181 protein-coding genes, 4 tRNA genes, 1 pseudogene and 1 riboswitch are annotated in these 191,786 nt (G+C 70.4%); of the genes and pseudogenes, 85 read left to right on the top strand and 101 right to left on the bottom strand.

The features are described 5' to 3' along the window. Positions 1 to 140: 140 nt before the first annotated feature. Positions 141 to 449: a hypothetical protein gene (locus ACFQU4_RS07210; protein ID WP_377488751.1), complete on the bottom strand. Its 309-nt coding sequence runs from the start codon at positions 447 to 449 to the stop codon at positions 141 to 143. Between the two features lie 203 nt (positions 450 to 652). On the opposite strand from ACFQU4_RS07210, the gene ACFQU4_RS07205 reads away from it, so the two are divergent. Further along, on the top strand, positions 653 to 1,633 hold the full coding sequence (locus ACFQU4_RS07205; RefSeq protein ID WP_377488748.1) for a hypothetical protein: 981 nt from the start codon (positions 653 to 655) through the stop codon (positions 1,631 to 1,633). A gap of 66 nt (positions 1,634 to 1,699) precedes the next feature. Here ACFQU4_RS07205 and ACFQU4_RS07200 read toward each other — a convergent pair whose 3' ends face one another. Then, positions 1,700 to 2,638 carry an NAD(P)-dependent oxidoreductase gene (locus ACFQU4_RS07200; RefSeq protein ID WP_377488745.1) on the bottom strand — a complete coding sequence of 313 codons (939 nt, stop codon included), beginning with the start codon at positions 2,636 to 2,638 and terminating at the stop codon, positions 1,700 to 1,702. Between the two features lie 94 nt (positions 2,639 to 2,732). On the opposite strand from ACFQU4_RS07200, the gene ACFQU4_RS07195 reads away from it, so the two are divergent. Beyond that, on the top strand, positions 2,733 to 3,089 hold the full coding sequence (locus ACFQU4_RS07195; RefSeq protein WP_377488743.1) for a winged helix-turn-helix transcriptional regulator: 357 nt from the start codon (positions 2,733 to 2,735) through the stop codon (positions 3,087 to 3,089). Positions 3,090 to 3,107: 18 nt separating this feature from the next. On the opposite strand, the gene ACFQU4_RS07190 is transcribed toward ACFQU4_RS07195, so the two are convergent. Continuing rightward, on the bottom strand, positions 3,108 to 4,823 hold the full coding sequence (locus tag ACFQU4_RS07190) for an IlvD/Edd family dehydratase (RefSeq protein ID WP_377488740.1): 1,716 nt from the start codon (positions 4,821 to 4,823) through the stop codon (positions 3,108 to 3,110). A gap of 114 nt (positions 4,824 to 4,937) precedes the next feature. Here ACFQU4_RS07190 and ACFQU4_RS07185 point away from each other — a divergent pair, with 114 nt between their 5' ends. Continuing rightward, positions 4,938 to 5,912 carry a hypothetical protein gene (locus tag ACFQU4_RS07185; RefSeq protein ID WP_377488737.1) on the top strand — a complete coding sequence of 325 codons (975 nt, stop codon included), beginning with the start codon at positions 4,938 to 4,940 and terminating at the stop codon, positions 5,910 to 5,912. A gap of 6 nt (positions 5,913 to 5,918) precedes the next feature. Here ACFQU4_RS07185 and ACFQU4_RS07180 read toward each other — a convergent pair whose 3' ends face one another. From ACFQU4_RS07180 to ACFQU4_RS07165, 4 genes are all read right to left on the bottom strand, one after another. Then, positions 5,919 to 6,227, bottom strand: coding sequence for an excalibur calcium-binding domain-containing protein (locus ACFQU4_RS07180; RefSeq protein ID WP_377488734.1), 309 nt, complete (start codon positions 6,225 to 6,227; stop codon positions 5,919 to 5,921). A 127-nt stretch (positions 6,228 to 6,354) separates the two neighbouring features. Beyond that, positions 6,355 to 7,797: a family 43 glycosylhydrolase gene (locus ACFQU4_RS07175; RefSeq protein ID WP_377488731.1), complete on the bottom strand. Its 1,443-nt coding sequence runs from the start codon at positions 7,795 to 7,797 to the stop codon at positions 6,355 to 6,357. Positions 7,798 to 7,876: 79 nt separating this feature from the next. Further along, positions 7,877 to 9,511: an alkaline phosphatase D family protein gene (locus ACFQU4_RS07170; RefSeq protein WP_377488728.1), complete on the bottom strand. Its 1,635-nt coding sequence runs from the start codon at positions 9,509 to 9,511 to the stop codon at positions 7,877 to 7,879. Between the two features lie 153 nt (positions 9,512 to 9,664). Beyond that, complete coding sequence (locus ACFQU4_RS07165) at positions 9,665 to 10,870, bottom strand: NAD(P)/FAD-dependent oxidoreductase (RefSeq protein WP_377488725.1); 1,206 nt, start codon at positions 10,868 to 10,870, stop codon at positions 9,665 to 9,667. Positions 10,871 to 10,930: 60 nt separating this feature from the next. Here ACFQU4_RS07165 and ACFQU4_RS07160 point away from each other — a divergent pair, with 60 nt between their 5' ends. Both ACFQU4_RS07160 and ACFQU4_RS07155 read left to right on the top strand, forming a co-directional pair. Beyond that, entirely contained in the window at positions 10,931 to 11,860 is a 930-nt protein-coding gene (locus ACFQU4_RS07160; protein WP_377488722.1) for an SMP-30/gluconolactonase/LRE family protein, read from the top strand. Positions 11,861 to 11,872: 12 nt separating this feature from the next. Continuing rightward, positions 11,873 to 12,382, top strand: coding sequence for a GNAT family N-acetyltransferase (locus ACFQU4_RS07155; protein ID WP_377488719.1), 510 nt, complete (start codon positions 11,873 to 11,875; stop codon positions 12,380 to 12,382). On the opposite strand, the gene ACFQU4_RS07150 is transcribed toward ACFQU4_RS07155, so the two are convergent. The 3 genes from ACFQU4_RS07150 to ACFQU4_RS07140 are packed head-to-tail and all read right to left on the bottom strand — an operon-like array spanning position 12,383 to position 15,704. Further along, positions 12,383 to 13,333, bottom strand: a complete 951-nt coding sequence (locus ACFQU4_RS07150) for a formylglycine-generating enzyme family protein (protein ID WP_377488716.1) — start codon at positions 13,331 to 13,333, stop codon at positions 12,383 to 12,385. Beyond that, complete coding sequence (locus tag ACFQU4_RS07145; protein WP_377488713.1) at positions 13,330 to 14,130, bottom strand: SDR family NAD(P)-dependent oxidoreductase; 801 nt, start codon at positions 14,128 to 14,130, stop codon at positions 13,330 to 13,332. The genes ACFQU4_RS07150 and ACFQU4_RS07145 overlap by 4 nt, the downstream gene beginning before the upstream one ends. Before the next feature lie 38 nt (positions 14,131 to 14,168). Continuing rightward, positions 14,169 to 15,704 carry an LLM class flavin-dependent oxidoreductase gene (locus ACFQU4_RS07140; RefSeq protein WP_377488710.1) on the bottom strand — a complete coding sequence of 512 codons (1,536 nt, stop codon included), beginning with the start codon at positions 15,702 to 15,704 and terminating at the stop codon, positions 14,169 to 14,171. A 79-nt stretch (positions 15,705 to 15,783) separates the two neighbouring features. Between ACFQU4_RS07140 and ACFQU4_RS07135 the strand changes: the two genes are divergently transcribed. Further along, on the top strand, positions 15,784 to 16,272 hold the full coding sequence (locus tag ACFQU4_RS07135) for a MarR family winged helix-turn-helix transcriptional regulator (protein WP_377488707.1): 489 nt from the start codon (positions 15,784 to 15,786) through the stop codon (positions 16,270 to 16,272). Positions 16,273 to 16,366: 94 nt separating this feature from the next. On the opposite strand, the gene ACFQU4_RS07130 is transcribed toward ACFQU4_RS07135, so the two are convergent. Together ACFQU4_RS07130 and ACFQU4_RS07125 are read right to left on the bottom strand one after the other, a co-directional pair. Then, a complete protein-coding gene (locus tag ACFQU4_RS07130) occupies positions 16,367 to 16,858 on the bottom strand; it encodes a nucleotidyltransferase domain-containing protein (protein ID WP_377488808.1) in 492 nt (163 codons plus the stop codon). A gap of 20 nt (positions 16,859 to 16,878) precedes the next feature. After that, the gene (locus ACFQU4_RS07125) at positions 16,879 to 18,999 is read right to left on the bottom strand and encodes a hypothetical protein (RefSeq protein ID WP_377488704.1); all 2,121 of its coding nucleotides are present in this window, start codon (positions 18,997 to 18,999) and stop codon (positions 16,879 to 16,881) included. A 179-nt stretch (positions 19,000 to 19,178) separates the two neighbouring features. On the opposite strand from ACFQU4_RS07125, the gene ACFQU4_RS07120 reads away from it, so the two are divergent. Both ACFQU4_RS07120 and ACFQU4_RS07115 read left to right on the top strand, forming a co-directional pair. Further along, positions 19,179 to 20,567 (top strand): aspartate aminotransferase family protein, encoded by a 1,389-nt coding sequence (locus tag ACFQU4_RS07120; protein WP_377488701.1) that lies wholly within the window; start codon positions 19,179 to 19,181, stop codon positions 20,565 to 20,567. A 362-nt stretch (positions 20,568 to 20,929) separates the two neighbouring features. Continuing rightward, a complete protein-coding gene (locus ACFQU4_RS07115) occupies positions 20,930 to 21,697 on the top strand; it encodes a methyltransferase domain-containing protein (protein ID WP_377488698.1) in 768 nt (255 codons plus the stop codon). Between the two features lie 7 nt (positions 21,698 to 21,704). Here ACFQU4_RS07115 and ACFQU4_RS07110 read toward each other — a convergent pair whose 3' ends face one another. Both ACFQU4_RS07110 and ACFQU4_RS07105 read right to left on the bottom strand, forming a co-directional pair. Further along, complete coding sequence (locus ACFQU4_RS07110; RefSeq protein ID WP_377488695.1) at positions 21,705 to 22,523, bottom strand: SDR family oxidoreductase; 819 nt, start codon at positions 22,521 to 22,523, stop codon at positions 21,705 to 21,707. Positions 22,524 to 22,528: 5 nt separating this feature from the next. Continuing rightward, positions 22,529 to 23,305: an alpha/beta hydrolase gene (locus ACFQU4_RS07105; protein ID WP_377488692.1), complete on the bottom strand. Its 777-nt coding sequence runs from the start codon at positions 23,303 to 23,305 to the stop codon at positions 22,529 to 22,531. Between the two features lie 111 nt (positions 23,306 to 23,416). Between ACFQU4_RS07105 and ACFQU4_RS07100 the strand changes: the two genes are divergently transcribed. Together ACFQU4_RS07100 and ACFQU4_RS07095 are read left to right on the top strand one after the other, a co-directional pair. Beyond that, positions 23,417 to 24,505, top strand: coding sequence for an enolase C-terminal domain-like protein (locus tag ACFQU4_RS07100; protein ID WP_377488689.1), 1,089 nt, complete (start codon positions 23,417 to 23,419; stop codon positions 24,503 to 24,505). Between the two features lie 10 nt (positions 24,506 to 24,515). Next, entirely contained in the window at positions 24,516 to 25,331 is an 816-nt protein-coding gene (locus tag ACFQU4_RS07095; protein WP_377488686.1) for a hypothetical protein, read from the top strand. Between the two features lie 3 nt (positions 25,332 to 25,334). Here the strand turns inward: ACFQU4_RS07095 and ACFQU4_RS07090 are convergent, their stop codons facing one another. The 5 genes from ACFQU4_RS07090 to ACFQU4_RS07070 all read right to left on the bottom strand — a co-directional run bounded on the left by ACFQU4_RS07090 (position 25,335) and on the right by ACFQU4_RS07070 (position 32,520). After that, positions 25,335 to 27,137 (bottom strand): collagen binding domain-containing protein, encoded by a 1,803-nt coding sequence (locus tag ACFQU4_RS07090; RefSeq protein WP_377488683.1) that lies wholly within the window; start codon positions 27,135 to 27,137, stop codon positions 25,335 to 25,337. A gap of 100 nt (positions 27,138 to 27,237) precedes the next feature. Next, on the bottom strand, positions 27,238 to 28,506 hold the full coding sequence (eno, locus tag ACFQU4_RS07085) for a phosphopyruvate hydratase (RefSeq protein ID WP_377488680.1): 1,269 nt from the start codon (positions 28,504 to 28,506) through the stop codon (positions 27,238 to 27,240). Then, complete coding sequence (locus tag ACFQU4_RS07080) at positions 28,503 to 29,522, bottom strand: phosphotransferase family protein (protein ID WP_377488677.1); 1,020 nt, start codon at positions 29,520 to 29,522, stop codon at positions 28,503 to 28,505. Before ACFQU4_RS07080 ends, eno begins: the two co-directional genes overlap by 4 nt. A gap of 2 nt (positions 29,523 to 29,524) precedes the next feature. Further along, entirely contained in the window at positions 29,525 to 30,634 is a 1,110-nt protein-coding gene (locus ACFQU4_RS07075) for a zinc-binding dehydrogenase (RefSeq protein ID WP_377488674.1), read from the bottom strand. Then, complete coding sequence (locus ACFQU4_RS07070; RefSeq protein WP_377488671.1) at positions 30,631 to 32,520, bottom strand: beta-L-arabinofuranosidase domain-containing protein; 1,890 nt, start codon at positions 32,518 to 32,520, stop codon at positions 30,631 to 30,633. Before ACFQU4_RS07070 ends, ACFQU4_RS07075 begins: the two co-directional genes overlap by 4 nt. Before the next feature lie 94 nt (positions 32,521 to 32,614). On the opposite strand from ACFQU4_RS07070, the gene ACFQU4_RS07065 reads away from it, so the two are divergent. Continuing rightward, positions 32,615 to 35,365 (top strand): alpha-amylase family glycosyl hydrolase, encoded by a 2,751-nt coding sequence (locus ACFQU4_RS07065; RefSeq protein WP_377488668.1) that lies wholly within the window; start codon positions 32,615 to 32,617, stop codon positions 35,363 to 35,365. On the opposite strand, the gene ACFQU4_RS07060 is transcribed toward ACFQU4_RS07065, so the two are convergent. The 6 genes from ACFQU4_RS07060 to ACFQU4_RS07035 are packed head-to-tail and all read right to left on the bottom strand — an operon-like array spanning position 35,313 to position 40,514. Then, positions 35,313 to 36,344: a hypothetical protein gene (locus ACFQU4_RS07060; RefSeq protein ID WP_377488665.1), complete on the bottom strand. Its 1,032-nt coding sequence runs from the start codon at positions 36,342 to 36,344 to the stop codon at positions 35,313 to 35,315. The two genes, ACFQU4_RS07065 and ACFQU4_RS07060, sit on opposite strands and share 53 nt — an antisense overlap. A gap of 39 nt (positions 36,345 to 36,383) precedes the next feature. After that, complete coding sequence (locus ACFQU4_RS07055; RefSeq protein ID WP_377488662.1) at positions 36,384 to 37,304, bottom strand: S1C family serine protease; 921 nt, start codon at positions 37,302 to 37,304, stop codon at positions 36,384 to 36,386. Positions 37,305 to 37,328: 24 nt separating this feature from the next. After that, positions 37,329 to 38,279 (bottom strand): VWA domain-containing protein, encoded by a 951-nt coding sequence (locus ACFQU4_RS07050; RefSeq protein ID WP_377488659.1) that lies wholly within the window; start codon positions 38,277 to 38,279, stop codon positions 37,329 to 37,331. Next, positions 38,276 to 39,202, bottom strand: a complete 927-nt coding sequence (locus tag ACFQU4_RS07045) for a DUF58 domain-containing protein (RefSeq protein ID WP_377488656.1) — start codon at positions 39,200 to 39,202, stop codon at positions 38,276 to 38,278. Before ACFQU4_RS07045 ends, ACFQU4_RS07050 begins: the two co-directional genes overlap by 4 nt. Next, positions 39,199 to 40,236: an AAA family ATPase gene (locus tag ACFQU4_RS07040; RefSeq protein ID WP_377488653.1), complete on the bottom strand. Its 1,038-nt coding sequence runs from the start codon at positions 40,234 to 40,236 to the stop codon at positions 39,199 to 39,201. The genes ACFQU4_RS07045 and ACFQU4_RS07040 overlap by 4 nt, the downstream gene beginning before the upstream one ends. Then, positions 40,233 to 40,514, bottom strand: coding sequence for a hypothetical protein (locus ACFQU4_RS07035; RefSeq protein ID WP_377488650.1), 282 nt, complete (start codon positions 40,512 to 40,514; stop codon positions 40,233 to 40,235). The genes ACFQU4_RS07040 and ACFQU4_RS07035 overlap by 4 nt, the downstream gene beginning before the upstream one ends. Before the next feature lie 151 nt (positions 40,515 to 40,665). On the opposite strand from ACFQU4_RS07035, the gene ACFQU4_RS07030 reads away from it, so the two are divergent. Next, the gene (locus ACFQU4_RS07030; RefSeq protein WP_377488647.1) at positions 40,666 to 41,367 is read left to right on the top strand and encodes a response regulator transcription factor; all 702 of its coding nucleotides are present in this window, start codon (positions 40,666 to 40,668) and stop codon (positions 41,365 to 41,367) included. A gap of 2 nt (positions 41,368 to 41,369) precedes the next feature. Beyond that, entirely contained in the window at positions 41,370 to 42,656 is a 1,287-nt protein-coding gene (locus ACFQU4_RS07025) for a sensor histidine kinase (RefSeq protein ID WP_377488644.1), read from the top strand. On the opposite strand, the gene ACFQU4_RS07020 is transcribed toward ACFQU4_RS07025, so the two are convergent. From ACFQU4_RS07020 to ACFQU4_RS07010, 3 genes are read right to left on the bottom strand one after another with little or no spacing between them, the layout of a single operon-like run. Beyond that, positions 42,657 to 43,553 carry a sugar ABC transporter permease gene (locus tag ACFQU4_RS07020; RefSeq protein ID WP_377488805.1) on the bottom strand — a complete coding sequence of 299 codons (897 nt, stop codon included), beginning with the start codon at positions 43,551 to 43,553 and terminating at the stop codon, positions 42,657 to 42,659. It abuts the gene before it with no gap. Next, positions 43,550 to 45,085, bottom strand: coding sequence for an ABC transporter permease subunit (locus tag ACFQU4_RS07015; protein WP_377488641.1), 1,536 nt, complete (start codon positions 45,083 to 45,085; stop codon positions 43,550 to 43,552). Before ACFQU4_RS07015 ends, ACFQU4_RS07020 begins: the two co-directional genes overlap by 4 nt. Then, positions 45,085 to 46,344: an extracellular solute-binding protein gene (locus tag ACFQU4_RS07010; RefSeq protein WP_377488638.1), complete on the bottom strand. Its 1,260-nt coding sequence runs from the start codon at positions 46,342 to 46,344 to the stop codon at positions 45,085 to 45,087. Before ACFQU4_RS07010 ends, ACFQU4_RS07015 begins: the two co-directional genes overlap by 1 nt. 197 nt (positions 46,345 to 46,541) lie before the next feature. Here ACFQU4_RS07010 and ACFQU4_RS07005 point away from each other — a divergent pair, with 197 nt between their 5' ends. Next, positions 46,542 to 47,414, top strand: coding sequence for a phosphotransferase family protein (locus ACFQU4_RS07005; RefSeq protein ID WP_377488635.1), 873 nt, complete (start codon positions 46,542 to 46,544; stop codon positions 47,412 to 47,414). A gap of 5 nt (positions 47,415 to 47,419) precedes the next feature. Here the strand turns inward: ACFQU4_RS07005 and ACFQU4_RS07000 are convergent, their stop codons facing one another. The 4 genes from ACFQU4_RS07000 to ACFQU4_RS06985 are packed head-to-tail and all read right to left on the bottom strand — an operon-like array spanning position 47,420 to position 51,723. Then, positions 47,420 to 48,115: a cache domain-containing protein gene (locus ACFQU4_RS07000; RefSeq protein ID WP_377488632.1), complete on the bottom strand. Its 696-nt coding sequence runs from the start codon at positions 48,113 to 48,115 to the stop codon at positions 47,420 to 47,422. A 21-nt stretch (positions 48,116 to 48,136) separates the two neighbouring features. Continuing rightward, the gene (locus ACFQU4_RS06995) at positions 48,137 to 48,898 is read right to left on the bottom strand and encodes a GntR family transcriptional regulator (protein WP_377488629.1); all 762 of its coding nucleotides are present in this window, start codon (positions 48,896 to 48,898) and stop codon (positions 48,137 to 48,139) included. Positions 48,899 to 48,946: 48 nt separating this feature from the next. After that, positions 48,947 to 50,284, bottom strand: coding sequence for a 4-aminobutyrate--2-oxoglutarate transaminase (gabT, locus tag ACFQU4_RS06990; protein WP_377488626.1), 1,338 nt, complete (start codon positions 50,282 to 50,284; stop codon positions 48,947 to 48,949). Continuing rightward, the gene (locus ACFQU4_RS06985; RefSeq protein ID WP_377488623.1) at positions 50,281 to 51,723 is read right to left on the bottom strand and encodes an NAD-dependent succinate-semialdehyde dehydrogenase; all 1,443 of its coding nucleotides are present in this window, start codon (positions 51,721 to 51,723) and stop codon (positions 50,281 to 50,283) included. The genes gabT and ACFQU4_RS06985 overlap by 4 nt, the downstream gene beginning before the upstream one ends. A gap of 102 nt (positions 51,724 to 51,825) precedes the next feature. Here ACFQU4_RS06985 and ACFQU4_RS06980 point away from each other — a divergent pair, with 102 nt between their 5' ends. The 6 genes from ACFQU4_RS06980 to ACFQU4_RS06955 all read left to right on the top strand — a co-directional run bounded on the left by ACFQU4_RS06980 (position 51,826) and on the right by ACFQU4_RS06955 (position 58,555). Further along, positions 51,826 to 53,241 (top strand): (Fe-S)-binding protein, encoded by a 1,416-nt coding sequence (locus ACFQU4_RS06980; RefSeq protein WP_377488620.1) that lies wholly within the window; start codon positions 51,826 to 51,828, stop codon positions 53,239 to 53,241. 2 nt (positions 53,242 to 53,243) lie between these two features. Beyond that, positions 53,244 to 54,797 (top strand): FAD-binding oxidoreductase, encoded by a 1,554-nt coding sequence (locus tag ACFQU4_RS06975; protein ID WP_377488616.1) that lies wholly within the window; start codon positions 53,244 to 53,246, stop codon positions 54,795 to 54,797. Between the two features lie 2 nt (positions 54,798 to 54,799). After that, complete coding sequence (locus tag ACFQU4_RS06970) at positions 54,800 to 55,093, top strand: hypothetical protein (protein WP_377488613.1); 294 nt, start codon at positions 54,800 to 54,802, stop codon at positions 55,091 to 55,093. Beyond that, complete coding sequence (locus tag ACFQU4_RS06965) at positions 55,074 to 56,585, top strand: APC family permease (RefSeq protein WP_377488610.1); 1,512 nt, start codon at positions 55,074 to 55,076, stop codon at positions 56,583 to 56,585. The genes ACFQU4_RS06970 and ACFQU4_RS06965 overlap by 20 nt, the downstream gene beginning before the upstream one ends. Next, positions 56,582 to 57,628, top strand: a complete 1,047-nt coding sequence (locus tag ACFQU4_RS06960) for an LLM class flavin-dependent oxidoreductase (RefSeq protein ID WP_377488607.1) — start codon at positions 56,582 to 56,584, stop codon at positions 57,626 to 57,628. Before ACFQU4_RS06965 ends, ACFQU4_RS06960 begins: the two co-directional genes overlap by 4 nt. A gap of 108 nt (positions 57,629 to 57,736) precedes the next feature. Next, entirely contained in the window at positions 57,737 to 58,555 is an 819-nt protein-coding gene (locus tag ACFQU4_RS06955; RefSeq protein WP_377488602.1) for a sugar phosphate isomerase/epimerase family protein, read from the top strand. Here the strand turns inward: ACFQU4_RS06955 and ACFQU4_RS06950 are convergent. Both ACFQU4_RS06950 and ACFQU4_RS06945 read right to left on the bottom strand, forming a co-directional pair. Beyond that, positions 58,530 to 59,675 (bottom strand): alpha-hydroxy acid oxidase, encoded by a 1,146-nt coding sequence (locus ACFQU4_RS06950; RefSeq protein WP_377488599.1) that lies wholly within the window; start codon positions 59,673 to 59,675, stop codon positions 58,530 to 58,532. The two genes, ACFQU4_RS06955 and ACFQU4_RS06950, sit on opposite strands and share 26 nt — an antisense overlap. A 72-nt stretch (positions 59,676 to 59,747) precedes the next feature. Next, positions 59,748 to 60,194, bottom strand: a complete 447-nt coding sequence (locus ACFQU4_RS06945; protein ID WP_377488596.1) for an NUDIX domain-containing protein — start codon at positions 60,192 to 60,194, stop codon at positions 59,748 to 59,750. A gap of 62 nt (positions 60,195 to 60,256) precedes the next feature. On the opposite strand from ACFQU4_RS06945, the gene ACFQU4_RS06940 reads away from it, so the two are divergent. From ACFQU4_RS06940 to ACFQU4_RS06930, 3 genes are all read left to right on the top strand, one after another. Further along, positions 60,257 to 61,033: an alpha/beta fold hydrolase gene (locus ACFQU4_RS06940; protein WP_377488593.1), complete on the top strand. Its 777-nt coding sequence runs from the start codon at positions 60,257 to 60,259 to the stop codon at positions 61,031 to 61,033. 81 nt (positions 61,034 to 61,114) lie between these two features. Next, the gene (locus tag ACFQU4_RS06935; protein WP_377488590.1) at positions 61,115 to 61,465 is read left to right on the top strand and encodes a hypothetical protein; all 351 of its coding nucleotides are present in this window, start codon (positions 61,115 to 61,117) and stop codon (positions 61,463 to 61,465) included. Between the two features lie 98 nt (positions 61,466 to 61,563). Further along, the gene (locus ACFQU4_RS06930; protein WP_377488587.1) at positions 61,564 to 62,742 is read left to right on the top strand and encodes a VOC family protein; all 1,179 of its coding nucleotides are present in this window, start codon (positions 61,564 to 61,566) and stop codon (positions 62,740 to 62,742) included. Here ACFQU4_RS06930 and ACFQU4_RS06925 read toward each other — a convergent pair. Both ACFQU4_RS06925 and ACFQU4_RS06920 read right to left on the bottom strand, forming a co-directional pair. After that, positions 62,723 to 63,394, bottom strand: coding sequence for a hypothetical protein (locus tag ACFQU4_RS06925; RefSeq protein WP_377488584.1), 672 nt, complete (start codon positions 63,392 to 63,394; stop codon positions 62,723 to 62,725). The two genes, ACFQU4_RS06930 and ACFQU4_RS06925, sit on opposite strands and share 20 nt — an antisense overlap. Continuing rightward, positions 63,391 to 63,780 (bottom strand): hypothetical protein, encoded by a 390-nt coding sequence (locus ACFQU4_RS06920; RefSeq protein WP_377488581.1) that lies wholly within the window; start codon positions 63,778 to 63,780, stop codon positions 63,391 to 63,393. The genes ACFQU4_RS06925 and ACFQU4_RS06920 overlap by 4 nt, the downstream gene beginning before the upstream one ends. 177 nt (positions 63,781 to 63,957) lie before the next feature. Here ACFQU4_RS06920 and ACFQU4_RS06915 point away from each other — a divergent pair, with 177 nt between their 5' ends. Both ACFQU4_RS06915 and ACFQU4_RS06910 read left to right on the top strand, forming a co-directional pair. Next, entirely contained in the window at positions 63,958 to 64,605 is a 648-nt protein-coding gene (locus ACFQU4_RS06915) for a response regulator (protein WP_377488578.1), read from the top strand. Continuing rightward, positions 64,602 to 66,569 carry a histidine kinase gene (locus tag ACFQU4_RS06910; protein WP_377488575.1) on the top strand — a complete coding sequence of 656 codons (1,968 nt, stop codon included), beginning with the start codon at positions 64,602 to 64,604 and terminating at the stop codon, positions 66,567 to 66,569. The genes ACFQU4_RS06915 and ACFQU4_RS06910 overlap by 4 nt, the downstream gene beginning before the upstream one ends. Before the next feature lie 6 nt (positions 66,570 to 66,575). Here the strand turns inward: ACFQU4_RS06910 and ACFQU4_RS06905 are convergent, their stop codons facing one another. Both ACFQU4_RS06905 and ACFQU4_RS06900 read right to left on the bottom strand, forming a co-directional pair. Beyond that, positions 66,576 to 67,841: an MFS transporter gene (locus ACFQU4_RS06905; RefSeq protein ID WP_377488572.1), complete on the bottom strand. Its 1,266-nt coding sequence runs from the start codon at positions 67,839 to 67,841 to the stop codon at positions 66,576 to 66,578. Between the two features lie 105 nt (positions 67,842 to 67,946). Next, complete coding sequence (locus ACFQU4_RS06900) at positions 67,947 to 68,813, bottom strand: LysR family transcriptional regulator (protein WP_377488570.1); 867 nt, start codon at positions 68,811 to 68,813, stop codon at positions 67,947 to 67,949. Positions 68,814 to 68,928: 115 nt separating this feature from the next. Here ACFQU4_RS06900 and ACFQU4_RS06895 point away from each other — a divergent pair, with 115 nt between their 5' ends. Beyond that, positions 68,929 to 69,579, top strand: coding sequence for a dihydrofolate reductase family protein (locus ACFQU4_RS06895; protein ID WP_377488567.1), 651 nt, complete (start codon positions 68,929 to 68,931; stop codon positions 69,577 to 69,579). Beyond that, positions 69,576 to 70,145, top strand: coding sequence for a hypothetical protein (locus ACFQU4_RS06890; protein ID WP_377488564.1), 570 nt, complete (start codon positions 69,576 to 69,578; stop codon positions 70,143 to 70,145). Before ACFQU4_RS06895 ends, ACFQU4_RS06890 begins: the two co-directional genes overlap by 4 nt. Here ACFQU4_RS06890 and ACFQU4_RS06885 read toward each other — a convergent pair whose 3' ends face one another. Beyond that, positions 70,146 to 70,601: a GNAT family N-acetyltransferase gene (locus ACFQU4_RS06885; RefSeq protein ID WP_377488561.1), complete on the bottom strand. Its 456-nt coding sequence runs from the start codon at positions 70,599 to 70,601 to the stop codon at positions 70,146 to 70,148. It abuts the gene before it with no gap. Between the two features lie 72 nt (positions 70,602 to 70,673). Here ACFQU4_RS06885 and ACFQU4_RS06880 point away from each other — a divergent pair, with 72 nt between their 5' ends. Both ACFQU4_RS06880 and ACFQU4_RS06875 read left to right on the top strand, forming a co-directional pair. Then, entirely contained in the window at positions 70,674 to 71,498 is an 825-nt protein-coding gene (locus ACFQU4_RS06880) for an LLM class flavin-dependent oxidoreductase (RefSeq protein WP_377488558.1), read from the top strand. A gap of 78 nt (positions 71,499 to 71,576) precedes the next feature. Next, the gene (locus tag ACFQU4_RS06875; RefSeq protein WP_377488555.1) at positions 71,577 to 72,257 is read left to right on the top strand and encodes a M15 family metallopeptidase; all 681 of its coding nucleotides are present in this window, start codon (positions 71,577 to 71,579) and stop codon (positions 72,255 to 72,257) included. Here ACFQU4_RS06875 and ACFQU4_RS06870 read toward each other — a convergent pair. Continuing rightward, positions 72,254 to 73,216, bottom strand: coding sequence for an endonuclease/exonuclease/phosphatase family protein (locus tag ACFQU4_RS06870; protein WP_377488552.1), 963 nt, complete (start codon positions 73,214 to 73,216; stop codon positions 72,254 to 72,256). The genes ACFQU4_RS06875 and ACFQU4_RS06870 overlap by 4 nt on opposite strands. Before the next feature lie 218 nt (positions 73,217 to 73,434). Beyond that, positions 73,435 to 74,712 (bottom strand): MFS transporter, encoded by a 1,278-nt coding sequence (locus ACFQU4_RS06865; RefSeq protein ID WP_377488549.1) that lies wholly within the window; start codon positions 74,710 to 74,712, stop codon positions 73,435 to 73,437. A 91-nt stretch (positions 74,713 to 74,803) separates the two neighbouring features. Here ACFQU4_RS06865 and ACFQU4_RS06860 point away from each other — a divergent pair, with 91 nt between their 5' ends. Continuing rightward, entirely contained in the window at positions 74,804 to 75,304 is a 501-nt protein-coding gene (locus ACFQU4_RS06860; protein WP_377488546.1) for an Lrp/AsnC family transcriptional regulator, read from the top strand. Positions 75,305 to 75,347: 43 nt separating this feature from the next. Here the strand turns inward: ACFQU4_RS06860 and ACFQU4_RS06855 are convergent, their stop codons facing one another. From ACFQU4_RS06855 to ACFQU4_RS06830, 6 genes are all read right to left on the bottom strand, one after another. Continuing rightward, on the bottom strand, positions 75,348 to 75,623 hold the full coding sequence (locus ACFQU4_RS06855) for a hypothetical protein (protein ID WP_377488543.1): 276 nt from the start codon (positions 75,621 to 75,623) through the stop codon (positions 75,348 to 75,350). A 103-nt stretch (positions 75,624 to 75,726) separates the two neighbouring features. After that, entirely contained in the window at positions 75,727 to 76,494 is a 768-nt protein-coding gene (locus ACFQU4_RS06850) for an alpha/beta fold hydrolase (protein ID WP_377488540.1), read from the bottom strand. A 21-nt stretch (positions 76,495 to 76,515) separates the two neighbouring features. Continuing rightward, positions 76,516 to 76,902 carry a dihydrofolate reductase family protein gene (locus ACFQU4_RS06845; RefSeq protein ID WP_377488537.1) on the bottom strand — a complete coding sequence of 129 codons (387 nt, stop codon included), beginning with the start codon at positions 76,900 to 76,902 and terminating at the stop codon, positions 76,516 to 76,518. Beyond that, on the bottom strand, positions 76,899 to 77,057 hold the full coding sequence (locus tag ACFQU4_RS06840) for a hypothetical protein (protein ID WP_377488534.1): 159 nt from the start codon (positions 77,055 to 77,057) through the stop codon (positions 76,899 to 76,901). The genes ACFQU4_RS06845 and ACFQU4_RS06840 overlap by 4 nt, the downstream gene beginning before the upstream one ends. Positions 77,058 to 77,113: 56 nt before the next feature. Next, entirely contained in the window at positions 77,114 to 77,803 is a 690-nt protein-coding gene (locus ACFQU4_RS06835; protein ID WP_377488531.1) for a helix-turn-helix domain-containing protein, read from the bottom strand. Positions 77,804 to 77,812: 9 nt separating this feature from the next. Next, positions 77,813 to 78,682: a helix-turn-helix domain-containing protein gene (locus ACFQU4_RS06830; RefSeq protein ID WP_377488528.1), complete on the bottom strand. Its 870-nt coding sequence runs from the start codon at positions 78,680 to 78,682 to the stop codon at positions 77,813 to 77,815. Between the two features lie 156 nt (positions 78,683 to 78,838). Between ACFQU4_RS06830 and ACFQU4_RS06825 the strand changes: the two genes are divergently transcribed. Then, entirely contained in the window at positions 78,839 to 79,864 is a 1,026-nt protein-coding gene (locus ACFQU4_RS06825) for a zinc-dependent alcohol dehydrogenase family protein (protein ID WP_377488525.1), read from the top strand. Then, entirely contained in the window at positions 79,861 to 81,117 is a 1,257-nt protein-coding gene (locus ACFQU4_RS06820) for a multidrug effflux MFS transporter (protein ID WP_377488522.1), read from the top strand. The genes ACFQU4_RS06825 and ACFQU4_RS06820 overlap by 4 nt, the downstream gene beginning before the upstream one ends. Before the next feature lie 9 nt (positions 81,118 to 81,126). On the opposite strand, the gene ACFQU4_RS06815 is transcribed toward ACFQU4_RS06820, so the two are convergent. Then, positions 81,127 to 81,882 (bottom strand): phosphotransferase enzyme family protein, encoded by a 756-nt coding sequence (locus ACFQU4_RS06815; RefSeq protein WP_377488519.1) that lies wholly within the window; start codon positions 81,880 to 81,882, stop codon positions 81,127 to 81,129. A gap of 184 nt (positions 81,883 to 82,066) precedes the next feature. Between ACFQU4_RS06815 and ACFQU4_RS06810 the strand changes: the two genes are divergently transcribed. The 5 genes from ACFQU4_RS06810 (at position 82,067) to ACFQU4_RS06790 (ending at position 86,751) form a co-directional block, all read left to right on the top strand. Continuing rightward, the gene (locus ACFQU4_RS06810; protein WP_377488516.1) at positions 82,067 to 82,924 is read left to right on the top strand and encodes a GntR family transcriptional regulator; all 858 of its coding nucleotides are present in this window, start codon (positions 82,067 to 82,069) and stop codon (positions 82,922 to 82,924) included. After that, entirely contained in the window at positions 82,921 to 83,778 is an 858-nt protein-coding gene (locus ACFQU4_RS06805; RefSeq protein ID WP_377488513.1) for a class I SAM-dependent methyltransferase, read from the top strand. Before ACFQU4_RS06810 ends, ACFQU4_RS06805 begins: the two co-directional genes overlap by 4 nt. Positions 83,779 to 83,809: 31 nt before the next feature. Next, a complete protein-coding gene (locus ACFQU4_RS06800) occupies positions 83,810 to 85,108 on the top strand; it encodes an MFS transporter (RefSeq protein WP_377488510.1) in 1,299 nt (432 codons plus the stop codon). Between the two features lie 58 nt (positions 85,109 to 85,166). Further along, complete coding sequence (locus ACFQU4_RS06795; protein WP_377488507.1) at positions 85,167 to 85,631, top strand: MarR family winged helix-turn-helix transcriptional regulator; 465 nt, start codon at positions 85,167 to 85,169, stop codon at positions 85,629 to 85,631. A gap of 274 nt (positions 85,632 to 85,905) precedes the next feature. Continuing rightward, positions 85,906 to 86,751: an alpha/beta fold hydrolase gene (locus ACFQU4_RS06790; protein WP_377488504.1), complete on the top strand. Its 846-nt coding sequence runs from the start codon at positions 85,906 to 85,908 to the stop codon at positions 86,749 to 86,751. 74 nt (positions 86,752 to 86,825) lie between these two features. On the opposite strand, the gene ACFQU4_RS06785 is transcribed toward ACFQU4_RS06790, so the two are convergent. Beyond that, positions 86,826 to 87,008, bottom strand: a complete 183-nt coding sequence (locus tag ACFQU4_RS06785; protein ID WP_377488501.1) for a hypothetical protein — start codon at positions 87,006 to 87,008, stop codon at positions 86,826 to 86,828. A 108-nt stretch (positions 87,009 to 87,116) separates the two neighbouring features. Beyond that, positions 87,117 to 87,192 (bottom strand) — tRNA-Arg (locus ACFQU4_RS06780). Positions 87,193 to 87,367: 175 nt separating this feature from the next. On the opposite strand from ACFQU4_RS06780, the gene ACFQU4_RS06775 reads away from it, so the two are divergent. From ACFQU4_RS06775 to ACFQU4_RS06755, 5 genes are all read left to right on the top strand, one after another. Next, complete coding sequence (locus ACFQU4_RS06775; protein WP_377488498.1) at positions 87,368 to 89,947, top strand: esterase-like activity of phytase family protein; 2,580 nt, start codon at positions 87,368 to 87,370, stop codon at positions 89,945 to 89,947. Between the two features lie 45 nt (positions 89,948 to 89,992). Beyond that, positions 89,993 to 90,958, top strand: coding sequence for a threonine/serine dehydratase (locus ACFQU4_RS06770; protein WP_377488495.1), 966 nt, complete (start codon positions 89,993 to 89,995; stop codon positions 90,956 to 90,958). A 109-nt stretch (positions 90,959 to 91,067) separates the two neighbouring features. Next, positions 91,068 to 91,841, top strand: a complete 774-nt coding sequence (locus tag ACFQU4_RS06765) for a phytanoyl-CoA dioxygenase family protein (protein WP_377488492.1) — start codon at positions 91,068 to 91,070, stop codon at positions 91,839 to 91,841. 9 nt (positions 91,842 to 91,850) lie between these two features. Next, positions 91,851 to 92,762 carry a helix-turn-helix domain-containing protein gene (locus ACFQU4_RS06760; RefSeq protein WP_377488489.1) on the top strand — a complete coding sequence of 304 codons (912 nt, stop codon included), beginning with the start codon at positions 91,851 to 91,853 and terminating at the stop codon, positions 92,760 to 92,762. Positions 92,763 to 93,049: 287 nt separating this feature from the next. Then, positions 93,050 to 94,912 carry a phosphoenolpyruvate carboxykinase (GTP) gene (locus tag ACFQU4_RS06755; protein ID WP_377488486.1) on the top strand — a complete coding sequence of 621 codons (1,863 nt, stop codon included), beginning with the start codon at positions 93,050 to 93,052 and terminating at the stop codon, positions 94,910 to 94,912. Positions 94,913 to 94,930: 18 nt separating this feature from the next. Here ACFQU4_RS06755 and ACFQU4_RS06750 read toward each other — a convergent pair whose 3' ends face one another. Then, the gene (locus tag ACFQU4_RS06750; RefSeq protein ID WP_377488483.1) at positions 94,931 to 95,821 is read right to left on the bottom strand and encodes an LLM class flavin-dependent oxidoreductase; all 891 of its coding nucleotides are present in this window, start codon (positions 95,819 to 95,821) and stop codon (positions 94,931 to 94,933) included. 123 nt (positions 95,822 to 95,944) lie between these two features. Here ACFQU4_RS06750 and ACFQU4_RS06745 point away from each other — a divergent pair, with 123 nt between their 5' ends. Then, complete coding sequence (locus tag ACFQU4_RS06745; RefSeq protein ID WP_377488480.1) at positions 95,945 to 97,054, top strand: DUF4185 domain-containing protein; 1,110 nt, start codon at positions 95,945 to 95,947, stop codon at positions 97,052 to 97,054. Between the two features lie 103 nt (positions 97,055 to 97,157). After that, positions 97,158 to 98,183 (top strand): DMT family transporter, encoded by a 1,026-nt coding sequence (locus ACFQU4_RS06740; RefSeq protein WP_377488477.1) that lies wholly within the window; start codon positions 97,158 to 97,160, stop codon positions 98,181 to 98,183. A gap of 81 nt (positions 98,184 to 98,264) precedes the next feature. On the opposite strand, the gene ACFQU4_RS06735 is transcribed toward ACFQU4_RS06740, so the two are convergent. The 5 genes from ACFQU4_RS06735 to ACFQU4_RS06715 form a co-directional block, all read right to left on the bottom strand. After that, positions 98,265 to 98,453, bottom strand: coding sequence for a hypothetical protein (locus ACFQU4_RS06735; RefSeq protein WP_377488474.1), 189 nt, complete (start codon positions 98,451 to 98,453; stop codon positions 98,265 to 98,267). Between the two features lie 66 nt (positions 98,454 to 98,519). Further along, entirely contained in the window at positions 98,520 to 99,839 is a 1,320-nt protein-coding gene (locus tag ACFQU4_RS06730) for an enolase C-terminal domain-like protein (RefSeq protein WP_377488471.1), read from the bottom strand. Positions 99,840 to 99,917: 78 nt separating this feature from the next. Beyond that, complete coding sequence (locus tag ACFQU4_RS06725) at positions 99,918 to 101,477, bottom strand: amidohydrolase family protein (RefSeq protein WP_377488468.1); 1,560 nt, start codon at positions 101,475 to 101,477, stop codon at positions 99,918 to 99,920. 22 nt (positions 101,478 to 101,499) lie between these two features. Then, positions 101,500 to 102,834 carry an amino acid deaminase gene (locus ACFQU4_RS06720; protein ID WP_377488465.1) on the bottom strand — a complete coding sequence of 445 codons (1,335 nt, stop codon included), beginning with the start codon at positions 102,832 to 102,834 and terminating at the stop codon, positions 101,500 to 101,502. Beyond that, positions 102,812 to 103,189: a RidA family protein gene (locus ACFQU4_RS06715; RefSeq protein ID WP_377488462.1), complete on the bottom strand. Its 378-nt coding sequence runs from the start codon at positions 103,187 to 103,189 to the stop codon at positions 102,812 to 102,814. Before ACFQU4_RS06715 ends, ACFQU4_RS06720 begins: the two co-directional genes overlap by 23 nt. Before the next feature lie 182 nt (positions 103,190 to 103,371). Here ACFQU4_RS06715 and ACFQU4_RS06710 point away from each other — a divergent pair, with 182 nt between their 5' ends. From ACFQU4_RS06710 to ACFQU4_RS06700, 3 genes are all read left to right on the top strand, one after another. Then, positions 103,372 to 104,514 (top strand): glycosyltransferase family 4 protein, encoded by a 1,143-nt coding sequence (locus tag ACFQU4_RS06710; RefSeq protein ID WP_377488458.1) that lies wholly within the window; start codon positions 103,372 to 103,374, stop codon positions 104,512 to 104,514. A gap of 58 nt (positions 104,515 to 104,572) precedes the next feature. Further along, positions 104,573 to 105,244: an SDR family NAD(P)-dependent oxidoreductase gene (locus ACFQU4_RS06705; RefSeq protein ID WP_377488455.1), complete on the top strand. Its 672-nt coding sequence runs from the start codon at positions 104,573 to 104,575 to the stop codon at positions 105,242 to 105,244. Between the two features lie 133 nt (positions 105,245 to 105,377). Continuing rightward, positions 105,378 to 106,229 carry a 5'-3' exonuclease H3TH domain-containing protein gene (locus tag ACFQU4_RS06700; RefSeq protein ID WP_377488452.1) on the top strand — a complete coding sequence of 284 codons (852 nt, stop codon included), beginning with the start codon at positions 105,378 to 105,380 and terminating at the stop codon, positions 106,227 to 106,229. A gap of 7 nt (positions 106,230 to 106,236) precedes the next feature. Here the strand turns inward: ACFQU4_RS06700 and ACFQU4_RS06695 are convergent, their stop codons facing one another. Together ACFQU4_RS06695 and ACFQU4_RS06690 are read right to left on the bottom strand one after the other, a co-directional pair. After that, entirely contained in the window at positions 106,237 to 106,644 is a 408-nt protein-coding gene (locus ACFQU4_RS06695) for a YkvA family protein (RefSeq protein WP_377488802.1), read from the bottom strand. Between the two features lie 77 nt (positions 106,645 to 106,721). Then, a tRNA-Ser gene (locus tag ACFQU4_RS06690) sits at positions 106,722 to 106,812 on the bottom strand. Between the two features lie 431 nt (positions 106,813 to 107,243). Here ACFQU4_RS06690 and ACFQU4_RS06685 point away from each other — a divergent pair. Then, positions 107,244 to 108,845, top strand: coding sequence for an LCP family protein (locus ACFQU4_RS06685; RefSeq protein ID WP_377488449.1), 1,602 nt, complete (start codon positions 107,244 to 107,246; stop codon positions 108,843 to 108,845). A gap of 9 nt (positions 108,846 to 108,854) precedes the next feature. On the opposite strand, the gene ACFQU4_RS06680 is transcribed toward ACFQU4_RS06685, so the two are convergent. Further along, entirely contained in the window at positions 108,855 to 109,322 is a 468-nt protein-coding gene (locus ACFQU4_RS06680) for a YcxB family protein (RefSeq protein WP_377488446.1), read from the bottom strand. A 29-nt stretch (positions 109,323 to 109,351) separates the two neighbouring features. Further along, a tRNA-Ser gene (locus ACFQU4_RS06675) sits at positions 109,352 to 109,441 on the bottom strand. A gap of 78 nt (positions 109,442 to 109,519) precedes the next feature. On the opposite strand from ACFQU4_RS06675, the gene ACFQU4_RS06670 reads away from it, so the two are divergent. Further along, positions 109,520 to 110,497, top strand: a complete 978-nt coding sequence (locus tag ACFQU4_RS06670; RefSeq protein ID WP_377488443.1) for an NAD(P)H-quinone oxidoreductase — start codon at positions 109,520 to 109,522, stop codon at positions 110,495 to 110,497. Here the strand turns inward: ACFQU4_RS06670 and ACFQU4_RS06665 are convergent. Next, entirely contained in the window at positions 110,488 to 112,158 is a 1,671-nt protein-coding gene (locus ACFQU4_RS06665; RefSeq protein WP_377488440.1) for a sialidase family protein, read from the bottom strand. The genes ACFQU4_RS06670 and ACFQU4_RS06665 overlap by 10 nt on opposite strands. 375 nt (positions 112,159 to 112,533) lie before the next feature. Here ACFQU4_RS06665 and ACFQU4_RS06660 point away from each other — a divergent pair, with 375 nt between their 5' ends. The 3 genes from ACFQU4_RS06660 (at position 112,534) to ACFQU4_RS06650 (ending at position 116,342) form a co-directional block, all read left to right on the top strand. Further along, on the top strand, positions 112,534 to 112,677 hold the full coding sequence (locus ACFQU4_RS06660) for a hypothetical protein (RefSeq protein ID WP_377488437.1): 144 nt from the start codon (positions 112,534 to 112,536) through the stop codon (positions 112,675 to 112,677). A gap of 1,474 nt (positions 112,678 to 114,151) precedes the next feature. Then, positions 114,152 to 115,174 (top strand): LacI family DNA-binding transcriptional regulator, encoded by a 1,023-nt coding sequence (locus ACFQU4_RS06655; RefSeq protein WP_377488434.1) that lies wholly within the window; start codon positions 114,152 to 114,154, stop codon positions 115,172 to 115,174. Positions 115,175 to 115,181: 7 nt separating this feature from the next. Next, a complete protein-coding gene (locus ACFQU4_RS06650; protein WP_377488431.1) occupies positions 115,182 to 116,342 on the top strand; it encodes a Gfo/Idh/MocA family protein in 1,161 nt (386 codons plus the stop codon). Positions 116,343 to 116,347: 5 nt separating this feature from the next. Here ACFQU4_RS06650 and ACFQU4_RS06645 read toward each other — a convergent pair whose 3' ends face one another. From ACFQU4_RS06645 to ACFQU4_RS06605, 9 genes are all read right to left on the bottom strand, one after another. Further along, positions 116,348 to 116,692 carry a hypothetical protein gene (locus ACFQU4_RS06645; protein ID WP_377488428.1) on the bottom strand — a complete coding sequence of 115 codons (345 nt, stop codon included), beginning with the start codon at positions 116,690 to 116,692 and terminating at the stop codon, positions 116,348 to 116,350. Beyond that, positions 116,685 to 117,338, bottom strand: a complete 654-nt coding sequence (locus ACFQU4_RS06640) for an Asp23/Gls24 family envelope stress response protein (RefSeq protein WP_377488425.1) — start codon at positions 117,336 to 117,338, stop codon at positions 116,685 to 116,687. The genes ACFQU4_RS06645 and ACFQU4_RS06640 overlap by 8 nt, the downstream gene beginning before the upstream one ends. Then, a complete protein-coding gene (locus tag ACFQU4_RS06635) occupies positions 117,329 to 117,913 on the bottom strand; it encodes an RNA polymerase sigma factor (RefSeq protein ID WP_377488422.1) in 585 nt (194 codons plus the stop codon). The genes ACFQU4_RS06640 and ACFQU4_RS06635 overlap by 10 nt, the downstream gene beginning before the upstream one ends. Before the next feature lie 3 nt (positions 117,914 to 117,916). Continuing rightward, on the bottom strand, positions 117,917 to 118,510 hold the full coding sequence (locus ACFQU4_RS06630; RefSeq protein WP_377488419.1) for a hypothetical protein: 594 nt from the start codon (positions 118,508 to 118,510) through the stop codon (positions 117,917 to 117,919). Positions 118,511 to 118,529: 19 nt separating this feature from the next. Continuing rightward, the gene (locus ACFQU4_RS06625) at positions 118,530 to 119,093 is read right to left on the bottom strand and encodes a DUF6286 domain-containing protein (RefSeq protein WP_377488416.1); all 564 of its coding nucleotides are present in this window, start codon (positions 119,091 to 119,093) and stop codon (positions 118,530 to 118,532) included. Then, positions 119,090 to 119,482: an Asp23/Gls24 family envelope stress response protein gene (locus ACFQU4_RS06620; protein WP_377488413.1), complete on the bottom strand. Its 393-nt coding sequence runs from the start codon at positions 119,480 to 119,482 to the stop codon at positions 119,090 to 119,092. Before ACFQU4_RS06620 ends, ACFQU4_RS06625 begins: the two co-directional genes overlap by 4 nt. 4 nt (positions 119,483 to 119,486) lie before the next feature. Then, positions 119,487 to 119,669, bottom strand: a complete 183-nt coding sequence (locus tag ACFQU4_RS06615) for a hypothetical protein (RefSeq protein ID WP_377488410.1) — start codon at positions 119,667 to 119,669, stop codon at positions 119,487 to 119,489. 71 nt (positions 119,670 to 119,740) lie between these two features. Then, complete coding sequence (locus tag ACFQU4_RS06610) at positions 119,741 to 120,244, bottom strand: Asp23/Gls24 family envelope stress response protein (protein WP_377488407.1); 504 nt, start codon at positions 120,242 to 120,244, stop codon at positions 119,741 to 119,743. Positions 120,245 to 120,328: 84 nt separating this feature from the next. Further along, positions 120,329 to 120,964, bottom strand: a complete 636-nt coding sequence (locus ACFQU4_RS06605; protein ID WP_377488404.1) for a TetR/AcrR family transcriptional regulator — start codon at positions 120,962 to 120,964, stop codon at positions 120,329 to 120,331. Positions 120,965 to 121,056: 92 nt separating this feature from the next. On the opposite strand from ACFQU4_RS06605, the gene ACFQU4_RS06600 reads away from it, so the two are divergent. Together ACFQU4_RS06600 and ACFQU4_RS06595 are read left to right on the top strand one after the other, a co-directional pair. Beyond that, positions 121,057 to 122,298 (top strand): FAD-dependent oxidoreductase, encoded by a 1,242-nt coding sequence (locus tag ACFQU4_RS06600; RefSeq protein ID WP_377488401.1) that lies wholly within the window; start codon positions 121,057 to 121,059, stop codon positions 122,296 to 122,298. A 13-nt stretch (positions 122,299 to 122,311) separates the two neighbouring features. Beyond that, positions 122,312 to 123,628, top strand: coding sequence for an MFS transporter (locus tag ACFQU4_RS06595; protein ID WP_377488398.1), 1,317 nt, complete (start codon positions 122,312 to 122,314; stop codon positions 123,626 to 123,628). Positions 123,629 to 123,672: 44 nt separating this feature from the next. Here ACFQU4_RS06595 and ACFQU4_RS06590 read toward each other — a convergent pair. Continuing rightward, positions 123,673 to 124,131 (bottom strand): annotated as a pseudogene (locus ACFQU4_RS06590) (TetR/AcrR family transcriptional regulator); the annotation flags it as partial. Between the two features lie 78 nt (positions 124,132 to 124,209). Between ACFQU4_RS06590 and ACFQU4_RS06585 the strand changes: the two are divergent. Further along, complete coding sequence (locus ACFQU4_RS06585; protein WP_377488395.1) at positions 124,210 to 125,652, top strand: MFS transporter; 1,443 nt, start codon at positions 124,210 to 124,212, stop codon at positions 125,650 to 125,652. Positions 125,653 to 126,211: 559 nt separating this feature from the next. On the opposite strand, the gene ACFQU4_RS06580 is transcribed toward ACFQU4_RS06585, so the two are convergent. Further along, positions 126,212 to 128,140 (bottom strand): ABC transporter ATP-binding protein, encoded by a 1,929-nt coding sequence (locus ACFQU4_RS06580; RefSeq protein WP_377488392.1) that lies wholly within the window; start codon positions 128,138 to 128,140, stop codon positions 126,212 to 126,214. After that, entirely contained in the window at positions 128,137 to 130,029 is a 1,893-nt protein-coding gene (locus tag ACFQU4_RS06575) for an ABC transporter transmembrane domain-containing protein (protein ID WP_377488389.1), read from the bottom strand. The genes ACFQU4_RS06580 and ACFQU4_RS06575 overlap by 4 nt, the downstream gene beginning before the upstream one ends. A 109-nt stretch (positions 130,030 to 130,138) precedes the next feature. On the opposite strand from ACFQU4_RS06575, the gene ACFQU4_RS06570 reads away from it, so the two are divergent. The 4 genes from ACFQU4_RS06570 (at position 130,139) to ACFQU4_RS06555 (ending at position 133,330) form a co-directional block, all read left to right on the top strand. Then, the gene (locus ACFQU4_RS06570; protein ID WP_377488386.1) at positions 130,139 to 130,720 is read left to right on the top strand and encodes a bacterial proteasome activator family protein; all 582 of its coding nucleotides are present in this window, start codon (positions 130,139 to 130,141) and stop codon (positions 130,718 to 130,720) included. A 103-nt stretch (positions 130,721 to 130,823) separates the two neighbouring features. Further along, a complete protein-coding gene (locus tag ACFQU4_RS06565; protein WP_377488383.1) occupies positions 130,824 to 131,393 on the top strand; it encodes a WhiB family transcriptional regulator in 570 nt (189 codons plus the stop codon). 111 nt (positions 131,394 to 131,504) lie between these two features. Beyond that, on the top strand, positions 131,505 to 132,884 hold the full coding sequence (locus tag ACFQU4_RS06560; protein ID WP_377488380.1) for an AAA family ATPase: 1,380 nt from the start codon (positions 131,505 to 131,507) through the stop codon (positions 132,882 to 132,884). Between the two features lie 5 nt (positions 132,885 to 132,889). Further along, positions 132,890 to 133,330 carry a hypothetical protein gene (locus ACFQU4_RS06555; RefSeq protein WP_377488377.1) on the top strand — a complete coding sequence of 147 codons (441 nt, stop codon included), beginning with the start codon at positions 132,890 to 132,892 and terminating at the stop codon, positions 133,328 to 133,330. A gap of 1,267 nt (positions 133,331 to 134,597) precedes the next feature. Here ACFQU4_RS06555 and ACFQU4_RS06550 read toward each other — a convergent pair. The 3 genes from ACFQU4_RS06550 to serS are packed head-to-tail and all read right to left on the bottom strand — an operon-like array spanning position 134,598 to position 137,373. After that, the gene (locus ACFQU4_RS06550) at positions 134,598 to 135,224 is read right to left on the bottom strand and encodes an HAD family hydrolase (RefSeq protein WP_377488374.1); all 627 of its coding nucleotides are present in this window, start codon (positions 135,222 to 135,224) and stop codon (positions 134,598 to 134,600) included. A gap of 23 nt (positions 135,225 to 135,247) precedes the next feature. After that, positions 135,248 to 136,087, bottom strand: a complete 840-nt coding sequence (locus ACFQU4_RS06545; protein WP_377488371.1) for an HAD family hydrolase — start codon at positions 136,085 to 136,087, stop codon at positions 135,248 to 135,250. 5 nt (positions 136,088 to 136,092) lie between these two features. After that, complete coding sequence (gene serS, locus ACFQU4_RS06540) at positions 136,093 to 137,373, bottom strand: serine--tRNA ligase (RefSeq protein WP_377488368.1); 1,281 nt, start codon at positions 137,371 to 137,373, stop codon at positions 136,093 to 136,095. A 104-nt stretch (positions 137,374 to 137,477) separates the two neighbouring features. Here serS and ACFQU4_RS06535 point away from each other — a divergent pair, with 104 nt between their 5' ends. Then, on the top strand, positions 137,478 to 139,184 hold the full coding sequence (locus ACFQU4_RS06535) for a diacylglycerol kinase family protein (protein WP_377488365.1): 1,707 nt from the start codon (positions 137,478 to 137,480) through the stop codon (positions 139,182 to 139,184). Here ACFQU4_RS06535 and ACFQU4_RS06530 read toward each other — a convergent pair. Both ACFQU4_RS06530 and pheA read right to left on the bottom strand, forming a co-directional pair. Next, a complete protein-coding gene (locus ACFQU4_RS06530; protein WP_377488362.1) occupies positions 139,165 to 140,046 on the bottom strand; it encodes a DUF2510 domain-containing protein in 882 nt (293 codons plus the stop codon). The two genes, ACFQU4_RS06535 and ACFQU4_RS06530, sit on opposite strands and share 20 nt — an antisense overlap. A gap of 34 nt (positions 140,047 to 140,080) precedes the next feature. Next, on the bottom strand, positions 140,081 to 141,001 hold the full coding sequence (gene pheA / locus ACFQU4_RS06525; RefSeq protein WP_377488359.1) for a prephenate dehydratase: 921 nt from the start codon (positions 140,999 to 141,001) through the stop codon (positions 140,081 to 140,083). Positions 141,002 to 141,079: 78 nt separating this feature from the next. On the opposite strand from pheA, the gene ACFQU4_RS06520 reads away from it, so the two are divergent. From ACFQU4_RS06520 to ACFQU4_RS06510, 3 genes are read left to right on the top strand one after another with little or no spacing between them, the layout of a single operon-like run. Further along, complete coding sequence (locus ACFQU4_RS06520; protein ID WP_377488356.1) at positions 141,080 to 141,694, top strand: TetR/AcrR family transcriptional regulator; 615 nt, start codon at positions 141,080 to 141,082, stop codon at positions 141,692 to 141,694. After that, on the top strand, positions 141,691 to 142,374 hold the full coding sequence (locus tag ACFQU4_RS06515) for an ATP-binding cassette domain-containing protein (RefSeq protein WP_377488351.1): 684 nt from the start codon (positions 141,691 to 141,693) through the stop codon (positions 142,372 to 142,374). Before ACFQU4_RS06520 ends, ACFQU4_RS06515 begins: the two co-directional genes overlap by 4 nt. A gap of 2 nt (positions 142,375 to 142,376) precedes the next feature. Further along, on the top strand, positions 142,377 to 144,524 hold the full coding sequence (locus ACFQU4_RS06510; protein WP_377488348.1) for a YhgE/Pip family protein: 2,148 nt from the start codon (positions 142,377 to 142,379) through the stop codon (positions 144,522 to 144,524). Here ACFQU4_RS06510 and ACFQU4_RS06505 read toward each other — a convergent pair. Both ACFQU4_RS06505 and ACFQU4_RS06500 read right to left on the bottom strand, forming a co-directional pair. Further along, positions 144,412 to 146,100: a hypothetical protein gene (locus tag ACFQU4_RS06505; protein WP_377488345.1), complete on the bottom strand. Its 1,689-nt coding sequence runs from the start codon at positions 146,098 to 146,100 to the stop codon at positions 144,412 to 144,414. The two genes, ACFQU4_RS06510 and ACFQU4_RS06505, sit on opposite strands and share 113 nt — an antisense overlap. After that, positions 146,097 to 146,861, bottom strand: a complete 765-nt coding sequence (locus ACFQU4_RS06500) for a glycosyltransferase family 2 protein (protein WP_377488341.1) — start codon at positions 146,859 to 146,861, stop codon at positions 146,097 to 146,099. Before ACFQU4_RS06500 ends, ACFQU4_RS06505 begins: the two co-directional genes overlap by 4 nt. Before the next feature lie 84 nt (positions 146,862 to 146,945). On the opposite strand from ACFQU4_RS06500, the gene ACFQU4_RS06495 reads away from it, so the two are divergent. Then, complete coding sequence (locus ACFQU4_RS06495) at positions 146,946 to 148,148, top strand: arginine deiminase (RefSeq protein ID WP_377488338.1); 1,203 nt, start codon at positions 146,946 to 146,948, stop codon at positions 148,146 to 148,148. 32 nt (positions 148,149 to 148,180) lie between these two features. Here ACFQU4_RS06495 and ACFQU4_RS06490 read toward each other — a convergent pair whose 3' ends face one another. Next, positions 148,181 to 148,999 carry a glycerophosphodiester phosphodiesterase gene (locus tag ACFQU4_RS06490; protein ID WP_377488335.1) on the bottom strand — a complete coding sequence of 273 codons (819 nt, stop codon included), beginning with the start codon at positions 148,997 to 148,999 and terminating at the stop codon, positions 148,181 to 148,183. Between the two features lie 98 nt (positions 149,000 to 149,097). Next, complete coding sequence (locus ACFQU4_RS06485; protein WP_377488332.1) at positions 149,098 to 149,994, bottom strand: LysR family transcriptional regulator ArgP; 897 nt, start codon at positions 149,992 to 149,994, stop codon at positions 149,098 to 149,100. Positions 149,995 to 150,076: 82 nt separating this feature from the next. On the opposite strand from ACFQU4_RS06485, the gene ACFQU4_RS06480 reads away from it, so the two are divergent. Further along, positions 150,077 to 150,694, top strand: coding sequence for a LysE/ArgO family amino acid transporter (locus ACFQU4_RS06480; protein ID WP_377488799.1), 618 nt, complete (start codon positions 150,077 to 150,079; stop codon positions 150,692 to 150,694). 11 nt (positions 150,695 to 150,705) lie between these two features. Here the strand turns inward: ACFQU4_RS06480 and ACFQU4_RS06475 are convergent, their stop codons facing one another. Genes ACFQU4_RS06475 through aat form a run of 5 tightly spaced genes read right to left on the bottom strand, consistent with a single transcriptional unit; the run spans position 150,706 to position 153,593 of the window. Continuing rightward, entirely contained in the window at positions 150,706 to 151,059 is a 354-nt protein-coding gene (locus ACFQU4_RS06475) for a DUF2185 domain-containing protein (RefSeq protein ID WP_377488329.1), read from the bottom strand. Positions 151,060 to 151,071: 12 nt separating this feature from the next. Then, positions 151,072 to 151,449 (bottom strand): rhodanese-like domain-containing protein, encoded by a 378-nt coding sequence (locus ACFQU4_RS06470; RefSeq protein ID WP_377488326.1) that lies wholly within the window; start codon positions 151,447 to 151,449, stop codon positions 151,072 to 151,074. Then, positions 151,446 to 152,306: an Fpg/Nei family DNA glycosylase gene (locus ACFQU4_RS06465; protein WP_377488324.1), complete on the bottom strand. Its 861-nt coding sequence runs from the start codon at positions 152,304 to 152,306 to the stop codon at positions 151,446 to 151,448. The genes ACFQU4_RS06470 and ACFQU4_RS06465 overlap by 4 nt, the downstream gene beginning before the upstream one ends. Positions 152,307 to 152,342: 36 nt before the next feature. Continuing rightward, positions 152,343 to 152,843, bottom strand: a complete 501-nt coding sequence (locus ACFQU4_RS06460; protein ID WP_377488321.1) for a hypothetical protein — start codon at positions 152,841 to 152,843, stop codon at positions 152,343 to 152,345. Positions 152,844 to 152,888: 45 nt separating this feature from the next. Next, positions 152,889 to 153,593, bottom strand: coding sequence for a leucyl/phenylalanyl-tRNA--protein transferase (aat, locus tag ACFQU4_RS06455; protein ID WP_377488318.1), 705 nt, complete (start codon positions 153,591 to 153,593; stop codon positions 152,889 to 152,891). Positions 153,594 to 153,682: 89 nt separating this feature from the next. On the opposite strand from aat, the gene ACFQU4_RS06450 reads away from it, so the two are divergent. Beyond that, a complete protein-coding gene (locus ACFQU4_RS06450; protein ID WP_377488314.1) occupies positions 153,683 to 154,378 on the top strand; it encodes a hypothetical protein in 696 nt (231 codons plus the stop codon). A gap of 7 nt (positions 154,379 to 154,385) precedes the next feature. On the opposite strand, the gene ACFQU4_RS06445 is transcribed toward ACFQU4_RS06450, so the two are convergent. Further along, the gene (locus ACFQU4_RS06445) at positions 154,386 to 155,585 is read right to left on the bottom strand and encodes an amidohydrolase family protein (protein ID WP_377488311.1); all 1,200 of its coding nucleotides are present in this window, start codon (positions 155,583 to 155,585) and stop codon (positions 154,386 to 154,388) included. A gap of 91 nt (positions 155,586 to 155,676) precedes the next feature. Further along, a riboswitch (cobalamin riboswitch) is annotated at positions 155,677 to 155,812 on the top strand. 126 nt (positions 155,813 to 155,938) lie between these two features. On the opposite strand from ACFQU4_RS06445, the gene metE reads away from it, so the two are divergent. Beyond that, complete coding sequence (gene metE, locus ACFQU4_RS06440) at positions 155,939 to 158,248, top strand: 5-methyltetrahydropteroyltriglutamate--homocysteine S-methyltransferase (protein WP_377488308.1); 2,310 nt, start codon at positions 155,939 to 155,941, stop codon at positions 158,246 to 158,248. 222 nt (positions 158,249 to 158,470) lie between these two features. Beyond that, on the top strand, positions 158,471 to 159,697 hold the full coding sequence (locus ACFQU4_RS06435; protein WP_377488305.1) for a sensor histidine kinase: 1,227 nt from the start codon (positions 158,471 to 158,473) through the stop codon (positions 159,695 to 159,697). Between the two features lie 276 nt (positions 159,698 to 159,973). On the opposite strand, the gene ACFQU4_RS06430 is transcribed toward ACFQU4_RS06435, so the two are convergent. Continuing rightward, on the bottom strand, positions 159,974 to 160,738 hold the full coding sequence (locus tag ACFQU4_RS06430) for a group II truncated hemoglobin (RefSeq protein WP_377488302.1): 765 nt from the start codon (positions 160,736 to 160,738) through the stop codon (positions 159,974 to 159,976). A gap of 78 nt (positions 160,739 to 160,816) precedes the next feature. Between ACFQU4_RS06430 and ACFQU4_RS06425 the strand changes: the two genes are divergently transcribed. Beyond that, positions 160,817 to 161,170 carry a winged helix-turn-helix transcriptional regulator gene (locus tag ACFQU4_RS06425; protein WP_377488796.1) on the top strand — a complete coding sequence of 118 codons (354 nt, stop codon included), beginning with the start codon at positions 160,817 to 160,819 and terminating at the stop codon, positions 161,168 to 161,170. Here ACFQU4_RS06425 and ACFQU4_RS06420 read toward each other — a convergent pair. The 3 genes from ACFQU4_RS06420 to ACFQU4_RS06410 form a co-directional block, all read right to left on the bottom strand. After that, positions 161,107 to 161,949: an SGNH/GDSL hydrolase family protein gene (locus ACFQU4_RS06420; RefSeq protein WP_377488299.1), complete on the bottom strand. Its 843-nt coding sequence runs from the start codon at positions 161,947 to 161,949 to the stop codon at positions 161,107 to 161,109. The two genes, ACFQU4_RS06425 and ACFQU4_RS06420, sit on opposite strands and share 64 nt — an antisense overlap. Before the next feature lie 37 nt (positions 161,950 to 161,986). After that, entirely contained in the window at positions 161,987 to 162,136 is a 150-nt protein-coding gene (locus ACFQU4_RS06415; RefSeq protein ID WP_377488296.1) for a hypothetical protein, read from the bottom strand. 364 nt (positions 162,137 to 162,500) lie between these two features. Then, positions 162,501 to 163,301, bottom strand: a complete 801-nt coding sequence (locus ACFQU4_RS06410; protein ID WP_377488293.1) for an LLM class F420-dependent oxidoreductase — start codon at positions 163,299 to 163,301, stop codon at positions 162,501 to 162,503. A 117-nt stretch (positions 163,302 to 163,418) separates the two neighbouring features. On the opposite strand from ACFQU4_RS06410, the gene ACFQU4_RS06405 reads away from it, so the two are divergent. Further along, on the top strand, positions 163,419 to 164,579 hold the full coding sequence (locus tag ACFQU4_RS06405) for an AI-2E family transporter (RefSeq protein ID WP_377488290.1): 1,161 nt from the start codon (positions 163,419 to 163,421) through the stop codon (positions 164,577 to 164,579). Positions 164,580 to 164,665: 86 nt separating this feature from the next. Continuing rightward, positions 164,666 to 165,658: a class I SAM-dependent methyltransferase gene (locus ACFQU4_RS06400; protein ID WP_377488287.1), complete on the top strand. Its 993-nt coding sequence runs from the start codon at positions 164,666 to 164,668 to the stop codon at positions 165,656 to 165,658. A 6-nt stretch (positions 165,659 to 165,664) separates the two neighbouring features. On the opposite strand, the gene ACFQU4_RS06395 is transcribed toward ACFQU4_RS06400, so the two are convergent. The 3 genes from ACFQU4_RS06395 to ACFQU4_RS06385 are packed head-to-tail and all read right to left on the bottom strand — an operon-like array spanning position 165,665 to position 168,331. Next, positions 165,665 to 166,492 (bottom strand): ABC transporter permease, encoded by an 828-nt coding sequence (locus ACFQU4_RS06395; protein ID WP_377488284.1) that lies wholly within the window; start codon positions 166,490 to 166,492, stop codon positions 165,665 to 165,667. After that, positions 166,485 to 167,300 (bottom strand): ABC transporter permease, encoded by an 816-nt coding sequence (locus tag ACFQU4_RS06390; RefSeq protein WP_377488281.1) that lies wholly within the window; start codon positions 167,298 to 167,300, stop codon positions 166,485 to 166,487. The genes ACFQU4_RS06395 and ACFQU4_RS06390 overlap by 8 nt, the downstream gene beginning before the upstream one ends. Then, positions 167,297 to 168,331, bottom strand: coding sequence for an ATP-binding cassette domain-containing protein (locus ACFQU4_RS06385; RefSeq protein ID WP_377488278.1), 1,035 nt, complete (start codon positions 168,329 to 168,331; stop codon positions 167,297 to 167,299). The genes ACFQU4_RS06390 and ACFQU4_RS06385 overlap by 4 nt, the downstream gene beginning before the upstream one ends. A gap of 129 nt (positions 168,332 to 168,460) precedes the next feature. Between ACFQU4_RS06385 and ACFQU4_RS06380 the strand changes: the two genes are divergently transcribed. Beyond that, a complete protein-coding gene (locus ACFQU4_RS06380; protein ID WP_377488275.1) occupies positions 168,461 to 170,935 on the top strand; it encodes a Tex family protein in 2,475 nt (824 codons plus the stop codon). Between the two features lie 39 nt (positions 170,936 to 170,974). Here ACFQU4_RS06380 and ACFQU4_RS06375 read toward each other — a convergent pair whose 3' ends face one another. Together ACFQU4_RS06375 and ACFQU4_RS06370 are read right to left on the bottom strand one after the other, a co-directional pair. Next, positions 170,975 to 171,481 (bottom strand): hypothetical protein, encoded by a 507-nt coding sequence (locus ACFQU4_RS06375; RefSeq protein WP_377488272.1) that lies wholly within the window; start codon positions 171,479 to 171,481, stop codon positions 170,975 to 170,977. Between the two features lie 22 nt (positions 171,482 to 171,503). Further along, positions 171,504 to 172,319 carry an HIT family protein gene (locus tag ACFQU4_RS06370; RefSeq protein ID WP_377488269.1) on the bottom strand — a complete coding sequence of 272 codons (816 nt, stop codon included), beginning with the start codon at positions 172,317 to 172,319 and terminating at the stop codon, positions 171,504 to 171,506. A gap of 92 nt (positions 172,320 to 172,411) precedes the next feature. Here ACFQU4_RS06370 and ACFQU4_RS06365 point away from each other — a divergent pair, with 92 nt between their 5' ends. Together ACFQU4_RS06365 and ACFQU4_RS06360 are read left to right on the top strand one after the other, a co-directional pair. Further along, positions 172,412 to 172,696 carry an AbrB/MazE/SpoVT family DNA-binding domain-containing protein gene (locus ACFQU4_RS06365; protein ID WP_377488266.1) on the top strand — a complete coding sequence of 95 codons (285 nt, stop codon included), beginning with the start codon at positions 172,412 to 172,414 and terminating at the stop codon, positions 172,694 to 172,696. Further along, positions 172,693 to 173,856: a DUF418 domain-containing protein gene (locus ACFQU4_RS06360; RefSeq protein ID WP_377488263.1), complete on the top strand. Its 1,164-nt coding sequence runs from the start codon at positions 172,693 to 172,695 to the stop codon at positions 173,854 to 173,856. The genes ACFQU4_RS06365 and ACFQU4_RS06360 overlap by 4 nt, the downstream gene beginning before the upstream one ends. Here ACFQU4_RS06360 and ACFQU4_RS06355 read toward each other — a convergent pair. After that, entirely contained in the window at positions 173,843 to 174,664 is an 822-nt protein-coding gene (locus ACFQU4_RS06355; protein ID WP_377488260.1) for an alpha/beta fold hydrolase, read from the bottom strand. The genes ACFQU4_RS06360 and ACFQU4_RS06355 overlap by 14 nt on opposite strands. Positions 174,665 to 174,862: 198 nt before the next feature. Here ACFQU4_RS06355 and ACFQU4_RS06350 point away from each other — a divergent pair, with 198 nt between their 5' ends. From ACFQU4_RS06350 to ACFQU4_RS06335, 4 genes are all read left to right on the top strand, one after another. Further along, positions 174,863 to 177,028, top strand: a complete 2,166-nt coding sequence (locus ACFQU4_RS06350; protein ID WP_377488257.1) for an AAA family ATPase — start codon at positions 174,863 to 174,865, stop codon at positions 177,026 to 177,028. A 182-nt stretch (positions 177,029 to 177,210) separates the two neighbouring features. Then, positions 177,211 to 178,650: an NAD(P)/FAD-dependent oxidoreductase gene (locus tag ACFQU4_RS06345; protein WP_377488254.1), complete on the top strand. Its 1,440-nt coding sequence runs from the start codon at positions 177,211 to 177,213 to the stop codon at positions 178,648 to 178,650. After that, the gene (locus ACFQU4_RS06340; protein WP_377488793.1) at positions 178,532 to 179,305 is read left to right on the top strand and encodes an aminotransferase class IV; all 774 of its coding nucleotides are present in this window, start codon (positions 178,532 to 178,534) and stop codon (positions 179,303 to 179,305) included. Before ACFQU4_RS06345 ends, ACFQU4_RS06340 begins: the two co-directional genes overlap by 119 nt. Beyond that, positions 179,302 to 180,915, top strand: coding sequence for a bis-aminopropyl spermidine synthase family protein (locus ACFQU4_RS06335; protein ID WP_377488251.1), 1,614 nt, complete (start codon positions 179,302 to 179,304; stop codon positions 180,913 to 180,915). The genes ACFQU4_RS06340 and ACFQU4_RS06335 overlap by 4 nt, the downstream gene beginning before the upstream one ends. On the opposite strand, the gene ACFQU4_RS06330 is transcribed toward ACFQU4_RS06335, so the two are convergent. After that, positions 180,912 to 181,466 carry a TetR/AcrR family transcriptional regulator gene (locus tag ACFQU4_RS06330; RefSeq protein ID WP_377488790.1) on the bottom strand — a complete coding sequence of 185 codons (555 nt, stop codon included), beginning with the start codon at positions 181,464 to 181,466 and terminating at the stop codon, positions 180,912 to 180,914. The two genes, ACFQU4_RS06335 and ACFQU4_RS06330, sit on opposite strands and share 4 nt — an antisense overlap. Before the next feature lie 65 nt (positions 181,467 to 181,531). Here ACFQU4_RS06330 and ACFQU4_RS06325 point away from each other — a divergent pair, with 65 nt between their 5' ends. Beyond that, positions 181,532 to 182,410, top strand: a complete 879-nt coding sequence (locus tag ACFQU4_RS06325; RefSeq protein ID WP_377488248.1) for an alpha/beta fold hydrolase — start codon at positions 181,532 to 181,534, stop codon at positions 182,408 to 182,410. On the opposite strand, the gene ACFQU4_RS06320 is transcribed toward ACFQU4_RS06325, so the two are convergent. Both ACFQU4_RS06320 and ACFQU4_RS06315 read right to left on the bottom strand, forming a co-directional pair. Continuing rightward, the gene (locus ACFQU4_RS06320) at positions 182,407 to 183,438 is read right to left on the bottom strand and encodes a Fic family protein (RefSeq protein WP_377488245.1); all 1,032 of its coding nucleotides are present in this window, start codon (positions 183,436 to 183,438) and stop codon (positions 182,407 to 182,409) included. The two genes, ACFQU4_RS06325 and ACFQU4_RS06320, sit on opposite strands and share 4 nt — an antisense overlap. A 327-nt stretch (positions 183,439 to 183,765) precedes the next feature. Then, positions 183,766 to 183,848: transfer RNA gene (locus ACFQU4_RS06315), tRNA-Leu, on the bottom strand. Between the two features lie 252 nt (positions 183,849 to 184,100). Here ACFQU4_RS06315 and ACFQU4_RS06310 point away from each other — a divergent pair. From ACFQU4_RS06310 to pknB, 6 genes are all read left to right on the top strand, one after another. Beyond that, positions 184,101 to 184,811, top strand: coding sequence for an FhaA domain-containing protein (locus ACFQU4_RS06310; protein ID WP_377488243.1), 711 nt, complete (start codon positions 184,101 to 184,103; stop codon positions 184,809 to 184,811). A gap of 8 nt (positions 184,812 to 184,819) precedes the next feature. Beyond that, entirely contained in the window at positions 184,820 to 185,296 is a 477-nt protein-coding gene (locus tag ACFQU4_RS06305; protein WP_377488240.1) for an FHA domain-containing protein, read from the top strand. Between the two features lie 8 nt (positions 185,297 to 185,304). After that, on the top strand, positions 185,305 to 186,876 hold the full coding sequence (locus tag ACFQU4_RS06300) for a PP2C family protein-serine/threonine phosphatase (protein ID WP_377488237.1): 1,572 nt from the start codon (positions 185,305 to 185,307) through the stop codon (positions 186,874 to 186,876). 16 nt (positions 186,877 to 186,892) lie between these two features. Beyond that, positions 186,893 to 188,296: an FtsW/RodA/SpoVE family cell cycle protein gene (locus tag ACFQU4_RS06295; protein WP_377488234.1), complete on the top strand. Its 1,404-nt coding sequence runs from the start codon at positions 186,893 to 186,895 to the stop codon at positions 188,294 to 188,296. Further along, a complete protein-coding gene (locus tag ACFQU4_RS06290; RefSeq protein WP_377488231.1) occupies positions 188,293 to 189,738 on the top strand; it encodes a peptidoglycan D,D-transpeptidase FtsI family protein in 1,446 nt (481 codons plus the stop codon). The genes ACFQU4_RS06295 and ACFQU4_RS06290 overlap by 4 nt, the downstream gene beginning before the upstream one ends. Before the next feature lie 79 nt (positions 189,739 to 189,817). Next, on the top strand, positions 189,818 to 191,785 hold the full coding sequence (gene pknB / locus ACFQU4_RS06285; RefSeq protein ID WP_377488228.1) for a Stk1 family PASTA domain-containing Ser/Thr kinase: 1,968 nt from the start codon (positions 189,818 to 189,820) through the stop codon (positions 191,783 to 191,785). Position 191,786: the final 1 nt, after the last annotated feature.

Raw genomic sequence — 191,786 nt, 5'->3', positions numbered from 1 at the left:
ACACCAAGATCAGAGTCATCCAACGCCGCGGCTACGGCCACCCCACAGCCCAATCCCTGACCGCGATGATCTACCTCTGCTGCAGCTCGATCAAGATCAACTTACCCACACAAACCTGAGTAGAGCCATCTATGTTCGAATCATTGGACTCGATGGTAGTCGGATACGGAACCGACGACATCCTCAAAGCCGCCGCCGAGGCGGTGCGGGCCAAGCTGGTAGCCGAGAACGAGCTGCTGGCCTGGACCGCGGCCTGGGCTGATGCGAACTCTGCTGATTCGATTCATCCCGACGAACTGAAACTGCCGGGCGGGCCGCGTGGGGTGCGGCCTGGTGGTGAGGGCACGCCGGAGGTGAATGATCTTGCGCTGGAGGAGTTGGCGGTCAAGATCAAGAAGAGTGACTACGCATGTTCCCGGTTCGTCGGTGAGGTGCTTGATCTGCGACACCGGCTCCCTCTTCTTTGGGAGAAGGTGATGCTGTGCGAGGTCGAGGGCTGGCAGGCCCGCGGCATCGCCCGCCAACCCACCGCCTCACTCTTGATCAAGCCAGGCAGGTCGACGAATCTCTCGCCGGCATTGCGGGACTCGTCGGGCAGCAGAAGCTGCAGCACCAGACCGAAGCTGCGATCGCCCGGGTCGACGGAGAACGAATGGAGCAGGAAGCGGCGGAGCGGAAGAAGCAGCTCGGGGTGTGGCTGGCCCAGACCACGGACGAAGGACTCAAGGCGATGTTTGCGCGGCTTGAGCCGGTTGACGCGATTCGGCTGTACGGCAGGGTGCAGGAACTCGCCGACGCGCTCCCGCCCGATGACCGGTCGGCGGATGAGCGGCGGGCGGCGGGGTTGGCGTTGCTGGGCAACGAGTTGGAGGCGCCCCGGGTCCTGGCCGAGCATCGCCAACCCGACCTGTTCGACGATGAGTTCGCCGCTGCTGTCCAGCCGATCGTGGGCGAGGAGGATGAGCAGGTCGAGGAGTCCGAGGTTCATCCGTCGTTGCGGGACACACCGGTCAGGATCGTCGATACCGAGGCGGACGACTTCAGGGCTGCTGTGTTCAAGACGGCCGTGGAACGGGTGGTGGCGAAGCTGGATCCGTCGCAGCTGGTGCCGACCTCGACCCTGGTCGTCCACATCGCCGCCGAAACCCTGGAAGGCGAACATGGGATCTGCCGGGTCCCCGGGATCGGACCCACCCTCAAAAGCGTGATCAAGGACTGGCTCGGCCACGACCGGGTGAAGGTCGTGCCGGTGATCAACCTCAACGACACCCCAGCCCCGGTGGACGACTACCAGATCCCCGACCGGCACAAGCGATATCTGCGCTACGCCCGGCCCGGATCGAGGTTCCCCTGGTCGACCGCGACCGGGCGCATCGAGTTTGATCACACCCAGCCCTACCAAACCGGCGGCCCACCGGGTCAGACCGACATCGACAAGCTCACCCCATTCTCCAAACGGGAGCATCGGGCGGTCACCTTCGGCGGGTGGCAGCGGCGACAACCCGAGCCGGACACGATGATCTTCAAGTCACCCCACGGCGACATCCAGATCACCAACTACTCCGGCACCTTCGATCTTGGTCACGGCGACTTTGCGCACACCGTCTGGAACGCCGCCTGCACAGGAACCTGAGTGTTCCCGAGCCTGTCTGTGGACGAGTCTGCCTGCCCTTTGACTGCGGCGGGACCCCGACCGGATTCAGCTGGACTCGCGCTCGCCGCGCATCAGGGCGTAGGTCGAGACCGGCTCGCCGCGCTCTTCGCTGGCGGCGACGGCCTTGCGCCAGTAGGCCTGCGCCGTGTGCGAGAAGGTGGCGTCGACGCCGACCTCCTCACTGGCGTCGATGATGTGCTGGGCCCCGGCGTCCATCATCTTCAGGCTGGCCAGGGAGGCCCAGCCGCCGTTCTGGTTGGCGACCGAGAACTCCTCCATGAAGTACGGGAAGGCCGCGGCCGACCGGATGGCGAACGGTACGAACTGGGCGATGCTGTGGCCCGACCGGTCGATCATCGCGGTCGCCTGGTCGAACGCCAGGAGCCACGGATGGAAGATCGTGAGCAGGGCCTGGTAGAAGACCTGCGACAGCCCGTCGTCCGAGCCGAGGTATTCCTGCGGGCTCAACGGGCGCAGCAGTTCGGCGTGCGCGTCGAAGATCTCCCGCGGGCCGCTGTAGAAGATGTACGACGCCGGATGGGCGATGTTGTCACCGGCCGACATCACGCCGCCGGAGATGAACTCCGCACCGTGCTTGCGGACCCAGGCCGCCCCCTGGCGCGCCTGCTCCGGCGAGTCCGAGGACAGGTTCGCGATCACCTTCCCCGCCAGCCGGTCGGTGGCCTGGCCCAGCACGTCGTACATGGCGGCATAGTGCGTGAGGCTGAGAACCGTGACCAGGTTGGCGTCCAGCGCCTCGGCGACGGACCCGGCCCGCTTGGCGCCCAGTTCCACCATGGCCGTGATCTTGTCCTCGCTGCGATTCCACACCGTCACCTCGACGCCGGCATCCAGGAAGGCCCGGACCATGGCCTGGCCCATCGGACCGAGGCCGACGACGGTGACGGAGCGGGGTGCATTCTGTTCGGGCATCAGGTGTGCCTTCCATTTCTCGTTCGGCAGTTGATCAGGATCGGGCTCCATGATCAGTTGCCGCCGAGGCCGAGAGAAGACCGCACCTTCGGGTGGGGTTACTTACCGCGAGGTTCGAATTCAGGTCAGGAGGGATACTGCAGTCATGAGCAGTGACACGGATCACGACGTCTGCGGCATGAGCGTGGCCATCGACGTCGTCGGCGGTAAATGGCGGCTGCACCTGATCTGGGTCCTGGCGGCGGGCCCGCAGCGCTTCGGCCAGATCCGCAAGCTCCTGCCCGGGGTCAGCGAGAAGGTCCTCGCCGCCAACCTGCGCCAGCTCGAAACGAGCGGGGTGGTGCACCGCGAGGTCTACGCCGAGGTGCCGCCGCGGGTCGAGTACTCACTCACCCCGCTGGGCGAGGAACTCGATGTCGCGCTGCGGCCGCTGGAGGCCTGGGGCGACAAGAACCGTCACGAGTTGCTGGGCAACCTGCTCGCCGCCGCCGGACAGTCCTGACCGGCGGCGACCGCCGGGTCAGTGGGACTCGCGACCGACCTTGGCGCCGCTGGAGCCGACCAGGAAGTCCAGGTCCGCGCCGGTGTCGGCCTGCATGACGTGATCGACGTACAGCTTCTCCCAGCCACGGGTCGGGGCCGCCGTCGACGAGTCGGCCGGTCCCGCGGCGCGGGCGGCCAGCTCCTCGTCCGACACCTCGAGCACCAGCGTCCGGTTCGGTACGTCGAGCGTGATCAGATCGCCGTCCCGGACCAGGCCGAGCGGCCCACCGGCTGCGGCCTCTGGGGCGACGTGCAGCACCACGGTGCCGTACGCGGTGCCGCTCATCCGGGCGTCGCTGATCCGCACCATGTCCCGTACCCCCTGGCGGAGCACCTTCTGCGGCAGCGGCATGTTGCCGACCTCGGGCATGCCCGGGTAGCCGCGCGGGCCACAGCCCTGCAGCACCATGATCGAATCCGGCGTGATGTCCAGGTCCTCGTCGTCCAGCCGCGCGTGCAGGTCCTCGATGCTGGTGAAGACCACCGCCGGGCCGCGGTGGGTGAGCAGCTCCGGTGACGCCGCGGACGGCTTGATGATCGCGCCGTTCGGGGCAAGATTCCCACGCAGGACAGCGATTCCGGCGTCCTCCAGGACCGGCTCGGTGACCGGCTTGATCACGTCGTCGTCGTAGATCGGCCGGTCGCCGAGGTAGTCGACCAGCGGCTTGCCGGTCACCGTGATCGCGTCGGGCCGGAGCTCGTCCTTGAGCTGGGCCAGCACGGCGAGGACGCCGCCGGCCCGGAACAGGTCGTCCATCAGATGCGTACCGGACGGCTGCAGGTTGGCCAGCAGCGGGATGTGCTGCCCGATCTCGTCGAAGTCGGCCAGGCTGAGCTCGACGCCGAGCCGGCCGGCCAGGGCGAGCAGGTGAACCACGGCGTTGGTCGAGCCGCCGACACCGGCGAGCGCGACGATCGCGTTGTGGAACGAGGACTTGGTCAGGATCGTGCTCGGCCGGCGGTCCTCGCGGACCATCTCGATGATCAACTTGCCGGTCGCGTGCGACGTCGCCAGCAGCCGCGCGTCCGGCGCCGGGGTACCGGCGAGGCCCGGGATGGTCATCCCGAGGGACTCGGCCACCACCGCCATCGTCGAAGCGGTCCCCATCGTGTTGCAGTGGCCCTTGCTCCGGAGCATGGCCGACTCGGAGTCGGTGAACTCCTGCGCCGACATCACGCCGGCGCGGACGTCCTCGCTGAGCCGCCAGACATCGGTGCCGCAGCCGAGCGGCCGCCCCTTGAACGTGCCGGTGAGTGCAGGCCCACCGGGCACCACGACCGCCGGCAGGTCGACCGACGCCGCCGCCATCAGCAGCGACGGAATCGTCTTGTCGCAGCCACCGAGCAGCACCACGCCGTCGATCGGATTGGCGCGGAACATCTCCTCCATCGCCATCGCGGCCATGTTGCGCCAGAGCATCGCGGTCGGCCGGACCAGCGTCTCGCCGAGCGACACCACCGGCAGGTTGAGCGGCACACCGCCCGCCTCCAGGATGCCGTCCCGGACGCTGCTCGCGACCTCGTTGAGGTGCAGGTTGCACGGGGTCAGGTCGGAGGCCGTGTTGGCGATCGCGATGTGCGGCTTCTCGCCGTCGAACGCGTCCAGCGGAAGACCCCGGCGCATCCAGGCGCGGTGGATGTAACCGTCCCGGTCCTGGCCGCTGTACCACTCCTGACTGCGTAGCGGGCCCATGTCACTGCCTCCACCATGAGATCGGAAACCTTCGGTGTGCGGAAAGCGCACGCCGAAACACTATCCGGCGCCTTCGTACGAGCGTCTCTCGGCTCCCGCCCTAGGCTGCCGGGCATGCGCTTCGCGAACCTCGGCCCGGCCGACCAGGTCGCGGCCCTGCCGCCGGCCGACGTGCTCGTCCTGCGCGGTACGCCGCCGGCCGACGACGGCTACCGGTGGTTCTCGACCGGGCTCGGTGGCGAGCAACCGACGGTGATCGGGTTCGCGACCGGCGCCCTCGACCTGCACGGGATCCTCAGCGTGCCGGCCCGGGCCGGCCGGCTGACGGCTTGGGCGCTGCGGTTGTGGCGACCCGCGGACCAGGTGACCATCGTGTGCTGCGCCGCCGAGCTCGACCGGCTGCCGGCGGACCAGCGCCAGAGCGGACTCCGGGTCTTGATCGACCGGCTGGCCGGCTTCGGCGAGGGCACCGCCGTGATCCTCGCCGGCGGTTGGTCGCCGACGGAGGCCGACCAGCTGGTCGAGAGCGGTTGGCTGGCCCGCGTCGCGCCCGGCGAGGACCGGCTGCTCGTCGCGCCCGGCATCAAGATCACCGAGCACGATCCGGACCAGGGCACGGCGGACCTGGCGATCCGGCATCGGCGCCAGTTGATCAACGAACGCCGGTGGACCGAGCCGGGAGCCGAGGTGATCCGGCTCGACTGGTGGTACCAGCCGGAGCGATCCGTACGGGTGCGCTGTGACAGCTACGCCGAGGCCGAGGAACGGCAGCGGACCGACGCCATGGGTGGCGGCTCGATCGCCCTGACCTCCCTGCTGCAGAACCCGGACGGCCGCCGGCTGGAGACGACGAACTGGGCCGGGTCCGAGGCGGCGGCGCTCCGGAAGGGTGCCCTCGTCCTGTCCCGCCGGTTCGTCGTCCACCAGCCGCAGCGCCGGACGGACTTCGACACCGCCGCCGAGGCTCTGCGCTGCGCGTGGGCCTGGGACGCCGACGAAGTGAGCGAAGAACTCACCCTCGGCCACGACCCCGCGACGGCCGTGCAGCTCCCCGGCGACCGGGTCCGGATCAAGATCGACTGGCGCTGACCATGATCAACGCTTCTCACAGGCGACGCCGTCGTTGTCCCGGTCGAGGTCCCGCTCGCCCTTGTAGCGCTTCGCCTTGCCGTCGTTGTAGCTGTACACCTTGCTGTTGACGGTGAAGTTCTTGACCGGCTTGGACTTGCCCCGGACCTTGTCCTTGGCGCCCTTCTTGCCGACCCCGTGCGGGTAGACCTTGTTCAGGGCCGTGCAGTTCTTGTACGACTTCGGCTTCGGAGCCGCATCGGCCGGCAGCGCGGTGGTCCCGGCCAGCAGGGCCGAGGCCGCCGCCAGCCCGATGAGCGCACGCTTGATCCGCATGAAGATTCCCCATTTCCCGGCAGGCCCCCTCGGCGGTCCCCACGACCGCCGTCCCTACCCCGATCTGCAGTATGCGGTCGCGTTCCACCGCTCACCGGACCGGACCTCGATCGTTACCCGGCCGAGATCAGGGCCACACTTCGGCGCGATCGATGCTGATCACGGCCGAGGTGGAGTCGGGGTGCCGGTCGCCGGTGACCCGGACCGTGACCACATGATCACCGGGCGGCAGCTTCGGGGTCCGGTAGTTCATCACCTGGCCCTGCCGCGGCGACGAATAGTAGTCGTGCCGGGTCTCCGGGCCGCCGTCGATGGAGATCGCGGCGATGCCGTTGCCGACGTCGCGGACGCTGAACAGGGCCAGCTGGGTCCCGGTGAACCGGAAGGTCGCGGTCGCGTCGGTCTCGCCGCTCCAGTGATCATCGCCGCGGTAGCACTGGTTACCGCAGCCCGAGCCGGAGGACCAGTTCCCGCTGTACTCGACCTGGAAGGCGCCGGTCCCGGTGTCGGTGTCGTTGATCGCCCGCGGTCCGGGCCCGGGGTCGCCGGCGGGCAGCGGAAGATCAGTACCGAGTGCCGCCGGGGCGCCGATCACCGGCAGGCCGGCGTCGCTCCAGGTCACCTGCTGCGCCCGGGTGGTCCGCCACTCGTACGTGTAGTCGCTGGTGTTCTTGGCGTGGTAGGCGATCCAGTCCTGGCTGCCGTCCGGGCTCTTGAAGAACGAATGGTGCCCGGGACCGTACACGCCGGCCTCGTCGTTCCGGGTCAGGATCGGGTCCGGATAGGTGGTCCAGTTGCCCGGGACCATCGGGTCGCCGTTGGTCGGGATGGAGATCAGGTACAGCGAGTAGTCGGGCTTGCCGGTGTCACAGGTCGAGTACGTCAGGAACAGTCGATCACCGTGCACGATCGAGGTGGGACCCTCCCGTACCTCGGAGCACATGCCCGCATCCACCGGCAGCGCGACCACCGGCCCGTCCGTCGTCCACGGGTTGATCATCTTCTGGATGTAGACCTGCTGCGGTCCGCCGCCGTGGCCGCGTCCGTTCATCGACCAGGTGAAGTACTGCTGGCCGTTCACCACGATCGGCTCGCCGTCGATCATGTACTGGCCCTGGTCGGCGATCTTGGCCTTGAAGGTGTACGGGCCGAGCGGATCGTCGCCCTCCGACTCCAGCACGTACATCCGGTGGTTGGCGTCCACGCCGTCGCTCGCCGTGTAGTAGATGTACCAGTGCGGCTGGCCGTCGGCGCCGTCGAACCGGTACAGGGCGGGCGCCCAGATCTGCGTGCTCCGGCTCGGATCGTCCTCGGCCCCGATCCAGACATCGTGATCATCGGCGGCCGGCAGCTGACCGAGGCTCGGCGCCGTGTTGATCGTGAGCCGATCACCCCTGGTCGTCATCAGGTAGTAAGCGCCGTCGTGCACCGCCAGGAACGGGTCCGCGCCGTTGTTCAGCGGAGCCCGGAACACGTTCTGCTGTTCGGCTCCCGCCGGCGCTGACGGCAACGCGCACGCAGCCAGCACCGCCAGGGACAACACGGCAATCAGTCGGATCGGACGCAACATCGGGTCACCCTCCCGCACCTCGGCTGACCTCATCCAACGCGAACCGACCCGGCCGGGTCAAGAAGCAACAACGGTTCGCTCAGGGGCGCTCGGTCTCCCAGGCCACGGTCTCCCGGGTGATCTCGTCGGTGCTGGGGCCACTGGTCCGGGCGGCGGCCGGCGGGTTGTCGGCGGTCTGCTGCAGGCCGCGTTCCCCGTCGACGATCTTGTACGAGCGCCGGGTGAACACCGCCTGGTCGGCGACCGAGACCTTCGACAGGCAACGGAAATCCGCGTCCAGCTGGTCGGCGGTGATCGTGGTGTTCACGTAGCCGCGCAGGTTGTTCTGGAACTTCAGGTGCTGGTTCCAGCCGAGCCACGGATGCGGCGTCGCCGAGTCGGCGCCGTCGCCGCCGGAGGTGATCGACGAGCAGACCAGTTCGGAGCCGACCACGGCGCCGTCCGGGTCGTCGTAATCGATCTTGAGATCGGAGGCCCAGTGCGCATGCACGTCGCCGGTCAGCACCACCGGGTTGCGGACCCCGCCATCCAGCCAGCCGCGGGTGATCCGCTCCCGGGAGGCCTGATAGCCGTCCCAGCCGTCCATCGAAACCGTCTTGATGTCGGGCGAGACGTTGTTGTCGCGCTGGGCGAAGAAGACCTGCTGGCCGATGACGTCCCAGCGGGCCTTCGACTGCCGGAAGCCGTCCAGCAGCCAGGCCTCCTGGTCGTCGCCGGTGATCGTCCGGGCCGGGTCGACCGCCTCCGGGCAGTCGGTCTTGTAGCCGTCGCCGCAGCCCTGGTCGTCGCGGTACTGCCGGGTGTCGAGCATGTGGAAGGTGGCCAGCTCGCCCCAGTGGATCCGGCGGTAGAGCAGCAGGTCGATCCCCTCCGGCGCCGAGCTCGGCCGCAGCGGCATGTTCTCGTAGTAGGCCCGGAACGCGGCCGCCCGCCGTTCCAGGAAGGCGGGTCCGGCCTCGGCCGGCTTCTCCGGCATCTCGTCGGCCCAGTTGTTGTCCGTTTCATGATCATCCCAGATCACCAGCCAGGGCGCGATGGCGTGCGCGGCCTGCAGGTCGGGATCGGACTTGTACTGCGCGTGCCGCTGCCGGTAGGTCGCCAGGTCGGTGGTCTCGGGCCCGGCATGATCACGAACGTTTCCGGTGGGGGCGACGTACGCGCCGGCCTTGTACTCGTACTGGTAGTCGCCCAGATGCAAGATCAACTCCGGCTGATCCTCGGCCAGCCGCCGGTACGCGGTGAACCAGCCGTGCTCGTACTGGGAGCAGGACACGAAGGACATGGCCAGCGACTTCGGCGTCTCGCCGCGGCCCGGCGCGGTCCTGGTCAGGGCCGGCTCGGAGAGGTACGACCCCTGCCGGAACCGGTACCAGTACTCGCGCCCCGGCTGCAGGCCGGTCACCTCGACGTGCACGGCGTGGCCGTACGCCGGCCGGGCGACGGCCCGCCCGGACTTGATCACCGTACGGAAGCCGCGGTCGGTCGCCACCTGCCAGACCAGCTCGTAGTCGCGCTCCGGCATCCCGCCGCGGCCGTCCTCGGCGAGCGGGTCCAGCGCGAGCCGGGTCCACAAGATCACGCTGGTCGGCCACGGATCACCGGAGGCGACGCCGAGCGTGAACGGGTTCTGCCGCGGTGCCGGTGCCGCCGCCGCTCCCCTGGTCGAGAAGGCCAGCGCCGCGGTCGTCGCGGTGGCCAGTCCGGTCTTGATCAACGTACGACGTGAAGTTCCCCGAGAATTCCCCATGGGGCCACGGTGCGCCCCGAGTCCGACGACCGGCGGTCAGCGCGGTGACCGCCGGGTGACCGGCAGGTGGCCGTTCGGGAAAGCGCTCGCCGTGGCGACGGGCTCGCCAAGGGATCTCGGCTACCCGAGGTCGCCGTTGATCAACTCCTCGTCGGTCACCTGGCGGCCGGAGTCGACCAGCGCACCGAGGGCGTCGCCGTGGTCCCAGTCGTTGACGTTCATCGCGGCGGTCACCACGCCGTCGCGAACCCAGAACGCGATGAACTCCCGGCGGTTCAGGTCGCCCCGGACCACCAGTCGATCATGATCGGGATCGGCCAGCCCGCGGTACTCGCAGCCGAGGTCGTACTGATCGGTGAAGAAGTACGGGCTCGCCTGGTAAGGAGTCTCGGCGCCGAGAACGTTGGCGGCCACGTGCGCGCCCTGGTCCTTCGCGTTGGCCCAGTGCTCCACCCGGACCCGGCCCGGATACCGCGGATGATCATGAGCGGCGATGTCGCCGATCGCGTACACGTCGAACTCGGAGGTCCGCAGCGTCGGGTCGACCGCGACGCCGCCGTCGGCGAGGTCGAGCCCGGCGGCCTCCGCCAGCGACAGGTTCGGCACCGCGCCGACGCCGAGGACGACGGTCTGGGCCGGGACGACCGACCCGTCGCCGAGCCGGACTCCGGAGACCTTGCCCTCGCCCTCGAAGCCCTGGACCGAGGCACCGAGCCGCAGGTCGACACCGTGGTCGCGGTGCAGACCACCGAAGACCGCGCCGATCTCCTCACCGAGCACCCGAACCAAGGGCTGGTGCTCCGGCGCGATCATGGTCACGGCCGCGCCGTGCTTGCGGGCCGCGGCGGCGACCTCACAACCGATCCAGCCGGCACCGATCACCGCGACCGGTCCGCCGGCCGCGAACCGTTCCCGCAGGGCCAGGGCGTCCTCGACCGTGCGCAGCGTCAGCACCCCGTCCAGGTCGCCGCCCGGCAGGTCCAGCCGGCGCGGCGTCGAGCCGGTGGCGATGATCAACTTCTGATAGCGGTACTCCGCCTCCCCGGCCACGACGACGTGCCGGTCGGTGTCGATCGCGGTCGCGGTGGTGCCGGGCAGCCAGGTCACGGAATTGTCGAAAAACCCGTCCTCGCCGACCCAGTCGGGCTCGTCGGCGTCGCCGAGCAGCAGCGCCTTGGACAACGGTGGTCGTTCGTACGGCCGGTGCGTCTCGGTGCCCAGCAGCGTGATCTCGCCCTGGTAGCCGCCTTCCCGCAGCGCGACGGCTGCTGCGCCGCCGGCCAGGGACGCGCCGATGATGACGATCGGATCCGTCGTATTAGCCATACCGGCCATTCTGGTCCACCCGGGCAGGCCTGGCCACGGTGGGCCGGAGATAATTGCCACATGGCAGAACCCATCGCCCGCGATGTCGAGGGCACGGCCGTCGAGGGCCTGACCGGCCTGATCGACGCCGGCACCGTAGTCGAACGCCTGTCGACCGGCGCCATCTGGTCCGAGGGCCCGGTCTGGCTGCCGGAGCTGCGTGCCGTCCGCTGGAGCGACATCTGGAACAACCGGATCCTGCAGTATCACGCCGATGACGGCCGGACGATCGTCTATTCCGACGCGGCCGAGTTCACCAACGGCCGGACGCTGGACCGGCAGGGCCGGGTGGTCCAGTGCTCGCACGGCCGCCGCCGGGTGGAACGTGATCATGACGGCGAGGTGACGCCGATCGTCGAGCAGTGGAACGGGCTGCCGTTCAACTCGCCGAACGACGTGATCGTGGCCCGGGACGGTTCGCTCTGGTTCACCGATCCCGCGTACGGCATCACGATCCCGGAGGAAGGCCATCCGGGCGAGCGCGAATACCGTGATCAGTACGTGTTCCGGCACGACGAGTCGACCGGCGAGACCCGTCCCGTGATCATGGACGTGGAGGCCCCGAACGGTCTGGCGTTCTCACCGGACGAGAAGATCATCTACGTCGCCGACTCGTCCGGCGCCGGGACCGGGATCCATCCCGGGGTCGGGAACGCCCACATCCGCGCGTACGACCTCGTCGACGACCGGTGCAAGAACGGGCGGACCGTGATCGCCATCGACGACAAGGTGCCGGACGGGCTCCGGGTCGACACGGCCGGCAACCTGTGGACCTCGACCGGGTACGGGGTCGGCGTGTACGACCCGGCCGGCCGCCAGCTCGGCGCGATCCGGCTGCCGGAGACGGCGGCCAACCTGTGCTTCGGCGGCGCGGACGGCACCGACCTCTACATCACCGCGACCACCAGCCTGTACCGGATCGCGACCCGCGCGCGCGACGCCGCCGTCTGACCGGACCCGTCGATGCAGTTACGGATGCGCCGGCCGGACCTGGACGACCTGCCGCCACTGCCGGCCGGTGTCGATCGCGGCACCGGCGCCGACGCGGACGGCCTGGCCCGACTGCTGGACGCGGCGTTCGCCAAGGAGTGGACCACCGACCGGGTCCGCCGCGAACTGCTGGACGAGCCGGACGTCCGCGACACCTACCTGATCCGCCGCGGCCGGCTCGTCGTGGCCACGGCATCTGCCATGGTGCGGGCCGACGATCCGGGCGTCGGGATTCTGCACTGGGTCGCCAGCGATCCGGCGCTGCGTGGCCGCGGGCTCGGGCTGGCCGTCACGCTCGCCGTACTGCATCGCTTCGCGGCCGACGGCCTGACGTCGAGCATTCTGCAGACCGACGACGAACGGCTGCCCGCGATCTCGGCGTACCTGCGGCTGGGCTACGTCCCGGACTATCCGGACGGGCGGCATCAGGACCGCTGGTCCCGGATCTTCCGCCGGCTCAGCCTCCGCCGGCGCTCCCAGTGATCACGGCGCGAAGCTGACCGCGGTCCGGAAGCCGGCGTTGCCCATCGACGAGTCCGGGGTGTTGGAGGACCGGGCGGCGTTGCGGTAGCGGTTGCAGTACGAGTCGTGGCAGAGGTACGAGCCGCCGCGCAGTACCCGGGCCCGGCCGGCCGGCGGACCCTTCGGATCGGCGGCCGACGGAGCCCTGTAATACAAGGGATCGAACCAGTCGGCGCACCACTCCCAGACGTTGCCGACCGTCTGCCAGAGCCCGAAGCCGTTCGGCCGGTAGCTGCGCACCGGGGCGGTGGTCAGCCAGCCGTCCTGCTCGGTGTTGATCTTGGGGAAGGTGCCCTGCCAGATGTTGCAGGCCCAGTCCTCGGTGTCCAGCTCGTCGCCCCAGGGGTACCGCTGGCCCTCGACGCCGCCGCGGGAGGCGTACTCCCACTCGGCCTCGGTCGGCAGCCGCCGCTTGGCCCACCGGCTGTAGGTCCGGGCGTCGGTCCAGCTGATGTGGGTCACCGGATGATCATCGAGACCGTCCAGGTCGGACAGCGGCCCGCCGGGATGGCGCCAGTCGGCGCCGCGGACCCCGATCCACCAGGGGGTGCCGTCGGCATTGCTCATGATCTGGCTCGGCTTGGCCTGGACGGCCAGGTGGAAGACCGCCGAGAAACCGAACATCTCCGCGTCGGTCCGGTAGCCGGTCGCGTCCACGAACCGGGCGTAGTCGGCGTTGGTCACCGACGTGACGTCGATCGAGAACGGGGACAGCGTGACCTGGTGCACCGGGGTCTCGCCATCGGCGGCCAGCCCGTCGCCGTGCTGGTCGCCCATGGTGAAGGTCCCGCCGGGCAGCTCGGCCTGCTCGATCAGGTGCCGTCCGTCGGCCGGGACGATCGTGGCGCGCCGGCTGGTGCCTTCGGGACGGGCGTCGGCCGGCCGGTCGGGGGCGCAGCAGTGATCACTCATGATCTTCCTCGGGGTCGTACCGCGAGGCCGGCGATCTTGACCGCCAGCCGGCGCGGGATGATCCGGTTCGCCTGGGCGGTGATCACGTTCCGCCAGCCGGGGACGACCACCGCCTGGCCGCGGCGGAACCCGTCCAGACCCTGCGCGACCACCCGGTTGGCCGGCAGCCGCTGCCCGAACGCGGCGTCCGTCGAGCCGACCTGCTCCCAGAAGCCGGTCATCACCGGACCGGGGCAGAGCGCGGTCACCGTGACGCCCTTGCCCTGGAGTTCGTCGTGCAGCGCCTGGCTGAACGAGAGCACGAACGCCTTGCTGGCGGCGTAGGCGGCGAGATAGGGGGTCGGCTGGAAGGCGGCCGTGGAGGCGACGTTGATCATGCCGCCGCGGCCGCGCCGGACCAGCTGGGGCGCGATCCCCTGGGCCAGATCCGCCAGCGCCACCACACAGACCTGGAGTTGATCATGCTGCCCGGCCGGATCCAGCGCCTCGTACGGACCGTGCTGGGCGAAGCCGGCGTTGTTGATCAAGAGGTCGACATCGAGTTCGTTCAGCTGCTTCACCAGGTCGGACACGGCCGCCGGTTCGGCGAGGTCGGCGATCAGCGGCCGGACCGGCACCCCGAACCGGCCGGAGAGCTCCGCCGCCTGACCCTCCAACGCCGTCTCGTTGCGGCCGACCAGGAGAAGGCTCCGCCCCTCGGCGGCCAGCGTGCGGGCGAAGCTGGCCCCGAGGCCACCGGTGGCCCCGGTGATCACGACCCAGCCCTCGCCTGCGCTGAACCCGTCGGACGTGGACATGCGCACGAGCTTAACCGGCCGGGCTCGGCCGCCTCGGGTCAGACCTGACCCTGGTACATCCCGACCCGGGCCAGCGGCTCCACCAGTTCCCGTTCCTCGTAGGAGAGATGGGACCGCAGCGTGTCCGTGAGCCGGTCCACCGCGTGCTGGAGCTCGGTGAACTCGCCGGGGGCCTTCAGGTGCTCGACCAGCCTGCGGTCCAGCTCCTCCAGCACCTCGTGGATGACGCCGTGTTCCTCGGCCAGCCGGTCCAGCACCGGGGCCAGCTCCGGATCCGCGCTGCGCAGGTGCGGGAACATGCTGCGGTCCTCGATGGTGTGGTGCTGGGTGACGACCCGGCAGTACGACGCGCAGTAGGCGCCGATCGCCCAGTTGTTCTGCCGCATGGTCAGGTCGTTGATCACCGAGCGGGCCCGCGAGGCCTCGATCGTGCCCTGCTTGACCTGCTGGACCAGGTCCCGCACCGTCTCCAGTTCCTGGCGCAGATGATCATGGACGTCGATCAGGTGCTGGCCGACCGCGCTGCCCTGGCTGTCGTACTCCAGCTTCGGGGCGATCGCGCGATGCGGCCGGGCCGACTCGTCCCACGGCTGGTCGGGCAGCAGGCGGCTGCCGTCGTCCGGGGTCGGGTGGACGCCGAGCCGGTCGAACACCTCCCCGTCCGTGGTCGGGACTGTCGCGACCGGGCCAGGATCCGCGGACGGCGGCAGGTCGGGCGCCGGACCGCCGCCGCGCCGGGCCGCCGCGACCAGTTCCCGGACCGCCGGTGCCGTCTCGGCGGCGAACCGGCGCAGCGTGTTCGGGTCGTCGACCGTGATGATGAAGGTGCCGATCCCCTCGGTGAGGGCGAGCTCGGCCAGTTCCTCGGGCCGGGTCCGGTCCAGGTTGAGCAGTCGGCGGATGTCGCTCGGGGCCCGGCCGGCCGCCTCGGCCGCCTCGTCGATGATCTTGTTGCCCCGGGTCAGATCGCCCGGTTGCAGGTACGACAGCGACGGCAGCCAGCCGTCGGCGGCCCGCCCGGTCAGTTCCAGCATCCGCGGCTTGTAGGCGCCGAGCCAGACCCCGATCCGGTGCGCCGGCGCGGGACCGCGCTTCGCTCCCTCGACCTGATAGATCCTGCCGCGCACCCGGACCCCGCCGCGCTGCTCGGTGTCCCACAGCTCGCGCATGATCATGATCGCCTCGTCCACGGCGGCGACCGCCTCGCCGGGCGTCCGCTGCTCGCCGCCCATCGCCTTGATCGGCTCCCAGAAGCCGCCGGCGCCGAGGCCGAGCTCGATCCGCCCGCCGGACAGGCGATCCAGGCTGGCCACGCTGCGGGCCAGCACCGACGGCGGCCGCAGCGGAAGATTGAGCACGTTGCCGGCCAGCGTGATCCGCTCGGTCCGCGCCGCCACGTAGCTGATCAAGGTCCAGGTATCCAGGAAGGCCGGCTGGTACGGGTGGTCCTGGAACGTGACCAGGTCGAGCCCGTCCTGCTCGGCCAGCCGGACCAGGTCGACCACCCGCTCCGGGTCGCCGGCGTCCGGGGTCAGGAACCCGCCGAACTTCAGTTCGTGCCCGTAGTCCGTCATGCCTCGCGCCCTCCATGGTGATACATCAACCTTCTTACGACTGGATGATACATCAACCAAATTGCGGTAGGCTGGCCCCATGGCTCGCGGTGCACCTCTGACCCCGGCCCAGGTTGCGGCCTGGCGCCGGTTCCACCGCATGCAGTCCCAGCTGATCGGCGTGCTCGGGCGCGAGCTGGCCCAGGCGACCGGCCTGTCCGAGGCCGATCACGAGGTGCTGACCGCGCTGGCCGAGGCGCCGAAGGGAACCCTGCGGGCCCGGGACCTGCGCTGGACCCTGGCCTGGGAGAAGAGCCGGCTGTCGCACCAGCTGCGGCGGATGGAGCAGCGCGGTTTGGTTCGCCGCACCGAGTGCACCGAGGACTCCCGCGGCACGGTCATCGTGATCACCACGGCCGGCCGGACGGCCCGCCGCAACGCCGACCGATTCCAGCAGGAACGCATCCGGGTGCACCTGGTCGACGCCCTCGACCCGGCCCAGCTCGAGGCCCTGGGCGAGATCAGCGAGGTCGTCCTGCACCGCCTGGGCATCGCCTGCACCGAAGCCCGCGCCGCCGAACCCGCCTAAAAACTCCCGCTGACCGGGCACAAAAGCAGGCGTTCTGGCGGCGTGTCGCTGCACTACTGCCCAGTCGCCGCATCCGCCGGGGCAGGTCCCAGGGTCAGAAGTGAGTCTCGAGGCCGAAGGCGCGACGCAGCTGGGCCATGTCGTGAAGGTCCCGATCGGCCGGTTCGTAGCCCTGGTGGAAGAGGACCTGCTGCTCGGCCGACAGGCAGCCCACCGGCGTCTCGTTGATCATGCCGGTCACGAAGCACGAGGCGGGATAGCGGAACGGCTGGTCGGGATCTGGCGATGCCTGCTCGGCGGACCCGTCAACGGCGAAGACCAGTGGGTGCAGGTCGAGTTCCCGGCCGTCCGGGTGGGCCATCACGAACCGGATCGGGCGCCAATCCAGGCCAGGCTCGAATCCCGCCTCGGTGAGCGCCGCCAGCAGCGCCGGCTCCTGCTCCTGCCGGTGCATCAGGTCAAGATCACGATGATCACGGGTCTGCCGGCCGACCAGCGCATCGATCCCCCAGCCGCCGCCGATCCACACTTCCGCCCCGGCACCCCGGAACAGTTCGAGTACGCCCAGCACACCGTCCGCCGTCATCACGCGGGCCAGGGTACCGGTCAGCTTCGTGGGTTGACCTGAACCGCAGTGCCGGCCGGGCGGCCGGAGTGACGGATCCGGAGCACGCCGGCGGTCGCGTCGTGGTCCCAGTCCGTGCTCTCGTTGCCGTCCACCAGGACCTCGGCCGGAGGCTCGGTCACGCGCAAGGCCGTGATCACGCCGATCCCGGCGGGCGCCTCGCACACGTACCCGATCCGAGTGCCGTCGATCTCATGATCACGAACGCGACCTGCCGAGGCAAGCAGCTGTCCGGGCCGGGGCTCATGATCGAGATCGCGGAGCCAGACCACCCCGCCGGGTGACACCGAGCGCTCGGTGATCACCGGCAGCGCCGGGTCGAGCAGATCCAGATACCGGCCGTTCAGCGCGGTCGGCTCGGTCGCCTCGGACAGCACCGCACCGATCAGGTACGGGCCGCGGCGGACCGAGAGCCAGTCTCCTGACCGCCACATCTGCCCGGCGGCCTCGCTCAGTTCTCGCAGTGCGGCCACCAACGTCTCGGCCGCCTCCGGGCTGTCGGTGAAGCCAGCCGGATCCGCTCCCAGGAACCGTACCCAGCCCGCACCGATCGGCACCGGCTCCTCGGTTTCATGATCGACACCGAGCGTCTCGGCCAGGTGGTGCCCGGGTGTCGGGTACCGGCCAGTCCACCAGGACCGGATGCCGTGGTACGGATCCGAGCCGTCCCCGACGTAGAGCAGCGCGCCGCCGCGGCGTACCCAACCGGCCAGGATCTCGTTGATCACCGGCAGCCGCGGCTTCTGGAACTCATAGCTGAGCACGATCAGATCATGATCATCGAGCGCCGCCGGGTCGTCCAGCAGCCGCTCCAGCTGAACCGGCACCACCCGCTGACCGTCGAACAGCGGCGGCAGTGCGAGCCCGTAGAACGCGGAGAAGTCGAGCAGCCGCCGGGAGGCCGCGCTGGGCGCTCCCTGCAGGCCGTCGTACTTCTCACCGGCGCCCGACCCCGGCAGCCAACGCTGGAACATGGCCGTGTCGGACAGCGGCACGCCGATCCGCGGACCGTCGGCGGCGGCCGGTTCGGGCTGATCAAGATCACGAAGACTCTGCATGGTGATCAGGTACGAGGTCGCGTAGTCGACCGGGATCGGCACCCGCTCGGCGGATCCGTCCCGCAGGTAGCGGCCGGTGAACACCCGCCTCGGCCACGGCGTCACCTCGAACCGGTCCACGCCGGGGTGCAGCAGCGAGGCGACCAGGGTGCGGTGGTAGTTGGCCCGGTAGTCCTCCCAGGTCCGGCCCGGATGATCTTCGATCGGGTCGTGCAGGAACCACAGCGTGCGGTCGGTGCCGCGGGTCAGGTCCTGCGCGATGCCGTACTCGAGGAAGGCCGTCTCGAAGGTCCGCTCTGCATGCCGGCCGGCGTACACGTTGGGGGTGCGGGAGGTGCCGGTCCAGACCTGGGCGATCGCCCCGTGCACGGCGGGCAGCTCCCGGAGCCGCGACTCCGGGCTGACGATCTGCCACTGGGTGTAGTTGAGCAGGCTGTGCGTCGGGACGTAGCAGCGCAGGTCCCGGCCGCGTTGCAGGGCCCGATCGCGGAGCACCGTGGTGACCCGGTCGAGGCTGCGGGTGAGCAGGTGCTGCATCAGCTGGCCGGACCGGTAGTGCGCCTCGACCGACGAGTGCGGCGGTTGCCACGGCTCGCCGTAGTAGCCGAGCCATTCCCGCTGGAACGACTCCGCGTACCCGCCGCGGGCCCAGAACTCCGGCTCCTCGAGATGCAGCCCGTCAAGATCAAGATCGATGATCGGGCCCAGCTTCTCGATCAGGTATTCGGTGAAGCCGATCGTCGGCACCAGGTACGGGATGTCGGCGCTCTCGCCGTGCAGGATCGGCCTGCCGTCGGCGTCGGTCTGCGCGTCGCTCCAGTGATCGGTGCCGTCCCAGCGCCCGTCCAGATAGTCCTGGTAGTGGCCCCACGAGATGCCGGTCATCAGGTGGACCCGATAACCGGCCTCGCGCCAGCGCGCGATCCGGTCGGCGGTGGTGTCGTCGAGGCCGTACACCATGACGAAGTCGGTCCGAAGATCGATCCGCGGATCGTACGGCGCGCTTTCCTGGAATCCGGTCGCTTCGCGTGAACGAGAATCCATGTCGAGTCCCCTCGTCGGTCCGTCGGCTCCACCATTCTCCCGGGTACCCGGCGCCGCCATCGGTCCGGGGGAAGAGCCGACCCCTCGACGGATGCCGAGATTGGGCGCACGATGGATTCTTCAGGGCTCGGGGACGTCAGGAAATCAGGGGATCTGGGATTGAGGGGTACGGCGGAATCATGACTCACGACGTTTGGCAGGAGAAGGCACACGACCACCTGTTGCTGCACTTCTCCAAGCAACGGATCGACGACCTGCTGGTGATCGAGCGGGGCGACGGGCCGTATGTGTTCGACACCGAGGGGCGGCGCTACATCGACTCGCTGTCCAGCCTGTTCTGTGCTCAGCTCGGTTATTCGTACGGCGAGGAGATGGCGGAGGCGGCAAGCCGGCAACTCAGCACCCTCGCCTTCCACACCACCTGGGCCACCGCCCATCCGGCCGCGATCGAACTGGCCGAGGCGATCGCCGCCCGGGCACCGGCCGAGGACTACCGGGTGTTCTTCACCAGCGGCGGCTCGGAATCCGTCGAGGCCGCCTGGAAGCTGGCCCGGGAACACTTCATCGCGATCGGGCAGCCGCAGCGGACCAAGGCGATCGCCCGCAAGACGGCCTACCACGGGGTCACCCTCGGGGCGTTGTCCTTCACCGGATTGCCCAGCTACGCGGCGGGTTTCGGCCCGGCGCCGGTCGAGGTCACGCACGTGTCCAACACCAACGCCTACCGTGCTCCGGACGGCACCGACCCGGTCGCGTTCCGGGACCGGCTGCTGGCCGAGGTGGAGCACGCGGTGATCGAGGCCGGCCCGGACACCGTCGCCATGATCATCGCCGAACCGGTGCAGAACGCCGGCGGCTGCCTGGTGCCGCCGCCCGGCTACTGGGCCGGGCTGCGCCGGATCGCCGACCGGTACGGCATCCTGCTGATGGCCGACGAGGTGATCACCGGCTTCGGCCGGCTCGGCGAATGGTTCGGCATCACCGCGGAGTCCATCGCACCGGACCTGATCAGCATCGCGAAGGGGCTCACCTCGGCGTATGCGCCGATGGGCGGCGTGCTCGCCCGGTCCCGGGTCACCGAACCCATGATCACCAACGGCAGCCCGTTCCGGCACGGCATCACCTTCGGCGGGCACCCGCTGAGCGCCGCGATCGCCCTGCGCAACATCGAGATCTTCGAGCGGGACCGGATCCTGGACAACGTCCGCGCGCTGTCCCCGCACCTCGCCGCCGAACTCCATGGCCTGCGCTCGCTGCCGATCGTCGGTGACGTCCGCGGCTCCGGATTCTTCTGGGCCGTCGAACTGGTCAAGGACGAACGCGGCACCCGCTTCGACCAGGCCGAACGGGACTACCTGCTGCGCAGCTATCTCCCCCGCCGGCTCCGGGCCGCCGGACTGATCGCCCGACCGGACGACCGAGGCGACAGCGTCGTCCAGATCGCCCCGCCGTTGATCAGCGACCGCGACCTGCTCGACGAGATCGTCACCCGCCTCGGCGATGTCCTCGAGGACGCCGGCCACGAGATGAGCCTGATCACCACGCGCACCCCGGCCCACGTGGGCTGACGCGATCAGCCCGGGCCCGCGCTTGGTGATCTCACGCAAGAGCCGGGGCTCGTGGTGCTGAAGAGTTCAACCTGATCTCGAGGACCAAGATCGTGGCGAACTCTGTTCTCGTCGGTGAGTGGACTCCTTGACCGCGTTCCGGGCCAGTTTTGCCGGTCAACGGGTCCACTCGGCGACAAATGTGCGCGCCTCCCAACGGGAGGTGGTGGTAGAACGGGTTCGTGATGGCTCGAGCTAACTAGCCCGTACGCGAAGGTTCTCCTCACGCGACGGGCCGCACCCGAATCGCACTCTGCGCAGGTCTGGCCCAGGCCCCGTGATCACGGGATCGCATTCAGCGTGTTCACTTCACCTGAAGGGACTTGATCTTGCTCGATGCATCATCCGCTCGATCGTTTGACGAGTTGTTCGACGAAGCCGCGTCCGTGCCCATCGAGGGCTGGGACTTCGCGTTCAACCGGGGCCGCACCGAAGACCAGTCGTTGCCCTGGATCTATCAGGACCTCGCCCGGCCGCTGGTGGCCGAGGCGCGCCGGGTCCTGGACATCGACACCGGCGGGGGCGAGATCTTCGGCTCGCTCGAACCGCCCACGGGGAGCGTCGCTGTCGAGCCGCACGCCCCGAACGTTCCGATCGCCACCGCTCGGCTCGGTCCGCTCGGTGTCACCGTGATCGAACGCGCCGGCGCACGGCTTCCGATCACCGACGGTGAGTTCGATCTCGTGCTCAATCGCCACGGCTACTTCGACGCACCGGAGCTCTGCCGGGTCCTGGCACCCGGCGGGCTGCTGCTGACGCAACAGGTCGCGGCGCAGAACGATCTTGAGTTCAACGAGGCCCTCGGCCTGCCGCCGAAGGTCGATCCGGCGATCCCGAACTCGCTCCACGAGCTCACGGAGGGATTGCGGAGCGTCGGATTCCAGATCGTCGACGCACGGGAGGCCTCGATCCGCACCCGGTATCTCGATGTCGGCGCCGTGATCTATCAGCTTCGGGTCGTCTCCTGGCAGGCGCCCGGCTTCGACCCGAAGCGACATCGGCCGCAGCTACGCCGGATCCATGATCACATCGTCGAAGCCGGCGGATTCGAGGTGCGCAGCCGGCGGTTCCTCGTCCGGGCCCGGAAGTGAGACGTTGTCAGCGGGACAGGAATTCCCGGGCTCCGCGCAGCCGGGTCCGCAGGGCGCGCTGGGTTGCGGCGCCGTCGAGGCGGACGTCGAGCGGGCCGGGGATTCCGCTGCCGGCGCGGGTCGAGGTCGGCAGCAGGTCGGAGTCGAGGCCGTCGCGGCGGGCGATCAGGAGGCCGAGTTCGTGGCGGCTGATCGAGTCGGGGCCGGCCAGATGATGGATCCCGGAGTGGTCGCCCGCGCCGAGTTCGAGGAGGGCGGCGGCCAGGTCGGCGACGTGCACCGGGCAGCGGAGGTCGTCGGTGAACAGGCCGCCGGTCGCCCGGCCCGTCGCCAGGGCGTGCACCAGCTGCTCGGTGGGTGAGTCGCCGTCGCCGATGATCAAGGAGGTCCGGGCGACGACCGCGGACGGGTCGATGATCATGATCGCGGTCTCGGCGGCTGCTTTGGCGGCCCCGTACGGGGTGATCGGGTCGGGCCGAGCGGTCTCGGGGTAGCGGCCGTCCTGGCCGGAGAACAGGGCGTCGCTGGAGACGTGCACCAGCCGCGCACCGGCGCCCTTCGCGGCCAGGACGACGTGGATCGCGCCGTCGGCGGTGCTGGCCCAGTCCTGTGTCTGGTACGCGGCGTTGATCACGACGTCCGGCCCGATCCGGGAGATCAGGTCCTCGACGGCGGGCCGGTCCCGGATGTCGAGGGCTTCGCTCGGCACGCCAGCCGCGGGCGGCTGGGTCCGGTGGGTGGCGATCACCCGGTGGCCGGCGGCGACCGCCTGCCGGACCAGTTCACGCCCCAGGAATCCGCTGCCGCCGACGACGAGAACGATCATCGCGGTCAGTCCGCGGACCGCGCCGGCAGCGGCAGCCAGTTGATCACGTCCTGGATCACGTCGTCCCAGAGGCCCCACTCGTGCACGCCGGGCCGGAAGTCGGTGACCACGTCGATGCCCTGGCCCTGGGCCTGCTCGCCGAGCTTCCGGTTCGGCGGCATCAGCCGGTCTTCCTCCGTCCCACAGGCGATGTAGAGCGGCGGCACGCTGCCCGGCGCGGCGGCGGCCAGCAGCGCGAAAAGATCATCGGAGTCGGTGATCTCGCCGTCGAACACGCGGCGGGCGATCTCGGACCGCTCGGGCCGGGTGAGCAGCTGGCGCACGTCGACCGCTCCGGACAGGCTGGCCACGGCCCCGAATCGGTCCGGGTGGGTCAGGCCCAGCTTCAGCGCACCGTACCCGCCCATGGACAGTCCCGCGACGAACGTCGACGCGGGCTGTTCCGAGACCCGGAAGAAGGATCCGACGACCTTCGGCAGTTCCTCCGAGACGAAGGTCCAGTAGCGGTGGCCGTGGGCCTCGTCGGCGTAGAAGCTCCGATGCACCGCCGGCATCACGACCGCGAGCCCGGCCGCGGCGGCGTACCGCTCGATGCTGGTGTAGCGCAGCCAGGCCGTGTGATCGTCGGAGAGCCCGTGCAACAGATAGAGCACCGGGAAGTCGGTCCGCAGCCCGGCCGGCGAGACACCGATCTGTTCCTCGGTTGCCTGGGGCAGCACCACGGTCATCGACGTGCCGACCTCGAGCACGTCCGAGAAGAAGTCACAGTTGATCAACGCCATCGCCCCAGACTAGGTCGGATCTCGTTGACGGTCTCGACCGGCTCCGAATACGCTCCCTTTCATCGCAACGACAGACTCCTTCGTCGGGTCCGGGACGGGACGGCAGCATCCATGATCATTCCCGAGGTCACCGTCAGCACCGTCCGGACCGCCCGGCTGCGCACCCGCTATCCGCGCCCGGTCGGCCGGAACGCCCGGCTCGGGCACCACGGCGACGGCGGCGAGTCCGCGGTGGCGATCATCGAGGCCTCCGACGGCAGCGTCGGCTGGGGACTGTTCGAGGGTGACTCCGGCCCGATCGAGTCGGTCGTCGACCGGCCGGTCGCGGAGTTGATCGACCCCGCGACGGGCATCACCGATCCCTCGCTGCACTGGCTGGACATCGCGCTGCACGACCTGGCCGGCGTGCTGCTCGATCTTCCGGTGTACGCGATGCTCGGCGGGTCCGGGAGCACCCGGGTGGAGGTCTACGACGGCGCCATCTACTTCGATGATCTTGATCCCGACGACGCCCCGCGCGGAGTGGCGGCCGCCCTGCGGAACTGCGCCGACGACGCGGCGACCGGACATCGGTCCTTCAAGCTCAAGATCGGCCGGGGCAACCGGTGGCTGCCCCGCGAGGCCGGGGACCGGCGGGACCGCGAGGTGACCCGGGCGGTTCGCGAGGCGTACCCGGAGGCCAGGATCCTGGTCGACGCGAACGACGGGTACGACCTGGCCGGCTTCGTCGAGTATGCCGAGGCGGTCGCCGACTGCGACCTCTACTGGGTCGAGGAGCCGTTCGCCGACGACGCGGCCGACCTGGCCGGGCTGCGCCAGGCGCTGGACCGGATCAGCCCGGACACCAAGATCGCGGACGGCGAGTTCCAGCCCGAGCTTGATCAACTGCTGCCGATCGCCGGGGCCGGCGACCTGAACGTGCTGTTGATGGACGTGATCAGCTTCGGCCTCACCCGGTGGCGGGCGATCATGCCCGAGTTGATCAAGCTCGGCGTGGCCGCGTCGCCGCACGCCTGGGGCCGGCCGCTGAAGACCCTGTACGCGGCGCAGTTCGCCGCCGGCCTCGGCAACATCGACATCGTCGAGGGCGTACCCGGAACCACCGACGGCGTCGACACCGGCTCGTATCGGTTCGCGGACGGCCACCTGTCGGTCCCCGATCGCCCCGGTTTCGGGCTACCGGTCCCGGACGTGCCCTGAGGAGGTGGCGATGCCCGACCTGCCGAACCGGCCGACACCGTTCCTCCTGAATCGCCGTCGGGTGCTCGGTCTCGGGCTGACCGGCGGACTGGCTCTGTCCGGGGCGGCCGCCTGGACCGCGACCAGGCCGGCCGCCGCCGCGACCACGTACGACCTGGTCCGCGACGTCGGTTCGTACGGCGACGAGGGCAACTACTCCGACGGCCCCGAGTTGATCACCTACGCCGCGACCGGCGTCCGCGGCGGGCTCTGGGTGCACGACGCCGCGGTCGGCAGCGTCGAGAACGGCAGTCTCACGGATCCCTTCCACCGTGGCGATCAGGGGCACAACGTGCGGCGGGTCCGGGCCCGCTCCCGGCGCAGCTTCCGGCAGGGCTGCTCGGTCCTGGTCCGCGGCCGGACCCTCTGGTACGACCCGCTCGGCGGTCGGGTCATCGGCGGTGTGACCCGCTCCGCGAACGGCGGGCTCAAGGTGCTGCTCGGCCACCACAGCAACGACAACAACTACGCCGTGCTGCTGATCCGCAAGTCCGGCTACGTGACCATCCAGCGCGAGTTCGGCCACGCGTACACGACGCTGGCCAACGTCAGCTACCCGACGCCGATCGAGACGTACCGGTCCTTCAAGATCACCTGGGCCGACGACCGGATCAGCGTCTATCACCGGCACGCCGAGGACGGCAGCGACGACCGGCTGATCGTGCAGACGGCGGCCGGTGCCGCGCCCGGCGTCTACCGGGGCATCAGCTACGACAACCAGCCGATCGGGCTGTACCTCGACGGTGCCGCCGTCCGGATGGCGTACCTCCGGGTCCGGCAGGCCTGACCGTCAGACCCGCGACCGCCGACGGCCCACCAGCACCAGCCCGGCCGTGATCATGGTCGCCGCGCCGACCCCGATCAGGACCGAGGGCCCACTCGTGTTCGGCAGTTCCTCGCCCGGATCGGTCGGCGCCTCGGTCGGCTCGTCGGTCGGCTCATCCGTCGGCTCGTCGGTCGGCTCGTCGGTCGGTTCGTCCGTCGGCTCATCCGTCGGTTCGTCCGTGGGTTCGTCGGTCGGCTCCGAGGGCGACGGGCTCGGCGACGGCTCCGCCACCGCGACGGTGAACTCAATCCCGGTCACGTCCTCGTCGACCACGTCGATCGTGACCGACGGATCACCGACCACCTCGCCGTCGGCCGGCGGATCAACGATCACCTGGTAGTCCTCGCCGATCGGCACGTCCGGGAAGGTGAAGTCGCCTTCCTCATCGGTGCTGACGACGACCGGCTCCTGGAGCTCGTCGCCGGTCAGGGTGACGTCGACATCCGGGACCGGATCGCCGGCCGGGTCGGTCACCGTACCCGAGACGTCGTAGGTGGGTTCGGCGGACACCGTCAGCTCGAAGTTGACCGGAGTGGCGCCGCCCCCGATGACGCCGGCCTCGCGCTCGGCCGGTCCCGACACCTCGTACCCCTCCGGCGGAGTGATCTTCACCAGGTAGTCGGGCGACACCGGCAGGTCGGGCACCTGGTATCTGCCGTCGTCGTCGGTGATCACGGTCCGCTCGAGGCCCTCCGGCCCGGTGATCGTGATCTTCGCTCCGGGCACCGGGGCGCCCTCGTCGGTGGTCACGGCACCGAAGATCTCTCCGGTCTTCTCGGCTGCCTCGACGAGCGCGAAGTCAACGCCCTCTTGATCATCATCGCTCAGGTCGACCTCGCGGGTCCCCGACTCTTCCGGCTCCAGTCCGTTCGGCGGGACGATCGTGACCAGGTAGTCGTCGTAGGTCGCGTAGCCGGGGAACGTGTAGTTGCCGTCCGCATCGGTCATGGTCTCGGCCACGACCTCGCCGTCACCGTCGCGGAGCTGCAGCGTGATCCCTTCCTGCCGGCCGGCCGGAGCAGTCACGGTGCCCGAGATGTCGTACGCCAGCGAGGAGAACCAGGTCTGATAGACCGGGCTGCCGGCCGTCCGGCTGAACACGAAGGTCAGTGTGGAGATCGGCACGGTCGGCTCGAACCAGCCGCTCGCACCGGCCGTGTCGGCGCCGCCGCCGGTCAAGGTGGCGGTGGTCGCGTCCCAGGTCGGCAGATCGGAACCGTCGTTGCCGGGCCCGGAGCAGGACGGCTTCGGCGAGACGCCCGGAGCGCAGTAGTTGAACGTGTCCTGGAAGCCCAGCTGCGCCCCGGTCAAGGCCGACCCGTCGGCTCCGGTCGCGCTGATCTTGACCGCGTCCGCGTCGACGTCGCCGAGTACGAAGGTCCAGCCGGAGGCGGGCGTCGGCCGGTCGAAGGTGTACGTGGTCGTCGAGGGCGGTGCCGCGCTGAGGCCGTTGGGACGGAGATTGAGGTACGCCTGCCCGCGGCTCGACCCGTACTTCTCGCCGGGCGGCGTCTGCGGCGCCAGGAAGGTCGAGGCGCCGGACTGGACGCCGACCGCCGAGCCGCCGACCGAGTTCGTGGCCACCGACGCCGCCGGGAATCCGGCCGCCTGCTGCCGCATCGTCGTCGTGAAGTCCCGCGAGCTGCCCGAGAGTGCCTCCCACTCGGCCCAGCCCGCCGGCGCCGCCGCGGCCGGGCCGGCTCCGGTCAAGATCAACACGGTGGCGAGCAGCAGCGACCCGAAGGTCAACAGGGAGCGTCGGAGCATGGCCGTCCTCTGATCGTGCGTGATCCATGGCCCCGAGGCTGCAAACACTGGGCAGGCTAGCGGCGCGGCGGTCACCGCGCCACTTGCCGCACCGCCCGGGCTAGCGCCAGCCGGCCCACTCCGTGTCGGCGGTCGCCTCGAACTCCAGCAACCTGTTCCATTTCGCGGTCCGCTCCGACCGGTGCGTCGAACCGACCTTGAACTGCCCGGCGCGCCAGCCGACCGCGAGATCGGCCACCCAGGCGTCCTCCGTCTCGCCGGACCTGGCCGACACCACGGTACGGAAGCCGGCCCGCTGGGCGGCCGTGATCACGTCCTGGGTCCGGCTCAGCAGGCCGTTCTGGTTGACCTTGATCAGGATCGCGTTGCCGGAGCGTTCCGCGATGCCGCGATCGAGCCGATCCCGTTGCGTCACGAAGAGATCGTCGCCGATCAGGTCGCACCGCTCGCCCAGCCGGGCGGTGATCGACTGCCAGCCGGCCCAGTCGTCCTCGGCCAGCGGGTCCTCGATCGACACGATCGGATAGCGGTCCAGCCAGCCCGCGTACTCGGTGATCAACTCGTCGGCGGAGAGCACCCGGTCCTCCGCCGCCAGCCGGTAGACGCCGTCGGCATGGAACTCGGTCGCGGCGGCGTCGATCGCCACCGAGGCCTGCTCGCCCGGGGTCAGCCCGGCCGCCTCGATCGCCTCGACGACCAGCCCGAGGGCGGCCTCGTTGGTCTCCAGCCGAAGCCCGAGCCCGCCCTCGTCGGCGACCAGGACGGCCTCCTCGAACCCGCGCCGGCGGGCCACCGCGGCGGCCTGCTGGCGGACCTCCTGGGCCCAGCCGATCGCCTCGGCGAACGACCCGGCCCCGTGCGGCACCACCAGGAAGTCCTGCAGGTCGATCGCGGAGCCGGCATGGGCGCCGCCCGAGACGATGTTGATCATCGGCATCGGCAGCAGCAGCGGCCCGTCGGCGGCCAGCCGGCGGGCCAGGTCGACCCCCTCCTCGTCCGCGGCCGCGAGCGCCGTGGCGATCGAGACGGCGAGCGTCGAGTTGGCGCCCACCCGGTCCGCGCCGGCGGTGGCCGCCGCCTCCTCGATGGCCGCGTCGACCGTGTTCTGATCGTTCGCGTCGAGGCCCCGGACCGCCGGCTCGAGCGCCTCGACCACGCCGGCGACGGCTGCCCGTACTCCGTAGCCCTGGTAGCGATCGCCGCCGTCGCGGAGCTCGCGCGCCTCGTGCGACCCGGCCGATGCGCCGGACGGTACCCGGGTCGTTCCGGTCGCCCCGCCGGCCAGCCGGACCCGGGCCGCCACGGTCGGCCGGCCGCGGGAGTCCAACGCCTCCCAGGCCTGGACCTGCTCGATCCTGGTCCTGATCATGCGTGCTCCCCCGACGAGGGCCCGTTCAGCTCACGGACCCGCTGCCACAGGTCATCGATGGTGCCGCCGGCGGCGAGGTGATCACGGGCCACCTCGCGGACCAGGCCCTCCTGCCGCTCGGACAGGTAGTGCACCGTGGACACGCCGTCGACCCGGGCCAGCATCAGCGCCGCGACATGATCACCGAGTTCCTCGGCGGTGACGCCTGACTCGGGCCAGGCCTTTTGGTACGTGCTCCAGAAGGTCGTGGCCGCGTCGAGCAGGAACCGCCGCTCCCGCTCGACGGCCTTCAGCGTCAGATGCGTGATCAGGAAGGCGAGATCGAAGACCGGCCGGCCGGCCACCGCCACCTCGTGATCGACGATCCACAGGCCGTCGTCGCCGACCAGCACGTTCTTCGGCGAGAAGTCGCCGTGCACCAGGCAGACGTGATCACGGTGCAGCGCGTCGGCGAGCCCGCGCAGCCGGTCGGCCAGGTCGGGATGAGCCCCGGCCAGCGCCCGGTAGAACGGATCGGTGCGCAGCAGCCGGTAGGTCTCCTGATCATCGAACGAGGCCAGCAGGTCCGCATCGCCGGCCGTGCCCGCATGCCAGCGGGCCAGCCCGTGACCGAGCCGGTCGGCCACCGCCGTCGCGATCGCCGCCTTCTCGCCGGCCAGCAGCCGTTCCTTCCACGGCCACCATTCGGACGGCGCGCAGGTCATGGTCAAGATCAACTGGTCGGCGTCGACGTCGACCAGGCGCGGCACCAGTTCCGGGGTCAGCTTCCCGTACACCTCGAGGGCCCGTGCCTCGGTGAGGATCCGGCGGCGGTCGGCCTGCCACTCACCGGGTACGGCGAGCCGCTCCAACGACTGCTTGCAGACCACCGGCCCGTCGGCGATGTCGACCCGGACGACGATCCCGGACACCCCGCCGGGCAGGCGTTCGACCCGGGCCAGGCCGCCGACGTGCAGGCCGCGGTCGGTCAGGTAGTGCCGGATCTCGGTGTCGCTCGCAGTGGCCAGGTCCATCATGATCAACCTCCGGTCTGGTCGGTCGGCTTCAGACGATCGGGTACGACAACGATCTTGATCTCGCTGTGGCCGGGCCGGGACAGCGGGACGAAGCCGTCCTCCACCGTGCGGCTCAGCGGGATCACGCGGGTGATCAACGGCGCGGTCACGATCGCGCCGGAACGGAGCAGTTCCAGGGCCCGTGGGAAGTCGGTGTCCCAGGCGTGGGACCGGCTGGAGGTGACGGTCTTCTCGTCCAGCACGAACGGCAGCATCGGCACCTCGAACGTGTCGTCGTGCACGCCGAGCAGGATCGCCGTGCCGCCGCGCCGGATCACCTCGATCGCGCTGCGTGCCGCCGCGGTCGACCCGGCACATTCGATCGCCAGGTCCGGACCGCCCGCCTCGTACCGCTGCGGCAGCACGCCGAGCCCGTCCGGGGTCAGGAAGGTGCTGGCGCCGCAGGCCAGCGATACCTCCCGCTTGGCCGGGTTGGCGTCGACCATGATCACGTCGGCGGCGCCCATCGCCCGCGCGGCCTGCCCGGCCAGCAGTCCGACCGTACCGGCGCCGAAGATCACCACCGAGGCTCCGGCGAGTTCCGGTTGCCGGCTCAGCGCCCGGACGCCCACCGAGAGCGGCTCGACCAGAACGGCCTCGGTCGGCGGCAGCTCGGCATCCAGCGGCAGGCACATGAAGCCCGGCGCGATCATGAAATCGGCCAGCCCGCCATGGTCCATCTGGCCCAGCGAGGCGACCTGCGCGCAGAGCGGGTACTCGCCGCGCCGGCACCAGAAGCACCGCCCGCAGAACCGGTTTCCCTCGACCACGACCCGGGTGCCGACCGGCGGAGCGGCCGGGTCCCGGGACTCGCGGATGGTGCCGACCGCCTCGTGGCCGAAGGTCAGCGGCGCCTTCGCCCCGGTCAGCGGATGCTCGGTGAGCGGCACCACGATCGGGCCGTTCAGGTACTCCTCGACGTCGGTCCCGCAGATGCCGCAGGCCTCGATCTCGATCAGCACCCAGCCGTCCGGAGGGTCGGCCGGCACCGGGATCGTGTCCACCCGGACGTCGCGCGGGCCCCACCAACGGAGCGCCGTCATGGTCCGCTCGGGGAAGTTCTGCGGCATCATCCCTCCAGCACTGGCAGGCAAGTCTGTCGGAGCATAGTGCAGCCGATCGGGATCAGTCGGAGGGTGCCGGTGCCCGCGCCGCCGAGTGCCTCGGAGCGCGGGTTCGGGTCCAGTCCCTCGGCCTCGACCGTCACCCCGGGAGCGGTCCACGGATCCTCGCCCGGCTCGGTCATGATCATGGTCGCGGTGTCGATCCCGGACTGCAGCAGGTACGGGGCGTGCAGCGACCGCGGGTCGGCCGGGGTCAGATCCTGGTCGGCCAGGTCGCTGCCGGGGTAGTTCCGGGTCGGCTCGGCCCGGTGCTCGATCGGATGGGCCATGATCAACGGCCCGCCCAGCAACGCCACCCGATTGTCCACGGAGCGCTTCGTCCACACGCGCATCGGCAGCCGGAGGGTGAGGACGGCCTGCTCCGGCCAGGCGGCCGCGACCCGGACCACGGTGCCGCCGCTCGGCGGCTCGAGTTCGGGCGCGAGGAACTGCAGGTTCTCGCACCAGGTCGGCACCCGCAGCTCCAGCACGAAGTCGGCCGGCAGCCCGGACAGCTCGAGGGTGACCGTGTCGGAGAACGGGAACTCGGTCCGCTGGCGCAGGGTGACCCGGTGATCACCGAGCCGAACCGTGGTGATCATCGGGCCGTACTGGACGATCCGCAGGCCGCCGTCGATCATGATCACGGCCCGGTCGACCAGGGCCGGCAGGATCCGGCCGGCGTTCGGCACGCAGCAGACGGCGGCGTCGTCGTGCGTGGGCGAGACGTCCCAGCGAGCCCCCATCGCCCTGGTCGCGGCCGGCTGGTTCTCGGCGAAGAAGTACGCGGCGCCGCCGCCGTCGTTCGCCCGGGCGGCCTGGGCGGCGTTCAGCCAGAGCGTCTCAGCGAGATCGGCCGCGTCCGGACGGTCGAGGATCCGGGCGAACTCGGAGGCGGTGATCGCCAGCTCGGTGATCGCGCAGTACTCGTAGCCGGCCTCCGGCACCGGCCGCGGCCGTTGGCCCGGCGCGCCGACCGTCTCGTCGCTGCGCAGCGCGCCGGTGACGCCGACCGCGGCCAGCAGCTTGTCCCAGCCGGCCTGCGCCGCGTCGAGCAGTTGCCGGTCACCGGTGAACTCGTACAGCCGGAGCGGGATCCTGAGGTTCTCCGCGACGTGCGGGCCGTGGCCGTGGAACGGGTCGTCGGACAGCAGGTGGTCGAGCTGACCGTCGTCCTCGACCCAGCTCAACGGCGCCAGACTGAACCGCCGATAGAGCCGTACCGCCAGGTCCACCGGCTCCGTCCGGCCGGTCCGCCGGGCCACGTCGAGCAGCAGGTCGACCAGCTGCAGGTCGTGGCCGCGGACCGCCGTCTCCGGCTCCGCGTCCGCGAAGGCCGCCGGTCCCGCCGCGTCGAACCGGGCGCCCAGCCAGTCGACCGCTCGGTCCACCGCCGCCCGCAGTTCATGATCATCATGGGCCCCGGCCCACTCCTCGATCGCCAGCAACAGCCGGCTCGCCGTCCAGCAGTCGCCGGGCAGCCACGGGCTCGCCTGCCGAGCCGTCTCGGTGAACATGCCGAGGTAGCCGTCCGGATCCTGGTGCGCGACCGCGGCCTCGATCCGGCCCGCCGCGTCGGCCCGTTCCTGGTCGGTGCCGACCATCCGGACGTGGCCCGCGTAGCCGATCAGCCAGTTGCCCTCGCTCTCGCCGTTCCACCACGGCACCGCACCGACGTTGTCGCCCGCGGCGTCGGGCCCGAGCCGCCCGGCCGCGAAGACCTCGCCGCCGACCTCAGCGCTGATCCCCGGCAGGGCGCCGACGAAGCCGTCGAGGTTCTGCCTGGCCTGCCGGGCGATCCAGCCCTCCGGCACCGTCGACCCGGCGGGCAGCGGTTGCCCCACGGCATGCGTCATGATCGGAACGCTACCCCGTTCTCCGTGACAAGATTGGGGAAGTTCGAGCCGGGATATCGCGGCCGGAAGTTCCCCACAGTGAGGTGGTGCGTGCATGCGGTTGGGTCGCTGGGTGTCCTTGTTGTTGATCTTGGCGCTGGTGGCGGGCTGGTTCGGTGCCGCACCGGCCGCGGCGGAGGGTCCGAGCGCCGTCACCCTGGTCGGCGATCTCCAGACCGAGCTCGGCTGCGCCAAGGACTGGGATCCGGCCTGCCCGCAGAGCGAGCTGAAGCCGACCGGCGAGCCCGGCCGCTGGGCCGCGGAGTTCACGCTGCCGGCCGGGACGTACGCGTACAAGGTGGCCATCGACCACGGCTGGGAGATCAGCTGGGGCCTGAACGGCGGGCCGGAGAACGTGCCGCTGACCATCGCGGGCGAGGTCCGGCTCACGGTCCGGTACGACGACGCCGTGCACCGGATCGGGATCACGCCGCTCGACCTGCCCGGTGATCATGATCCCGGCGACGGCGGCCTGGTCGGCGAGCCGGCCCGGGCGCCCGGCACCGGCCAACAGTTCTACTTCGCGCTGACCGACCGGTTCGCCGACGGGGATCCGGCCAACAACACCGGCGGCCGGAAGCCGGACAAGCTGAGCTCCGGCTACGACCCGGCCGACCCGAACTTCTATCACGGCGGCGATCTGGCCGGCCTGGAGTCGAAGCTCGACTACATCGCCAGCCTCGGCACGACGGCCATCTGGATCACGCCGCCGTTCGGCAACCTCCCGGTGCAGACCGTCGGTGAACTCAGCCTGGGCAGCTATCACGGCTACTGGACCCTCGACCTGACCGCGATCGACGCCCATCTCGGCACCGAGCAGGGCATGCGCCGGCTGATCAAGTCGGCGCACGCCCGCGGGATCAAGATCTATTTCGACATCGAGATCAACACCACCGCAGACGTGATCAGATACGCCGGCGGCAAGTCCGACTACGTGCCGATCGCCGACGACCCGTACACGGATCGGCAGGGCAAGGTGATCGACATCGCAGCCATCGCCGGCTCCGCCGACTTCCCGCCGCTGGACCCGAAGACCTCGTTCCCGTACCTGCCGGAGGTGCCGGCGGCGCAGCGCAACGCGAAGAAGCCGCATTGGCTCAACGATCCTCGGCTCTACCACAATCGCGGCGACTCGACGTTCACCGGGGAATCGGTGACCTACGGCGACTTCTTCGGCCTGGACGACCTGATGACCGAGCATCCGAAGGTGGTCCGGGGCTACATCGACGTGTACCGGAAGTGGATCGACTTCGGGGTGGACGGGTTCCGGATCGACACCGTCAAGCACGTGAACGTCGAGTTCTGGCAGCAGTGGTCGACCGCGATCATGAAGCACGCCCGCGCGATCGGCAACGACGACTTCTTCATGTTCGGCGAGGTGTTCGACGGCGACCCGAAGAACCTCGCCCCGTACGTCCGGGACACCGAACTGGGCGGCGTGCTCGACTTCGCGTTCGCCGGCAACGCGGTGAACTTCGCCAAGGGCACCACGGCCCGCGGCCTGGCCGCGTTCTTCGCCACCGATGATCTTTACACGACGCCGCACTCGTCGGCGGCGAACCTGGAGACCTTCGTCTCCAATCACGACATCGGCCGGATCGGCCAGCTGCTCGGCGACGTGGACCGGCTGAAGGACCGGGACCGGCTGGCCCACGAGCTGATGCTGCTCAGCCGCGGCCAGCCGGTGCTCTACTACGGCGACGAACAGGGCTTCACCGGCGGCGGCGACCTGTGGACCGACGTGGCCGGCCGGCAGGACCTGTTCGCGACCCAGGTCGAGGCGTACGCCCAGCAGAAGTTGATCACCGGCGAACCCGTCGGCAAGCGGGACCGCTACGACACCGACGGCGCGCTCTACGCCGACCTGGCCGCGCTGGGCAAGCTGCGCGCCGAGCATCCGGCCCTGGCCACCGGTGCCCAGCGGGAGCGGTTCGCCGACGACGGTCCCGGCGTGTACGCGTTCAGCCGGGTCGATCGTGATCATCGGGTCGAGCACCTGGTCGCCCTGAACAACGCGCCCGAGCCGCGCACCGTGACGTTCCGGACGCTGACGCCGGGCGGCCGCTTCTCCTTGCTGTACGGCGATGCCGAGCCGGTCACCGCGAGCGCCGACGGCTCGGTGACGATCACCGTACCGGCCCTGGCGACCGTGGTGCTGCGGGCCGACCGTAAGGTCGCGGCGCCGGAGACGGCACAGTCGATCAAGGTCGGTGCACCGACGCCCGGCGCGGCGCTGGCGGGCCTGGCTCCGGTTGCGGCCAGCGTTGACCGGGATCGCTGGCAGGAGACGTCGTTCGGTTGGCGGGTGGCCGGTGCGAAGGCCTGGCAGCCGCTCGGCACCAGCGACCTGACCGCCCCCTCGGTTCGGCACGACGTCGGCGAACTCGACCCCGGCACCTTGATCGAATACCGCGCCGTCACCGTCGACGCGGCCGGCCACCGGTCCGCGGCGTCGTCCTACGGCTCGGTCGGGTTCGCCGTCGATCTCTCCGTGCCGGACCCGGGCGACGGGATCGTCACCGTGCCCGGCACCCACAACGCCGCGATGGGCTGCGCCTCCGACTGGCAGGTCGACTGCACCGCCGCGCGCCTCGAACTCGGCGACGACGGGACCTGGTCCAAGACCTTCACCGGCATCCCGGCCGGCAGCTACGAATACAAGATCGCGCTGAACAACTCGTGGGAGGAGAACTACGGCGAGGGCGGCGTCCGCGACGGCCCCAACCTGACCTACACGACTTCCGGCGGCCCGGTCACGATCTTCTACGACCCCGAGACCCACCTGAGCCGGGTCGAGACCAGCTGACCTCGCGGCCGGCGCCCTTGAGGATCCGCAGGGCGTGGAAGGTGATCAACTCGCTCGGCTGGCGCGCTCCGGCCCAGTCCACAACGTCCACCTGGTTGGCGAATCGATGGCCGGGCGGCACCCACCACTGGCGATCGGCGGCCCAGCGGCCATCCGGGCGGCGCTTCTGTTCCAGCAGGTCCAGGCAGTCGGCGGTGCGCGGGTCGGCGGCCCGGCCCATCCGGGTCAGGTAGCGCAGGGCGACCAGCAGGTCGTAGTGCCAGTAGGACGGGTAGCCGAGCTTTCCCCAACGCTCGTTGATCATCCGGCCGGCGGGCGGCGGCTTCGGCCGGAACCGGTTCGGCTGACCGGTGCCTAGGCTGAAGATCAACCGGTGCTCGAGGAACAGCTCCGCGGTCCGGTCCGCGGCCGCCGCGGCCTCGTCATCACCGGTCGCCCGCGCGTACTCGTGCAGGCCGAGCATCGCGGCGATCGACTCGTGGAACGAGGAGCGCCGGCCGGAGGCGTTCCGGTGGCAGTTCCAGCCGCCGTCCGGCCACTGCCATTCGATCAACCTCCCGGCCAGGTACGCCAGCCGCGGATCATCGGAGGCCCGGCCGAGGCGGCACCCGATGATCAACGCGTGACCCTCGACGTTGGCGCAGAACCGGTGCAGTCCGTTGATCACCGTCGGATGTCCCGTGTGCTGCGGCCGTTGCAGGACCCGGCCGACGTAATGCCGGTAGCCGGCGTCGGCCCGCGGGTCGTCCTCGAGCGGCACTCCAAGATCGATCAGGGACAGCAGGCCCCAGAGCGGACCGGTCCAGCCGCCGCGGGCAGCGCTCGGCACGATCGTCTCCAACAGCGTCGACACCTTGGCACCCGCCAGCAGGTCCGCGTCGTCCTCGCCCGGATCCTGGCCGAGCAGGTCACGCCGGGCCAACGCCCGGACGGCCGGTTCCTCCGACGTCAGCAGCCACTCGACAGCGTGGTCGCTCATCCCGACCATCCTGCCAGTTTCCGGCCGGTCCGTTGGGGATCATCCGGTCAGGATCCGTTCCGCGACGGACACGGCGCGGTCGATCGGCACGGCGAACCCGATGCCGATGTTGCCCGACGCGCGGCCGCCGAGGGTCGCGATCGAGGTGTTGATCCCGACCACCCGGCCGTCCAGGTCGACCAGCGGTCCGCCGGAGTTGCCGGGATTGATCGACGCGTCGGTCTGGATCATCGCGCGCGGCGTACCCCGGCCCTGGACGGCGCTGACGATCCCGGCGGTCACCGTGCCGTTCAGGCCGAGCGGCGAGCCGACGGCCAGCACGGACTGGCCGATCCGCAGCTCGTCACTGTCGCCGAGCTCGGCGGCCGGCAGCCCGTTCGCGCTGTCCGCCTGGAGTACGGCGATGTCGTTGGCGGCGTCCGAGCCGACCACCCGCGCGGCGACCGACCGGCCGTTGGCGAGCACCAGCCGGACCGACGGCGAGCCGTCGACGACGTGGTGATTGGTGATCACGTGTCCGGCCTCGTCGATCACGACGCCGGACCCGCTGCCGCGGCCGGCCCGGACCTGGACCACGCTGGGCAGGATCGTCCCGGCCGCCTGCTCGGCCTCGGTCTCCCCGAGCGATCGCGGGGCCGGCCGCTGTCCCTGGACGAGTTGGGTGACCGGGGCCCGGTCGATCAGCTGGGTCGCCCCGACCCCGGACAGGCCGCCGACGATGAGGGCGACCGTCGCCGCCACCGCAACCGTGCCGGCCCGGCCACGGCGAGGCGGCGCGGGCCGTACCGGTACGGGCGGCACTGGTGCGGGCGGCACTGGTGCGGGCGGCACCGGTGCGGGCCTCGGCGGCGGGCCTGCGTTGATCGGGTCCGGGCGTCGCGGCTCCATCGGTGGCCCGGCCGGCCGGCCGATTCCCGGCCAGCCCGGCGCGGGATCCTGATCATGATTCGGGTACGTCATGCGTCGTTCTCCTTCCCTTCTCGGCTAGACGATCCGGGCGAACCAGCGCAGCGAGAGCGCGCCCGCGACGAGCACGATGATCAAGCTGCCGGCGGCCAGGTACGGGGTGATGTCCCGCGGCTCGACCCGCCAGCCGATCGACGAGCCGATGTCGGAGTAGACCGCGGCCAGTTCCTCGCCGCTGGCGGCCGTGTAGGCCGTGCCGCCGGTCTGCTCGGCCAGCTGGCGCAAGGCTTCCTCGTCGACCGGGACCGGCTGGCTGACGCCGCGGGAGTTCTGCAGCACGCCGTCCGGAGTCCCGTACGCGATCGTCGACACGGGCAGGTCGCTCTCGGCGGCGGCCTGGGCCGCCTGGCCCGGATCGCGGCCGGCCGAGTTGTCGCCGTCGGACAGCAGCACCACCCGGGCCGGTACGCCCTCCGCGCCGTCCGCGGCCAGCCGGGCGACCTGGTCGATCGAGGAGAACACAGCCTCCCCGATCGCGGTACCGCCGCCCGCGGTGGTCAGCGACTCGATCTGCCGACGGGCGCTCTCGTGGTCGGTGGTCGGCGCCGCGACGACGGTGCTGTTGCCGGCGAAGGTCACGACGCCGACGTTCACGGTCTCGGGCAGATCGGCGACGAACGCCGCCGCCGCGGATTTGGCCGCGGACAAGCGATTCGGGCTGACGTCCGTCGCCGCCATCGAGCCGGAGATGTCGACCGCGACGATCACGGTCGCCCGGTCGTACGGCACCCGCAGGGCGATTTCGGGCCGGGCCGCGGCCAGGCCGAGCGCCGCCAGGGCGACCAGGATCAAGGTGGCCGGCAGGTGCCGCCGCCAGCCCGGCCGCCGGGGAACGATCTTGTCCAGCATCGGCAGCGCCGCGAACCGGACGGCATAGCGTTGCCGGCGTCGCTGCATCAGGACATAGCCGATCGCGAGCCCGGCCACCGGGATCAAGATCAACAACCACAGGGGTGACAGGAAGTTCATCGCGTCCTCCGGCGACGACGGGCCGGTCGGTGCCGGCGAAGCTGAACGAAGCGGGAAAGCTCGGCGACCCAGTCGCCGTCGGTCCGGACCAGAAGATGATCAACGCCGGCTCCGGCGACGGCCGCCGCGGTCGCCTGCCGGTGCGCGACGGCGGCGCGGGCATAGGCGTGCCGCAACCGGAGGTCGGAGCTGTCCACCTCGCGCTGCCGCCCGGACTCGGGGTCGACCAGGACCAGCAGTCCGACCTCGGGCAGCTGCAGCTCCCGCGGATCGACGATCTCGATCATGATCACCTCGTGCCGGGCGGCGAGCCGGCGCAGCGGCGCCTCCCAATCGAACGGCTGCTCGGTCCGGCCGTCCGGGTCGACCAGGTCGGACACGACGATCCGCAGGCCGGGCCGGCGATGCCGTACCGACAACTGCCGGAGGGCCTCCGCCAACCCGACCGGCGCCGAGCCCGATCGCGGCGACGCCGGGGTCCGCAGCGCGAGTTGGGCCCCGACCCGGGGCGGCGTCGGCCGCCGCCAGCGCAGCCCGTCGGTGGTCAACTCGACGATGCCGAACCGGTTGCCGGGCGCATCCGTGAGCAGGCCGACGGCCGCCGACAGGCTCTGCGCCAGATCGCCCTTCTCGTCCGCGGCCGTACCGAAGGCCATGCTCGCCGAGCGGTCCAGCAGAACCCAACTGTCCAAGGGATGCTGGGCCCTGGTCAGCCAGACGTACGGCTCCCGGGCCCGCGCCGTCACATGCTGGTCGATCCGCCGCACGTCGTGGCCCGGCTGGTAGCGGACCAGCTCCTCGGGATCGTCCCCCGGCCCGAGCCGGAAGCCTTGATGATCACCGTGCAGCAGCCCGTCGAGCCGCCGCTGGACCGTCAGATCCAGCCTGCGGAAGCGACCGAGCGCGGCGTCCCGGCTCGTCACGCGGCCCGCTCCGCCGACTCGTCGTCGGGCGCGACCCGGGGACTCGGCACCGCGGCCAGCACGGAGCCGATCACCTGCCGCGGGTCGACGCCCTCGGCGATCGCGTCGTAGCTCAGCACCAGCCGGTGGGCCAGCACGTCCCCGGCCACGTCGGCGACGTCGGGCGGCAGCACGTAGTCCCGGCCACGCAGCAGGGCCATCGCCCGGGCCGCCGCGACCAGGCCCAGCGTCCCGCGGGCACTGATCCCGTAGTCCAGCACCTGGTCCAGCTGGCCGAGCCCGAACCGGTGCGGCTGCCGGGTCGCCATCACCAGCTGCACGGCGTACAGCGCGACGGCGTGGTGCACGAACACCTGATCGGCCTCCTGCTGCAGGGCCTGCAGCTCGGCCAGGCTGAGCACCGGCTGCGCCCGCGGCGGGGCGACGCTCATCCGCTGCACGATGGTCAGCTCCTCGAGCTCGCCGGCGTGCCGGACGTCGACCTTGAGCAGGAACCGGTCCCGCTGCGCCTCGGGCAGCGCATAGACCCCCTCGGTCTCGATCGGGTTCTGGGTGGCCAGCACCAGGAACGGCTCGGGCAGCCGGTACGTCGCGCCGCCGATGCTCACCTGGCCCTCCGCCATCGCCTCCAGCAGCGCCGATTGGACCTTCGCGGGCGCCCGGTTGATCTCGTCCGCCAGCACGATGTTGGCGAAGATCGGCCCGAGGTCCGTACCGAACTTCGCCTCCGCCGGGCGCCACACCTGGGTGCCGACGATGTCGGCCGGCATCAGGTCCGGCGTGAACTGGAGCCGGGCGAACTGGCCGCCGACCACGTCCGCGAGGGTGCGGACGGCCAGCGTCTTGGCCACGCCGGGTACGCCCTCGATCAGGACGTGACCGCGGGCCAGCAGCCCGACCAGGATCCGCTCGACCATCTGGTCCTGGCCGACCACGACGCGCTTGATCTCGAACAGGGTGCGTTCCAGGATCCCGACCGGAGCCAGCCGCCGGCCCGCGGTCACGGCGTCGACCGTGGTCTGGTCGGCCGTCACAGGTCACCGCCGTTCTCGTTCTGCTGAGGCGATCCGGCCAAGCCCGAGCCGGGCCCGTCCGGGCAGTCGGTCCCGGGGTCGGCCACGGTGCCGGGGCCGTCGTCCGTGGCGGCCGACGGTTCGGGCGCTCCGGACCCGGTGCCGTCCACGACGGTCGCCCAGATCGGTTCGGACGACTCGGTCGCCGCATAGGCCACGCCGGACACGGTCGCGATCGCGATGCCGGCTCCGGCGAGTACGGCTGCGATGGTCAGTCGTCGCTTGGCTGGTGCAGTCATGAGGTGTGTCGTTCCTTCCGTCGTACGGCGCCGCGGTGGTGCGGGCCTGTTTCAAGATCAGCACGCGGACCCGAAAGCCTCCGGAAGTGCAGCCGAAAATCGAGCGAAAGAAGGGGAGGCGGGATTTTCGAGAGCCGTCTAGCTTTGACGCATGCGTGTGCTGATCGTGGAAGACGAAGCGGGGCTCGCCAGCGCCCTCCGGGTCGGCCTCGCCCATCAGGGGTACGCGGTCGACGTCGCCCTCACCTGTGCCGAGGCGCGGTTCAAGCTCGGCACCGCCGAGTACGACCTGCTGGTGCTCGACGCGAATCTGCCGGACGGCGACGGCTTCTCGCTCGCCGAGGCGATCCGGCACGGCCGGGTCGAGTGCATGTCCGGGTCCGACGTCCGGATCCTGATGCTGACCGCGCGAACCCAGCTGCAGGACCGGGTCCGCGGGCTCGACGTCGGCGCCGACGACTACCTGGTGAAGCCGTTCGCGCTGGCCGAGCTGACCGCCCGGATCCGGGCCCTGTTCCGCCGCGAGGTCCGCGGCGACACGGCCGTGCTCAGCCACGGACCGGTCCGGCTGGACACGGCCCGGCAACTGGCGCACCGCGGCGAACGCGAGCTGCGGCTGACCCGCAAGGAGTTCGGCGTTCTCCGTTATCTGCTGACGAAACCGGAGGCGGTCGTCTCGGCCGAGGAGCTGTTGCAGCACGTCTGGGACGAGAACGCCGACCCGTTCAGCCAGACCGTACGGGTCACCGTGGGAACCCTGCGCCGCAAGCTCACCGTGGACGGCGAGCCGCAGCTGCTGGAGACCCTGGTGGGTCGCGGCTACCGGCTCCGTGATCAAGATCGCGAGGAGTGACCGTGGCCGATCAGCTCGCCGCGCCGCGCACCCCGGCCGGACGGTTGCTGCGCCGGGTCTGGCTGCGGCTGCCGGACGGGGTGCGCACGATCCGGGTCCGGCTCACGCTGACGTACTCCGCGCTGTTGTTCGGGATCACCGCGTTGATCTTGGTCTGCCTCTATGTCGCCCTGTCCCAGACCATCGTCGCCGAGCCGCTGGATCCGGTGACGGTCAAGCGGTTCGAGAAGAACTCCGACGGCACGATCGTGTACCGGCCCGGCGAGCAGTTCCAGGCCGCCGACCTGGCCAGCGTGCAGAAGGCGGTCAACTTCGCCGTGCTGCAGACGGTCCGGGACTACTCCGTGCTGGCGCTGGTGATCATGTTCGTACTCAGTCTGGTGATCGGTTGGTGGGTGGCCGGCCGGGCCCTGCGCCCGGTGAAGCGGATCACGACGACGACCCGGGAGATCACCGCGACCGACCTGTCCCGGCGGATCGGAGCCAGCGGACCGCCGGACGAGTTGCGTACGCTCGCCGACACGATCGACGACATGCTGAACCGGCTGGACACCGCGTTCCGGGCCGAGCGCACCCTGGTCGAGGACGTCTCGCACGAGCTGCGCAACCCGGTCGCCGTGGTCCAGGCGAACGTCGAAGCCGTGCTGGGCAACGAATCCGCGACCCTGCAGGAGCGTCGCGAGGCGACCGCCGTGGTGACCCACGCGACGGCACGGATGACCCGGCTGCTGGAGGATCTGCTGGCCACCGCCCGGAAGCGCTCGGCCGCCTTCGTGGACCGGGAACTTGATCTTGCCCGGCTGGGCGGGAGCGTCGCCGACGCGTACCGGCTGGTGGCCGGGGAACGCTCGATCCGTCTTGATCTTCGAGGCCACGACGGCCCCGTCGTGTACGGCGACTCGGAGTCCCTGGAACGGGCCGTGTCGAACCTGCTCTCCAACGCGGTCCGGCTGGCCCCGGAAGGCAGCACGATCATGATCGCGACCGGCAGCCGGGACGGTTGGGCCTGGATCGCCGTCCGCGACGAGGGCCCCGGCATCGCCGCCGAGGAACAGGACCGGGTCTTCGACCGGTTCCACCGGGGCAGCGATCCGTCCACCCGCTCCACTCCCGGCTCCGGGCTCGGGCTGGCCATCGCGCGGCAGATCGCGGAGAGCCACGAGGGCCGGCTGGTGCTCTTCAGCGAACCGGGGGTCGGCAGCACCTTCGTACTCTGGCTGCCCGACCGCTCCCTCGCCCCGGACCGGACCGCCGTCCCGCCCGAGAGCGATCCCCTGCTGGGCCGGTGATCAACCCTTGACCGCGCCGGCGGTCAGCCCGGACACGATGTAGCGCTGCAGCACCAGGAAGAGCACCACGACCGGGATCGCGGTGATCACGGCGCCGGCGGCGAACAGGCCCCAGCGGGCCGAGTTCTGCTCGGAGACGAACTGGAACAGGCCGACGGCGACGGTCCACTTGCTCTCGTCGGTGAGGATGATGCCGGCCAGCAGGTAGTCGGAGAAGGTGCCGATGAAGCCGAGCAGCCCGACCACGGCGAGGATCGGCGCGACCAGCCGCAGGATGATCACGAAGAAGATCTGCAGGTGGCTCGCGCCGTCCACCTTGGCCGCCTCGTCCAGTTCCTTCGGTACGGTGTTGAAGAAGCCGTACATCAGGAAGGTGTTCATCCCGAGCGCCCCGCCGAGATAGACCATGATCAACGCGATCCGGCTGTTCAGGCCGAGCAGCGGATGCAGGTCGCCGAGCGCCGTGAGCAGCAGGAAGATCGCCACGAAGGTCAGCAGCTGCGGGAACATCTGCACGATCAGCAGCGTCATCAGGCCCGCCCGGCGGCCACTGAACCGGAACCGCGAGAAGGCGTACGCGGCCGCGGCACCCATCAGCACCGAGCCGACACTGGTCACCGCGCCGATCCAGAGGCTGTTCCCGATCCAGGACCAGAACTGGGTCTCGTTCAGGGCCTGGAAGTTGATCAACGAGAAGGAGCTGAACAGCCGGCTGCTGCCGACCAGGCTGCCGGTCGCGTTCAGCGACGCGGAGATCACGAACACCACCGGGAAGATCGCGTAGCCGATCACGATCACGCCGATGATGTGCCGCCAGCCGATCTCCCGCCACCAGCGGACTCCGGACAGCCGGTCGCCCTTCGACGAGCTCAGGGAACGTCTGGTCTCGATCATCAGTTGATCTCCTCCAGGCGCCGGGTCTGCCGGAAGCTGATCAAGGAGATCGCCCCGACGATCAGGAAGATGATGATCGAGAGCGCGCTGGCCAGGCCGTACTGCCGGGTGCCGCCCTGCCCGGCCAGGCCGGAGATCTGGTACACCATCGAGATCAGGATGTCGGTCTGGCCGACCGCGACCGGTGCTCCGGGGTACGGCGGCCCGCCCCGGGTCAGCAGGTAGATGATGTTGAAGTTGTTGAAGTTGAACGCGAACGACGCGATCAGCAGCGGAGCCACCGAGACCAGCAGCAGCGGCAGCGTGACCAACCGCCAGATCTGGAACGAGGAAGCGCCGTCGATCCGCGCCGATTCGATCAGCTCCGCCGGGATCGACTGCAGGGCACCGGTGCAGATCAGGAACATGTACGGAAAGCCGAGCCACAGGTTCACCAGCACCACCGAGAGCTTGGCCAGCCAGGGATCGGTCAGCCACGGGATCGACGCACCGCCGAAGAAGGTCTGGTTGATGAAGCCGAAGTCGGTGTTGAGCATGCCGGACCAGAGCAGCGCCGACATGAAGGCCGGGAACGCGTACGGGACGATGAAGAAGGACCGGTAGAGGCGCTGCCCCCGGACCCGGCGGTCGTTCATGGTGATCGCCAGGGCAAGCCCAACCAGGAACGTGGTCACCACGGACAAGATCGAGAACACCACGGTCCAGAGCAGGACCTGCCCCATGATCGTCGAGTAGCGAGTGTCGGTGAACGGCCGGGTGAAGTTCTCGGTGCCGACCGGGACGGCCCAGCCGGTGCCCAGCTCGGTGCCGTCGGCGGCGGCGAAACTGCCCCGGTCGTTCGGCCGGTAGACGGCGCCGGACTCGGTGTCGGTGAGCGTGTCGGCCGCCGGATCGTAGATCAGGAACGACTGGTAGAGATAGGCGTGCGACCCGTCGGTGGTCCGGTAGGCACCGTCCTCCGCGTCGGCCGAGGCCGGCACCCGGAGGGCGTTGATCTGGTCCTGGATCGGCAGCAGGTCGGTCAGGGTCAGCACCTGCCAGCCGGGCACGGCGGTGATCTTGGAACCGGTGATCGTCGCCGCCGGCTCGGGGCGCAGCGGCAGGCCGGCGGTGCCGAGCCGTACCTGGCCGTCGATGATCACCGCGAGCCCGTACTCGCTCGGATTCTGGAGGTTGCGGACCACCGACGCCGGCAGCTGCGCCGAGCCCGCCACCCGCTTCTCGTTCTGCGCCAGCAGGGAGTCGATCGCCTCCGCCTTGGTGACCAGGTGACCGTCGCCGTAGTTGGTGAAGGCGACATAGCCGGTGTAGCCCATGCTGAACACCTGGAAGACCAGCAGGAAGATCAACCCGGGCAGCAGGTAGCGCAGCGGCAGCGCCCGGCGGGCGAAGTAGACGATGTCCGCGATGATCACCAGCACGGCGCAGACACCGGCGATCACGAGATGATCGGTGGCGATCGCCCGGGCGACCAGATAGATGCCGAACGCGTTCACCAGCGCGATCAGCAGCAGCTTGATCAGGAACCCTGGCATCAGCCGGCCTTCTTGATCGCCGCCTCGATGTTCTTGGCCATGGTCGACCAGGTCTTCTCCGGATCGGCGCCGCCGACGATCGCGGCCTCGGCACCGCCCCAGAACGTCCACACCTGGGCCATTGGGGGGATCGACGGCATCGGCAGGCCGTCCCGGCCGGCGTCCGCGTACCCCTGCACCATCGGGTTGCCGGTCACCGTCGCGTCCGCCGCGGCCTCGGCCAGGGCCGGCACCCGGTCGCCCTGCTCGAACAGCTTGAGCTGGACCTCCTTGGTGCCCAGGTAGTTGACCAGGAACTCGGTGGCCAGCAGCGCGTTCTTGCTCCGCGCGGACAGGATGAAGCCCTGCACCCCGACGAACGGCCGGGCCGGCTGACCGCCCGCGGACGGGATCGGCAGCACGGTCACGTCCAGTTTCTTCTTCTCGAAGTCCGGGGTGTTCCACGGCCCGGTGATGAAGAACGGCGAGTTCTGGTTGAGGAACTGCTCCTTGGCGATGTCGCCGGTCAGCGACGTGTCCAGGACCTTGTTCCCCTTCTTTCCTTGGCTTCCCAGCCAGGTGGCGAACTTCAGCCCGGCCTCGTCGCCGATGGTCAGGGTGTCGGAGAAGGTCCCGTCGTCGTTCATCTTGAACACCGTGTTCCCGAACGAGGACTGCACCGGGAACGTGTGGTACGGATCGCCGCCCTCCCCCACCCCGAGCAGCAGCGGGTACTTCTTCCCGGCCTCCTTGCCGGCCGTGATCAAATCCTCCCAGGTCTGCGGGATCTCCTTGCTCAGCGCGTTGTTGCGGACCAGCCCGATGTTCTCGATCGAGTACGGCAGCCCGTAGCACTGGCCGTCCTGGCTGAACGCCGACACCGCCAGCGGGGTCAGCTGATTGGCAAGATCACCGAGCTCGATCGGCGCCACCACGCCCGACTTGATGAAGTTGCCGATCCCGTCGTGCGGCGTGACCGCGATGTCCGGGCCCTTCCCGGACGGCACCTGGGTGGAGAACTGCGGGCCGATGTCGGCGAAGTTCTTGGTCACCACCTCGATCGTGACGCCGGGATTGTCGGTGGAGAACTGCTTGCCGATCTCCTTCACCGCCGGCGCCCGCGACCCGTCCACCCAGACGACCAGCTTCGCGCTCTGAGCCGCCGGCGTCGAGGGCGCGGAGCTCGGCGCCTGGCTGCTGCTGGTACCGGTGGGCGTGCCGGTGCTGCAGGCCGCCAGCGGTGCGGCGAGCGCGAGACCGACGAAGCTGCGTCGCTTCATGAGGGGCTCCTCGGGATGGCCGCACCACCAGGGTGCGGACGGGTTCGGACCGTCCCTGGTCCACGCAGGACCCTATGGCCTGGCGCCGCTCAGCGGGAGGGGCGACGCGAAATCGATATCAAGGCGTCGCACTGCGGCCCACTGCAGGACCGAAATCCGGTTGATGCCGCGGCTCGAGCCGGGAAGACTCGTCGACCATGATCACCGACATCGCGGCCGAGATCCTGCGTCAGGAGTACGGGCTTCGCGGCCCGGTCACGGTGCACGAGACCTGGGGTGCGTCGGTCGTCGTGGAGCGGGACGGCCTGTTCCTCAAGGCCAACGGTGATCGCAGCACGGTCGCCGAGGCCGTCATCGCCCGGCGGGTCCGGGCCGCCGGGGTGCCGGCGCCGGAGATCCTGGGCGAGGGCGTGGACGATCGGCTGCCCGGCGGCACCTGGCTGGTGATGCGGCGGCTGCCCGGGATCGGCTTCGACGCCAGCAACGCGTCATCGGAGCGGCTGGACGCCGTCGTCGGCCAGGTCGCCCGGCTGTTGTCGATCTTGGCGACCGTCAGCGCACCCGGTTGGGGATGGGTCGGCGACGACGGCCGGGGTACGTCCTCGTCCTGGCGCGGGTGGCTGCGGCAGCAGGTGACCGAGCGTGCGAACAAACTCGGCGACCGGCTGTCCGATGACTTCGTACCGATCGCCCACGCGGCGATCGACGATGCCGTGCCGGACCGGTTGGCTGGCAGCATCCTGAACGGCGACCTCGGCCTGTCCCACGTCCTCGTCGACCCGGCCACCGGAGCCGTCACCGGCCTGCTCGACTGGGCCGCGGCGATCATCGGCGACCCGCTGTTCGACGTTGCGACGTTCTCGATGGGCGGCCCGGCCGACGACCCGATCCACGCCGTCCTGCAGCCCCGGCTGCTGGCCGCCTATCCGGGCGAAGTCGATCATCGGCCGGTCCGGCTCTACCGGATGATCAACCACCTCTCCAACGCCTGCTGGAGCGTCGACAACGACGTCCCGTCCTGGACGCCGGCGCTGTGTCGCGCAGCCGAGGACCTGGCGTCGAGCGTGTGAGTGGCTCAGCCGATCAGCAGGGCGAGGGAGCCGCAGGAGTGCCGGACGGCAGCGTCGGCGCCGGCCCGGCTGACCGGGTCGCCGGCGGCGAGGTTGGGGTCGGTGGAGACGATGATCCGGTCCGCGCTGTTGATCAAGGTCGCGCGGTCGTCGATCTCCTGGCGCAGCCGCGGCACCAGGTGCCGCTCAACGCTGTCGACCAGCAGGTCGAGGGCGGCGACGCCGACGAACCGGCCGCGGATGCTGACCGGGGTGGCGATCGTCATCGTGTACTCGTCGCTGCACAGGTAGTCGACGCTCGGGCCGCTGAGATGGGCCTTGCCGGTCATCATCGGCACCCGATACCACTCGAACTCGCTGTAGTCGAGGTGCTCCTTGTTGATGATCGACCAGGCGAGGGAGAGTTGCTCGCGGTCCGGGCCCTGCCACCAGGACAGGTGGCCGCGGGCATCCCGGAGCAGGCCGATCGCGGCGATGAAGCCGGCGCCGTACACCGGGATCCGGGTCTCGCTGAGGGTCTGGGCCGCGTACGGGCGGACCAGCTCGTCCAGCCGGGCCGAGGTCAGCCGGGTGGCGTCGGGGACCGCCGCCAGGTCGCCGGCCAGGTCGGGTTTCCAACTCTCCAGGACATCGAAGGCGGTGTCGAAGAAGTCACAGACCAGGCGCGCTGCGGCGGGCCGGCGCTGCGTACGATTCCCCACGGTACGACTCCCCTTCCATGATCACGGCTGTGTGACCACTTGCTGTAGATCTTGCTGGATCTCGATCAGATTGACCAGGTCTGCCTCGGTCGCGGCGGCGAACCGGTCGGCCGCGGCCCGTGCCTCGCCACGCTCGACGGCCGTCAGCACCCGCCGGAACGCCGTCTCCCTGGCCTTGCGGCGTTCCCCGTCGATCAAGGCCAGCAGCGGCGAGAACTCGGCCTGCAGGCGCATCTGCTCGCGGGTCAGTCGGGCCGACTGGCCGAGCGCGGTCAGTTCCAGCACCGCCTCGTCCAGGTGCCGCGACCATTCATGATCATCGTGGGCGGTCGCGCCGGCGAGCCGGCGCCGGATCGCGTCCACCTCTTCGGCCCGGGCCCGGCGAGCGGCGAGCGCGACACACGCCGAACCGATCGCGGCGTAGTGCTGGCCCAGGTCGCGCAGCGCGAGCCGGGTCAGCCCACGCAGCCGGTCCCGGGCGAAGACGACCGGATCGGCCGCCTCGGTGAGGAAGCTGCCGCCGGACCGGCCGCGCTTCGTCGTGATCAGGCCGCGATCCCGCAGCAATCCCAAGGCTTCCCGTACGGTGACCGGCGAGACCCGCAGCACCCGGGCCAACTCGGACTCCGACGGCAGTCGTTCCCCGGTCCGCAGCACACCTCCGGTCACGGCCTGGATCAGCCGCTGCTCCACCTGCTCGACCCTGCCCTCGTCGCCGACCGGCAACAGAATGGCGCTGCGCATCCGGGACGGCACCAGGCCGCGCGCATGCGTCGTGCTCACCGCGCCATTCTCCACCACGGCGGGACGCCCTATCCGTCCTAGACCGATCTAGACCGACCGGACGGCGTCCCGGAGAACCCCGAGCCCCTCGCGCAGCAGGTCGTCCGGGATGGCCAGCGGTGGCAGCAACCTGATCACATTCCCGTACGTTCCGCAGGTCAGCAGCACCACACCCTGAGCATGCACCGCGGCCGTGATCCGGGTGGTCAGCGCCGGGTCCGGCCGGCCGTCCTGGTCGACGAACTCGATCCCGATCATGGCCCCGCGGCCCCGGACCTCGCCCACGCGCGGGTCGTCTCGGAGTGCGGACAGCTCGTCGAGGATGATCGCCTCGACCGCGCGAGCCCGGCCGGCCAGGTCCTGTTCGGTGTACGTCCGCAGCGCCGCCAGGGCCGCCGCGCAGGCCACCGGGCTGCCGCCGTAGGTCCCGCCCAGCCCGCCGGCGTGCGCCGCCGCCATGATCTCGGCCCGCCCGGTGACCGCGGACAACGGCAGCCCGCCCGCGATCCCCTTGGCCGTCGTGATCAGGTCCGGCACGACGTCCTCGTGCTCGCAGGCGAACAGGTCGCCGGTCCGGGCGAAGCCGGTCTGGATCTCGTCGGCGATGAAGACGACGCCGTGCTGCTTCGCCCAGGAAGCCAACGTGGCCAGGAATCCCGGCGCCGGCACCACGAACCCGCCCTCGCCCTGGATCGGCTCGATGATCATGGCCGCGAGGTTGTCCGCGCCGACCTGTTTCTCGATCTGACCGAGCGCCCGAGCGGCCGCCTCCGGACCGGTGAGACCGTCCCGGAACGGGTACGAGGCCGGGGCCCGGTAGACCTCCGGCGCGAACGGCCCGAAGCCGTCCTTGTACGGCATCACCTTCGCGGTCAGCGCCATGGTCAGGTTGGTCCGGCCGTGATAGCCGTGATCGAAGGCGACCACGGCCGGCCGCCGGGTGTGCCGCCGAGCGATCTTGATCGCGTTCTCCACCGCCTCGGCCCCGGAGTTGAACAGGGCCGTGGTCTTGACATGATCACCGGGCGTCAGCCGGTTGAGTTCCTCGGCCACCTCGACGTACGAGGCGTACCCGGTGATCATGAAGCAGGTGTGGGTGAAGCGGGACACCTGGTCGGTGACCGCCGCCACCACGGCCGGTGCGGCGTTGCCGATCGTCGTCACCGCGATGCCGGAGCCGAGATCGATCAGGACGTTGTCGTCGACGTCGACGAGCACGCCACCGCCGGCCGCGGCGACGAAGATCGGCAGGCTGAGCCCGACTCCCGGCGCCACCGCCGCTTCCTTGCGTTCCAGCAGGGCCCGGGACTTCGGGCCGGGCAGGTCGGTCCGGAGCTCCCGGCGCTGCGGCAGGGTGGGGCCGCCGAGCAGCGGGGTGGTGGTCATGAGCTTGGCCCTTCGACAGGCTCCGGGCTCGTGGGGGAATCGGGCTCGGGGCTCGTGGAGGCCGGGACCACTCTGATCAACTTCTTGTTGACGAACTCGCCGATGCCGAGCCGGCCCAGCTCACGGCCGAACCCGGATCGCTTGACGCCGCCGAAGCTCAGCTCCGCGCTGTCCGCCCCGACCACGTTGACGAAGACCATGCCCGCCTGCAGCCGGTCGGCCACCCGGAGCGCCTGCGCCTCGTCGCTGGAGTAGACGTAGGAGCCGAGGCCGTACGGGGTGCCGTTGGCGATCTCCACGGCCTCGTCCTCCGAGGCGGCCCGGTAGACCGACGCGACCGGCCCGAAGAACTCCTCGGTGAACGCCTCCGCCTCCGGCGTGATCTTGGTCAGCACCGTCGGCGGGAAGAAGTTCCCGTCCCGCTCGCCGCCGGACACCAGCTCGGCGCCCTGCTCGACGGCCCGGGCCACCTGGTGCTGCAACCGCTCGGTGGCCGAGGCCGAGGAGAGCGGGCCGAGCGCCGTCCTGGGGTCGGCCGGGTCGCCGGGCCGGACCGCGGTGAACCGTTCGGTGAACTTCGCCAGGAACGCGTCGTACAGCGGATCGAGCACGATGAACCGCTTGGCGGCGTTGCAGGACTGGCCGTTGTTCTCCAGTCGCGCGTCGACCGCGGCCTGCACCGCCGCATCAAGATCATCGGTGGACAGCAGCAGGAACGGGTCCGAGCCGCCCAGCTCCAGCACCACCTTCTTCAGGTGCTGCCCGGCGGTCGCGGCGACGGCCGAGCCGGCCCGCGCCGAGCCGGTGACCGAGACCCCCTCCACCCGCGGATCCGCGATCACGGTGGCCACCTGGTCGTTGCTGGCCAGGATGCTGACATAGCCGCCCCGGGGCAGCCCGGCATCGTCGAACAGCTGCTGCAGGGCCGCCGCCGACTCCGGGCACTGCGGCGCGTGCTTGAGCAGGATCGTGTTGCCTGCAACGAGATTCGGGCCGGCGAACCTGGCCACCTGGTAGTACGGGAAGTTCCACGGCATGATCCCCAGCAGCACGCCGACCGAGGAGTAGCGGACCAGCGCCGAGCCGTCACCGTCCAGCAGCTCGATCGGCTCGTCGGCGAGGAACTTCTCCCCGTGGTCGGCGTAGTAGCGGTAGATCGCGGCACAGAAGTCGACCTCGCCGAGCGCCTGCTCGACCGGCTTGCCCATCTCCCGCACGATGATCGCCGCCAGCTGCTCCCGGCGTTCCTCGTGCAGGTCCGCGACCCGGCCGATCACCGCCGCCCGCTCGGCCACCGGCGTTCCCGACCAGGAACGGTGCGCCGCGGCCGCGGCGTCGATCGCGCCCCGCAGGTCCGCGTCGGAGATGGTCGGATAGTCGGCGAGCCGCTCACCCGTCGCCGGATTCACGACCGCATAAAGGGATTCGGCATCAGACATGTGTCCTCCTCGGCTCCGCGCCCTTGAGAGTCCGTTAATCCTATGATCTTATATGTTTTAGCGGAACCCCGTGGTACACGTCACAGTCGACGAGGAGGCCTCGTGACCCAGACCGAACCAACCCCGATGCCCCCGGAGACCCCGGTGCGCGACGACGCCCTGGCCCGGCCGTTCACGCCGGGAGCACCGACGAACGATGCGGGCCTGGCCGATTTCCCCGAGACGCTGGCCCGCCCGGACCCCGTTCCGCTGCCCGATCCGACCACCCGAGAATTTGTCGAGCAGTGGCGCAACGCGTCGTACAACTGCTACTCGTCGGGCCACAAGTTCTGCCGCGAGGTCTGCCCAGTGATGCAGGTGACCCGGAACGAGTCCTGGACCCCGACCGCCTTCCACGCCAACGTGATCGCGCTCGAGCAGGGGCAGCTGGACGTCGCCGACATCGCGGCCGACTACGTGAACTGCACCCAGTGCGGGGCCTGCGAGCTGCGCTGCCCGAACACCTTGTTCACCGGGGACTTCTACCGGTTCCGGACCCGCACCGTCGACGTGGTCAAGGCGGTCCGGGCGCTCGCCGTCGACCAGGGCATCCACCAACCCGGCTGGCAGACCTGGAACGCGCGGACCAACACCCAGACCCACGAGCCGGTGCTCGGCGAGGTCGACGTCAGCCAGGAGACGGTGCGCGACTGGGCCGACGGACTGGAACTGCCGATCGGCGGCGAGACCGTGCTCTTCGTCGACTGCGAGGCCGCGTTCTACCGCACCTCGGTGCCGCGCGCGGTGGCCCAGTTGTTGATCAAGGCCGGGTACGAGTTCGGGCTGATGGGCGAGCAGTGGTGCTGCGGCGGACCCGCCGCGGAGATGGGGTACGTGGACCAGGCGAAACGGTTCGCCCAGCACAACCTGGACAACTGGCACGCCACCGGGACCAAGCGGGTGCTGGTGCTCGACCCGCACGACTACATCACCTTCACCGAGGACTATCCCAAGTATTTCGGGGATGCGTACGACATCGAGGTGGTGCTGGTGGTCGAACTGCTGGCCGAGTTGATCAAGAACGGCCGGCTCACCCCGACGGTCCCGGTCGAGCGGACGATCACGTACCACGATCCGTGCCGGCTGAACAAGCGCAAGGGGATCTGGCAGGAGCCCAGGGAGATCCTGCGCTCGATCCCCGGCCTGACGTTCAACGACGTGGACCGGGTCACCCAGTGGTCGTACTGCTCCGGCGGCGGTGGCGGCCTGCCGGTGGAGAAGCCGGAACTGACCGCCGCGATCAGCGAACGCCGGCTGATCAAGGCCGCCGAGACCGGGGCCGACCTGCTGGTCAGCGCATGCCCCTGGTCGGAGCGGCCGCTGTCCGCGGCCGGCGACGCCAAGGACATCGACGTGATCGACATCCACGAGCTGCTCGCGGAATCGGTCGGGATCGAGGTCGGCGGCAGCCGCGGTGAGGTCGGCGACCGGCGGGCCGGCGGTTGTGGCGGCGGCAGCTGCGGCTGCGGGAAGGAGTGATCATGACCGTCGTCACCGAGCGTCCGGGTCAAGATCAACTCGACCAGGTGGTGCAGCGGTTGCGGGCGGTGCTGGCCGAGGACCAGATCCTGACCGGCCGCACCGACCGCTACAACCGGGCCCGGGTGCCGGCGCCGTTCCCGGTGCACCGGTGGGCCGAACGGGTGCCCGACCTCGCCGTCCTGCCGACCTCGACCGAGCAGGTCGCCCAGGTGATCACGATCGCCAACGAACTGCGGGTGCCGATCGTGCCGCGGGACGGCGGCACCGGGCTGACCGACGGGGCCGTCCCGTTGCGCGGCGGCATCGTGCTCGACGTGAAGCGGATGAACGAGATCCACGAACTGGATCTGGAGAACCGCACGGTCACGGTCGGCACCGGGATCAACATGCTCAAGCTCAACGAGGAACTCGGCCGGCACGGGTTGATCTACCCCGACGATCCCGCCTCCTATCCGTGCTCACTGGTCGGCGGCCGGATCGGCACCTCGGGCTGGTCCCTGATCGGCGCCCGCTACGGGCACACCCGGGATCTGGTGCTCTCGTTCGATCATGTGCTGCCGACCGGCGAGGTGCTGCACGTCGGCGACGGGTTCGGCCACAAGATCTCCAAGTCATCGTCGGGCTACCAGCTGAAGCACCTGTTCATGGGGCATCAGGGCACCCTCGGCGTGGCCACCCGGGCGACGTTGAAGCTCTACCCGAAGCCGGAGGCGGAGCTGTCCCCGTTCTGGGCCTTCGACAACTACGACGACGCGTACCGCTGCGTCGGGGCCCTGGCCCGCGCCGGGGTCGCCACGTTCGCCGGCGCGGTGCTGTTCGACGAGTGGAAGGTGGCGTACCTGCGGCGGGACGACGAGGCCTACATCCCGCAGCCGAACGACGTCCGGGCCCTGGTCTGCGCCGTGATGTACGGCTACGAGGATGAGGTCCGGCCGGCCGGGCGGCGGCTGTTCAAGATCGCCAAGGAGCACGGCGCCCGCTACCTCGGGGACGAGATCTCCGAGGGCGACTGGGCGGCCCGCCATGATCGCTACGCGACCCCGCTGCACGGCCGGACCCGGACCGGGCAGGTGGTGCCGATGAGCTGGCACTGCGAGGACGCCGCGATCAACTACACCCGGCTGCCGGCGGTGACGAAGGCCTGGCACGCGATCGTCGCCGAACTGCGGCGCAAGACCGACGTGTTCGACGACTGGGGCATGTTCGCCTACACCTCCGCCGACACCGGCGTCGACTACCTGACCGAGATCGACATCGGCATCTGGGAGCAGCAACTGGGCGACGCCGCCTGGGCCGAGTGGGTCAAGACGAAACGGCAGATCGCCGCCGTCGCGCTGGCCAACGAGGGGTCGATCAGCGCCTGCCACGGGTCCTGCCGGGAGGGCGAGGTGGACCTGGTGCCGGACGAACTCGGCCGCGGCTACCAAGTGATGCTCGACCTGAAGCGGACCCTCGACCCGAACAACATCATGAACCCGGGCAAGTACCTGCTGGACGCGGCCTACGCCGGCGATCCGCTGGCCGCCCTGGACGCGCTGAGAGGGCGTGGTTGATCATGGCTCGACTCGATCCCCGAGAACTCGGCTATCGCTACGCCGAACAGACCTCGCCACCGCCGGCCGAGCGGGTCAGCGAGGTGGCCGTCACCACCCATCCGCACCTGTACGAGGTCGACCCGCGCCTGATGGAGCGTTGGGTGCTGCAGCAGGCCTTCCCCAACTGGGATTCGCTACGGATCATGAACGCTCGCCATGATCATCTGGACTGGATGCACCGGCACTTCGCCGAACGTGTGATCACCGGTTCCGAGCTGCTGGCCGAGGTGGACGATGACCACCCGCACCGATGACGACGATGCCCAGCTGGCAGCGTTGGGCTACCGGTCGGAGTTCAAGCGGGACATGAGCCCGTGGGCGAACTTCGCCCTCGGCTTCACCTACCTGTCCCCGGTGGTCGGCATCTACACCCTGTTCGCGGTGTCGCTGGCCACCGGCGGTCCGCCGATGTTCTGGTCACTGGTGATCGTCGGGCTCGGTCAGCTGCTGGTCGCCCTGGTGTTCGGCGAGATCGTCTCGCAGTATCCGGTGGCGGGCGGCATCTACCCGTGGGCGCGCCGGCTCTGGGGCCGCAAGTGGGCCTGGATGACCGGCTGGGTCTACCTGTTCGCTCTGCTGGCGACGATCGCCGGCGTTGCGTACGGGGCCGGGCCGTATCTCGGAGCGTTGTTCAGCTTCGAGGCCGGGACCGGCACCACGGTGCTCTGTGCCTTGATCTTGATCGCCTTGGCGCTGGTGATCAATCTCGGCGGCACCAAGTGGCTGGCGTACGCGGCGATCATCGGCTTCGTCGCCGAGCTGCTCGGCGCGCTCGTGGTCGGTGGCTGGCTGTTGATCAGCCAGCGGCACCACGGGCTGGAGGTCCTGTTCGACTCGTTCGGTACCGGCTCGGGAGGCTCCTACGTCGGGGCGTTCCTGGCGGCCGGGCTGATCGGCATCTTCCAGTACTACGGCTTCGAGGCCTGTGGCGACGTCGCCGAGGAGGTGCCCGACCCGACCCGGCGGATCCCCAAGGCGATGCGGATGACGATCTACGTCGGCGGCGCCGCGGCGATGTTCGTCTGCCTGTCCCTGATCCTGGCCGTGCAGGACTACGCGGCCGTGATCGGCGGCACCGACCCCGATCCGATCGGCACCATCCTGACCACCGCCTTCGGCCCGGTCGGCAGCAAGATCGTGCTCGCGGTGGTGTTGATCTCGTTCCTGTCCTGCACGCTGAGCCTGATGGCCGCGGCGTCCCGGCTGATGTACTCCTACGCCCGTGACGACATGATCGTCGGCTCCCGGGCGCTTCGCATCGTGCTGCCGAAGCGGCACGTGCCGCCGTACGCGATGCTGGTGGCGGCCGCGGTGCCGGCGTTGATCATCCTGGTCTCGATCGCCTCCGCCGAGGCCCTGACCAAGATCATCTCGTTCGCCACGCTGGGCATCTATCTGGGCTTCCACATGGTCGTCCTGGCCGCCCTGCGGGCCCGGCTCAAGGGCTGGCGGCCGGCCGGTGCGTTCCGGCTCGGCTCCTGGGGCCTGCCGGTGACCATCGGCGCGCTCACGTACGGGGTGCTGGCCATGATCAACATCGCCTGGCCGCGGACCCCCGACGCGCCCTGGTACGACAACTGGATCGTCGTCCTCGGCGCCGTGATCGTGGTCGGCCTCGGGGCGGTCTACCTGTTCGCCGGGCGTCCGTACCGGAGCGGCAGCACGCCCTACGGCGACGCGATCACCGACTCGCCCCTGTTCCCGCAACCCGCACCACCCGTGAACGATCAGGAGGTCACCCGATGAAGTTCAGTTACGTCACCCTGCCCGACTACCCGGTCGCCGAATCGCTCGAGTCGATCAAGCTCGCCGACGAGCTCGGCTTCCACGCGGTCTATGCCGCCGACGAGACCTGGCACAAGGACCTGTGGTTGATCTTCGCCGCTGCCGCGGACAAGACGACGCAGATCAGGATGGGTCCGAGCGTGTCGACCGTCGCCCTGCGCGAACCGACCCTGATCGCCCAGGCCGCGGCGACCCTGGACGAGCTCACCGGCGGCCGCGCCGAGGTGGTGCTGTCGTCCGGCAACTTCGGCCTGTTGGCGCAGTACGGCATCGACTGGTCGACCCAGAAGCCGCTGTCGAGGACCAAGGAGGGCGCGCACGTGGTGCGGACCCTGCTGGACGACGGGGCGATCACCTTCGACGGCGACTTCTACCACTACCACGGACTGTTCTCGTTCGCCCGGCCGGTGCAAGATCATCTTCCGGTGAAGCTGGGCGCGATGCGCGGTCCGAAGTCGTTCCAGGTCGCCGCGGAGTTCAGCGACGGCTGCCATCACGCGCTGAGCTACACCCGCGAGGCGTACGAGTACATGTACGAGAACATGAAGATCGGCGCCGACCGGGCCGGCAAGGACGTCGACAGCCTCGACATCGGCGCCTGGGTGGTGTTCGCGACCGGCGAGGACTCCGCGATCGCGAAGGACGCCGCCCGGTCCATGGTCGGTCTGTACGCGTCGGCGATGCCGGCCGAGCAGCTGCAGCGGAACGGGATCGCGCCGGAGGCGATGGCGCCGATCATCGAGAAGCTCGGCGCGGGCGACCTGGCCGGGTCGATCGAGGCCACCACGCCCGAGATCGGTGACACGCTGTCGGTCGCCGGGACACCGGAGGAATGCGTCGCCAAGCTCAAGGACATCGCCGCCGCCGGCGTGAACCACATGATCCTGGCGATCACCGACGCCACCCTGGTGAAGACGTTCATGGGCCGCGACATCGAGGGGGTCGCCGACGTGAACACCCAGCTCCGGCTGATCCACGACAAGATCATGCCCGAGTTCGCGTGAGGGAGGATCGGGAGCCGGCACCGCCGGGGGTGCCGGCTGCGCCTTGATCATGATGCGGCAGACTTGGCTTTCAGCACGAGCCCGTCTCGATGATCATGGAGAGCAGCTATGGCAGCGCCGGCGACCGACTCCCTGCAGTACGCGATCCCACCGGGGATGGTCTCCTACACGTACCGGAACGAGTTCCAGGAGAGCGTGAGCGCAACGCTCGACGTGATCCGGGAGCTCGGGATCACCGACCTGGAGTTCTCCAACCTGTTCGGCCAGTCCGCAGGGGACCTGCGCCGGATGCTGGACGACCGGGGCATGCAGTGCTCCTCGTACGGCGTCGGGTATGCCGACCTGGTGGGCAGGACCGACGACGTCGCTGCGGAGGCCAAGACGCTCGGCGCGAGCTTCGTCCGGGTCGCCTGGATCCCGCACGAGGCACCGTTCGACCTGGCCGACGCCACGGCGGCGGTGGAGACCTTCAACCGGGTCGGCGCCTCGCTGCGTGATCACGGGCTGACGTTCTGCTATCACAACCACGGCTACGAATTCGTACCGCACGGCAGCGGGACGCTGTTCGACCTGATGGTCGAGCGGACCGATCCGGAGGCGGTCGCCTTCGAACTGGACATCCTGTGGGCGCACTTCCCGGGCGCCGACCCCGCGCAGCTCCTGCGCCGCTACCCCGACCGGTTCCGCCTGATGCACCTCAAGGACCTGCGCCGGGGCGTGGTCGGCGACCTGACCGGCAAGACGGCCCGCGAGAACGACGTCGCGCTGGGCGACGGGCAGTTGGACCTCCCGGAGATCCTCCGCGCCGCCGGGCAGTCGGCGATCAGCCACGCCTACATCGAGGACGAGAGCCCGTCCATCGCCACCCAGGTCCCGCGTAGCCTCGCCTACCTCGCCTCGCTCACCGCCCCGTCGCCACCGAGCTGAGGTCGGCGATGGTGCCGGCGCCGAGGTGGCGCATGGTGGCGTGCAGGCCGGCGTCGAAGATCTCCAGCGCTCGCCGTACGCCCGCCTCGCCGCCGGCCATCAGTCCGTAGAGGTACGGCCGGCCGATCATGATCGCGTCGGCGCCCCGGGCCAGCGCGACGGCGAGATCGGCTCCGGACCGGAAGCCGCTGTCGATCAAGATCGTCGCCGAAGGTCCGAGCGCGGCCCGGATCTCCGGCAACAGGTCGATCGTCGTCGCCGCCCGGTCCAGCTGGCGGCCGCCGTGGTTGCTCACGATCACTCCGTCCGCCCCGGCGTCGATCACGGCGCGGGCGTCGTCGGCGTGCTGGATGCCCTTGATCAACAACGGCCCGTCCCAGGCACTCCGGAGCCAGGCCAGATCGGTCAGCGTGACCGTCGGGTCGAACAGCAGGTTGGGCAGTTCCTCGGTGGTCCCGGTCCAGGCCTTCATCGACGCGAAGCTGAGCGGTTCGGTGGTGAGGAAGTCGATCCACCAGTGCGGATGCCGGGCCCCGTCGAGCAGCGTCTGCAGCGTCAGCTCGGGCGGAATGGTGAGGCCGTTGCGGACATCGCGGAGGCGCAGCCCGCCGACCGCCGTGTCGACGGTGAGCATCAGCGTCCGGTAGCCGGCCCGGCGAGCCCGATCGACCAGGTCCTCGCTGGCGGCCCGGTCCCGCCAGAGGTACAGCTGGAACCAGCGGTCGGCATCCGGCACCTCGGCGGCGACCTCTTCGATCGACCGGGTGCCCATCGTCGACAGCGTGTACGGCAGCCCGGCCGCCCGCGCCGCGCGGGCCACCGCCAGCTCCCCCTCGGTGTGCATCATCCGGGTGTAGCCGGTCGGCGCCAGCACCAGCGGCAGGGCGGCCCGCCGCCCCAGAATCTCTGTGCTGGTGTCGATTCCGGCCGTCGCCGGGAAGGCGCTCGGCCGCAGTTCAACGGCCCGCAGAGCTTCCTCGGCCCGGTGCAGCGTCAGCTCCTCCTCGGCCGCGCCGTCGGTGTAGTCGAACACCGCGCGCGGGGTCCGGCGCCTGGCGATCCGGCGCAACTGCTCGATCGAGTTCGCCGCCGCGACGCGACGCTCCGTCCTGCTGATCACGGTGCCTCCCAGTCCATGATCATCCCACCCGGACCGGCGCCGTGCCGCTCAGGACCCGCGAGGCGGGACGGCTCAGGACTGATCTCGGAGCCGGCGGAACACCTCGGCGTGATCCGGCGTGAGCGGCAACGGCTCGGCGTCCGGATCGATCCAGAAGAAGTCGAACGGGATCCAGTCATCAGCGTCCGGCCCGGTCCCCTCGCCGTGCCGCCACTGCTCCGGCAGGCCGTCGGGGGCGATCAGCCGGAAGAACCACCGATCATGGAGCTCCGTCCGGCCGTGACGCTGTTCCCGGATCAGTCGGCGGTCGACGAACCGCTCCACGGTGAACCCGGTGAACCCCGATTCCTCCTCGGTCTCCCGGATAGCGGCCGCCGCGGGATCCTCGCCCGGCTCGATCCCTCCCGCCGGCACCTGGATCCCCGCATCGGGCGACTCCGAGTGTGAGAACACCAGCAGCCGGCCGTCCGCGCGGGTGACGAAGGCCGAGACCTTGGGGCGGGCCACCTCTCCAGTCATGATCAACATCCTGGCAGACCGCCCGGGATCGCCACCCGGACCGCGTGAAAGACTGGGTCGGCATGGAGAGTCTGACGATCCGACGGGACGGCGCGACGATTCCGGTGGCGGTGTCCGGGGACGGGCCCGCCGCGGTGTTCGTGCCTGGGCTCGGCGGCACCCAGTCCCAGCTCGGGCCGCTGTTCGAGGGGCTTCGGCGGCACCTGCGGCTGGCCACCTTCGATCATCGCGGGCACGGGTTGAGCAGCGTCGGCGGGCCGTACGGCTACCGGACGTTCGGCGCCGACACCGCCGCCGTCCTGGAGGCCCTGGGCGGGCCCGGTTCCCTGGTGCTGATCGGCCATTCGATGGGGGCGGACCTGCTGCTTGATCAGGCCGCCGCGCTGCCGGCGCCGCCGCGCGGGTTGATCTTGATCGACGGCGGGACACCGCTGTCGGCCTCGCTGCTCACGCCGGAGGAGCTGGACGGGATGCGGGAGTCGATGAACGGTGCGGAGGCGCTGGCCCTCCAGCGGTCGCAGGCCGGGACACCGCACCAGGTCGCGCTCACCGGGGACGACATCTTCCGGCTGCAGGACGAGATCGATCAGCACCGCCGGACCGCCGCCGAGCGGTTCGACCGGATCAGTGGGCCGATCACCATGATCATGTCCGAGTACATGGCCGGCCGCGACGGCACCCGCGCCGCCGAACTCAACCAGGCCTGGCGCGACGCCGTCGACACCCTCGCCGCCACCCGGCCGACGATCACGGTGCACCGGGTGCCGGCCGGACACGATCTCGTGGCCACCCACCCGGACCAGGTGCTCGAGCTGGTCATCGCTGCCCTGGGTCAGTGACACGTCAGAGCCAAGTCAGTGACACCTGATCCCCTGGTACGGACAGCCCACGCGGGGGTTGTCGCGAGACGAGGAGGATCGATGATCGCCAAGGTCGAACGCAACAGATCACTATTCTGGCGGGGACTGGTCGTGGCACTGATCGCAGTGGCTGCGGCGATGCTGGCGCCGGCTCAGGCCTCGGCCCAGCCTGTCGGCTCAGATACCAAGAGCGCGACCGCCGCCGGTGTATGCAGGTTGTGCCCGCCGCCGAACGCGCCGCCGCCGAAATGCATCCCGGTCGGCCAGCACTCCGGGTCCTACTACTGGGAGTACCTGCGCACCAGGAGCTGGACCGGTCACAACGGCCACGGGTGGCGGGTGCACGAGTACCTCATCTCGGCCGAGTGGAGCCTGATCAGTAGGAAGGTGACCTGCAAGATCAACTTCTGATTCCCGAACTGCGCGGTACGGGTCTCCTGGTCGTGGCCCGTACCGCGCCCTCTCCCGTCAGGACGGGCCCCGTCCGGAATGTGGTCTATCGTCGAGCCATGGCGACGATGATGAGCGATTGGCGAGTCCTCGACACCGGTCTCACCGCCTGGTTCGATGCGCCGTCCCCGGACGCGGCCGCCGAACTGGTCCGGCGGATCGGTTCGCTCAGCCGGGACAGCGGGCCGCCCGCCGTCGCGCTCCGCTTCGAAGGGGTACGGATCTCGGGCGCCGAGCCCGGCCTCGCCGAGGCGATCTCCGCCGAAGCCCGCGAACTCGGCCTGACCGCTGACCCGACCGGGCTGTCCTCGCTCCGCGTTCGGGTCGCCGCCGCCGATCCGCCGGCCGTACAGGCCTTCTGGCGCACGGCCTTCGGCTACGGCGAGGAGAGCGACGGCCTGGTCGACCCGTCCCACCGTGATCCGATGATCATCGTCGACGAACTGACCGAGCCACGGCCGCTGCGGAACCGGATCCACGTCGACGTGGTCCGCCCGCCGGACGCCGTGACCGCGGTCCGGACCGAACTGCGCCGCGAGCCGTTCGGGGCCTACGGGGTCACCCTCGCCGATCCCGAACGCAACGAGCTCGACCTGGTGCCCGGCGACCGGCTGCCGGAAGGCCCGGACACCTCCGACTGGTGGGCCGTGTTCGGCGCCGTGGTGCACTACCCGGTCGCCGCCCCGGCCGAGGCGGCGGACCTCGCCGCCACCGTCGTCGGGCTGGCCCGGGACGCAGAGATTCCGCTACTGGTGGACCTCCGCGGCGACGGCATCACCATCGACAGCGGCAAGGACCAATGGGAGGAAGCGCCCGAACGCTTCGCCGAGCTCGCCGGCCGGGTCCAGGCGGCGGCCCGAGCGGCGGGCCTGACCGCCGACCCGGCCCGGCCCCGGTTCGTCCAGTTCGGCATCGACGCGGTCGACATCCCTTCCCTGCAAGGCTTCTGGACGGTCACCCTCGGGTTGCGCCAGGATCCTCGTTCGTTCGTGACCGATCTCTACGACCCGTACCGGCTGCTCCCGGTGATCTTCTTCCAGAGCCTCGACCCGGACGACGAGGATCGGCGCCGGCAGCCCAACCGGATCCGGTTCGAGCTGCTGGTGCCGCACGACCGGGCCGCCGCCCGGATCGATGCGGCCGTCGGGGCCGGCGGACGGCTGGTGGGCGGCGACGACGACCGGCACATCGTCGCCGACCCGGAGGGCAACGAGTTGATCATCGTCCCTCGGCACTGACCTGGCCGTCCCGGACCAGCCGGACGCCGAGGAAGGCGAAGCCGACGGCGGTCAGTCCCCAGCCGATCAGGTCGAGCCACGGGTTCGCGATGATCACCGCGGTCAGGTGGATCAACTGGGAGACGGCGAGACCGATCCCGACGACCAACGGCACCAGGCGGGCCAGGACCGTCAGCAGGCCGAGCAGGAAGATCCCGGCGATGTGGCCGAAGACGAAGATCAACACCATCACCGACACGCTGGGTAGCTCGTTGATCGCGTTCGACAGCAGGGTCACCTGATCAGGCGGCAGCCCGAGTTTCGTCCCGGCCGCGACCACGCTGTCGGAGCCGCCCAGCGCGGTCATGCCCAGATAGCCCGGGATCAGGGTCAGGGCGACGGCGATGGCCAGCCGCGGGCGATAGCGACGAGCCAGGCCGACCGCCGCGTACGCACCCGGCAACAGGGTGAACGCCGCGATCAGCCCGAACCATTGGACGAGGTCCACCGCACCCGGGTTGGCCGCCGCCGACGGACCCACCGGTTCCGGCGGGATGACGAACCTGATCAAGGCCACCGCGGCCGGACCGATCGGCATCAGCAGCGCGGTCAGCAGGCGGGGTACCCGGCCGGTCTCCCGGACCGGGGCCACGGTCTGCTCGTACGTGATCATCGCCGGCTCCCGATCAGCAACAGCATGATCACCACCAGGGCGAGGCCGAGGCCGGCTCCGGCCAGCAGCTTCATCTCGAACGGCACCCCGTCCACGACGAACGCCGGGATCGCGGTGAGCGCCGAGAGACCACGCAGGCCCGCGATCACGTACAGGGCAGGGCGCCGACCGCGCCAGCCCTGTGGTGCCAGGACGAAGGTGCCGAGCGCGAGGCCGGCGATCACGGCGCCGACGATGATCGGGATCAGTTCGGAGCCGGCCACCTGGACGGCGACGAGCGCGAGATCACCCGCTGCGATCACACAGGCGAGGGCGACTCCGACCCGCGCGAGCCTGGACCCGCCGGCGGGATCCACCCGGGATGGGCTGGACAGTTGGGTTGACATGGTGCCTCCTGCACCGAGGGATCGGCGGATCCGATCCGTTGTCACCAACCTGCCGCCGCGGCCGACCGGGCGACTGAGGCGCGGGCCCCGGCTCGGCGCCGGGAACCGGGAATCTTCCCGGCCGGACTGGGGGCACGACCCCTGGCTGAGCGCGACCGGAAGGGTGAGAATCGTGCCGTGGGGCTACCGACGCCGATCCGGGTGGTCGTCGCGGACGATCATCCGGTCGTCCGCGACGGCCTGATCGCCTTGCTCGAAACGCTTCCCGGGATGTCGGTGGTCGCCGAGGCCGGGGACGGACTCGAGGCCGTGGCCGCCGCGGCGGAGCACCGTCCCGACGTGATCGTGATGGACCTGCGGATGCCCGGGCTGGACGGCGTCAGCGCGACCCGGCAGATCCTGGCGGCCCGGCCGGGGATCGCGGTGCTGGTGCTGACGATGTTCGACGAGGACCGGCTGATCGCCGACGCCGTCGCCGCCGGGGCCCGCGGCTATCTGCTGAAGGGCGCCAACCAGGCCGACATCGAGCGGGCGATCCGGACGGTTGCGGCCGGCGGAGTGATCTTCGACGGTTCGGTCGCGGCGAAGCTGCTGCCGCGGATGACCGCGGCCGGCCCTTCGTTGCCGGAGCTGACCCGCCGCGAGCGGGAGGTGCTGGACCTGATCGCGCGCGGGCTGTCCAACTCGGTGATCGCCGACCGGCTTTCGTTGGCACCGAAGACGATCGGCAACCACATCTCGGCGATCTTCCTCAAGATCGGCGTCAGCACCCGGGCCGAGGCGATCGTCCGGGCCCGCGACAACGGACTCGGCGGCGGACCATGATCACGACGGCGGCCGCCCGCAAGTGGCCGCTGGTCCTGCCCGGGCTCGCCCTGCTTCTGATCGTGATCACCGTGGTCGCGTGCGTCGTCGTCGGTGCCGACTGGCAGGACGTGGTGGACGGCTACGTGCTGACCAATCTCGTGGTCGGCCTCGGGTACGTGATCTCGGGCGCGGTCGTGCAGTCGTACCGACCGGGAAACGTCGTCGGCCCGTTGATGACCCTCGGCGGGTTCGGCCACCTGAGCACGGCCGTCATCGGGTCGCTGTGGCAGGTCGGCGCGGCCGCGGACTGGCCGACCTGGCTGCTGCGCACCATGATCGGGCTCTCCGGCGGCTGGACCCTCGGTCTCGGCGGCATGCTGCCGGCCCTGGTGCTGCTGTTTCCGGACGGCCGGTTGCCGTCCCCGCGGTGGCGTCCGGTGCTGTGGCTGACGATCGCCGTCACGGCCTATCAGATCATCGACACCGCACTCAGCCCGTACGAGAACCGTGCCGGCGACCAGCGGTCGGCGTCGATCCTGGCGCTGCCGGCGCCGTTGCCGGAGGCCATGTTCCTCATCGCCAACCTGGTCGGCGGCACCTGCATGCTGCTCGCGATCATCTCGCTGGTGCTGCGTTACCGCCGGTCCGGCGAGACCGGGCGACGGCAGCTGCTCTGGCTGTTGCTGGCCGTGATCGCGATGGGGGTGATCAACGCGCAGCGCTGGATCACCGGCGATGGGCCGATCCTGCTGTTGCTCACCTTCGTCCTGATCCCGACCGCGATGGCGATCGCCGTGGTCCGGCACGGCCTGTGGGACATCCGGGAGATCGTCTCGCGCGCGCTGGTCTACGGCGTCCTGATCTGCCTGGTCGTCGCCTGCTACGTCGGACTGGTGGCTGGGCTGTCCCGGCTGATGCCGGTCGATGCCGGGCACCCGCTGGCGATCGCCGGCGTGCTGGTGATCACGTTTGCGCTCAATCCGGTCCGGCTGCTGTTGCAGCGCGCGGTGGCCAGGGCGGTGTACGGCCATCGCACCGAGCCCGCGGCCGCCGCACAGCAGCTCGGCGAGCGGCTGGCCGACTCCGATGATCTCGACGCCGTTCTTGATCAGATCCGGAACACCCTGCGGCTGCCGGCCCTCGCTGTGCGGGACGAGGAGGTCCCGGTCGCGGCGGCCGGGACGCCGCCTCCGGGTGCTGCTCAGGTCGACGTGCCGTTGGCTCGGTCAGGTGGCCGGCACTGGACGCTGGAGGTGACCCTGCGGGCGGGCGAGCGAAGGCTGCACGAGGCGGACCGGCGGGTGATCGCCGTCGTCTCCGGCCCGCTCGGCCTGCTGCTCCGCGCGCAGGCCCTGGCCGCCCAGCTCCAGGACGCCCGCGCCGCGGTGATCGAAGCACGGGAGCGGGAACGGGCGCTGCTCTATCGAGACCTGCACGACGGCATGGGTCCCAAGCTCACCAGCGCCGCGTTCCGGGTGGACGCTGCGGCCAACCTCGTCGGCAGCCGGCCCGACGACGCCCAGCGCCTGTTGCGGGAAGCCCGCGCGGCGGTCGGCGAGGCCGTCACCGAGGTGCGCCGCGTGGTGTACGGGCTGCGGCCGCTCGCCCTTGATCAACTCGGCCTGGTCGGGGCCGTCCGGGAGCACGCCCGGCAGTTCGGTGATCAGGTCGTGGTCACCGCGCCGGACCGGATCGACCAGGCCAGCCCGGCCGTCGAGCTCGCCGCGTACCGGATCACCCTGGAGGCGATCGCCAACGCCCAACGGCATTCCTCGGCCACCAGGATCGACGTCACGATCATCAGCGGTCCGCCCGGGCTGACCGTGTCGATCACGGACAACGGTGCGCCGGACCGAGCCTGGGTCGAAGGCGTCGGCGTCCGTTCGATGCGGGAGCGCTCCGAGGAACTCGGCGGCGGCACCGTGGTTGGGCCCGCCGGGGACGGTTGGTCGGTCGTCGCAACGCTGCCCCTGCACACCTGATCACGATCACGGAGCCGAACCTCCACGACCTCGGCTGTCGACCAGGAGGCTGATCAAGCCGGCGGCCACGGCACCGATCCCCGCCGCAGCGAGCAGGACGACGGTGTCGACCACCGTGGCGAGCACGGCGGCAGTCGCGGCTCCGAGGGTCGCGGCCACGTTGCCCAGCCACAGGCTCGCCGCGGTGGCGCTGCCTCGATGATCATCGGGCAGCACCGTCTGCTGGTACGTCTCCGAGAGCACCTCGTACACGCTCCAAGCACAGGCGTTCACCGCCCGGCCGGCGATGAGCACGGCGAGGACCGCACCGCCGGGCACCAGCAGGCTGAGCGGCAGGGCGATCAGGCCGACCCCGCGCAGCACGGCGGCGATCCTGATGATCACGTCGAAGCCGGCCCGGACCCGGAGCCGGTTGGCCAGGGCGGCGCCGACGATGCCGCCCAGGCTGCCGACCGAGAAGATCACCCCGATCAGCACGGCATCGAGCCCGAGCGTCTCGCGGAAGAACACCACCACGAGGGCGAAGCAGAGGTCGCAGCAGAACAGGTAGGCGGTGTCGCCGACGGTGAGCCAGCGCAACGGCCGGATCCGGTAGAGCCAGCGGAACCCGTCGATCATGCCCCGCCACCACCCGACCAGCCGCTCCGTACGGCTGGTGGGTGCGGGTCGCGCTCGCCGGCTCGGCGCCGAACGGATGGTGGCCGTGGCGATCCCCGCCAGCAGCGAGGACAGCGTCTGGACCAAGATCGTCGGAACGGCGCCCAGGAACTGAACCAGGGCGCCGGCGGCGGCCGGTCCGGTCGCGCGGGCCACAGCGTCGGTGCCGGCCATCCTCCCGTTCGCCGTACCGAGTTCCTCCTTGGCCACGATCGTCGGCAGGAACGTCCGGTAGCCGACGCCGAAGACGACGCTCAGCACGCCGACCAGCCCGGCCACCAGCCAGATCTGCTGCAGCATCAGCACGCCGAACAGGAACGCCACCGGGATGCTGAGCCAGAGCAGGCTGCGGGCGAGGTGCGAGACCACCAGCAGTCGTTTCCGATCGGTCCGGTCGGCGATCGCACCGACGACCGGCGCGAGGAGCCACGGGACGCTGGACAGCGTCCCGATCAGGGCCACCTGCGATGCGTCGGCGTGCAGTACATCCACCGCCAGCAAGGGAACCGCGACCGAGCCGGTCTGGAGTCCCACCAGGGAGACCGACTGGGCGAACCACAGCCGGTTGAAGTTGCGACGGGGCTCGACGGCACCCGCCCGGGACGAGTTGATCATGGGCAGACCTCACCTGAGTTCGCCCGCCTCAGTCCCTGAACATGGTGCTGTGCAGTTGTTGATCACCTTTATACCCGCCCGGCCCGGCGGCGTCGAGCGTTCGCCTCAGGTCTGGACCGAGGTCCGGATCGCCTCGATCAGGGCGGTGGTGGCGGGCGGGTCGGGCGGATCGCCGTAGGTGGCGACGTGGATCTGCCGGATCGCCTCCGGGATCGGCGTGGCCTGCACGCCCGGCCGGTGGTGTGCCTGGAGGGCGTACCCGGGAATGATCGCGACACCGACCCCTGCCGCGACCAGGGCCTGCACGACCACGATGTCGTCGCTCATCGACTGGATCCGCGGCGCGAAGCCCCGCTGGGCGCAGATCGCGGTCAGTTCGTTCTGGCAGCGTTCGCAGCCGCCGATCCAGGCCGACTCGCGATGGTGATCGACGCTGTCGTCGGGCTCCCGGCTCAACAGGTGGATCTGATCTTGGCCGACCGGGACCAGCCGGAACTCCTCGTCGGCGAGTGGCGCGTGCGCGTGCCGGAACACGAGCGCCGCGTCGATCTCACCCTCCCGCAACTGCTGCAACGCCTCGATCGGGTGTTGTTCGATCACCTGCAGCTCGAGGCCGGGATGGGACTCGGCGAGCACGGCCGCGGCCCTCGGCACGATGGTGCTCAGCACCGAGGCGTTGGCGGCCAGCCGGACCCGGCCGGTCCGCAGTTCGGCCTGCGCCGCGAGCTCGCTGGCCGCCGCGTCGATCCGCCCGATGATCTCGATCGCCCGGTTCGCCAGCAGCTGTCCCTCCGGCGTCAACCGGATCCCGCGGCCGACCCGCTGGACCAGCTTTACGCCGGTAGCCGCCTCCAACCGGGACAGGTGATGGCTGGCCGAGGGCTGCGAGTAGTGCAGTTCGCGGGCCGCTTCGGTGACGGAGCCGTTCCGCGCCACCGCCGCCAGCACCTTGAGATGGATCAGGTTGAACATAGATCAAAGACCTTGATGAGTGAGTCGAAGAATTGGCATTAGACGTCATCTTCGATGCCGTTCATGCTTTTCGCAAGGGCGCCGAACGACGGCGTCGAAGCGTGAGGGGACAACGATGAGCAAGCTCAGGTGCGACATCTCGATCTCGCTGGACGGCTACGTCGCCGGACCGGACCAGAGCGAGCAGGACCCGCTCGGCGTGGGCGGCGAGGAACTGCACGACTGGGTGGTGCCACTGGCCGCGTTCCGGGAGGGGCACGACCAGGAGGGCGGCGAGGTGAACGCGAGCACTCCGGTGATGGAGGAAGCGCAGGCGAACATCGGCGCCAGCATCATGGGCCGGAACATGTTCGGCCCGATCGGCGGCGGCGCCTGGGACGACGCGTGGACCGGCTGGTGGGGCGACAATCCGCCCTACCACCACGACGTGTACGTGGTCACGCACCATCCCCGCGAGCCGATCGAGATGGCGGGCGGGACGACGTACCACTTCGTCACCGACGGCATCGAATCCGCACTGGAGCAGGCGAAGCGGGCCGCCGGCGGCAAGGACGTCAAGCTCTGGGGCGGCGGCATGATCATCGGCGCCTACCTGGCCGCGGGCCTGCTGGACGAGCTCGAACTCCATGTCACCCCGCGCCTGCTCGGCGGCGGTTCCCGGATCTTCGCCGCCGACCTGAGCACGGTCCAGCTCGAGCAGGTCCGGGCCGTCGAGGCGCCGGGCGTGACCCACCTGAAGTACCGGGTGACCCGGAGCGGATCATGATCACCGAGCGGCTGCGCCGGTTCATCGAGGACGTCGAACGGGTGGTCGCCGGCACTGATGATCAGTACGAGCTCACGGCACGGATCTCCCCGCTGATGACCGAACTGCTGACCGACGGCTACCGGCTGCCGGACGAGTTCACCCGGCCGTCGCCGGAGCACAACATGACCTACCCGCTCTACATCGCACCGGACGACAGCTGGTCACTGGCGTCCGTGGTCTGGGACCTTGATCAACAAACCCCGGTGCACGGCCACGAGACCTGGGGCGTCGTCGGCATCTACTCCGGCATCGAGCACGAGGTCCGCTACCTGAAGCCCTCCGACACCGCGCCTGCCGCGCCGCTGACGCCGGCCGGCGAGGCTCGCTGGCGGGCCGGCCAGGTCACCGTCTGCTGCACCACCGACGACGACGTGCATGCCGTCGTGGCCGAGGGCGACGAGCCGACCATCGGAATCCACGTGTACGGCGGCAACATCGGCACCATCAAGCGGCGGCGGTACGACCCGGCGACCGGCGAGGTCGTCTGGTTCTCCTCCGGCTGGGACGCGGTCCCCGTACGGTGATCAGGCGCCGACCGGGATCACCAAATGCAGCTCGTCGACGGTCTCCGACTCGGTTCTGAAGCCGAGCCGCTGGTAGAGCCGGCGTGCCCCGATGTTGATCTTGTCCACCGTGAGCTGCAGCTCCCTCCCGCTCGCCCGAGCCTCCTCGATCAGCGCGGTGATCAACTCGGTGCCGATCCCGCGTTCCTGATGGTCCGGATGGACCTGGATCCCGCCGAGGAAGATCCGGTCCGGCCACCGGACCACCCGGAGCCGGCCGACCGGCACCCCGTCGAGCTCGATGATCGACAGCAAGCTCTCCGGCTCGTCCCGCCCGAACCAGTTCTCGAGGTCCGCGGCGAGCGCCGTCCGCTGCGCCTCGACATCGAGCGCCGGGTCGGCCTGACCCTGCACGTTCGCCAGGATGTCGGCGATGACCGGGAGGTCGGCCCGGGTCGCGGTCCGGAGCGTGATCATGATGCCACCGTGGCAAGCCCGTCATCTGCGCGCAACCAGGTTTCCCGCGCGGTTGCGCGGTAATCTGCCCGCATGACGACTCCGTCCAAGATCAACTTCGGGATCTGGCTCCCGCTCTTCGACGCCCTGGCCGACCCGAAGCTGGTGGTCGACCTCGCCGTCGAGGCCGAACAGGCCGGCTGGGACGGCTTCTTCGTCTGGGATCACACGCACTGGCGGCCGCCGGTGCGGGCGGCGCTCGATCCGTGGATGACGCTCGCCGCCGTCGCGGCGGTCACCGATCGGGTCCGGATCGGCCCGATGGTCACCCCGCTGGCGCGGCGCCGGCCGACCCTGGTGGCCCGGGAGACCGCCGCCCTCGACCTGCTCAGCGACGGGCGGCTGGTCCTCGGGGTCGGAGTCGGCAGCGACCGCTTCGGCGACGAGTACTCCCGCACCGGCGAGGTGGACGACGAGCCGACCCGGGCCGCGATGCTCGACGAGTCCCTGGCCGTGCTGCGGCAGGCGTGGTCCGGCGAGCGGGTGGTCCATCGCGGTGATCACTACACGGTGGACGATCTCGACTTCCTTCCCCGGCCCGCCCAGGAGACGATCCCGGTCTGGGTCGCCGGCTTCCCCGGCAAGGTCCGGCCGCGGCGCCGGGCGGCCCGGCACGAGGGCTTCTTCCCGGTCAATCTTGAGCATCCGGACGAGCTCGCCGAGGCCGCCGCCGCGATCACCGCGCTGCGCGACGATCCGACGTCACCGTACGACTTCGTGGTGGCGGTCGCGCGCGACGCCGACCCCGCGCCGTACGTCGACGCCGGGGCGACCTGGATCCTCACCGAACACGACCCGCACCCGCTCGACCTCCAGGCCGTCCGGTCCCTGGTGCGAGCCGGGCCGCAGCGCGGCTGACCTCCGCCAGCGGCCTATCGTCCGCGTATCCAAATCCGCATACGGACCGGCAACAGCCGATTGCCTTGACTGGAGGGCATGCCCTCCAGCAGACCCGCACTCCGCCCGACCGCCCTCGTCGCCCTGGCCGTTGCCGGCGCGGCCCTCCTGGGCACGCTCGGCTGCCAGGCACCGCTGGCGCAGTCAGCACCGCCGATGGCGCCGGGCACCTCGGCGACCGCCGCACCCGAGGCCAAGCCGACGCCGAGGACTCCGCCCCGGGAAACCGCGAAGAATCAGCGCAAGCAGGCACAGGAGAAGCAGCGGCTCGGCGCAGGCGATGGGGCCGTGCCCGACGGTACGACGGTCTTCGACGACGAGGTGCCGGCCGTCGGCAAGCTCGACCCGGACCTGCTCGAGGCGCTGCGCGAGGCCGCCGGTGACGCCGAGGCGGACGGCGTCGAGTTCGTCGTCAACAGCGGCTGGCGGTCGGCGGCGTACCAGAAGAAGCTGCTCCGGGAGGCGGTCGACCAGTACGGCTCGGAGGCGGAGGCCCGGCGCTGGGTGGCCCCGCCGGAGAAGTCGCTGCACGTGTCGGGCGACGCTGTTGATCTTGGTCCGACGAAGACGACGAAGTGGCTGGCCGAGCACGGCGCCGACTACGGACTGTGCCAGATCTACGACAACGAGCCCTGGCACTACGAGCTGCGACCGGACGCCGACGACGACGGCTGCCCGAACCGGTACGCCGACCCGACGCAGGATCCTCGGCTGAGCTAGAGATCGAGGCTGACCCAGGCGGGATCATGATCAGTGCCGTCCCGACTCAGCTTCCGCCGCCTGCCGATGAACGCGCCGGTCAGCTTCGAGGCAAGGGCCGGGCTCAGCCAGATCTGGTCGATCAGGTCGAACGTGCGCGGCTTGCCGGATTCCTTGAACGTCGAGGTCCAGGCCGGACTGGCCGGCAGTTCCACGGTCGTCTTCACCGTCCCGATCTCGGTCGGTGACTGCAGGGCGTTGACCAGGCCGGCCGACACGATCGACTGCAAAGGAGCCGAGTCGGGGGTGTCGTTCATGTCGCCGCAGACCAGGTAACGCTGCCGGCTGTTCGTCCGGGCGGCCACGATCCGGGTGATCATCTCCGACTGCCGGGTCCGCAGCAGGTCGTTCCGCCGGTCCGCCGCCACCGGGTCGGGATCGGTGAAGGGTACGAACTTCGACTTCAGGTGGGTCCCGAACACGGTCAGCAGGCGGCGGCCGCGCGCATCAAGGATCTCCACCTCGATCAGGTCCCGGGAGAAGATCGGGCCGGACGGGTCGTCCGGGTGAAACGTCCGCTGCCAGCTGGTCACCCCGCCGAGCGGGCGCCGGGACAGGACGCCGACATCGATGAACCGGGCCGAGTCGTTCCCGTCGATCACCATCACATGCGGGTAGTCGCCGCCCAGGTGATCACGATTGAACTCCTTCAACGCGTCGGCGTGCTCGACCTCCTGCACGATCCAGACGTCGACATCGGCCGCCAGCAGGCGCTCCGCGACCCGGGCCGTGTCCTCCGGCTTCTTGGCCAAGATCAACTTCCCGCGCGAGTCCAACCGGAGCCTTCGCTCCGACTCGCTGGCGAACTCGTACGTCGCCGGAATCTTCTTGCTGCCCTGGGACAGCGCCTCGACCGCACCGTCGAAGTTCCAGCGGTCGAAGAGGTTGTTCAGATTGAACGTGCCCACCGTGACAGCCATCGCCGCCTCCCCCGTGCCCTGAAGTCCAGGCTACGCGGAGAACCGGGAGGCTGCTGGAGGATGCTCCAGCCGACCTGGGTGAATTTCCGCCGCGAGTACCCGGCAGAAATTCACCCACCGCGGCCGGGTGTCACGCGGTCTCGCCGGCACAGCGGACCGGCTGACAGCTCGGTCGTTCAGACCGCCGGTCTTGGTCCCGGTTCCGGGCCTCCCGTTGTTCACGGGCGATGCGGTGGGCCAGCCGTTCCCGCTCCCGGACCTGCAGCAGCTCGGCGTACTGCCGGGTCGGCAGGTCGGGACTCATCAGGTTCTCGAACATGATCATGCTCCTCGATCGTTGACTTCCAGAAGGTGTGCGAGGCGGTGATCAACACCGCCAGCAGGACGGCCGGCAGACCGGCGCCGAGCCAGGCCAGGGTCGGATAGCCGAACAGGTGCATCACGACGCCGGAGCCGGCACCGCCGAACGCGGCCGCAAGACCCATCCCGAGTTCGCCCAGGCCCTCCCGGCGGGGACGTTCCGCAGCCGGTACGCCGGCGGTGAGCAGGTCGCTCCCGGCCACGGTCGCGAGGTTCCAGCCGATCCCGAGGACGACCATCGCCCCGCCGAGCGGCAGCGGGTCGGCCCCGGCCAACGCCGCCCAGCCGCACGCCAGCACCAGCAGGATCAGTGCGACGAGCGCGGCCCGCCGCGGTCCCAGCCGTTCGGTGATCCGACCGCTGACGACCGCCGGCGCGAACATGCCGGCGATGTGCAGGCTCACCACGAGTCCGACGGCGACCAGGCCGGTGCCACCGTGGGTCAGGTGCAGCGGGGCCATCGTCATGACCGCGACCATCACCAGGTTGGCGACGCCCAGCACGACGACGGCGAGACCGACCGTGGACGGCAGCCGCCCGGCGGGTGTCGAGGGGAGGTCGACCGACCGGGTCGGCAGCCGTGGGGCGCGGCCCAGCATCGCCGCCGCGCCGACGAAGACCACGCCGGCCACGACATAGCCGCCGACCAGTCCCGAGGCTCCGATCAGACCGGCCACCGCAGCGCTGGGGGCGAGCAGATTGGGACCGATCACGGCGCCGACGGTGATCATCACCATCACCGAGGCGATCGACCGGGCCCGGGCGACGGTGGGCCGCAGGTCGGCGGCGGCGTACCGGGACAACATCACGGCCGCGTTCCCGGCTCCGATCAGCAGGCTTCCGGCCAGGACTCCCGGCAGGCCGCCGGCGACGACGATCGCGCAGCCGACCGCCGCGGCGACGCAACCCAGCCGAAGGGCCGGCAGACGGCCCCACCGCCGGGTGATCCAGGACAGCAGGACCGCCATCCCCGCGGCGCCCAGGGTCAGCATCGTGGCCGGAATGCCGGCGACGAGATCGGTCCCGCCCAGCTCCTGCGCCAGCAGGCCGCCGGCCGCCCCGGCGAGCGATTGGGCCAGGCCCCCGAGGGCGGCGAAGCCCCAGATCCGCCGCAGTCGGCCGTACGTCTCAGTCATGGGAACTACGCTAGAAAAGCCAAGCAGCAAAGAGAATGAGACGTTAACGGCGTACGGGACGATCGAGCTTCCGCATGAAAGGAAATTCGGGATGAAGACTTTCCAGTCGACCGAGATGGACGAGACGGACTGGCGGATCCTCGGCGAGCTGCAGGCGGACGGCCGCCTGTCGTACAAGGAACTCGGGCGGCGTGTGCACCTGTCCGCGCCGGCGATCGCCGAACGGGTCCGCCGCCTCGAGACGGCCGGTGTGATCGCCGGGTACGGAGCCAACGTGGACGCCGCCAAGGCGGGGCAACCGCTGCTCGCCTTCCTGCAGCTGCGTTGCCGGCCGGCGGACTGCCTGCTCCGGACGACGTCGGCGGAGGACTACCCGGAAGTCGTCGAGGTGCACAAGCTCTCGGGCGAGCACTGCACGATGTTGAAGGTGCGCGCGTCGTCCCTGGGCGACCTCGAGGGACTGATCGAGAAGCTGGGCGCGCATGGCGAGATGCGGACCCACATCGTGCTCTCCACCCAGTACGACGGCCGCCCCGTGGAGCGCCGGGAGGAAGAACGCCCGATCACCACCGCCGAGGGCTGGGCGCGCTGACGCTCACCGCCGGCGGTGCGGCGGCCAGGCTGGGCTCGCCGGCTCAGCCGGGATGTCCGGCCAGGTGCTGCAGCCGCTGCCGCGCCTCGCCGGCCAAGTCCTTGGCCGCGCCGGCGAACTCGTCGGCCTTCTCGTGCAGCAGTGTCTGAGCCTCCTCGGTCCGCCGCCGGCCCTCGGCCCCCAGCTCGTCCATCCGGGCCAGGAACTTCTGATAGCTCTCCTTGCCGCCGGACGACGTACCGAACCGCCAGGCGATCAGGCCCGCCACGACTGCCGACAGGCCTGCCGCCGCGATCATCGGCGCCCTGTGCTTGTTCATGACCATCGACCTCCACCGTCGACCTCGAACTGCGCCCGAGGTACGTACCCGGCGGGATCCCTCGCCAATCAACCCAGGGGTGCGCCGCACGGACCGGGTCTGGTCACCGCCCCAGGAACGCGGTCACCATCGGCAGCACGAAGTCGGGCCGGATCACCTGCATGTGCTTCGTGCCCGGCAGGATCGCCAGCTGCGCGTCCGGCACCAGCTGCTTCATCGCGACCGCGTGCTCAAGCCGGACGAAGTCGGTGTCGCCGATGATGATCAAGACCGGCATGGTCAGCCCGGCCAGCTGATCATGGGTCCACCCCTCGAAGTCGTGCACCGCCGCCTGGTACTTCTGCACGGACCCGAAGAAGCCCTCCGGATCCGGCGCCACCTCCAGGTAGGCGCTGATCATGGCCGCGCCCTCCTCCTCGGTCGGCATCCGCGGCGATTCCAGGTCCAGGTCGGTGATCTCGGCGTAGTAGCCCTCGCCGCGGGTCGGCCCGAAGTGTGACGCGGCCAGCACCAGCCGGCCGACCCGACCCGGAGCCAGGACGGCGACCTCGGTGGCGACCAGGCCGCCCAGGCTGTAGCCGAAGAAGTCGGCCTGCTCGATCCCGAGTTGATCAAGCAACGTGATCACGTCTTCGGCGGACTGCCGGAGGGAGAACGGCCGGTCGCCGTCGGCCGTGTGCCCGTGCCCCTGCAACTCGATCCCGATTACCTTCCGCTCGGCGGTCAGGTCGGGCAGTAACGCGTCGAAGCTCAGCCGGAAGGTGAGCGCGCCGCCGTGCAGCATGATCAACGGCGGGCCGGGCCGATCCTCGCCGAGGACCTCGTAGTAGAGGTCAATGCCGTTCACCGAGGCGTATTCGCCTTGAGTCATGGGGATTTCCTTCCGGTCCGGCTAGTGCCGAAGAGAGTAGGCCAGCACCACGGTGCCGTTGCCGAGGTCGGTCACGTTCGTCAGTTCCAGTGCCGTGGTCCGCAGTCCGGCCAGCAGCGACTCCCCCGACCCGGCGACGAACGGCGAGACACTGAGATGCAGTTCGTCCAGCAGGCCCGCCTCGACCAGGGCCCGACTGAACGGGCCGTTGCCGTACTTGATCAAGGTGCCGTCGCCGGCCTCCTTGAGCCGGTCGACGGCTTCGACCGGATCGCCGGCCAGCACCTCGGCGTTCCAACTGGTCTCGGTCAGCGTGGTCGAGGCAACGTGCTTGGGCAGCGCGTTGATCTTGTCGACGACCTCGCCGGTCAGGGTCGGCCAGGTCTGGGCGAAGCCCTCGTACGTCACCCGGCGAGCACCAGCCCGACCGCCGAGGAGAGCAGCCCGAGCTGATAGGCGAAGTGCTGGTCGTTGGGTACGACGTCCTGTTGGCCGGCCCACCAGGCGTCGCCGGACATCACGCCGTCGATCGAGAGGTGGTCGTATTCGATCAGTGTGCGCACGCGCGGAAGTCAATCACCCGGCCGCTCGGTTCGTCTTGTACGGAACCGAATCCGGGTCACAGCGCCAGGAAGGACGTGCCGGCCCGCAACTCGCTGGGCGTCTGACCGGTCGCCCACCGCATCGCCCGGGTGAGGTGCGGGTGATCGTAATAGCCGGCCGCATTGATCACCTCGGCGATCGGGCTGCCCGCCGTGAGGAGCTGCGCGGCGTAGCGGGCCTGCTCGATCCCGGCGAGCTTGCGGTGTGAGATCCCGGTGGCCCGGCGGAACCTGAGCTGCGCGGTCCGCTCCGACATGCCGCGCGGTCGTTCGCCGTGCCGGATCTCGTCGACGAACGGGTCGAAGATCAACAACCCGGCGTGGACCAGCCGGTTGACGAGGACGTCGACATTCTGTTCGGTCGGCATCTCCCATTCCTGGCCGTCCAGCAGGAAGCGACCGCTCGGCAAGGCCGGCAGCACCGCGTTCCTGAAGTCGGTCAGGCCGGCCGGCGGGTGCAGCGGCAGATAGGCACCGGGCCGCAGTTCGACACCGAAGAACTCCCAGTCCTCCGGGCAGGTCATCAACGTGCCCTGCGTCTCGGGCCCCTTCAGGTGCACGGTCACCCCGTCGCTGCCGCGGGCGAAGCAGATCGTGGAGTACGCCTTGGCCGCCGACGCGAACCCGGTCTCGACATCGCAGGTCGCCGACCACACCCGTTGCACGAGCGGGACCTGGCCGACGAGGTCGTTGTAGATCAGTCCCACCCGGGGAGTCTAGGCCGACGTCTGCGCCCGGTCAGCGTTCCAGGAGGCGAGCAGGCGGAGCCGTTCGGCCGACGGTGAGCCGGGTTCGGCGGTGTAGAGCAGCATGACGTGGCCGGGTTCGGCGGTGATGGCGAGCTCCTCGAACGCGAAGGTGAGCTCGCCGACGAGCGGATGATGGAACCGCTTGGTGCCCGTGCCGTGGGTACGGACGTCGTGGGAGCCCCAGAGCGCGCGGAACACCTCGCTCCGGGTGGACAGCTCGCCGACCAGATCCTGCAGGTCCTTGTCGTGCGGGTCCCGGCCGGCCTCGGCGCGCATGATCGTCACGCACATCTCGGCGAACAGCTCCCAGTCGGGATAGAAGTCACGAGACGCCGGGTCGAGGAACTGGAACCGGGCCAGATTGGGCGTTCGGCCACCGTCCCCGATCACCGGCGAATAGAAGGCCCGGCCGAGCTCGTTGGTGGCCAGCAGATCCTGGCGCGCGTTGCGGACGAACGCGACCCCGTCGGTGAAGGCGTTCAGAGCCCAGTGCAGGCTGGGCCGCGCCAGCTGGCTGCCGGTCGCCCGGCGCCGCGCGCGACCCGAGGCCGGGATGCCGTCGGCGGCGCGGGCCAGGTCGAGCAGGTGGGCACGTTCGGTGTCGTCGAGCTGGAGGGCCTGGGAGATCGCGTGCATCACGGAGGCTGAGGCGCCGCCGATCCCGCCGCGTTCGAGCTTGGCGTAGTACTCGACGCTGACCCCGGCGAGCATGGCGACCTCGGAGCGCCGCAGGCCCTTGACGCGCCGCTGGGTCCCGGCCGGCAGCCCGGCCTGCTCCGGGGTGACCTTTGCCCGGCGCGACATCAGGAACTCGCGGACCTCGGCTCGGTTGTCCATGGAATGGAGGCTAGTCCCGGCCGGGCGGATCAGAGATGCCCTGCGAGTACACCTCTCATCAGGGACTCCCGGAACGCGGCCGGAACGAGTTGTCTGGAGGTCGTGGCCGCCGCTGGTCACGAATCCCCTTTCTGATTCCCTCTGAGGAGTTCTGCCATGCGTGGTGTGGTCATGCACGCCCCCGGTGACGTCCGGGTCGAGGACGTCGCCGAACCGAAGATCATCAAGCCGACCGATGCGATCATCCGATTGTCGGCGACCTGCATCTGCGGGTCCGACCTGTGGCCGTACCGCGGTGCCGACGAGGTGAGCGAACCGCTGCAGATGGGCCACGAGTACGCCGGCATCGTCGAGGAGGTCGGCGACGACGTCCAGTTGATCAAGCCGGGCCAGTTCGTGATCGGGTCGTTCTTCGCCTCCGACAACACCTGCGAAATCTGCCGGGCCGGCTACCAGACCAGCTGCGTTCATCGCGAGGTCTTGGGAACCTCGGGAGCCGCACAGGCTCAGCGGATGCGGGTGCCCTTGGCCGACGGCACCCTGGTCGCAACCCCGGGAGTGCCGGACGATGATCTTGTCCCGAGCTTCCTGGCCGCCTCCGACGTTTTGGGTACGGGTTGGTTCGGCGCCGTGGCCGCCGAGGCCGGTCCGGGCAAGATCGTCGCGGTCGTCGGCGACGGCGCGGTCGGCCTGCTCGCGGTGCTGGCAGCCAAGGAGCTCGGCGCCGAACGGATCATCGCCATGTCGCGCCACGCCGACCGGCAGGCCCTGGCCCGCGAGTTCGGCGCGACCGACATCGTCGAGGAGCGCGGCGAGGCCGGCGTGGCCAAGATCAAGGAGCTGACCGGCGGACTCGGCGCGCACTCGGTGGTGGAGGCGGTCGGCACCCAGGAGTCCATGCTGCAAGCGATCGGCGCCACCCGGCCCGGTGGCCACGTCGGCTTCGTCGGCGTCCTGCACGATGTCGCGATCACCGGCGGGGACATCTTCATGACCCACGTCCACCTGCACGGTGGACCGGCGCCGGTACGGCGGTTCCTGCCGGAGTTGATCGACCTGATCTGGAACCGCAAGATCGATCCCGGCCGCGTTTTCGATCTTGAACTGCCGCTGGACCGGGCGGCCGACGGTTACCAGGCGATGGACCAGCGCCGCGCCATCAAGGTGCTGTTGCGGCCGTGACTGTACCCGGCACTGCGGTACGGGTGCGGCCGGCTCCGCGCGACCGGCGCGGCCGAGCGCCCCAGGCCCGGGCCCGGGCCCGGGTTACCGCAGCCCTGGTGGCGACCGTGGTGTTCCTGACCGCGATCGCCCCGCTGGCCACCGACCTGTACGTGCCGGCGTTCCCGGCGGTGGCCGGTGACCTGCTGGCGACCGCGACCCAGGTCCAGCTGACGCTGACCACGTTCTTCGTCGGGATGGCGCTCGGCCAACTGATCGGCGGTCCGGTCTCCGATCAGCACGGCCGGCGACTGCCCCTCCTCGCGGGCGTGGCCGTCATGACCCTCGCCTCGGTCCTCTGCGCGGTCGCGCCGTGGATCGGGCTGATGATGGTGGCCCGGTTCGTCCAGGGCTTCGCCGGCGGCTGGGCCATGGTGATCGGCCGCGCGGTGATCGTCGATTTCGCCACCGGCGCCCGGCTGGTCCGGGTGCTCAACCTGATCGCCGCCGTCGGCGGGATCGCCCCGATCGTCGGCCCGCTGGTCGGCGCGGTGATCTTGCAGCTGTCGCATTGGCGGATGTCCTTCTGGGTGGTCGCCGCGCTCGGCCTGGTCATGATCATCGCCGTGGCGGTCGCGGTGCCCGAGACGCTGCCCCGGCACCGCCGGCGGCCGGGCGGTCTGCGTGCCTTCGCCGCCGCCGGACGGACGGTGCTGCGCAACCGCCGGTACGTCGGCTACGTGCTCGTCAGCGGCTCGTCGATGGGCGCCGTGTTCGCCTACGTCGCCACGTCCGCCTTCGTGCTGCAGTCGATGAACGGCCTGACTCCGATCGCGTACTCGATCGACTTCGCCGCAAACGCCGGCGGCATGACGCTCGCAGCCCTCGTCGCCGCCAGGCTCGCCGGCCGGATCGCCACCCGGACGATCATCGCGACCGGCCAGTTCGCCGCCCTCGGCGCCGGCCTCGCCATGCTGGTCGGCGCGATCTGGTTCGACACTCCGCTGCCGCTCGCCCTCGTCGCGTTCTTCGTCCTGATGACCGGACAGGGCCTGATCGGACCGAACGGCGGCGCCTTGGCGTCGGCCGAGGTGCCCGAACATCCCGGCACCGGCTCGGCCGTCCTCGGCTTCGTCCAGTGGCTCGCCGCCGGCACCGTCGCACCGTTGGCCGGGCTGGGCGGTGAACACACCGCCGTCCCGATGGCGATCCTCATGATCGCCTGCCTCGCCGTCTCCCTGTTCGGCCTGCTCGTGCTCGCCCGCCGTACTTGATCATCTTGCTCAGACGGCGCGGACCTCGGCCAGCCGCCTGGCCCCGAACGGGTCCACCCCCGTGGGATCCCAGCACACGGCCGCCTCCCACGCCGCCCGTGCCTGCGCGGCGAGATCGTACGCCTCGGCATCGAGACCGGCCGCATTGTGCGGCAACGGAAGATCAAGATCGGCGACATCGACGTGCGCCTCGTCCCAGTCGATCATGGTCACGCGATCCGCAGTCATCCGAACGTTGCCCGGGTTGGGATCGCCGTGAACGACTGACGTGGCCCGACCGGCGACCCGCGCCCACGCCGCCCGGCATCGAGCGACGCCCTCGGACGGCATCGCCCCAAGGTCGACCCTCGTCCCGGTCTCGGCCTGCAGCAGATCGGTCGACGACCGCCAGCCCGGCCGCTGCGGCCAGCCCTCCGTCAGCCGATGCAGCTGCTGGAGCGTCTCGGCAACCCGCTGCCAATCGGCCGCAGTCTCCGGCGGCCCACCCTCCACGTGAGTCATCACCACCAGACCGTCGGCGAAGTACCGGCCGTCCGTGGTCGGGATCGGGACCGGCACCGACATCCCCTCACGGTCGAGGTGACGCAGCAGCTCGGTCTCCCACTCAAGATCAGCATCACTCCGCCGACCCAGGCGACCGACGGCGAGACGCCCGTTCACCCGTACGCTCCAGACCTCGTTGACCCCGACTCCGCCGGTCAACCGTTCGATCCGACGGGCCTCGTCACCCCATTGCTTCAGCGCCGCCCATCCCACCGGCGACATCCTCGCAGAGGCCCCGGCAGCGCTCAACGAGGTTCGCCAGCCGCCCAGCAGACCCCAAGGCAGGCCCCTCCCGCCGTCGCAGCCAGCCCGACGCGGCCGATCGTGCCCCTCCCCGAGTTGGTTGCCCTCTCCGACGACAGGGCTTACGCTTTGGCTAGGTTGACTAGTCAAATTGGGAGTCCGTGTGTCCGTTCTTGATCGTCTCTTCGATTTCGACCCCGACGATCCCCGTACGCCTTCGCAGCAGATCGCGAATGCCCTGAGGGCCGCGATCCTGGCTGGGCGGCTGGAGTCCGGGGAGCGACTGCCGACCCAGCAGCAGCTGGCCGCGCGGTACGGCGTGGCACGCGAGACGGTGAAGTCGGCGCTGCGGATTCTGGATCGGGAGGGCCTGATCGTCAGCCGGCAAGGCAGCGGATCCTTCGTCCGGACCCGCCAATCGGTGCCGACCGACATCCGTGGATACCTGCGTACGGCGTTCGACCGCCCGGAGGTGTCGATCGATTACGCCGGCTGGCGCGGTGAGACGTTGAGCCACACCCTGCCGGGCGCGCTCGACGTTGTCCGATCTGGCCGGGCCCCGGTGCAGGCCCTTCGGATTCGGCTGCTCCTCACCGAACCGACGGCAGAGGTTGCGCTGCCGCAGCCCATCGACGGCGCACAAGACGCAACGGGCCTGCACAAGAACCTTGCGCCACTCACCGAGCGCGCTGTGGCCAAGATCAAGTCCTCGGTCGAGGAACTGACTCGCACGGGCCAGATCCACGCTGCCACGGTCGCCGTTCGAGTCCACCGGATGGCTCCGGTGATCAAGATGTACACACTGAATCGCGAACGCACCTTGATCGGGTTCTACCCGATCACCGTCCACTCGGTCGCCCTGCACGGCCAGGATCTCGCCCTCTACCACCCGTCGGGCTGGGACAGCGCCACGTTCGACAGGCCTTCGGGCGACGACGGAGGCGCACCATCCTTCGCCCACCAAGCACAGCAGTGGTTCGAAACCGTCTGGTCGACGATCGCCACCGACTACCCAGCTTGATCAACTTTCACCCCGTCCAGCCTGCAAGGAGAGACCCTTCGGTGAGAAGCCCAGATCCGAGCCTGCGCGAAACCTTCGACCAAGCCGCTGACTTCTACCTCGCAGCACGCCCGACCTATCCGGACGAGCTGTTCGACGATCTCATCGAACTGTGCGGACTCGGTGATCAACACCGCCTGGTGGAGATCGGGGCCGGTCCCGGAACGGCAACCTTGCCGCTCGCCCAGCGAGGGCACAAGATCACGGCGCTGGAGCCTGGAGCCGCGCTCGCAGCTCGTGCGCAGCAAACACTGAGCCGCCATCCGCGGGTGGAGGTGATCAACACCAACTTCGAGAACTGGCATCCGCCCAAGGACGACCGGCCCGATGTGATCTACGCGGCCAATGCCTGGCACTGGGTCGACCCGGCCATGAAATGGGCCAAGACCGCGGACCTCCTTGCGCCGACCGGACAGCTCGCCGTCTTCGACGCCGGCCACGCATTCCCCGCCGACTTCGACCCCTTCTTCGCCGAGATCCAGAGCACCTACGCCCAACTCGGCCGACGCATGGCGATGTGGCCACCCACACCACCCGAAGAGTTGCCGGACCCAACTCCCGACTTCGAGGCGACGGGTCAGTTCAGTGTTGATGCTGTCCGTCGATACGTCTGGGCCACTGAGTACGACGCCGAGCGCTACATCAACCTGCTCAGAACCTTCTCCGACCACATCGCCATGACCCAGGACGAACAGACCCACCTCTTCACCGCTGTCCGCCGGTTGGTAGCGAACCGACCACGAGGACTGATCACGCGTCATTGGATCTCCACCCTCGTGATCGCACACCCGCGTTCACCCGATCCGCGACCATGATCAACATCCTCGCAGCCGGCCGGAGAATCGCATGAGCGAGCCGATAGCCCAGCAGCCACCTACCGAACCGCGGAGCGCCTGGCGGAACTCCGATTTCGTCAAGGTGTGGGGTGCTCAGGCCTCCGGCCTGGTCGGCCAGCAGTTCAGCGTCCTCGCCATGCCCCTGGTCGCCATTCTCACGCTCGACGCCTCTCCGGCCACGGTGGCACTGATGGTCGCCTCGTTCAACGTTCCGTGGGTACTGGTCGGATTGTTCGTCGGGGTGGCGGTCGACAGATGGCCACGGCGCTCGGTGTTGATCTTCACCGACCTCGCCCGGGCCCTGATGCTGTTGTCGATCCCCGTCTGTGCCTGGCTCGGTGTCCTGTCGATTCCTCAGCTGTTCGCCCTCGGGTTCATCATCGGAACCCTCGACGTCTTCTGGCTCACGGCGTTCCGGTCCTACGTACCTGCCGTGGTCGAGACGAGGCATCTGAGCCAGGCCTACTCCCTGATCGGCGCCAGCGACTCCGTCACCCGTACCGCAGCACCGTCTCTTGCCGGCGGCGCGGTCCAGCTGATCGGAGCACCACTCGGACTGGCCGTCACCTCCCTGGCGTACCTCGGTAGCGCGATCCTCAACGCCACGATCCGGCGTCGCGAACCACCACGGCAGCACGAAGATCATGAGCCGGTGCTCAAGGCCTTCCTCGACGGTCTGCGCTACACCGCCCGGCACAAGCTGGTGCTCGCGATGGCTTGCTCCAACGCCACCTACACCTTCTTCTGGGCGCTACTCGAGAGCGTCCTCCTGGTCTTTCTCGCCCGCCAGCTCGGGCTGCCTCCCGCGACGATCGGCCTGATCTTCACCATCGGAACGCTGGGCGGTCTGCTCGGAGCCGCCACCGCACGAGGCATCGGCCGGCGGTTCGGGATCGGGCGATCGCTGCTGATCGGGTCGACCCTGCGCAGCATCGGCATTGCCGGCACTGCAGCCATCGGTTTCCTCGCCGCCGATCCAGGACTGGGTGCGATCATCGGGCTGATGGCTGCCCGGGCCGTCAACAGCTTCGGCTGGACACTCTGGGAAATCCATCACGAGACCACTCAGCAACGACTCATCACCGACGAGGTGCGCGGTCGCGTCTCTGGCAGCGTCCTGTTCCTCTCCGGCACCATGCTCGCGCTCGGATCGGCGACCGGAGCCCTCGTCGTCAGCCAGCTCGGACTCGTGCCGACCCTGCTCGTCGGCGGAATCGGAACCTTGCTCGCCATCGCATGGATCGCCAGGCCCCGGTTCGCCAGGGCGACGGACCAAGCCGTCGAGGACGCGCTCTCACGTACGCCCTGACGATCAAATTGATTGACCTAGTAAATCATCCACTGGATAAGGTAGTTGCGTGACGGACATGAGGGAGACGCTCAGCTATCGGCTCGCGCGGGTCGGCCGTGCCGCGAGCAACGCGTACGCGGCACGCCTCCAGCGCCTGGGCCTGCGCCCCCTGCATGTCCGTCTTCTGACCGCGATCGCGTCCGCAGACCGAGCGCCCCAGAACGAGCACGCCGCAGAGCTGGGCGTCACGTCCGGATTCGTGGTGAGACTGGCCGATGATCTTGAACGACTGGGCGCCATCACGCGGCAGCGGGACGCCCAGGACCGCCGACGGCAGTACCTCGTCCTCCTACCGGCCGGCAAGTCACTGCTGCAGGAGGCCACTCAGGTCCTGACCGAACTCGACCAGGAGTTGGCCCGTGACCTGTCCAAGACCGCACTCGCACGGTTAACGGCGTCGCTCGACGTCGTCACGGCCACCGTCACGTCGGAGGAGTACGCCGTCGCCGCCGACCCTCTCGCATCCGCGTCGAATCCCTGATTTGGGCGCAAGGCTTGCGGCCGTAGTAGGCCATTGGCCGCTGCCACAACCCACTCGATCTAGACGCGTCCCTCCGAGTGATGACAGAAGTCACTACGAGGCGCCCGGCCAGCCGGGCAGTGTCAGTGCGGAGTCAGCCCATCGATCTACCCTCCGAGTATCCGGCTCGGAAGGAAAATGATCATGAACCTCGGAGTACGGGTCGTCTTCACCGTTTCGCTGCCGATGCTTGGCCTCACCAGGTTGTCGGATTCTTCTCAGGCTAGGAGCAAAGGTGCCTTCTCTCGAACTGCCCTCCGGCACAGTGCGCTACGACGTCCACGGGCCCGAACAGCCGGCCGCCCCGCCAGTGGTCCTGGTGCACGGGCTGCTGAACGACGCCGCCATCTGGACCAAGGTCGCGGGACTACTGGCTGAGCAAGGCATCCGGTCGTACGCCCCGGACTGGCCCCTCGGATCCCACACGATTCCCCGCGACGCCGACGCCGACCAATCGCCCCGAGGGATCGCGCGCCTGATCGTGGAATTCATCGCCACCCTCGAACTGACCGACGTGACACTGGTCGGCAACGACACCGGCGGCGCCCTGTGCCAGTACGTGATCGATGAAGATCAGAGCCGCATCGCACGGCTGGTGATCAGCAACTGCGACGCCTTCGACGTCTTCCCACCCAAGGCCTTCGCGCGCCTGTTCGCCGCGATGCGCAGCGATCGACAGATCGCCCTCCTCGCCAGGCTCATGCGACTCCGGCCGCTGCGCCAGTCCGGCCTCGGCTTCGGACCGTTGGCCCACAACCTCCCGGCCGACCTGACCGCCCGGTGGATCCGCCCGCTCAACGAGAACCCAGGCAGCATTGCCGACCTGGCCAAGTTCGCCCGCGCGGTCGACCCCGCCGAACTGCTCGAGTTGTCCACCCGACTCCACCGCTTCGTCGGACCAGTGACCTTGGCCTGGGGCACCGACGACGAGGCCTTCACCCAGGAACTCGGCCGCCGCCTTCAGAAGGTATTCAGCAACGCCACCTTCGTACCGATACCCGGAGCGCGAACCCTCACACCCCTCGATGCGCCCGAAGAGCTAGCCAAACAGATCGCCGCCATCTCGACCCATCGCCCGTGACTTCGACCGGATGCGAGAGCGCCGGTTAGACCCTGAAGTTAAGTGGTCGAACTGCGTGGTTCCCGCGGGAGGTGCTACTTCTCTCCAGCGCGCCGCTTCAGCACCACCGTGATGGTGGCTCCAGCGAGGGCCACGACGATCGCGATCATCGCCCACACCGCTCGCGCGTCGGTCGCACCTGACACCAGCGCCAGAACCTGGGTCAGCAGGATCAAGCCCCAGGTGACGAAGAGGAGTACGAAGAGGGTTTTACTCATAGGACCGCAGTCTCCCCATTGTCAGCCGTAGCAGGACACGATGAGCCCGATGGACGAACTGTTCGGATGGTGGCCGATCGTACCGGCCTGGTCAGGTCCCGATTTGGGTGGCGCGCCCGGCAGGATTCGAACCTGCAACCTTCTGATCCGTAGTCAGATGCTCTATCCGTTGAGCCACGGGCGCTCGATCGTCGCGTACGACGGCCGACGCCTGAGTTTAGCGTCGGGGAGGCCGTGGCTCAAACCCGTTGCTGGTGGGCAACGTTTCGGTCATCTCCCGGACATCTGGCGGTACGGTCCCGCTGCGATGCTCCTCCGGCGCAGGGGGCGCAGCTGAGATCGCAGGGGGATCGTCGCCGATGAAGCATCGCAGGTTGTCCGGGAAGCTCGCAGCCGGCTTGCTGGTGGTGGCCCTCGCCGCCACCGGTACGGCAGCACCGGAGTTCGCGTCGGCGTCGGGTGAGGTGTCGTTCCAGCGGACGGCTACCTACCCGGTGTATCTCAACAACGGCGATGATCCGTCGGCCGAGACCGTCGCGGAGATCTCCGCCGTCAGCCAGGACGGGAACACGCTGATCTACACCGACGCGGCGGCGCGGCAGATCGGGTTCCTCGACCTCACCGATCCGCATGCACCGAAGGGCCTTGGCACCCTGTCACTGACCGAACTCGGCGATGCCGAGGACGAGCCGACGTCGGTCGCCGTGGTCGGCGAGTACGTCCTCGTCGTGGTCAACACCAGCGCGTCGTTCACCGAGCCGTCCGGTCGGCTGGACGTGATCAAGATCGCCGATCGCTCGCGGGTCCGCAGCATCGAGCTGCCCGGCCAGCCGGACTCGATCGCCATCGCGCCGGACGAGTCGACCGCGGCCATCGCGATCGAGAACGAGCGGGACGAGGACGCCGGCGACGGCGGACTGCCGCAACAACCGGCCGGCTTGATCAGCTTCCTCCGGCTGGCCCCGACCGGGCCGGCTCGCTGGTCGCTGCGGACGGTCGAGTTCGCCGATCAGCTGACCGGTGTCGCGGGGATTGACACCCCGGAGGATCCGGAGCCGGAGTACGTCGCGTACGCCCCCGACTCGGGGACCGTGGCGCTGACTCTCCAGGAGAACAACGGGATCGCGCTCTTCGATCCGCGCCGCGGGAAGTTGATCAAGGCGTTCACGGCCGGCACGGTGACGGTGTCCGGTGTCGACACCACGGAGGATGATCAGATCGATCCGACCGGGACGATCACCGACGTGCCGCGGGAGCCGGACGCGGTCGCCTGGGTCGATGATCATCATGTGGCGACGGCCAACGAGGGCGATTGGAAGGGCGGCAGCCGCGGCTGGACGATCTTCGATGTCCGGACCGGCAAGCCGGTCTGGGACGCGGGCAACAGCTACGAGCAGCTGGCGATCGCGAACGGGCTGTACCCGGAGCACCGGTCCGAGGACAAGGGTGCCGAGCCGGAGGGTCTCGCCGTCGCGGAGTTCGACGGAACCCGGTACGGGTTCGTCGCCGCCGAGCGGGCGAACTTCGTGGCCGTGTACGACCTCACCGACCCGACCGAGCCGGAGTACCTGCAGACGCTGCCGACCACCAACGGGCCGGAGGGCGTGCTGCCGATCCCCGGTCGCAACCTGCTGGCGGTGTCCAGCGAGACCGATGAGGCGGACGTACGGGTCCGTGCCAGCGTCAGCCTTTTCCAGCTGGGCCAGGGAAAGCCGGCCTTCCCGACCGTCCACTCGACGGGTGACCGGCCCATCCCGTGGGGTGCACTCGGCGCGCTGAGCCGGGACGTCGACGATCCGAGCCGCCTCTACACGGTGACCGACGCCGCGTACACGACCACCCGGATCCTCGGCATCGACGCCGCCGCACGCCCTGCGGTGATCGATTCCGAGCTGGTGATCACCAAGGACGGCAAGCCGTACCCGATCGACGCCGAAGGGATTGCCCAGCGCCCGGACGGCAGCTTCTGGATCGCCGCCGAGGGCAAGACCGGCCCGGAGAACGCGTTGATCAAGATCAGCGCGGACGGTGCGGTGCAGGAGGAGGTCCGGCTGCCCGGGGAGGTGGCCGCCAAGGTCAAGAGCCAGGGCTTCGAGGGTGTCGCAGCGCACACCGTCGACGGCCTCGAGCAGGTGTACGTCGCACTGCAACGCCACCTGGACGGCGACCCGGAGGACACGGCCCGGATCGGTCGCTACACCCCGTCCACCGGACAGTGGGCCTGGTACGGCTACCCGCTGGAGCGGACCAGCGCCGACGGCGACTGGATCGGGCTCAGCGAACTGACCCTGGTCGGTGATCATCGTCTGGCCCTGATCGAGCGGGACAAGCTGAACGGGCCGGACGCCGCGATCAAGCGCGTCACCGTGATCACCGTTCCGGACCAGCCGGCTGCCACCGGGCTCACCCCGCTGACCAAGGCGACGGCCGTCGACGTGCTGCCGCTGCTGCAGGCGACCAACGGCTGGACCCAGGAGAAGCTCGAAGGCCTGACGGTCGCCGGCGACGGTCAGGTGTACGCGATCACCGACAACGACGGTGTCGACGACGCGACCGGCGAGACGGTGTTCCTGCGGTTGGGCGACTCGGACGACGTCTTCGGTCCCGACCCGGCGCCGTCCGTCAGCCCCACCCCGTCGGCCGGCCCCACGCCCACGCCGTCGGACAGCCCAACGCCCTCGGACAGCCCGACCCCGACTCCGACCGCGTCGCCCAGCGAGCAGCCCGTACCCACCGTGACGCCGAGCCCCGGCACAGCGGAGCCGTCGCCCTCGGATGGGCCCAGCACGCCTCCGGCCGGCGGCAACCCGGGCGGGGACGGCGAACTGCCGGAGACCGGCGCGCCGATTCCGTTCCCGCTGCTGGCGGCGGCCCTCGCCCTGATCGGCGGCGGTGCGTCGATGATCATGATCAGGCGCCGGACAAGCCAGTCCCGCTGAGCCACAATCGTTCCCTGTCTCGGCCCGGCGGGTTAAGGTCCAGCGATGGATCTTGATCTTGACCGCATCGCCCGGGCAGCGCGCGACCTCGACCCGGTCTTCCGGAACAGCCCGCAGTTCGTCGAGGAGCAGCTGTCGGCCGCGCTCGGCCGGCCGGTGTTGATCAAGCTGGAGACCGCGAACCCGATCCGCAGCTTCAAGGGCCGCGGCGCGGACACGATGCTGGCCACGCTGCGGCCCGGTACGCCGGTCGTCTGCGCCTCCTCGGGCAACTTCGGGCAGGCCGTCGCGTACGCCGGCCGGAAGCGTGGCCTGCCGGTCGAGGTGTTCGTGCCGTACGACCTCAACCCGGACAAGCGGCGCCGGATGGAGAAGTTCGGCGCCCGGCTGACCCCGGCCGGTGCCGGCAGCGCCGAGGCGCGGCTCGCGGCCGCCGACCATGCGGCCGAGCGCCCGGGGACCGTCTTCATCGAGGACGGCCGGCAGCCGGAGATCGCGGAGGGCGCCGGGACCATCGGGGTCGAGCTGGCGGCCGCCGAGTTCGACACGATCGTGCTCCCGGTCGGCGACGGCGCGTTGATCACCGGCGTCGCCCGCTGGTTCAAGGAGCACCGGCCCGGCGTCCGGGTGGTCGGCGTCTGTGCCACCGGCAGCCCGGCGATGATCCGCAGCGTCGAGGCGGGCGCCCCGGTCACCGTTCCCGCCGAGACGATCGCCGACGGGATCGCCGTCAGCCGCCCGATCGAGGAGGCCGTCACCCGGGTTCGGGCGCTGGTCGACGAGTTCGTGCTGGTCGACGACGCCGCCCTGCTCGACGCGATGGCGCTGATCCTGCGCTGTGTCGGCGTGCTGCCCGAGCCGGCCGGTGCGGCCGGGATCGCAGCCCTGGCGACCGCGGCCATCGCCGGTGACCGGCCGGCCACGGTGATCACGGGAGCGAATCCGAGTCCCGAGGTCGCGGCGGCCGTCGCCGCACGACTCGGCCCGAGCCCGCCCCAGGCCGATTCCTGAGTTCGAACCGTGTCCGTCTCGCGAACATCAGCGTCCGGCCCACGTCTTCCCCGGCCGACTCCCCGGTTCCTACATTGGTGGACGTACGAAACCCGGACGAGGAGCTTCGATGACGACCCTGACCACCCCCACCCGCGATCTTGATCAACTGGCGGCCGACCATGCCCGGGACGGCTTCGTCCTGGTGAAAGGTCTGCTGAGCAAGGAGGAAGCGGCCGCCTATCGGGCCCGGAGCCACGATCTGATCGACCGGCTGAACCGCAACGACGACCCCACCTGGGCCTCGGCGGCCGATGTCGCGATGGGCCAGGCCACCAGCCTGCGCCACGTGCACGACGCCCAGTTCTACGACGCCGCCTTCGGCCGGCTGCTGCTCGACCCCCGGTTCACCGAGGTCGCGGGCGCAGTGCTCGGCACGCCGAACGTCCAGTTGCACCACACCAAGCTGTTCATCAAGCCGCCGGAGAACGGCTCGCCGTTCCCGCTGCACCAAGATCATCCGTTCTTCCCGCACAAGTACCACCGGGTCGGCGCGGCGATCTTCCACTTCGACGATGCGCCGGACGAGAAGGGTTGTGTCCGGGTGATCCCGGGCAGCCACACCTCCGGCCCGCGCGAGCACAGCGCCGAAGGCAGCTTCCACCTGACCGACGTTCCGTTCAGCGACGCCGTGCCGCAGCCGGCCGAGGCCGGGGACGTGCTGTTCTTCAGTTACCTGACGGTGCACGGCTCCGGCCTCAACACGTCGAACGAGGCCCGGACCACCTGGCTGGTCCAGTACCGGGATCCGGCTGATCCGCCGCTCACCGATCAGCACTCCGGCTCGCTGGGCCAGGGAATGATCTTGGCCGGGGTCGACCCGACCAACCGCAATCCGCAATGATCAGTCCTCGTGAGTCTTGACGACGTCGCCGGTTCGAGCAGCTTGGTGCGCCTGCACGGGCTGCTCGACCGGTGCGTCGTCGACACGTACGCCAGCGACTTCGTCAGCTGGGGTTTCTACGAGCCGCGCTACTGGCGCAACTACGCCCACACCCATTCGTTCTACGAGGTCTGCCTGGCCTACGCGGGCCGGGGCACCTTCACCATCGGCGGGGAGACCCACCGGGTCGAGACCGGCTCCGTCTTCATCGCCCGGCCCGGCCAGGTGCACGAGATCATTTCGCACCGCCGGGACGCGCTCGGCATCGCCTTCTGGGGCTTCACCCTGGCCCCCGGCCGCGGCTCGGCACCGTCGCGACCCGGCTGGTGGCGCGGCCTGCTCGACCCCGGCCGCCCCGTGCTGTCGTACCGGATCGGTCGGTTGCCGGCGACGATCCGGGCCCTGGCCGACGAGGCCGACCAGCCCCAGTCCGGCCAGGCCGGGATGCTCGCCGGCCTCGGCGCGACGCTGGTGATTGAGACCGCCCGGGCCTTCGCCGACGATGATGATCTTGCTCTGGCGGCCCGCCCGGTGGATCGGCGCTCGGTCACCGTCGCCACCATGGAGCGCTATCTGCTGGACAACCTGGCCCGGCCACTGCTGGTCCGCGACGTCGCGGCCGTGGTGCACCTGTCGGAGCGGCACGCGGAGCGGCTCTTCCAGAGCCAGACCGGGGAGCCGCTGATGGCGGCCCTGCGCCGGCTCCGGCTGGAGCGGGCCGCCCGGCTGCTGCTGGAGTCGACCGATCCGGTCACCGAGGTCGCGCGACGCTCCGGCTACCCAGAGGTACGGCCGTTCAGCACCGCGTTCCGACGCCAGTACGGGCAGCCGCCCACCCTGTTCCGGCGCACCGGCGGCACCTTCCACCTGCAGTCCCGCTGACCCGATCTCCTTCCGGTACGGCGCCCGGCCCGGCCGGCCTCGTACGGGCTGGCACGTTTCACTGGTCTGGTCGGCCGGATCGGCGTTCCCTCGAGTGGCCCGGCTCACGATCTGAGACCGTGATCGGCGTCACCACCCGAGCCAGAAATCCCTAGTCAGAAGCCATTCGGCGAGAATGTGAGCAGCCTCACCCCGAAGCAGGCGCTTTCCCAGAGTAATACCAGTGATGCCGGTGGGCTATGGTCAGTCCACCGCCCCAACTGGTCTCTTTTGAAGGGATGCCGCCCGTGACCGCTACCCTCGATCCCGCCCGCACCGCGCCGCTGACAGAGCCGGCGCCGACCACCCATACCGCGCTCCTCACCTGGGTCGCCGAAGTCGCCGAGCTGACCCGTCCCGACAAGATTCGCTGGTGCGACGGCTCTGCCGATGAGCGAGCGGAGCTGACCGATCAGCTGGTCGAGGCCGGCACCCTGACCAGGCTCGATCCGGCCGTCAAGCCGAACTCGTTCTACGCCAGGACCGATCCGGACGACGTCGCCCGGGTCGAGGACCGCACCTTCATCTGCAGCCAGGACGAGGCCGATGCCGGGCCGACCAACCACTGGATGGCGCCGGCCGAGATGAAGGCGATCATGACCGAGCTGTACCGCGGATCGATGCGGGGCCGGACCCTGTACGTGATCCCGTTCTGCATGGGCCCGCTCGACGCGGACCAGCCCATGTTCGGCGTCGAGATCACCGATTCCGCGTACGTCGCCGTCAGCATGATGATCATGACCCGGGCCGGGGCCGACGTGCTGGCCGCGATGACCGCCCGCGGCGACGCCGAGTTCGTACCCTGTCTGCATTCGGTGGGCGCACCGCTGGAGCCCGGCCAGCAGGACGTGCCGTGGCCGTGCAACACCACCAAGTACATCAGCCATTTCCCCGAGGAGCGGGCGATCTGGTCCTACGGTTCCGGCTACGGCGGCAACTCACTGCTCGGCAAGAAGTGTTACTCGCTACGGATCGCGAGCGCCATTGCCCGCGACGAGGGCTGGTTGGCCGAGCACATGTTGATCTTGAAGCTGACCTCACCGGAGGGGCGTTCGTACACGGTCGCCGCCGCGTTCCCGAGTGCCTGCGGCAAGACCAACCTGGCCATGATCAATCCGACCCTGCCGGGCTGGAAGGCCGAGATGATCGGCGACGACATCGCCTGGATGCGGTACGGGGACGACGGTCGGCTCTACGCCGTGAACCCGGAGTTCGGCCTGTTCGGCGTCGCGCCGGGCACCGGCTGGAAGACGAATCCGAATGCCATGCGGGCGATCGAGCGCGGCAACGCGATCTTCACCAACCTCGCCCTGACCGATCACGGCGACGTCTGGTGGGAGGGTCTGAGTGATCAGCCGCCGGCTCACCTGACCGACTGGCGGGGCCGCAGCTGGACCCCCGAGGACGGGCCCGAGGGCGGCCGCCCCGGCGAGCCGGCCGCGCACCCGAACAGCCGGTTCTGCTTCCCGATCGACCAGGTGCCGGTGCTGGCCGACGAGTACGACAGCCCGCAGGGTGTGCCGATCGACGCGATCCTGTTCGGCGGGCGGCGCCGGGACACCGTGCCGCTGGTCAGCCAGGCCCGGGACTGGCAGCACGGCGTCTTCCTCGGCGCCACGCTGTCCAGCGAGACGACTGCCGCCGCGACCGGGGCCGTCGGCGTCGTGCGGCGCGACCCGATGGCGATGCTGCCGTTCCTCGGCTACCACGTCGGCGACTACTTCCAGCACTGGCTGGAGCTGGGTGACCGGCACCCGAACGCCCAGTTGCCGCCGGTCTTCTACGTGAACTGGTTCCGTCGCGACGCGGACGGAAAGTTCCTCTGGCCCGGCTTCGGCGAGAACAGTCGCGTCCTGAAGTGGATCGTGGAGCGCCTCGAGGGCACGGCGGCGGCGACCGAGACGCCGATCGGCTTCGTGCCGACGGAGGACGGGATCGACCTGTCCGGCCTCGACCTCACCGAGGACACCGTGGCCGCCGCGGTCGCCTACCGGCCGGACGAGTGGCGGGCCGAGGTGCCGCTGATCGAGGAGTGGTTCGCGCGGCTCGGCGACCGGGTGCCGGTCGCTCTCCGTACCGAATTGGATCGGTTGGCGGCCGGACTCGGCTGAGTCCGTGGTCGAGCCGGGTCAGGCGTCGAGCAGGCGCTTGGCCTCGGCCAGCCGCTCCACCGAGCGCGGCGTACCGGGCCTCAGGCCGGCGATCACATGCTCGACGCCGAGGTCCCGGTAGCCGCGCAACGCCTCGGCGAGCTCCTCGACCGAGCCGCCGATGACCTTCGGGTTGGGCTCGCCGTCGTCGTGCTCCGGGTCGCGCACGGTGATGCCGACCGTCGTCGCCACCGCGCCGGCGGGCCGGCTCGACGCCTCGACGGCCTGGTGCAGGGTGTTCAGCTTCTCGGCCACCTCGGGATTCGGCGCCCCGTACCAGGCGGCGTTCCAGGCGTCCGCCCACTCGGCGGTCAGGCCCAGCATCTTCGGCCGGCCGCCCGCCACCAGGATCGGGATCCGGCGCTTCGGTGCCGGGACCAGCACTCCCTCGTTCGTGCTGTAGTACGTGCCGTCGAAGGTCACGGTCTCCTTGCGGAGCAGCCGCACCACGATCTCCAGCCATTCCGCGAACCGGCTGAAGCGATGGTCGGTCGGCAGGCCGAACGCCTCGTACTCGGGGTCGTGCCAGCCGGCGCCGACGCCGAGGATCAGCCGGCCGGCCGAGATCTCGTCCAGCGTCACCGCCATCTTCGCGGTCAGTCCGGGATCGCGGAACGAGGAGCAGAGCACCAGGTTGCCGAGTTCGACCCGCTCGGTGACCGCGGCGACCGCGGTGAGCAGGGTCAGCGCCTCGTGCATGCCGGACAGTTCGCCGTCCGGCGACCGGTGCAGGAAGTGATCGGCCAGCCAGACCGAGTCCAGTCCGGTCTGCTCGACGGCCTGGGCCACCGTCCGTACCTCGGTCCAGCTCGGCATCGTGCCGTCCGGCCCGTCGCTGCCACCGAACGGCAGCATCACACCGATCTTCATTTGTACGCCTCCCCGGCTGGATGACCTTCCGTCGACAAATCTACGGGCCCGAACTCTGGCGCGGTTCGGCGGGCTCGGGTTAGCGTGTAATCGATTTCAACGAGGATTGACGGAAGGAACATCATGCGGGCCTCCGAATCGAGAATCTCTCGCTCCACCCTGCTGCGCGGCACCGCCGGACTCGTCGCCGGTGGAGCCCTGGCCGGCGGGATCGCCGGGTCGGCCCGGGCCGAGCCGCAGCCGCTGGCGATGACCGTGACCAAGGTCGCCGACCTGACCGGGCCGGGCCTGACCACCGAATGGGAGATGGAGGCGACCGACCTCGGCATCCCGGTCCGGACGCCCGACGGCCGGAACCTGTTCGTCTTCGGCGACACCTTCGAGAAGACGATCGGCGACCCGAACTGGCGCTCGCCGGTCGGGCTCTACTCGACCACCACCGACCTGGCCGGCGGCGTGAAGTGGTCCGGCGCGGTCGGCGGCGACACGGCGCGGCAGTTCTGGGACTATCCGCACAACAATCCCGAGTTCTCCACCGTGCTGCCGTCCGACGTGATCACCATCGGCAACCGGATCTACCTGCACGCCATCGTCAACAAGGGCGGGATCGGCAACGTCGTCCGGAACGAGATCTGGTTCTCCGACGACAACGGGAACACCTGGCACGACACCGGCGCCCGGATCCCGGCGAACTTCGCCGGCGGGCTGGCCCAGCTGGTCGGTTGGGGCCTCGGCAACGACGACTTCGTCTACATCTATTCGACTGGGTTCCAGCGCGACAAGCCGCTCATCCTGCACCGGGTACGGACAGCGAACCTCGCCGACACCGCGGCCTGGGAGCCGTGGGGCTGGACCAGCGGCGGCGGCTGGCGCTGGGGCCAGCCGGCCACGCCGATCCTGGAGGGCAAGTTCGGCGAGCTGTCGTTCCGGCCGCTCGGCGGGAAATGGATCCTGACCTGGTTCAACGCCGGCGACTACCGGATGGACGGGCTGATCGCGGACACCCCGACCTCCAATCTGTACGAGGCGAAGCGGGCCACCTTCCTGCACGGGACCAGCTGGGGCAACGAGGACGACACCCACGTCGCGCAGCTGTACGGCGGCTACGTCATCCCCGGCTCGACGCTGGACGACCTGCACCTCTCGGTCAGCCAGTGGAACACCACGCCAGGTGCCGGCAACTGGCCGTACCGGGTGATGCAGTTCCGGGTGCAGGGCTTCGGCAGCTCTTGATCCGGGGACAGCGGGGAGATTCCCGCCGCGATGTCGCGGCCGGAACCTCCCCAATCCCGGTCGATCCGGAATCAGCAGCTGCCCGCGATGGTTGTATCGACACGTGCGTACGACAGTCGACCCCGGCCCGACCAGCTCGGCGACGCCGCCGATCCCGCAGCCGGTGACCTATTCACCGCTGGTCCGGGCGGCGACGATCCCGGCGCTGTTCGGCATCGGCACCCTGGTCTCCATCCAGTCCAAGATCAACAGCGAGCTGGCCGTCCAGCTCGGCACCGGGCTGCGCGCGGCCGCGTTGTCGGCGGTGATCAGCTTCGGCACCGGGCTGGTGCTGCTGACGGTCCTGGTCCTGGTCCATCCGGCCACCCGTCGCGGCCTGACCCGGATCTATCGCGGCATCGGCCGCGGCGAGGTGCCCTTCTGGCTCGTCCTCGGCGGCCTGGCCGGCGCCCTCTTCGTCGCCTCGCAGGGCCTGTCGGTCGGCATCCTCGGCGTGGCCCTCTTCATCGTCGCGTTCGTGGCCGGACAGTCGACCGCCGGTCTCGTGGTGGACCACCAAGGCCTCGGTCCGGGCGGTCGGCGGCCGGTCTCGCGCGGCCGGATGATCGGCGCCGGGCTCGCCGTCGTGGCGGTCGCCCTGTCGGCGATCGGCAGTAGCGTCTCCACGGTGGCCGGACTCGGCCTGCTGGTGGCGGTTCTGCCGCTGGTGGCCGGCATGGGCACCAGCGTCCAGCAGGCTCTGAACGGCCGGGTCGCCCTCCTCGCCGGGTCCTGGGCCACCACGTTCAACAACTTCGTGGTCGGGTTCACCGGCCTGGCGATCTACTTCGGCATCTCGCTGCTGGTGCCGGGCACCCTGCGCGGACTGCCGCCGACCTGGTGGCTGTACCTCGGCGGCTCGCTCGGCATCGTCTTCATCTGGGCCTCGTCGATACTGGTCCGGGTCCACGGCGTCCTGATCCTCGGCCTCGGCGCGATCGCCGGCCAGGTGGTTTCGGCGATCGTGATCGACCTGATCAGCGCCCCGGAGGAGCTGACCCTGTTGAGCTACCTCGCGGCCGCCGTGACCCTGGTCGGGGTGGCGATCGCCACCCTGCTCAAACCGCGCCGCGCCGCCGTCAGGGCGTGATCACGAAGTCGCCCTCGTCGACCGGCCGGTCAGGTACCGGGCCGTGGCACTTGCGCGCCTGGTCCTGGAACGCCGCACCGATCAGGTCCGGCCGGCCGTCCCGGATCGCGAGGCTGACCCGGTCGCCTGGACGCGGAAGTCGAACGTCGACGCCGGTTCCTCGATCCGGATTCCGGCGGTGCCGATCACCGCGGTCTCCGGCGGTACGGCAGCAGCGACACTCGGGATGGACGCGGCCAGCACGGCCGCCGTGATCAAGATCAGCTTCATCCGGCCGAGTCTGTCCCAGCCCGACCAGTCCCGGCTCCCCACCGCGGGGGAACCGGGCTCCCCCGGTCAGCGGGTGAAGGCGCCGCTCTCGAACAGTTCGGCCCAGCCGGGGCCGTCCGGGTAGGTCCACCGGGCGACGGACTCCTCGCGCATCTCGCCACCGGCACCCGGGGCGGCCGGCGCCAGGTAGTGCGCGCGCTCGACGACCACCGGGTCGACGAAGTGCTCGTGCAGATGATCAACGAATTCGATCACCCGGCCCTCCCGGTCCGCCGAGACCGCCGCGTAGTCGATCAAGGAGAAGTGCACCACCAGCTCGCACAGCCCGACGCCGCCGGCGTGCGGGCAGACCGGCACCCCGAACTTCGCGGCCAGCAACAGATTGGCCAGGTTCTCGTTCGGCCCGGCGAACCGGGTCGAGTCGATCTGCAGGATGTCGATCGCACCGGCCTGGAGCAGCTGCTTGACGATGATCCGGTTCTGTACGGCCTCGCCGGTGGCGATCTTGATCGGCGCCACCTCGCGCCGGATCCGGGCATGCCCGAGCACGTCGTCCGGCGAGGTCGGCTCCTCGATCCAGTGGATGTCGGGGTCGCCGATCGCCTTGATCCACGGGGCGGCCTCGTGCACCTCCCACTTCTGGTTGGCGTCGACCGCGATCTTGATGTCCGGACCGACAGCTTCCCGGGCCAGCTTCATCCGCCGTACGTCGTCCTCGACCGAACCGCCGACCTTGAGCTTGATCAACTCGAAGCCGTCGGCGACCGCCTCCTTGGCCAGCGAGACCATCTTGTCGTCGCTGTAGCCGAGCCAGCCGGCCGAGGTGGTGTACGCGGCGAACCCGGTCTGCTTCAGCTCGGCGATCCGCTCCGCCTTGCCCGGCTCGGCCCGGCGCAGGATCTCCAGCGCCTCGTCCTCGGTGATCGCGTCGCGCAGGTGCGAGAAGTCGACCGCGGCGACGAACTCCTCCGGAGTCAGGTTCGCGATCAGCTCCCACAGTGGCAGGCCGGCGCGGCGTGCCTTCAGGTCCCAGAGCGCGGTCAGCACGGCACCGACGGCCATGTGCGCCACGCCCTTCTCCGGACCGATCCAGCGGAACTGGGAGTCGTGGACCAGGGCCCTCGAGGTGGCTCCGAGGTCGTCCAGCAGGGACTCGACCTCGACGTCCGGCAGCAGCCCGACGGCGGACTCGATGGCGGCGACAACCACCTCGTTGCCCCGCCCGGCGGTGAAGACCAGCCCGTAGCCGGAGTCGCCGGCGTCGGTGGTCAGGGTCAGGTACGCGGCGGAGTAGTCAGGGTCGACGTTGACCGCGTCCGAGCCGTCAAGCTCGAGCGAGGTCGGGAACCGGACGTCCAGGACCCGACGGGAGGCGATGCGCGACATGATGTCCTTTCTCACGGCAATCGCCACAATACATCAGATCAATCCCGGATGGTTGATCGATTTCCCACGAAGCAGAGGTCAACCGCGGCGGATGCCCCGTCCGGACCGGATCCCGGTCAGCTGCCCGTCGGCCAGGACGCGTTCGCCGGCCACCCAGACGTCGTCGACCCCGTCGGCCGGCCGGCGCGGAGCCGGATAGGTCGCGTTGTCGCGGATCCGGGCCGGATCGAGCAGGAACAGGTCGGCGACCGCGCCGCGCCTGAGCTCGCCGCGCCGGCCGAGCCGGAACGCCCGTACCGGCAGGGTGCTGCTGTGCTCGGCCAACTGGGACCAGGTGAGGTCGCCGCGCTCCCGTACGAACACCTCCATCAGGCGGGCGAACGTGCCCCAGCCGCGCGGGTGGGTGCTGCGGCCGATGAAGATCCCGTCCGAACCGGTCAGCTGGGCCGGATGGGTGAGGATCCGGGCCAGGTCGTCGTCGCCGCGGTCGAACTGGGTGCGCATCACGACGCTCACCTCGAGATCGGCCGCGGCCAGCATCCGCAGCCCCAGGTCCATCGGCTCGGCCTCGGCCCGGCGGGCCGCCTCGGACAGCGTCAGGCCGTGCGCCCAGCCGTACTGCGGCGCCGCGATGTGGGCCAGCGCCAGCTTGTCCGCCCAGGTCGCGCCGAGGTGTTCCTTCGCCACCAGCCGGGGCAGCCAGGACTCGATCACCGCGGTCCGGCCGGCCGGCGTGGAGATCGCTGCGGTCGTCGCATCGAACCCCTCGGCCAGCAGTTCCGGCGGCAGCAGCACCATCCCGAGGACCGAACAGCCGCGCGAGTACGGATACCAGTCGAAGGTCAGATCAATTCTCGCCGCAGCCTCGTCGAGCAGTTCGAACATCAACTCCGGCCGGGCGTGGAAGTGGGACACGTGTCCGCGGGCCCCGCTCGTCTCGCAGATCTTGATCAACTCGGCGAGCCCGGCCGGGCTGTCCTCCTCGTACCCACGCAGGTGGCTGACGTACACACCGTCGGCCTCCGCGACCGGCCGACACAGCGACGCCAGTTCGTCCGCGTCGGCGAACAGGCCCGGGGTGTAGTCGAGCCCGGTCGACAGACCGAGCGCACCGGCCGCCATTCCCTGTGCCACCAGGTCCCGCATCGCGATCAACTCGTCCGGCGCCGGCCGGCCCGACCGCAGCCCCATCACCTGCTCACGGACCGTTCCGGCGGGCACCAGATAGCCGACGTTGATCGGCGTGGCCTGGTCGTAACCGGCCAGCAGAGCAGCGACCCCGCCGCCGCGGTAGGTCGGGTGAGCGCCGTTGATCGCCGCGAAGTAGCGGGTCGCGTAACTGCCGTCACCCGGGGCGTAGGACACACCATCCTGCCCGGCGATCACGGTCGTCACGCCCTGCCGCAGCAGGGCGAACGCCACCTCGTCGTCGAACACCCGCCCGTCAGCATGGGTGTGCCCGTCGACCAGGCCCGGCATGATCAACCGGCCGGAGCAGTCGACCTCATGATCATCCGGCCCGGACGGCACCTCGCCGACCAGCTCGATGGTGCCGTCGACGATCGCCAGATCGACCTCGGCGGAGCCCCCGTCGCTCACCACCCGGCCCCCACGCAGGACCGTACGCGTGGTCATCATGATCAGGCTCCCTTGCTCGGGGTCAGAAGTACGTCAGTACGGCATCGACCACCGACGGATCGTCCGCATCGTTGGAATCGACGACCCCGATCACCCGCCACTTGTCGAACGCCGTGCACGGGTGCGACAGGCCGAGCCGGACCAGGTCACCGACCGCCAGCTCGGAGTCCGCCGCAACGTCGACGTACCCGTGTTGATCATTGAGACTGATCACCGTCGTCGGCCCCGGTTCGATCCGGACCAGACCATGATCACCGCGCCGGCGGGCCTCCAGCACGATCGGCAGATCCTGGTCGAACGGCACGTCCCGGCGACCGGCGTCGATGATCACCCGGCCCGGTTCCGGCCGGGACAGCACGGTCGCCCAGGTGCTGATCGCCGGGATCAGCTCGGGTCCGGCCCCGCGGGTGCTCGGCGTCACCTCGGCATAGTGCAGGTCGTCGTGCACGGCGTACGCGCCGGACCTGATCACCAGGTCGACCTCCGGCCCGAGCCCGGCGAACGCCGCCGCGACCCGGTCGAAGTGGGCGCTGCCGCCGGCAGTGACCAGCACTCGGTCGTCCTGGTAGAGGTCCTTCAGCCCGCGGTGGATCTCGGCGACCTCGGCCAGGAACGCGTCCACGATGGCCAGCCCGTCGGCGTCGGCACCGATCCCCGGCACCGCCCCCTCGTAGCAGCTGATCCCGACCAGGCGCAGCCGGTCCGCGGCGACGGCGGCCTCGGCGACCTCCCGTACCGTCTCCGGATCACGGGCGCCGGCCCGGCCGCCGACTCCGCCGACCTCGACGCAGACGTCCAGCGGGCGGGTGCCCTGGCCGGCGAGTGCCTGCTGCATGCGCTGCACACCGGCCACCGAATCGACCCAGCAGACCAGCCCGAAGCTCGGGTCTCGGTCCAGCTCGGCGCCGATCCAGGCCAGCTCGGTCGGGTCGACGAGCTCGTTGGCGACGATCACGTCCGGCACCCCGACCGCCCGCGCGACCCGGAGCTGGAACGCGTTGGCGACCGTGATCGCGACGCAGCCGGCCCGCAGCTGGTCCAGCCAGAGACTCGGTGCCATCGTCGTCTTGCCGTGCGGCGCCAGCACCGCGCCGTGCTCGGCGCACCAGGCGTTCATCCCGGTGATGTTGGCCTGGGTCGCGGACCGGTCGATGATCATCAGGGGCGAACCGAGCGAGGACAGCGGGCGACCCGACGCGCGCAGGTCGCCGACCGTGATCCCGGCGCCGGCGAAGCCCTTGGCCCGCCAGTCCAGCACCACCTCGGCGTGCTCGGCGACTGTCTGCTCCAGCCCGGCCGTGCTGCCCGGTGTGCGACGGTCGGTCGCCGCGGACTCAGGCGCGGACGGCGACGACATCGATCTCGACCAGGATGTTCATCAGCTGCGACCCGACCGTGGTCCGCACCGGGTACGGCTCGACCAGCCGGCTCCGGTACACCTTGTCGTAGCCGGCGAAGTCGCGGTGCAACTCCTGCAGGTGGGTCGTCACCTTCACGACGTCGCCCCAGCCGAGACCGGCCGCGGCCAGGATCGCCTCGAGGTTGTCCAGCACCTGCGCGGTCTGCTCCTCGATCGTCTCGCCGACGACCTGTCCGGTCGCCGGGTCGATCGGGCCGAGCCCCGCGGTGTAGTAGAAGCCACCGGCGGCGATGCCCTGGGAGTAGCTGCCCCCGGGCTTGGGCGCCTGTTCCGTCTGGAATGCCTCACGCATGGGCAACACCGTAGTGCCCGGCTCCCCGGTCCGCCGCCCGCCCCGCGACTCCGTCCCGCGCTCCGACACACCCGCTCCACCGGCGCTCCGGAGCGGGCAGGTCGCCGAACGGACCGGCGGTCGTTTCCGACACGTCACGCGGGCGTTGCCCGGCGGTCTGCCCGGGCGGCAAGGCTCGGCACATGAGGGTCGCGCTGATCGCCGAGTCCTTCCTTCCGCAGACCAACGGTGTCGTGCATTCGGTGCTCCGGGTGCTCGAACACCTCCAGCAACGGGGCGACCAGGCCGTCGTCATCGCGCCGGCCGATCCGGCCGGCGTCCCCATGATCGTTTCCGGTGCGCCGGTGATCACCATCCCGTCCCTGCCGCTGCCGATCTATCCGGAGGTACGTGTCGCCGGCGGCCCGTTCGCTCCGGTGGTCGCACCGCTGCGTGACTTCGCCCCGGACGTGGTGCACCTCGCGTCGCCGTTCCTGCTCGGCTGGCGGGGAGTCCTGGCCGCGCAGGCGCTGGACGTACCGACGGTGGCGGTCTATCAGACCGACGTCCCCGGACTGGCCGCCCGGTCCGGCTTCCGGCACGCCGAGCGCCTGCTCTGGAAGCGAATCCGCGACATTCATACCCGCGCCACGCTGACCCTGGCACCCTCCTCGGCGTCGTTGACCGCGCTGGGTGATCATGGAATCGGCAGGCTCCGGATGTGGCGCCGCGGGGTCGACTCGAACCGGTTCCGGCCGGAGCTTCGTGATCTTGACCTGCGCAACCGGCTGGCGCCGAACGGCGAACGCCTGGTCGGTTTCGTCGGTCGGCTGGCCGCCGAGAAGCAGCTCGATGATCTTGCCGTGCTCCGTGATCTTCCCGGGGTACGGCTCGTGATCATCGGCGACGGCCCCGAGCGACGGCGGCTGGCCACCGTGCTGCCGGAGGCGACCTTCACCGGCATGCTGCACGGCGACGACCTGGCCCGCACCGTGGCCAGCCTGGACGTCCTGGTCACGCCGGGCGAATCGGAGACGTTCTGTCAGGTGGTGCAGGAGGCCATGGCCAGCGGCGTACCGGTCGTCGCCCCCGCCGCCGGCGGCCCGCTGGACCTGATCGACCACAGCCGGACCGGCTGGCTCTACCCGCCCGGCGAACTGATGATCATGCGGGACCGGGTCCGCGACCTGGTCGGCGACGACGCCAAGCGCGACGCCTTCGGCCGGGCCGCCCGGGCCAGCGTGATCGACCGCGGCTGGCGCCCGATCTGCTCCGAACTGGTCGGCTTCTACTCCGAAGCCGTCGACCTGCACGCCGCCTCCGTACGCCGAGTGGCCGGCGACTGAGCTCACTGTCAGTGGCCCCTGATAGCCAGAGGGTATGGACATCCAGGGACGCAGAGCCGTGGTCACCGGAGGTGCGATCGGTACCGGACGGGCGACGGCGATCGCGCTGGCCGAGCGCGGCGCGCAGGTCGTGGTGGCCGACGTCGACGAGGCGGGCGGACGGGAGACCGTCGAGCGCGCCGGGCCGGAACGATGCCGTTTCGTCGCCACCGACCTGACCGACGCGGAACAGACCGCCGACCTGATCGAGACCAGCCGGCCGGACCTTCTGATCAACAACGCGGGTGGCGGCGGTCACCTGCCGCCGCACTTCCCCGAGGCCTCGGCCGCGGAGTGGGAGCGGCTGCTGACGCTGAACCTGATCGGCCCGATGCGCGCCACCCAGCACGCGCTGACCGGGATGCGGGCCGAGGGCGGGGTGGTCGTCAACATCGCCTCGACCGCCGGCCTCGGACTGGGGCCGCATCCGTCGCCGGAGTACTCGGCCGCGAAGGCGGGGCTGATCAGGTTCACCGCGACGCTGGCCGATGTGGCGCCGGCCCGGGTCGCCTGCCTGGTGCCCGACTGGGTGGCGACCGAACGGGTCAGCCCGGCCGAGCGCGCCACCGACCCGCCGCCGATTCCCCTGTCCGACTTCACGGCGGCAGTCCTCCGGCTGATCGAGGACGACGCGCTGGCCGGGCGGGTCATGCTGCTCCCCCAGGGCAGTCCGCCGCGGCTCCTGTCGTGACGCGGCGCGTCGGCGCTCGGGTTGTCGGCGCGAGATCGTACGGTGAAGGTCCGATTGGATCACCGCACCGTGTCCGGTGCGACCCGCCCGTCTCGGCTCAGCGGATCATGAGCGAGAGATGGGTGCATGCCCGATGACTCCCCCACTGTTCCTGGTCGACGGCCACAATCTGCTCTGGCGCGCCTGGTACGGCTTCCCGGCCCGGATCACCAGCCGCGACAAGACCCGCGATCTGACCGGTGTGTTCGGCTTCTTCGCCCTGCTCCGGGTCGCGGTCCGCGAGCTCGACGTACCGCCCGAGATCGTGGTCGTCTTCGACGGCGAGAACGCCTGGGCCGACCGGACGGCGATCGACCAGGACTACAAGGCGCACCGGCCCACCGATCCGGAGGCGATGGCCCCGATCCGGGCGCTCGCCGACGTCGAACGCGGCCTCGATCTGCTCGGGCTGCCGAGACTCTGCCTCGACACGGCCGAGGCCGACGACCTGATCGCCTCCCTGTTGTCCGTCTGCCGGCAGGCGACCCCGCGCCGCGAGGCCTGGATCATGTCCGGCGACCGCGACTTCTACCAGCTCCTCGGCCGCCGCACCCGGATCCTCAACACGGCCCGGAAGCCCGGACACCGAGCCATCGTGGAGGCCGAACTCGAGGACCGCTACGGGGTCCGGCCCGGCCAGTGGTGCGACCGGACCAGCCTGGTCGGCGACCCGTCCGACGGCATCCGCGGCGTCCACGGCGTCGGTACGGTCACCGCGGCGAGACTGCTCGCCGGCGGCCTGACGATCGACGACCTGCCGAGCTCCGGCCGGCTGACCGGCCGGATCGGTGACCGCGTCCGGGACGCCCTCCCCGACGCGCTCCGCTGGCGCTCGATGATCCGGCTCCGCACCGACCAGCCGACCCCGGACGGTCTGATCGACCGCCGCCCCGCACCCCCGATGCCGGCCGCCGCGCTCGTCGTCGAAGGGCTCGGCCTGTGGTGAAGGCCCGCTAACTCCTCAGCCCGGCGGCCTTGCAGAGTGCGGCGAAGCCGGCGTCGGTCCCGGGCCAGGCCTCGCGCAGCGGTCCGAGCCCGACCCGGCGGACGACGGACCGCAGGACGGCGACGACGATGATCACGTCGTCGGCGTACCCGAGGACGGGAATGAAGTCCGGGACCAGGTCGATCGGGAACGCGAGGTACGCCATCAACAGGCCGAGCCGGACCCGGATCCCGGTGGGCTGATCCGGATCGGTCGCGAGCCGTTTCAGCAACCTGATCAGGTCGGGCAGGATCCGCAGACCCTCCCGGACCACGGTGCGATCGGGCTTCATGACGAACAGGACGAGGATCAGCAGCAGCCAGACCGCGAGCAGCGCGACGGCGATCCCGATCAGCAGCTCGGCCCACCACGGCATCGTCGTCACCGAGCCTTCATGGGCGCCGGGCGACTCCCCAAGATGTTGGAGTCGCCCGGCCAACCCTCTTCACAGGGCGGAGGCGGCGGGATTTGAACCCGCGAGAGGGGATGAACCCTCAACCCGCTTAGCAGGCGGGCGCCATAGACCGGACTAGGCGACGCCTCCTGACTCGGCACCGCCGAGACCGCCCAAGAGTACCGATGGGGAACCTCACGAAGCAAAGTGTCGTTGGACAGGTGCCGTGTCGCCCGGGAGTTGCGGTCTGTGGGACGTGACGGAGGGTGCGGCCACAGTGCTGTTCCGACCGCCTAGGCTGGTCGGGTCTCGGAGTCGTTGAGTGAGGGTTTTGGGGGTCAGGTTCGGTGGTGGATGAGCAGGATCAGTGGCATTGGGACCTGCCCGCGTCATCCCGCCCGGCCGGGCCACCGCGGAATCGGCAAGGCCAGTCGCGGCCCCGCTCCGGCAGCCGCACCCCGCCGCCCCGCTCCGGCCAATACCCCCGTTCCGGCCAGTCGCCTCGCTCCGGTCAGTCGCCTCGCCCCGGTCAGTCCCCGCGAAGCCGTACGGCAGCACGCAACCGGCGCAACCGCCGCACCATGGACACCCCGGACTTCCGGCGGACCGTCCTGTTCACCATCCTCGGCGCGATCATCCCGGGCGCCGGCCTGATCGCAGCCGGCCGGAAGAAGGCGGGCTTCACCGTCTTCGGCGTGTTCGTGATGGGCCTGGTCACCCTGTGCCTGTGGGCCGTCGTCGATCCGAAGGGCCTGGCCAGCATCGCCGTCACGCCGGAGGCGCTCAACATCGTCTCCGTGATCGCGGTCGTGATCGGCCTCGCCTGGGTCGTGGTCGTGATCGCCTCACACCTCGCGCTGCGCAATCTGCCGAGCCAGCCGCAGCGGGTGCTCGGCGGGCTGCTGGTCGGCGTACTCGCGTTCGCGGTCGCGGCCCCGATGGCGGTCGCGGCCCGGTACAGCTACGACCAGGCCGATCTGGTCGCGAACGTCTTCAAGCGCCAGGAGGACAACAAGAGCGCGACCCGGCCGAGCTTCGACCCGAAGGGCGGGCAGAACGACCCGTGGAAGGACAAGAAGCGGCTGAACGTCCTGCTGCTCGGCGGTGACGGGAGTTCGAAGCGGCAGGGCATCCGGACCGACACGGTGATGGTCGCCAGCATCGACACCCATACCGGCAACACGACCTTGATCAGCTTGCCGCGGTGCACGGCCAACATGCCGTTCCCGGAGGACTCGCCGCTGCACGAGTACTACCCGGACGGCTTCACCAACGGCGACCCGAACGATCTTGAGTACTGCCTGACGGCGATGTACGAGAACGTACCGTCGAATGTGCCGGAGGACGTCCTCGGCGAGACCGACAACCTGAACGCCGATGTCGTGAAGATCTCGGTCGGCGAGGCGATCGGACTCAAGATCGACTACTACGTGCTGGTCAACCTCAAGGGATTCGAGCAGTTGATCGATGCCCTCGGCGGGCTGACCCTGAACGTCAACTTCTACATCCCCAAGGGCGGCGACAAGGATGCCGGCATCCCGCCGAAGGAGTTCCTCACCCCGGGTCCGAGCCAGCACCTCGACGGCAAGGATTCCCTCTGGTACGCCCGCGGCCGGTTCGGGTACGACGACTTCAGCCGGATGGACCGGCAGCGCTGCGTGATCAACGCGATCGTCAAACAGGCCAACCCGGGCACCCTGCTGACCCGCTACGAGGACATCGCCAAGGCCGGCAAGGAGATCGTCCAGACCGACGTGCCGCAGGAGATGCTGCCGGCGATGGTCGAGCTGGCCAGCCGGGCGCAGAAGGGCAACCTCCGCAGCCTGGTCTTCAAGCACGGCAAGAACGGCTTCCTGGTCTACCGGCCCGACTTCGAACTGATGCGCGAGCAGGTACGGAAGTCGATCGGCGAGACCGAGAAGGAGAAGCCGAAGCCCAAGCCGAGTGACCCGCAGCCGGGCGATCCCGAGTCCAGCAAGGAACCCGAGGATCCGGAGACCACCAAGGAACCGGACGATCCCGAGACCCAGCAGACCGATCCGCCGCAGCAGTCCGAGGAGCCGGCCGATCCGGAGTCGGACAAGCCGAGCAGCAAGTCGACCGAAGCCAGTGAGGACGCCGGCGACTCCTGCGGGTTCCGGCCGGACATCGCGGCGACCGCGAAGCCGAAGTACGACGGCTGACCGCGGCGGTCAGCTGCCGTAGCCGCGGTTGGCGTCCAGCCGATCCCGGATCGCCGTCATCAGCGCGATCACGGTCTTGTCCTCGCCGTCGCGCGGGTTGACGAACTCGGTGCCGCCGGAGTTCGCGACGACGACGAAGTGGTGCCGGGTCGCCTTCACGGCGGTGATGTCGGCCCACGGGATCCGTTGCCGGTGACCGATCCGGCGCACCTCGAGCCCGTCCCGGTCCATGATCACCGTCGTGGACAGCCGGAGCACCATGATCAACGCGACCAGGGCCAGCGCGACGCCCAGCACGAGCACGATCACGCCGATCACGAAGACCACCTGCAGCGTGCTGACCGTACCGGCGACGATCAGGCCGGTCCCGACGACGGCGGCTCCGGCCGCGATGGCGTACGCCCTGATCGGTGGCCTCGGGGCCAGCAGGTGCATCTCGGTTCTTGGGCTGGCGGCCCGCGCATCCTGCTCACCCATGGGGCTAACCCTAGGCCACCACTCGAGTCTGGCGGCGAGGGTGGGATTCGAACCCACGGAACGGTTTCCCGCTCGGGCGCTTTCAAGGCGCCTGCACTAGTCCACTATGCGACCTCGCCCGGCCGCCGAGCTGCGCCCGGCGGACCATCGTCGATCCTAATGGTCGGGACAACCGTCGTGTGTGACAGCCTGACCTCATGCAGGCGATCGAGGTGACGGAGCCGGGCGGGCCGGAGGTGCTGCGGCCGACCGAGATGGAACGACCGGCGCCGGTTGCGGGCGAGGTCCTGATCAAGACCGCCGCGATCGGGGTGAACCGGGCCGACCTGCTGCAGCGTCAGGGCCACTACCCGCCGCCGCCCGGGGCGAGCCCGCTGATCGGGCTGGAGTGCTCCGGGACCATCGCCGCCCTCGGTCCCGACGTGGACGGCTGGGCGGTCGGCGACGCCTGTGTGGCGCTGCTGGCCGGCGGCGCCTATGCGGAGTACGTGGTCGCGCCGGCCGGCCAGGTCGTCCGGCCGCCGGAGAGCGTCGACCTGATCACCGCGGGCGGCCTGATCGAGGTGGCCGCGACCGTCCTCGCCAATCTCGACCTGGTCGGGCTGCGGGCCGGCGAACGCTTCCTGGTGCACGGCGGCGCGGGCGGGATCGGGTCCTTCGCGATCCAGTACGCGAAGGCGCTCGGGGCCGAGGTGACCGCCACGGCCGGCTCGCCGGACAAGCTCGACTACTGCCGCTCGATCGGAGCCGATCACGCGCTGTCGTACCGCGACGACTGGCCGGCCGCGACCGAGTCGATCACCGGCGGCGCCGGCCTGGACGTGATCTTGGACAACATGGGCGGCAGCTATCTCGATGATCATGTACGGCTGCTCGCCACCGCCGGCCGGCTGGTGGTGATCGGACTCCAGGGCGGCCGCAAGGGAACCCTCGACCTCGGCCGGCTGCTCACCAAGCGCGGTCAGGTGCACGCCACCTCGCTGCGTCCCCGCCCGGTCGAGGAGAAGACCGCGATCTGTGCCCGGGTCGCCGAGCGGGTCTGGCCGATGATCACCGACGGCCGGATCCGCCCCGCCCCGCAGACCACCTTCCCGCTGGCCGAGGCCGCCGCCGCTCACCGCCTGCTGGAGTCCGGCGACAACCTCGGCAAGGTCCTGCTGCTCCCTCAGGAATAGTCCGCGACGGTGCTGAACACCGCGGTCAGGGTGCGCCGGCTGACGTCGTACCCGAGGGTGAGGAAGCGTCCGGGCGACACCTCGACGCTGCTCGGGTTGGCCTGATCACCCCGGGTGGTGTCGTAGAGCCGGATCTCGCCGATGCCGTCCCAGGACCCGGCCGGGTTCGTGATCAACTGGCCGTACGTCGGGCGCGTGGACGGCGTGATCGCGCCCCAGGTCAGCAGGATCGCGCCGGTCGAGGTGACCAGCTGATGGTGCGACGAGGCGTTGATGTCGGTGACCGCCGGCGCCGACCAGGTCTGGCCGCCGTTGCTGGAGCGGCTGAGCCGGGCCGGGATCCCGGCTCCGGAGGACGAGGCCATCCTGATCAAGCAGGCCAGCGAGCCGTCCGGCAGCACCGACAGGTTGGGCTCCTGGTAGTTCACGTCGCCGCCGGACCCGACGGTGACCTCGTTCGCCCGGTTGAACGTCCGCCCGCCATCCGTACTGCGGACCACGGTCGCCCTTGACGTGGCGTCGCCGGGAACCTTTCCGTACAAGGGAATCAGGACGTCGCCGTTGGGCAGCTGAACGGCCGCACCGTGGCTCGCGTTCCAGCCGCCCGAGACGTCCGGGTCCATCGCCGAATCGACCTCGGCCGGTTCGCTCCAGGTCGCCCCGCTGTCCGCCGACCTGATCACGTGGGTGCCGTGCTGCTTGCTGGCACCACCGGCCAGCCATTCGGTCACGAAGAAGCTGACCAGCAACGTACCGTCGGAGAGCCTGCTGATCTTGGGATCCCGGGCGTCGTAGTGCTGAGTCCCGAACATCCCGTCCTCGATCACCCGCGGGGTGCTCCAGTTGACGCCGCCATCCGACGACGTGACGAACTTGATGTCCTCGTTCGCGTTCGTGTGCGCCGCCCCGCTGTCGTACACGACGGCCAGCGTGCCGTTCTGCAGCTTGGTGACGTCCGGGAATCTGATCTGGGTGCCGGTCGGATCGAGCGCGACCACCGTCGAATACATGATCAGATTGTCCAGCTGGGCCGCGCTCCCGGTCGGCGCCGTGCCGGCCGAGACGAACTCGATGCCGGTGATCGGCGAGCCGGCCGAAGCCTTGACCGTCGTCGAGTGGCGGTTGCCGTTCAGCGACACCGCGGCATGATCAGCCGTCGCGTCGACACTGATTCTGCGGTACGTGTTCCGCATGCCGATCGGCTCCGTCGCCAGCGTGCGCCACGCCGTGCCGTCGTAGACCGACAGCACGGTCGACGTGTCGTTCGCCGTGATCATGAACCGGAACACACCGAGCCCCGCGTTGTCCCCGCTGCCCCGGATCGCGAACACGCTCGCGGTCTGCCAGGCGGTCACCGCAAGATCGAACTCGTAATGCCGCGAATTGACCGCAGGTGCCGGGAAGTACGCCTTGGTCTGCAGGCTCGCCGAGTTGTCGGTCAGCTGCACCGCGCGCCCCGTACCGCCGAGCTTGGTCACCACCGCGACGGAACCCTGGACGGTCGCCCCCGCCGGCGGCTGCCCCAGCGGCTCGGCGTCGAAGGTCCGCGGCGCCGCCGTCTCCGCCGCCATGGCCGGCCCCGCCGTGATCACCGCCTGGGCCAGCACCAACGCGGCCACCGCCGCGATCCCGATCCCGAACCGACGCCTGAATCCGTACATGATCGCCTCCCCGCCACCGCTCCGATGATCAAGCCTCATCTGGAACTCAGTTCCATGTCAACAGATCCGGTGGGAAGTGGACCCGAGGTCCGCACGGCGGGTAGCTCTGCCGCCGTCCGCCCTATGCCTGCAACGGCCGACCCGACCCCGTCGGCCGGCGAACTCTGTGTACGCCGGAGCGTGACCTCACCATCAACCCAGCGAGCCGTGCCCGGCCGCCTCGATCATCGCCAGCCGCATGGGAACGGGCGCCGGCCGGGGCGAATCGATGCACGATCCACCCGCTCCAGCGGGACCAGCGTGCGGGACACCCACACCGCGCCGGCTGGCGGGCCGGGTCGCCGCTTGCGGTGTCGAGCCGACACAACCGAATGAATGATCGCAATCGCGGCCGGCAACGTGTTGATCGCGCTGCCGCCAGCCAGGAAGGAGGCCGTGCGGCCGGGCAACACCGCGACATCGTCCAGCGGCGACTCCGGCGCCCGCGGGCGCCGAGCTCCGATCCCCACGGACTTCTGATCTTCTACACGCGACCGGGCCCGCATGCCGGGGGTCGCAGCACGGCCGGGGCTGCAGAACCGGCAGCCGGGCGACACCGCCCACAACACTCCGCACCCACATCCCCGACCGGCACTCGGCACTCCATCCGTCCCACCACTCCACACCCGTACCCCGCCCGGCACTCCATCCGGCCCAACCACTCCACACCCGCATCCCGCCCGCCACTCCATCCGGCCCAACCACTCCACACCCGCATCCCGCCCGCCACTCCATCCGGCCCACCACTCCACACCCGCATCCCGCCCGGCACTCCATCCGGCCCACGACTCCACACCCGCATCCCGCCCGGCACTCCAGGCTCCACATCCCCGGACACCCGCGGCCCGGCACGCCGACCAACGCTCCGCATCCCGCGTCCGCCGGGCACTCCACGCTCCCCTATCCCGCCCGGCCTCGGGCGCGAAGAAGATTGCAGGGTTGTCGACATTCCCACTTCGGGTCCGGTGAAGGTCGCGGGTTGTCGACAACGTCGCGGCCGCGCGGGAGCTGGGCTCCATCACCCCGCCATCGACCGAGCACCTCAGCAGCGACTCCAGGCTTCAGATCCCCCGGACACCCCGCGCCCCGCATCCCGACCAAACGCTCCGCATCCCGCCGGGCACTTCACGCTCCCCTATCCCGCCCGACCTCGGGTCCGGTGAAGATTGCAAGGTTGTCGACATTCCCACTTCGAGTCCGGTGAAGGTCGCAGGGTTGTCGACAACGTCACGGACACGCCGGAGCTGGGCTCCATCACCCCGCCATCGACCGAGCACCTCAGCAGCGACTCCAGGCTTCAGATCCCCCGGACACCCCGCGCCCCGCATCCCGACCAACACTCCGCATCCCGCATCCCGCCGGGCACTCCACGCTCCCCTATCCCGCCCGGCCTCGGGTCAGGTGACGATTGCAGTGTTGTCGACATTCCCACCTCAAGTCCGGTGAAGCTCGTGGGGTTGTCGACATTCCCACTTCGAGTCCGGTGAAGGTCGCGGGGTTGTCGACAACGTCACGGCCGCCGCAGAAGCCGGGGCCCCATGACCCCGCCAACGACCGGCCACTTCAGCAGCGACTCCGGGCTTCACATCATCCGCCCCGCACCCGCACCCGCACCCCGACCAACGCTCCGCATCCCGCATCCCGCCGGGCACTCCACGCTCCCCATCCCGCCCGGCACTTCAAGGCCTCACACCCCGGCCACCCCGCACCCCGCACCCCGCACCCCGCACCCCGCACCCCGCACCCCGCACCCCGCACCCCGCACCCCGCACCCCGCACCCACATCGTGAGACATCACTCCAGCCGCGACACGCCGCAGAAAACGCTGCTTTTGTGACCGGTCGGCGGAGGGGGATGGCGTTAATCGTTTAACATCTTGGGGAGGACGCTGCCTCCGGTCGAGTCGCCGGTGACAGAATGACCGCCGGACGAGCATAGGACCAGGGAGCCGAGGATGGACGCGAAGGCGCGGCGCACGGGGCGGGCGACTCTGCGCACGGTTGCCGAGGAGGCCGGAGTCTCCACGGCGACGGTTTCGTACGTCGTGTCCGGCCGGGCCGGGCGATCGGCCGGCGTGTCCGAGGAGACGGCGCGGCGGGTCCGGGCGGCGGCGGAGCGGCTCGGCTACCGGCCCAATCCGGCCGCGCGTTCGATGCGGACCGGCAAGACCGGCGTGGTCCTGCTCTCGCTGACCATGCTGTCCGACCCCTGGTCGCAGGCGGTCGCGGAGGCGGTCAACCGAGCCCTGCTGCCGCACGGGTTCACCACGTTGATCATGGCCGACGACGACTGGCAGCCGGTGCTGCAGCGCCAGCCCTGTGACGCCGCGTTCCTGGACTTCGTGCCCGCCTCACCCGACGCCAGGCAACGGCTGGCCGACCTGGCGGCCGCGGGTCACCGGCTGGTGATCTTCGACGAGCGGCTGGAACCGAACGACTTCGACGTGATCAGATCGGCCGACATGCCGGCCAGCCGGATGGTCGTCGATCATCTGACCCGGGAGCACACCAAGATCGGCTGCCTGACGGCGACGACCCGCCGGACCAAGACGAATCGCTTCCACGCCTACACGGCCGGGCTCGCGGCGGCGGGGATCGACGTACGCAAGGACTATGTCGAGGTCTATCCGCGAGACGCTGCCGGCGCCTACGCCGCGGCGATGCGGCTGCTCACGCTGCCGGACCGGCCGACCGCGATCTTCGCGACCACCGACTTCGCGGCGATCAGTGCGATCCACGCCGCGCAACGGTTGCGGCTCCGGGTTCCCGAGGATGTCGCGGTGGCCGGGGTCGGCAACACCCGGGAGAGCGAGCAGATGGATCCGGCGTTGACCACGGTCGGCCCGACCGACTTCTTCGACCAGCTGGCCGAGATCATCCGGGCCCGCGCGGTCGGCGAGGACGACTCGCCGGGTCGGCTGCACGAGTTTCCCTGGACGCTGTTCGTCCGGGATTCCACCCAACCACGAGGGGAGTAGGACCAGCATGGCTCTCAAGATCGGTGTCGTCGGGTTCGGTCAGCGGGCGGGGCTGTGGAAGCACGCCCAGCGGACCGAGGGGGTCGAGGTCACCGTCGTCTGCGACACCAGCGAACGCGGCCGCCGGGACGCGGCCGCCGCACTGCCCGACGCCGTGGTCACCGATGATCTTGGTCGCCTGCTCGAGTCCGGCATCGACGCGCTGCTGGTGACCACTCCTGATCATGCCCACCGTTCGGTGGCGGTGCCGGCGCTCGAGGCCGGCATCGCAGTGTTCTGCGAGAAGCCGATGGCGACGACGCTGGACGACTGCGACGCGATCCTGCGCGCCGGGTACGAGAACAAGACCCGGCTCTACCTCGGGCACAACATGCGGCACATGCCGGTGATCACCCAGCTCCGGGACCTGATCACGGAGGGCCGGATCGGCGAGGTCAAGGCGGTCTGGTGCCGGCACTTCGTCAGCCACGGCGGCGACTACTACTTCAAGGACTGGCACGCCGACCGGCGCTACTCGACCGGGCTGCTGTTGCAGAAGGGCGCTCATGATCTTGACGTGATCCACTGGCTGGCCGGCGGCTACAGCACGGCCGTCTCGGCCATGGGCTCGCTGTCCGTCTACGGCGACATCACCGACCGCCGGGACCGTACCGGCGAGCGGATGGGCGAGTGGTTCAGCCTGGACAACTGGCCGCCGGCGTCGCTGACCGGGCTCAATCCGGTGGTCGACGTCGAGGACATCTCGATGATGCAGATGCGGTTGGACAACGGCGTGCTCGCCTCGTACGAGCAGTGCCACTTCACGCCCGACTACTGGCGCAATTACACGGTGATCGGCACCGAGGGCCGGGTGGAGAACTTCGGCGACGGCCCGGGTGATCAGATCGGCCTGTGGAACCGGCGGCACATGGGCTCGGCCGAGCCGGACGAGTCCATGATCATCGGCGGCGGCAGCGGCGGCCACGGCGGTGCGGACCCGGTGATGATCGCGGAGTTCCTCCGGTTCGTCACCGACGGAGGCGAGACCCGTACCTCACCGATCGCGGCCCGTCAGGCCGTCGCCGCCGCGCTGCTCGCCACCGAGTCGATCCGCGGCGACAACTCCTGCCTGCCGATTCCCGAGCTCGACCCGGACCTGGTCCGCTACTACGAGGACAACCAGGCCTGATCCCGCTAGCTCAGGCCGAGCACGGCGACGGTGACGTTGCCGGGCTGGTGTCCGAGCCGGGTCAGGCAGGATCTCAGCGCGGCCCGGACGTCCTGCGCGACCTGGTAGGCGGTGCGTGGGTCGGTCACGGAGATCTCGACCGCGACATCGGTACGGTCGGCGATCTTGATCATCGGCAGTCCGTCGCCGACGCCGCGGCCGAGGTTGCGCAGCGCCTGCCGCAGGTCCGGTTCGATCCGGGACACGCCCGGTACGGCGAGCACGGCCTCGGCCGCCGCGCGGGAGAGTTCCGCCCGGCTGGCCGGAGCCTGACCGGCGGCTCCGGGATCGGTGGGGTCGAGGTCAGGCATCGTAGACGTCTTCCACGGTGATGTTGATCATGGACACGACCAGGCCGGTGCGCCGGGTGAGTTCCTCGACGATTGCGGTACGGACCCGGGCGACGGCCTCCGGAATGACGGTACGGGAACTGACCGCGATCCGGAGCGACACCGCAACCCGCGCCGGCCGGTCGCTCGGCCCGGTCTCCTCCGCCCGCTCCGGCTCCGCCCCGTCCGTCCCTTCCGAGTCTTCGGCCAGATCGAGGTCGACCGCGCAGCGCCGCGAGTGCACGCCGGGCACACCGTCGGCGGCGGCCCGGATCCGCTCGGCCAGCGCCCGCTCGCTGACGGTCAGCTGATCGGCCTCCGCGGAATCCCGATCGTCCGGCTGGATCAGCGGCAGCAGCCGGCTCCGCCGGACCTCGGTCCGGGCGATGTCGAGGATCGAGGCCTTCAGGTTCGGGCTGACGTCCATGGCAGGGTCGTTCGCCTCGTGGTCGGTGAGTTCTCGGGTCGCCCGGTGCAGCCGGGCCAGTCGCTCCCGCGCTTCGCCGCAGTACGGGCACGACTCTTCATGATCATCGGGTGGGCCGGCGATCCGCTGCCAGACCTCGTCCAGCGAGCGTCCACAGGCGAGCTTCTCGGCCAGGTCGCGACCACGGTCCGTCAGCGCCATGACGCCATCCTCTCCGCCAGCTGCTGCCGCGCCCGGGCTATCCGACCACGGACGGTGCTGACCGGCTGGTTGATCACCTCGGAGATCTCGCCGTAACTGAGACCGTCGATCTCCTTGAGGATCCAGCAGACCCGGGTCTGCGCCGGAAGCTCGCCCACGGCCTGCTGCAACTGCCTCCAGTGTTCCTGGTGCTCGACCAACTCGGCCGGGTCCCGGCCGGACCCGGCGCCCCCGGACTGGCGCTCCTCGTCCAGCGGGGCGGTCTCCCGGCGACGACGGAGCGCGTCCAGACTGCGGAACGTGATCAGGCGGTACAGCCAGGTCCGCACCGCTCCCGGTTGCTCCAGCGTGGGCAGCTTCCGCCAGGCCGCGATGAGCGAATCCTGGAGTACGTCCTCGGCGAGCTCACGGTCCCTCAGGATCCGTACCGCGAGCCGGAACAGCGGTCGCTGATAGCGGTCGATCAAGGACTCGAAGGCCGCCAGGTCGCCGTCCTGAGCCCGGACCACGATCGTCGTCTCGTCCAGGCCGGCCAGCCGGTCCTCCGTGGCGGCCTGCTCCAGTTCCTCGATCAACGGTCACATCCTGATCTCGGCTACGCCGCCGCGGACCCGATCGATCTCCACCTGGATCGCCAGCCGGGTCACGGTCGCGTCCAAAGCCAGTTCGAGGTCCGCCACCGCCTTGGTCCGGACCCGCTCCAGGAGTTCGGCAAGATCGGCCCGTTCGTCGGCCGTGATCTTGATCGTGAGTTCGGGATGCCGGACCGAGCCGCGCAGCCGTACGGTAGCGGCGGCGACGCCGCGGAACGACTCCAGCTGGCCCCGCACCGCGTCGCCGATCACGGCCGGGTCGACCGTGGTGATCCCGTCCGCGGGGTCGTCGTGCAGCCGGAACGGCTTGACCGATCCCGATCGCGGCACCTGCCGGACCAACCACGCGATCCCGGCCAGCATGATCAACAAACCGACGCCGATCATGATCAGCACGACGGACTGATCACCGACGGGCCCCGGCAGGACCGTCGAGTCGACCGCCGGAAACTCAACCGGCGCAGGAATCCAGCGGATCCAGCCAGTGGCGATCGCCACCCCGATCGCACCGGAGGCGACCAAGATCAACCCGAGTACGCAGAGCCAGAACCGGTTCACGCCGGTAGCTCGATTGCTCATTCGATCCTCCCGCCCGAGTTCAGTTCGACCTGGTGGTGACGGACGCGGAGACCCGCGGCACCGGGGTGACCCCGGTCCGGGTCAACGCCTGCCGGACGGCGTCGGTGACGGCCGCCCGCAGCTCCGCACGGTGTTCGGTCGCGGTCCCGATCGTCAGTCGGACCGACCTGGCGTCGGCCCGAGCCCGTACCGCATCGACGCCGTCGACCAGCTCGGCCCGCGCCGCGGCCAGCCGGGCGATGCCACGGCGGGAGATCACGACTTCCAGCTCCGGACCGCCGGACTGCTCCGGGACGGAGAGCCGCGCGGCGTTCAGCCGGCCGGGCTTCACGGCGGCGATGATCATGATCAGCCCGACCAGCACGACCCCGGCGCTGATCGCCAGCCAGACCGTCGAACCCCAGCGCGTCGCCGTCAGGAAGCCGAGCACGGAGCCCGCCGGTTCGGGCCAGGCGCCCGTCGCCAGCCGGAGGGCCCCGCTGACCAGCACCAGGCCGCCCACAGCGGCCAGGACCAGCGCCGTCAGGCCGGCCGGAACACTGCGCCGGGGCCGGTGGCGCAGCCGCGGTGATTTCGCGGTCATCGCAGTCCCTCCCGCTCCGAACGGTCGGCCAGGCCGACGGCGACGATGGTCAGATCGATCCGGTGTACGGCGACGCCGGTCAGCGTCCGGACCCGGTCGGCGACGTGCGCCCGGACCTGACCGGCCGCCGCCCGGAGCGACACTGGATAGTCCAGCGCCAGTTCGATCGCCAACTCGACCGAGTCGCTGAAGAGGTTGGCCGTCACCTTGGGCCGCGCACCTTGTTCGGCCCGGCCGCCGAGGCCGAGCAGTCCGCCGGAGCGGCCACCGGCCGCGGAGATCTCTGACGCCGCCTGCGCGGCGATCCGCTGCACCACCCGTTGCGGGATGGTCAGCCGGCCGCGGGTCCGCGGGTCGTCGACCGGCGGGACGGCCACTGTGCTCGCCACGCCACTACCGGCGTTCGGTCGCGCGGCCGAGCAGCGCGGGCAGGTCGATCCGACCGTCCAGCACCAGCCCGACGACGAGGCCGAGCCCGCCGAACACCGCGACGATCAGGAACGCCCCGAAGCCGCCGAACGCCGCCGTCACCCCCAACACCAGGCCGACGAACAACGCGATCGTGGTTCGGGACATGTCCGGTCTCCCTTCGATTGGTCCGGCCCGGGAGGTCCCCGTAGTGACTTCCCGGGCCGAGTACTGGTCGATCAGGCGAGCTCGTCGTCGCCGGACCCCTTCGCAGGCTCCGCATCGTCCTCGGGCAGGTGCACATCGGTGACGTCGACGTCGACCGAGACCACCTTGAGGCCGGTTCCGGTCTCGACCGCGCGAATCACGTTCTCCCGGATCTCCTGGCTCACCTCGACGATCTGCGCGCCGTACTCGACGACGATCGACACGTCGATGGCGGTCTCCCGCTCACCCTTCTGGACCGCGACTCCGCCGGTCACGTTCGGCTGGCCACCCGGGATCCGCTGGGTGAGGTTGTTCAGCGTGCGCCGCGCGATGTTGCCCATCGCGTAGACGCCGGGCACCTCGCGGGCGGCGATCCCGGCGATCTTCTGGACCACGGCCTCCGCAATGGTCGTGTCACCGAACTCCGTGTGCAGCTCGTCGAGTTGCTTCGGTTCGGTCTCGGCCCGGGCAACGGCACCGTCCGCCTGGCGCCGCTCCTCGCCGGTGGCCGGCAGGTTCTTCGTTGTCTCGCTCATCTGCACCGTTTCCTCTCGGGCGACCGGACACCTTCGGAATCATTGTGTCCGTACACCTGGACAGACGTCGCGCGACACGGATCGTCACGGAGAAGTTCCGGACTTCTCGGATTCGTTCCGCAACAGCCGGCGGATCGCGTCGTACTGGGCCCGGGCGACGGTGCCCAACTCAGTCGAGCCGGGGTCGGCCTCGGTCAGGCTCCACTCGTCCATCGCCCGGAGCACGGCGAAGACCAGCCGACGCTGCAGGGCCGGCGGCAGGTCGTCGCGGACCTCGCCGGACTCGCGGCCGACCCGGAGCACCTCGCCGATCCAGCCCTCGATCCCGGTCCAGGTCGTCCCGGCCGCCTCGCCCGGCCCCGGCCCCGGCCCGTAGATCATCCGGCCCAGCGCGGTCGAGCCCTCGTCCTCCGCCGCGGCCGCGAGCAGCCGGTCGAACAACGCCTCCAGCTCCGGCCAGAACGCCGGTCCCGCCAGGTCCTCGGGTCGCGGGATCCGGATCCGTCCGGCCAGGTCGGCGGACAGCTCCCGGATCACGAGGTCGTACAGCTCACGCTTGCCGGGCACCACGTAATAGAACGAGCTCTTGCTCAGTCCGCAGCGGCGGATGATCGCGTTCAGCGAGGCGCCCTGGTAGCCGGCCGAGGCGAATTCGGCGGCCGCGACCCGGATCAGTCCGCGTTGCCGCTCCGGCGTCATCCGGTCCCACGCGTCCGTCATGGGCGCAGCGTAGCGCTCCCTGGACCACCCGGTCCAGAGCGTGCTACCGTGGCTCTGGACCAGGTGGTCCAGAGAGTCCGAGGAGGGCGTTCGTGTTCCGTACGGTGTCGATCCGACAGCAGGCCGAGCAGCGGAGCCGAGGGCCTCGGATCCTGATCGTCGGAGCCGGCATCGCCGGCGTGACCGTGGCCACGTTGCTCCGCCGGGCCGGCCACACTCCGGTCCTGGTCGAGCGCGGCCACGACCGTGGGCATCCCGGTTACATGCTGGCCCTGATGCCGATGGTCGATCCGGTGCTGGACGACCTCGGGGTACGGGACGCCTACCGGACGGCGAGCGTGCCGCTGTCCCGCTACGGGCTGTACGGCCACACTGGGCGCCGGCTCCGGATCGACTCGATGGCCGCCGTCCTCGACCAGTACGGCGACTACCGCGGGATCAGCCGGGGCGCGCTGCTCGAGGTGCTCACCCGGGACGGCTGCGAGGTCACCCCGGGTACGACCGTGACCGCACTGACCGAGACCCCGGACGAGGTCCGGGTCACCCTGGCCACGCCGGACGGACCGGCCGACCTGGACTTCGACCTGGTGATCGTCTGCGACGGGCTGCACTCCACCACCCGGGACCTGATCCGGCCCCGGCTCGCCGTGCAGACGGTCGACACCCACTGGGCGGGCTGGGTGGCCTGGGCACCGTCGGACCAGGAACCGGACCTCGGCGAGGAACTCTGGGGCGCCGGGTTCTTCCTCGGCGTCTACCCGGTCGCCGACCGGTTCGGCGCCATCCTCGGCGGGCCGGTCGACGACCTGCAGGCCGGGCCGGCCGCGTTCACCGCCTCGGTGCGCCGACGACTCGGCACGGTGAGCCCGCGGATGGACCGGGTCCTCGACGCGATCGCGACCGACCCCAGCCCGTACTACTGGCCGCTGACCGACTGCCGGGCGGAGCGCTGGGCCACCGGCCGTACCGTGCTGCTCGGTGATGCCGGCGCCGGCTTCCTGCCGACCGCCGGGATCGGCGCCGGGATGGCGATGGAGTCGGCCTGGGTGCTGGCCAGGATGATCATCGACGGCCGGCAGTTGGCCGTGCCCGACCTGCTGTCCCGGTACGAGAGCGCCCAGCGCCCGCGAGTCGAGGCGGCCCAGGACAACTCCCGGGTGCTGGCCCGGATGATGTTCCGGCGCAGCAGGCTGCTGGCCGTGGTCCGCGACGTCGCCGCCCGGCTGGTCAGCGTGCAGGCCGTCCTGAAGCCGATCCAGCGGCTGCTCGCCACCGCACCGGATCCCGTCCGGGCGCTCCGGGAAAACCCCTCGGCGACTGTCCGAGGCCGGTGATTGACTCAGTCGGGTGACTCTTCGGCAACTCGCCTCCGGGTCAGCGTACGCAAGCGTTCTGCGGATCCCCGCCGCGCGGCGGACCCTGCTGCTCGGAGTGATCATCCGGACCCCGCTGATGGCGGGCATGGTGACGCTGACCCTGCACGTCGTCTCGCACCTCGGCCTGTCGTACTCGGCAGCCGGGATCGCCGCCGCCGTGGTCACGGTGGCCTCGGCGATCAGCGGGCCGTGGCGGGGCCGGCTGCTGGATCGGTACGGTCTGCGCCGGACCGTCCTGCCCTCGCTGTTCGTGCTCACCGTCTGCTGGTCCATCGCGCCGTTCGTCGGCTACTGGCTGCTGCTGCCCCTGGTCGCGGTGGCCGGGCTGTTCATCGTGCCGACGTTCTCGATCATCCGGCAGGTGATGATCACCGCGGTCGATGACGAGCGGCGCAAGACCGCGCTGGTGCTGGACTCGATCGCGGTCGAGTTGTCCTACATGGCCGGGCCGGCGCTCGGCGTACTGCTGGCCACCTGGCTGGGCACCCCGATCGCGCTGCTGATCTGCGAGCTCGCCAGCGTCGCCGGCGGTGTCGCGCTGTGGCTGGTCAATCCAGTGTTGCGGCCGGCCGAGCCGCACGAGGCCACCGCCGCCAAGGTGCCGCTGCGGCAGTGGATGTCGCCGACCGTGATGCTGGTCCTGGCCGCCACGATGGCCACGATGATCGTCCTGACCGGCAGCGACGTCGGGGCGATCGCGGCCCTGCGCGCGATGGGACACGAGCCCTCGATCGGCATCGTGCTGGCCGCCTGGGGCCTCGGCTCGGCGACCGGCGGACTGATCTACGGGGCCATGCGGCGGACCGTCTCGGCGTTCACGCTGCTCGGCCTGCTGGGCCTGACCACGCTGCCGCTCGCGCTGGCCGGCGGCCCGGTGTCGTTCGCCGTGTTGATCTTCGTCGCCGGCCTGTTCTGTGCGCCGGCGATCACCGCGACCATTGATCAACTGAGCCGCGCGGTGCCGGCCCGGGTCCGCGGAGAGGCGATGGGCTGGCACGGTTCGGCGCTGACCGGCGGCTCGGCGCTCGGTTCACCGGTCGCCGGGTTCACGATCGATCATGCCGGCTGGCCGTCGAGCTTCCTGGTCGTCGGCGGCTTCGGCCTGCTGCTCGCCGTGCTCGGCACCGTCGTGATCACCGTACGGAGCCGTCGGGAGGCGCCCGGTCAGGCGTTCTCGTCGGACCCGGTGATCAACGCGGCGACCAGCCCGAGCTGCTCGGAGAACCGCTCGACGAACTCCGGCGATTCGGCCGACTCGCCGGTCAGCCCGCGGACCAACTGCGGGTAGACCGCCGGCGCGTTCGCCGCGGCGAGGAAGATCAACATCAGCACCATCGGATCGAACCGCGGATCCAACCGCCCCTCGTCCTGGGCCCGCTTGATCACCTCGGCGTTGTCGCGCAGCCGCTGATCACGTTCGGCACCGCCGATGTCGCTGTCCGGGCCGGCGTAGGCCAGCCCGTCCCAGGCCAGCAGCCGCGCCGACTGGCCGTGCTGGGCACCCGCGATCACGTACTGCCGGACCTGTTCGGCGAAGTCCGGGATCTCCTTCAGCTCCCGGCTCTCGAAATCCCACCAGAGCTCACCGATGGCCCGGTAGAGGCCCTCCTTGCCACCGAAGTAGTACGAGATCAGCTGCTTGTTCACGCCCGCCCGGTCGGCGATGTCGCCGACTCGCGCGCCGGCGTACCCCCTCGCCGCGAACTCGGCCAGACCCGCCTCGAGGATCGCCTGCCGGGTCCGCTCGGGGTCGCGCTGCCGTTCGTCGGGCTGAGGAGTCCGCCTGGCCATGGCCGTCACCTTACCCGAGCGTCGAGCATAGTCATACGTTCGGTTGACACGTTCATCCGTTCGGATGATTATGGCTTCATGAACGAGTCCCGCAGCTACCACCCGCAGCGCTGGATCGCGCTCGTCCCGCTGCTCTTCGTGGTCTTCATGGACATGGTGGACAGCCAGATCGTCGCGGTCGCGCTGCCGTCCATCCGCACCGACACCGGCGCCTCCGGTTCCGCCCTGGAATGGATCGCGGCCGGCTACACCCTCACCTTCGCCCTGGTGCTGATCACCGGCGGCCGGCTCGGCGACCGGTACGGGCGCAAGCCGTTGCTGCTGGCCGGGGTCGGCGGGTTCGTCGTCACCTCACTGATCGCGGGCCTGGCGCCGACCGTCGAGACCTTGATCATCGCCCGGCTGGCCCAGGGCGCCACCGCCGGGCTGATGGTGCCCCAGGTGCTGGCCTACGTGCAGTCGGAGTTCCCGCCGGAGGAGCGAGGCAAGGCGTTCGGGCTGTACGGCATCACGTTTCCGATCGGCGGCATGGCCGGCCCGTTGCTCGGCGGCCTGCTCACCGGCGCCGACCTGTTCGGCCTCGGCTGGCGGACGATCTTCCTGGTGAACCTGCCGGTCGGGCTGCTGGCGATGATCATGATCGCGGTCACGATGCCGAGCCGTGGCGTGAGTGCGGCGTCGCGTACCGCCGCCGTCGACCCGATCGGCATGCTGCTGGCCGGGACCGTCGTGCTCAGTCTCATGGTGCCGCTGATCCAGGGCATGCCCGCGGGCTGGCCGTGGTGGGCCGTGGGGATGCTGATCCTGTTCGTACCGCTGCTGGTGATCTTCCTCGCCCAGCAGCGCCGGCGCGGCCGTTCGGGCCGGGAGCCGTTGGTCGACCTGGGACTCTTCCGGCGGCGGGGCTTCGGTCCCGGGCTGCTGGCCGCCTGGCTGTTCCTGGCCGGCATGGCGGTGTTCTTCGTCCTCACCCTGCATCTGCAGGAGGCGCTGCGCTTCAGCCCCCTGATCACCGCCCTGACCTTCCTGCCGGCCACCTTCGGCATCGTCTCCGGCAACGGCCTCGCGATGTCGGTCGGCGCGAAGGCGGGCCGCGGCCTGGTCTCGCTGGGCGTGATCGCCAGCATGATCGGGATCGCGGGCATCGCCGTCACCGTGACCGTGACCGCCGAGCGGCTCCAACTGTGGCAGCTGATCCCGTCCGCCGTGATCTTCGGTGTCGGCCTCGGCCTGACCATGGGCAAGCTGGTCGGTACCGCCCTGCAGGAGGTGCCCGCCGAATCCGCCGGCGGCGCCTCCGGAGTGATCAACACCGTCTTCCAGCTCGGCACCGCGACCGGCATCGCCCTGATCGGCTCGGTCTACTTCGACCGGCTGCACACCGGCGTATCCTCCGCCACCGCGGTAGGCATCGCCCTCGCCGTCGCCTGCCTCCTGTTGATCATCGCCCTGTTAGCCACTCGAGGCCTCCCCCGCCCCGCGCCAACCCCCGCCCCGGAACCGGCCCTGACCTCGTCGTAGCCGAGCGTCCCCGAATCCCAGCCGAACCGTAGCCGCCCAGCACGCCAGCCACCTCGCCCGGCCGGCCACCCTGCTGGCGGGCGACCTGCTCGCCGACTGGACGCTTAGGGCAGCTCCCAGCCCCGGAAACTGCCCTTTGCGTCCATTCGATGATCACCCCGGTCACGCCAGACCTCGGCGACCGTCGTCGGCGTCGCCCACCTCCTGTTGATCATCGCCCGGCTCGCCGCCCGAGGCCTCCCCGCCCGGCCAGCGCACCCGCCGAGCCCAACCTCGAGCCGCAACTCCAGAACGCCTGACCACCCTCCCCGCTCACAGCCGCGACCGCTCCACTCATCCGCGACGGATGCAACAGTCGCGGCTCGGAACAACGGTCGCGGATGGGTGCACCGGTCGCGGATGCGTGAACCGGTCGCGGCTGCGGTTCGGGGCGAGCGACCGCTCCCTTCGAACCCGATCAGCGCTCGGTGGCGCAGCCGCAGAAGCCAGTCCAGCGCCCGGCTGCCGACCAGTTCCCCCACGGGTGAGCCCAAGGAAGCGCCGGGCTCGAGTCCCAGCCTTACGAAGTCCAGGCCCGCCAGAGGCTCGCGTACTCCCCATCAGCGGCGACGAGTTGATCATGGCTGCCGAGCTCGGCGATCCTCCCGTCGATCACCACGGCGATCCGATCGGCATCGTGCGCAGTATGCAGCCGGTGCGCGATGGCCACGACGGCCCGCCCGTGCAGCAAGGCCGCCATGGAGCCCTCCAGATGCCGCGCTGTACGCGGATCAATCAACGACGTGGCCTCGTCGAGCACCAGCGTGTGCGGGTCCGCGACGACGAGCCGGGCCAGCGCGATCTGCTGTGCCTGGGCCGGGGTGAGGTTCATCCGGCCGGATCCGATCATGGTGTCGAGTCCGTCCGGCAGCCGCTCCACCCACTCCCAGGCGTCGACGGTACGCAGGGCCTGGATCACCACCTCGTCGCCGGAGTCCTCCCGGGCCAGCACGATGTTGTCCCGGATGGTGCCGACGAAGACGTGGTGCTCCTGGGTCACCAGGGCGACCTCGGTCCGCAGCACCGGCAGCGGCAGCGAGGTCAGCTCGACCCCGCCGACATTCACGGTGCCGGTCCGCGGCCGGTTGATCCCGGACAGCAGCCGGCCCAGCGTGGACTTGCCCGAGCCGCTCGGCCCGACGATCGCCAGCCGCTCGCCCGGTTCCAGTTCCAGATCGACGCCATGCAGCACGTCGTGATCGGCCCGGTACGCGAAGCGCAGGTCCTTGCCCTGGATCTGGGTGCCGATCGGCAGCTGGTCCCCCGGCTCCCGGTCCTGCGGCACCGCCGCGATCCCGAGCAGCCGGGTGGTGGAGGCGATCCCGACCTGCAGCCGGTCCAGGTTGCGGATCAGTCGGCTCAGCGGGTCGGTGACCTGCTGGATGTACAGCACCGCCGCGGTGATCTGGCCGAGCGTCACCCAGCCGTTCACGTACCCGACGCCACCGAGCAGCAGGGTCAGCACCAGCGGCACCTGGTAGCCGGTGTCCATCCCGACGAACAGCAGGTTGCGCAGGGCCATCGTGTACCGCTCGGCCTGGCCGGAGGCGGCCATGTCGTCGTCGCTGGTCCGGTTCCGCGATCCCTGCAGCCCCAGCGCCTCGACGGTCCGGGCCCCTTCGACCGTCTCGGTCAGCGTGGTGTTGATGTCGGAGTACGTACCGCCCTCGGTGATGTAGCCCTTCGGCGCGCGGCGCAGGTAACGCCGGACAAAGATGATCAACAGCACACCGGTGAAGAGCAGCGGCAGCGAGAGCCAGACCGAGTTGAGCAGCATCGCGACGATCGTCAGCAGCGCGGTGATCGACGCGATCACGGCCTCCGGCACACCCTGCCGGACGCTGTTGCTCATCGCGCCGACGTCGCGGGTGACCCGGGTGACCAGGTCGCCCGAGCTGGCCCCCTCGACCCGGCCGAGCGGCAACTGGAGCACGGTACGGACGACGTACTCCCGGGCCGACGCCAGCACGTCCTGCCCGAACACGGTCGCCGAGGCGCGGGCCAGGAAGGTCATCGCCGCCTGCACCAGGACCACACCGGCGACCGCGAGGGCCAGCCCGTTGAGGGTGGCCGCCAGGGTGCCGGTCGCGCTCGCCGCGTCGATCAGCGAGCCGAGGATCCGCGGCACCAACAGACCGGCCACGGCGGCCAGCCCGTTCAGCACCAGCATGATCACGATCATGGTACGGCGGCGCTTGAACAGGTCGACCAGGAAGCCGGTGACCTGACGGTTCTCCGCCACCGGCAGGCCGCGCTCGGGCCGCCGCGACGCCTCGAACACGTTAAGGGCCCGCTGTTCCCGGAGCAGGTGCCGAGCATGCCAGCGCCGCAACCGTTCCCGCGGCGTCGCCCGCACCGGCGGGATCAGTTCCTCCGGCACCCGCGGCTCGTGCGCCTGTTCGCGCCAGGTCTCGGCCGACCCCTCCAAGGGGGTGATCAGCTGAGTCATCCCGGTTCCTCCATGCTGCGCACGACCACCCTGCGGTAGTCGGCGCTTCGTTCCAACAAGTCCTCGTGGGTGCCGTCCGCGATGGCACGGCCGTCCTGCATCAGCACCACCCGGTCGGCGTGGTGCAGCAACAGCGGCGAGGTCGACATGACCACCGTGGTCCGGCCAGCCCGGTGTTCGGGCAGCCGCCCGGCGATCATCGCCTCGGTGTGCGCGTCGACCGCGGAGGTCGGCTCGACCAAGATCAGGATCTCCGGGTCGGCGGCGAGGGCCCGGGCCAGCACCAGTCGCTGCCGCTGCCCGCCGGACAGTCCGCGCCCGCGTTCGTCGATCCGACCCTGCCAGCCGCCCGGCATCGCATCGAACACGTCCTCCGCGGCGGCGGTGTGCAGCGCCCGCTCCGCCTCGGCCCGGGTCAGCCGGCCCAGCGGGTCGAGCGCCGACTGCAGCGTGCCGGCGAAGACCTGGCTCGTCGTGTCCGAGACCAGGATCCGCTGCCGGACCTCACCGATGTCCACCGCACCAAGATCAACTCCGCCGACCGTGACACCCCAGTCACGGCTGGCCACCTCGAGATCCCGGGCCGCCTGCCTGGCCCTGGCCTCCTTCTGCTTGGCCCGGGCCGCCTTCGCCTCGCGGCCCTTGATCGACTCGTCGATGTCCAGGCCCACCTGCTCCGACTCCGCCGGCAGATAGCGGCCGAGCCGGTCCGCCAGCGCCGCAGAGTCGTCCGGCATCGCCGAGACGACGACGGTCAGCTCACCCGGCCGGCCGGTGAACCCGGACTCGCGGTCGACGATCTCGGCCTCGGCCGGCAGGCTCCCGGCCCGCTCCTCGGCACCCCACGGGGGCTGTTGCTCCAGTACCGCGATCGCCTTCCGGGCCGAGACCAGGCAGCGCACCCAGGTCTGGGCCAGCTCGAAGAACGTCTGCACCGGGAACATCATGAACACCGCGTACCCGAAGAAGCTGATCAAGGCGCCGACGGTCAGCTCGCCGGCCGCCACCTGACGCGCGCCGAGCCAGGTCAGGGTGACCAGCAGCAGCCCCGAGAACAGCACCGCGGTCGCGTCGACCAGGGCGTTCCAGGTGCCCGACCGGACGCCGGCCTTGCGGGCCACCTGCGACTGCTCGGCGTAGTTCTCGGCGAACGTCCGCTCGCCGCCGATGCCGCGCAGGATCCGCAGCCCGGCGACGATGTCGGTCGCCAGCGACGTCAGCTCGGACAGTCGGCTCCGTTCCACCGCCTGCCGCCGTTCCAGCGGCTTCAGCAGCGGCAGCGCGGCCGCGACCAGGACCGGGGCCGCGATCAGGACGACGATGCCGAGCTGGACCGAGGTGGAGAGGACCAGGCCCGCCACCACCAGGTACGCCACCAGGGCGCCGGCCGCTCGGGTCCCCACTTCGCAGAGGGCACCGAACATGTCGGAGTCGCCGGACGAGACGGACAGCACCTCGCCGGCCGGCACCCGCCGCAGCTGGACGTGACCCATCTGGGTCGTCTTCCGGGTGACCAGCTTCATCGACCCGTACATCGCGATCAGCCACTGGCTGACGATCATGGTGTGCCGGACGATGCCGAAGCCGATTCCGACCATGATCGCGCCGAGCAGCAGCAGCGACCAGAACCAGACCGCACCAAGATCACGGACCGCGATCCCGCGGTCGATCACCTGGCCGATCAGATAGGGCCCGATGGCGCCCGGGATGAACTCCACGACGGCGACCAACGAGGCGACCAGCAGGCTCGGTCCTTGCTGCCAGAGCAGCCAGAACAGGAACCTGCGCGGGGACGAGGTGTCAGGATCGCGAAAGCCACGCGTCCACGAACGCTTGGTGGCGTTCGGGCGCGCTGAGAACTCGGGAACCTGAGGCGGGAAGTCGAACATGACCGCACCACACTATGGCGTCGCACCGACATTCCGAACCGATTTTCTGCTCTCCGCTCAAGAGCCCGTGGGCCGCCGCCGGAGGCGTCACGCCACTAGTATCGAAGGCATGACCGACCAACCGAATCCGGAGCAGAACGCGCCCGAGCAGCAAGGCGTCGCGGGCACCACCGACGACGGCAGGGTCTATGTGGTGACGCCGACGGCGATGGCCGTCGAGAGCGCGCCGCAACCGGCTTCGGAGGAGTCCGACGACCAGCCCAAGTCGGTCACCGACATGGTCTCGCAGCCGGACAAGGTGATGCGGATCAGCGGCATGATCCGGCAGCTGCTGGACGAGGTGAAGGCCGCTCCGCTGGACGAGGCGAGCCGGCAGCGGCTGAAGGGCATCCACCAGGCGTCGATCAAGGAACTCGAGGACGGGCTGTCGCCTGACCTGGTCGACGAGCTGGAGCGGATCTCGCTGCCGTTCACCGAGGAGGGCGTGCCGAGCGATTCCGAGCTCCGGATCGCCCAGGCCCAGCTGGTCGGCTGGCTGGAGGGCCTGTTCCACGGCATCCAGACCGCGCTGTTCGCGCAGCAGATGGCCGCCCGGGCTCAACTGGAGCAGATGCGCCGCGCTCTGCCGCCCGGTTCGACGCCTCCGGGGCAGGGACCGGGACCGGGCCGCAGCGACGGCATGTACCTGTAGTCGCCGAACCCGTCGGAAAATTCTCGGGCGGCGGTGGAACCCGCCCCGACATCGCGTCGTCTCAAGCGAGGCCAACAGAGCTTCGAGACCTCCTGGAGACACGATGTCGACCCACACCACCACCAACACCGCTCACTCCTATGAGCGCACGTCCTGCCTCGACAACCCCGAGCTGTTCCAGGACCCGTTGCTGGAGGAACCGCCGTCGACCACTGCCCCGGCCTCGGTCCGGCGACGGTACTCCATGCTGGAGTCCAAGGCGCAGGAAATGTGCCAGACCTGCCCGCTGCTGACCGACTGCCTCTACCGCGCCGTCGTCGATCACAACGTCTCCGGCATCGCCGGCGGCACCACCGAACGGCAGCGCCACGAGATCCGCAAGCGCCTCGGCTGGAGCGTTCAGGCCGAGGACTTCGACACCCTGGCCGGCGTGACCGGCCGGCACCGTCAGGTGGACCACGACGAGGTCGTACGGCTTCGGCAGGCGAACCCGCACGAGAGCCTGGAGACCCTGGCCCAGCGCCTCGGCTGCTCGCTCTCCACCGTCAAGCGGCATCTGCGCCGGGCCCGGACCGAGCCGCGGCGCAACAGGAAGACCATCTCCGCACCGTCGATGGCCGCCGTCCTCGCCGCCTCCGCCGCCGTGATCAACCGGCTCCGGGTGGCCGCCTGAAGACGGTGATCATCAGTCCCTGAACCCCGACGACGCCCACGCGATCCGCAAAAGATCGCGTGGGCGTCGGTCGTTGTGGCTAGAGTCGAGGTCCACTCGGTGCGGGAGTTGATGATCATGACCTTCGATCGGCAGGAATTCGCGGCCGCGTTCCAGGAGTTCCTCCTGTACGTCAACGCCGAGGCGGGCGGCGGGGTGAACCGGACCAGCGCGCTGGGCGAGCGGGTCAAGGACTTCCTCGGCGTCGGCCTGGGCACGATGGACCCGGTCGTGGAAATGTTCGGGGAGCACCTCACGATCGACGTCGATCACGCGGTGGCCGTCCTGAACGACCGGCACGGCGGCGAACGGCTCGGCGTCTTCGGTCCGCACCGCGAGCACGTCGGGGCGTTCCTGGACCTGCTGGTCGGCTCCATGTTCCGGTTCGAGCCGGGCCCGGTGAGCCAGGTCCGCAAGCCGGTCGGGCCGGACACCGAACGTCGGGTGGTCGCCTTCGGGATCTCGCTGCTGCGGATCGGCGACGTACCGCTGGCGGTGCTGCAGCAGACGGCGAACGCCCGGTTCGGCCGGGAGGAGTATCGGCTGGAGGTGCTCTCGCCCGATCCGGAGGTCGCCGACGCCTACCTGCGCGAGGTACGGGAGGTGATGGCCACCGAGAGCGTCTTCCGCGGCCAGGTGCTCACCTTCCACCGGGACGACTTCAACAGCTTCGCGGGTGGTGCGCCGCTGACGTTCCTGCCCCGTCCGGCGGTCACGGACCGGGAGGTGATCCTGCCGGAGGGTGAGCTGGAGCGGATCGTCGGCCATGTGGTCGGCATCGGGTCGGGGGCGGACCGGTTGACGGCGGCGGGGCAGCACCTGAAGCGCGGGATCCTGCTGTACGGGCCGCCCGGCACCGGCAAGACGCACGTCGTCCGGCACCTGCTCAGCATCACGCCGGGGACGACCGCGGTCCTGCTCTCCGGCCGCACCCTGCAGTACATCTCGGTCGCGACCCGACTGGCCCGGGCGAACCAGCCGGCGGTCATCGTGCTGGAGGACTGCGACCTGATCGCCGAGCACCGTGGCGGCGACACCAATGCCGCGCTGTTCGAGACTCTTGAGGCGCTGGACGGGATCGACGGCGACGCGGACATCGCCTTCGTGATGACGACCAACCGGCCCGATCTGCTCGAGCGCGCCCTGGTCGAGCGGCCGGGCCGGGTCGACCTCGCGGTCAAGATCGACAAGCCGGACGCGGCGGCCCGGCTCCGGCTGCTCCGGCTCTACGCCGACGGGCTCGGGCTCTCCGACGAGGCGCTGCGCCGCGCCGCCGACCGTACCGACGGGGCGACCGCCTCGTTCGCCAAGGAGCTGGTCCGCCGCGCCGTGCTCCGCGCTGCCGGGCCGGTCGCCGACGGTGACCTGGACGAGGCGCTGACCGAGCTGCTGTCCGACACCGAGCAGTTCACCCGTACGTTGCTCGGCCACACGCCGGACTCCGGAGAGTGATGATCATGATCAACGCCGACGAACGGGTGATCTGGAATCGGGCTGGTGCGAGCCGTGCCGTGGACCGGCGGGCGGGCGATCTTGCCCTGGCGGCGGTGATCAGGTTCGTCGGGCTGACCGCCAATGGCGGGCTGGCGCACGCCTGCGAATCCTTGACCGCCGACGAGTTGGCGGCGGCCGAGGACGGCTATCGCTACCTCGGCCTGGACGAGGCCGCCCAGCTGGTGACCGCGGCCCGTCGCCTGGACGGGGACGATCCCGACAACGAGACCCGGTTCAGCAGGCTGGAAGGGCGGCTGGACAGGCTGGACGGGCTGACCGAGAGCCAGTTCCGGACCAGGCTCAAGGAACGGCCGGACGACTTCGCGCCGATCACGGACGAGGAGCTCGAGCTGGAGCGCCGGGAGGACTCGTCGCTGTCGCGGATCCTCGAGAGGTCCGACTGAGCCGATGATCATCGGGCGCTGACGTCCCGGCGACGATCACCCGGTCGGGGGACCCGGATCGCACCGGGTGGTGAGCCCGGCCGGGCGGCCCGCGGGAGACCGTGGCGCCATGACGATCACGACCCGCCCGAGAAACCCTGACCCGGCCCGGCGACTGCGGATCGCCTGGGTGCTCGCGCTGGCGGCGTCGGTGGGGGCCGCCGTCGTCGGCGTGGTGTGGCTGACGGTGCCCGGAAGCTACCCGTACGGACGCAACGATCTTGTCCGGACCGGGCTCAACCACCTGATCGAACGCGAGACCGGGGCGGTGATCGCGCTGGCCGCGGCGACGGTCGGCGTCGTGATCGCCGCCCTCGGGCTGGCACGACCGCGGTCCCGGGTGCTCACCATGATCGCCGGCCTCGGCGCCGGGGCCGAGGCGCTGTGTTTCGCGTTCCTGCTGGGCGATGGCGCGGTGCTGGCCGCGCTGGGGTACGTGATCGCGCTGGCCGCCCCGGCCGCCGCGGTGGTGATCATCGTGCTCGTGGCTCGCCGCTCCCCGAGGCTCGGCCTCGCCATCGTGGCGGCGGGGCTGGTGCTCGGAGCCGCGGCAGCGGTCTCGGGCCTGTTCGGTGCCGCCGCGACCTATCTCGGCAGCCTCGCCACCGGCTTCGGCCGCTACGAACTCCGGCTGCTCTGGCCCGTCGGCTGGCTGACCGGCGCCGCGTGTTGGGCGATCGCCGCGGCCGGAACGCTGGTCGGCACCCGGATCGACGAGCGCCCGCCGTCCTGGACGAGGCCGGAATCGGCCGCCCGGTGGGGTCGGGTCGCCACCCTCGTCGCGGCGATCGGTCCGGTCCCGTACGGGCTCGCCCGGTTGACCTGGCTGACGCCGTGGCCGTTGGGCGGACCCGGAGTGGAGGAACTCGTGATCAGCCGGCCGCTGGACGCGGCCACCCGCCTGCAGGGGTTCCTGTTCGCACCGGCCGTGGCAGTCGGGGTGATCCTCACGCTCGGGTTGATCAGCCGGTGGGGCGAGGTGTTCCCGCGGTGGATCCCGGTGCTGGCCGGGCGGCCGGTCCCGGTGCTGTTGGCGGTGATCCCGGGCGCGCTGGTGGCCGGGGTCGTCACGATCTCGGCTCCCGGCATGGTGCTCGGCCCGATCCTGGAGAACAACCCGGCCGACCTGGCCTACTCCCTGGTCGCCTTCCCGTTCCCGGTCTGGGGTCCGATGCTCGGTGCGGCCGTGCTGGCGTACTGGCTGCGCCGGCGCCCGGTGTCGATGGGATCAGAAGACGAGGTCGGCCATGGAGGTGATGATCTTGTCGGCGGCCGCCAGCCGGTCCGGCGGGGTCACCCCGGCGTAGCCGATCACGGTCATCCCGGCGGCCTTGCCCGCCTCGACCCCGTACGGGCTGTCCTCGACCACCACGCAGCGCTCGGGTGAGACGCCCTGCTCCCGGGCGGCGTGCAGGAACAGGTCCGGGAACGGCTTGCCGCGCCGCACGTCGTCGGCGCTGTAGATGTTGCCGGCGAAGCGGTCGTAGAGACCGACGGTGCGCAGGGTGCGCTCGATCCTCGGGTGGGCGCCGCTGGAGGCCACGCAGGACGGCAGCGTGAGGGCGTCCAGGGCTTCCCGGATGCCGGGCACGGCGGTCAGCTCGGCACCGAGCCGGGCGAACAGCCGCTCGTGGTAATGATCTTCGAACTCGGCCGGCAGCGGGCGGCCCAGCTGCGGCTCGACAAGATCACGAACGTGCTGCAGGGTGCCACCGAGATAGCGGTGCACGCTGTCCTCGAAGGTGGTCGGCCAGCCGTAGCCGGTGAGCAGGTCGGCCAGCACCTGGTTCGCGATCGGCTCGCTGTCCACCAGGACGCCGTCGTTGTCGAAGATCACCAACGCGGGTTCCGTCACGGGCACCGACGGTACCCGACGACTCAGCCGAACCAGCGGTCGAGTTCGTTCACGGTGCCGCCGTCGTCGAACCGGTCGGTCACCGCGTCCGCCGCCTCGCGGACCTCGTCCGGCGCATCGCCGAGGGCCACGCCGCGGCCGGCCCAGGACAGCATCTCGACATCGTTGCGGCCGTCGCCGAGGGCGAGCACCCGGTCCGCGGACACGCCGAATTCGGCGGCCACGTCGGTCAGCGCGGTGGCCTTGTTGACGCCGACCGGGGCGATGTCGATCCAGGCACTCCAGCCGACGTAGTAGGTCACGCCGTGCAGGCCGAGGTGCTCGGCCAGCGTCAGGAACTCCTCGTCGGAGCGGCCCGGCTCGCGCACGATCACCCGCGTCACCGGGCGGGCGGACAGCTGCTCCGGCGTCTCGATGATCATCTCGCCGGTCAGGTCGCCCTCCGGGAAGTGGTCGGTCACCCGGTAGCCGCGGCCGACCTCCTCGACCGCGATCAAGGTCGTCGGCGAGAAGTCGCGGACCTTCCTGATCACGTCCGCGGGGTCGAACGTGACGGTCTTGATCACTTCCTGCGGCGGATAGCGCACCACGACCGCGCCGTTGGACAGCACCGCGGGACCGGGCGGCAACTCCAGGTAGTCGAACAGGTCCCGGGTGCCGTGCCAGGACCGGCCGGTTGCCAGCACCACCGGCACGCCGGCCTTGACCACCCGGCGCACGGCGTCGCGGACCGAGTCCGGCATCCGGCCGTCATGATCGACAACGGTGCCGTCGATGTCCAGCGCCACCAACTCCGGCCGCCAGTCGGCGGGCAGCCGACGGCGGTCGCGTCGCCACAGCGACGAGAGGAACCTGGATTTCACCGTGACTATCCGGTCCGGACCGGGGTGAATTCCGTACGGCCGCCGAGATACGGCTGCAACGCCGCCGGGATCCGTACCGAACCGTCCTGCTGCTGGTGGTTCTCCAAGATCATGATGATCACCCGGGTCATCGCGCACAGGGTGCCGTTGAGGGTGGCGACCGGGCCGGTGCCGGCTTCGAACCGGGCCCTGATGTTGAGCCGGCGGGCCTGGAACTCGGTGCAGTTCGAGGTCGACGTGATTTCCCGGTAGCGCTGCTGGCTGGGCACCCAGGCGTAGCAGTCGTACTTCCGCGAGGCGCTCAGACCAAGATCACCGGCGGCCAGCTCGAGCACCTGGTACGGGATCTCCAGCGACTCGATGAACTCCCGCTCCCACTGCAGCATCCGCTGGTGCTCGTCGGCGGCGTCGGCCGGATCGCAGAAGCTGAACATCTCGATCTTGTCGAACCAGTGCACCCGGAAGATGCCCCGGGTGTCCTTGCCGTGCGACCCGGCCTCGCGGCGGAAGCTCGGGCTGTAGCCGGCGTAGCGCAGCGGCAGCTTGTCGGCGTCCAGGATCTCGCCCGCGTGGTACGCGGCCAGCGGCACCTCCGAGGTGCCGACCAGGTAGAGGTCGTCGGCCTCGAGCCGGTAGACGTCCTGGGCCGCCTGGCCGAGGAACCCGGTGCCCTCCATCGCCTCCGGCTTGACCAGCGACGGCGGGATCACCAGCGTGAAGCCGTTCTTGGTCGCCGAGGCGACGGCGTGGTTGACCAGGGCCAGTTCGAGTTCCGCGCCCTGGCCGGTCAGGTAGTAGAACCGCGAGCCCGAGACCTTGGCGCCGCGCTCCAGGTCGATCGCACCGAGCAGCGAGCCGAGTTCGACGTGGTCGCGCGGCTCGAAGCCCTCCGCCGCGAAGTCCCGCGGGGTGCCGTGGGTCTCCAGCACGACGTAGTCGTCCTCGCCGCCGGCCGGGACGCCGTCGGCGACCACGTTGCCGAACTGGGCCATCACGCTGCGATACCGGTTTTCCGCCTCGGTCGTCGCGGCGTCGGCCTTCTTGACCGCGTCGGCCAGTTCCTTGGTCCGGGCCAACAGCTTGGCCTTCTCGTCGCCGGTGGCCTTCGGGATCTGCTTGCCCAGGTCCTTCTGCTCGGCCCGGAGCGCCTCGAACTCCGCGATGGCGGTGCGGCGCTCCTCGTCGGCCCGTACCGCGTCGTCGACCAGGGACTCGGACTCGCCTCGGGCACGTTGCGAGGTACGAATCCGGTCTGGGTCCTGACGAAGCAGTTTGGGATCGAGCATGGCGCCAGCCTAGCCGGGCCGGCCGGCGGGAAGCAGGTCGTTTACCACCGCGTCGAGGACGCGTCGACTGCACGAATTGTTGACCGGTCGGCGATTATGGGCGCGTGCGCCGGCCGCCTTCCATTTCGTCGTCCGCGATCACCGCGAGCATCCTCGTGGCGTTCGTGGTCTGGACGGCTCTGGTCAGGTACTGGCCGCCGATCGCGGCGTTCGACCACCGGATGGCCGCGCCGCACCTGGAACTGATCTCGCCGGTGGCCCAGATCGCTTCCGCGGTGGCGATCCTGACCTGGCCCGGCGTCCCGTACGCGATCCTGCTGGGCATCGCCGTCTGGGCGGTACGCCAGCGGCTCCGGCAGCTGGCGCTCGCGCTGGCGCTGACGGTGATCCTCGCCTGGGGCGGCGCGTATCTGCTCAAGCTCTGGCTGGGCCGGCCGCGGCCCGAGGACGCGCTGCCGCTGATCACGGCCAGCGGGCTCTCGTACCCCTCCGGGCATGCGGTCGCCATCGTCGCGTTCACGGTCGGCATCGGCGCCACCCTGCTGGTGACCCGGGAGCGGATCGCGACCAAGTTCGGCTGGCTGCTCGGCGGCGCGGTCGTGGTGCTGACCGTCGGCGTCGACCGCTGGCTGCTGTCCGCGCACTACATCTCCGACATCGTCGGCGGAATGCTGTACGGCGCCTTGGCGGCCCGGCTGGCGCTGATGATCGCGGGCGTCGCGATCCCGGCGCCGCACGACCTGGTCACCGAGATCGTCCGGATCCGGCGGCCGGCCGAACCGGGCCGGCCTCGGCGCTGCGCGGTGATCTACAACCCGGCCAAGGTGACCAACTGGGAGGTGTTCCGGCGCCGGGTGCACTACGAGCTGGCCAACCGCGGCTGGCAGGACACGCTGTGGCTGGAGACGACCAAGTCCGACCCGGGCCGGGCGCAGACCGCGCGGGCCGTCGAGGAGGGCGTCGACCTGGTGCTCGGCGCCGGCGGTGACGGGACGATCCGGGTCATCTGTGCCGGGCTGGCCAACTCCGGCATCCCGTTCGGCCTGATCCCGGCCGGCACCGGCAACCTGCTGGCCAAGAACATCGGGATCCCGCTGGACGAGGACGAGGCGCTGCAGGTCGCCCTAGACGGGGCCGACCGGCCGATCGACCTGGTCAAGCTCACCATCGACAACCGGACCGTTGATCATTTCGCCGTGATGGCGGGGATCGGGATCGACGCGGTGATCATGGAGGCCACCAACCCGGACCTCAAGAAGGCGGTCGGCTCGGCCGCCTACTTCGTGTCGGCGGCGAAGAACGCCGGGCATCCCGCGCTGCACGCGACGATCCAGGTCGACGACGACCCGCCGCTGCGCCGGCGGGCGCACGTACTGGTGATCGGCAACGTCGGTTTCCTGCAGGCGAACATCCCGCTGATCCCGGACGCGGCACCGGACGACGGGCTGCTGGACGTGCTGATCGCCTCGCCGCGCGGGGTCAGCGACTGGGTGAAGCTGACCGCCCGGGTGCTCACCCGGCAGCGCCGTACCGATGATCAACTGGACCGGATCACCGGCCGCCGGGTGACGATCACGGTCGAGGAGCGGGACCGCTACCAGCTCGACGGCGACACCGAGGGCGAGTGCAACCAGCTGATCGCCGAGGTCCTGCCCGGTGCGCTGCTGCTGCGGTCGCCGCACGGGTCGTGGCCCGCTGCCGCCGCGAGTACGCCACGGCCGGCGATCATGGCGGCCGAGGCGGCGCCGGCGGACGAGGCCGAGTCGGCTCCCGTACCGGAGCAGCAGCCGGTCAGCGAGAGCGAGCGGTGAGCGACTTGAAGGCGGCGTCGCTGGCGGCGACGATCTCCTTCGGCGCGTCGTTCGGGTAGTCCGAGTAGAAGACCACGTGCTGGCCGGAGTCGGCGAGCTTGATCACGACGAACGTGATCGTGGAACTGGTGGAGGGCAGCTTCGGCACCCGGAAGCCCACGGTGCCGGTGACCTTCATCGCCTCGTCCGGCGGATCGGTGATCCCGGCCAGCGGCTCGGCCTTGAACTTCGGGTTGATCAACTTCACGTTCTCGTACCCGTGCAGGCCGAGCTGGCTCAGCACCTTCTGGCAGGTCCCCTTGAGGTCGTCCTTGACCACCAGTTCGTCGGGGACCAGGCCGAAGCCGGTGTCCGCCAGCCAGCTGCGGTCGTCGATGTACTGCTCGTGCACCGCGAAGTCACAGGTGAAGCCCTGGTCGCCGCCGCTGCGCAGCTGGCCGAGGTAGTCGGAGCAGTCGTACGGGGCGCCGGGCAGGTTCATCCGGACCTTGCCGGCGAGGTAGCCGGGCACCGTCTGGTCGTAGAGCACGACGGCCGCCTGCTCCTTCTTCGGCGGCGGGTCGATCGCCGGGCCGGTGGGCAGCCGGTCGGTCGTGATCGAGACGGTGATCCCGAGCAGGACCACGGCGAGGATCACCACGCCGATCGTGATGCCGACCGCGAAGGGCAACCGGATCGCCGGCTGGTCGTGACCCGCCTCGGCGTAGGCGTCGCCAGCCGACAGGTCCGCGGTCTCCTCGGTCGCCGGAGCCGGGGCCTGCTGGTCGTCGCTCAGCCAACGCGTCCAGTTCGCACCGTCCCACCAACGGTAGGACTCCGTGTTGCCGCTGGGGTCGGCATACCATCCCGGCCGGTCAGTCACGGCACCAAGGATAGGGGTGTCGGGATCAGAGCTGTCACGAGCGACGAAGCCGAGCGAGCCAGTCGGCGGCCTCGCGGTAGGCGACGTCGGACGTGCCGCCGCGGACCACCGGCTGCATCCCGTCGGCCCGCGGATAGCTGCCCAGGAAGACCACCCGGGCCGAGATCCGGTGCAGACCCATCAACGCCTCGGCGACCCGGGCGTCGTCGACGTGGCCCTCGGCGTCGACCGAGAAGCAGTAGTCGCCAAGGCTCTTCTTCGTCGGCCGGGACTCGATCCGGCACAGGTTCACGCCGCGGCTGGCGAACTGTTCCAGCAGTTCCAGCAGCGCGCCCGGGTGGTCGTGCCGCATGAACAGCACCATGGTCGTCTTGTCCGCGCCGGTCGGCGGCGCGATCGGGCCCGGCCGGCTGACCAGCACGAACCGGGTGATCGCGTCGGGGTTCTCGCCGATCCCGGTCGCGACCGCGGTCAGGCCGTGCAGGTCGCCCGCGATCCGGGCGCAGATCGCTGCGTCGTACGGCGAATCGGGGCGGGCCACCTCGGCGGCGGCCGCGGCGGTGGAGCCGTCCTCGGTCAGTTCGGCCTGCGGCAGTTCCCGGGCCAGCCAGCTCCGGCACTGGGCGCCGGCGTGCGGATGGGTGATCACCCGCCGCACCTCGGCCAGCGTGGTGCCCGGCCGGACGAACAGGTCGAAACTGACCGGCAACAGCACCTCGCGGGTGATCACCAGCGGGTCGCCGTAACAGAGGTTGTCCAGGGTCGCACTGACGCCGCCCTCGACCGAGTTCTCGATCGGCACCAGTCCGGCCGCGACCGCCCCGTCCCGGACCGCGTCCAGGGTGCTCGGCACCGTCGGGTACGGGATCGCCGGCGCCGGCTGGGGCAGGGTGAGCAGGGCCTGGTGGGTGAACGTCCCCTCCGGGCCGAAGTAGCCGTACGGAAGCTCGGACACGGCCACACCCTACCGGGGGTTGGCCTTCCTGGGCCGATCTCGATACTCTGGGTATCGACACTGCGGAAGGGAGGCCCGATGGCATCGGAGGTTCGCGCCAGACCGCCGCGCCACGAGGTGCGGGACCGGGTCCTAGAGCACGCGGCGGCGGCATTCCTGCGGGACGGCTACGCCGGGGTGAAGGTGATCGACATCGCCACCGCGGCGGGGTTCACCAAGGGCGCCGTCTACTCCAACTTCGGCGGCAAGCCGGGGCTGTTCAGCGCGGTCTGGTCGGAGCGGTTCGAGGCGATCGCCGGCTTCGCGCTGGGCCGCTCCGCCTTGATCCGGTCCGGTCGGCCGCGGGACGAGATCCTGGCCGAGGTGGCCCGGGAGTTGGCGGTACGGCTGACCGAGGCGCCCGGCTGGGCCACGGCGCTCGGCGAGTTCCGGCTGCTCGCGGTCCGCGATCCCGAGGTCGCCCGCACCTACGCCGAGCTGTCCGCGCGGCAGCTGGACGGGCTGGCCGGACAGCTGCGCGAGCACGGCGACGCGATCGGGCTCCCCCGCGACTTCGATCACGCCGTCGCGGCGTACCTGATCCTCACCGCGGCGACCGGGCTGGCCCTGGAGCACGCCGCGGCCCCGCGGGTGACCGACCGGGGCCGGATCGAGCACTGCCTGGCCGAGTTGTTGATCAAGGTGCTCCGGTGACCGCGGCCGAGGCCGTACCGGAGCCGGACGCGTTCCTGGAGGCGCAGCTGCTGTCCTTGATCACCAAGGAGGGTCCGGTGTTCCGCGATCTCGGGTTCAGCGTGCCGCGGGGCGGGCTGGCCGTGGTCGCCGGGCCGTCCGGCTCCGGGCGGTCCGCACTGCTGCTCACCCTGGCCGGCCGGATGCGCGGCTGGACCGGCGCGCTGCGGGTCGGCGGCCGGGACGCCGCCCGGGAGTCCCGGGCGGTCCGCCGGATCTCGTCGGTGGCCCGGATCGACTCCATGATCGATCTGGAGCCGCAGCACACCGTCGGCGAGGCGGTCACCGAGCGGGCCTTGATCGACACCGTCGCACCGCGGTCGGCGGCCATGATCATCCACCGGTCCGCCCGCGAGTACGGGCTCCGGGTGGACGAGAACACGCTGATCGGCCGGCTGCCCGCGCTGGACCGGGCGATCCTGACCGCCCTGCTGGCGACGGTACGGGCCGCCGACCTGGTCGTGTTCGACGACGCCGACCGCGGCCTCGACCCGGCCGAGCAGTCGACCCTGATGTCGGTGCTTGCGGGCCTCGGCGAGGACTTCACCACGGTGGTGGCGAGCACCGTGCACGCCGACGCGGCGCCGGCCGGGGCCACGCTGATCCCGCTGACCCGCCCCGATTCCCCCGAAGAGGACTGATCATGCCGTTCCCGATCACCGGACTGGCCCGGCTCGAGTTGCGCCGGTTCCGCGGCCCGCTGCCCAAGATCGCGTTGATCTTCGTGCTGATCGTCCCGCTGTTGTACGGCGCGATCTACCTGACCGCCAACTGGGATCCGTACGGCAGGCTCGATCACCTTCCGGTCGCCCTGGTGAACAACGACAAACCCGTGACCTACAACAAAGAGAAGGTCGCCGCCGGCGCCGACTTTATCGACAGCATGCACGAGAAGGCGACCTTCGACTTCCGGGACGTGGACGAGGCGGAGGCGGAACGCGGGCTGCGCGAGGGCGACTACTACCTGGCGGTCGTGGTGCCGCCGGACTTCTCGGCGAACCTGATCAGCGGCGCCGGGGACGACCCGCGGCGCGCGGTGATCATGCTCCGGCGCAACGACGCGAACGGCTTCGTGATCGGCAGCATCACCAACAGCGCCCAGAACACCATTGCCCGCGCCGTCGACGAGTCGGCGGTGGCCAGCTACTTCGACGCCGTGTTCGCCAACCTCGCCACGATCAGGTCCGGCATGATGCAGGCCTCGGACGGCTCCGGCCAGCTCGCCGACGGCGCGAAGTCGGCCGGCACCGGGGCGGGCAAGCTGGAGCAGGGCTCCGCCGACGCCGAGTCCGGGGCGGCGAAGCTGAACACCGGGGCCGGCCAGCTCGCCACCGGGCTGAAGTCGGCCAAGCAGGGCTCCGCCGACCTGGACCGCGGCCTTGATCAACTCGAGTCCGGCTCGGCCGACCTGGCCGACGGCGCCGGGCAGGTCGCCGACGGCACCCAGAAGCTGAACGACCGGTTGCTGCCGATCCTGGACGGCGTCCAGAAGGTGCTGACCCAGGTGCAGCAGGACGCCCAGGCCGCGGCCAAGCCGCTGGATGATCTTGCCGCCGGACTGGCCGGGAACGAGAAGTCGATCAGCGACGACCTCGACCAGGCCGGCGCCGCCCTTGATCAACTGCAGTCCGACCACCCGGAACTGGCCCAGGACAAGAACTTCCTGGCTCTCACCGCGCGCCTGGAGCAGGCCGGCGCCCGGACCGAACGGCTGGCCGGCCGGGTCACCGACGGCGCCGACCGGATCGCCGCGATCAACCGCCGGGTGGCCGAGGACACGACGGCGAGCGAGCGACTGAAGTCGGCCCGCGGCGACCTGATCAAGCTCAACGACGGCGCGCACCAGGTCGAGGACGGCGCCCAGGAACTGAACCGCGGCATCGTCAAGGCGAACTCCGGTGCCCACACGCTGGCCGGCGGGATCGCCGACGCCTCGGCCGGTGCCGACCAGCTGGCCACCGGGACCGGCGACCTGACCAAGGGACTCGGCACCCTGCACCAGGGCCTGACCGACCTGACCGGAGGACTCGGCGATCTTCAGGCCGGCGCGGTCAAGCTCCATGATCAACTGAAGAAGGGCGCCGACCGGATCCCGGCCTACTCGGCCGGCGAGCAGGACGAGGCGATCCAGGTGCTCTCGTCGCCGGCGGACGTGACGATGCGGGTGGACAACCCGGCCACCTACTACGGCCGCGGGCTGGCGCCGATGTTCTTCGCGATCGCGCTCTGGGTGTTCGGCATCTCGGTGTTCCTGGTGGTCCGGCCGATCACCGCCCGGGCTCTGGCCGGCCGCGGCAGCCCGCTCCGGCACGCCCTGGCCGGCTGGCTGCCGATCGGCGCGATCGCCGTCGTCGGCGGCTGGCTGATGGTCGGCGTGGTGTGGCTCGCGCTCGGCCTGGACCCGGTCCAGCCGTGGCCCTTCCTCGGCCTGGTCACGCTGGCCGCGATCTGCTTCTCGGCGATCGCGCACCTGCTCCGGACCGCGCTGGGCACGCCCGGCTCGTCACTGCTGCTGGTCTGGCTGATCCTGCAGCTGACGTCGGCCGGCGGCACCTATCCGTCGCCGGTGCTGCCCGGGTTCTTCGCCGCGATCGCGCCGTACATGCCGATGACGTACCTGATCGACGCGTTCCGGATCACCATCTCCGGCGGCGAGGTGAGTCACCTGATCCGGGACGTCATCGTGCTGGCGGCGGTGGCCGTTCTGGCGTTGGGGTTGTGCGCGCTGACCGTACTGCGGCGCCAGCGGTTCTCGATGCGGGACTTGCACCCGCCGCTGGTCTCGCCCTAGACCGGGGCGCGCCGACGAACCGGTCCAGCCACGGCAGCGACCCGGGTCTGGCCCGTCGGACCGCCCACAGGATGATCGCGATCAAGATCAACAGCTGGATCACCGGGGACACGTTCTCCCGGACCCTGGTCGCGACGAAGTCGAGTTCGGGCCCCATCGGCAGATCACGCCCCGGTACGAACGCCAGCGACAGCGGCACGCCGCGCAAGATCATCAGCAGGTCGAGCTTGCTCGGCGCCAGCACGGCCAGCGGCATCCAGGCGATCAGGTCGTACCAGGAAAGGGTGTAGGTCGAGGTGACCAGCCAGGCGACCGCCAGTAGGACCGACGTCCGCAGGGCGACGGTGAGCGGATCGGTGCGCGGGTTCGCGTCCCGGGACAGCCCGGGCGCGGCGGTCCAGGGCAGCACCCGGGACAGCAGCCAGACCACGAGCACCATCAGCGCGTAGCAGACCAGGTTCAGCGCGACCTTCTTGATCGCCGGCGGTCCCTGGAACAGCCCGAACAGCCGGAACAGCAGGTCCGGCCAGGAGCCGACCGAGACGTACGTGGTGTTGTTCAGCACCCGGATCAGGGCGGTCGGCTGCCAGACCACGTAACTGAGCGCCATCGGGATCGAGGCGCCCAGGCAGAGCAGCAGCGCCTTCTTCGGTTCCTTCCGGTACGCCCACAGCATGGCGACGCCCCACAGCCCGATGCTCAGCTTGGCGCAGCCGGCCAGGCCGATCCCGATCCCGGCGCCGAACGGGCTCTTCCGCATCAGCAGCAGCCCGCCGACCGCGAACATCACCGACATCGCCTCGTTGTGACCGCTGGACACCACCGCCCAGATCAGCAGCGGGTTGGCCACCGTGAGCAGCGCCGTGCGGGCCTGCCGGGTCTTGTCGCCGTGGGCCAGCACGACCATGCCCGCGCCGGCGAGCAGGAACGGCACCACGACGAACACCTGCAGCCAGAAGACGATGTCGTGCAGGTTCTCGCCGCCCATGATGTTGGCGGCCCACTGGGTCCAGGAGGTGATCGGCCCGTAGACGCTGACCACGTCCCACCAGGGCGGCTCGATCTGGTGCAGCACCGGGTCGTAGACGGTCCGGAAGACCTCCGCAGGGGTGGTGTCGTACGGGTTGTGGCCGGTCACCTGCAGCCGTCCGTACGCCGCGTACATCAGGATGTCGGCCGAGGTCATCGGCGGCACCAGGATGGTGGCCAGGCTGAGCCCCGTACCGAGCCCGAAGATCTTGCGGTGATCCGGGCGCCAGCCGCGGGACAGGGCGCGCAGGGCGATGGTCAGGCCGACCCCGCCGACGATGATCACCGCCCAGATCATCGTGGAGACGACCCATTCGTTGGGCTTCGGACTGCCGTCCGGCAGGTACCAGGGCGGCAGCAGGCTGGACCGGGCGCCCAGGGTCAGGGTGACCGCCGACGGGCCGAGGAAGCCGGTGATCAAGGTCAGCACCGTGGCGCCGATGATCATGGCCAGTGCGATCCGGTGGTCACGGTGCCAGGCGTCGGGAACGTAGCCGGCCGGCCCGGCGGTCTTCGATCCCGCCGGTTTCTTGATTGCTCGGGTCATCGCTTGAACCGCTTCAGTATTCCTTGAATTCCGCCGGACTCCTTGAACTCGGACAGCCCGGCCTGCACCAGGCCGCGCGCGGCCAGGGCCCGGGTCACCTCGGCCAGTTGGACGGCTCGGTCGAACCGTTCGGTCAGGTCGAGCGAGGACTCTCGCCGGGGCCGGTCGAGTTCGACCTCCTCGACGGTCAGGCCGGCTCGCCATACGTCGACGAGCATGCTCACCGCGCCGCCCCAGCCGGCGGCCAGCGGGCTGGTCAGCTCGAACGCCCGCCGGGTCAGGCAGCGTTCGACGGCGAGCGGGGCCCGCGGTGTCCAGCCGGTCAGCTCGGCGATGCCACGCATCGCGGCCGTCTCGGGTACGCCCGGAGCGGCCGCCTCCCCCGTGGGTACGGCGATCGTCAGGTCGGCCCGGCCGGACCGGATCGGCTCGACCAGCGGAGCCAGGTCGGCGGGCTGGGCGCCGGTCGCGGAGAGCAGCAACAGGGAGGCGGCCTCGGAGCGGCGGTCCCGCTGTTCCAGGATGCCGAGGGCGTTGACCGCGGACTCCATCGCCGCGGCCCAGCCGCGGGCCCGTTGATGGGTGACCACGATCGCCCCGGCGGCGCCGGCGTACTTGGCGGTCTCGTCGGCGCTGCCGTCGTCGCAGACGATCACCGGGTCGATTCCCGGCAGCGCTGCGGCGGCCCGGACGCAGTCGGCCACCTGCCGTTGTGCGTCCTTGGCCCAGATCACGCAGGCGATCGGTGTCCGGGAAGTCACAGGGCAAGGTTAGTGGTTTCCTGCTGGTCGCCGCGCGTTCGGATCCGAAGCCCGGCGCCGCGGGCGGGAGTAGGGTCAGGCGCTATGGCCGAGAACGTTGATCAGCGCCCGGTCGGCGTACGGTCCGAGGTGGGTCGGCTGCGCACCGTACTGCTGCACCGGCCGGGGCCGGAACTGCGGCGGCTGACCCCACGGAACAACGACGCGCTGCTCTTCGACGGCATCCCGTGGGTGAGCCGGGCCCGCGAGGAACATGACGCCTTCGCCGCGGTGCTGCGGGAGCGCGGCGTCGAGGTGCTGCACCTGGAGCAGTTGCTGATCGAGACGCTGGCCCAGCCGACCGCGGCCGCCGACGCGATCGACGGCGTCCTGACCGATCTCCGGCTCGGTGATCAACTTCGCCGCCAGCTGCGTGATCAACTCGTCCAGCTCGGCCCGGAGGAGCTGTCCGGCGTGCTGATCGCGGGCCTGCGGAACGACGAGCTGCGGGCCACCGGGCTGGTGTCGTCGCTGCTCGCGGCCGAGGACTTCCTGATCGATCCGCTGCCGAATCTCCTGTTCACCCGGGATTCGAGCGTCTGGGTCGGCGACCGGGTGGCGGTCACCTCGCTGGCCATGCCGGCCCGGCGGCGGGAGACCCAGCTGACCGAGTTGATCTACGCGTTCCACCCGCGCTTCGAGTCCGTACCGCGGCTGCACGGCTGGGCCCGGGAACACCTGGAGGGTGGCGACGTGCTGGCCCTGGCGCCCGGCGTGATCGCGGTCGGCGTCGGTGAGCGGACCACGCCGGCCGGCGCCGAACGGTTCGCCCGGACCGTTTTCGATCATGGTCTGGCCGAGCAACTGCTGGTCGTACCGATCGATCAGAACCGGGCCACCATGCACCTGGACACGATCTGCACCATGGTCGACGTGGACGCGGTTGTGATGTATCCCAACGTGGCGGACCGGCTGTCCGCGATCCCGGTCCGGCCCGGCGACGGCCGCGAGTTGATCATCGGCGAGCGGGCCCCGTTCCTCGAGGCCGCCGCGACGGCGATGGGCATCGACCGGCTGCGGGTGATCGCGACCGGCCTCGACCCGGTGACCGCGGAACGCGAACAGTGGGACGACGGCAACAACACGCTGGCGATCGAGCCGCGGGTCGCCATCGCGTACGAACGCAACGTCGAGACCAACTCCCGGTTGGAGGCGGCCGGCATCGAGGTGATCACCCTGTCCGGCTCCGAACTCGGCTCCGGCCGAGGCGGCCCCCGCTGCATGTCCTGCCCGGTCCTCCGCGACTGACCCCGCAACCGGTCACCGGCCGCGCGTCAGGGTCAGGCTCGGGCCGGAGTGTTCAGGCGGTCCAGGGCGCGGTCGGGGAAGTCGGTGGTGAGGCCGTCGACGCCGAGCGAGAGGGCGAAGTCGATGTCGTCGGGCTCGTTCAGGGTCCACGGGTGGACCTGCTTGCCGTGCCGGTGGGCGCGGGCGACGAAGTCCGGATCGGCGCGCAGCATGGCGAGGTCCGGGCCGAACGCCTCGATGCCGTCCGGCAGTTCGCCGGTCTCGTAGTCACCGAAGTCGAACTGCTGCAGGTAGGTCCGTTCCAGCTCCGGCAGCAGCCGGCCGACCTTGAGCAGCGCCTCCATGGAGAAGCTGATGATCCGGACCGGAGCGCCGGCCCGGGTCCAGCCGTAGTCGGCGAGCATGGCGGCGACCCGGTCCTCGGTGTCCAGGCCGCGCGGGTTCGGGTGCTTGGTCTCGATCGCCAGGGTCACGTCGACGCCGCGCTGCCGGGCCTCGTCCACCATGGCCAGCAGCTCGGCGAGCGTGATCAGCATGCGCTGTTCCTCGGACGGGTTCTGCGTCTGGCGGGACCCGAAGTCGAGCGCCTTGAGTTCGGCGACCGTGAACTCGAAGGCGATGCCGGTCGTGGTGGCGGTCCGGTCGACCCGGCTGTCGTGCAGGCAGATCAGCTGGTCGTCGGCGCTGAACTGGACGTCGCACTCGAGGCCGAGGCGGGTGCCGGTCTCGCCGGCCCAGTCGATCGCGGCGCGGTACGCGGCGATCGTCATTTCGGGCTGGCGGCCGGAGAATCCACGGTGAGCGAAGAGCTGGTGGGATTGCGGCCGGGCCGCATGCACCGGTGAAATCACGGCGATCAGTCTGACACATCCGCGCCAGGGGGCTCGCCGAGCCTGGTCGGAGTTGGACGAATGGTCACGGACCCTTCCGGATCGTACGACCGCGCCGTTCACCGAAGCGCAACCGAGGCCGCCTCGACGATCGCCTCGCTGACCAGGTCGAGCGCCGGCGACGGCAGCCGCCACCGCTGCCAGTAGAGCGCGACGTCCAGGTACGCCTTCGGCTCGGGCTGGATCACCGAGCCGTCGGCCAGCAGCGGCCGGACGTCCGGCTCCGGCAACAGGCCCCAGCCCATCGACAGGGTCACCGCCCGGGCGAACTCGGCCGACGACGGCACGTAGTGCTGCGGCGGCCGGAGCCGGCGCCGGGTCCGCCGGCGCAGGTAGCGCAGCTGCAGGTCGTCCTTGTGGTCGAAGGCCAGCAACGGCGCCCGGGCCAGGTTGTCCACGGTCAGCCCGCCGGGCAGCCAGCGCTCGGCGAAGTCGGGGCTGGCCACCAGCAGGTAGCGCAGCCGGCCCAGCCGGCGGACGCTGCAGCCCTGCACCGGATCGGCGATCGCGGTCACCGCCGCCATCACGGAGCCGGCCCGGAGCAGCTCGACGGAGTGCTGTTCGTCCTCGCGGTGGATATCGAACCGCAGCCCGTGCCGGTCGGCCAGCCGGGCCAGCGGCGGCAGCGCCCAGGTGGCCAGCGAGTCGGCGTTGATCACGATCGGGATCTCGGCCGACTGCCCGTGCTCCGGGTCGGCCGGGCCACCGAGTTCGGCCACCGCCTCCTCGGTGAGCAGGGCGGTCTGCCGGGCCAGCCGGGCCAGCACCTCGCCGGACTCGGTCGGCCGGACCGGCTTGCTGCGCAGCAGCAGCACCCGCCCGGTGCCGACCTCGAGCGCCTTGATCCGCTGACTCACCGCGGAGGGTGTCACCTGCAGCCGGCGCGCGGCCGCGTCGAACGTGCCCTCCTCCAGCACGGCCAGGAAGGTGGTCAACTGCTCGAACTGGACCTGCATCCCTCGACATTAGCAATGGTGATGATTCTTCAGAATCTTTAGCTGGTACGAGTTCGGTCGGGAACCTAGATTCGGTCGGGTGATGCACACCGCAGCCGCCGGATTCGGCATGGGCCTGTCCCTGATCGTCGCGATCGGGGCGCAGAACTCGTACCTGTTGCGCCAGGCGATCAGCCGCGAGCGGGCCGGCGTGGTCGCGGCGATCTGCATCGTCTCCGACCTGGTGTTGATCTTGCTCGGGATCAGCGGCATCGGCGTGATCGTCCAGCAGGCGCCGGTGATCATCGACGTGATGCGCTGGTGCGGCGCCGCCTTCCTGATCGGGTACGGAATCCTGGCCACCCGCCGCGCCCTGGGGCCGCGGCAGACGCTCGACGCCGAGACCGGCGGCTCGGCTTCGGCGACCCGGGTGATCATCACCGCGCTGGCGCTGACCTGGCTGAACCCGCACGTCTATCTGGACACCGTGCTGCTGCTCGGCACCGTGGCCAACACGCACGGGCCGGACGGCCGCTGGGTGTTCGGTGCCGGCGCGATCGTAGCCAGCGTGCTCTGGTTCCTCACTCTGGCGTTCGCCGGGCGGCTGCTCCGGCCGGTGTTCGCCAAGCCGCTGACCTGGCGCCTGCTCGACGGCGCGATCGCCGTGATCATGTTCGGCCTGGGCGGTTCCTTGATCTTCTCCGGGCTCGCCGCAGCGTGAGAGGCGCTCGTTCAGTCGCGGTACTGCGGTGGGACGAAGAGTGCCTCGGTCGGGAGCTCCCGGCCGGTGTCGGTGTCGACGATCTTGATGCCCTGACCTTCATCGACGAGCTGCAGGTCGGAACCGACCGGCAGGTCCCAGATCCCGATCAGCGCCGGCTCGATCTCGCAGACCTGGTTGTAGTCGACGATCTTGAGGTTCGCCGCGTCCGCCAGGTACTCGCTGGTGTCGACGTCGGAGAAGATCCGCCAGCCGTTGTCGGCGGAGGCTCGTGACTCCTCACGCACCATCCACCTGACCCGGCCCGCGCCGGACAGCACGTTGGTGCTGGTCAGACACGCGCCGGCGCCGGGGATGAACTGCACCGCTGACGCCGGCTAGCGGGTCAGGGCGCGGCCGGAGGACTGCCAGGCGTAGACACCGCCGGCCAGGTTGACCGCCTCGCGGCCCTGCGCGGCCAGGTAGCTCGCCGCCTGGGCGGACCGGGCGCCGACCGCGCAGACGCAGACCACCCGGTCCGGCACCTCGTCCAGCCGGGCGATCAGCTGGTCCAGCGGCAGGTGCTGCGCGCCCTCGATCCGGCCGTCGGCCCATTCGCCGTCGGTTCGTACGTCCAACAGGGTCCAGCCGTCCCGTACGTGCTGGTCCACCTGGTCCGGTCCGATCTCGATCATGTCCACCCGCCCATGATCACCTGTCTTCCGGGAAAAGCGGAACTTGATCATGGACCAGATCGCGGCGAGATAGGCCCTCATTTGAGCAGCTTCGACAGTCGGCGGTCGGCGAGCTTCTTGCCGCCGGTCTGGCAGGTCGGGCAGTACTGCAGCGACGAGTCGTGGAAGGACACCTCGGCGATCGTGTCGCCGCAGACCGGGCAGGTCTCGCCCTTGCGGCCGTGCACCCGCAGCCCGGCCTTCTTCTCCCCCTTGAGATCCTTCGCGGCCAGCCCCTCGGCCCGTTCGATGGCGCCGGCCAGCTCTTCCTTGATCGCCGTGAAGAGCCGGTCCCGTTCCTCGTCGGTGAGCGTGTTGGCGCCCTTGAACGGGCTCAGCCTGGCAACGTGCAGGATCTCGTCGGAGTAGGCGTTGCCGATCCCGGCGATGATCTTCTGGTCCCGCAGCACGCCCTTCAGCTGGGACCGGCCGGCGCGCTGCAGCAGATCGGCGAACACCTCGGCGTCGAACGCGTCCGACAACGGGTCCGGGCCGAGCGTCGCCACATGCGGGATGCTCGACGGGTCGGCGGTGACGTGGACGGCGAGCTTGCGCTGGGTGCCGGCTTCGGTCAGCTCGAACCCGGAGCCGTCGTCCAGCCGGAACCGCAGCGCCAACGGACCCTTGCGAGGCGGCGGCTTGTCCGAGACCTCGTCCTTCCAGCGCAGCCAGCCGGCCCGGGCCAGATGGAACACCAGGTGCAGGCCCTGCGCACCGATGTCGATGAACTTGCCGTGCCGCTCGACGCCGTCGATCTCCAGCCCGGACAGGGCGGTCAGCGGCGGATCGTACGTCTTCAGGGCGCTGAACGCGACCAGGTCCACCCGGGCGATCGTCCGGCCGACGCAGACCGGCCGCAGGAACCGTACGAGGGATTCGACCTCAGGCATCTCCGGCATGACACCAAATCTATTCGCCGGGACCGACGAATGGGGCTAGACGAGCTCGAGGCGGTGTTCGGCCCAGCCGGCCACCTTGTCCAGCCGGTGCGCGGGCAGGCCGCCCATCGGGGACAGCGCCAGCCCGTCGCCGCCGAACATCCGGCTCACGATCGGGTCGTCCAGTTCCGCGGCCATGTCGCTCAGCTGGATCCGGACCGGCAGGAACTTGCCGTTGCCGTCGGAGTCCTCGACCACGATCCGGGCCACGTCGGTCCACGGGATCACCAGCCGCGACTCACCGCTGCCGAGCACCACCCCGGACCGGGCCAGGCCCACCTGGACGGTCCGGCCGCGGACGCCGAGCCAGCCGATCCCGCCCAACGCCAGCGCCAGCACGATCGCCATCATCGCGACCGCGCCGGAGATCGCCGGCTGGGTGGACCGCAGCCAGATCGCGACGTACACGCAGGTCACCACCCCGGCGACCGCCGCGGCCGCGAAGACGACCAGCAGCACGTCGAGGGGCTCGACCTGGCCGGACCAGAACCGGTTCAACCGGACAGTCTTCCGCTCGTCCTGCACTGGCCGGATGTTAGTCCGTCACCGGCTCGGCCGGGCGGCGGGTGCCTCCGGAGTGAACACTCCGGCCCGCCAGACCGGCGGCGTGAGCTGCAGCGCCGCCGGCAACCGGTCCAGATAGTCGGCCCGATCCAGCTCGACCACGCCGAGCGTGGCCAGGTGATCCGTCTGCCACTGCACGTCCAGCAGCCGGCTCTCCTCCGGCCCGGCGGCGCGGAGCAATTCGACCAGCCCGACCAGCGCGGCCTTGGACGCGTCCCGGCCGATCTCGGCGTCATGGAACATCGACTCGCCGGCGAACAGTCCGCCCAGGCCGACCCCGTAGAGGCCGCCGGCCAGCCGGTCGTCAAGGGTCCAGGCCTCGACCGAGTGGACCACGCCGGCCCGGTGCAGCTCGGTGTAGACGGCCCGGATCTCGCCGTTGATCCAGGAGCCCTCGCGGCTCGGGTCGGCGCACCGGTCCAGCACCGCGTCGAAGGCGGTGTCCACCCGGATCTCGTACCGCTTGAGCATCTTGCGCAGGGAACGGCTGACCCGGAGTCCGTCCAGCGGCAGCACCCCGCGCCGGACCGGGGAGAACCAGCCCATGGTGCCCCGGCCGATCGGCATCGGGAACACGCCGGTGCGGTAGGCCGCGACGACCAGTCCCAGGTCGAACCCGTGCGAGTACCCGATCAGGTCCTCGTCCGGCCAGTCCGCCGGAGGGCCGAACGGCGACGGCTGCATGCCCCCGATTGTGCCGCCCGGGCGCGGGCGACGTGCCGTCACCCCCGTGGACGTACGCTGGTGGTGATTTTCGTGGCCCGGGAGGTCGGATGCCGTCAGCGCAGGAGTTCGGTCGCAACATCGCACGCTCGCTCGAACCGATCCGGACCCAGGGTCCGCAGGCGGCGGGCGGCGTGCTGCGCCGGGTCGTCGAGGCGGCGATCGACGGGATCGGCCGGCTGCCGAGCGCCAAGCATGCCGCCGGGAAGCACCTGACCAAGTGCGCCGGGTACGTCGACGACGCGGTCGAGTCCGTGATCGAGTCGCACGTCATGCTCGGCTCCGCCCAGGGCTTCGTCACCAACATCGGCGGGCTGGCCACGCTGCCGGTCGCGCTGCCGGCGAACCTGACCGGCGTCGCCGTGGTCCAGGTCCGGATGGTCGCCGCGATCGCCCACCTGCGCGGGTACGACCTCGACGATCCCCGCGTCCGGACCGCCCTGCTGATGTGCCTGCTCGGCGGCGAACAGGTCGCCAAGCGGATCGCGGAGGGCAAGTTCCCCACCTCGCCGCTGGCCGTCGCCACGGCCCCGGTCTTCGACCCCACGCTGGACGCCGCGGTCGCCCAGGCCGTCGTGTCCGGGCTGCTCGCCGCGGTCGGCGGCCGCAACCTGGCCCTGCTCGTGACCAAACGGATCCCGCTGATCGGCGGCGGCGTCGGTGCCGTGATGGACGGCGTCGCGACCCACCAGATCGGCAAGTACGCCAAGACCGAACTGGTCCGGCGCCGCGCGCTGCAGGCTTGATCCGGGTTCAATCGGCGAGCCGGGTGCCCCGGACGAAGACGGCGCGCACCCGCAGCAGCGCGGCGAGATCCTCCAGCGGGTTGCCGTCGACAGCGACCAGGTCGGCGTCGTAGCCGGGTGCCAGCCGTCCCTTCCGGTCACCGAGTCGGCACACCTCCGCGGCGATCGAGGTTGCAGCCGTCAGGGCCGCCAGCGCTGACGGGCCGAGGTCGGCCAGCTGGGCGACACCGAGCGGCAGCACGTCGTGCGGCTTGATCGGTGCGATCCCGGCGTCGGTGCCGATGACCACGAGCGCGCCGGACGCCACGATCCGCCGCACGTTCTCCATCAGCGCGGGGATCCGGGCCACGATGTCCGGCGGCGGAGCGACTCCCGGCACGTTGGCGATGCCGAGCGTCAGTCCGAGCTGCACCCGCAGCGTGGCCAGTTCCCGGAGCAGCTCGTCCGACGGCCGGTCCACGCCGTCGGTGGTGAGGAACGAGGCGTGCTCGAGCCCGTCCACCCCCGCGGCGAGCGCGTCCAGCACGGGTTGGGTGCCATGGGCGTGGGCGGTCACCGGCAGGCCGAGCCGGTGCGCCTCCTCGACGACCGCACGCAGGTCCGCCGGCGAGAACTGCGGCCGTTCGGAGTGCGTGCCCGGCGTGAGCTGGCCGCCGCTGGCCATCACCTTGATCACGTCGACGCCGCGGTCGGCCCGCTGCCGGACCGCTGCCCGTACGCCCTCGAGCCCGGACGCGGCCCCGCCGAGGAAGTGGCAGTGGCCGTTCGGCGTGGTCAGCGGCGGACCGGCGGCGACGATCGTCGGGAGCGTCGGGTCCGTCGCGGCCCGTGACCGCAACTGCAGGCTCAGGTAGTCCCGGTCGCCGAGGTCGCGGACGGTCGTCACCCCGGCCCGGACCGCACACCGGGCGGCCGCGGTCATCGCCGTCAGCACGGCCTCGTCGTCGCGCTCGGCGAGCCGCGCGACCACATCGTCACTGGCGTCGAAGCACAGATGGACGTGGGTGTCGATCAGGCCGGGCAGCAGCGTCGCGCCGGCGAACTCGACGACCGTCGCGCCCTCCGGCGCGGCGGTGCCGGAGGTGATCTCGACGATCTTGGTCCCGTCGAGCACGACGCAGGGGTCGGCGATCAGCGTGCCGCTCGCCCCGTCGAACAGCCGGGCGGCGCGTACCGCCACGAGCCTCGTCGGCGCCGGTGAGGTCATGGTCCTATTAGGCGCCCGGTTCGGCGGTTCCGTGGTGAGATCACCGAAAGAACCGGTCGCGACGCGCATAGGGTGTTGGGTGCGGCTGGACAAGGGAACCCGGTGCGAATCCGGGACTGCCCCGCAGCGGTATCAGGGAACGACCGCCGTCACCAAGCACTGGGCTCCGGCCTGGGAAGCGACGGCCAGTAGGTGGGTCCGCCCCGTGCCCTCGAGTCCGAAGACCTGCCAGCCGTCCGCCCGGCGCCCGCCTGGCGGAGGTGACGATCCCGAGGGAGGGTCGGCCGGAAGCTCTTCCGGCGCTGCCCTCCTCCGGCGGATCAGCAGGACTCGCGAAGGAGAGTTCTCTTCAGATGACTTCGATTGCCACGACCCACGGTTATCCCCGACAGGGCCGGCGCCGCGAACTGAAGCGCGCCATCGAACGCTATTGGAAGGGCGGCACGGACGCCGCCGCCCTGCTCGACACCGCGGCGACGCTGCGCCGGCAACGGCTGGAGCGGCTCCGCGACGCCGGGCTCGGCGAGGTGCCGGTCGGCGACTTCTCGCTGTACGACCACGTGCTGGACACCGCCTGGATGGTCGGTGCGATCCCGCCCCGCCATGCCGAGGCGGTGCCGGACACCACGACCGACGCCGGCCGGCTGGACCGCTACTTCGCGATGGCCCGCGGCGACGACCGGGTGCAGCCGCTGGAGATGACCAAGTGGTTCGACACCAACTACCACTACCTGGTGCCCGAGCTGTCCGCCGGCACCGAGTTCGCGCTCGACCCGACCAAGATCATCGACGAGCTGGCCGAGGCGGCCGAGCTCGGCGTCGCTGCACGCCCGGTGCTGGTCGGGCCGGTCACGTTCCTGCTGCTGGCCAAGGCCGCCGAGGACCCGGACTTCGCGCCGATCTCCCTGCTGGACAAGCTGATTCCGGTCTACGCCGAGCTGCTCGGCCGGCTCGCCGAGGCCGGCGCCGAGTGGGTGCAGCTGGACGAGCCGGTGCTGGTCACCGACCTCGATCCGGCCGACCTGGAGCGGTTCCGGGAGGCCTACGCCACCCTGGCCGCGGTACCGAACCGGCCCAAGATCATCATCGGCAGCTACTTCGACCGGCTCGGTGACGCGGCCCCGGTGGTCGTGTCGGCACCGGTCGAGGGGCTCGCTGTTGATCTTGTCGGTCCGGGTTCGGCCAGTCTCGATGATCTGGCCGGGCAGCCCGGACTGGCCGGCAAACGCTTGATCGCCGGGGTGGTCGACGGCCGCAACGTGTGGCGGACCGACCTGGCCGCGGCGCTGGGCAAGCTCGGCACCCTGCTCGGCCTGGTGGACCGGCTGGACGTGTCGTCCTCGTCGTCGCTGCTGCACGTGCCGATCGACGTCACCGACGAGCCGGACCTCGACCCGACCGTGGCCGGCTGGCTGGCGTTCGCCGACCAGAAGCTCGAGGAGCTGGCGATTCTGGCCCGCGCCCTGAACCAGGGCCGGGACGCGGTGGCCGGCGAGCTGACCGTGAACGCGACCCGGCTGGCGTCCCGCGCGACGTCGCCGATCGTCCGTGATCAAGCGGTACGGGAGCGACTGGCCACCGTCACCGATGATCAACTCCGGCGTCGCTCGGCGTACCCGGTCCGGGCCGAGGCCCAGCATGATCAACTCAAGCTGCCGGCCTTCCCGACCACGACGATCGGCTCGTTCCCGCAGACCACGACACTGCGCCAGGCCCGGGCCGACCTGCGGGCGAAGAAGATCGACAACACCGCGTACGACCAGGCGATGCGGGACGAGATCGCCGAAGTGATCAAGCTGCAGACGGAGCTCGGCGTCGACGTGCTGGTGCACGGAGAGCCGGAACGCAACGACATGGTGCAGTACTTCGCCGATCAGCTGGTCGGGTTCCTGAGCACCCGCAACGGCTGGGTGCAGTCGTACGGGACCCGGTGCGTGCGGCCGCCGATCATCGTCGGCGACGTGTCCCGGCCGCGGCCGATGACGGTGGACTGGGCCTCGTACGCCCAGGGCCTGACGGACCGTCCGGTCAAGGGCATGCTGACCGGCCCGGTGACCATGCTGGCCTGGTCGTTCGTCCGCGATGATCAACCGCTCGGCGACACCGCTCGGCAGGTGGCGCTGGCCCTGCGGGACGAGGTGGCCGACCTGGAGAGCGCCGGGATCCGGGTGATCCAGGTGGACGAGCCGGCGTTGCGGGAGACCCTGCCGCTGCGCCGGGCCGACCGGCCGGGCTACCTGGACTGGGCCGTCGCGGCGTTCCAGCTGTCCACGGCCGGGGTGACCGACGCGACCCAGATCCACACCCACATGTGTTACGCCGAGTTCGGCGACATCGTGGACGCGATCGTCGCGATGGACGCCGACGTGATCAGCCTGGAGGCGGCCCGGTCCCGGATGGAGGTCGTCGGCGAACTGTCCGAGGCCGGCTATCCGCGCGAGGTCGGCCCGGGCGTCTGGGACATCCACTCGCCGCGGGTCCCGCCGGTCGAGGAGATGATCGAGGCCTTGCGGCTGGCCGGGCAGACCCTGCCCGCCGAACGGCTCTGGGCCAACCCGGACTGCGGTCTGAAGACCCGGGGCTATGCCGAGGTGGAGGAGTCGCTGCGCCATCTGGTCGCCGCGGCCCGGCAGGTCCGGACCGAGCTGAGCCCGGTCGGCTGATCAACTCCCTGGACCTGTCGAAGAGCGAGCCCGATCGGGCCCGACACTCTTCGACAGGTTCGGGGCAGGCTTCGACAGCCTTTAGTGCGGGTCCGGAACGACGCCAGACACGCCACGCTCGATTACCCCCGATTACGCCCGCCACGGCAGGAATCTGCGCATAATCGACACTGTCGATCGGGGGATTGATATGCGCCGTTTGATCATCACGGAACAACGGTCATGACCGCGCAACACGTCACGCTCGGCCGGGCCTTCCTGTTCAGCTGGCGACGACTGCGCCGTCGCGTCAGTACGCGCGCCCAATTGACGATCGTGTACGGGATCCTGGCCGCGATCGCCGCCACCACCGCACTGGTCGCGGTCAACGTCGCCGTCCGGCTGGTGCCGGATCCGTTGCTGACCGGCGGCACCGGGCGCCTGCTGGACGCGCTCATGATCGTTTCGGTGGTCGCGTTGATCACGCTGATCGCCGGCACCACCCTGGTCACCTGGATGATCACCGGTGGCGTGCTCCGTCCGCTCAACGATCTCAACGCCGCGGCGACCCGGGCCGCCCAGGGCCCGCCCGGCGGGCAGCTCGAGGTCGGCGAACCGGCCAAGGTCTCCAGCCGCGACGAGCTCGTCGCGCTGGCCGGCAGCTTCAACCGGATGCTGTCCCGGCTGGACCACCAGCTCGAGGCCCGCCGCCGGTTCACCGCGATCGCCGAGACCGAGCTGCCGACCCAGCTGGCCACGACCCGGCAGCTGCTCGACGCGGCCGCCAACGACTGGCTGATCACGGCCCGGACGCAACACCTCATCGAACAGCTGTCCTACGCCAACCAACGATCACTCGACCTGGTCGACGGCCTGATGGCCCTGTCCCGGTCCGGCACCGTCGAGCCCATGATCACCGCGACCAACCTGGACGACGTCATCGTCGAGTCCGCGGTCGGGCTGGAGGCGCTGCGGCTGCACCACCAGGTCAAGATCATCTTCGACATCGACGACGTCCGGGCCGAGACCGACCGGACCATCCTGCGCGGCATCGTCGATCGGCTGCTGGACAACGCGATCCGGTACAACCGGCGACACGGGACGGTCTGGGTCGGCACCAGCCGCGGCTGGGGTCAGCCGACGATCACGATCTCCAACACGGGTGAGGTGATGAGCCAGCGCGAGGTCGAACACGCGCTGCGGCCGACGCCGGAGACCCGGAGCGGCCCGGCTGCGCACGGGTTCGGCCTGGCGATCACGCAGAACCTGGCCCGCTCACTGGACGCCACGCTCACCCTGCGCGCCGACTCCGGCGGCGGCCTCACCGCCCAACTCGCCCTGCCCGCGACCGCGCAGCGCGCCGAAGCCCCGGCCGCCGGTCCGGTCGAACTCAGGCCGGCCGTCCGCCGGCCCGGCTCCGGGCGCCCCACCAGCGACCCGGCCCACCGCCCCCACGCCGTCTCCCACTGACCTCGCGGCCGCAACCCCACCGAGCTCGGCCCCCGTTCCCGCGGGAATGTCGACAACCCCACCGGGTTCGCCCCCATGGGCGCGGGAATGTCGACAACCCCACCGGGTTCGCCCCGACGGGCGCGGGGATGTAGACAATCCCACCGGTTCGGCCCCGACGGCGCGGGAGTGTCGACAACCCCACCGTGTTCCGCCCCGATGGACGCGGGAATGTCGACAACCCCACCCCTTCGTTGCGCCGGGGCCGCCGGTGGCGGTCAGGACTCGGGCTCGCGGTCAGGACTCGGGGGTCCAGGGCGGCCGGGACCAGGTCCAGGTGGGCATCGGCTCGTCGAAGTCGGGCCGGGCGTCCGGGGCGGACAGGACGACGGCCATCCGGCTGCCCCATTCGAGGTACCCGACGAACGAGGCGCGGAACTCGGGGTCGTCGGGCAGGCCGACCCGGTCCGCCGCGTCGAGCAGCAGGGTGACCCAGCGGCGCCGCTGCTCCTCCGTGATCGCCCGGCCCAGGTGGTGCCGCACCATGCCGGCGTGGCCGCCATGATCACGCGAGTACGCCGCCGGGCCGCCGAACACCTCGCCGAGCCAGGCCGCGACGTGCTTCGGGTGATCACCCGACATCCCGGCGAACACGGGCGCCAGCAGCTCGTCGGTGATCACCACCCGGTAGAACTCCTCGGTCAGCCGTTCCAGCGCGTCGATGCCACCGGCCCAGTCGTACAGGCTCGGCGCCGAACCGCCCGCCCCGGCGATCCCGGTCGTCCGGTAGTGCCGCATCTCCTCGATCAGCGGCACGAAATCCCCGATCGCAGCCAGGAACGGGCCGAAGTGCTCGCCGCCCCGGAAGCCCCGAAGATGATCATCGGTCGAGGTCCAGCCGATCCGCAGGATGTAGCTCTCGGGCTCCTCCTCGCACCGGGACAGGTCGTAGTCGACGCACTGCGGCGCGACGGCCAACTGTCCGGCCGCCCGGCGGTAGGCCTCCTCGAACGCGTCGGCGCGGTCGGCCGGGATCCGGTAGCGGATGTATTCGGTGATCACGTACAGAAACTAGAGTCGAGCCGGTACGGATCCGCAAGTACGCACTTTCCGGTGCGTGGAGGGCCGGGTGAGGTGTCGATGAACAAACGCGGCTACTCCTGCGCGGTCGAGGTCGCCGTCGACGCGATCGCCGGCCGCTGGACCCCGGTGATCTTGGCCCACCTCAAGGAGGGCGTGCACCGGTACGGGCAGTTGCGCCGGCGGATCCCCGGCCTGAGCGAGAAGATGCTCACCCAGCGGCTGCGCCGGTTGGAGGCGGACGGACTGGTCGAGCGGCGCGTGCACGAGGACGACGGGGAGGTGCCGGCGCCGGTCTCGTACCGGCTGACCGAGGAGGGGCAGAGTCTCGCCCCGGTGTTGCAGGCGCTCTACGACTGGGGCGCGCGGCGGGCGGCCGAGCGGGGCATCGAGGTGCCGGACCCGGTCGACTGACTCACCGACTTCGCCACGACCGTGGGCACCGGGCGCTTCGCGACGATCCCGTCGCCGTGCGGAATGCCGCGGATCCCCTTGCCGAGCCACGGCGCCAGGTGGGTCACTGCCCAGTCGAGTTCCTCGGTGATCTGTTCCCGGACCGACCGGGTCGACTCCGGCGGCAGCGGCTCGGCCCAGGACTCGTCCAACCCGTCGATGCCGAGCCGCCAGCCCAGCCCGCGGGCGACCCGCTCGTGGCCCAGCGGGTTGCCGTGCAGCTTGTCCGCGTACCAGAGCCGGGGATCGCCGGCCATCGGATAGGCCTGCAGGTCCAGCACGATCACGCCGTACCGCGCGGCCTCGGCCCGGACCAGATCGTTCAGCCGGAACATCCGGTCCCGGAGCCGGCGCCCGAACGGGTTGATCGCGGTCGGGTCGGGCATGGTGAAGGTGACGACGGTGATGTCGTTGCCGCGAGCCTCGCTGTACATCTCGGCGAGCGTCGCGGCGAGCTGGTCGTAGTCGCAGCCGAAGGCAAGAACGTCGTTGACTCCGCCGAAGACGGTCATCAGATCGGGTTTCAGGGCCAGTGCGTCGTCGAACTGGGTGTTGCGGATCTCGTCCAGCCGCAGTCCGCGGACGGCGAGGTTGGCGTAGTCGACCGGCTCGTCCTGGCCGTCGGCGATGTGCTGCGCGAGCCGGTCGGCCCAGCCGCGGTAGCCACCGTTGCCGTCGGGGTCCTCAAGACCCTCGGTGGCGGAATCACCGATGGCGACGTACCGCTCGAAGCTCACCACGTCCTGGATTCTGCCGTACCGGCCAAATGGCTCGGGGTCAGGCGGCCAGGTCGACGTGGCTGCGGCTGCGCGGAGCCTTCGCCGCACGGGCCGACACGTCGAACATGGTGGGGACGATCGCGAGCACTCCGACCACGACGATCCCGATGACCGCCAGCACCGTGATGATGACCTGTGTTGCATCCATGACTCAAGAATGACTCGGAGCACCGCATCCGCCATCGGTCGCCGGTCCGGAGTTCCGGGTACCCCGACGACGGCGTTGGTCCTCGGGGTATCGGACCTCGGTGGCACGGGTCCTGAGGTCCGCTGTAACGGCTCATGTGAGTTTTGTGCAGACCTTGCGTAACTCTTGAGGGATCCTGGCGGGCCTGCAGAGGCTGCCGGGTGATGATTCTTTACGCAAGGGGGGCAGTTGGACAGGTACCCAGCACGGGGAGGGGTACCAGCCACAGTCTGATTCGTCGGCACTCAGGGGGGTCGACGAATGCGCTAAGGGCCGGCGGATTTTCGAATCCGCCGGCCCTTCAGTCTTACCTGACCGCTGCAGCCTACGCCGCGTTGAACTCGTCGCGGAAGGCCACCCACTCCTTGACCCGGGTCAGGTCGTAGTCCACCCGGCCGTCGGTCGTGATCGTCACCAGCCGTACCCCGACATCGACCAGGCCCTGGGCCGATTCCTCCGGGCTGCCGTTGACGCCGGTCGACCGCTCGATCTCGCCCGGGTCGCGGCCGATCTGCGCGCACCAGTCGTCCAGCACCGCGTTCTTGTGCTTGAGCGTCTCGGCGTCGCCGAAGCCGTGCCAGATGGTGGCGTGCTCGGCCGTGTAGCGCAGCGTCTTCTTCTCACCGCCGCCACCGATCAGCACCGGGATGTCCCGGGTCGGCGCCGGGTTGAGCTTCGACCAGCGGTCCTTGATCCGGGGCAGCGCCTGCTTCAGGTCGGCCAGCCGGGAGCCGGCGGTGCCGAACTCGTAGCCGTACTCGTCGTAGTCGCGTTCGAACCAGCCGGCCCCGATGCCGAGGATCAGCCGGCCGTTGCTGATGTGGTCGACGGTCCGGGCCATGTCGGCGAGCAGTTCGGGATTGCGGTACGAGTTGCAGCTGACCAGGGCGCCGATCTCGACCCGGCTGGTCTGCTCGGCCCAGGCGCCCAGCATCGTCCAGCACTCGTAGTGCAGGCCGTCGGGTTCACCGGAGAGCGGAAAGAAGTGGTCCCAGTTGAAGATCACGTCGACCCCGGCCTCCTCGGCCGCGGCGGCCGCCTCGCGCAACGCGGAGTAGTCGGCGTGCTGCGGCTGGAGCTGGACGCCCACCCGGAACGGGCGGTCGGCGTACGGAATGTCTGTCATGAGTCTCACCCTAGGATCCGGATGTCCGACCGTGGTCCCGGTGTCCCGTTCCTTCGACCGGCGGTCACCGGGGAGAACTACACTCGCGACGCCAGGTCAGGTGAGCGGGAGGAACAGATGCCGGGTCCACGTACGCGTCGCAGCGGCCTCGAACGCACGAGCCGCCGAGCCGACCCCGGCCCGGGCTGGTCACCGCCGCTCTGGGGCGTCCTGGTCGCCGCCGGCATCGTCGTCGCGGCGATGGGGGTGAAGGCGATCTCCGACATCGCCGGCCCCGTGTTCCTGGTCCTCACGCTGGTGATCACCGTGCATCCGTTCCGGGTCTGGCTGCGCAAGGTCGGCGTCCCGGCCTGGTTGGCCAGCACCATCGCCCTGTTCACGATCTACGGCATCCTGATCGTCATCCTCGGCTCGATCGCGCTGTCGATCACGCAGCTGGCGACCACCCTGCCGAAGTACGGCGAGGCGTTCATCCGGCTCTACAACATCGTGCTGGACACCCTGGCCGGCTTCGGCGTCGGCACCGAACAGTTCCAGTCCTTCTTCGACAACTTCGACCCCAGCTCGCTGACCGGGATCGCGCAGACGCTGCTCAGCGGCATCACCAACTGGCTGTCGCTGGGCGCGCTGATGGTCACCGTGGTCGTCTTCCTGGCCTTCGACGCGTCCGGGATCGCGCCCCGGATGGCGATCATCAGGGAGGCCCGGCCGCGGGTCGCGGAGGCCCTGGAGACCTTCGCCCGGAACGTCCGCAAGTACTGGATCGTGACCTCGCTGTTCGGCTTCATCGTGTCCATCTTCGACGTGATCGCGTTGTCGATCATCGGCGTACCGCTGGCGGTCACCTGGGGCGTGTTCGCCTTCGTCACCAACTACATCCCGAACGTCGGCTTCGTCGTCGGCATGATCCCGCCGGCCCTGCTGGCCCTGCTCAGCGGCGGCGACAACGGGCTGCGCGACATGCTCGCGGTGATCATCTCGTTCTGCGTGATCAACTTCCTCATCCAGACCCTGATCCAGCCGAAGTTCACCGGCGACGCGGTGGGCATCACGCCGACCGTCGCGTTCATCTCGTTGATCTTCTGGTCCTTCATCCTCGGCGGACTGGGCGCGCTGCTGGCGGTGCCGGCGACGCTGTTCGTGAAGGCGATCCTGATCGACCAGTCCGACCGGACCCGCTGGTTCGGCGCCTTGATCAGCGCGACTCCCGGGGAGGCGCCGGACGTGGACCGGCCGATGTTCGGGCTGCGCCGGAAGACGAAGAGCCCGGCCCGGTAGCCGGCGCCCGACCGCGACACGCGCAGCGCGATCCGCGGCACGCCTGCGCCGGGCCATCGGCCGCGGGACCGGGCGAGAATCCGGTGATGCCCGCTTCGGCCTCCTACCGCACGGTTCCCGACGATCCCGAGCCCGACCGGGTCCGCCGGATCACCCTTCTCCTGCTGCTCCCCGAGGGCGAGTGCGTCGTCGCCGCCGACGGCGGGCCCGCACTCAGCACCAGCGACGTCGCCGCCGGCGAACACTGGCTGTACGACACCACGCTGCGGGTGCCGCAGCAGACGCACGGCTTCCGGATCCAGGGGATGCGGACCGTCGCTGTCGCGGATCTCGACCCGGCCGACCCGGCCGCCGGGCTGCAGGTCTTCGGCTTCGCCACCGGCGCCCCCGCGGGTCGCGAGGTCGCGCTGGAACACCTCACCCCGGACCGGCTGGCCGCCCGGCTGGCCGCGGCCGGCGACCCGGTCGGGGCCCGCTTCGTCGTCGACGCGGCCGAGGCGCGGCAGGCCCGGACCGATGCCCAGACCGCCGCCGACAACCTGCGCTGGCAGGCGGCCTACCTGCGGGCGGACACGCCCTGGGGACAGTCCGGCAACAGCGGGACGCTCGAGGACTGGGAGCGCAGCCGGCGCCCGGTCGCCGAGGCGATCGAGCGGGACGGCACCTTCCTCGACGTCGGCTGTGCCAACGGATACCTGATGGAGTGCGTGCAGGCCTGGTGCGCGGAACGCGGGATCGCCGTCGAGCCGTACGGGATGGACCTCGGCGCGGACCTGATCCGGCTGGCCCGGCAACGGCTGCCGCACTGGGCGGACCGGCTCTGGGTCGGCAACATGCAGACCTGGACGGCGCCGGGCGGGCTCCGCTTCGACACCCTGCAGGTCCGGCCCGACGCCGTCCTGCTGGAGCGGCGCGCCGACCTGCTCACCCGGCTCCGCGCGGACCTGCTGACCGACGGCGGCCGGCTCATCGTCACGATGTCCGAGCCCGGTCCGTACGGCACCGCGCCCGCACTGCTGGAACAGGCCGGCTTCACGGTCGCGGGTGTGCGCGGGCACGTGGCCTGGGCCGACGCCTGATCGGTCCTAGTGGCCGGGGCTGGCGTAGTGGCGCAGCTGCCGGCGGAAGAAGATCACCGCGAGGACGTAGAGGGCGACGCCGATCGCCGGTGACGCGAGCGCAAGCCAGAGCGGGACGAACAGTTCGTCGGTCCGGCCGAGCAGGACGGCGGCCGGAAAGAACGCCGCGTACGCCAACGGCAGCAGGAAGGTCAGCAGGTAGGCGACGGCACGTGGAAAGACACTGAGCGGGTACGGGCCGAAGGTGACGAACACCTGGTCCACCACCCGCAACAGCGGCATGCTGACCAGCAGCCGGAACGACAAGGCGGACAGCGCCAGCATCACCGCCGACTCCAGGACCGCGCTGCCGATCACCGCCAGGATCAGGTACGTCACCGTCCAGCCCGTCCAGGCGATCGGTGCCGCGGCCGCGGTGATCACCAGCACCACCAGGCCGAACGCGAGGTCGCCGAACGCGGTCACGGTGAACCGCCGGGTCAGCAGCTGCACCAGCGGGTCGACCGGCCGGAGCAGGTAGCGGTCGAACTCGCCGTCCCGGACGATCCGGTCGGTGGCCCAGAGCTGACCGGACAGAAAGCTGTGCAGGGCGTGGCCCATCGAACGGATGCCGTACACGAAGGCGACCTCGACCAGGCCCCAGCCGCCGATCCCGCCGAACGCGAACACCACCACCCCGACGAACGCCAACGACACCGCCTCGTAGCAGATCGCCCCGATCGCGGTCAGCACGAAGTCGGTCCGGTACTGCAGCGCCGACGACAGCCCGATCCGCAGCAACACCACGTACTGCCGCAGCAGGGACGGCGGCCGGAGCGTGAAGGCGTCAGCCACCCTGGACCACCACCCGGTGCCGGGCCCGGGACCAGACCAGCGCGGCCAGCAGGGCCAGCACGACGACCCAGAACAGTTGCACGCCGAGAGCCATCGCGAGGCCGCCCGGCGGCCGGCCGAAGTAGATCGAGACCGGGGTGAACGTGGCCGCCTGGAACGGCAGCGCGGTCGCGACCGCCTGCAGCCAGCCGGGCATGAACCAGAGCGGCAGCACCGAGCCGGACAGGAAGGTGCGGACCACCGCGAACGCCATCTGGATGCCGCCGACCTCGAGCGTCCAGAACGACGTGAGTCCCATCAGCAGCGTGATCAACTGCGAGACGCCGAACGCCAGCACCAGGCTGATCATGAACGCGAGCGCGGCCGCCGGGTCGGCCGGCGCCGTCAGCCCGCCGACCAGCAGGCCGGCGCCGAGACCGACCAGCACCGTCGGCAGCGCGGCGATCACGAAACCGGTCTGCACCGCGAGGTTCTGGGTCAGCAGCCCGATCGGGCGGGTCAGGTCGATCCCGATCAGGCCCTCCCGGACCCGCCACTCGATGGACTGGCCGGGCCAGGTGTCCAGCACCCCGGCCACGGTGATGCCGAGCACCGCGTAGCCGACCGCCTGCCGGACGTCGGCCCCGGCGACCGGCTCGTCGTGGCCGGCGTAGATGGCCCGCCAGACGACCGCGTACAGGACGACCTGGATCGCGACCACGACCAGCGACAACAGCATCGAGCTGCGGTAGGACCACGGGGTCAGGTAGCCGATCCGGACCTGGCTCAGGACCGCTCGGAACCGGACGGCCCGGGTCGCGGCGGTCACGGCGGGCCGTCCGGCAGGCCGCGTTCGGTGTAGATCCGGGCGATCACGTCCTCCAGCCGGGGCTCGACGACGGACAGGTCGACCACCGCGTGGGCGGCGGTGACGGCCGCGATCGCCTCCGGCGCCTTGATCCGGTCCGAGCGGAACCGGAGCGTCACCCGGCGGTCCTGCCGGTCCAGCTGCTCCAGCGGCGGGACGGCGACGTCGTGCGGTTCGGCGAGAGTGACGACCAGATCGCGGTACGAGGCGTAGCGGGCCATCAGCTCGGCCAGCCCGCCGTCGTACAGCACCCGGCCGTGGTCGATCACCACGATCCGGCGGCAGAGCCGCTCGACGTCCTCGAGATCGTGGGTGGTGATCAGGATCGTGGTGCCGCTCTCGGCGTTGGTGTGGGCGACGAACTCGCGGATCCGCTGCTTCGCGACGACGTCCAGGCCGACCGTCGGCTCGTCCAGGAAGAGCAGTCGCGGCCGGTACAGCATCGCGGCGGCCAGGTCGCCGCGCATCCGCTGGCCGAGCGACAGCTGGCGTACCGGGGCGTCCAGGAACTCGTCCATCTCGAGCAGCTCGACCAGCTCCGCCTGGCGCTGGTCGCCGGCAGCGCCGGGCACGCCGTACAGGTCGCGAACGGCGCGGAACGACTCGCGCAGCGGCAGGTCCCACCAGAGCTGGCTGCGCTGGCCGAACACGACCCCGATCGTCGCTGCGTTGGTCCGGCGCTCCCGGGACGGATCCCGGCCGGCGACCGAGACCGTACCGGCAGTGGGGGTGAGAATCCCGGTGAGCATCTTGATCGTGGTCGACTTGCCCGCCCCGTTCGGGCCGAGGAATCCGATCAGCTCGCCGCTCATGATCGAGAACGAGATGTCGTCCACGGCGCGGATCACGTCGTGGTCGCGGTTGAGGAAGGTACGGATCGCGCTCAGCCGGCCCGGGACGCGGCGGGCCCGGCGGAACTCCTTGACCAGCCCGGAAACGCTGACCAGGGGAGCATGATCGTCGTCGAACACTCCAGCAACGGTGTCAGACACCGCCCGTTCCGGCCACGGGATTTCCCGATCCGGTCCGCGCCGGCGCACGGGGTCGGTCGGCGTCGGAGGTGTCGGTTAGGGTCTGGTTCGGCTCGTTCGGGAGGCGTACGGGCCGCGGGAGGAGTTGGCGTGCAGCAGGTGGTGACGGTCGAACAGCGGATCGCCGAGGAGCTCGAGGTCGCGGTGGCCCGGGTGCAGGCGGCGGTGGCGTTGCTCGACGAGGGGTCGACGGTGCCGTTCATCGCGCGCTATCGCAAGGAGGTCACCGGCGGGCTGGACGACACCCAGCTGCGCACGCTGGAGGAACGGCTGCGCTATCTGCGCGAGCTGGACGACCGGCGGCAGGCGATCCTCGAGTCGATCGAGGCGCAGGGCAAGCTGGACGACGAGCTGCGGCAGCGGATCCTGGCGGCCGACACGAAGGCCCGGCTGGAGGACCTCTACCTTCCGTTCAAGCCGAAGCGGCGGACCAAGGCCATGATCGCCCGCGAGGCCGGGCTGGAACCGCTGGCCGACGCGCTGCTCGGCGACCCGTCCCTGGACCCGGTCACGACCGCGGAGGCGTACGTCGACGCGGCCAAGGAGGTGCCGGACAGCAAGACCGCGCTGGACGGGGCCAGGGCGATCCTGATCGAGCGGTTCGCCGACGACGGCGACCTGATCGGCGAGCTGCGGGAACTGCTCTGGCAGAACGGCCGGCTGGTCTCGACGGTCCGGGACGGCAAGGAGAAGGAGGGCGCGAAGTTCTCCGACTACTTCGACTTCTCGGAGTCGTTCACCACGCTGCCGTCGCACCGGATCCTGGCCCTCTACCGGGGCGAGACCGAGGACGTGCTGGCCATCCAGATCGCCCAGGACGAGGGCGCTGATGATCAAGCTCAGAGCCGGTACGAGAAGATCATCGCCGACCGGTTCGGCATCGCGGCTCAGGGCCGGGCGGCCGACACCTGGCTGGTCGGTGTGGTCCGCTGGGCCTGGCGGACCAAGATCATGATCACGCTCGGCATCGACATGCGGATGCGGTTGCGGCAGCACGCCGAGGAGGAGGCGGTGCGGGTCTTCGCCGCCAACGTGAAGGACCTGCTGCTCGCCGCGCCGGCCGGCACCCGGGCCACCCTCGGCCTGGATCCGGGCTTCCGGACCGGCGTCAAAGTGGCCGTGGTGGACCGGACGGGCAAGGTCGTCGCCACCGACGTGATCTACCCGCACGTACCGAAGCACCAATGGGACCAGTCGATCGCCACGCTGGCTCGGCTCGCGAAAGATCATCAGGTCGAACTGATCGCGATCGGCAACGGCACCGCGTCCCGGGAGACCGAGAAGCTGGCCGGCGAGTTGATCAAGAAGCACCCGGAACTGGAGCTGACCAAGGCGGTCGTCTCCGAGGCCGGTGCGTCGGTCTATTCGGCGTCGGCGTTCGCCTCGCAGGAACTGCCGGACATGGATGTGTCACTGCGCGGCGCGGTGTCGATCGCCCGCCGGCTGCAGGATCCGCTGGCCGAGCTGGTCAAGATCGATCCGAAGTCGATCGGCGTCGGGCAGTACCAACATGATCTTGGTGAGCTGGCCCTGTCCCGGTCGCTGGACGCGGTCGTCGAGGACTGCGTGAACGCGGTCGGTGTCGACCTCAACACGGCCTCGGTGCCGCTGCTGACCCGGGTCTCCGGGATCACCTCCGGGCTGGCCGAGAACATCGCCGCGCACCGTGATCAGCACGGGCCGTTCCGGTCCCGGGCGGCACTGCTCGAGGTGGCCCGGCTGGGTCCGAAGGCGTACGAGCAGGCGGCCGGGTTCTTGAGGATCAGCGACGGCGACGACCCGCTCGACTCGTCCGGAGTGCATCCGGAGTCGTACCCGGTGGTGCGGCGGATCCTGTCCGCGACCGGGACCGAGCTGAAGACCTTGATCGGCAACAGCAGCGCGCTGCGGACGGTCAACGCCGCCGAGTTCACCGACGAGCGGTTCGGCCTGCCGACGGTGACCGACATCCTGACCGAGCTGGACAAGCCCGGCCGGGATCCCCGACCCGCCTTCCAGACCGCGGCCTTCGCCGACGGCGTGGAGACCCTGGCCGACCTGACCCGCGGCATGATCCTGGAGGGTCAGGTGACGAACGTCGCCGCCTTCGGGGCGTTCATCGACATCGGCGTGCACCAGGACGGCCTGGCCCACGTCTCCGCGCTGTCGAAGAACTTCGTCAAGGATCCGCGCGAGGTGGTCAAGCCCGGCGACCTGGTCAAGGTGAAGGTGCTCGACATCGACCACGACCGGAAGCGGATCTCCCTCACCCTGCGCCTGGACGACGACCTGGACGCCAAGCCGGGCGACGCCAAGCCGGGCCGGTCCCGGCAGGGCGGGGCCAAGCAGGGCGGGGCTCAGCAAGGCGGGGCTCAGCAGGGCGAGCGGAAGCCGCGCGAGGGCAAGCCTGGCGACGGGAAGTCCCGCACCGGAAAGGCCGGCGAGGGAAAGGCCGGCGACCGGAAGTCCGGCCGGGACGGCGATCGGAACGGGCGGGGCGGCGGCGGCCGGCCGAAGCCGCGCCAGGAGCGCGAGCCGCAGGGCGCGATGGCCGACGCCTTCCGCCGGGCCGGTTACACCCGCTGATCGCAGCTGCCACCGGCAGGGTTCGACGAACGCCGGCGCCTAGTCGAAGTTCGCGGCGAGGTTCCGGCGGATGATCGCTTCGGCCTCGGCCAGGGTCGGCTGTGTCTCCCACCAGGCGAGCCGGGCGAAGGTCTGGCCTTCGGCGCGCAGCTCCCACCGCTCGTCGTCGAACGCATCGTCGGGGTTCCACGCCAACAGGTAGACGCCGGAGCCACCAGGATCGGGGCTCGGTGGCCGGCCTCGGTAGCGGACCTCCGCGCGATGGCTGGTCTCGTCGAGCTGGGTCCAGGTGATCGAGGCGCGGTTCCACTTCCGCGCCGCTCTCTTGTCCAGCCGCGCCTCCCACCGGCGTCGCCGCTTCTCGTACCGGAGTTCGGCGTCGCGGTTGAGCTGCAGCACGCTGCGATCGGGCGTGTGCGGGTCCTCGGGGTCGGTGAACGCGTCCCTCGGCCGCGGCGGGAACGGCGGCACGAACCGTCGCCAGGCGACGACCAGGCCGACCGCCACCACCACGGCGACCAAGATCACGATCACGACGGTGTTCACGGTCCGGGCCGCCAGGGTCGGGTCAGCGGTTCGGGGAGAGGTACGCGGCCAGCCGCTGGTACGGGTTGACGGCCTCGGAGGCCGAGCGGCCGTACACGTGCAGGTGGACGTGCGGGGTCTCCTGGCGGGCGTGGATGCCGTCGTTGGCGAACCCGCTCAGCCCGGTCGAGCCCGAGCCGAGCCGGAACTGGGCCAGCGACTCGATCAGCCGGGCGGACAGCGAGACGACCTCGGAGGGTTCCAGGTCGCGCAGGCTGACCACGTGCCGGATCGGCAGCACCAGCACATGCGGATCGATGAGCACCCGGCGCGGCCGGATCACCCGGACGTCGCGGCTGCGCCAGCGTTCCTGATCGGTGAGCACCGAACCCGTACAGCCGTCGCAGAGGTTGCCCTCCGGAGCCTCGATGGTGAGCGGCTGCGGCGGCCGGGCCAGTTCGTCCCGGACCCGTTCGACCAGGTCGGCGTCGGCCCGGGCCGGCAGCCGGACCCGGCGGGGCAGGGCCATCGCCCGGACCGGGCTGATCAACTCGCCGGGCCGTCGGCCGAACACGTGGATCGCGCACCCGGCACCCGGGACCGGGTCGGGTTCGCCGATGCCTTCGGAGTCCGGCTGCCAGAGCACCGAGAAGCTGATCATGAAACCGGAGGATCCGAAGATCCGGTGCAGCACCGAGGTCGCGGCGCGGTAGGCGTCGATCAGGTCGGCCGCTTCGCGTTCGTTCAGGGAGTCGACGCGACCTACGGATCGGACCAGGACCAGATGGGACTCGACCACCCGGACCGCGGGTACAACGATCCGCCAAGTGCCGAATTCGGCAACGGTTTCCGGGCGCACCCGAACAACCGTAGCGTTCCCGGTGCGCCGGCGTACCGCCAGGTCGTACATGTTTTACATGTTATTCTTTGTATCTACTGCAGGAGGGCTCCATGGCCGAGGACACCGGCGACACCACGTACGGGCCGGGAGGACGCGGGTTCTACGGGTCGGTGACGGTGAGCGAGCGGGGGCAGATCGTCATTCCCGCCCAAGCCAGACGCGATCTGAACATCCAGCCGGGCGACAAGCTGCTGGTCCTCGGCGACCCGGCCCAGGGTCTCGCGCTGGCCACGATCGACCGCCTGATCAAGAACTGGCAGGGCCCGGCCGCAGTGCTGGAACAGATCACCCAACATGCCCGCGATCCGAGACCGGAGGCGAAGCCGGAACCATGACCGACCTGGCCGCACCCAGAATCACCGCCACGACCGACCGTGCCCTCGCGCCCGATCTGGCCCGCGGCGGGATGCTTCTGCTGATCGCGATCGCGCACGCACCCCTGTTCGTGACCGACGTCGATCGCGGCCCGGCGGCCGTCAACGAGACGCTCGGCGTCTTCCACCTGATCTTCGTCCACAACCACGCGCGGCCGCTGTTCGCCTTCCTCTTCGGGTACGCCCTCGTCCAGCTGACCGACCGGCAGCTCGCCCGGGGCAACGACTGGCCGGGTCCGCGGAAGCTGATCCGGCGGCGCGGCTGGTTGCTGGTCGGGCTCGGCCTGGCCCACTTCGCGTTGCTGGTGCCGATCGACATCCTCGCCGCGTACGGCCTCGGCGGGATCCTGATCGCCGGCCTGCTCCGGGCAAAGGACCGGACGCTGCTGATCGCGGCCGGGATCTCGCTGCTGCCGGCCACGGCGGTGACCGCCATGAGCATGTGGCTCCCGCTCACCAACGGCGTCTCCTCGTACACCGCCGGCAGCGTCGCCGTCGGCGACCGGGACTGGCTGCAGTACCTGTTGGACCGGATCCCGGGCCTGCCGTTCGGGCTCGCCTTCGGCACCGTGATGGTGCTGCCGCCGATGATCATCGGGATCTGGGCCGCCCGCCGCCGCTTCCTGGACGCCCCGCCCGCACACCGTCCGGCGCTGGCCCGGTTCGCCGTGATCGGCACCGCCGTCTCCGCCGCCGGCACCCTGCCCGCGATCTTGATCGAGACCGGCGTCATCGCGACGCCGGGTCCGGTGTTGATCTTGGTCGCCTCGGTGCTGCAGCCGTTGACCGGCTACGTCGGCGGGATCGCCCTGGCCGCGATCCTTGCGGTGATCGCGATCTTGGTCGGCCGCAGACCCGGTTCGCTCACCACCGCCGTCCAGGCTCTCGGCCAGCGGTCGCTGAGCGCGTACCTGCTGCAGTCGTTGATCTTCCTCGCCGTGTTCGCCGTCCTCGGACTGCAGGACGGCCTCGGGATGACCGGCGCGACGATCGTCGCCGGGCTGACCTGGCTGATCTCGGTCGGGCTCGCCGAACTGCTCCGCCGGTCCGGTCGCCGCGGTCCGGCCGAGGCCCTGCTGCGCCGCCTGACCTACCCGCCGCGGCCGGTCAGCCGGGGATGAACGCCCGGAGTTCGTCGGCGAGCGCCACCGGCTGGTCCTCCTGGATCAGGGTGTAGCAGTCGGCGAGCTCGACCAGCCGGCCCTGCGGCAGCAGCCGGGCCAGCCGGCGGCCGTGGTCGGGCGGCATCATGGTGTCCTCCGGCGCCCAGACCACCAGCGCCGGCCGGTCGAATCCGGCCAGTCCGCTGCTCCAGTTCCGGCCCCCGCCGAGCGGCACACTGATCCCGTACGCCCTCAGGTCCCGCCGGATCGCGGGGTCGGCCAGCGGCTCCAGCCAGTCCCGCAGCACCTCGTCCGGCACCGGATGCTTGGCCATCGCCCCCACCGATCGCGCCCGCATTGGCGCCGACCTGGACAGCAGGGCCAGCAGACCGAGCCCGCCGGGGATCCGGGACAGCAGGCCGAGCAGCCGGCCGGGCCGGCCCGGCGGGAAGTTGTCGAACGCCTCGCACGGGGTCAGCACCAGCCGGCCCACCCGCTCGGCGCGGCCGCGTTCGACGATCAGCTGCGCGCCGCCCCAGTCGTTGATGACCAAGGTCACGTCGGACAGGTCGAGCCGGTCGAGGAACTCGGCGACCAGGTCGGCCAGTCCCCCGATGCTCAGGTCGGCGTCCGGCCGCATCGGGCGGCGGTGCGAGCCGAGCGGCAGCGACGGCGCCACGCAGCGGTAGTCGGGGCCGAGTTCGGCGACCACCTTGCGCCACACGGTGCGGCCGATCAGCGGTCCGTGCAGCAGGACCAGGCAGGGCCCGGTGCCGCCGGTGTCGGAGTAGTCCAGGGTTCCGGCGCTCAGCTCGATCTCGGGCATGCTCGGATGCTGCCCGTACCGACTGTCCAGTGGCCAGACCAACCGCTGCCCACCCGGTGCCCACCCGCTCCGCGCACCTTCGGGTCTGGATTTGCGCAAGATCGGCACAGCCGCCCCCATTCCGCGCCCGGGGCCTGGTCAACCCGGTCGATACTGTCGGGCGCAGGACCGTCAGGCGACAGGGAGGACGCGGCAAAGATGAGCAGCGGTGCGACCACGCCCCAGCCGGAACGGCGACTGGCGAACCGGATCGACCGGGGCCGGCGCCGCCGCTTCGTCGGCCGGTCCGCCGAGCTGGAGCTGTTCGAGTCGGCGCTGGCCGAGCCGGACCAGACCTTCAACGTCCTCTTCGTGTACGGGCCCGGCGGGATCGGCAAGTCCAGCCTGCTCGACGCCTATGCCGACCGCGCCGCCCGAGCCGGCCGGACCCCGCTCCGGATCGACGGGTACGGAGTCTCGCCGCCCACCCCGGAAGGCTTCCGGGCCGCGCTGTCCGACGCGATCACCGAGGCGCTCGGGCTGCCCGCCGACGAGCACGTACCGAACGGATTCCTGGACCGGCTCGGCGACGGCAGCCGCTGGGTGCTGCTGGTCGACACGTTCGAACTGCTGGCGCCGATCGAGTCCTGGTTCACCGACCGGCTGCTGCCGCAGCTGCCGGACGACCTGATCGTCGTCCTGGCCGGCCGGCTGGGGCCGTCGGCGCGCTGGCTGGCCGACCCGGGCTGGCGGGACCTGCTCCGGGTGATCTCGCTGCGCGGCCTGCCGCCGGACGGCACCCGGCAGTACCTGGAGATCGAGCAGGTGCCGCCGGCCCTGCACCAGCGGGTCGCCGGGCTGACCCACGGCCACCCGCTGGCGCTGTCGCTGCTGGTCGACGCGATCCACCGGTCCGGCCCGGACGCCGAACTGCCGGCCAGCCTGGCCGAGGACCCGGACCTGGTCCGGGCGCTGCTCAACCGGCTGATCGACAACGCACCGAGCGCGGACCACCTGGCCGCCCTGCAGGTCTGCGGTCACGCCCGGCACGTCACCGAGGCCCTGCTCCGCGCGGTGCTCGAGGATCCGGCGGCGCCGGTGCCGGAGCTGTTCGCCTGGCTGCGCGGGCAGACGTTCATCGACGAGACCGCCGACGGACTGCGCAGCCACGACCTGGTCCGCGACCTGCTCGACGCCGACCTGCGCTGGCGCGACCCGGAGCGGTACGGGGCGCTGCACCGCCGGATCCGGGTCTACCTGGTGGAGCGGCTGCGGGCCCGGGAGATCACGCCGGCCGACCGGCGCACCGTGATGGCCGACCTGCTGTTCCTGCTCCGGCACCACCCGGTGGCCGGCGCGCACTGGGACTGGGGACTGCTCGGCAGCGGCTACACGGATCCTGTCACCGACGCCGACGTACCGGCGCTGATCGCGCTGACCGAACGGCAGCAGGGCCCGGAGCAGGCCCGCTGGGTCGAGCACTGGCTGGACCGGCAGCCGGAGGCGTTCCTGGTCTTCCGCGACGGCGACGGCTCGATGCTCGGTTTCGCGGGCTACCTGTCGCTGGACCGGGCCGCGCCGGCCGACCGGGACGCCGATCCGGGCACCCGGGCGATGTGGGACTACGCCCAGCAGTACGGTCCGCCGCGGCCGGGCGAGCTGGTCAAGGCCTGGCGGTTCCTGGTCGACCGGGACACCGTCGACGAGCGGCAGCTGCAGGCGAGCGGGACCATGCTGGGCGCGTTCCACACCCAGGACATCCTGCTGCGGCCCCGTACCGCCTGGGACTTCGTCGGTACGTACACGGACCTCGACCACTGGCGTGCCTTCCTCGGCCACCTGGACTTCCACCATCTGCCGGAGGCCGGCTACCGGGTCGGCGACACCGAGTACGAGGTGTTCGGGCACGACTGGAGGCGGATCGGGATCGCCGAGTGGATCGACCTCACCGCCGCCCGCGAGCTGGGCGAACCGATCGAGGAGCCGCACCGGCGCGGTGCCGATCTGGTGCTGTCCCACGAGGAGTTCGCGGCCGCGGTCCGCGACGCACTGCGGTCGCTGCACCGGCCGGCCGAGCTGGCCGGCAACCCGCTGGTCGGCTCCGGCCTGGTCCGCCGGGCGACCGGGCCGGACCGGTCGCCGGAGCAGGCGCTGGCGGAGGTGATCCGGTCCGCCGCCGACGAGCTGCGCGACGATCCCCGTACCGAGCCGCTGCACCGGGTGCTGGACCGCACCTTCGTCCGCCCCGCGCCGTCGCAGGAGAAGGCGGCCGATCTGCTCGAGCTGCCGTTCAGTACCTACCGCCGGCACCGGGACCGCGCCGTCGAGGCCGTGGTCGACCGGCTCTGGCAGCGCGAACTGGACGGGCCCGGCGCCCCCTCCTGAGCCCTGCCGGTTTTTCACGTTGCGTGAAAAACCGGCTCTTCCCGCGAGATATAACTCGCGTAAAGAGCCAGGAAGTGTGGGGAAGCGGGGTCGGCGGGGATCGGGCAGTGGATGGACAGTGCCCGGCCTGGTGACTGACCAGCTGGGCGGCGGACGGTGGACCTCGTCGAAGGAGGTTCACCATGGAGGAACACGCTGTCGTGCTGGGCGCCGGGTTCGCCGGGCTGCTGGCCGCTCAGGTGCTCGCGCGAAGGTACGAGCGCGTCACGCTGATCGACCGGGATCCGCACGGTCCCGGCCTGCGCCGCGGAGTTCCGCAGGCGCCGCACGCCCACACCCTGCTCTGCCGGGGCCTGCTCGAACTGGATCGGCTGGTCCCCGGACTGTCCGCCGAACTGGTCGCCGACGGCGCCGTGACCGCCGACCCGGGAGCCGACCTGCTGCTCCTGCTCGGCGGGCACCGGCTGCTCCCCGCCCCGATCGGCGCGACCACGCTGCAGGTCAGCCGGACACTGCTCGACGACCGGCTGCGGGAACGGGTGCTGGCGGCGCCCGGAGTCGAGTTGATCACCGGCCGGGACGTGGTCGGTCTGGTGCCGGCCCCGATCGGCGACCGCTGCGCCGGGGTCCGGACCGTCCGCCGGGACCCGGGCAGCCCGGCCGAGGTGGTCGCGGCGGACCTGGTCGTCGACGCGACCGGCCGCGGTTCCCGGCTGGACCGCTGGCTGGCCGCCGAGTGGCGGACCACGGTTCCGGCGGACCGGCTGCCGATCGAGATCCGGTACGCCAGCGTGGCCAGCCGGCTCCCGAACGGGCTGCCCGGCGGGGCCCGCGGCGCCCTGATCGCGCCGACCGCCAGGTGTCCGTACGGGCTCGCACTGCTGGCCGTCGAGGGCGGCCGGCACCTGGTCACCACGGTCGCCACCGGCGGTCACCGGCCGCCCCGGGACGAGGCCGGGATGCAGGCCGTGATCCGTACCGTCGCGCCGGCGGAGCTGGCCGAGGCGCTGCTGGCCGGTCGGCCGGACGGCGGCGTCCGCGGCTACCGGATCCCGGCCGTCCGCCGGCTCCGGTACGACCGCGCCGACCGGCTGCCCGGCGGCGTGATCGCGATCGGCGACGCCGCCTGCGCGCTCAATCCGGTCTACGCGCAGGGCCTGACCGTGGCCGCGCAGCAGGCCGCCGCCCTGGCCGACGAGCTCGACGGCGACCCGGAGACGCGGCCGCGCCGCTACCTCCGGGCGGCCGCGGCCGTCACCGAGGCGCCCTGGGCGATCGCGGTCGGCAGCGACCTCGCCCTGCCCGAACATCGGCAGCGGCGGACCGTCGGCAGCCGGGTCACCGCGGCGCTGACCGGCCGGATCCAGCGGGTCGCGACGGTCGACCCGGCCGTGGCCCGCCAGTTCGTCCGGGTGATGGCCTTGCTCGACCCGCCCACGGCGCTGAGCCGACCGTCGTTCCTGGCTCGCCTGGTGCGAGTGAGAGGGTTGCCGCATGGCAGTGCTGAACGGGGAGCCGGCGACCCGGGACCAGCTGGCGACCCTGGCCTTGATCAACTACGGCCACTTCACCTCGATGCTGGCGGAGAACGGTCTGATCAAGGGACTCACCGCGCACTGTGACCGACTGACCGGGGACTGCCGGCGACTGTTCGGCGTCGACCTGCCCGCGGCGCGGGTCCGCGCCTATCTGCGACCGGTCGTCGCGGAGCCCGGGACCCGGATGGTCCGGGTCACCGTGTTCGACCCGGCGGCCGACCTGCTGCACCCGGACGGCGAACCGGCCGTGTTGATCACCACCCGGCCGGCCGGCTCGGCGCTGCTGCCGCCGCTCCGACTGCGCACGGTGCAGGCCCGCCGGGAGCTGCCCGAGGTGAAGCACGTCGGGCTGTTCGGCACCCTGTGGGCGCGCCGGGAGGCTCGCCGGGCCGGCGCCGACGACGCGCTGCTGAGCGACGAGACCGGCCTGATCACCGAGGGGCCGACCTGGAACGTCGGCTTCGTCCGCACTCACCAGGACCATGATCAACTCGTCTGGCCGGAGGCGGCGGTGCTGCCCGGGGTCACCCAGCTGCTGCTCGAAACCGTCGGTGTGGCCTCGGTGAACCGGCCGGTCCGGGCCGTCGACCTCGGCGGGTTCGCGGCGGCCTTCGCGACCAACAGCGGGTTCGGCGTCCGGCCGATCGCGGCGATCGACGAGCACGAGTTCGACCATGATCATCCGGTGCTGCGGCGGCTCGGCGAGGCCTACGCGGCGATCCCCGGTGAGGCCCCGTGACCGCGCTGCCCGACGTGGCCGACCTGATCGCGGAACTCGGCCCCTATGCCCGGCCGCACCGGGTCGCGCTGGCGCTCCTGGCCCGGGGCGGGATCACGCTGGCGGAGTTGATCAGGGAGACGGCGTTGCCGCGGCGGGTGGTCGAGGAGTTGCTGGACCGGCTCGCCGACGATCTTGTCCGTGATCATGATCGACTCGAGCTCGCCCCGGCAACGGCCTCGGCCTATCGGGAGCGGTTCGGGCTGGCCGGGCTGATCCCCGATGATCATGATCGCCCGCCGGCCGAGTTGATCACCGCGATGCAGTCGATCATCGACGCCGCGCCGGCCCCGGTCCGCTCCTTCGACCACGTACCGGCGACCGCCGAGACCGTGCTGCGGCGGGCCCACTGGCTGGACCGGACCTTCGACCTGAACGGCGCGACCGTCCTGTTCGTCGGTGATCATGATCTGACCTCGGTCGGACTGTCCCTGGTCGCTCCGGCCGCGCGTTCGGTGGTGGTCGATCTCGACGAGCGCCTGCTCGCCTTCCTGGACGAGCAACCGGGGTCGATCGACGGCCGCTGGGCGGATCTCCGGTTCGGGCTGCCGGCCGAGCTGCACCAGTCGGCGGACCTGATCTTCACCGACCCGCCGTACACGCCGGACGGGGTGCGGCTCTTCCTGCTCCGCGGGCTGGCCGGGCTGCGCGACCGGCGGCTCGGCCGGCTGCTGCTGGCGTACGGCTTCGGCAGTCACCAGCCCGCCCTCGGCCTCGCCGTCCAGCGTGAACTGACCTCGCTGGCGCTGGCGTACGAGGCGATCCTGCCGCACTTCAACCGCTACCACGGCGCCCAGGCGGTGGGCAGCGCCGCCGACCTCTACCAACTGCGGCCGACCCGCGGCAGCTGGGCCGCCGTCGACCGCACCGGCCGGGTGCCGCTGGCGATCTACACCCACGGCGAACAGTCCGTCGAGTCCTCCGGAGCGGGCGCCGAGACCGACGCACTGATCGCCGCGGCCGCCGGACCGGACGCGCTGCCGGTCGCCGCCCTCGTCACGCCGACACGAGCCCGGTCGGCGACCGGGTCGGAACCGCCGCCGGTGGAACTGGCCGAGGTGCTCGCCGGTCCGGGCGCGATCCGGGACGCCCGGTCGGCCGCGGTCGCCGTGGACGCGACCGCGGATCCCGGGCCGTGGCTGGCCCGGATCCTGCTGGCCCTGTCCGGCCCGCGGGTCGCGGTGGCCGTACCGAACGGTCATCCGGACCTGGCCGACCAGGCCGGCCAGCAGGCCTTGCAGGCCCTGGTCGGCGCAAAGTGGGAGCTCCGGTTCCGCCGCAGCACGCCCGGTCCGCGGCTGGCGATCGTCGAGGCGGTCCGAGTCGACCCGGCCGGCCTCTCCCCCGCCGACACCTTCCGTCGCGCGATCCTCGACGGGGCGCACCGCTCGCTGGAGAACGCCTGGCGGGACGGCCTGGTCAAGGCGTCCCGGCGGGCCGGCCTGCCGCTGGACCGAGACTCCGCCCGGGACCGTACCGCCGCGGAACTTCCGGCCGACCTCCTCGAGGTCCGAGCCATCGCCCTGCCCCGCTCCCGCCTCGCCGCCCTGCTGGTTCGGGCGTACGACTAGCCTGCCGCGAGCGCGCGCACGGCGCGATCCACGGCGGGACGGAGCTCCAGGTTCGGATCGACGGTGAGCCGGTGCAGCATCAGCCCGTCGCCGAGCGCCATCACGGCCCGGGCCGCCGGTTCGGGGTCCGCGATGCCGACGGCGGCGACCATCCGCTCGGTCCAGCGTTCGAACTCGTGCCGCTGGCGCCGCAGCGGCTCGCCGAGTTCCGGATCGTCGGAGAGTTCCAGGAAGAGGGCGTAGCGGGCCCGGGTACGCGCGGCCAACGGCCCGGTCTGGACCTCGAGCATGGTGCACAGCCCCTCGATCAACTCCTCGACGCCCGAGATCACCGGCAGCGCGGACGGGTCGAAGTCCGCCCGCTCCTGCTCGGCGATCCAGTCGACGATGCCGGCCAGCAGGGCCCGCCGGGTGCGGAACCAGTTCGAGGTCGACCCGGGCGACAGGCCCGCCCGGCCGTCGACGCGGGCATGGCTCAACGCGCGCACGCCCTCCGCGCCGAGCAACTCCACGGCCGCCTCGAGACTGCGCTCTCGGGTCCCCGCAGGCATGGACACGCCCCTCTCCATCGGGTCTACTATGAACATAGTATCGCCGCCGCGCGAAGGGGGTCGCCATGTCCACGCCCATCTCAACCTGGTCCCCACCGCTGCCCGCGGCCGCCGGCTTCGACCATCTCGTCGTCGCGACGCCCGGCCTGCGGACCCACGTCGCTGTGATCGGCGAGGGCGAGCCGGTCGTCCTGCTGCACGGCTTTCCGCAGCACTGGTGGCAGTGGCACGCGGTCGCGCCGGCGATCGCCGCGGGCGGCTACCGGGTGATCTGCCCCGATCTGCGCGGGGCGGGCTGGACGGTCGCCGACGATCCGGGAATCGACCGCGAGTCCCGGCTGCGCGACCTGCTCGCGCTCTTCGACGCGTTGCAGCTCGAACCGGTCCACCTGGTGTCCCACGACATGGGCGCGATCACCGCCCTCCAGCTGACGTACGACCACCCGGAGCGAGTACGGACCGCCGTGCAACTCTCCGTACCGCCGTTCTTCATGCGGTTCAGCCCCAAGGCCGCCCCCGGCTTCCGGCACCTGCCGCAGTTCATCTGGCACCGTCCGGGCACCTCACTGCGCGGCCTCTTCTCCGAGGAGTACGTCGCCCGCCCGCTCTCCGAGGCCGCCGTGGAAGCCCACCTCGCCCCGCAGCAGCGACCCGACATCGACGCCGCCGTCCGTCCGCTCACCCGCCGGATGATCCTGCCCGAGTCCCTGCGCCTGAGCCGCGGCGTCTACCGCCGCCGGCGACTCACCGTGCCGACCCTCGTCGTCTTCGGCCGCCGCGACCACCCCTGGACGGAGGAGTTGATGAACCAGGCCTGCCGCAAACCGCAGCAGTACGCCGATCGCTTGGAGTTCGCGTACGTCGACCACGCGGCCCACTTCATCACCGACGACGCCCCCGATCAGGTCGCCGACCTCGCACTGGACTGGTTCGGCCGGAGCTAGGCCGGGTACGTCCACGGGGCTTCGATGATGTCGAACAGTTCCCGGGCCACCCAGTAGATCCGACCACCACGGTCCCGTCGGCCCACTTCTTCGAGCCACCCGCGGCTCACGGCGTCCTTGATCAGATTTCGGGCACCCTGCATCGTGAGTCCGGTCTTCGCCTGAAGTCGCGCGACCGTCAGGAACGGGTTGCTGAAGATCAACTGCACCACGGTCGCCAGCCTGGGCCGTGCAACGCTCGCCGCCAGATAGCGTTCGCGCGCTTCGACGAGGCGTTCCGCGCGACTCACCGCATCATCGGCAGTCCGCCGCACCGCCGTGAGGAAGAACTGCAGCCATTCCTGAATCGCCCCTTGCTCCCGGACGTCCTGGAGTCGTTCGTAGTACTCACGCCGATGCTGTTCGAGATAGCCCGACAGATAGAGGAGCGGCGTACCGAGACGACCTTCCTCCATGAGCATCAAGTTGATCAGCAGCCGGCCGATGCGCCCGTTGCCGTCGAGGAACGGATGGATCGTCTCGAACTGGTAGTGCATCAACCCGCACCTGATCAAGATCGGGAGCTCCCCGGGCAGGTTGACGAACTCCTCCCAGTCCTTGATCAACACCGGCAGCTCGTCCGGAAGAGGTGGCACGTAGGTTGCCGTCTCCGGGCTGTCCGTCGCTGATCCGACCCACACCGGACTGCGCCGGAACTCTCCCGGCAGACGTTCTGCACCCCGGACACCGGAGAGCAGGGTGTGGTGCAGCTGCAAGATCAGCCGTTGCGTGAGCGGCAACGTCTTGACCAGGGAGTAGCCCTGCTTGATCGCGGCCACATAGCGCTCGACCTCGGCGATGTCCTCGTCCGCCGACGGTGAGCCCCCGGCCTCCGCCTGCAGCACGTCGGACAACGACGCCTGGGTCCCCTCGATGCGCGAGCTGGCGACAGCCTCGCGGGTCAGGTACGGACCGAGGAGCAACTCGGGATCACGGATGAGCGTGCCCAGGCCCTGCAGCCGGCCGAGCGACGCATCAGCCTCCGACAACGCTCACAAAGTACCAAGCGATGGCCCGATTGACTTGCATGTTCCAGGCAAGATGCAAGTCTCGACACCTTGAAGGGCCCGAACTAGCAAGCCGATCCACGAATAGGTTGGCGAAACCTCCGAAGAGTTCGCCCCGAGTTGCACCTTGCCCCCACGACGGCGCTCACCACCGCGGCGTCACTGAAACCCGACCTGCCCACCAATCAACCCCGCACCCAACCGCACCCACCGCCGTGGGGGCCTGCGGGGGCTCGGCCCCCGCAACAAACACAAGCGGGCCCAGGGGAGGACGCACAAAAGGCGGCCGACCATAGTCGACCGCCCGCGTGCGCGAGGGGGGATTTGAACCCCCACGTCCTTGCGGACACTGGCACCTGAAGCCAGCGCGTCTGCCGTTCCGCCACTCGCGCAGTTCCGCATCGGTGAGATGCGAACGCCGAGCAAGGCTAGCACGGAAGACCGGGGAACTCCGCATCGGTTGATCGGCACGACTGTGGGCGCACGCTACGTACGGCGTGGAGGTGATCCGCCCACCGCTGGACGGCGGATACCATCGACCTTGCATCCGGACCGGGTGCGCCACAGGCTGGTCGCTCGCAGCCGGACGCGGCGGTCGTCCAGGGCGGCATGAGGGGTCGCCGGTGAGACCGAAAGGAGGACGGGTGGGAATCTTCCAGCGCTTCGAGAAGAAGGTCGAGGGCGCGGTGAACGGCGTCTTCGCGCGCGCCTTCAAGGGGGATGTCCAGCCCGTCGAGATCGCGGCTCGGCTGCTCCGGGAGCTCGACGCGGAGGCCAAGCTGATGTCGCGGGACAAGCGGCTGGTCCCGAACGAGTTCGTGATCGGCCTGTCCCAGCACGACCACGACAAGCTGGCGCCGTACAGCAAGACGCTGTCGGCCGAACTGTCCACCGAGCTGAAGGCGCACGCGCGCGACATGGGCTACCAGTTCAACGGGCCGATCCGGATCCACCTCGAGCTCAACGAGTCGCTGCCGGTGGGCCGCTTCACGGTGGCCTCGGAGGCGGTGTCCGGAGCCGGCGGGGACACGCCGGCCACCATCACGGCGATCAACCGGGCCCAGCTGGTGCTCGAGGTGAACGGGATGCGGCACCCGCTGCAGCCGCCGGGCCTGATCATCGGCCGAGGCAGTGAGGCGGACCTGCGGGTCAACGACCCGGGCATCTCCCGCCGGCACGCCGAGATCCGGGTCGTCCACCACGGCGCGACGATCCGGGTGGAGATCGTGGACCTCGGCTCGACCAACGGCATCGTCGTCGACGGCCGCCGGGTCCGGCAGGCGCAGCTGGCCGACGGATCCCGGATCGAGATCGGACAGACCCGGATGCTGGTGCATGCACCTGCCGGGCGCTGAGGACGGCGATGTCTGAGATCGCTGTCACCATTCTCAAGGTGCTGTTCCTGGCGCTACTGTGGCTCTTCATTCTCTCGGCGGTGTCGGTCATCCGCAGCGATCTGTTCGGCCGACCGGTGCCGAACCCGGACGGTGGGCGACGGCAGGAACTCGACCAGCCCGCGCCGCCGAAGAAGCGCAAGAAGGCGAAGGGATCCCCCCGAGTGTTGGCGATCAGCGCGGGCGCACAGGCCGGCCAGCAGGCCAGCCTGTCCGACGGCGTCGTGATGATCGGCCGTGGCGCCGACTGTCAGTTGATCTTGGACGACGACTACGTGTCGACCCGGCACGCCCGGGTGGTGGCCACCCCCGACGGTTACTACATCGAGGATCTCGGCTCGACCAACGGGACGTACGTCAACGGCCAGCGGATCACCGCGCCGACGACGGTGACCCTGGCCGACGGGATCCGCATCGGCAAGACCGCCATGAAACTGGAGCCGTGATCGCCGCAATGACGCGCAAGCCCACGGACCCGGAGACGACCGCGTCCGCCCGCCGGATCAGGTCGTCCACCGAGCCCACCGAGCCGGTCGATCCGGCAGCTCCGGTCGACCCGGCTGAGGACGGCGTCGAGTCGGACCTGCCGACCGAGACCATCGTGCTGTCCGGCCTGGCGGAGCAGCCCGCGGCGGAGCCGTCGGGCCCGTACGGGCTGCGTTACGTCGCCCACTCCGAGATCGGCCTGATCCGGAAGAACAACCAGGATTCCGGGTACGTCAGCCCGCGGCTGCTGCTGGTCGCCGACGGGATGGGCGGTGCCGCCGCGGGTGATCTTGCTTCGGCGATCGCCGTCGATTCGGTACGGCACGTCGACGCCGAGGTGCAGCCGGAGCGCGAGCTGACCGTCCTGTCCGACGCGATCCGGGCCGCGAACGACCGGATCTCCGACTTCATCGCCGCCGACTTCTCGCTGGAGGGCATGGGCACCACGGTCACCGGCGGCCTGTTCGACGGCAACTCGCTGGCCCTGGCCCACATCGGCGACAGCCGCGCATATCTGTTCCGCGACGGCGCACTGGAACGGCTGACCCATGATCACAGCTGGGTGCAGTCGCTGGTCGACGAGGGCAAGATCAGCGAGGAGGAGGCGGCGGTCCATCCGCACCGTTCCCTGCTGGTCAAGGTGCTGAACGGCCAGCCGGCCGCCGACCCGGACCTGACCACGGTCGAGCTGCGGCTGGGTGACCGGGTGCTGCTCTGCAGCGACGGACTGTGCGGCCTGGTCGAGGATGATCAACTCGCGGAAGCGATGGCCGATCCGGACCTGCACACCAGCATGGAGCGGATGATCGAGGCGGCCCTGACCGAGGGCGGCATCGACAACATCACGGTGGTGGTCGCCGAGGTCGTCGACAGCGACCCGGACGACCGGGTGATGATCTTGGGCGCCGCCTCGGAGCGCGAGATCCCGGCGGTGCCGCCACGGCCGGACCGGGTGGACCGCGACTTCGGCGACGAAGATGATCTTGTCGATCCGATGTCGGAGGAAGCCGTCGAGCCGGAGGACGGCGACGACGAGTCCCGCTACGAGCCGCAGGCCCCGAGCCGGCGCCGGCTGCTCCGTCCGTTGATCGGGATCTTCGCCCTGGTGGTGCTGTTGGCCGGCGCCGTGGGCGCCGGGTACGCCTGGACCCGGACCCAGTTCTTCGTCGGCGCCAGTGATGATCAGGTGGCGATCTTCCAGGGTCTGCCGGATCCGGTGCCCGGCTTCTCCCTCTCCACCGTGTACGAGAGGCAGCCACTGGCCCTGTCCGCACTCCCGTCGGCGTACCAGGACCAGGTGCGGTCCAACATCGAGGTCGCCGATCTGACCGCCGCCCGGCAGACCGTGGCTCGGTTGACCGAGGCCGCCGGCCAGGGCAAGACGGAGGAGCAGAACCCGCCGTCGAACGGGAGTTCGCCGAACCCGACGCCGTCGAGCACAGCGCCACCGAAGTCGTCGGCGCCGCCGTCGCCGTCAACGTGTCCGCCGAAGCCGAGCGGGACGGCCTCTCCGAATGCCGGACCGGGGCAGCCATGCTGACCCCGGCGCCCTACCGATGAGTGCGGCGGCACCGGCCCAGACCGTCGTCCCGCGGAAGCGGCGCGGCGTCGAGTTGCTGCTGATCATCCTCGCGCTGGGGATCGGGATCGGCGGCTATGCGATGGTCGACTACAACCTGAACGGTCGGCTGGACGACTTCTTCCCGGTTCACGCCGGGGCGTTGGCCGTGCTCGCCCTGGCCGCCCACATCGTGGTGCGCTGGCGGCTGCCGTACGCGGACCCGGTGATCCTGCCCTGCGGCGTCGTGCTGAACGGGCTCGGGCTGGCCGTGATCCACCGGATCGACCTGGCCAACGACCCGCCGATCTTCGGCGCCCGTACCCAGCTGATCTGGACCGCGATCGGCCTGGTCCTGTTCATCCTCTGCGCGGTGATCATCCGTGATCACCGGCCGCTGCAGGGCTTCACGTACACGCTGTTCCTGGTCGGCCTGATCCTGTTGCTGCTGCCGCTGGTGCCGGGCCTCGGCCGCGAGGTGTACGGCGCGCAGATCTGGATCGGCGTCGGCCCGTACTCGTTCCAGCCGGCCGAGGCGGCCAAGATCCTGCTGTCGTTGGCGTTCGCGTCCTATCTGGTGGAGAAGCGGGACGTGCTGGCACTGGCCGGCTGGCGGGTGGTCGGGCTCGACCTGCCGCGGCTTCGTGATCTTGGTCCGATTCTGCTGATGTGGCTGGTCAGCCTGGCGATCCTGGTCTTCCAGCGCGACCTCGGCACCTCGCTGCTGTTCTTCGGCCTGTTCGTGATGATGTTGTACGTGTCCACGGAGCGGGCCGGCTGGCCGGTGCTGGGCACCGTGCTGTTCGCCGGCGGGGCCTGGCTCGGGTACCTCAACTTCAACCACGTGAAGATCCGGGTGAGTTCCTGGCTCGACCCGTTCTCCAACTACGACCAGAACTACCAGGTGATCGTGGCCCAGTTCGGGATGGCCTGGGGCGGGCTGCTCGGCACCGGGCTCGGCCTCGGCCGGCCCGGGCTGGTGCCGCTGGCCCGGAGCGACTTCATCGCGGCCGCGGTCGGCGAGGAGCTGGGCCTGACCGGGCTGATGGCGGTGATCATGATCTACGGGCTGATCGTCGCGCGCGGCCTGCGGACCGCACTGCAGTGCCGGGAGCCGTTCGGCAAGTTGCTCGCCGCCGGTCTCTCGTTCGCGTTCGCGCTGCAGGTGTTCACGATCATCGGCGGCGTCACCCGGCTGGTCCCGCTGACCGGGCTGACCACACCGTTCATGTCCCAGGGCGGGTCGTCGATGATCTGCAACTGGATCGTGCTCGGGCTGTTGATGATCATTTCGCATCACGTACGCAAGCCGGTGCCGACCATCGCCGATCGCGGTTCGGACGACGACACGACCCAGCTGCTGCCGCTGGCGCCGGCCGGCCTGGGCGGAGGTGCGCGATGAACAAGCCGATCCGCCGGGTCGCGATCGTGACCATGATCATGTTCGCGCTGCTGCTGGCGAACGGTTCGTACGCGGCGATGTTCCGGACCCAGGAGCTCAACGCCAGCGCGCTGAACCGGCGCGCCCGGGATGCCGAGTTCGCCCAGGACCGCGGCGCCATCGTGGCCGGCGACGAGAACAAGACGGTGCTGGCCGAGACCACCGAGATCAAGGACCGGTTCAAGTACCTGCGCACCTACCCGGACGGGGAGCTGTACGCGGCACTGACCGGCTACTACTCCTACGATCACGCCCGGACCGGCCTGGAGAACAGCTACAACACCGAACTGGCCGGCACCGACGACTCGCTGTTCGTCCGGCGACTGATCGACATGATCACGAACCGTACGCCGCAGGGCGCCAGCATCGAGACGACAGTCCTGCCCGAGGTGCAGCAGGCGGCCGCCCAGGCGCTGGACGGCCAGAAGGGCGCCGTCGTCGCCCTGGACCCGAAGACCGGTGCCGTGCTGGGGCTGGTCACCAGCCCGACGTTCGACCCGAACGAGATCGCCAGCCACGACATCAGCAAGTCCGACAAGGCGTACCAGGAACTCAACGCGGACAAGCAGAAGCCACTGACCAACCGGGCCGCCCGGGAGATCTACCCGCCCGGCTCGACGTTCAAGCTGGTCACCGCCGCGGCCGCGCTGGAGGCGGGCCTGAAGCCGGACAGCAAGGTGGCCTCGCCGGACAAGCTGCGGCTGCCCGGCACCCAGACCGATCTCGGCAACGACAGCAACTGCGGCGGCACCCAGATCACCATCAGCCAGGCGCTGAACGTCTCCTGCAACACGGCGTTCGCCAACCTCGGCCTGCAGCTTGGCCAGGAGAAACTGCAGGCGCAGGCGCAGAAGTTCGGGTTCAACCAGCGCCACCTGTCCGATCTGGGCGCGGCGGCGAGCCAGTTCCCGGACGAGCTGAACGCCTCGCAGCTGGCGCTGAGCTCGATCGGCCAGTTCGACGTCGCGGCCAGCCCGCTGCAGATGGCGATGGTCACCGCGGCGATCGCGAACGACGGGGTCCTGATGGATCCGTACCTGGTCAACACGGTGCGCGGCCCGGACCTGCAGCCGATCAGCACGCACAAGCCGGCCCAGGTCGGCACCGCGATGAGCCCGGAGAACGCGCGGCTGCTGAAGCAGATGATGGTCGGCGTGGTCACCGACGGCACCGGTGGCCGGGCCGCCATCGACGGTTTCACGGTCGGTGGCAAGACCGGCACCGCACAGTCGGACCCGAAGCGGAAGCCGTTCGCCTGGTTCACCTCGTTCGCCGAAGTGGACGGCAAGCAGGTCGCCGTCGCGGTGATGATCGAGGACGCGGACATCGAACGGAACGACATCAGTGGCGGCCGCCTGGCCGCACCGATCGCGAAGGCCGTGATGAAGGCGGCTCTCGAATGACCACGTCCAGGGTGACGGCGCTGAATAGCGCTCCGGCCCCCGGTTGGCCAGAATGGCACGGGGTCGAGAAAGGAATGCGATGACAGGCGACCAAGGGATGGTCGGCGGGCGCTACCAGATGGAGGGTCTGCTGGGGCGTGGCGGCATGGCCGAGGTCTGGCGTGCCGTCGACACCCGGCTCGGCCGACCGGTAGCGGTGAAGCAACTGCGGGCCGATCTGGCCACCGATCCCACCTTCCAGGCCAGGTTCCGGCGTGAGGCACAGTCGGCGGCCGGGCTGAACCATCCCACCATCGTCGCCGTGTACGACACCGGCGAGGAGCCTGACCCGCATACCGGCGTCTCGGTGCCGTACATCGTGATGGAGCTGGTCGAGGGCCAGACCCTGCGCGACGTGCTGCGCGACGGCCGCAAGATCCTGCCCGAGCGGGCGCTCGAGCTGACCCAGGGTGTGCTGGACGCGCTGAGCTACAGCCACAAGGCCGGCATCATCCACCGCGACATCAAGCCGGCCAACGTCATGCTGACCCGGACCGGTCAGGTCAAGGTGATGGACTTCGGCATCGCCCGCGCGGTCGCCGACACGTCGGCCACGATGACCCAGACCGCGGCCGTGATCGGCACGGCGCAGTATCTGTCACCGGAGCAGGCGCGCGGCGAGACCGTGGACGCCCGCAGCGACATCTACTCGGCCGGCTGCCTGCTGTTCGAGCTGCTGGTCGGCCGGCCGCCGTTCGTCGGCGAGTCACCGGTCAGCGTCGCGTACCAGCATGTCCGCGAGATGCCGATGGCGCCGAGCGAGCTGGACCCGGTGATCACGCCGGACATCGACGCGATCACGCTGAAGGCGCTGGCCAAGAGCCCGGACGATCGCTACCAGTCGGCCCGCGAGATGTGGCGCGACATCGCCCGGGTGCTGTCCGGGCAGCAGGCGACCGCCGTGGTGTCGCCGGTGCCGAGCGCGGACGACAACGCGACCCGGGTGGTCCCGCCGGTGCCGGTCGTCCCGGCCCACCAGCCGGACCCCGATCCGGACCTCGAGGACGACTGGGACGACGAGGACGACCGCCCGAAGAACCGGGCCGGCCTGATCGTCTTCATCGTCGGACTGGCCGTGCTGCTGGTCGCCGGCGGCGCGTTCGCCTTCTACCAGTTCGGCGGTTTCGGGCAGCAGACCGGCCCGTCGCCGACGCCCTCGTTCTCGCCGACGCCCACGGTCGTGATGGTCAAGGTGCCGCGGGTGATCGGCTACAACAAGGACGCTGCCGAGAGCCAGCTGACCAACGCCGGGCTCAAGGTGGACGCACGAACGGTCAACAGCAAGGACGAGAGCACCATCGGCAATGTGCTCAAGCAGAGTCCCCAGGACGGCGAGGAAGTTCCCGCCGGTACGGTGATCAAGCTCGACATCAACGGCGGCCCGAAGCAGGTGCAGATCCCGGACGACCTGCTCGGCAAGAACGTCGACGACGTCCGCGAGGAACTCGAGGACCTCGACTTCGAGGTCGAGATCGTGGACGCCACCGAGGAGGACCTCGACGACAACGAGGGCGACGTGCTGGAGATCGACCCGAAGGAGGGTTCGACCCAGGCGGCCGGCAGCAAGGTGACGCTGACCGTCGCCACCGGGAAGTCGGAGGTCCCCGGCCTGATCGGCAGCACCGTCGAGAAGGCCGACCGGGACGCCAAGGAGCGCGGCTTCGAGATCGTCTGGCGGGAGCGGGAGGACGCCGACGCGACGCCGGACACCGTGGTCGAGCAGGATCCCGAAGAGGGCACCATGCTCAAGCGTGGCTCGAAGATCACCGCCTACCGCGCGGTAGCACCCGAACCGGATCCGGACCCGACTTCTTCGTCACCGCCCCCGTCGAGCAGCCAGCCGCCGTCCTCGTCGTTCGGACCGCCGACCCAATCCCAGTCCCCGCCGGGGGGTGGTGGCGATGCCGATGCCGACGACGACGGTGAGGGCAACGCCAACGGAGGCGGCAACGCGAACGGGAACGGCAACGCCGAAGGCTTCTTCGGATTCTTCAACTTCGGCTGGTGAT

Origin of the sequence: Microlunatus sp. GCM10028923, from assembly GCF_042666975.1 — a bacterium.
GTDB lineage: Bacteria > Actinomycetota > Actinomycetes > Propionibacteriales > Propionibacteriaceae > Microlunatus.
Note: the sequence above shows the minus strand (reverse complement) of the source record. Positions and strands in the feature narration are given on the sequence as shown.

What these genes read in the sequence shown, in the direction of transcription:
- ACFQU4_RS06615 (WP_377488410.1), bottom strand. Translation starts at nt 119,669, where the DNA reads ATGTCCCGAACCACGATCGCGTTGTTCGTCGGCCTGGTGTTGGGGGTG.
- ACFQU4_RS07195 (WP_377488743.1), top strand. Translation starts at nt 2,733, where the DNA reads ATGAGCAGTGACACGGATCACGACGTCTGCGGCATGAGCGTGGCCATC.
- ACFQU4_RS06325 (WP_377488248.1), top strand. Translation starts at nt 181,532, where the DNA reads ATGTCCACGCCCATCTCAACCTGGTCCCCACCGCTGCCCGCGGCCGCC.
- ACFQU4_RS06890 (WP_377488564.1), top strand. Translation starts at nt 69,576, where the DNA reads ATGATCACCGAGCGGCTGCGCCGGTTCATCGAGGACGTCGAACGGGTG.
- ACFQU4_RS06645 (WP_377488428.1), bottom strand. Translation starts at nt 116,692, where the DNA reads ATGCCTGACCTCGACCCCACCGATCCCGGAGCCGCCGGTCAGGCTCCG.
- ACFQU4_RS06710 (WP_377488458.1), top strand. Translation starts at nt 103,372, where the DNA reads ATGAGGGTCGCGCTGATCGCCGAGTCCTTCCTTCCGCAGACCAACGGT.
- ACFQU4_RS06955 (WP_377488602.1), top strand. Translation starts at nt 57,737, where the DNA reads ATGGCAGCGCCGGCGACCGACTCCCTGCAGTACGCGATCCCACCGGGG.
- ACFQU4_RS06485 (WP_377488332.1), bottom strand. Translation starts at nt 149,994, where the DNA reads ATGCAGGTCCAGTTCGAGCAGTTGACCACCTTCCTGGCCGTGCTGGAG.
- ACFQU4_RS06910 (WP_377488575.1), top strand. Translation starts at nt 64,602, where the DNA reads ATGATCACGACGGCGGCCGCCCGCAAGTGGCCGCTGGTCCTGCCCGGG.
- ACFQU4_RS06775 (WP_377488498.1), top strand. Translation starts at nt 87,368, where the DNA reads ATGAAGCATCGCAGGTTGTCCGGGAAGCTCGCAGCCGGCTTGCTGGTG.
- ACFQU4_RS07165 (WP_377488725.1), bottom strand. Translation starts at nt 10,870, where the DNA reads ATGGCTAATACGACGGATCCGATCGTCATCATCGGCGCGTCCCTGGCC.
- ACFQU4_RS06570 (WP_377488386.1), top strand. Translation starts at nt 130,139, where the DNA reads ATGACCGACCAACCGAATCCGGAGCAGAACGCGCCCGAGCAGCAAGGC.
- ACFQU4_RS06660 (WP_377488437.1), top strand. Translation starts at nt 112,534, where the DNA reads ATGATCGCAATCGCGGCCGGCAACGTGTTGATCGCGCTGCCGCCAGCC.
- ACFQU4_RS06505 (WP_377488345.1), bottom strand. Translation starts at nt 146,100, where the DNA reads ATGACCCGAGCAATCAAGAAACCGGCGGGATCGAAGACCGCCGGGCCG.
- ACFQU4_RS06800 (WP_377488510.1), top strand. Translation starts at nt 83,810, where the DNA reads ATGAGCGAGCCGATAGCCCAGCAGCCACCTACCGAACCGCGGAGCGCC.
- ACFQU4_RS06830 (WP_377488528.1), bottom strand. Translation starts at nt 78,682, where the DNA reads ATGGACAACCGAGCCGAGGTCCGCGAGTTCCTGATGTCGCGCCGGGCA.
- ACFQU4_RS06610 (WP_377488407.1), bottom strand. Translation starts at nt 120,244, where the DNA reads ATGAGCGAGACAACGAAGAACCTGCCGGCCACCGGCGAGGAGCGGCGC.
- ACFQU4_RS06935 (WP_377488590.1), top strand. Translation starts at nt 61,115, where the DNA reads ATGATCGCCAAGGTCGAACGCAACAGATCACTATTCTGGCGGGGACTG.
- ACFQU4_RS06625 (WP_377488416.1), bottom strand. Translation starts at nt 119,093, where the DNA reads ATGACCGCGAAATCACCGCGGCTGCGCCACCGGCCCCGGCGCAGTGTT.
- ACFQU4_RS06725 (WP_377488468.1), bottom strand. Translation starts at nt 101,477, where the DNA reads ATGATGACCACGCGTACGGTCCTGCGTGGGGGCCGGGTGGTGAGCGAC.
- ACFQU4_RS06795 (WP_377488507.1), top strand. Translation starts at nt 85,167, where the DNA reads ATGAGGGAGACGCTCAGCTATCGGCTCGCGCGGGTCGGCCGTGCCGCG.
- ACFQU4_RS07190 (WP_377488740.1), bottom strand. Translation starts at nt 4,823, where the DNA reads ATGGGCCCGCTACGCAGTCAGGAGTGGTACAGCGGCCAGGACCGGGAC.
- ACFQU4_RS06975 (WP_377488616.1), top strand. Translation starts at nt 53,244, where the DNA reads ATGACCGTCGTCACCGAGCGTCCGGGTCAAGATCAACTCGACCAGGTG.
- ACFQU4_RS06295 (WP_377488234.1), top strand. Translation starts at nt 186,893, where the DNA reads ATGAGTGCGGCGGCACCGGCCCAGACCGTCGTCCCGCGGAAGCGGCGC.
- ACFQU4_RS06785 (WP_377488501.1), bottom strand. Translation starts at nt 87,008, where the DNA reads ATGAGTAAAACCCTCTTCGTACTCCTCTTCGTCACCTGGGGCTTGATC.
- ACFQU4_RS07185 (WP_377488737.1), top strand. Translation starts at nt 4,938, where the DNA reads ATGCGCTTCGCGAACCTCGGCCCGGCCGACCAGGTCGCGGCCCTGCCG.
- ACFQU4_RS07055 (WP_377488662.1), bottom strand. Translation starts at nt 37,304, where the DNA reads ATGACGTACCCGAATCATGATCAGGATCCCGCGCCGGGCTGGCCGGGA.
- ACFQU4_RS06650 (WP_377488431.1), top strand. Translation starts at nt 115,182, where the DNA reads ATGGCTCTCAAGATCGGTGTCGTCGGGTTCGGTCAGCGGGCGGGGCTG.
- gabT (WP_377488626.1), bottom strand. Translation starts at nt 50,284, where the DNA reads ATGACCACCACCCCGCTGCTCGGCGGCCCCACCCTGCCGCAGCGCCGG.
- ACFQU4_RS07110 (WP_377488695.1), bottom strand. Translation starts at nt 22,523, where the DNA reads ATGATCGTTCTCGTCGTCGGCGGCAGCGGATTCCTGGGGCGTGAACTG.
- ACFQU4_RS07130 (WP_377488808.1), bottom strand. Translation starts at nt 16,858, where the DNA reads ATGACGGCGGACGGTGTGCTGGGCGTACTCGAACTGTTCCGGGGTGCC.
- ACFQU4_RS06585 (WP_377488395.1), top strand. Translation starts at nt 124,210, where the DNA reads ATGAACGAGTCCCGCAGCTACCACCCGCAGCGCTGGATCGCGCTCGTC.
- eno (WP_377488680.1), bottom strand. Translation starts at nt 28,506, where the DNA reads ATGATCAGGACCAGGATCGAGCAGGTCCAGGCCTGGGAGGCGTTGGAC.
- ACFQU4_RS07075 (WP_377488674.1), bottom strand. Translation starts at nt 30,634, where the DNA reads ATGATGCCGCAGAACTTCCCCGAGCGGACCATGACGGCGCTCCGTTGG.
- ACFQU4_RS06300 (WP_377488237.1), top strand. Translation starts at nt 185,305, where the DNA reads ATGACGCGCAAGCCCACGGACCCGGAGACGACCGCGTCCGCCCGCCGG.
- ACFQU4_RS06560 (WP_377488380.1), top strand. Translation starts at nt 131,505, where the DNA reads ATGATCATGACCTTCGATCGGCAGGAATTCGCGGCCGCGTTCCAGGAG.
- ACFQU4_RS06665 (WP_377488440.1), bottom strand. Translation starts at nt 112,158, where the DNA reads ATGTACGGATTCAGGCGTCGGTTCGGGATCGGGATCGCGGCGGTGGCC.
- ACFQU4_RS06510 (WP_377488348.1), top strand. Translation starts at nt 142,377, where the DNA reads ATGCCGTTCCCGATCACCGGACTGGCCCGGCTCGAGTTGCGCCGGTTC.
- ACFQU4_RS06695 (WP_377488802.1), bottom strand. Translation starts at nt 106,644, where the DNA reads ATGCCGTGGTGGGCCGAGCTGCTGATCGGGATCGCCGTCGCGCTGCTC.
- serS (WP_377488368.1), bottom strand. Translation starts at nt 137,373, where the DNA reads ATGCTCGATCCCAAACTGCTTCGTCAGGACCCAGACCGGATTCGTACC.
- ACFQU4_RS06290 (WP_377488231.1), top strand. Translation starts at nt 188,293, where the DNA reads ATGAACAAGCCGATCCGCCGGGTCGCGATCGTGACCATGATCATGTTC.
- ACFQU4_RS07080 (WP_377488677.1), bottom strand. Translation starts at nt 29,522, where the DNA reads ATGATGGACCTGGCCACTGCGAGCGACACCGAGATCCGGCACTACCTG.
- ACFQU4_RS06555 (WP_377488377.1), top strand. Translation starts at nt 132,890, where the DNA reads ATGATCAACGCCGACGAACGGGTGATCTGGAATCGGGCTGGTGCGAGC.
- ACFQU4_RS07180 (WP_377488734.1), bottom strand. Translation starts at nt 6,227, where the DNA reads ATGCGGATCAAGCGTGCGCTCATCGGGCTGGCGGCGGCCTCGGCCCTG.
- ACFQU4_RS07005 (WP_377488635.1), top strand. Translation starts at nt 46,542, where the DNA reads ATGATCACCGACATCGCGGCCGAGATCCTGCGTCAGGAGTACGGGCTT.
- ACFQU4_RS06860 (WP_377488546.1), top strand. Translation starts at nt 74,804, where the DNA reads ATGAAGACTTTCCAGTCGACCGAGATGGACGAGACGGACTGGCGGATC.
- ACFQU4_RS06920 (WP_377488581.1), bottom strand. Translation starts at nt 63,780, where the DNA reads ATGTCAACCCAACTGTCCAGCCCATCCCGGGTGGATCCCGCCGGCGGG.
- ACFQU4_RS07200 (WP_377488745.1), bottom strand. Translation starts at nt 2,638, where the DNA reads ATGGAGCCCGATCCTGATCAACTGCCGAACGAGAAATGGAAGGCACAC.
- ACFQU4_RS06495 (WP_377488338.1), top strand. Translation starts at nt 146,946, where the DNA reads ATGGCCGAGAACGTTGATCAGCGCCCGGTCGGCGTACGGTCCGAGGTG.
- ACFQU4_RS06410 (WP_377488293.1), bottom strand. Translation starts at nt 163,301, where the DNA reads ATGACAGACATTCCGTACGCCGACCGCCCGTTCCGGGTGGGCGTCCAG.
- ACFQU4_RS06985 (WP_377488623.1), bottom strand. Translation starts at nt 51,723, where the DNA reads ATGTCTGATGCCGAATCCCTTTATGCGGTCGTGAATCCGGCGACGGGT.
- ACFQU4_RS06730 (WP_377488471.1), bottom strand. Translation starts at nt 99,839, where the DNA reads ATGTCGCGCATCGCCTCCCGTCGGGTCCTGGACGTCCGGTTCCCGACC.
- ACFQU4_RS06905 (WP_377488572.1), bottom strand. Translation starts at nt 67,841, where the DNA reads ATGATCAACTCGTCCCGGGCGGGTGCCGTCGAGCCCCGTCGCAACTTC.
- ACFQU4_RS06450 (WP_377488314.1), top strand. Translation starts at nt 153,683, where the DNA reads ATGCCGTCAGCGCAGGAGTTCGGTCGCAACATCGCACGCTCGCTCGAA.
- ACFQU4_RS06465 (WP_377488324.1), bottom strand. Translation starts at nt 152,306, where the DNA reads ATGCCGGAGATGCCTGAGGTCGAATCCCTCGTACGGTTCCTGCGGCCG.
- ACFQU4_RS06750 (WP_377488483.1), bottom strand. Translation starts at nt 95,821, where the DNA reads ATGAAGATCGGTGTGATGCTGCCGTTCGGTGGCAGCGACGGGCCGGAC.
- ACFQU4_RS06895 (WP_377488567.1), top strand. Translation starts at nt 68,929, where the DNA reads ATGAGCAAGCTCAGGTGCGACATCTCGATCTCGCTGGACGGCTACGTC.
- ACFQU4_RS07015 (WP_377488641.1), bottom strand. Translation starts at nt 45,085, where the DNA reads ATGCCAGGGTTCCTGATCAAGCTGCTGCTGATCGCGCTGGTGAACGCG.
- ACFQU4_RS06580 (WP_377488392.1), bottom strand. Translation starts at nt 128,140, where the DNA reads ATGACTCAGCTGATCACCCCCTTGGAGGGGTCGGCCGAGACCTGGCGC.
- ACFQU4_RS06925 (WP_377488584.1), bottom strand. Translation starts at nt 63,394, where the DNA reads ATGATCACGTACGAGCAGACCGTGGCCCCGGTCCGGGAGACCGGCCGG.
- ACFQU4_RS07175 (WP_377488731.1), bottom strand. Translation starts at nt 7,797, where the DNA reads ATGTTGCGTCCGATCCGACTGATTGCCGTGTTGTCCCTGGCGGTGCTG.
- ACFQU4_RS06745 (WP_377488480.1), top strand. Translation starts at nt 95,945, where the DNA reads ATGCGGGCCTCCGAATCGAGAATCTCTCGCTCCACCCTGCTGCGCGGC.
- ACFQU4_RS06930 (WP_377488587.1), top strand. Translation starts at nt 61,564, where the DNA reads ATGGCGACGATGATGAGCGATTGGCGAGTCCTCGACACCGGTCTCACC.
- ACFQU4_RS06815 (WP_377488519.1), bottom strand. Translation starts at nt 81,882, where the DNA reads ATGTCGCCGGTGGGATGGGCGGCGCTGAAGCAATGGGGTGACGAGGCC.
- ACFQU4_RS06940 (WP_377488593.1), top strand. Translation starts at nt 60,257, where the DNA reads ATGGAGAGTCTGACGATCCGACGGGACGGCGCGACGATTCCGGTGGCG.
- ACFQU4_RS06870 (WP_377488552.1), bottom strand. Translation starts at nt 73,216, where the DNA reads ATGGCTGTCACGGTGGGCACGTTCAATCTGAACAACCTCTTCGACCGC.
- ACFQU4_RS06770 (WP_377488495.1), top strand. Translation starts at nt 89,993, where the DNA reads ATGGATCTTGATCTTGACCGCATCGCCCGGGCAGCGCGCGACCTCGAC.
- ACFQU4_RS06865 (WP_377488549.1), bottom strand. Translation starts at nt 74,712, where the DNA reads ATGACTGAGACGTACGGCCGACTGCGGCGGATCTGGGGCTTCGCCGCC.
- ACFQU4_RS07145 (WP_377488713.1), bottom strand. Translation starts at nt 14,130, where the DNA reads ATGTCCACGTCCGACGGGTTCAGCGCAGGCGAGGGCTGGGTCGTGATC.
- ACFQU4_RS06970 (WP_377488613.1), top strand. Translation starts at nt 54,800, where the DNA reads ATGGCTCGACTCGATCCCCGAGAACTCGGCTATCGCTACGCCGAACAG.
- ACFQU4_RS06330 (WP_377488790.1), bottom strand. Translation starts at nt 181,466, where the DNA reads ATGCCTGCGGGGACCCGAGAGCGCAGTCTCGAGGCGGCCGTGGAGTTG.
- aat (WP_377488318.1), bottom strand. Translation starts at nt 153,593, where the DNA reads ATGCAGCCGTCGCCGTTCGGCCCTCCGGCGGACTGGCCGGACGAGGAC.
- ACFQU4_RS06350 (WP_377488257.1), top strand. Translation starts at nt 174,863, where the DNA reads ATGAGCAGCGGTGCGACCACGCCCCAGCCGGAACGGCGACTGGCGAAC.
- ACFQU4_RS07035 (WP_377488650.1), bottom strand. Translation starts at nt 40,514, where the DNA reads ATGACTGCACCAGCCAAGCGACGACTGACCATCGCAGCCGTACTCGCC.
- ACFQU4_RS07030 (WP_377488647.1), top strand. Translation starts at nt 40,666, where the DNA reads ATGCGTGTGCTGATCGTGGAAGACGAAGCGGGGCTCGCCAGCGCCCTC.
- ACFQU4_RS07155 (WP_377488719.1), top strand. Translation starts at nt 11,873, where the DNA reads ATGCAGTTACGGATGCGCCGGCCGGACCTGGACGACCTGCCGCCACTG.
- ACFQU4_RS06875 (WP_377488555.1), top strand. Translation starts at nt 71,577, where the DNA reads ATGCCCTCCAGCAGACCCGCACTCCGCCCGACCGCCCTCGTCGCCCTG.
- ACFQU4_RS06520 (WP_377488356.1), top strand. Translation starts at nt 141,080, where the DNA reads ATGGCATCGGAGGTTCGCGCCAGACCGCCGCGCCACGAGGTGCGGGAC.
- ACFQU4_RS06855 (WP_377488543.1), bottom strand. Translation starts at nt 75,623, where the DNA reads ATGAACAAGCACAGGGCGCCGATGATCGCGGCGGCAGGCCTGTCGGCA.
- ACFQU4_RS07105 (WP_377488692.1), bottom strand. Translation starts at nt 23,305, where the DNA reads ATGGCGTTGATCAACTGTGACTTCTTCTCGGACGTGCTCGAGGTCGGC.
- ACFQU4_RS06640 (WP_377488425.1), bottom strand. Translation starts at nt 117,338, where the DNA reads ATGGCGCTGACGGACCGTGGTCGCGACCTGGCCGAGAAGCTCGCCTGT.
- ACFQU4_RS07060 (WP_377488665.1), bottom strand. Translation starts at nt 36,344, where the DNA reads ATGAGCGACCACGCTGTCGAGTGGCTGCTGACGTCGGAGGAACCGGCC.
- ACFQU4_RS07160 (WP_377488722.1), top strand. Translation starts at nt 10,931, where the DNA reads ATGGCAGAACCCATCGCCCGCGATGTCGAGGGCACGGCCGTCGAGGGC.
- ACFQU4_RS06720 (WP_377488465.1), bottom strand. Translation starts at nt 102,834, where the DNA reads ATGTCGTCGCCGTCCGCGCCTGAGTCCGCGGCGACCGACCGTCGCACA.
- ACFQU4_RS06735 (WP_377488474.1), bottom strand. Translation starts at nt 98,453, where the DNA reads ATGAAGCTGATCTTGATCACGGCGGCCGTGCTGGCCGCGTCCATCCCG.
- ACFQU4_RS06405 (WP_377488290.1), top strand. Translation starts at nt 163,419, where the DNA reads ATGCCGGGTCCACGTACGCGTCGCAGCGGCCTCGAACGCACGAGCCGC.
- ACFQU4_RS07090 (WP_377488683.1), bottom strand. Translation starts at nt 27,137, where the DNA reads ATGCTCCGACGCTCCCTGTTGACCTTCGGGTCGCTGCTGCTCGCCACC.
- ACFQU4_RS06605 (WP_377488404.1), bottom strand. Translation starts at nt 120,964, where the DNA reads ATGACGGACGCGTGGGACCGGATGACGCCGGAGCGGCAACGCGGACTG.
- ACFQU4_RS06670 (WP_377488443.1), top strand. Translation starts at nt 109,520, where the DNA reads ATGCAGGCGATCGAGGTGACGGAGCCGGGCGGGCCGGAGGTGCTGCGG.
- ACFQU4_RS06945 (WP_377488596.1), bottom strand. Translation starts at nt 60,194, where the DNA reads ATGACTGGAGAGGTGGCCCGCCCCAAGGTCTCGGCCTTCGTCACCCGC.
- ACFQU4_RS07140 (WP_377488710.1), bottom strand. Translation starts at nt 15,704, where the DNA reads ATGACGGACTACGGGCACGAACTGAAGTTCGGCGGGTTCCTGACCCCG.
- ACFQU4_RS06345 (WP_377488254.1), top strand. Translation starts at nt 177,211, where the DNA reads ATGGAGGAACACGCTGTCGTGCTGGGCGCCGGGTTCGCCGGGCTGCTG.
- ACFQU4_RS06880 (WP_377488558.1), top strand. Translation starts at nt 70,674, where the DNA reads ATGACGACTCCGTCCAAGATCAACTTCGGGATCTGGCTCCCGCTCTTC.
- ACFQU4_RS07205 (WP_377488748.1), top strand. Translation starts at nt 653, where the DNA reads ATGGAGCAGGAAGCGGCGGAGCGGAAGAAGCAGCTCGGGGTGTGGCTG.
- ACFQU4_RS06565 (WP_377488383.1), top strand. Translation starts at nt 130,824, where the DNA reads ATGTCGACCCACACCACCACCAACACCGCTCACTCCTATGAGCGCACG.
- ACFQU4_RS06435 (WP_377488305.1), top strand. Translation starts at nt 158,471, where the DNA reads ATGACCGCGCAACACGTCACGCTCGGCCGGGCCTTCCTGTTCAGCTGG.
- ACFQU4_RS06685 (WP_377488449.1), top strand. Translation starts at nt 107,244, where the DNA reads ATGGACACCCCGGACTTCCGGCGGACCGTCCTGTTCACCATCCTCGGC.
- ACFQU4_RS07135 (WP_377488707.1), top strand. Translation starts at nt 15,784, where the DNA reads ATGGCTCGCGGTGCACCTCTGACCCCGGCCCAGGTTGCGGCCTGGCGC.
- metE (WP_377488308.1), top strand. Translation starts at nt 155,939, where the DNA reads ATGACTTCGATTGCCACGACCCACGGTTATCCCCGACAGGGCCGGCGC.
- ACFQU4_RS06965 (WP_377488610.1), top strand. Translation starts at nt 55,074, where the DNA reads ATGACCACCCGCACCGATGACGACGATGCCCAGCTGGCAGCGTTGGGC.
- ACFQU4_RS06415 (WP_377488296.1), bottom strand. Translation starts at nt 162,136, where the DNA reads ATGGATGCAACACAGGTCATCATCACGGTGCTGGCGGTCATCGGGATC.
- ACFQU4_RS06470 (WP_377488326.1), bottom strand. Translation starts at nt 151,449, where the DNA reads ATGAGGGCCTATCTCGCCGCGATCTGGTCCATGATCAAGTTCCGCTTT.
- ACFQU4_RS07100 (WP_377488689.1), top strand. Translation starts at nt 23,417, where the DNA reads ATGATCATTCCCGAGGTCACCGTCAGCACCGTCCGGACCGCCCGGCTG.
- ACFQU4_RS07095 (WP_377488686.1), top strand. Translation starts at nt 24,516, where the DNA reads ATGCCCGACCTGCCGAACCGGCCGACACCGTTCCTCCTGAATCGCCGT.
- ACFQU4_RS06425 (WP_377488796.1), top strand. Translation starts at nt 160,817, where the DNA reads ATGAACAAACGCGGCTACTCCTGCGCGGTCGAGGTCGCCGTCGACGCG.
- ACFQU4_RS07010 (WP_377488638.1), bottom strand. Translation starts at nt 46,344, where the DNA reads ATGAAGCGACGCAGCTTCGTCGGTCTCGCGCTCGCCGCACCGCTGGCG.
- ACFQU4_RS06360 (WP_377488263.1), top strand. Translation starts at nt 172,693, where the DNA reads ATGACCGACCTGGCCGCACCCAGAATCACCGCCACGACCGACCGTGCC.
- ACFQU4_RS07050 (WP_377488659.1), bottom strand. Translation starts at nt 38,279, where the DNA reads ATGAACTTCCTGTCACCCCTGTGGTTGTTGATCTTGATCCCGGTGGCC.
- ACFQU4_RS06480 (WP_377488799.1), top strand. Translation starts at nt 150,077, where the DNA reads ATGCACACCGCAGCCGCCGGATTCGGCATGGGCCTGTCCCTGATCGTC.
- pknB (WP_377488228.1), top strand. Translation starts at nt 189,818, where the DNA reads ATGACAGGCGACCAAGGGATGGTCGGCGGGCGCTACCAGATGGAGGGT.
- ACFQU4_RS06575 (WP_377488389.1), bottom strand. Translation starts at nt 130,029, where the DNA reads ATGTTCGACTTCCCGCCTCAGGTTCCCGAGTTCTCAGCGCGCCCGAAC.
- ACFQU4_RS06850 (WP_377488540.1), bottom strand. Translation starts at nt 76,494, where the DNA reads ATGACTCAAGGCGAATACGCCTCGGTGAACGGCATTGACCTCTACTAC.
- ACFQU4_RS06900 (WP_377488570.1), bottom strand. Translation starts at nt 68,813, where the DNA reads ATGTTCAACCTGATCCATCTCAAGGTGCTGGCGGCGGTGGCGCGGAAC.
- ACFQU4_RS06960 (WP_377488607.1), top strand. Translation starts at nt 56,582, where the DNA reads ATGAAGTTCAGTTACGTCACCCTGCCCGACTACCCGGTCGCCGAATCG.
- ACFQU4_RS06765 (WP_377488492.1), top strand. Translation starts at nt 91,068, where the DNA reads ATGACGACCCTGACCACCCCCACCCGCGATCTTGATCAACTGGCGGCC.
- ACFQU4_RS06365 (WP_377488266.1), top strand. Translation starts at nt 172,412, where the DNA reads ATGGCCGAGGACACCGGCGACACCACGTACGGGCCGGGAGGACGCGGG.
- ACFQU4_RS06630 (WP_377488419.1), bottom strand. Translation starts at nt 118,510, where the DNA reads ATGAGCAATCGAGCTACCGGCGTGAACCGGTTCTGGCTCTGCGTACTC.
- ACFQU4_RS06825 (WP_377488525.1), top strand. Translation starts at nt 78,839, where the DNA reads ATGCGTGGTGTGGTCATGCACGCCCCCGGTGACGTCCGGGTCGAGGAC.
- ACFQU4_RS06655 (WP_377488434.1), top strand. Translation starts at nt 114,152, where the DNA reads ATGGACGCGAAGGCGCGGCGCACGGGGCGGGCGACTCTGCGCACGGTT.
- ACFQU4_RS06355 (WP_377488260.1), bottom strand. Translation starts at nt 174,664, where the DNA reads ATGCCCGAGATCGAGCTGAGCGCCGGAACCCTGGACTACTCCGACACC.
- ACFQU4_RS07125 (WP_377488704.1), bottom strand. Translation starts at nt 18,999, where the DNA reads ATGGATTCTCGTTCACGCGAAGCGACCGGATTCCAGGAAAGCGCGCCG.
- ACFQU4_RS06400 (WP_377488287.1), top strand. Translation starts at nt 164,666, where the DNA reads ATGCCCGCTTCGGCCTCCTACCGCACGGTTCCCGACGATCCCGAGCCC.
- ACFQU4_RS06680 (WP_377488446.1), bottom strand. Translation starts at nt 109,322, where the DNA reads ATGGGTGAGCAGGATGCGCGGGCCGCCAGCCCAAGAACCGAGATGCAC.
- ACFQU4_RS06305 (WP_377488240.1), top strand. Translation starts at nt 184,820, where the DNA reads ATGTCTGAGATCGCTGTCACCATTCTCAAGGTGCTGTTCCTGGCGCTA.
- ACFQU4_RS07120 (WP_377488701.1), top strand. Translation starts at nt 19,179, where the DNA reads ATGACTCACGACGTTTGGCAGGAGAAGGCACACGACCACCTGTTGCTG.
- ACFQU4_RS06445 (WP_377488311.1), bottom strand. Translation starts at nt 155,585, where the DNA reads ATGACCTCACCGGCGCCGACGAGGCTCGTGGCGGTACGCGCCGCCCGG.
- ACFQU4_RS06700 (WP_377488452.1), top strand. Translation starts at nt 105,378, where the DNA reads ATGACTCCCCCACTGTTCCTGGTCGACGGCCACAATCTGCTCTGGCGC.
- ACFQU4_RS06885 (WP_377488561.1), bottom strand. Translation starts at nt 70,601, where the DNA reads ATGATCACGCTCCGGACCGCGACCCGGGCCGACCTCCCGGTCATCGCC.
- ACFQU4_RS07150 (WP_377488716.1), bottom strand. Translation starts at nt 13,333, where the DNA reads ATGAGTGATCACTGCTGCGCCCCCGACCGGCCGGCCGACGCCCGTCCC.
- ACFQU4_RS06715 (WP_377488462.1), bottom strand. Translation starts at nt 103,189, where the DNA reads ATGCGTGAGGCATTCCAGACGGAACAGGCGCCCAAGCCCGGGGGCAGC.
- ACFQU4_RS07070 (WP_377488671.1), bottom strand. Translation starts at nt 32,520, where the DNA reads ATGACGCATGCCGTGGGGCAACCGCTGCCCGCCGGGTCGACGGTGCCG.
- ACFQU4_RS07065 (WP_377488668.1), top strand. Translation starts at nt 32,615, where the DNA reads ATGCGGTTGGGTCGCTGGGTGTCCTTGTTGTTGATCTTGGCGCTGGTG.